The 230,686-nt window shown below is 41.1% G+C and carries 205 protein-coding genes and 2 pseudogenes (1 of these 207 cut by a window edge); 167 read left to right on the top strand and 40 right to left on the bottom strand.

The genetic code is table 11. The features are described 5' to 3' along the window. Nucleotides 1–577 carry the 5' portion of a chorismate synthase gene (aroC, locus tag ACFPRA_RS13350; RefSeq protein ID WP_381435450.1) on the bottom strand. Its footprint begins 479 nt before the window's first position, so 577 of the gene's 1,056 nt are visible here — the first part of the coding sequence; the start codon lies at nt 575–577; its stop codon lies beyond the left edge, outside the window. Between the two features lie 161 nt (nt 578–738). Here aroC and ACFPRA_RS13345 point away from each other — a divergent pair, with 161 nt between their 5' ends. Continuing rightward, nucleotides 739–1,620, top strand: coding sequence for a LysR family transcriptional regulator (locus tag ACFPRA_RS13345; RefSeq protein WP_381435448.1), 882 nt, complete (start codon nt 739–741; stop codon nt 1,618–1,620). 237 nt (nt 1,621–1,857) lie between these two features. On the opposite strand, the gene ACFPRA_RS13340 is transcribed toward ACFPRA_RS13345, so the two are convergent. The 4 genes from ACFPRA_RS13340 to ACFPRA_RS13325 are packed head-to-tail and all read right to left on the bottom strand — an operon-like array spanning nt 1,858 to nt 4,968. Beyond that, nucleotides 1,858–3,051, bottom strand: a complete 1,194-nt coding sequence (locus ACFPRA_RS13340) for a hypothetical protein (RefSeq protein ID WP_381435445.1) — start codon at nt 3,049–3,051, stop codon at nt 1,858–1,860. A gap of 15 nt (nt 3,052–3,066) precedes the next feature. Next, nucleotides 3,067–3,897 (bottom strand): hypothetical protein, encoded by an 831-nt coding sequence (locus tag ACFPRA_RS13335; protein ID WP_239390799.1) that lies wholly within the window; start codon nt 3,895–3,897, stop codon nt 3,067–3,069. Continuing rightward, nucleotides 3,894–4,583 (bottom strand): ABC transporter ATP-binding protein, encoded by a 690-nt coding sequence (locus ACFPRA_RS13330; RefSeq protein ID WP_239390798.1) that lies wholly within the window; start codon nt 4,581–4,583, stop codon nt 3,894–3,896. Before ACFPRA_RS13330 ends, ACFPRA_RS13335 begins: the two co-directional genes overlap by 4 nt. A 13-nt stretch (nt 4,584–4,596) precedes the next feature. Beyond that, nucleotides 4,597–4,968 carry a GntR family transcriptional regulator gene (locus ACFPRA_RS13325; protein ID WP_239390797.1) on the bottom strand — a complete coding sequence of 124 codons (372 nt, stop codon included), beginning with the start codon at nt 4,966–4,968 and terminating at the stop codon, nt 4,597–4,599. 442 nt (nt 4,969–5,410) lie between these two features. Here ACFPRA_RS13325 and ACFPRA_RS13320 point away from each other — a divergent pair, with 442 nt between their 5' ends. Further along, nucleotides 5,411–6,253 (top strand): MurR/RpiR family transcriptional regulator, encoded by an 843-nt coding sequence (locus ACFPRA_RS13320; protein ID WP_381435441.1) that lies wholly within the window; start codon nt 5,411–5,413, stop codon nt 6,251–6,253. Further along, the gene (locus ACFPRA_RS13315; RefSeq protein ID WP_381435439.1) at nt 6,246–7,388 is read left to right on the top strand and encodes a M20 peptidase aminoacylase family protein; all 1,143 of its coding nucleotides are present in this window, start codon (nt 6,246–6,248) and stop codon (nt 7,386–7,388) included. The genes ACFPRA_RS13320 and ACFPRA_RS13315 overlap by 8 nt, the downstream gene beginning before the upstream one ends. Nucleotides 7,389–7,441: 53 nt before the next feature. On the opposite strand, the gene ACFPRA_RS13310 is transcribed toward ACFPRA_RS13315, so the two are convergent. Then, on the bottom strand, nt 7,442–8,866 hold the full coding sequence (locus ACFPRA_RS13310; RefSeq protein WP_381435436.1) for a YfcC family protein: 1,425 nt from the start codon (nt 8,864–8,866) through the stop codon (nt 7,442–7,444). Nucleotides 8,867–9,367: 501 nt separating this feature from the next. Here ACFPRA_RS13310 and ACFPRA_RS13305 point away from each other — a divergent pair. The 3 genes from ACFPRA_RS13305 (at nt 9,368) to ACFPRA_RS13295 (ending at nt 13,706) form a co-directional block, all read left to right on the top strand. Next, on the top strand, nt 9,368–10,510 hold the full coding sequence (locus ACFPRA_RS13305) for a PD-(D/E)XK nuclease family protein (protein ID WP_381435433.1): 1,143 nt from the start codon (nt 9,368–9,370) through the stop codon (nt 10,508–10,510). 443 nt (nt 10,511–10,953) lie between these two features. Then, complete coding sequence (nhaC, locus tag ACFPRA_RS13300; protein WP_381435431.1) at nt 10,954–12,351, top strand: Na+/H+ antiporter NhaC; 1,398 nt, start codon at nt 10,954–10,956, stop codon at nt 12,349–12,351. A 245-nt stretch (nt 12,352–12,596) separates the two neighbouring features. Beyond that, nucleotides 12,597–13,706 carry a citrate/2-methylcitrate synthase gene (locus ACFPRA_RS13295; RefSeq protein ID WP_381435428.1) on the top strand — a complete coding sequence of 370 codons (1,110 nt, stop codon included), beginning with the start codon at nt 12,597–12,599 and terminating at the stop codon, nt 13,704–13,706. A gap of 53 nt (nt 13,707–13,759) precedes the next feature. Here ACFPRA_RS13295 and ACFPRA_RS13290 read toward each other — a convergent pair whose 3' ends face one another. From ACFPRA_RS13290 to ACFPRA_RS13275, 4 genes are all read right to left on the bottom strand, one after another. Beyond that, entirely contained in the window at nt 13,760–14,290 is a 531-nt protein-coding gene (locus ACFPRA_RS13290) for an isoprenylcysteine carboxyl methyltransferase family protein (RefSeq protein WP_381435426.1), read from the bottom strand. An 11-nt stretch (nt 14,291–14,301) separates the two neighbouring features. Continuing rightward, nucleotides 14,302–15,381, bottom strand: coding sequence for a type III polyketide synthase (locus tag ACFPRA_RS13285; RefSeq protein ID WP_381435423.1), 1,080 nt, complete (start codon nt 15,379–15,381; stop codon nt 14,302–14,304). A gap of 324 nt (nt 15,382–15,705) precedes the next feature. Then, entirely contained in the window at nt 15,706–16,152 is a 447-nt protein-coding gene (locus ACFPRA_RS13280; protein WP_381435421.1) for a YaiI/YqxD family protein, read from the bottom strand. Between the two features lie 52 nt (nt 16,153–16,204). After that, nucleotides 16,205–17,533 carry a M20/M25/M40 family metallo-hydrolase gene (locus ACFPRA_RS13275; RefSeq protein WP_381435419.1) on the bottom strand — a complete coding sequence of 443 codons (1,329 nt, stop codon included), beginning with the start codon at nt 17,531–17,533 and terminating at the stop codon, nt 16,205–16,207. Between the two features lie 110 nt (nt 17,534–17,643). Here ACFPRA_RS13275 and ACFPRA_RS13270 point away from each other — a divergent pair, with 110 nt between their 5' ends. Then, nucleotides 17,644–17,877 carry a hypothetical protein gene (locus ACFPRA_RS13270; RefSeq protein WP_381435416.1) on the top strand — a complete coding sequence of 78 codons (234 nt, stop codon included), beginning with the start codon at nt 17,644–17,646 and terminating at the stop codon, nt 17,875–17,877. A 555-nt stretch (nt 17,878–18,432) separates the two neighbouring features. Next, nucleotides 18,433–18,795, top strand: coding sequence for an outer membrane protein assembly factor BamD (locus ACFPRA_RS13265; RefSeq protein WP_381435414.1), 363 nt, complete (start codon nt 18,433–18,435; stop codon nt 18,793–18,795). A 338-nt stretch (nt 18,796–19,133) separates the two neighbouring features. On the opposite strand, the gene ACFPRA_RS13260 is transcribed toward ACFPRA_RS13265, so the two are convergent. Further along, nucleotides 19,134–19,808: a DNA alkylation repair protein gene (locus tag ACFPRA_RS13260; RefSeq protein WP_381435411.1), complete on the bottom strand. Its 675-nt coding sequence runs from the start codon at nt 19,806–19,808 to the stop codon at nt 19,134–19,136. A 119-nt stretch (nt 19,809–19,927) separates the two neighbouring features. Here ACFPRA_RS13260 and ACFPRA_RS13255 point away from each other — a divergent pair, with 119 nt between their 5' ends. After that, the gene (locus ACFPRA_RS13255; protein WP_239390785.1) at nt 19,928–20,083 is read left to right on the top strand and encodes a hypothetical protein; all 156 of its coding nucleotides are present in this window, start codon (nt 19,928–19,930) and stop codon (nt 20,081–20,083) included. A 259-nt stretch (nt 20,084–20,342) separates the two neighbouring features. Continuing rightward, nucleotides 20,343–21,884: a sensor domain-containing diguanylate cyclase gene (locus tag ACFPRA_RS13250; protein WP_381435408.1), complete on the top strand. Its 1,542-nt coding sequence runs from the start codon at nt 20,343–20,345 to the stop codon at nt 21,882–21,884. Between the two features lie 50 nt (nt 21,885–21,934). Here the strand turns inward: ACFPRA_RS13250 and ACFPRA_RS13245 are convergent, their stop codons facing one another. After that, nucleotides 21,935–22,876, bottom strand: a complete 942-nt coding sequence (locus ACFPRA_RS13245) for a TRM11 family SAM-dependent methyltransferase (RefSeq protein ID WP_381435406.1) — start codon at nt 22,874–22,876, stop codon at nt 21,935–21,937. A gap of 14 nt (nt 22,877–22,890) precedes the next feature. Continuing rightward, nucleotides 22,891–23,472: a branched-chain amino acid aminotransferase gene (locus ACFPRA_RS13240; protein ID WP_381435403.1), complete on the bottom strand. Its 582-nt coding sequence runs from the start codon at nt 23,470–23,472 to the stop codon at nt 22,891–22,893. A 343-nt stretch (nt 23,473–23,815) separates the two neighbouring features. Between ACFPRA_RS13240 and ACFPRA_RS13235 the strand changes: the two genes are divergently transcribed. From ACFPRA_RS13235 to ACFPRA_RS13220, 4 genes are all read left to right on the top strand, one after another. After that, a complete protein-coding gene (locus ACFPRA_RS13235; RefSeq protein WP_381435400.1) occupies nt 23,816–24,457 on the top strand; it encodes a helix-turn-helix domain-containing protein in 642 nt (213 codons plus the stop codon). Nucleotides 24,458–24,487: 30 nt separating this feature from the next. Continuing rightward, nucleotides 24,488–25,477, top strand: coding sequence for an LCP family protein (locus ACFPRA_RS13230; protein ID WP_381435398.1), 990 nt, complete (start codon nt 24,488–24,490; stop codon nt 25,475–25,477). Then, complete coding sequence (locus ACFPRA_RS13225) at nt 25,474–26,052, top strand: undecaprenyl-diphosphatase (RefSeq protein WP_381435395.1); 579 nt, start codon at nt 25,474–25,476, stop codon at nt 26,050–26,052. The genes ACFPRA_RS13230 and ACFPRA_RS13225 overlap by 4 nt, the downstream gene beginning before the upstream one ends. 194 nt (nt 26,053–26,246) lie before the next feature. Beyond that, nucleotides 26,247–27,215, top strand: coding sequence for an LCP family protein (locus tag ACFPRA_RS13220; RefSeq protein WP_381435393.1), 969 nt, complete (start codon nt 26,247–26,249; stop codon nt 27,213–27,215). A gap of 438 nt (nt 27,216–27,653) precedes the next feature. Here ACFPRA_RS13220 and ACFPRA_RS13215 read toward each other — a convergent pair whose 3' ends face one another. The 4 genes from ACFPRA_RS13215 to ACFPRA_RS13200 all read right to left on the bottom strand — a co-directional run bounded on the left by ACFPRA_RS13215 (nt 27,654) and on the right by ACFPRA_RS13200 (nt 32,125). Next, nucleotides 27,654–28,553: a cation diffusion facilitator family transporter gene (locus tag ACFPRA_RS13215; protein ID WP_381435390.1), complete on the bottom strand. Its 900-nt coding sequence runs from the start codon at nt 28,551–28,553 to the stop codon at nt 27,654–27,656. 470 nt (nt 28,554–29,023) lie between these two features. Next, on the bottom strand, nt 29,024–30,613 hold the full coding sequence (locus tag ACFPRA_RS13210; RefSeq protein WP_381435388.1) for a YndJ family protein: 1,590 nt from the start codon (nt 30,611–30,613) through the stop codon (nt 29,024–29,026). Further along, nucleotides 30,600–31,214: a DUF4166 domain-containing protein gene (locus ACFPRA_RS13205; protein WP_381435386.1), complete on the bottom strand. Its 615-nt coding sequence runs from the start codon at nt 31,212–31,214 to the stop codon at nt 30,600–30,602. Before ACFPRA_RS13205 ends, ACFPRA_RS13210 begins: the two co-directional genes overlap by 14 nt. Nucleotides 31,215–31,222: 8 nt before the next feature. Then, nucleotides 31,223–32,125 (bottom strand): DoxX-like family protein, encoded by a 903-nt coding sequence (locus ACFPRA_RS13200; RefSeq protein WP_381435384.1) that lies wholly within the window; start codon nt 32,123–32,125, stop codon nt 31,223–31,225. A 150-nt stretch (nt 32,126–32,275) separates the two neighbouring features. Between ACFPRA_RS13200 and ACFPRA_RS13195 the strand changes: the two genes are divergently transcribed. From ACFPRA_RS13195 to ACFPRA_RS13175, 5 genes are read left to right on the top strand one after another with little or no spacing between them, the layout of a single operon-like run. Further along, nucleotides 32,276–33,427 carry a spore germination protein gene (locus ACFPRA_RS13195; RefSeq protein WP_381435381.1) on the top strand — a complete coding sequence of 384 codons (1,152 nt, stop codon included), beginning with the start codon at nt 32,276–32,278 and terminating at the stop codon, nt 33,425–33,427. Next, nucleotides 33,360–33,779, top strand: a complete 420-nt coding sequence (locus ACFPRA_RS13190; RefSeq protein ID WP_381435379.1) for a spore germination protein — start codon at nt 33,360–33,362, stop codon at nt 33,777–33,779. Before ACFPRA_RS13195 ends, ACFPRA_RS13190 begins: the two co-directional genes overlap by 68 nt. 3 nt (nt 33,780–33,782) lie before the next feature. Beyond that, the gene (locus ACFPRA_RS13185) at nt 33,783–34,559 is read left to right on the top strand and encodes a GerAB/ArcD/ProY family transporter (protein WP_381435376.1); all 777 of its coding nucleotides are present in this window, start codon (nt 33,783–33,785) and stop codon (nt 34,557–34,559) included. Then, on the top strand, nt 34,544–34,867 hold the full coding sequence (locus ACFPRA_RS13180; protein ID WP_381435372.1) for a GerAB/ArcD/ProY family transporter: 324 nt from the start codon (nt 34,544–34,546) through the stop codon (nt 34,865–34,867). The genes ACFPRA_RS13185 and ACFPRA_RS13180 overlap by 16 nt, the downstream gene beginning before the upstream one ends. Then, a complete protein-coding gene (locus ACFPRA_RS13175) occupies nt 34,864–35,967 on the top strand; it encodes a Ger(x)C family spore germination protein (RefSeq protein WP_381435370.1) in 1,104 nt (367 codons plus the stop codon). The genes ACFPRA_RS13180 and ACFPRA_RS13175 overlap by 4 nt, the downstream gene beginning before the upstream one ends. Before the next feature lie 71 nt (nt 35,968–36,038). On the opposite strand, the gene ACFPRA_RS13170 is transcribed toward ACFPRA_RS13175, so the two are convergent. Further along, nucleotides 36,039–36,818: an enoyl-ACP reductase FabI gene (locus tag ACFPRA_RS13170; protein ID WP_381435367.1), complete on the bottom strand. Its 780-nt coding sequence runs from the start codon at nt 36,816–36,818 to the stop codon at nt 36,039–36,041. 249 nt (nt 36,819–37,067) lie between these two features. On the opposite strand from ACFPRA_RS13170, the gene ACFPRA_RS13165 reads away from it, so the two are divergent. The 34 genes from ACFPRA_RS13165 (at nt 37,068) to ACFPRA_RS13000 (ending at nt 70,748) form a co-directional block, all read left to right on the top strand. Beyond that, nucleotides 37,068–38,294, top strand: a complete 1,227-nt coding sequence (locus ACFPRA_RS13165) for an acyl-CoA dehydrogenase (protein ID WP_381435365.1) — start codon at nt 37,068–37,070, stop codon at nt 38,292–38,294. Nucleotides 38,295–38,296: 2 nt separating this feature from the next. Then, nucleotides 38,297–39,070 carry an SDR family oxidoreductase gene (locus tag ACFPRA_RS13160; protein ID WP_381435362.1) on the top strand — a complete coding sequence of 258 codons (774 nt, stop codon included), beginning with the start codon at nt 38,297–38,299 and terminating at the stop codon, nt 39,068–39,070. A gap of 265 nt (nt 39,071–39,335) precedes the next feature. Beyond that, nucleotides 39,336–40,898 carry a long-chain-fatty-acid--CoA ligase gene (locus ACFPRA_RS13155; protein WP_381435651.1) on the top strand — a complete coding sequence of 521 codons (1,563 nt, stop codon included), beginning with the start codon at nt 39,336–39,338 and terminating at the stop codon, nt 40,896–40,898. Nucleotides 40,899–40,942: 44 nt separating this feature from the next. Further along, nucleotides 40,943–41,512, top strand: a complete 570-nt coding sequence (locus ACFPRA_RS13150; RefSeq protein WP_381435360.1) for a TetR/AcrR family transcriptional regulator — start codon at nt 40,943–40,945, stop codon at nt 41,510–41,512. A 3-nt stretch (nt 41,513–41,515) separates the two neighbouring features. Further along, on the top strand, nt 41,516–42,403 hold the full coding sequence (locus ACFPRA_RS13145; protein ID WP_381435357.1) for a 3-hydroxyacyl-CoA dehydrogenase family protein: 888 nt from the start codon (nt 41,516–41,518) through the stop codon (nt 42,401–42,403). Nucleotides 42,404–42,428: 25 nt separating this feature from the next. Then, nucleotides 42,429–43,490, top strand: coding sequence for a phosphotransferase family protein (locus ACFPRA_RS13140; protein ID WP_381435355.1), 1,062 nt, complete (start codon nt 42,429–42,431; stop codon nt 43,488–43,490). A gap of 5 nt (nt 43,491–43,495) precedes the next feature. After that, nucleotides 43,496–44,263 carry a 2-phosphosulfolactate phosphatase gene (locus ACFPRA_RS13135; RefSeq protein WP_381435352.1) on the top strand — a complete coding sequence of 256 codons (768 nt, stop codon included), beginning with the start codon at nt 43,496–43,498 and terminating at the stop codon, nt 44,261–44,263. A 57-nt stretch (nt 44,264–44,320) separates the two neighbouring features. Further along, nucleotides 44,321–45,295 carry a quinone oxidoreductase family protein gene (locus ACFPRA_RS13130; RefSeq protein WP_381435648.1) on the top strand — a complete coding sequence of 325 codons (975 nt, stop codon included), beginning with the start codon at nt 44,321–44,323 and terminating at the stop codon, nt 45,293–45,295. Nucleotides 45,296–45,362: 67 nt separating this feature from the next. After that, nucleotides 45,363–45,764, top strand: a complete 402-nt coding sequence (locus ACFPRA_RS13125; protein ID WP_381435350.1) for an acyl-CoA thioesterase — start codon at nt 45,363–45,365, stop codon at nt 45,762–45,764. Nucleotides 45,765–45,936: 172 nt separating this feature from the next. Continuing rightward, complete coding sequence (locus ACFPRA_RS13120) at nt 45,937–46,707, top strand: SDR family oxidoreductase (RefSeq protein WP_381435347.1); 771 nt, start codon at nt 45,937–45,939, stop codon at nt 46,705–46,707. Continuing rightward, nucleotides 46,704–48,326 carry a long-chain-fatty-acid--CoA ligase gene (locus ACFPRA_RS13115; RefSeq protein WP_381435345.1) on the top strand — a complete coding sequence of 541 codons (1,623 nt, stop codon included), beginning with the start codon at nt 46,704–46,706 and terminating at the stop codon, nt 48,324–48,326. Before ACFPRA_RS13120 ends, ACFPRA_RS13115 begins: the two co-directional genes overlap by 4 nt. Before the next feature lie 49 nt (nt 48,327–48,375). After that, a complete protein-coding gene (locus tag ACFPRA_RS13110) occupies nt 48,376–49,551 on the top strand; it encodes an acyl-CoA dehydrogenase family protein (protein ID WP_381435342.1) in 1,176 nt (391 codons plus the stop codon). A gap of 20 nt (nt 49,552–49,571) precedes the next feature. Beyond that, nucleotides 49,572–50,336: a 3-oxoacyl-ACP reductase FabG gene (gene fabG, locus ACFPRA_RS13105; RefSeq protein WP_381435339.1), complete on the top strand. Its 765-nt coding sequence runs from the start codon at nt 49,572–49,574 to the stop codon at nt 50,334–50,336. Nucleotides 50,337–50,507: 171 nt separating this feature from the next. After that, nucleotides 50,508–50,957 (top strand): MaoC family dehydratase N-terminal domain-containing protein, encoded by a 450-nt coding sequence (locus ACFPRA_RS13100; RefSeq protein ID WP_381435336.1) that lies wholly within the window; start codon nt 50,508–50,510, stop codon nt 50,955–50,957. Continuing rightward, a complete protein-coding gene (locus tag ACFPRA_RS13095) occupies nt 50,954–51,367 on the top strand; it encodes a MaoC/PaaZ C-terminal domain-containing protein (protein ID WP_381435334.1) in 414 nt (137 codons plus the stop codon). Before ACFPRA_RS13100 ends, ACFPRA_RS13095 begins: the two co-directional genes overlap by 4 nt. Before the next feature lie 30 nt (nt 51,368–51,397). Next, nucleotides 51,398–52,570: a thiolase family protein gene (locus ACFPRA_RS13090; protein WP_381435331.1), complete on the top strand. Its 1,173-nt coding sequence runs from the start codon at nt 51,398–51,400 to the stop codon at nt 52,568–52,570. Between the two features lie 53 nt (nt 52,571–52,623). Beyond that, nucleotides 52,624–53,052, top strand: coding sequence for an acyl-CoA thioesterase (locus tag ACFPRA_RS13085; protein WP_381435329.1), 429 nt, complete (start codon nt 52,624–52,626; stop codon nt 53,050–53,052). Nucleotides 53,053–53,132: 80 nt separating this feature from the next. Continuing rightward, nucleotides 53,133–53,996, top strand: a complete 864-nt coding sequence (locus tag ACFPRA_RS13080) for a branched-chain amino acid ABC transporter permease (RefSeq protein ID WP_381435326.1) — start codon at nt 53,133–53,135, stop codon at nt 53,994–53,996. Then, complete coding sequence (locus ACFPRA_RS13075) at nt 53,996–55,021, top strand: branched-chain amino acid ABC transporter permease (protein ID WP_381435323.1); 1,026 nt, start codon at nt 53,996–53,998, stop codon at nt 55,019–55,021. The genes ACFPRA_RS13080 and ACFPRA_RS13075 overlap by 1 nt, the downstream gene beginning before the upstream one ends. Continuing rightward, nucleotides 55,021–55,797, top strand: coding sequence for an ABC transporter ATP-binding protein (locus ACFPRA_RS13070; protein ID WP_381435320.1), 777 nt, complete (start codon nt 55,021–55,023; stop codon nt 55,795–55,797). Before ACFPRA_RS13075 ends, ACFPRA_RS13070 begins: the two co-directional genes overlap by 1 nt. Next, complete coding sequence (locus tag ACFPRA_RS13065; RefSeq protein ID WP_381435316.1) at nt 55,781–56,488, top strand: ABC transporter ATP-binding protein; 708 nt, start codon at nt 55,781–55,783, stop codon at nt 56,486–56,488. The genes ACFPRA_RS13070 and ACFPRA_RS13065 overlap by 17 nt, the downstream gene beginning before the upstream one ends. Before the next feature lie 60 nt (nt 56,489–56,548). Further along, nucleotides 56,549–57,760 (top strand): ABC transporter substrate-binding protein, encoded by a 1,212-nt coding sequence (locus ACFPRA_RS13060; RefSeq protein ID WP_381435313.1) that lies wholly within the window; start codon nt 56,549–56,551, stop codon nt 57,758–57,760. 101 nt (nt 57,761–57,861) lie between these two features. Then, nucleotides 57,862–59,532 carry an AMP-binding protein gene (locus tag ACFPRA_RS13055; protein WP_381435310.1) on the top strand — a complete coding sequence of 557 codons (1,671 nt, stop codon included), beginning with the start codon at nt 57,862–57,864 and terminating at the stop codon, nt 59,530–59,532. Beyond that, entirely contained in the window at nt 59,525–61,087 is a 1,563-nt protein-coding gene (locus tag ACFPRA_RS13050) for an acyl-CoA carboxylase subunit beta (protein WP_381435307.1), read from the top strand. The genes ACFPRA_RS13055 and ACFPRA_RS13050 overlap by 8 nt, the downstream gene beginning before the upstream one ends. A gap of 264 nt (nt 61,088–61,351) precedes the next feature. After that, complete coding sequence (gene argC, locus ACFPRA_RS13045) at nt 61,352–62,386, top strand: N-acetyl-gamma-glutamyl-phosphate reductase (protein WP_381435304.1); 1,035 nt, start codon at nt 61,352–61,354, stop codon at nt 62,384–62,386. Nucleotides 62,387–62,401: 15 nt separating this feature from the next. Then, nucleotides 62,402–63,628, top strand: a complete 1,227-nt coding sequence (gene argJ, locus ACFPRA_RS13040; RefSeq protein ID WP_381435301.1) for a bifunctional ornithine acetyltransferase/N-acetylglutamate synthase — start codon at nt 62,402–62,404, stop codon at nt 63,626–63,628. Next, complete coding sequence (argB, locus tag ACFPRA_RS13035) at nt 63,591–64,370, top strand: acetylglutamate kinase (protein WP_381435298.1); 780 nt, start codon at nt 63,591–63,593, stop codon at nt 64,368–64,370. Before argJ ends, argB begins: the two co-directional genes overlap by 38 nt. Then, a complete protein-coding gene (locus tag ACFPRA_RS13030) occupies nt 64,367–65,518 on the top strand; it encodes an acetylornithine transaminase (RefSeq protein WP_381435295.1) in 1,152 nt (383 codons plus the stop codon). Before argB ends, ACFPRA_RS13030 begins: the two co-directional genes overlap by 4 nt. Before the next feature lie 272 nt (nt 65,519–65,790). Next, entirely contained in the window at nt 65,791–66,438 is a 648-nt protein-coding gene (locus tag ACFPRA_RS13025) for a hypothetical protein (protein WP_381435292.1), read from the top strand. Nucleotides 66,439–66,454: 16 nt separating this feature from the next. Continuing rightward, nucleotides 66,455–67,450 (top strand): hypothetical protein, encoded by a 996-nt coding sequence (locus ACFPRA_RS13020; protein ID WP_381435289.1) that lies wholly within the window; start codon nt 66,455–66,457, stop codon nt 67,448–67,450. Between the two features lie 56 nt (nt 67,451–67,506). Then, nucleotides 67,507–68,418, top strand: a complete 912-nt coding sequence (locus ACFPRA_RS13015) for a stalk domain-containing protein (RefSeq protein WP_381435286.1) — start codon at nt 67,507–67,509, stop codon at nt 68,416–68,418. A 200-nt stretch (nt 68,419–68,618) separates the two neighbouring features. Then, a complete protein-coding gene (locus ACFPRA_RS13010; RefSeq protein WP_381435284.1) occupies nt 68,619–70,169 on the top strand; it encodes an S-layer homology domain-containing protein in 1,551 nt (516 codons plus the stop codon). 146 nt (nt 70,170–70,315) lie between these two features. Beyond that, nucleotides 70,316–70,636 carry a hypothetical protein gene (locus tag ACFPRA_RS13005; protein ID WP_381435281.1) on the top strand — a complete coding sequence of 107 codons (321 nt, stop codon included), beginning with the start codon at nt 70,316–70,318 and terminating at the stop codon, nt 70,634–70,636. Further along, complete coding sequence (locus ACFPRA_RS13000) at nt 70,620–70,748, top strand: hypothetical protein (protein ID WP_381435278.1); 129 nt, start codon at nt 70,620–70,622, stop codon at nt 70,746–70,748. The genes ACFPRA_RS13005 and ACFPRA_RS13000 overlap by 17 nt, the downstream gene beginning before the upstream one ends. A 31-nt stretch (nt 70,749–70,779) precedes the next feature. Here the strand turns inward: ACFPRA_RS13000 and ACFPRA_RS12995 are convergent, their stop codons facing one another. The 4 genes from ACFPRA_RS12995 to ACFPRA_RS12980 all read right to left on the bottom strand — a co-directional run bounded on the left by ACFPRA_RS12995 (nt 70,780) and on the right by ACFPRA_RS12980 (nt 75,439). Next, on the bottom strand, nt 70,780–71,442 hold the full coding sequence (locus ACFPRA_RS12995; RefSeq protein WP_381435276.1) for a 3'-5' exonuclease: 663 nt from the start codon (nt 71,440–71,442) through the stop codon (nt 70,780–70,782). Between the two features lie 22 nt (nt 71,443–71,464). Further along, nucleotides 71,465–73,387 (bottom strand): DUF294 nucleotidyltransferase-like domain-containing protein, encoded by a 1,923-nt coding sequence (locus ACFPRA_RS12990; RefSeq protein ID WP_381435273.1) that lies wholly within the window; start codon nt 73,385–73,387, stop codon nt 71,465–71,467. Nucleotides 73,388–73,471: 84 nt separating this feature from the next. After that, nucleotides 73,472–75,013, bottom strand: coding sequence for a solute symporter family protein (locus tag ACFPRA_RS12985; RefSeq protein WP_381435270.1), 1,542 nt, complete (start codon nt 75,011–75,013; stop codon nt 73,472–73,474). A gap of 45 nt (nt 75,014–75,058) precedes the next feature. After that, the gene (locus ACFPRA_RS12980; protein ID WP_381435266.1) at nt 75,059–75,439 is read right to left on the bottom strand and encodes a DUF485 domain-containing protein; all 381 of its coding nucleotides are present in this window, start codon (nt 75,437–75,439) and stop codon (nt 75,059–75,061) included. 1,331 nt (nt 75,440–76,770) lie between these two features. Between ACFPRA_RS12980 and ACFPRA_RS12975 the strand changes: the two genes are divergently transcribed. From ACFPRA_RS12975 to ACFPRA_RS12950, 6 genes are all read left to right on the top strand, one after another. Further along, a complete protein-coding gene (locus ACFPRA_RS12975) occupies nt 76,771–78,009 on the top strand; it encodes a mechanosensitive ion channel family protein (protein ID WP_381435264.1) in 1,239 nt (412 codons plus the stop codon). A gap of 250 nt (nt 78,010–78,259) precedes the next feature. Beyond that, complete coding sequence (locus ACFPRA_RS12970) at nt 78,260–78,847, top strand: LemA family protein (protein WP_381435261.1); 588 nt, start codon at nt 78,260–78,262, stop codon at nt 78,845–78,847. Beyond that, a complete protein-coding gene (locus tag ACFPRA_RS12965; protein WP_381435258.1) occupies nt 78,848–79,831 on the top strand; it encodes a DUF3137 domain-containing protein in 984 nt (327 codons plus the stop codon). Nucleotides 79,832–80,062: 231 nt separating this feature from the next. Beyond that, on the top strand, nt 80,063–81,661 hold the full coding sequence (locus ACFPRA_RS12960) for an ATP-binding protein (protein ID WP_381435256.1): 1,599 nt from the start codon (nt 80,063–80,065) through the stop codon (nt 81,659–81,661). A 13-nt stretch (nt 81,662–81,674) separates the two neighbouring features. After that, nucleotides 81,675–82,379, top strand: coding sequence for a response regulator (locus tag ACFPRA_RS12955; protein WP_381435253.1), 705 nt, complete (start codon nt 81,675–81,677; stop codon nt 82,377–82,379). A 267-nt stretch (nt 82,380–82,646) separates the two neighbouring features. Beyond that, on the top strand, nt 82,647–83,960 hold the full coding sequence (locus ACFPRA_RS12950) for a CitMHS family transporter (RefSeq protein ID WP_381435251.1): 1,314 nt from the start codon (nt 82,647–82,649) through the stop codon (nt 83,958–83,960). Between the two features lie 378 nt (nt 83,961–84,338). On the opposite strand, the gene yyaC (ACFPRA_RS12945) is transcribed toward ACFPRA_RS12950, so the two are convergent. Next, entirely contained in the window at nt 84,339–84,947 is a 609-nt protein-coding gene (gene yyaC / locus ACFPRA_RS12945) for a spore protease YyaC (protein ID WP_381435248.1), read from the bottom strand. 503 nt (nt 84,948–85,450) lie between these two features. Between yyaC (ACFPRA_RS12945) and ACFPRA_RS12940 the strand changes: the two genes are divergently transcribed. The 8 genes from ACFPRA_RS12940 to ACFPRA_RS12905 all read left to right on the top strand — a co-directional run bounded on the left by ACFPRA_RS12940 (nt 85,451) and on the right by ACFPRA_RS12905 (nt 97,578). After that, the gene (locus ACFPRA_RS12940) at nt 85,451–87,250 is read left to right on the top strand and encodes an acyl-CoA dehydrogenase family protein (RefSeq protein WP_381435245.1); all 1,800 of its coding nucleotides are present in this window, start codon (nt 85,451–85,453) and stop codon (nt 87,248–87,250) included. Between the two features lie 56 nt (nt 87,251–87,306). Then, nucleotides 87,307–88,530 (top strand): CaiB/BaiF CoA transferase family protein, encoded by a 1,224-nt coding sequence (locus ACFPRA_RS12935; protein ID WP_381435243.1) that lies wholly within the window; start codon nt 87,307–87,309, stop codon nt 88,528–88,530. Between the two features lie 595 nt (nt 88,531–89,125). Next, on the top strand, nt 89,126–90,421 hold the full coding sequence (locus ACFPRA_RS12930) for an MFS transporter (protein ID WP_381435240.1): 1,296 nt from the start codon (nt 89,126–89,128) through the stop codon (nt 90,419–90,421). A 136-nt stretch (nt 90,422–90,557) separates the two neighbouring features. After that, entirely contained in the window at nt 90,558–91,763 is a 1,206-nt protein-coding gene (locus tag ACFPRA_RS12925) for an acetyl-CoA C-acyltransferase (protein ID WP_381435646.1), read from the top strand. Nucleotides 91,764–92,022: 259 nt separating this feature from the next. Then, a complete protein-coding gene (locus ACFPRA_RS12920) occupies nt 92,023–93,183 on the top strand; it encodes a TAXI family TRAP transporter solute-binding subunit (protein WP_381435238.1) in 1,161 nt (386 codons plus the stop codon). Between the two features lie 91 nt (nt 93,184–93,274). Then, nucleotides 93,275–95,188 (top strand): TRAP transporter permease, encoded by a 1,914-nt coding sequence (locus tag ACFPRA_RS12915; protein ID WP_381435234.1) that lies wholly within the window; start codon nt 93,275–93,277, stop codon nt 95,186–95,188. Between the two features lie 36 nt (nt 95,189–95,224). Next, nucleotides 95,225–97,027: an acyl-CoA dehydrogenase family protein gene (locus ACFPRA_RS12910; RefSeq protein ID WP_381435231.1), complete on the top strand. Its 1,803-nt coding sequence runs from the start codon at nt 95,225–95,227 to the stop codon at nt 97,025–97,027. A gap of 131 nt (nt 97,028–97,158) precedes the next feature. Further along, the gene (locus ACFPRA_RS12905) at nt 97,159–97,578 is read left to right on the top strand and encodes a putative quinol monooxygenase (protein ID WP_381435229.1); all 420 of its coding nucleotides are present in this window, start codon (nt 97,159–97,161) and stop codon (nt 97,576–97,578) included. A gap of 179 nt (nt 97,579–97,757) precedes the next feature. On the opposite strand, the gene ACFPRA_RS12900 is transcribed toward ACFPRA_RS12905, so the two are convergent. Together ACFPRA_RS12900 and ACFPRA_RS12895 are read right to left on the bottom strand one after the other, a co-directional pair. Further along, entirely contained in the window at nt 97,758–98,489 is a 732-nt protein-coding gene (locus ACFPRA_RS12900; RefSeq protein WP_381435226.1) for an IclR family transcriptional regulator, read from the bottom strand. A gap of 266 nt (nt 98,490–98,755) precedes the next feature. Continuing rightward, a complete protein-coding gene (locus tag ACFPRA_RS12895; RefSeq protein WP_381435224.1) occupies nt 98,756–98,923 on the bottom strand; it encodes a hypothetical protein in 168 nt (55 codons plus the stop codon). Between the two features lie 400 nt (nt 98,924–99,323). On the opposite strand from ACFPRA_RS12895, the gene ACFPRA_RS12890 reads away from it, so the two are divergent. The 14 genes from ACFPRA_RS12890 (at nt 99,324) to ACFPRA_RS12825 (ending at nt 115,637) form a co-directional block, all read left to right on the top strand. Beyond that, the gene (locus ACFPRA_RS12890) at nt 99,324–99,992 is read left to right on the top strand and encodes a GntR family transcriptional regulator (protein WP_381435221.1); all 669 of its coding nucleotides are present in this window, start codon (nt 99,324–99,326) and stop codon (nt 99,990–99,992) included. 16 nt (nt 99,993–100,008) lie between these two features. Beyond that, complete coding sequence (lhgO, locus tag ACFPRA_RS12885; RefSeq protein ID WP_381435219.1) at nt 100,009–101,223, top strand: L-2-hydroxyglutarate oxidase; 1,215 nt, start codon at nt 100,009–100,011, stop codon at nt 101,221–101,223. A gap of 29 nt (nt 101,224–101,252) precedes the next feature. Next, nucleotides 101,253–101,588 carry a DUF3870 domain-containing protein gene (locus tag ACFPRA_RS12880; protein ID WP_381435643.1) on the top strand — a complete coding sequence of 112 codons (336 nt, stop codon included), beginning with the start codon at nt 101,253–101,255 and terminating at the stop codon, nt 101,586–101,588. A gap of 319 nt (nt 101,589–101,907) precedes the next feature. After that, nucleotides 101,908–102,846 (top strand): glutarate dioxygenase GlaH, encoded by a 939-nt coding sequence (glaH, locus tag ACFPRA_RS12875; protein ID WP_381435215.1) that lies wholly within the window; start codon nt 101,908–101,910, stop codon nt 102,844–102,846. 343 nt (nt 102,847–103,189) lie between these two features. Next, nucleotides 103,190–104,362, top strand: a complete 1,173-nt coding sequence (locus tag ACFPRA_RS12870; RefSeq protein WP_381435212.1) for a 3-hydroxyacyl-CoA dehydrogenase — start codon at nt 103,190–103,192, stop codon at nt 104,360–104,362. Then, entirely contained in the window at nt 104,359–105,135 is a 777-nt protein-coding gene (locus ACFPRA_RS12865; RefSeq protein ID WP_381435209.1) for an enoyl-CoA hydratase/isomerase family protein, read from the top strand. The genes ACFPRA_RS12870 and ACFPRA_RS12865 overlap by 4 nt, the downstream gene beginning before the upstream one ends. A gap of 88 nt (nt 105,136–105,223) precedes the next feature. Continuing rightward, nucleotides 105,224–106,567 carry an MFS transporter gene (locus ACFPRA_RS12860; protein WP_381435208.1) on the top strand — a complete coding sequence of 448 codons (1,344 nt, stop codon included), beginning with the start codon at nt 105,224–105,226 and terminating at the stop codon, nt 106,565–106,567. Between the two features lie 630 nt (nt 106,568–107,197). Beyond that, entirely contained in the window at nt 107,198–107,980 is a 783-nt protein-coding gene (locus ACFPRA_RS12855) for a creatininase (protein ID WP_381435204.1), read from the top strand. Between the two features lie 65 nt (nt 107,981–108,045). Next, complete coding sequence (gene codB / locus ACFPRA_RS12850) at nt 108,046–109,398, top strand: cytosine permease (protein ID WP_381435201.1); 1,353 nt, start codon at nt 108,046–108,048, stop codon at nt 109,396–109,398. A gap of 381 nt (nt 109,399–109,779) precedes the next feature. Continuing rightward, complete coding sequence (fdhA, locus tag ACFPRA_RS12845) at nt 109,780–111,021, top strand: formaldehyde dehydrogenase, glutathione-independent (RefSeq protein ID WP_381435641.1); 1,242 nt, start codon at nt 109,780–109,782, stop codon at nt 111,019–111,021. A 31-nt stretch (nt 111,022–111,052) separates the two neighbouring features. Continuing rightward, nucleotides 111,053–111,478 (top strand): GlcG/HbpS family heme-binding protein, encoded by a 426-nt coding sequence (locus ACFPRA_RS12840; protein ID WP_381435198.1) that lies wholly within the window; start codon nt 111,053–111,055, stop codon nt 111,476–111,478. 212 nt (nt 111,479–111,690) lie between these two features. Beyond that, entirely contained in the window at nt 111,691–112,872 is a 1,182-nt protein-coding gene (solA, locus tag ACFPRA_RS12835; RefSeq protein ID WP_381435195.1) for an N-methyl-L-tryptophan oxidase, read from the top strand. Between the two features lie 164 nt (nt 112,873–113,036). Further along, nucleotides 113,037–114,353 carry an MFS transporter gene (locus ACFPRA_RS12830; protein WP_381435192.1) on the top strand — a complete coding sequence of 439 codons (1,317 nt, stop codon included), beginning with the start codon at nt 113,037–113,039 and terminating at the stop codon, nt 114,351–114,353. Nucleotides 114,354–114,401: 48 nt separating this feature from the next. After that, nucleotides 114,402–115,637 (top strand): M24 family metallopeptidase, encoded by a 1,236-nt coding sequence (locus ACFPRA_RS12825; RefSeq protein ID WP_381435189.1) that lies wholly within the window; start codon nt 114,402–114,404, stop codon nt 115,635–115,637. 94 nt (nt 115,638–115,731) lie between these two features. On the opposite strand, the gene ACFPRA_RS12820 is transcribed toward ACFPRA_RS12825, so the two are convergent. The 4 genes from ACFPRA_RS12820 to ACFPRA_RS12805 all read right to left on the bottom strand — a co-directional run bounded on the left by ACFPRA_RS12820 (nt 115,732) and on the right by ACFPRA_RS12805 (nt 119,451). After that, on the bottom strand, nt 115,732–117,378 hold the full coding sequence (locus ACFPRA_RS12820) for a PucR family transcriptional regulator (protein WP_381435185.1): 1,647 nt from the start codon (nt 117,376–117,378) through the stop codon (nt 115,732–115,734). Between the two features lie 189 nt (nt 117,379–117,567). Further along, nucleotides 117,568–118,209, bottom strand: a complete 642-nt coding sequence (locus ACFPRA_RS12815; protein ID WP_381435182.1) for an NAD(P)-dependent oxidoreductase — start codon at nt 118,207–118,209, stop codon at nt 117,568–117,570. Nucleotides 118,210–118,352: 143 nt separating this feature from the next. Next, nucleotides 118,353–118,781 carry an Rrf2 family transcriptional regulator gene (locus ACFPRA_RS12810; RefSeq protein ID WP_381435179.1) on the bottom strand — a complete coding sequence of 143 codons (429 nt, stop codon included), beginning with the start codon at nt 118,779–118,781 and terminating at the stop codon, nt 118,353–118,355. A 160-nt stretch (nt 118,782–118,941) separates the two neighbouring features. Then, on the bottom strand, nt 118,942–119,451 hold the full coding sequence (locus ACFPRA_RS12805) for a ferritin (RefSeq protein WP_381435176.1): 510 nt from the start codon (nt 119,449–119,451) through the stop codon (nt 118,942–118,944). Between the two features lie 292 nt (nt 119,452–119,743). On the opposite strand from ACFPRA_RS12805, the gene ACFPRA_RS12800 reads away from it, so the two are divergent. The 8 genes from ACFPRA_RS12800 to ACFPRA_RS12765 all read left to right on the top strand — a co-directional run bounded on the left by ACFPRA_RS12800 (nt 119,744) and on the right by ACFPRA_RS12765 (nt 129,020). Continuing rightward, nucleotides 119,744–121,360: a sensor domain-containing diguanylate cyclase gene (locus ACFPRA_RS12800; RefSeq protein ID WP_381435174.1), complete on the top strand. Its 1,617-nt coding sequence runs from the start codon at nt 119,744–119,746 to the stop codon at nt 121,358–121,360. Between the two features lie 47 nt (nt 121,361–121,407). Continuing rightward, nucleotides 121,408–122,184 (top strand): NRDE family protein, encoded by a 777-nt coding sequence (locus ACFPRA_RS12795; RefSeq protein WP_381435171.1) that lies wholly within the window; start codon nt 121,408–121,410, stop codon nt 122,182–122,184. Between the two features lie 90 nt (nt 122,185–122,274). Then, on the top strand, nt 122,275–122,838 hold the full coding sequence (locus ACFPRA_RS12790) for a ferritin family protein (RefSeq protein WP_381435169.1): 564 nt from the start codon (nt 122,275–122,277) through the stop codon (nt 122,836–122,838). Further along, nucleotides 122,838–123,155 (top strand): spore coat protein, encoded by a 318-nt coding sequence (locus ACFPRA_RS12785; protein WP_381435166.1) that lies wholly within the window; start codon nt 122,838–122,840, stop codon nt 123,153–123,155. The genes ACFPRA_RS12790 and ACFPRA_RS12785 overlap by 1 nt, the downstream gene beginning before the upstream one ends. A 124-nt stretch (nt 123,156–123,279) precedes the next feature. Further along, nucleotides 123,280–124,716, top strand: coding sequence for a DEAD/DEAH box helicase (locus ACFPRA_RS12780; RefSeq protein ID WP_381435163.1), 1,437 nt, complete (start codon nt 123,280–123,282; stop codon nt 124,714–124,716). 53 nt (nt 124,717–124,769) lie between these two features. Beyond that, nucleotides 124,770–125,699 (top strand): AEC family transporter, encoded by a 930-nt coding sequence (locus tag ACFPRA_RS12775; protein WP_381435638.1) that lies wholly within the window; start codon nt 124,770–124,772, stop codon nt 125,697–125,699. 130 nt (nt 125,700–125,829) lie between these two features. After that, nucleotides 125,830–127,452, top strand: coding sequence for an ABC transporter substrate-binding protein (locus tag ACFPRA_RS12770; RefSeq protein WP_381435160.1), 1,623 nt, complete (start codon nt 125,830–125,832; stop codon nt 127,450–127,452). A gap of 803 nt (nt 127,453–128,255) precedes the next feature. Further along, the gene (locus tag ACFPRA_RS12765; protein WP_381435157.1) at nt 128,256–129,020 is read left to right on the top strand and encodes an arylamine N-acetyltransferase family protein; all 765 of its coding nucleotides are present in this window, start codon (nt 128,256–128,258) and stop codon (nt 129,018–129,020) included. A gap of 393 nt (nt 129,021–129,413) precedes the next feature. On the opposite strand, the gene ACFPRA_RS12760 is transcribed toward ACFPRA_RS12765, so the two are convergent. Continuing rightward, complete coding sequence (locus ACFPRA_RS12760) at nt 129,414–130,058, bottom strand: Crp/Fnr family transcriptional regulator (protein ID WP_381435154.1); 645 nt, start codon at nt 130,056–130,058, stop codon at nt 129,414–129,416. A gap of 307 nt (nt 130,059–130,365) precedes the next feature. Between ACFPRA_RS12760 and ACFPRA_RS12755 the strand changes: the two genes are divergently transcribed. From ACFPRA_RS12755 to ACFPRA_RS12675, 17 genes and pseudogenes are all read left to right on the top strand, one after another. Next, nucleotides 130,366–130,968, top strand: a complete 603-nt coding sequence (locus ACFPRA_RS12755) for a Crp/Fnr family transcriptional regulator (protein ID WP_381435152.1) — start codon at nt 130,366–130,368, stop codon at nt 130,966–130,968. An 852-nt stretch (nt 130,969–131,820) separates the two neighbouring features. Beyond that, on the top strand, nt 131,821–133,065 hold the full coding sequence (locus ACFPRA_RS12750; RefSeq protein ID WP_381435149.1) for an acyl-CoA dehydrogenase family protein: 1,245 nt from the start codon (nt 131,821–131,823) through the stop codon (nt 133,063–133,065). A 119-nt stretch (nt 133,066–133,184) separates the two neighbouring features. Further along, complete coding sequence (locus tag ACFPRA_RS12745; protein WP_381435147.1) at nt 133,185–133,976, top strand: SDR family NAD(P)-dependent oxidoreductase; 792 nt, start codon at nt 133,185–133,187, stop codon at nt 133,974–133,976. A gap of 81 nt (nt 133,977–134,057) precedes the next feature. Next, entirely contained in the window at nt 134,058–134,360 is a 303-nt protein-coding gene (locus ACFPRA_RS12740) for a hypothetical protein (protein ID WP_381435144.1), read from the top strand. 229 nt (nt 134,361–134,589) lie between these two features. Then, nucleotides 134,590–135,630, top strand: a complete 1,041-nt coding sequence (locus ACFPRA_RS12735; RefSeq protein ID WP_381435142.1) for a TRAP transporter substrate-binding protein — start codon at nt 134,590–134,592, stop codon at nt 135,628–135,630. 60 nt (nt 135,631–135,690) lie between these two features. After that, a complete protein-coding gene (locus ACFPRA_RS12730; RefSeq protein ID WP_381435139.1) occupies nt 135,691–136,218 on the top strand; it encodes a TRAP transporter small permease in 528 nt (175 codons plus the stop codon). After that, the gene (locus ACFPRA_RS12725) at nt 136,215–137,504 is read left to right on the top strand and encodes a TRAP transporter large permease (RefSeq protein ID WP_381435137.1); all 1,290 of its coding nucleotides are present in this window, start codon (nt 136,215–136,217) and stop codon (nt 137,502–137,504) included. Before ACFPRA_RS12730 ends, ACFPRA_RS12725 begins: the two co-directional genes overlap by 4 nt. 89 nt (nt 137,505–137,593) lie before the next feature. Further along, nucleotides 137,594–139,030 carry a UbiD family decarboxylase gene (locus ACFPRA_RS12720; protein ID WP_381435134.1) on the top strand — a complete coding sequence of 479 codons (1,437 nt, stop codon included), beginning with the start codon at nt 137,594–137,596 and terminating at the stop codon, nt 139,028–139,030. A 39-nt stretch (nt 139,031–139,069) separates the two neighbouring features. Next, the gene (locus ACFPRA_RS12715; RefSeq protein WP_239390734.1) at nt 139,070–139,654 is read left to right on the top strand and encodes a UbiX family flavin prenyltransferase; all 585 of its coding nucleotides are present in this window, start codon (nt 139,070–139,072) and stop codon (nt 139,652–139,654) included. 537 nt (nt 139,655–140,191) lie between these two features. Then, nucleotides 140,192–140,683, top strand: a complete 492-nt coding sequence (locus tag ACFPRA_RS12710) for a VOC family protein (protein WP_381435132.1) — start codon at nt 140,192–140,194, stop codon at nt 140,681–140,683. Nucleotides 140,684–140,734: 51 nt separating this feature from the next. Next, complete coding sequence (locus ACFPRA_RS12705; protein ID WP_381435129.1) at nt 140,735–142,900, top strand: arylsulfatase; 2,166 nt, start codon at nt 140,735–140,737, stop codon at nt 142,898–142,900. Between the two features lie 188 nt (nt 142,901–143,088). After that, on the top strand, nt 143,089–144,333 hold the full coding sequence (locus ACFPRA_RS12700) for an acyl-CoA dehydrogenase family protein (RefSeq protein ID WP_381435125.1): 1,245 nt from the start codon (nt 143,089–143,091) through the stop codon (nt 144,331–144,333). A 291-nt stretch (nt 144,334–144,624) separates the two neighbouring features. Beyond that, complete coding sequence (locus tag ACFPRA_RS12695; protein WP_381435123.1) at nt 144,625–145,929, top strand: MFS transporter; 1,305 nt, start codon at nt 144,625–144,627, stop codon at nt 145,927–145,929. Nucleotides 145,930–146,009: 80 nt separating this feature from the next. Then, nucleotides 146,010–146,977 (top strand): annotated as a pseudogene (locus tag ACFPRA_RS12690) (formylglycine-generating enzyme family protein). Nucleotides 146,978–147,208: 231 nt separating this feature from the next. After that, nucleotides 147,209–147,499: a hypothetical protein gene (locus tag ACFPRA_RS12685; protein WP_381435120.1), complete on the top strand. Its 291-nt coding sequence runs from the start codon at nt 147,209–147,211 to the stop codon at nt 147,497–147,499. Nucleotides 147,500–147,597: 98 nt separating this feature from the next. Beyond that, nucleotides 147,598–149,163, top strand: coding sequence for a phytoene desaturase family protein (locus ACFPRA_RS12680; RefSeq protein ID WP_381435117.1), 1,566 nt, complete (start codon nt 147,598–147,600; stop codon nt 149,161–149,163). A gap of 28 nt (nt 149,164–149,191) precedes the next feature. Beyond that, a complete protein-coding gene (locus ACFPRA_RS12675) occupies nt 149,192–149,707 on the top strand; it encodes a flavin reductase family protein (protein WP_381435114.1) in 516 nt (171 codons plus the stop codon). A 111-nt stretch (nt 149,708–149,818) separates the two neighbouring features. Here the strand turns inward: ACFPRA_RS12675 and ACFPRA_RS12670 are convergent, their stop codons facing one another. Together ACFPRA_RS12670 and ACFPRA_RS12665 are read right to left on the bottom strand one after the other, a co-directional pair. Beyond that, nucleotides 149,819–150,448 carry a Crp/Fnr family transcriptional regulator gene (locus ACFPRA_RS12670; RefSeq protein WP_381435111.1) on the bottom strand — a complete coding sequence of 210 codons (630 nt, stop codon included), beginning with the start codon at nt 150,446–150,448 and terminating at the stop codon, nt 149,819–149,821. Nucleotides 150,449–150,534: 86 nt separating this feature from the next. Next, nucleotides 150,535–151,149, bottom strand: coding sequence for a Crp/Fnr family transcriptional regulator (locus ACFPRA_RS12665; RefSeq protein ID WP_381435109.1), 615 nt, complete (start codon nt 151,147–151,149; stop codon nt 150,535–150,537). A gap of 717 nt (nt 151,150–151,866) precedes the next feature. Between ACFPRA_RS12665 and ACFPRA_RS12660 the strand changes: the two genes are divergently transcribed. The 5 genes from ACFPRA_RS12660 (at nt 151,867) to ACFPRA_RS12640 (ending at nt 158,377) form a co-directional block, all read left to right on the top strand. Beyond that, nucleotides 151,867–153,363, top strand: a complete 1,497-nt coding sequence (locus tag ACFPRA_RS12660) for an aldehyde dehydrogenase family protein (protein WP_381435106.1) — start codon at nt 151,867–151,869, stop codon at nt 153,361–153,363. A 187-nt stretch (nt 153,364–153,550) separates the two neighbouring features. Then, nucleotides 153,551–155,311: a thiamine pyrophosphate-requiring protein gene (locus ACFPRA_RS12655; RefSeq protein ID WP_381435104.1), complete on the top strand. Its 1,761-nt coding sequence runs from the start codon at nt 153,551–153,553 to the stop codon at nt 155,309–155,311. A gap of 28 nt (nt 155,312–155,339) precedes the next feature. Beyond that, nucleotides 155,340–156,143 carry a cyclase family protein gene (locus tag ACFPRA_RS12650; RefSeq protein ID WP_381435101.1) on the top strand — a complete coding sequence of 268 codons (804 nt, stop codon included), beginning with the start codon at nt 155,340–155,342 and terminating at the stop codon, nt 156,141–156,143. Between the two features lie 104 nt (nt 156,144–156,247). Further along, nucleotides 156,248–156,652 (top strand): RidA family protein, encoded by a 405-nt coding sequence (locus ACFPRA_RS12645; protein ID WP_239390721.1) that lies wholly within the window; start codon nt 156,248–156,250, stop codon nt 156,650–156,652. 420 nt (nt 156,653–157,072) lie between these two features. Then, complete coding sequence (locus ACFPRA_RS12640; RefSeq protein ID WP_381435636.1) at nt 157,073–158,377, top strand: MFS transporter; 1,305 nt, start codon at nt 157,073–157,075, stop codon at nt 158,375–158,377. A gap of 208 nt (nt 158,378–158,585) precedes the next feature. On the opposite strand, the gene ACFPRA_RS12635 is transcribed toward ACFPRA_RS12640, so the two are convergent. Beyond that, complete coding sequence (locus ACFPRA_RS12635) at nt 158,586–159,284, bottom strand: Crp/Fnr family transcriptional regulator (protein WP_381435097.1); 699 nt, start codon at nt 159,282–159,284, stop codon at nt 158,586–158,588. 288 nt (nt 159,285–159,572) lie between these two features. On the opposite strand from ACFPRA_RS12635, the gene ACFPRA_RS12630 reads away from it, so the two are divergent. From ACFPRA_RS12630 to ACFPRA_RS12525, 22 genes are all read left to right on the top strand, one after another. Beyond that, a complete protein-coding gene (locus tag ACFPRA_RS12630; protein ID WP_381435094.1) occupies nt 159,573–160,751 on the top strand; it encodes a thiolase family protein in 1,179 nt (392 codons plus the stop codon). A 21-nt stretch (nt 160,752–160,772) separates the two neighbouring features. Beyond that, complete coding sequence (locus ACFPRA_RS12625) at nt 160,773–161,213, top strand: Zn-ribbon domain-containing OB-fold protein (RefSeq protein ID WP_381435092.1); 441 nt, start codon at nt 160,773–160,775, stop codon at nt 161,211–161,213. 16 nt (nt 161,214–161,229) lie between these two features. After that, nucleotides 161,230–162,558: a CaiB/BaiF CoA transferase family protein gene (locus tag ACFPRA_RS12620; RefSeq protein ID WP_381435089.1), complete on the top strand. Its 1,329-nt coding sequence runs from the start codon at nt 161,230–161,232 to the stop codon at nt 162,556–162,558. A gap of 16 nt (nt 162,559–162,574) precedes the next feature. Beyond that, a complete protein-coding gene (locus tag ACFPRA_RS12615; protein WP_381435087.1) occupies nt 162,575–163,783 on the top strand; it encodes a CaiB/BaiF CoA transferase family protein in 1,209 nt (402 codons plus the stop codon). Between the two features lie 88 nt (nt 163,784–163,871). Then, nucleotides 163,872–165,239, top strand: a complete 1,368-nt coding sequence (locus ACFPRA_RS12610; RefSeq protein ID WP_381435084.1) for an MFS transporter — start codon at nt 163,872–163,874, stop codon at nt 165,237–165,239. A gap of 803 nt (nt 165,240–166,042) precedes the next feature. Next, nucleotides 166,043–166,789, top strand: a complete 747-nt coding sequence (locus ACFPRA_RS12605; protein WP_381435082.1) for an IclR family transcriptional regulator — start codon at nt 166,043–166,045, stop codon at nt 166,787–166,789. Nucleotides 166,790–167,038: 249 nt separating this feature from the next. Beyond that, nucleotides 167,039–168,046: a TRAP transporter substrate-binding protein gene (locus ACFPRA_RS12600; protein ID WP_381435080.1), complete on the top strand. Its 1,008-nt coding sequence runs from the start codon at nt 167,039–167,041 to the stop codon at nt 168,044–168,046. A 15-nt stretch (nt 168,047–168,061) separates the two neighbouring features. Next, a complete protein-coding gene (locus ACFPRA_RS12595) occupies nt 168,062–168,547 on the top strand; it encodes a TRAP transporter small permease (RefSeq protein ID WP_381435077.1) in 486 nt (161 codons plus the stop codon). Then, nucleotides 168,547–169,824: a TRAP transporter large permease gene (locus ACFPRA_RS12590; protein ID WP_381435633.1), complete on the top strand. Its 1,278-nt coding sequence runs from the start codon at nt 168,547–168,549 to the stop codon at nt 169,822–169,824. Before ACFPRA_RS12595 ends, ACFPRA_RS12590 begins: the two co-directional genes overlap by 1 nt. 589 nt (nt 169,825–170,413) lie before the next feature. After that, nucleotides 170,414–170,899, top strand: coding sequence for a flavin reductase family protein (locus ACFPRA_RS12585; RefSeq protein WP_381435075.1), 486 nt, complete (start codon nt 170,414–170,416; stop codon nt 170,897–170,899). A 22-nt stretch (nt 170,900–170,921) separates the two neighbouring features. Further along, nucleotides 170,922–172,409: a 4-hydroxyphenylacetate 3-hydroxylase family protein gene (locus ACFPRA_RS12580; RefSeq protein ID WP_381435071.1), complete on the top strand. Its 1,488-nt coding sequence runs from the start codon at nt 170,922–170,924 to the stop codon at nt 172,407–172,409. Nucleotides 172,410–172,581: 172 nt separating this feature from the next. Further along, entirely contained in the window at nt 172,582–173,328 is a 747-nt protein-coding gene (locus ACFPRA_RS12575) for an IclR family transcriptional regulator (RefSeq protein ID WP_381435068.1), read from the top strand. A gap of 48 nt (nt 173,329–173,376) precedes the next feature. Beyond that, nucleotides 173,377–173,748: a Na-translocating system protein MpsC family protein gene (locus ACFPRA_RS12570; RefSeq protein WP_381435065.1), complete on the top strand. Its 372-nt coding sequence runs from the start codon at nt 173,377–173,379 to the stop codon at nt 173,746–173,748. A gap of 242 nt (nt 173,749–173,990) precedes the next feature. Further along, on the top strand, nt 173,991–174,839 hold the full coding sequence (locus tag ACFPRA_RS12565; protein ID WP_381435062.1) for an alpha/beta hydrolase: 849 nt from the start codon (nt 173,991–173,993) through the stop codon (nt 174,837–174,839). A gap of 1 nt (nt 174,840) precedes the next feature. After that, nucleotides 174,841–176,181 carry an MFS transporter gene (locus tag ACFPRA_RS12560; protein ID WP_381435059.1) on the top strand — a complete coding sequence of 447 codons (1,341 nt, stop codon included), beginning with the start codon at nt 174,841–174,843 and terminating at the stop codon, nt 176,179–176,181. A gap of 39 nt (nt 176,182–176,220) precedes the next feature. After that, nucleotides 176,221–176,889 carry a cysteine hydrolase family protein gene (locus ACFPRA_RS12555; RefSeq protein ID WP_381435056.1) on the top strand — a complete coding sequence of 223 codons (669 nt, stop codon included), beginning with the start codon at nt 176,221–176,223 and terminating at the stop codon, nt 176,887–176,889. Between the two features lie 432 nt (nt 176,890–177,321). After that, complete coding sequence (locus ACFPRA_RS12550) at nt 177,322–178,752, top strand: amino acid permease (RefSeq protein WP_381435053.1); 1,431 nt, start codon at nt 177,322–177,324, stop codon at nt 178,750–178,752. A 205-nt stretch (nt 178,753–178,957) separates the two neighbouring features. Further along, nucleotides 178,958–179,122: a hypothetical protein gene (locus ACFPRA_RS12545; RefSeq protein WP_381435050.1), complete on the top strand. Its 165-nt coding sequence runs from the start codon at nt 178,958–178,960 to the stop codon at nt 179,120–179,122. Nucleotides 179,123–179,286: 164 nt separating this feature from the next. Further along, nucleotides 179,287–180,570 carry a kynureninase gene (kynU, locus tag ACFPRA_RS12540; RefSeq protein ID WP_381435047.1) on the top strand — a complete coding sequence of 428 codons (1,284 nt, stop codon included), beginning with the start codon at nt 179,287–179,289 and terminating at the stop codon, nt 180,568–180,570. Nucleotides 180,571–180,732: 162 nt separating this feature from the next. Next, on the top strand, nt 180,733–182,181 hold the full coding sequence (nhaC, locus tag ACFPRA_RS12535; protein ID WP_381435044.1) for a Na+/H+ antiporter NhaC: 1,449 nt from the start codon (nt 180,733–180,735) through the stop codon (nt 182,179–182,181). Nucleotides 182,182–182,248: 67 nt separating this feature from the next. After that, nucleotides 182,249–183,760: a sulfatase-like hydrolase/transferase gene (locus tag ACFPRA_RS12530; RefSeq protein ID WP_381435041.1), complete on the top strand. Its 1,512-nt coding sequence runs from the start codon at nt 182,249–182,251 to the stop codon at nt 183,758–183,760. 244 nt (nt 183,761–184,004) lie between these two features. Continuing rightward, on the top strand, nt 184,005–184,748 hold the full coding sequence (locus ACFPRA_RS12525) for a formylglycine-generating enzyme family protein (protein ID WP_381435630.1): 744 nt from the start codon (nt 184,005–184,007) through the stop codon (nt 184,746–184,748). A 55-nt stretch (nt 184,749–184,803) separates the two neighbouring features. Here ACFPRA_RS12525 and ACFPRA_RS12520 read toward each other — a convergent pair whose 3' ends face one another. Beyond that, nucleotides 184,804–185,439, bottom strand: coding sequence for a TetR/AcrR family transcriptional regulator (locus tag ACFPRA_RS12520; protein WP_381435038.1), 636 nt, complete (start codon nt 185,437–185,439; stop codon nt 184,804–184,806). 163 nt (nt 185,440–185,602) lie between these two features. Here ACFPRA_RS12520 and ACFPRA_RS12515 point away from each other — a divergent pair, with 163 nt between their 5' ends. The 8 genes from ACFPRA_RS12515 to ACFPRA_RS12480 all read left to right on the top strand — a co-directional run bounded on the left by ACFPRA_RS12515 (nt 185,603) and on the right by ACFPRA_RS12480 (nt 192,588). Beyond that, the gene (locus ACFPRA_RS12515) at nt 185,603–185,827 is read left to right on the top strand and encodes a 2-hydroxymuconate tautomerase family protein (protein ID WP_381435035.1); all 225 of its coding nucleotides are present in this window, start codon (nt 185,603–185,605) and stop codon (nt 185,825–185,827) included. A gap of 233 nt (nt 185,828–186,060) precedes the next feature. Continuing rightward, the gene (locus ACFPRA_RS12510) at nt 186,061–186,609 is read left to right on the top strand and encodes a 3-hydroxyanthranilate 3,4-dioxygenase (RefSeq protein ID WP_381435032.1); all 549 of its coding nucleotides are present in this window, start codon (nt 186,061–186,063) and stop codon (nt 186,607–186,609) included. Beyond that, nucleotides 186,600–187,610 (top strand): amidohydrolase family protein, encoded by a 1,011-nt coding sequence (locus ACFPRA_RS12505; RefSeq protein WP_381435029.1) that lies wholly within the window; start codon nt 186,600–186,602, stop codon nt 187,608–187,610. The genes ACFPRA_RS12510 and ACFPRA_RS12505 overlap by 10 nt, the downstream gene beginning before the upstream one ends. After that, on the top strand, nt 187,607–188,080 hold the full coding sequence (locus ACFPRA_RS12500; RefSeq protein ID WP_381435026.1) for a RidA family protein: 474 nt from the start codon (nt 187,607–187,609) through the stop codon (nt 188,078–188,080). Before ACFPRA_RS12505 ends, ACFPRA_RS12500 begins: the two co-directional genes overlap by 4 nt. A gap of 12 nt (nt 188,081–188,092) precedes the next feature. Next, a complete protein-coding gene (locus tag ACFPRA_RS12495) occupies nt 188,093–189,562 on the top strand; it encodes an aldehyde dehydrogenase (RefSeq protein ID WP_381435023.1) in 1,470 nt (489 codons plus the stop codon). Between the two features lie 76 nt (nt 189,563–189,638). Next, the gene (locus ACFPRA_RS12490) at nt 189,639–190,418 is read left to right on the top strand and encodes a 2-keto-4-pentenoate hydratase (protein WP_381435021.1); all 780 of its coding nucleotides are present in this window, start codon (nt 189,639–189,641) and stop codon (nt 190,416–190,418) included. Nucleotides 190,419–190,477: 59 nt separating this feature from the next. After that, nucleotides 190,478–191,269 carry a 2-keto-4-pentenoate hydratase gene (locus tag ACFPRA_RS12485; RefSeq protein ID WP_381435018.1) on the top strand — a complete coding sequence of 264 codons (792 nt, stop codon included), beginning with the start codon at nt 190,478–190,480 and terminating at the stop codon, nt 191,267–191,269. Nucleotides 191,270–191,349: 80 nt separating this feature from the next. Next, nucleotides 191,350–192,588, top strand: coding sequence for an MFS transporter (locus ACFPRA_RS12480; protein WP_381435014.1), 1,239 nt, complete (start codon nt 191,350–191,352; stop codon nt 192,586–192,588). Nucleotides 192,589–192,671: 83 nt separating this feature from the next. Here ACFPRA_RS12480 and ACFPRA_RS12475 read toward each other — a convergent pair whose 3' ends face one another. Continuing rightward, nucleotides 192,672–193,802, bottom strand: a complete 1,131-nt coding sequence (locus ACFPRA_RS12475) for a 2-methylaconitate cis-trans isomerase PrpF family protein (protein WP_381435012.1) — start codon at nt 193,800–193,802, stop codon at nt 192,672–192,674. Between the two features lie 138 nt (nt 193,803–193,940). On the opposite strand from ACFPRA_RS12475, the gene ACFPRA_RS12470 reads away from it, so the two are divergent. Further along, on the top strand, nt 193,941–194,804 hold the full coding sequence (locus ACFPRA_RS12470; RefSeq protein ID WP_381435009.1) for a LysR family transcriptional regulator: 864 nt from the start codon (nt 193,941–193,943) through the stop codon (nt 194,802–194,804). A gap of 251 nt (nt 194,805–195,055) precedes the next feature. Further along, on the top strand, nt 195,056–196,363 hold the full coding sequence (locus ACFPRA_RS12465) for a CitMHS family transporter (protein ID WP_381435006.1): 1,308 nt from the start codon (nt 195,056–195,058) through the stop codon (nt 196,361–196,363). An 84-nt stretch (nt 196,364–196,447) separates the two neighbouring features. On the opposite strand, the gene yyaC (ACFPRA_RS12460) is transcribed toward ACFPRA_RS12465, so the two are convergent. Both yyaC (ACFPRA_RS12460) and ACFPRA_RS12455 read right to left on the bottom strand, forming a co-directional pair. Then, entirely contained in the window at nt 196,448–197,056 is a 609-nt protein-coding gene (yyaC, locus tag ACFPRA_RS12460; RefSeq protein ID WP_381435003.1) for a spore protease YyaC, read from the bottom strand. Nucleotides 197,057–197,145: 89 nt separating this feature from the next. Then, nucleotides 197,146–198,276 (bottom strand): AbrB family transcriptional regulator, encoded by a 1,131-nt coding sequence (locus ACFPRA_RS12455; protein WP_381435001.1) that lies wholly within the window; start codon nt 198,274–198,276, stop codon nt 197,146–197,148. 156 nt (nt 198,277–198,432) lie between these two features. Between ACFPRA_RS12455 and ACFPRA_RS12450 the strand changes: the two genes are divergently transcribed. The 10 genes and pseudogenes from ACFPRA_RS12450 (at nt 198,433) to nhaC (ACFPRA_RS12405) (ending at nt 209,769) form a co-directional block, all read left to right on the top strand. Beyond that, nucleotides 198,433–199,305 (top strand): LysR family transcriptional regulator, encoded by an 873-nt coding sequence (locus ACFPRA_RS12450; RefSeq protein WP_381434998.1) that lies wholly within the window; start codon nt 198,433–198,435, stop codon nt 199,303–199,305. A 154-nt stretch (nt 199,306–199,459) separates the two neighbouring features. Further along, nucleotides 199,460–200,110, top strand: coding sequence for a GntR family transcriptional regulator (locus ACFPRA_RS12445; protein WP_381434995.1), 651 nt, complete (start codon nt 199,460–199,462; stop codon nt 200,108–200,110). Between the two features lie 239 nt (nt 200,111–200,349). Next, on the top strand, nt 200,350–200,754 hold the full coding sequence (locus ACFPRA_RS12440) for a thioesterase family protein (RefSeq protein WP_381434992.1): 405 nt from the start codon (nt 200,350–200,352) through the stop codon (nt 200,752–200,754). 42 nt (nt 200,755–200,796) lie between these two features. Then, nucleotides 200,797–201,936, top strand: coding sequence for a Leu/Phe/Val dehydrogenase (locus ACFPRA_RS12435; protein WP_381434988.1), 1,140 nt, complete (start codon nt 200,797–200,799; stop codon nt 201,934–201,936). A gap of 34 nt (nt 201,937–201,970) precedes the next feature. Then, nucleotides 201,971–203,029, top strand: a complete 1,059-nt coding sequence (gene pdhA / locus ACFPRA_RS12430; protein WP_381434985.1) for a pyruvate dehydrogenase (acetyl-transferring) E1 component subunit alpha — start codon at nt 201,971–201,973, stop codon at nt 203,027–203,029. Next, nucleotides 203,029–204,051 carry an alpha-ketoacid dehydrogenase subunit beta gene (locus ACFPRA_RS12425; protein ID WP_381434982.1) on the top strand — a complete coding sequence of 341 codons (1,023 nt, stop codon included), beginning with the start codon at nt 203,029–203,031 and terminating at the stop codon, nt 204,049–204,051. Before pdhA ends, ACFPRA_RS12425 begins: the two co-directional genes overlap by 1 nt. A gap of 15 nt (nt 204,052–204,066) precedes the next feature. Next, a complete protein-coding gene (locus tag ACFPRA_RS12420; protein ID WP_381434979.1) occupies nt 204,067–205,293 on the top strand; it encodes a dihydrolipoamide acetyltransferase family protein in 1,227 nt (408 codons plus the stop codon). Further along, entirely contained in the window at nt 205,294–206,727 is a 1,434-nt protein-coding gene (lpdA, locus tag ACFPRA_RS12415; protein ID WP_381434976.1) for a dihydrolipoyl dehydrogenase, read from the top strand. Between the two features lie 295 nt (nt 206,728–207,022). Next, nucleotides 207,023–208,147 (top strand): annotated as a pseudogene (locus ACFPRA_RS12410) (RNA-guided endonuclease InsQ/TnpB family protein). 161 nt (nt 208,148–208,308) lie between these two features. Then, nucleotides 208,309–209,769, top strand: a complete 1,461-nt coding sequence (nhaC, locus tag ACFPRA_RS12405) for a Na+/H+ antiporter NhaC (protein WP_381434974.1) — start codon at nt 208,309–208,311, stop codon at nt 209,767–209,769. Between the two features lie 231 nt (nt 209,770–210,000). Here nhaC (ACFPRA_RS12405) and ACFPRA_RS12400 read toward each other — a convergent pair whose 3' ends face one another. The 3 genes from ACFPRA_RS12400 to ACFPRA_RS12390 form a co-directional block, all read right to left on the bottom strand. Further along, nucleotides 210,001–210,537, bottom strand: a complete 537-nt coding sequence (locus tag ACFPRA_RS12400) for a chromate transporter (RefSeq protein ID WP_381434971.1) — start codon at nt 210,535–210,537, stop codon at nt 210,001–210,003. Nucleotides 210,538–210,651: 114 nt separating this feature from the next. Further along, nucleotides 210,652–211,227, bottom strand: a complete 576-nt coding sequence (locus ACFPRA_RS12395; RefSeq protein ID WP_381434969.1) for a chromate transporter — start codon at nt 211,225–211,227, stop codon at nt 210,652–210,654. Nucleotides 211,228–211,584: 357 nt separating this feature from the next. Then, on the bottom strand, nt 211,585–212,799 hold the full coding sequence (locus tag ACFPRA_RS12390; protein ID WP_381434966.1) for an ROK family protein: 1,215 nt from the start codon (nt 212,797–212,799) through the stop codon (nt 211,585–211,587). Between the two features lie 223 nt (nt 212,800–213,022). Between ACFPRA_RS12390 and ACFPRA_RS12385 the strand changes: the two genes are divergently transcribed. The 14 genes from ACFPRA_RS12385 to ACFPRA_RS12320 all read left to right on the top strand — a co-directional run bounded on the left by ACFPRA_RS12385 (nt 213,023) and on the right by ACFPRA_RS12320 (nt 230,633). Further along, nucleotides 213,023–213,886 (top strand): MBL fold metallo-hydrolase, encoded by an 864-nt coding sequence (locus ACFPRA_RS12385; RefSeq protein WP_381434964.1) that lies wholly within the window; start codon nt 213,023–213,025, stop codon nt 213,884–213,886. Between the two features lie 369 nt (nt 213,887–214,255). Then, nucleotides 214,256–214,483, top strand: a complete 228-nt coding sequence (locus ACFPRA_RS12380; protein ID WP_381434961.1) for an MBL fold metallo-hydrolase — start codon at nt 214,256–214,258, stop codon at nt 214,481–214,483. A 337-nt stretch (nt 214,484–214,820) separates the two neighbouring features. Next, the gene (locus ACFPRA_RS12375; RefSeq protein WP_381434958.1) at nt 214,821–215,840 is read left to right on the top strand and encodes a TAXI family TRAP transporter solute-binding subunit; all 1,020 of its coding nucleotides are present in this window, start codon (nt 214,821–214,823) and stop codon (nt 215,838–215,840) included. A 71-nt stretch (nt 215,841–215,911) separates the two neighbouring features. After that, the gene (locus tag ACFPRA_RS12370) at nt 215,912–217,798 is read left to right on the top strand and encodes a TRAP transporter permease (RefSeq protein ID WP_381434955.1); all 1,887 of its coding nucleotides are present in this window, start codon (nt 215,912–215,914) and stop codon (nt 217,796–217,798) included. Between the two features lie 417 nt (nt 217,799–218,215). After that, nucleotides 218,216–219,100, top strand: coding sequence for an MBL fold metallo-hydrolase (locus ACFPRA_RS12365; protein ID WP_381434953.1), 885 nt, complete (start codon nt 218,216–218,218; stop codon nt 219,098–219,100). Next, the gene (locus ACFPRA_RS12360) at nt 219,100–220,227 is read left to right on the top strand and encodes a class II histone deacetylase (protein WP_381434950.1); all 1,128 of its coding nucleotides are present in this window, start codon (nt 219,100–219,102) and stop codon (nt 220,225–220,227) included. Before ACFPRA_RS12365 ends, ACFPRA_RS12360 begins: the two co-directional genes overlap by 1 nt. A 31-nt stretch (nt 220,228–220,258) precedes the next feature. Next, on the top strand, nt 220,259–221,719 hold the full coding sequence (locus ACFPRA_RS12355; RefSeq protein ID WP_381434948.1) for an NAD-dependent succinate-semialdehyde dehydrogenase: 1,461 nt from the start codon (nt 220,259–220,261) through the stop codon (nt 221,717–221,719). 118 nt (nt 221,720–221,837) lie between these two features. Beyond that, nucleotides 221,838–223,151, top strand: coding sequence for an MFS transporter (locus tag ACFPRA_RS12350; RefSeq protein ID WP_381434945.1), 1,314 nt, complete (start codon nt 221,838–221,840; stop codon nt 223,149–223,151). Between the two features lie 52 nt (nt 223,152–223,203). Continuing rightward, nucleotides 223,204–224,382 (top strand): iron-containing alcohol dehydrogenase family protein, encoded by a 1,179-nt coding sequence (locus tag ACFPRA_RS12345; RefSeq protein ID WP_381434942.1) that lies wholly within the window; start codon nt 223,204–223,206, stop codon nt 224,380–224,382. A gap of 19 nt (nt 224,383–224,401) precedes the next feature. Continuing rightward, nucleotides 224,402–225,787: an aminotransferase family protein gene (locus ACFPRA_RS12340; protein WP_381434940.1), complete on the top strand. Its 1,386-nt coding sequence runs from the start codon at nt 224,402–224,404 to the stop codon at nt 225,785–225,787. Between the two features lie 125 nt (nt 225,788–225,912). Then, nucleotides 225,913–227,277: an APC family permease gene (locus ACFPRA_RS12335; RefSeq protein WP_381434936.1), complete on the top strand. Its 1,365-nt coding sequence runs from the start codon at nt 225,913–225,915 to the stop codon at nt 227,275–227,277. A gap of 112 nt (nt 227,278–227,389) precedes the next feature. After that, a complete protein-coding gene (locus tag ACFPRA_RS12330) occupies nt 227,390–228,652 on the top strand; it encodes an MFS transporter (RefSeq protein WP_381434933.1) in 1,263 nt (420 codons plus the stop codon). A 260-nt stretch (nt 228,653–228,912) separates the two neighbouring features. Further along, entirely contained in the window at nt 228,913–230,271 is a 1,359-nt protein-coding gene (locus ACFPRA_RS12325; RefSeq protein ID WP_381434931.1) for an aromatic ring-hydroxylating oxygenase subunit alpha, read from the top strand. Next, nucleotides 230,271–230,633 (top strand): aromatic-ring-hydroxylating dioxygenase subunit beta, encoded by a 363-nt coding sequence (locus ACFPRA_RS12320; RefSeq protein ID WP_381434928.1) that lies wholly within the window; start codon nt 230,271–230,273, stop codon nt 230,631–230,633. Before ACFPRA_RS12325 ends, ACFPRA_RS12320 begins: the two co-directional genes overlap by 1 nt. The last annotated feature ends 53 nt before the right edge of the window (nt 230,634–230,686 follow it).

Raw genomic sequence — 230,686 nt, 5'->3', positions numbered from 1 at the left:
CTATTTTTTCTTTCATTTCTACAGCTGCTTCAGGATCACAAGTTCTAACTGGATTTTCTTCTATGAAACTCTCAACAAAATTAGAACTTTTGATACCGCCCACTTCTGTGGTGTATGCTAATACGCTAACACCTCTTCTCTCAAGCATTTTACGGGCCAACGCACCCGCAGCTACTCTCCCCGCTGTCTCTCTACCAGATGCCCGTCCACTCCCTCTATAATCCCTTAATCCATACTTTTTAAAATAGGAGAAATCAGCATGTCCGGGTCTGAATAAATTTTTTATATCATCATAGGCTTGGGGTCTCATATCGTGATTATATAAAATCATAAAAACCGGGGTTCCAGTTGTTTTCCCTTCAAAAATACCAGAGAGCATCGTTACGTTATCATATTCTTTTCTAGATGTAGTGATTGAAGATTGCCCTGGTTTTCTTCTATCCATTTGCTTCTGTATATACTCATGATCTATTTCTATACCTGGTGTTACACCATCAACTATAACTCCAACTGCCTCGCCATGAGACTCTCCGAACGTTGTTACTCTAAACATATCCCCAAAAGAATTACCGGCCATTTTATGTCCTCCTCATAGTTATTCTTTGCCCTCTAGTATTATTTTCTATACAAGAAGCTATGTAGATTGATTTGATTGATATCTCACGATTTATTATACTGAAGAAAGTGGAATAGATGAAATTGTAATTTTGTAGATATGTCATAGAGGGAGTTTATAACATGGCGATAATAAATATGGAGTGGTACCGAATATTTCTATATACGGCTAAAATGGGGAATTTAACGAAAGCTGCTAGAGAACTTAAAATTACGCAACCTTCTGTGAGTTATGCGATCAAGCAATTAGAAGAGGTAATGGGTGTAAAGTTGTTTAATAGGCTTTCAAAAGGAGTTCAATTGACAACTGAAGGCTTAGCGTTATTTGAATATGTGGAGAAATCATTTTCGCTTCTAGATGCTGGAGAAAAAAGAATTCATTCTCTAAAAAACTTGACGTCTGGGGAACTTCGCATTGGGGCAAGCGGACCTATTATCAAGCATCTTTTACTAAGTACGCTTGACTACTTTCATAATGAGTATTCAGAAATTCGAATTCGACTTATACAAGGAAATACGCAGGAAATTATAAAATATTTAAAAGAAGGAAAAATTGATATTGGTTTCATTCATATGCCAGTAGATGATGAGGAAATTAATGTTACGTATATACACACGAACGAAGATTGTTTTGTAGTTGGAGCCGCTTATCGTCACTTGGCCAATCAACCAATTTCAACTCAATTATTAACTGAAGTTCCATTGTTGCTTCATTCTGCAGGAAGCAGTACGAGGGAATTCGTTGAACAATGGTTGAACGCCCAAGGATATGAAATTGATGTAGATATTGAACTAAATAGCTCAGAAATGTTAATTGAGTTCGCTCGGCGCGGTTACGGTGCCGCTTTTGTAAACCGTTCCTTTATAGAACAAGAACTGGAAGAAGGTTTTCTTTTTGAATTACAACTTGTTGAACCCGTACCATCGCGAAATATTGGCATAGCGACGAGACAAGATATCTCTTTATCTCTAGTGGCCAGTAGATTTATAGAGTTTCTTATTTAATTGAGTAAAGCTGTCATTCGTAGTGGTGGATTCTTTGCCTCTAAAGTGGCCAATCTGTTTTATGAAAAAGATTATAACTCACTCAGAATTTAGAACCCATACGCAAAATGAAAGAGATGAGAATGCAAGCAATCCTGCTGTGATTCCCATCTCTTTCTTATTCAAGATTAGTTGACCAAACTAAGCTTTTATCAGGGAGGAATGGAGTTCAATTCCTCCGAGGCGTAATTGATTTTATTACTGAACAAACTCGATTCTATTAAAATAAAGACGATAATCCTTTTGATCTTCACCTTTGTTTTTCACTTTTAGTTGACCTTCATAGAGGGATTCTCCAGTTTCTACATCACCTATAAAGAGGGTATGCCCATTCGTTGTTGCGTAAATGAGATATAGTTTTCCATTCATGGCCTTCATATAAGGTGACTCGTCAGTCTTCGCATCTCCTAAGTCAAATGCCGGTTTTGTGCCCCATTTGTCATTTTTAATATCATACTGGTTAATTTCCACGCCATTCGATGACTGTGATGAAATAAAGAGTGTTGAATTAAAGATAGACGCACTGCCAATAGAACCAAGTAATTCATCAGAACCCACTATTTTTTTAGACTGATTATTTACGATATCGTAAACGATGAATTCATAAGCGGCATTCGGTTTGCCATCGCTATGTCCCATATCATCTTCAATAGTTTCTATTTTAATTAAAAGATAGTTGTTTCCATCATCATTGATAATTCTTAAATTAGACCAGCCATTTTCTATCCTCGGAGTAGAAGCAATCGTGTGATGGCTGACCAGCTTTTGCTCATCCAAGTCAAATGTATAGACACGTAATTCATCTCTACCGCCTATTCGGAAACCCCGTGTAATGACCTTTAACTCACTGTCTATTACTTGGACTTTATCTACGTTCATCCAACCATAGTTTTCTTTTTCGGGGATCTCTAACTGGATGGCTGTAATTTCATCCGATTGTTTATGTAACACTTCAATTTCGAAGGTTAAATCTTTCATTGGGCGTTCATAGGGATTCCTAATTTGCGCATAGGCTACTACATGTTCATCTTCAAAAAAATAATTCGGCTCTAAATCCTTACTGCGCATAAAATTCTTATGCTTTTCTACCAATTTTTCAAGAGGATAGGGAATGCCCAATCTAGATAACTTTTGTAGAAAGGATAGGTTAGTTGGGTCGATCGTTTCTTCGCTCGTCATTTGTAAAGGTATCTGTTGTTGATACCACGAATTATGATCGACTAAGTAATCACCGTATAGCATTAAATTCTGCACTTCATCCTCATTGCCATTTGTTTTTTCAAATTCAACTGTTAAATGCTCGCTTGTAGCGAAACTGGATTGTATATAAAAAGTGCCAATCACCAGTAACGTAACGAAACAAATCGATATAATTTTCCAATAGCGTTTCACTTGTGTGACCTCCCATCAAACCCTTATTTTATTCTTGATCAGAAAATTACCTGTCCAAATCGCACAAGCTAAAACGACAATCCCTGCCACTAATTCAATGAAAAATAATTCGATCGGATAAAAGTAACTTCCTAAAATAAACTCATTCATAAGTATTGGTGCCATAAAAATGAAAAGGGAAATAGCACAATAGAGAACGCCGTAAATAATCCCTTTGATGCGAAAAGAACGTTCAAACAAAATTGCTGTAAAAACAATAAATACCGCTGTTATTCCACCGCCATAATAAAGAACAAACTCAATAAAAGTATGTGGAAACAAAATCCTTAAATCAGATAAGCCGGTAATTTGGCTAATGGTTAGATCGGTACGAAACTCACTTGGAACCATCCACTTTAAAACTTGACTTTCAATTGGCAGTAAGATGAGCTGCAATGCAACGAGGCCTAAAACATAGAGTAAAATTGTTGTTGCCTTCGCTAGATACACATGAATGCGTGCTATTGGTAACATCAACAAACGGTAACTAAATGTATTTTTTCCAAGCCAATCACGATACCAAATAAAAAAGACATAAATGATTAGCGTAACACCGCAAATTACAATGGGCCCCATAAACCAAGCTGAATAGGAAATTTCAATTAAAGATATTGTCCGATAATTTTCGAGAAACTCTGCGATTGGCACTAGATCCTGGTAAATTACCCTATTTGCATGATTTAAATAGTTTCGCGACTCAACAATCACCCCAATGATTTGCGAAAGGATCGTAATGCCAAATAAAACGAGATAGAGCTTTAAAAAACGGTTAAACTCGAAATCGACTAACTTCAAATAACGTTTCATCCTTGATACACCTCTCTCATGACATCAATGACCGATTTCCCTTCGTTTTCCCTTACTTCTTCCACTTCGAATTCCTTTAACACGACGCCTTCATCTAGTAAAACGACCTTATCAACTAAATGCTCGATATCATTAATTTCATGTGTCGTGATAATAACACCACGGTTTTCAATTAAATGACTTGTAAATACATTGGCAATTTGCTCGCGACTGAAGATATCAATCCCTGAAAAAGGTTCGTCCATCAAGACATAATCGACATCCAAGGCTAAACCGAGTAGAAGGTTCACTTTTGCGGTATTGCCTTTTGATAGTTCAGAAATGCGATCCGTTTCGTTTAGTTTGAAAAACTGCAGCAGTTCAGTGGCACGTTTTTGGTTCCAACTGTCGTAAAAGTCAGCCATAAATACGAAGGCATCCCGTATTTTCATTTGCGGTAACATCGTGATGGTATCGGGAATAAAGGTGATTTTTTCATAGCTCCCTTTATGAATTTTTTCACCATCGATTAGGATTTCACCACTATTAATGGGGGTTAACGCCATAATTGCTTTCATAATGGTTGTTTTCCCAACTCCATTAATGCCGATTAAACAAGTAATCTGGCCTTTTTCAGCAGTAAAAGAAACGCCTTTTAACACTTTCTTTCTACCAAACTTTTTGGTTACATCTTTTATTTCAATCATGAAGATCCCCCCTTTAATTATTTTCCCTTTCGTACGTATCCTTCACTAAATGCAAGGCTTCCTGTACCGGAACATTGATGGATCGAACCGATTGAACAAAGGTATCCACGGCCTCTAAAATCAATTCCTCTCTCACCATTTTGAGCGTTTGCTCATCCTTCGTAATGCGACTTGGCAAATTTCCCTCTGTAAAAATCAACCCTTGTTCCTCCATTTCTTTATACGCCCGCTGCGCCGTATTGGGATTAATCTTCAGCTGATTCGCGAGTTCCCTTCGCGATGGAATTTCTTGACCCGGTTCAAAGGTACCCCTTGCAATTTGCTCTTTAAAATGCCGGATCACTTGCACATAAACAGGATCACGATTGTTAAACTTTACACTCATTGAGTCAACTCCTAAAAAACATAGTGTACTAAGTGGGTAATACATCAGTGGCAAAAATAAGAGACGAAACGTCATTGACGATACCTGTATTAAGATCGTAATACAGGTAAGATAAAATAATACATCATGAAGGAATATTGTGTATCAAAGCCTTAATACAGTAATTGCGAAGAAAAACCACTTCATACAGTTACTTGTCGTTTAATTCTAATGTATTAATCGCTTAATACGCATTGCATAATGTATTATATGCTTAATACGATTTGAATGTCAAACAACAATCAATCAATATATTAAAAGCAGTAATCAATAAATATATGAACAACAAGCAAATCTATTTAGGAAAGCTACTGAACTTGAAATAGATTATGTTAGAGTATATACTTTATTTTAATTGAAAATAAAGTTTTTGGTTCAAAATTGAACAAAAATGAGGTATTTTATGGAACCTAAATATTTGGTGGAAACAAAAAAGAATTATGATACCTTAACAAAAGGGTTAAAAAAAGTAGCGGATAATTTAATTGCTGATCCAATGACTTTTGCAATTCATCCGGCGAAAAAATCAGGTGAAATCGTTGGTGTTTCCGAGACGATGATTATTCGATTTTGTAATGAGATTGGATATAAAGGTTTTAAAGATTTTCAATTTGATGTAAGAGAGTACTTATTGAATAATATGCAGGATTCTTCTTCAGTGAAAAGTGAGAGATACGAGCATCCAGTGCTTAAAAGTATGATGACCGATATTATGCATTTAAAAAGAAATGTGGAACAGTTAGATGTGAATCTTATTGAACAAGCGGTAAATATGATTATGAAGGGGAAAAAAAGAGTAATCGTCGGGCACTATCATTCTTTTTCATTTGCACATTGGCTGTCGATCAATTTGCAAAACCTCGTAGGAGAAACGATTTTGTATCGGACTGAAGAGAATTTTCAGTTAGTTGAGCAGTTGCCTGAGGAATCGATCGTCATCGCTTTTTCCTTTTATAGATATGCAACGGATACATTGAAGCTAGTGGAAAAAGCTAAAAAGAGAGGATTAAAAGTACTGGCGATAACAGATACGAATGCTGCACCAATCGTTGAATTTGCGGATGTTGTCATTCCTTTAGCGTTTAATAGAAATAGAGGGATGATTTATAAGATGCCCATTACAATGTCCATCCTAAATGTTCTTTTATTTGAAGTGATGAATGTGATGAATGAAACGGGCGTGGAAGGAAACGAGAAATCTGTTTACCGGGAAGATTATAAGTATTTTGTGAATGAGGGTGAATAAAATGAAAAGTACAGTCGAAACGAAAGTAATCGATACATTTAATTATTTACATGAAAATGCAGAGATCAGTTGGGAAGAAGTGAATACGACTAAGTATATTAAAGAAACTCTAGAAAAGTATGGTTGTGAAACGATCACATTTGAACAATCAACAGGTGTTATAGGGAAATACGGCGACTTTTCAAAAGGTTTGCCAGTAGTGGCAATCCGTGCTGATATTGATGCACTTTGGCAAGAGGTGGATGGTAAGTTCCAACCCAATCATTCTTGTGGGCATGACGCGCATATGGCGATGGTGTTAGGTGTTTTATGGAAATTAAAAGAAAAGCCAGGACTTGAAGAAAACGTAGCAATTAAGTTTATTTTCCAGCCAGCTGAGGAAGTTGGAGAAGGGGCATTAAAAATGGTAGAGGAGGGCGCTGTAGACGATGTCGATTATTTATATGGCGTCCATTTAAGACCTATTGAAGAGACTGCCATGGGAAGTGCCGCACCCGTCATCGTACATGGTGCAACGAAAACGATTGAAGTACAAGTAGCCGGCGCTGATGCACATGGTGCCAGACCACATTTAAATACGAATGCGATAGAAGTGGGGACAGAAATTGTAAATTTATTAAGTAAAATCCACCTAGATCCAAGAATTCCTCATTCTGCAAAAATGACCAAATTCGAAGCAGGCGGGAAGAGTGCCAATATTATTCCAGGTAGCGGATCATTTTCGTTTGACTTACGTGCCCAAAACAATGAAGTCATGGAGGAGCTTGTAGGAAAAGTACATGCTATTTTTGAATCCATCCGTAATTTGTACGATATCAAACTGGAAGTTACGAAAGAGAGAGGAATCGCAGCAGCTAAAACAAACGAGGAAGCGATTTCGATTATGGGTAAATCGATTGAAAATGTTTTAGGCGTAGATAAAGTAGATGCGCCATTAGTAACGCCTGGCGGAGATGACTTTCATTTTTATACAATTAAGAAACCAAGTTTGAAAGCGACGATGTTAGGGTTAGGCTGTGATTTAGCGCCGGGACTTCATCACCCCAAAATGACATTTAATACGGAAGCACTGATAAATGGCGTGGATATTTTATTTGATGCGATTATTCAAACGTATGAGCAACATAAAAAATAACAAACAAAAAAAGATTCTAATGAAACGCTCATTAGAATCTTTTTTATGATCAATTAGAATGGGCCATAGCCAGTGTAAATAGCATAAGTAATTGAAATGATTCCGACAAGTACCCACATAAGCATAAGTGGGAATGCAAATCGAACCCATTGTGTCCATTTAACGCCACCAACTGCTAGAACGGCCATTAAAACACCGGAAGTCGGTGTAATAATATTGGTAATTCCGTCACCGAGCATAAAAGAGAGCGCTCCTGTCTGTCTTGTAATTCCTAACATATCTACAAGCGGAACCATGATTGGCATAACGATGGCGGCTTGACCCGTTCCTGAGGTAACAAGTAGGTTAAATAGGAGGTTGAAAATAAATAGCAGTTGTCCGCCTAGTAAGACAGGCATCGATTGCAATGGCACTAACGCGGCATTTACAACTGTATCTATAATATAACCATCTTCTAAAATAACAATTACTGCGCGAGCTAATCCAACAACTAATGCACCATATGTAATAGATTTGGCACCTTCGATAAATATTTTAACAAAATTATTCGGGTTAATGCGAGCGATAATAGCAATGACTACACCCATAATTAAGAAAATCCCGACTAATTCATTAAGCCCCCAACCACGTGTAAAAGCACCGAAAATAAAAATACCGATGAAAGAAATAAATGTTAATAAAACTAATTTTTGTACCATTGAAAAGCTTGTATTTAAATTATTATCTTGTGTTGCAACTTCATGGTTTTCTTCATCATCTCCAAATGGTTTAGTTCCCATAATTGACTTTTGTGGATTGTTTTTAATTTTTTTAGCGTAAAGGTTTGTATAAGTAATCGTAATTGTAATCAGTGCAATAAAAATCACAATCCGTAATGGCATTCCCGAAAACAGAGGTAATTCAGCTATCGTTTGAGCTAGTCCTAAAATTGTTGGATCAAAGATACCGGCAATCATCCCTGAATAATAGCCGAGATAAATTGTTGCGATCCCAACAATTGCATCAAGTTTTAAAGATCTTGCTAATGCAATCCCAATCGGGATAAATGCAATCACAGCATTTGCCGCTAATCCCATAGAAGCGAGGACGCCAAAAATACCTGCTACAGAAGTGATGAGTAGCATATAACGGCCTTTAGTCTTTCTAATCAGTGCATTGATACCGGAATCGATAGCGCCTGTCGATTCCATAACTTTTACAATTCCGCCTACAATAAAAATTAAAAAGATAATATTCGCGGATTGAATCATCCCGATTTGAATAGATGTAAATAAGTCTAATAAATTGGCCGGATTAGCTTCGGTTGTCGAATAACTATCAGGAACAACCCTTGTAACGCCATCAATTGTCTCCCGATCATACGCGCCTGAAGGAATGATGTATGTAGCAATTGCCGCTAAAACAATGATGCCAAAAATAATGATAAATGCATCGGGCATTGCAAATTTAAATTTCTGTTTAGCTTTTGTGTTCTTCATTTACTATATCCTCCTTTTTGAATAATTCTGAGATGAAAAAATAGAGTAGTACAAGGATAGTTTTCATAATCAATCAGACTAGAGCAAAAGCGTTGATAATTCATCACCTCCTTCATAAAGTCTCTCTGTGTAAGAGACCGTAACATTAAACTTATTAAGTAGATAAAAAAGATAATAAAGTAAATACAAACACAATGTTTAAAATGAAGTATAGACTTTATTTTGCGAATTATCAAGATGAAATTTTAATAGAATTGTATAAATAAACTTTCTTGTTATCAAATTAGTTGTTATTTATAAGTTTTAATTTGGAGTGAATATTCAGATGCAATACGTATTTAAAAATCAAAAAAGATAGAGGTTACTTAGTAAGGTAGCTAAGTTTTAACCTCAAGCCATTTCTAGCGGTATTAATTAAAATTCTATAAATCTGTATACTATAGATGGGTAGGAAAATCGTGTACGTAATGAAATTAGATAGATGAGGATAGGGTGATTATCATGAATATTTTTAAGGTGCTCTCTTCGAATGACGGCACAATTAATGAACCAAATGTGAGTTCATTTTTAGCTTATTTATTAGATCCTACTGAAAATCACGGACTGGGTTCGGTTTTTCTGGAATTATTTTTGAAGCGACTGGTCCAACTACATCCAGAGAATTATAAAGACATAATGTATATAGGGGATGTGCGGGACTTATCCCGTAACTCAAATATTGAGGTTCGCGTGGAAGCGGAAGTGAAATTGCCAATTTTAGATGACGGGATAAAAAGAAAAACGAGAGATATCGATATATTAATTGAGCTGTTTGATAAGACAACTCCCCAAAAACTGCTCCATGTGTTTGCGATCGAAAATAAAATTAATGAGGGTGCCATTGTGAAAGGCAATCGACAACTCAATGATGAAGTGGTTGGCTTGCTTAATTATTACGAAAATGACAGGACCGCCATTTCATTTATCTATTTGACACCCTCTTATTCATCACGTGCTTTGGAAGAATTTGAACAGTTGCAGCATTTTATAAATGAACAAAAATATGCAATCCCCGCTTACCATATTACTTGGGGGATTGAAAAGGCTGAAGAAAATAACACTGCAATTTCTACACTGATCGCGCAGCTTTTAGAAGAGGAGGCCATTGGAAAGATCGAACCGATGTACGATTATACAAAACATACGTTAAAATCATTTGTGTCATTTATTTACTCATCATTCAAATCTTATCAAGAAGAAAAGATCATTAGTAGGCAAAAAACGGATTACGGACAGTCCTTTATCAAATATGTACAGGATTTTTATGATGCAGTGGAGTTCGATGTGGATATTCTGCACAATGAGTTGAAGCAATGGGTCACAGAAAGAATTTTGAAGGAAAGTGGACATCATGTAAAGGAAGCCAACTTTGATAAATCCTATATTGTCAATTACCCTTCACGTCAACATTATTCTGTAAATAGTCCCTATAAGAACGAAAAAAACTTATTTTATTTTCCTGATGAAACAAATCGAATGATTTTCCGGAAGCTAGATATAAACAATCCACCGGAAAATATCTATATTTATTGGAAAGATCGTGAACGTGAAAATACATTAGCGAAAGTATTATTGACGACCATTTTCCCGGATGATAAGCGCTAAAATCCGCCTAAGTACATTCCCAAAATTAAAGAAGGTTTTGAAAGCGAACGAGGACGTTTAAGAAGGTTGGAAAAAAGGGCAATATTTAATCATTTCGTTAAACCCTTGACTTGTGAGATGAACATGATAAGATTCAAATCAATTACTATTGCGCAAAAGTAGGAAAAGAATTTCAGTTGAATAATTACGAGAGATGGTGCAGTAGCCGGATTGTGGGCAGCAAGTAGAGACTGGATGGCAGGTGAAAGTTCAGGCAGCAATCACAGTGAATTACGCCATCCGTTTTTCTCGTTAAGATATGAAGTGGATGGTCGGCTAAAGCCGGCTCATCAAGTAGGGTGGTAACGCGGAGAACTCCTTCGTCCCTTTCCAAGGGATGGATGGAGTTTTTTTGCGTGACAAAAGTTTTTTTGGGGTATTCAATCATCAAGGAGGATTTCAGCATGTTTCGCATAAAAGCAGTCGTTTCGCCTACCTTTATCGAGTCGCTTGCGTTGATTGTGGCGATTATCGCGGCGATTAGTATAAGTATCACTCAATTGGGTGCGGTTCCACATTTGCCGATTTTAGGGTCTATATTATTATTATTTGGCTATGGTTTATTGAAAAAAGTTCCGTACCGTAAGCTTGAACGCGGGTTAGTAGAAGGGGCAGGGGCTGGTATGAGTGCAGTTTTCCTGTTTTTCTTTATCGGGATGTTAATTAGCAGTTGGATGATGAGTGGAACGATACCGACGTTGATTTATGCAGGTTTTCAGCTGATTACACCGCAATTTTTCTTCGCGATCGTCTTTGTGATTACGGCGATTGTCGGCATCTCGATCGGCAGTTCACTGACGACGGTTGCGACAGTCGGTGTCGCTTTTATGGGGATGGCAACAGTGTTGGATGTATCGATGGCCGTCACGGCTGGAGCAATTGTCTCAGGTGCTTTTTTTGGCGATAAAATGTCGCCTTTGTCAGATACGACTAATCTGGCGTCTTCCATCGTCGGGGTCGATTTATTTGAACATATTCGCAATATGGGCTGGACAACCTATCCTGCATTTGCTATATCGTTGCTCATTTTCGGTTTCCTATCCCCGAACGTATCCCAAGGCGAGGTTGAGCAAATTACATTTTTCCAAGAAGGACTGTTGAAAACTGGGATGATCCATTGGTATACAGTAATCCCGCTCCTTGTCCTATTCGTCTTGACGATATTGAAAGTGCCTGCGCTTATGACATTAGCTTTAAGTTCCATTAGTGCGGTCCTCATTTCATTTTTCCATCAAAGCTTTACCGCTTCACAAGTGATGGATATCTTATTTAATGGCTTCGCTTCAACGACAGGGATCGAAGACGTCGATAAATTGATCTCCGGTGGCGGCTTGCAAAGCATGTTTTTCACGATCGGGTTAGTCTTATTGGCATTGAGTATGGGTGGCTTATTATTCACACTCGGGATTGTCCAATGTTTATTGGCCAAAATTGAAAGCTTGTTAAAGAAAGTGTCTTCCGTTATCGCGGCTTCCGCGTTAACCGCAATCGGCATCAATGTGTTGATCGGGGAGCAATACTTATCGATTTTATTGACAGGGCAAGCATTCCAATCCCAGTATGAAAAAGTGGGGCTGACAGGTAAAAACTTGAGCCGAGTGATGGAAGATGCCGGGACAGTCGTCAATCCTTTAGTTCCTTGGAGCGTCTGTGGGATTTTCATCACGAGTGTGTTAGGGGTAGCAACCCTTGATTATTTACCGTTTGCATTCTTCTGCTTGTTGTCACCGATTTTAACCGTGTTGTTTGGCTTTACGGGAAAAACATTGACGTATCGGACAGGACATACTGATAAAAAATAAAAAAAGGAGTTTCTCTGTCAATTGAATTTGACGGGGAAGCTCTTTTTTAAGTCATTGAGGAATTTCATTTATTCTAATTCAGCATAATTTGTATTCCGATTATTCATTTTACACATAGATAATAGTGGTGTAAACTAGGGGTTAACAACTTGTTGGAAATTTCAAAAATATGATAACGGTTTCATCTTCGATTCAAAGTTCCCAAATTGAAAGATAATAAGAATAGAAAAAGGAGAGGATTTACGATGTCAACAGCAGGGTTAGAAGGGGTTGTAGCAACACAGTCTGGAATTAGCTCCATTATTGATGGTGTACTCACGTATAGGGGGATTAACATTGATGAGTTAGCTATGTATGCTAGCTTCGAAGAGGTCCTCTATTTGTTATGGAATGATGAATTACCCACAGTTGAGGAACTTAATAATTTAAAGAAAGATCTTGCTGTTCAAGGGGTCTTACCTCCTGAAATTATTGTTCTGATGAAGTCATTCCCGAGAGATACTCATCCGATGGCCATACTCAGAACGGTAGTTTCAGCACTTGAGATGTATGATCCGGATGCTTATGATATGTCCCCTGAAGCGAATCTTCGCAAGGCGTTAAATATACAAGCAAAGATTTCGACAGTGGTAGCTGCTATTCAACGAGTAAAAGAAGGAAAAGAGATTTTATCTCCTAAATCCGAGTTTACTTTTGCTGAGAACTTTTTATATATGTTAACGGGCGAAGTTCCAGATGAAATCGCTAGTAAATCGATTGATACAGCACTGATTCTCCATGCAGATCATGAACTAAATGCATCAACATTTGCTTCGCGCGTAACAGTAGGGACACTCGCTAATATGTACGCAGGAATTGTATCTGCTATAGGTACATTAAGTGGTCCTCTGCACGGCGGAGCGAACGAAGCAGTGATGGAAATGTTAGAGGAAATCGGAGAAGTTGAAAATGTTGAATCTCATCTGTCTGAGGCTTTTCGTAGTAAGAAAAAGATCATGGGATTCGGGCACCGCGTCTATAAGACAGGAGATCCCCGTGCTAAATTTTTAAAGAGCATGTCAAAAAGTTTGACTACGCTCAAAGGGAAGAAAAAAATGTATGAAATTTCCGTCAAGATTGATGAAATGATAACGAGAGAGAAAGGACTTCTTCCGAATGTGGATTTTTACTCAGCCTCGACTTACGACAGTCTTGGGATTGCTAGAGATCTATTCACGCCCATTTTTGCTGTCAGTAGGACTTCAGGATGGACAGCGCATATACTTGAACAATACTCGAATAATCGCTTAATTCGCCCGAGAGCTGAATATGTCGGATCTCAGTTACGGAGCTATGTTCCAATTGAGGATCGATAAATGAGAAAAGGAGCTTCATCGTCAAGTCGACTTGGCGGAAAGCTCCTTTTTCATTATTTTAATGAAAACTTTGCCTCATAATTTGTCGCTTCCTTCAATGCTTTTTCCTCAGCGGGAATGCGAACGGACAACATCCAAACATTTAAAACCCCAAAAACGATCGCTGTCCAATAAGCGCTGAAGAACAGCGGCAAAATTAGCAACTCAGTGGTGACAATCAAGTAATTCGGATGACGGATCCATTTATAGGGACCTTTCCGCACGACATTTGCACCGGGCAAAATGATAATCTTTGTATTCCAAAACTTTCCGAGTGAAGCGAGACACCAAATTCGCAACACTTGGGTAACGACAAACAGGCCAAGAAAAAGCGGCCAAACTGAGGAGAGAGGACGATTAAACAAAATGACTTCCATTAAGAGTGAAAAGAAAAATGCACTATGCATCGTCACCATCCATGGATAATGGCCAGCCCCTACTTCATAAGCTCCTTGGCTACGCATCCATCTTTCATTGTCCTTCGCAATCACGAGTTCAACGAGACGTTGGACAATAATGAAAGAAATGATAAAGAGAAATAGCATTACAGCACCTCTCATTCCCATCTCAATAACAGCAATTCCCCACAAAATCCAGGTCCAAGGGCAGCCATTAGCCCGTATTCGCCGTTAATAGGTTTGCGATCCATGAATTTTTCGAGGACATAGAGAACAGTCGGGGATGACATATTCCCATTTTCACGCAATACCTCGCGGGAAATGTCCGTTTTGTTTGAATCGAATCCAAGTGCTTTTTCATAGGCTCCTAATACTTTTTTACCGCCAGGATGTGCAACAAAATGGGTAAGATCGTTTTTCGTCACTCCATATTTCTCAAGAAATTCATGGACGAATGGACCGAGCCAATTTGTAATAATGGCAGGGATACTCTTGGAAAAGACAACGTATAAACCATTGTTTTTCACATCCCATCCCATAACATCCTCCGACTCCGGCATCAGTTTCGAAGTCGTTGCGACAATGGAGGGGACGGCTTGTTTCGTCTTTACTGTAGACGCATCGCCAGCGACTAAGGCACATGCCACGCCGTCAGAAAACAACGACACACCGACGAGATTACTTTTTGAATAATCATCCTTTTGGAACGTCAAGCTACATAATTCCACGGAAAGAACAAGAACGGTCGCTTCTGGAAAAGCACGGCAATACTCCGATGCTCTACTGATTCCAGCCGCGCCTCCCGCACAACCGAGCCCCCAGATCGGAATTCGTTTTGTATCATCGCGGAAAGGGATCCGGTTCATAATACGTGCATCGATACTTGGGGTTGAAATCCCGCTACTGGAGACGAAAAAGATGGCATCGATCATGGACGGATCAATCGGTGCTTCCAGCATTCCGTCACCTTGAAGACAAGCCAGCACAGCTTGGATTCCGAAGTCGACTGCATGGTCGATATATAATTGGTTTCGTTCTTCAAAGGTATGCGCCTTCCCATACCAATCAAGGGGCATGCAGACATTCCGGGTTTCGATTTCTCCATTTTGAAAGACTTTCAAAAGTCGTTCGATATCTTGAAATTTTTCGCTAAACACCGATCTAGTCAACTCGACAGCCTGTTCCTGTTTCACTTCATAAGGCGGTTTGAATGTACTGACAGAAAGGATTTTTGACATGGAATACCTCCTGTGCGAATGATAAATTAACTGTATGGGTTGCCAATCGAACAGCAAAGGGTTCGATTTGCCTTAATTTCTGTGTAATTTTGCAGAAATTAAGGCACTTTCAGGACGTTGCGAACTTAGACTGCCTTTTATTATTCGTTCAGTGGGCGTTTGAATACCGGCTGAACAGTAAACAAATCTGCATTCATTTCACTACCTATAGAGGTGGGAGATAAATTAAGATAAAAAACTACTTACGCTAACGTACGCGAGTCTTGTACAAAAGATGCCTCCTACATAAAAGAAAACCTGTCAATTTGCTGACAGGTTTTCCATTTACGCATTTATAAGACTTGCACATAACTTCTTTAAGCTTTCTTCAAATTTGAGATTGCTTTCCTTCGATCGTTTTTTAGGCCCGCGCAATCTCCCGCCGGCCATTCGTACTTTTTGAGCGGTATGGCGTGCAAACAGCAGTTGATCAATATTCTCCGATGTATAGAGCCTGCCGTTTTGATCGATCGGATGCCCTTGTTTTGCAAGGACCATCGCTGCCAAACCGTAATCTTGTGTAACGACAATATCATCTTTTTGCACCCGATTGACAAGAACGAAATCGACGGCATCCGCTCCTTTGGAAACGATGATCGTTTCCGCGCCATCCCGGTGCATTTCATGTGCAGTATCGCAGATCAGCATACAACGAAATCCGAAGTTCTCTGCGATTCGAATTGTTTCATTCACGACTGGACATGCATCCGCGTCGATAAGAATTGTCGTCATTCAGCCGCCCCCTTTATATACTCTATTATGTCGGTCCCGTCCAACATAGAACTCAGTCGTCCGTATTATGAGGTAATGTTAGCTCCAATGCCGATTTTCCAACAATTTTTGCTACGTTCAGCAGTTTTTCTTTACTGATTTTATCAACCGTATCATCAGGAGAATGATACCATTCTTCCGGAGGATAATAAATGAAAAGGGCGGCATCGATTCCTGCCTTCTGAAAAGGTGTATGGTCACTTCTACCACCGGAACCGATTGAAACCGAATGACCATGCAGTTCTTCATACGCTTTACTGGCGGCTTTTGTGACAGCATTAGCTGTTCCGTCAACAGTCTGAATGGCCAATTTACCAGCATCCGCACTGCCTACCATATCGAGATTGAACATGGCGACCGAGCGTTTCCTATCTTTTTTGGACAACGTGCTGACATAATACTCGGAACCTAACAGTCCGACTTCTTCCGCTCCAAAGAATAGAAAACGGATTTCCTTATGTGTCGGAACATCTCTCAACGCGCGTGCAAGCTCAAGGACGACTGCTGTTCCACTAGCATTATCATTCGCGCCAGGCGCTTGTTTGACGGAATCATAATGGGCGCCAATTGTAATGATCTCTTTAGAGTTGTTTGTTTTGAAATCAGGTTGTTTCAAAGCGATCAAGTTTTGTGACTCGGCCTTGTCAATATGCGAACCTTCAATGGTCACTACTCCATTGACGGGGCCATCGGTTTTCATATGATCCAGCAATGCTTTCCCTTCTTCATACGATAAAGCAAGGGCGGGGATGAAGGCATCATCATGCTTCCCAAGTGACCAGCGATTGATCGGATAACCTTGGGGGAAATAGATGAGGATAGCGGCGGCTCCCGCATGTCCCGCATTTCGCACGAGCTCATGAAAGGAAGTGCGTTCGGCAGCAACGATCGCAATCTTCCCATCAGCATCAATATCATCGTAGTCCGATTCCAATCCCAAACCCGCTTCTACGATTTCTCCTGTCACATGTCCGGAAACTGAAAACTGAAAGGCAGCAGGAGAAAGTGTCTCGTTAAATCCTTCGATCGTTAGGCGTAAAGAAGTAGGGGCTCGATATTTTTCAAATTCAAATGATTGAACATCAACGGTATAACCATAGCCTTCTAATTGTTCGGTCAAAAAAGAAGCTGCCTGTTTTTCGGACTTTGTCCCGGTAAGGCGAGGTTCTTTTGTTAACTCTTCAATCGAAGTGAACATATTCTCCACGTCCAGCTCTTCAAAAAACTCTGTTACGGCTTGTTTCAGGCGAGGCGTTTCGGACGTTGGTGCTTGTGGAGAACACGCAGATAGTAAGGTGGAAAATAATAATAGAACCACAAAAATCCAACGAATAGAATTCACAATATCCTCCCTTCACAAATTATGGAAAGCATACCCATGACGTTTAACTCACTCTATAAAAGGATATACGATAGGAAATAGCTTTATTCGGAAAGGAGCGAACTTGTAGGATGTTCAATAAACCTGAAGACGCAAGAATGACAAGGGGAGAAGCAGAAAAGTACGGCAGGGAAATCGACGCCAAGAATGCCCGTTTAGAAAACGTTGAAATTGCGGAGGAGATTACTTTTTCCACGGATGAAATTTCCCCTCGCATATCTGAAGCCGAAGTGAAAAGACGCGTAGGCGAACAAAATTATGAAAACATGATAGATGACAGTACGGTAAATTCCATCAATAGCTAAAAAGAGGACAAACAGAGTCTGCACGCAAATCATTATGAAGCGTACGGATTCTTTTTATTTATGTAACATCGGGTAAACAGTTTTAATGGATTGATAAATGATCAAACATAGTGTGTCGCGCTCAAAGTCTCTAACGAGTGATCAAACTCCGTGATCCGCGCTCAAAATCGCTAACGAGTGATCAAACCTCGCGCGTGGCGCTCAAAGTCTCCAACAAGTGATCAAATAGTGCGATCCGCGCTCAAAGTCTCCAACGAGTGATCAAATAGCGCGATCCGCGCTCAAAGTCTCCAACGAGCGATCAAATAGCGCGATCCACGCTCAAAGTCTCCAACGAACGATCAAATAGCGCGATCCACGCTCAAAGTCTCTAACGAGTGATCAAACTCCGTGATCCGCGCTCAAAATCGCCAACGAGCGATCAAACCTCGCGTGTGGCGCTCAAAGTCCCCAACGGGTGATCAAACCCCACGTACCGCGCTCAAACTCACTAACAAAAAAAGATTCGAAACTCTAGTAAATGAGGAACGACCAATAAGAAAAGGAGGCAATATTATGAAATTAAAATTTTCATACCTAGTAATTATAATTCTTTCTCTATTTTTCATTGTCGGTTGTTCGAGTAACCAAGGGGTAGAAGAAATCACTGGGCAAGATCATTATGAAAATGCTAGAAAGATTGCTTGGGGGTTTCTTGCGGAAAAAAAGTGGAATGCTAGTGCAAAAGACAATTGGCAAACTGCGCGAGCTGAAAAAACGATTGCTAATAACCAGTATGATTTGATGGATAAAACATATGAAGGCAGAGAGGTATTACTTGTCACTTTCGAAGACAAAGAGAATGTTGTTGTCGGCACACCTTTAATACTTCTTGATTCTGAGACTAACCATGTTGTTGGCTATATGCTTGGTGAATAATTAGACTCTTATTTGCTATTGTGCGAGTGCCTTACACTTATAAAAAACGAAAATTCGGACACAAACCGCTTAAAAGATCAACTGAAAAAAGAATATGAAGCAAGGATGGAGGGAATGGTAAAAAGTAATTGCAGATATTGTTATTAATATGTACCTGATATATCGACAGATAAGATAATGTCGATAATCGAAAGCAATACGAATATTGCGGATGAAGGTCACTCATGATAAGGAACTCCTAGAAATGGCTTTGAAATATTAGGAGATACGAGACGGGCGATACGAAAAAACTGCACCTCCTATCGGTTATAATTGGCGGTGCAGTTTTCTTATTCCCTTTAGCTAAAATGCTTCAGCGCTTCTCGGCGACTTAGCGGTTTCAACGGATGCTCCTCCACAAACGCCTTCACTTTATCAGGCTGAGTTTTTGCATACTCCCTCAACGCCCAGCCAATCGCTTTTTGGATGAAGAATTCGGTTGAAGACGAATGTTGCTGAATGATGTCGAATAGCAGGTCGGCATCTGTTTCTTGTTTGAATTTCAATTGATGGAGGATCGCGGAACGGTTTGTCCACATATTGTCCGAGTGTGACCATTCCATCATTACGGATTCTCCAAGTGCCCGGTCCATTTTCACCAGTTGACCGACAAAATGGGGAGCGATGGAATCGACGCTATCCCACCATGATTTCGTTTCGATAAATTGACGTAATACAGGAAAGTCCTCCAGCGTTAGCTGTTTTCTCATTTTCTCGATCAACGCAATTCCTGCATAATGATACTCCCGCTCCGGTAACTCATACAATTTCCAAACTTCTTCAAACAACTGCTCCCGCTCTGGCAACGCATATTCCGCGAAATGCTCTTTCAATAATTGCTTACGAAGAGGGCTTTTGATTCCAAGGAAAGGGAAATGGTTCTTCATATAGGCTTCCATCGGTCCGGCTTGTTCCTCATTACGATTCGCTTCAAACTTCTCGATAATTCCTTTAGGATTCCATGTGTTTTTCAAGGGGCATCCCTCCAGTAGTTTTGGTAAAAGTGTAGCATAATCCAAAGGGTGAAAAATGGAGAAAGTGAATCTTTCCCTTGTTAGAAACGTAATAGAAATATGGGGAAGGAGTGATTTAAATGGATAATGGCTATTTCGTAGGGTGGGGCACACTTGCGCTGATCAATGCAGGCCTCGCACAAGGTAAAAATCGCAGTGGACTGAATTGGTTTCTCCTTTCACTTCTATTAGGTCCTATTGCTACATTCTGTCTCGTGCTTGCCGAAAAAAGATAATAGATGCCTACAGTTGTACCCAAACAATAACAAAAGTACTCAGCGTAAATCTGAGTATTTTTTGTTATCCAACTATAAAAAATGAATGGATGTATTTAACATTAGCAAAACGAGAAAAAAGTGCTACTCTGTTAAAGATAGAAATAAAATATTGGAATAGACATCAGTGACTTTTTATGATATATCATGGGATTACGATCACCACGTTTCCATTCAATCATCTGTACAACATAATCATTCAATAAAAGAGGTAATTTATGTGATAAAGACATTGCGTTTCTGGATTATGCTTCTTCTGACATTTACGATGATTGGCATTCTGGGCATCACATCAATTGCAGGCTATTTTGTGGAAAAAGAAAATGTAGTCGATAATACATTGAAGATGAATAATGTTTTTTCCGCGAAATTGGCTCAATTGACAGAAGAGGTCTTTGAGGGGATGCAAAGTCAGTTACAAGTGAAAGCCTTTGAAGTGAGTGCTGACATAGACGACGCTGAAAAATTAACTGAAGAACTGGATGTGCTACTCAGTAGTAACAAAAATTTCAACTCACTCTCTGTTGTCAATAGAGATGGAGTGGTACTGGCTACGGCACCTGACGTAGGTATCGTGGGAAGTAAATTAGAGACCCCTGGTCCGAAAGAAGCGCTCTATGAGAGAAAGAATCTCATTTCAGCCCCTTACCAAGCTACAACTGGTAGACTGCTCGTTTTGATTTCCACACCTTTATGGAATGATAAAAATGAGTATCTCGGTTTTTTGAGCGGTACGATTTATTTGCAAGAAGAGAACTCGATTCGTGACATCCTAGGGGATCATTATGCGACGGACGGTTCGTATGTATGGGTGGTCGATCGCAATGGGATAATTATTTACCATCCGGTTGCAGATCGAATTGGGACATCGGTCGTGGAAAATGATGTTGCACAGAAAATCATGCGGCATGAAAGCGGGGCGCAAAAAGTGCTCAACTCGAATGGGCAGGAATATCTTGCAGGCTATACTTTTATTAAGGCAAGCAAGTGGGGAGTCGTGTCACAAACGCCAATTGGAGTAAGCGTCAAATCAGCGGCAGATGTTGTTTCTAGAATGTTGTTGTATGCTTTGCCATTCGTGATCTTTTTCTTTTTCGTAACGATTCTCTTGACCAATGGATTAGCATCTCCCTTGCGGAAGTTAGCCCTATATTCAGCTAGTCTAAGAGAAGGAGAGCGTACGCAGACGGCTATTCCGACGTGGTATTTTGAAGCGAAACAGTTAAATGAAACCATACGTGAATATGCGGAATGGCAACAACAAACTGTGGACGAATATAAAGAACGTTCCTATACGGATGCACTCACTGGGTTAAAAAATCGAAGATATCAAGAGGAAATGATAGCGAAGTGGATCCGCCACAAAAAGCCATTTTCCCTGATTATGATTGATATCGACCATTTTAAACAGGTCAATGATACATATGGTCATCAGGTCGGAGATGAAGTATTAAAATTCCTTGCTGAAAAAATGTGTGAAGTTGTTCGAAGTGAAGACGTTTGTGTTCGACTAGGCGGAGAAGAATTCGTGATGCTGTTGACAGACACAAATCATACGGATGCACTGAAAATTGCGGAAAGGCTTCGCCGAAATGTTGCAGCAGTTGTGTGTCCTACGAATGACATCATTACAGTTTCTTTAGGAGTAGGTTATTATCATGATCCGGAAGAAACGGTGGACCACTTATTTGAGAGAGTAGACAAAGCCTTATATCGGGCAAAAACAGAAGGTAGAAACCGGGTCGTTTTGGCGGAAGAGTAAGGATAGCTGTATAGTAAAAAGACTTCGCGAATGGCAGCGAAGTCTTTTTACTATTCACAAACGAGGATTTGACGGGAAAATGTCCCTTTTTTTGCAATACAGCGATCTGTTATGGCAAAACCGGCTTCGGTTAACATATGGTCAATCGTGTCAATCGTCACGACGATGACTTTCTTCGCAAATCGGCGTGCTTCCTTTAAAATGTCGAGTTGCCCTTCGGCGGTAATATGGGTAAATAAATTATAGGGCATATCGATGATGGCCACATCGTAAGTGTCCATGACATCTGCAATCGGTCCAATTGTCACATCGCCTTTCAATCCGAAATGGGCTATATTCTTTCGCGAACCTAAAACGACGAGAGGGTTGATGTCCCGGCCGGTGATATTGATGCCCATCGATAATGCTTCCACCAATACTGTTCCTATACCACAACAAGGATCGATGGCTCGGACACCATCGGGTTGCGGAACGGCAATATTGGCAACTGCCCGTGCAACACGGGTACTAAGTGCGGTCGAATACATATGTGGTTTTTGTTGGTGTTGAAACCAGATCGCTTCGCTTTCCATATGCTTTCCGAAGTACCAGTGGTTATCTAGTGAAACAACGCCAAAAACAAGATCCGGATTGTCTAAGTCGGGTTCACCTTGAATACGTAAACCGATTGTACGCTCTATTTTCCGTCGTTCAGAATGTCCAATTTTTTTCGTTGCACCCAGTTCTGTCGCATTCAGACAGACAACGCGAAAAGTCGCTTCATCTATTTCAAGTTGCGCTACTTGTTCTAAAAGTCCATCTAAGCTTGTATCTTTGTACATGACGTCCAGTCGTTCCTTCATAAAAGGACTCCGACTCGGATCGATGTCAACTGTACTTTTCAACACATTGGAAGGCACGTCAAATCCAAAAAACATCCGCATCTCCAATTTGCATAGATCCTGTTCATCTTTATGACGTACATAGGTGTATATATATTCTGGATCTCTCAAATAATTCCCATCCTTTACTGTGCTTCCTCTACCGCCTCAACTAAATTGAAAACGAAACGATAAATTAGTTCATAAACTTCCTCGAATGATTGTGATTCGTGAAAACCTTCTACAAAGTCTAGCGCGAAATTCATATCCCACAAACCGTCTTCCCCGGAAAACATCACGCTATATTTTGCACCGTCTCCTTGTAGATGGGTATCCAAATAAGCTTTGATAGCAGCACCGCATTTCTTTTGCAATCTCAATCCGAACAAAGCGGTATACGTTTCAAAGACATCATCGAATTCAAGTGCGATTGCGTCTACACCGACAAGCCCAAAATCATTCGCTTCCACATAAATAAAATCTTCTTGATGGCTCTTCAAAAAGGAAACGGGTCCAGTCAAAAAGTCATGGTTTTCAGCCTGAATTACTGCTTCTGACTCTTTGTTGCACCGCTCAATTATTTGGAAATGAAAACTTTTTTCAACAGCAATGACCTGACTGGATAACAACTGATGTTTTTCCGCATAGTCTTGCTCAAATTGAAACAACTCGATGTTATTATCATGCATTTGATCTTCAATATATTGTTCCATCTGTTTTTTCAGCATTTCGCATAACTCCTTTACTGATGAGGACTGTAGTTCAGTTCCCCTTTTCTAACAGTATAGCCTACATTGTTTCAGAAGGCTTATTATTTTTATAGATCTTATTTCCAGATTCTTTCGCTTCATATGATTTGTGATTTTTTGTATCACAAAGTATTGTTGCTTTATTGTCAACGATTTTATCGTGATCAAGCACCTCTTGGCGAGAAGGTTCCAATACCAGATCGAACAGTGTAAATCTGTGTTGACAAAATAACAACGCAACTATACACTTATTTGGACTGCATTCGTGCTGAACTGCAACAATTATTGCTAAGTAACGTCAATTAGGAAGGGAGAGTCGACAATGGCTGAGGAGAAAATCAGTAATACGCTAGGATTGTTGTTAAGGGAACGATTAAAAGAACGATCATTGTCCATGCGGCGACTAAGTGAACTCACTGAAATTGATACAGCTACAATTTCACGAATTATTAATGGTAAACGAAAGGCGAACTTACAACACTTAGAGCGTTTTGCAGAATGCCTTGGCGTTCCATTAATCGATTTTGTTGAAGCCGCTGGATATCCGGTTGAGCAGCAGGAAAAGCTTCAAACAGATATGCATGCATCTGTTGACGAAATTCAAGGTGTGCTAGAGTCATCGAACATTTACGATAATCAGTTTTCGATAGAACGTGTTGAGCAAAAACTGGAAAACTATGGACTTTTTTCGCAAACAGATGAGGGGAAAAACACAATCCTTAAGGAGTTTGACGAAAAGCTACAGAAAGTTGGAGGCGTAGGTCCATTTATTAACGAGTTAAAAGGGTATTATAAAAAATTCACTTCGGGGAAGAGTACTTCATTTGAACTTGTTTTAATCGGAAGCGTTCTTTTATACTTTATAATCCCCGTAGATGTTATTCCAGATTATCTATTTCCGATTGGCTATTTAGATGACGCACTTGCCGTACAACTTACTACAAAATCATTAGTAAAAACATAACCAACAGTTAAGTGATAGGTGGATTTAGTTATGAAAAGAAGAGATAGAAGAAAAGCGAAACGAAAAGGATTAAGGAATTTTTTCATACTTGCCGCATTCGTCATTGCGATAGGGTCCTTTTATTGGGGATATCAGTACAATAGTGGTCGGACATTGGCGAACGACGGTCTTCTTAAAGATGATCAAACGACGTTTGAGCCGTTCGAAGGTGAGGACCCACAATTTGGTGAAATTAACGTGTTGCTATTAGGAAGCGACTCTCGAGGGGATGAAGATGCACGCTCGGATTCCCTGATGATCGCGCATTATAACCAAATGACGAATGAGGTGAAACTCGTTTCCATTATGCGGGATACATATGTGGATATTCCAGACCACGGTAAACACAAAATTAATGCTGCATTTGCTTTCGGGGGCCCTGAACTCGTCAGAAAAACGATTAAACAAAATTTTGATATGGACCTTCACTATTATGCCATGGTTGATTTTTCAGGATTCTCCAAAATCGTAGATGTGATTGCACCGGATGGAATTGAGGTTGAGATCCCTTATACAATGTCACACGGGATCGGAATGACTTTGGAGCCGGGAAAACAAGTATTGAACGGAGATCAGTTATTGGGCTACGTCCGTTTTCGTCACGACCGTTTGAGTGACTTTGGACGGGTGGAACGGCAGCAAGAAGCTTTGACAAAATTGAAAGACCAAGCTGTTAGCCTCCATACGTTGATGAACTTACCGAAAATACTTGGTACTGTGGATCCTTATATTGACACCAACGTTGATCATCGGACACTTCTTACAATCGGAAAAGGGTTGCTACTAGGGGAATCTAAACAGATGGAGACTTTACGTATTCCGATTGCTTCTTCATACGAAGATAGACGCGTGAACGTAGGGGCCGTTTTGGATATTGATTTCGAGAAAAACAAACAGGCATTACAAGAGTTTTTATCTCCACAGAAAGAAATCACCAGCAACGATTTGGATGAAGACACACCTCCGGAGAAAAAAGTATGAAACTGGATTATAAACTTTTTGAAATGATTAACCAATTTGCCGGAAAAAATGCGATATTGGATCAGTTCGTTCTGTTGTTTTCGAAGTATGGCCCTATTTTGTTCGGCATCATCTTTGTAGGGCTCTGGTTTTCGAAATCAGGAAATAAGATGGAAAATCGGAAGCTTGTCCTATTTGCGCTAACAATTGCTGTCCTAACACTTGGGATCGATAAGATCATTGAAATGTCCTATTTTCGACCGCGTCCATTTGTTTCACATACTGTGACACTGCTTGTTGAAAAATCAACGATGGACCCCTCCTTCCCAAGCAATCATGCTGCAGGCTCATTTGCCTTGGCGTTCGCCCTTTTTTGGAAACATAGAAAAGCGGGGAGTGTCCTGCTGATTATGGCTGTTTTCATGGCACTTTCACGGCTTTATATCGGCGTGCATTATCCTTTGGATGTGCTGGCAGGCGCTTTTATTGCTCTCTCAGTTACATGGATCGTCATCAGTCAAAGGCGCTTGTTGGAACCTTTGTTTGATCGTATCATCTGCGTAATTAGCAAACTGAATTTGAAAACAAATCATTAACAATCCGAAAAGGAGTTATTGCTTCAGTCGTGAATCCGTCTTTCATTTTCTTCGCGAATAGCCCTTTTTGGAGTCCCCTTTTTCGATTAGGATAAAGGGCTTATAATTGAATGTTCTCAAAAGAGCCGTATTTTGTGCATAATAGATTATAATGGAGAAAATAAGACATTGCTGAACGATAGGTGGATGAAGTGATGAAAAGAAGTGAAAGAAGAAAAAAGAAGCGGAGAGGCCTGCGGTTAGTGCAATTCACCGTCATTTCTCTCCTTATTATAGGAATCGCATATTGGGTCATTCAGTACAATCATGGCTTGTCAATCGCGGGAAAAGACGCCACGAAAGATGAAGTATTTGATCCGTTCGAAGGCGCGGAACCGGTTTTTGGTGAGATTAATGTGTTGCTGTTAGGCGGCGATGCGAGGGGAGACGAGAAGGCTAGAGCTGATACCTTGATGATTGCACATTACAATCAAACGACAAATGATGTGCGGCTCGTATCCATTATGAGGGACATTTATGTGGATATCCCAGGGCATGGCAAACAAAAAATGAATAGTGCATTCGCGATAGGAGGGCCAGAGCTTGTTCGAAAGACGATCAAGGAAAATTTTGATATTGATGTTCATTATTATGCTATGGTCGACTTTAACGGATTTTCAAAAATCGTCGATGTCATCGCACCCGACGGCATTGAAGTGGATATTCCATATACGATGTCTCATGGAATCTACATGACGTTGCATCCTGGGAAACAAGTGTTAAACGGTGAACAATTATTAGGTTATGTACGTTTCCGCCATGACCGGCTAAGTGATTTTGGACGGGTCGAGCGGCAACAGGAAGTATTGACGAAGTTGAAGGATCAAGCGATCAGCTTTCATACATTCGTGAATCTGCCAAAACTGCTCGGTGTCGTAGAGCCTTATATTGACACCAATGTAGATAACCGGACGTTGCTCTCCATCGGGAAAGGCATGTTGTTGAACAAGAATGCGAAGATGGAAACGCTACGGATTCCCGTCGCCAATTCATTTGTAGATAAGCGCGAACGTGTCGGTGAAGTATTGAGTATCGATTTTGAAAAGAACAAGCAGGCGCTGAAAGAATTTCTATCGCCTGCAGAAGAGGATAACAACTCTGAAACAGTAGAAGATCAGCCTTGAACTACTCCCACTTTCACATCGTTTAGAAGTGGGAGATTCCTGCGAACACTTTCGTATCCGAAAGTTATCTTAGCAGGCTCTATCCGTAGTCCCTACGGTGAATGTTAAAAAAACTTGTACGTTGGACTCCAATCGCCTAGCGTACTGCTTGGTTTTCGCTTTTCGGCTAGGCGGGCGGTTGAATCGTTGAAGATTTTACATGACAGACGAAATTCCTGTCAAAACCTCATATCTTCAGTTTTCAAAGAGCAATCTGTACAGTTTTATTATAGCACGCACGTTCTGTAGTGGCGAGCTTTAGGCTATCGTCTAACCGACATTCATCTCGCCCCTTATCGTTGGGCTATGCCCTAAGCACGGTTGAAGAAGGAGTCTTCTGTCGGAACATGATAAAAAACGCGTAACTGCTTATAGTTACGCGTTTTTTTATATAGTCGATTAGTCATCCTGATACCAAGGATTTAAGTGGATGAGCACTTCATCCACATCACTATGCTGTGCCATGATCGTTTGCTTAATCTGCCGTGAAACATCATGACCCTCTTGAATAGTCATTTCCCCTGGGACACTCGCTCGTAAATCTACAAGAATATAATGACCATGTTCACGGGCCCGCAAGCGATCGATTCGCTTTACTTCAGGGATTGTGAGGATTAACAGAGCAAACTCATCCAATCGTTGTTGGCTTATATTTTTCTCCATCAGCACATCCAGTGCCTCTTTCCCGATATCATAAGCGAGCTTCAGCACTAAACCTGATACGATAATACCGGCAAACGGATCCCCGTATGCGAGAAAGTGGATGTCATATAGATCCCCAATCAGCGCAAGGCCGATTCCTAAAACAGCGGCGAGAGAAGCATAGACATCTGCGAGATGATCATATGCTGTCGCAATCAGTCCTTTACTATTCGTTAGTTTTCCGAGTCGGATTGTATAAATGTACAGCGCTTGTTTCCATATAAGTGATATGAAAGCGGTCAGTAACGCCAGCAAGCTTGCTTTTGCCGGTTCTTCGAAAAAGGCCATAACGGCTTCGAAGGCAATATAAAGAGCAGCTAAGCCTAAAATAAGCGCGACAATGGCAGAGCTGATAACTTCGGCTTTTCCATGACCGTATGGATGGTCATCGTCAGCGGGACGTTTCGAAATGCGCATCGATGTCAGGGCGGCACCTGTTGCAATGACATCTCCGGCATTATGGAAACCATCTGCAACGAGGACTGGACTCTTGAAGAGCACCCCTACAACAAGTTTCAGGATCGTTAAAAGGATATTGCTGATTAAACTGATCCATACAGCTAGGATTGAAGCACTTTCGTGACGATCTTTACTCATCTTCCATAACCCCCTAATATGATATCTTTCCTCTGGGAAACAAAAATCCTTGACAGACTTCTGTCAAGGATTCGAACGTTCAAAATTATATTGTTGGATCAATATCGCTAGCATATCCATCACTCATTCGGTTTAGACGTCTAACTTGATTCAGCAGGATTCCCCCACTTCCATAAGTAGTGGGATGAATGTCAGAAAGCATTTCAATCAGGGGGAGTTCAAACTCTCTGTAGCTGACGCTTCGCTTTCAGTACAAAAAAATTTGCTGATTCAAGTTAAGCCTCGGGCGGATGTCATAGATTTTGAAAGGAGTTAATTTTATTTAAGTGCCTTAATTTCTGCAAAAAGCTCAGAAATACGGCAAATCGAACCCTTCGCTGTTCGATTCACAATTCAAAATCTGGACGCAATCACTCCGAGGCGTGATTGATTAAGTATAGCATCGGAAAGTTACATCAGCAAGTAACCTTTCAATCCGCCTTGCGCTCAATCCAGTAGTCAATCGTCAAAAAGGGCCATGCAAAAATCCACATTTGATGCTTTGCACGCAATGTCCCATCTGGCTTTTCATGAACAAGGAAATTTTCTTCAATCGGTAGTTTAAACAACTGGTTGTTCCGGAAAGTTAGGTAGATGCCTGCATCTGAATCAGTTGCACTTGTTTTCCGGCTCGTTAGCTGTAATTGGTTGTCAATCTGATTCAATTCCAAAATACCGGTCATCGTAGCAAAAGGCAATGGTAGGGCAATATTCATATAGGTTCGCTGTGCGGTTGTATGCTGTGAGTAAAGTGCGACAAAGACCGTATCTTCACCGATTTTCCGCACCCAAGCCCGCACATGATCCCGCCCGTCCACTCCATCTTTAAGGGAAAGGATGTCGCCGGTCATTTCCACTTTGACATCATGAAAAGGCAGATTGATCTGCTGCGTTTTTTTACTTGCCAATGTGTAAAGGAAAGCAAACGGTTTAAACCACTTCTGCCATTTCACACGAGAAACGAGTCGATAATCCGTCGTGTTTTCATAAAAATTGATAATGCGGGGAGATAATAAGGGATGGCCATATACTTGCATATCATCAACGAGTCCCCGATGCTTGTTCTTCACAATTTGATTCAAGACCTGCTGACCGATTTTCCATTTCCCACGTATAGCGCTCATAGGGAATCGCGGCATCTCAAAGGTTGGTGTCGGAATAGCTATTGTCCAGCCGATGATTCCAAACAGGGCAAAAAGCACACAGTTCAACAGTCCATGGAAACGGAGCATAAAATCAATGTCAACGGATGTCAGTCCGAAGCCATTTCCAAGTGCATATAGCAAGGAAAAGATGATCGTCACCCCAAGTGCACTAAAGGAAACCCGGACGAGCCATTGCTGGAGCTTGTTGGCGAAAGGCGCTCTCCAAGCCATGCCGATTAATCCGCCGATCCCGATGATATAGAGCAGGACAGATAGTAATTCAAGCCACCTGGAAAACGTAATGCCGATTGCTACGACCATTGGTGCCACAATGAGGAGCGAACTAATAATGGAATACTTGGCGGGCTTATAAATCCTTCCCAATAACCCGATAAATAGGGGAAGCAAAAAGGAGGAGTAATGGAAATGGATGGCTGTTAACCAAGTGATAAGCGGACTAAAACCTGTATTAATGCCCACTACATAGGCAAAAAACCAAGCGCCGCCTAATGCAAGATACATCAGCCCTATATCAATCGAAAACTCTTCCATATGGGTGAATCCCCGGTTGAAAAAACGTGACAATCCGTACAGCGCTACAATAACTGTAAAGAATAAATAAACAGAAGCAAATAGGATTTCCCATTTAGGCGAAGTAGTGAGTTGCAAGAGTACAACTGCCACATATGCAGGAATGAAAGTAAAAGGATAGCATTTTGTAAACCAATCATCCTTTTTTACAATCAGTCGCAAGGCGATCGGCACATAGACGAGCTGTGCCACCGTCAGCATAAGGGAAGGCCATGGATTGACACTAAAATAAGCTACACACAAAAACAGAACGACATGGAGCATGAGGAAATTACGATTCAACATCAATAGCAAACGTCCCTTCATAAGCAAAAACCGTTCCGATCAGAGGATTCCGTACGGTGACATCGATTTGATATAGCCCACTTTCGTCGTCATATGTCTCCCGGACCGTAGCCAAGCCTTGAAATAGTCGCGGCAATGGAATTTCCATCTTTCCGAGGACAAGGCGTTGTTCTAATGATTCAATCGTCAAAAATCCGTCGGCATCCACATGGAAAGCTAAATCTGAGTAAACTAAATGCGGTTCACCAAGGTAATCTTGGATGATCTGTCGCTCGGCATCCAAGCTCATCAGTGCATTGAAATAACGCCTTTTCTGTCCAAAATGAAAAATTCGTTCCCAGTGTACTTGACTGTTCCCGTGTGTTCCGATAAACGCCCGATTTTGAATCGTGAAGGGAATATCCTTTCCATGTTCGGGAAATAGTAATTTCCAATGGATACCGATCCGAAAAAGCGGATAAAGCCATTTCGGGCCACCGTGAATTTCTTTCATGATTCCTGAGGCACTAAAGACAGTCCCTTCCGGCAAGTCATACCTGTGTTGAAGCATCGGATGCAGACGATTGAAATCCTCGCCCATCACTTGTTTGTAAATCGACATCAGATCACCTACCTTTTCCGCTTACAGCTTTTCGCTGTTGGGACGTCTTTGCTGATATACAAACCGATGATAGAAAGCACGATAAGCGCTAGATTGAACGTCACCGGATTGAATGGATGAAGAGCCGCCGTTGGAGTTGCGATAATCGCGGCAACGGTCAGAAGTGGGAATATAATGAGTTGTAGCATGAATAAATGCCGTTTCCTTCGGTAGAACAGCCAGCCGATTCCAACTAATACTTCCGCAATCCCAAGTATCAGCACTGCGAGTGGCATATCCTTTTCTGATAGAGACAAAGCATTTCCGATCATGACTTGTTCTTCCGGATGCATACCGATAATTTTTGGGACAAGCCCTTGGTAAATCCACAGAAAAGCAAAAAACAAGGTCAATAGGTATGTACTAAAAAAGCGCATGTATTGGAAGCGGGGGAGCTCCTCATGTTCCAGCCATCTCTTTAAGACGTCAAAGCTGAGCGCTGTTGCCCAACCAATCAGCGGGCGGAAAGTGAATTGATCAATCCATTTGCCAACCTTGCCGAAGTTTACATCATAATCATATTGCGTCAAAAATTTCACATGATCTTCCTGCGGTACATAGTTCCAATAGCCACGGCCTTCACGGATGGGGGAAATCCACTGATCTGTTCCAAAATGAAGGGAAGAGGAGCGGGTGCCATTTTCCTGGTGCATCGTTCCAACACTCTTACCCCAACCTTCCACTTTCAGCAAAGGGCCGACTGTCCGTGCGTAGACGAATTTCTGTGGTTGTCCTTCTTCTCTTGGTAAATAGGTAATGGAAGAGAATCGGAGATCCCATTGTTCGTGTAAGCTAGGATTTTGTGAAGCCTCCCATACGTTTTCCATCTCTGTATGAATCGGCACTTCTACATAGATCGGTTTCTGTTTCATCCATACCACCTCAAATCTTTCAATCTATCATCGAGCTTAAAAATGACTATACTCTAGTATACAACGAAATCGATCGAAATCGGTCAGCTTTCATACTTGTAGTCCATGAGCAAACAAGCCTTTCGAGTGTGTCCTATCGTATGAAATTCCATGGATTTGGGCAAACTTAAAGTGAAAATCGGTGTGAAAAGTGGGTGGATTCAGATGGGATTCGGGGGAGGAGACAGGTTAAGTAACGAAACGCAAGCCGTTACGATTGACGAGATTCAGCAGAAATTAGAAGGAATCGATGATGCAGTCAACAAAAAGATGATCGTTTCTGGCGAGAATGTGAGCATCCTTTATTTTAGTTCTCTTGTTGACCATCTCAGATTCCATGAAACGGTCATCGTTCCTTTATTTAATGGCCATGGAGACTTGACTCAAGTTTCGGAAGAAGTGAAGCCAGCCAATCTGCACACCATCCTTACTTTAATAACAACAGGGCATACCATTCTCTTTTTTCCCGAAAGGAATCTCTATTTAAAAGTAAATACATACAGTCCACCGATGGGAGCAATTGAAGAATCTGATACTGAATCGACGATTGCGGGTCCAAGAAATTCCTTTACCGAAGCGATGCAAACGAACATCTCTCTCATCAAAAGACGTATTCATAACAGTGGGTTAAAAAGTGATGAATACAGAATCGGTTTGGAAACGAATACGAAAGCAACCGTCCTCTATATGGAGCATCTCGTGAACAAGAACAATCTAGAAAAAGTAGTTCAACGACTCCTTTCAATTCGGACAACTGGCATTAATGATATTAATGAACTCAGTCAGTTAATGGAAGAAAGCCAATTCTCTCCATTTCCTCAATTTCATAATACAGAAAGACCCGACAGTGTCGCAACTTCGCTTTTGGACGGGCGTATCATCATTTTATTGGACAATAGCCAAACGGCACTCATTTGTCCAAGTTCGTTTTTTGAATTTTTTACATCTCCGGAAGATCAGTTTAGTCGTTGGCCGACGGCGACGCTTCTGCGGTGTATCCGGTTTTTTGGTTTCTTTTTAACAATCATGCTCACCCCTTTTTACATTTCAGCGCTTTCTCATCATCCCGAAATGTTACCCTTTGAGGTATTGATCAATTTGCAGGAATCGAGGAGCAGAGTCCCTTTTCCACCGGTGATTGAAGTGCTTTTCATGGAAATCGTTATTGAAGTTGCTAAGGGAAGCGGGATCACGGATGCCTACAAAAATTGGTCAAACGATCGGGATTGTGGGCGGTATTGTTATTGGGACAGCTGCCGTTGAAGCAGGATTGGTCAGTAATACACTGATTGTGCTCGTTGCGATTTCTGCTTTACTTTCATTTTTACCACCGAGTTTTGTTATGAGTAACACGAGTCGTATCATCGGGTACATCTTTATTTTATCGGCAGGCCTGTTCGGTTTATATGGTCAAATGATTGCTTTTGCTTGGCTCATCCACCATCTAATTACATTGACGTCAAATGGAACACCGTATATGGCACCGGTCATTCCAAGGAAATGGACTGATTTGTTGGATGGGGTTTTTCGAGCTCCTCTTACCCTTAGTCAGCACCGGAAAGGTATTTCAGGTGAAGTGGAAAATAAGACACTTCCTATGGATGGGGAGGAGTAATCGATGAATGTCAATCAATCCAAAACGCTGAATGCCTATCATGTTGTTTTCCTTGTTCAAAATGTTATGATCGGAAGCACCTTATTAACCTTACCTCACTTATTGAGTCCGGTAGGGTATAGCCAATGGTGGTTCCCAATCTTGTTCGGTGCACTTGCAAACCTATTACTTATTCCTATGATCTGGATTGCCCGGCAGAATCCTGAACTGACCTTGTTCTGTATTCATCAAAAGCTGTTCGGGAAAGGAATCGGAACATGCATCAATACAGGCATCATCGTTTATGCCATCATTTTGTTGGCTTCTGTTTGTGAAGGGTATTTGGAACTGATTCAAGTTGTCGCACTATCGGATCGGACCATTACGGGGCCTCTGCTCATTTTCTTTTTATTGCTGATCTACATTGCAAACAGTGGAATTAAATCGATTGCCCGTTTTTGTATTGCCAGTTTCTTCTTGGTGACATGGCTTCTTTACTTTCTGACATGGGGATTTACAGAAGGAGACATCGGGCATACATTGCCTCTCTTTAATTTCACATGGAAGGAATTTTTGTCGGCAACGCAAAAAGGTTTCATTTCAGTTGTTGGGTTTGAGGTCATCTTATTTTATTTCCCTTATATCATCCAGCAAGAAAAGGCTTTTAGACATGCCTCGTATGGAATTTGGATTTGCATCTTTTGCTATCTTTCAACGACCCTTGTCAGTGTCATGTATTATTCACAATGGCAGCTGAAGAATGTCATGTATCCGCGGTTCTCTATTTGTTCAATGCAGTGAAACTATCCTTTTTGGAAAGAATTGACTTATTGGCCATTGCGCTATGGGTCTTTTTCATTTTAACAACAACTGCGGCCTATCTATGGGTCGCGAAAATGGGGGTAGACTCAATTCGGGGGACGAAAAAAAAGATCCATCTCTATATCATTGCATTGATTATCTACCTGATGATCAGCCTTCCGCTTCCAAAAGAATTTCAAAAAGAAGTGTATGAACGTATCTATTATGTAACGTATGGACTCATGATTTGGCCAATCTTTTTATGTCTTGTGCAGTTCGTTAAAAATAAAAAAGAGGGAATTCAATGAAGCGATTATTGTTCATAACGTCAATTGTCGCTCTCATGCTATTGTCCGGATGCATGGAGAGAGGACAACATGCCTATGTAGAAGACTTGGCCATGGTGAGTAGCATCGCCTTCGATTATATTGATGAAAAATCGGTGAAAATGACAGTGTCCATTCCACACCCGACAGGTGCATCACAAGAAGTGACCCAACATTATTCGGTCGATACGGAATTGATACAAGAAGGGTTTGTTCAAATTTCATCAAAAGCGGATAAAATGGTCATTTTAAACCAGCTGCGAACATTATTGTTTAGTGAGGAGTTTGCAAGAGAAGGCCAAGTTACAGAGGTCATTAAGCATTTTTATCGAAATCCGAAAGTCGGAAACAATGTCCAGCTAGGGATTGTAAAGGGAAGTGCAGAGGAAATTCTGAAAAGTGATTTTCCTGATAAACCGAGTACAGATACGTATTTATATGAGCTGTTATCACCTAAACTGCATACGGCTTTCAGTCCGTTTACAACGATGCATGACTTTCTTTACACAGAAACGAATCCGATATTCTATTCCACTGTCCCTTATTTGGAGTTGGAAAAGGATTCGGTTAAAATCGAGAGCATTGCTTTGTTTGATAGTGGAAAAATGATAGATACAATAGCTGAAAAAGAATCCTCCTATATCCAAGCATTGAAAGGGGTCGTCAAACTTTCACCGCTTGAAATCTCATTTGGCGAACAAGATGCTAAGGGAAAAGTGCATATTGAATTGATCAAAAGCAAAGCGAAGATCACAAGCAATAAAAACATGGAATCCCCGAAAGTGTCGCTTCAACTGAACTTGCAAGGAGCCTTATCTGAATATAAAGGGAAACGCGATTTACAGAAAATGCGTGAGTATAAGGCATTGGAGAAAGAAGTAAGTAAGCAGGTGAAAAAGGAAATCGAACAGCTACTGGCTCAACTTCAAAAATTGGAGGTCGATCCGATTGGTATTAGTGAAGAGTTCAGAATGTATCATAAAGGGAAATGGACAGAGGAATTAACGAAAAAAATCATTCAAAATGTGAAATACGATGTTCAAGTGGAATTTAAGCTACTGAATACGGGGATTTTGAAATAATAGGGTTGACGGTCATTTTGAAAAGAATCCAAAAAGCTGGAAGGATTGTTATTTATCCTTCCAGCTTTATCTTAACCCATGATATGATAGCCGCCATCTACATAGATGACTTCCCCAGTTACACCGCGGGAAAGGTCACTCAAAACAGCAATGGTCATATCGGCGACTTCTTCTTGTGTCACATTGCGTTTCAACGGTGCAACTTCTTCGATTTTACCCAAAATGGTATTGAAAGAAGGGACGCCTTTTGCTGAAAGTGTACGCACTGCACCTGCTGAAATCGCGTTGACACGAATATTGTCTTTACCTAAATCCGATGCCAAATAACGAACGGAAGCTTCCAATGCCGCTTTTGCGACACCCATAACATTATAGCCTTCAAGGACACGCTCAGCGCCCAAATAGCTCATCGTGACAATTGTACCGCCTTCTGTCATTAATGGACGCGCTTCTTTTGCTGTCGCAATCAGTGAGTAAGCACTTGTGTCTTGTGCAAATGCATAACCGCTACGTGTTGTTTCAACAAAATCGTTTTTCAAATCGACTGCATGCGCAAAAGCGAGCGAGTGGACGACGCCGTGAATCGTTCCGACTTCCGCACCGATTTTGTTGAAAGCTTCGTGAATGCTTTCGTCCTCATTGACATCACATTGTACAATCAATCTTGCCTCGTAGCCGTTCGATTCCAAAACTTTTTCAAGTTTTGCCAAAGAACGCTCTTTGCGGTATGTGAAAATGACATTCGCGCCAACTTTGAAAAGGGCATTTGCCACACCCCAAGCGAGACTCCGTTCGTTTGCGACACCCATGACAACGATATTTTTGCCTTTCAGTTTCAGTAAATCTTCCATGATAGCCTCCAATGTATTTCATATTTTAAATAGTTACTATTAGTACCAGTTACTAATCCGATTATAACATAACGCTAACTATATGAACAAATCTTCAAGGAGAAATAGAGCCCTCTAAACTATCAACAAGTCTATTAAAAATTGAAAAAATAGTACTTGATTAATAATTATGTATGCGCTACCATATATCTAAGTATTCTGAACATACCGACCGGTTAGATAAGAAAAATGAAAGGCGGAGAGATTCCAATGGACTTTTCATATTCTCAAAAAACTATCGAACTCCAAAAGAAACTGACAGCTTTTATGAAGGAATTTGTCTACCCGAATGAAAAGAACTATGAAGAACAAGTAAATGCCGTGACAGATCGCTGGGCAAAGGTACCGGAAATCATTGAGCAGTTGAAAGAGAAAGCGCGTGAACAAGGGCTTTGGAATCTTTTCCTCCCGGAAAGCGAATATGGGGCCGGGCTCACTAACCAAGAATACGCCCCTCTTTGTGAAATCATGGGACGTTCCCCAATCGGTCCTGAAGTGTTCAACTGCAGTGCCCCTGACACGGGGAATATGGAGGTTCTTGTTCGTTATGGAACAGAATCTCAAAAGAAACAATGGCTTGAGCCGCTGTTAGATGGAAAAATCAGATCTTGTTTCGCGATGACAGAACCAGAGGTCGCTTCTAGTGACGCGACCAATATCCAATCAAGCATTATTCGAGATGGCGATGAATATGTATTAAATGGTCGCAAATGGTGGACATCTGGCGCGGGAGATCCACGCTGCAAAATTGCTATCTTCATGGGGAAAAATGATCCGGATGCTCCTCGCTATGAACAGCAGTCGATGATTTTAGTGCCACTCGATACGCCCGGTGTGAAGATCGAGCGAGTGCTTTCGGTTTTCGGTTATGATCACGCGCCGCATGGACATGCAGAAATCACATTCGATAACGTCCGAGTACCGGTGAAAAATATACTGTGGGGCGAAGGAAAAGGTTTTGCGATCGCGCAAGGTCGTCTTGGACCCGGGCGCATTCATCATTGTATGCGCCTCATCGGTGCGGCGGAACGTGCACTTGAACAAATGTGTGTCCGAGTACAAGAGAGAACGGCTTTTGGGAAATCGCTTGCAGAGCAGGGTGTTGTCAAAGAATGGATTGCGGAATCGCGTATTGATATTGAACAAGCCCGTCTGCTCACTTTGAAGGCTGCTTATATGATGGATACAGTGGGCAATAAAGAAGCGAAAACGGAAATTGCAATGATCAAAGTTGTTGCACCGAATATGGCATTGCGCGTTATTGACCGGTCCATTCAAGCGTTCGGAGGCGCTGGTGTCAGTGGTGATTTTACGCTTGCTGCACAATGGGCAAGCTCAAGAACATTACGCCTTGCCGATGGACCGGATGAGGTGCACCGCAATCAGATTGCAAGGCTCGAACTCGCAAAATATGCAGCTCAAGGAAAGGGGAAATGACCATGTCGGTATTGGATCTTTTCAAGCTGGAGGGAAAAACAGCTATTGTAACGGGTGGAGGAAGAGGGCTAGGTGCTCAAATAGCGCAAGGGTTTGCCGAAGCAGGCGCAAATGTCGTTATCTGTTCCCGCAAAGTGGAAGCGTGTATGGAAATGAGTGAGAAGCTGAAATCACTCGGTGTTGAATCCATGGCTTTAGCATGTGATGTCACGAAGCAAGACGATGTGAAAAATGTGATTGAAGAAACCGTAAAACGCTTTGGAACGATTGACATCCTTGTGAATAACAGCGGTGCAACATGGGGGGCACCGGTTGTGGAGATGCCATTCGAGGCATGGAAAAAGGTCATCGATGTCAATGTGACCGGAACGTTTCTGATGAGCCAGGCAGCGGGGAAAGTGATGATTGAACAAAGGGCAGGAAAAATCATCAATATTGCGTCGGTTGCGGGACTCGGCGGCACCGACCCGCGCTATATGGATACGATTGGTTATAACACAAGTAAAGGCGCGGTCATTACGTTTACAAAAGATCTTGCAGCGAAGTGGGGACAGCATAATATCAAGGTCAATGCCATTGCCCCAGGATTTTTCCCGACAAAAATGTCTAAAGTGCTCATTGAAGATGGGGGCGACAAAATTTTAGAAGGAACGCCACTCAAACGGTTCGGCTCAGACGAGGATCTCAAAGGAGCGGCGCTGTTCCTTGCATCAAAAGCATCCGATTATGTAACAGGGGATATTCTCCTTGTCGATGGCGGATCACACGCAATGTGAGAACGAAAGACCAGGGCGCCTGCATAGACGTGACAGGCACAAGGCGAGCCGGCGAAGAGGTGCTCTTTGCCGCACAGCAGGATTGACTTGTGACCCGAGCGTCTGGCGCCCGGAGCCTAGAAGGGAACTATTCCTGTTCTAGGGTATCCACAGTTAGAGATTTTATAGTTTCCGAGGCATAAAAAATGTACGAGCATGGAGGAGAAGCCGATTGAGAATTGAAAATGCTTGGCGTAGCCATTATCCCGCTTCTATTAAACCGGACATGGATTTTCCAATAAAGACGATGCCTGACATTCTAAAAGAAACGGTGGATACAATTCCGGATCAAGTTGCCATCAAGTTCTACGAGAAAGAGATCAGTTATCGAGAATTATGGTCACTAAGCGACAAGTTTACTTCGTCACTTCAACAATCGGGCGTGAAAAAAGGGGATCGTACAGCTATCATGCTGCCGAACTGCTCCCATTATATCATCGCTTATTACGGCATCTTAAAAGCGGGCTCAATCGTGACTCAGGTGAACCCGATGCTTCTTGAAAAAGAACTCCTTCATATTTTGAATGATTCTGGTGCGCAAACAATCATCGTCTACGAACCTCTTTATCCGAGTGTCAAAGCGATAGCGGGACAGACTGCATTAGAAACCATTATTGTTGTCAGTTTCGAATCGGACCAACGAATCCTATCAGAAGATCAAACTTTTGAAGATTTCATTGGGAAAGGAGGACAAGCACCGGAACCGGTATCCATTGATCCACTAGAGGATATTGCTGTTTTGCAATATACAGGGGGAACGACAGGCCGTTCAAAAGGAGCCATGCTCACACATCGTAATATCGCAGTGAATGCACAGCAATCCTATGCATTTTTTCAAAATGAATTGACTTTCGGGATGGAAAGTTGCCTGACTGTCATTCCCTTGTTCCATGTATTTGCAATGACTTCTTGCATGAATTTATCCATCCTGATTGGCGCTAATATCATCCTGCTTCCTAGATTCGACCTAGACGAAGTATTGAACACGATTAAAACAGAACAACCGACGAAATTCCCGGGCGTGCCGACGATGTATATCGCCCTTGTCAATCATCCGGAAGCTAAAAACTACGGGATCGATAGCATTCGGATTTGCATTAGCGGGAGTGCGCCAATGCCCATCGAAACGATGAAGGAATTCGAGCGGAAAACGGGTGCGAAAATTCTGGAAGGGTTTGGACTTTCTGAAGCTTCTCCAGTGACGCATGCCAATCCGGTATTTGCAGAGCGCAAAACGGGCAGTGTAGGCATCGGTTTGCCTTCAACAGAATATCAAGTGGTCGATCTGGCTACAGGGGAATCGGAAGTACCGACGGGTGAGCTTGGGGAGTTGATCATCCGAGGTCCACAAGTGATGAAAGGCTACTGGAATATGCAGGAGGAAACCGAACATGCACTGCGGAACGGTTGGTTGTATACGGGCGATATCGCAAAAGTGGATGAGGACGGTTATGTGTATATCGTCGATCGGAAAAAGGATATGATCATCGCCAGCGGTTATAACGTATATCCACGTGATATCGAGGAAGTGCTCTATGAACATCCTGCTGTCCAAGAAGCGGTTGTCATCGGAATCCCTGATGCGTACCGTGGAGAAACGATCAAAGCCATCGTCGTCAAAAAAGCAGACCATGCCGTGACAGAACAAGAAGTGATCGGGTGGATGAAAGAACGGATTGCCACTTACAAAGTACCGGCGATCGTGGAATTCAGGGAGGCATTGCCGAAAACGCAAGTCGGAAAAATTCTTCGCCGCGCACTTCGTGAGGAACAAGCGATCCGTCAATGAAAATAGAGTGAATCCTGAACAGAGAAGGAAAGGTATGAGGCATCATGAAGGAAGAACTGACAAAACATAGCGTAGTCTTATTTCAACAGAAAGGATTCAGTGAAACATCAATCCAGGATATCGTTGATTCAATAGGAGTAACAAAAGGTACATTCTATTACTATTTTACGAGTAAAGAAATGTTGCTGATGGAAATTCATGAACGCTATATCGATGATTTGTTGAACAGACAGAAAGCGATTCTCGAGCAAATAGAAAGTTACCGAGCTAAGATCGTAGGGATTGTGAAGCTCATTATTCATGATCTCCAAACGCAGGGCCCGAATGGCCGCATCTACTTTCGTGAAATGCGTAATTTAGCGCCTGAAAATGTTGAGAAGATCAAAAAGAAACGGGAAGCATTTCGCCTGAATGTTGAACAAGTACTCAGAGATGGGATTCAAGCGGGAGAATTTCGAGAAAATCTACAACCTAAAATGATCGCGTTTGCTATTTTAGGTGTCACAAACTGGAGCTATCAGTGGTTCAACCCTTCCGGGGATGTGTCTGTCCAAGAGTTGGCGGACATGTACGTGGACTTTATATTAAATGGAATCATTTCAGAAAGGGATTGAATGATGGGAATTGAAAAAATCGAACGGATCCTCGTCGTCGGAGCAGGGCAGATGGGTCATCAGATTGCAATGCTATGTGCCCTTGGTGGCTACACTACCACTTTGCAGGATGTTGATCAGGCAGCACTTCAGAAAGCGGAAACGAGTTTGCATAAACGGATGGACGAGTGGCGCATCAAAGAGAAATTGACGGTTGTAGAAATAGATGCGGCATTTGCACGTCTTACTTTTACAAGCAGTTTAGAGGCTGCGGCGAAAGATGCCGACTTAGTCATTGAAGCCATTATTGAGAAATTGGATGTGAAAAGGGAATTGTTCCGTGACCTGGATCGCTTAACGCCGGGACATGCGATTTTAGCATCCAACAGTTCAACCATTGTGAATTCGCTCCTCGCAGCAGTGACCAGTCGCCCAGAACAAGTGTGCAATATGCATTTCTTTTTCCCGCCGCTTGTCATGGACTGTGTCGAAATCGTCATGAGTGACAAGACGTCTGAGGCAACAGCCGCGACAGTAATGGCCGTCTGTGAGCAAATCAATCGGGAAGGAATGCTGCTACGTCAAGAAATCTCAGGATTTGTAGCTAATCGTATATTAGGGGCGATCAATCGAGAAGCGATCAACCTTTACGAGAAAGGAATCGCTGATTTTAAAACGATTGATCATATTGTAAAAAAATCACTAGGGCACCCGCTCGGCCCGTTTCAACTAATCGACTTATCGGGAGCTGATGTCGTCAACTTTGTCATGGAACAACAATATGCAGAAACAGGCAGAGAAGAAGATAAGCCAGCTGCATGTATCCGAGAGAAAGTGGATGCAGGGGAGCTCGGACGAAAAACCGGAAAAGGCTTCTATTCCTATGATAGTGAACAATTGATCAAACAATGACGTTGATCTACAAGAGGTGAATCTAATGGGAAAAACAATGCGGGATACGATCCCCGTTCGTTCAGGTGAGCAACTGGATAAGAAAAAGATTCATAACTTCTTACGGAATACGATTGTAAACTTGCCGGAAGGGGAATTGAATATCCGGCAATTCGGTGCAGGTCATTCTAATTTGACCTATGCGCTTGAAATAGGGGACTGGGAAGCAGTGCTCAGACGTCCGCCCCTCGGACCGGTTGCGCCAAAAGCACATGATATGGAACGGGAGTTCAATGTATTATCTATTGTCCATCCCGTATTTGAAACGGCACCGAAGCCGATTGCTTTTTCAGACGATCTGTCGATTATGGGCAGTCCATTTTTTCTAATGGAAAGGCGTCGTGGGATCGTACTCGATACGTCATTCCCTGAAGGTACGGAAGTGACGGAAGAACTGCGAAGGAATATTTCGGAACAGCTGGTCGACAAACTGGTTGAGCTACATTCGATCGATTATACGAAAACGGCGCTCGTCCAAATGGTCAAGCCGGAAGGTTTTTTGGAAAGGCAAGTACGGGGATGGATCGGACGCTATGAAAGGGCGAAAACCTCCGAAATAGCAGAGGTTTCACAGTTGACAGATTGGCTTCAGAACAATTTGCCTACGTCATCCTCACCCACCATCATCCATTACGATTATAAATTGAATAACGCCATGTTCTCATCCGATTACACCGCAATGACAGGGTTGTTTGATTGGGAAATGACGACCGTCGGCGACCCGCTGGCAGATGTAGGCGTAGCGCTAAGCTATTGGGTGCAGGCGGGAGATCCAGAAGCGTTAAGGAATTCAACGGGTAAACCATCTGTGACCGTTCAACCGGGATTTTTTACACGGGATGAATTTATCGCACGCTATGCAGAAAAAAGCGGACGTGACCTGACGCATATCCACTATTACTTGACATTTTCTTACTTTAAATTAGCGGTCATTTGCCAACAGATCTATTACCGTTATTCCATCGGCCAGACAAGAGATCCGCGTTTTGCGCGAATGGACAAATATGTGCATGCACTCGTCATGCAAGCGATGAAAGGAACGACATAATATTTATGGGGATGCATGAAGGAAATCGAAAAAAGATACATGTCGTTTTGTCAAAAGAGGAAATTGATCGACAGAAAATTGATACAAGGAAAGTGGCTGTTGTTTTTGATGTGCTACTTGCGACAACGACCGTCTCCGCTCTGCTTCAGTATGGGGCAAAAGGGATCATCCCTGTTATGGATGGGAAAGAAGCGTTGTCTATGTTGAAGACACTTGATGACGATCACGTAATCCTCGCTGGAGAAGTGAATGGACAGACCATCGAAGGGTTTGAGGATCCGATTGCAGCACGTCTGAAGGAGAGTATCGAAGGGAAAACCGTCATTCTTTCTACGACAAACGGCACTGTTGCGATTCGCAAAGTAGACTCCGCGAAAAAGGTGTACGCTGCTTCTTTGCTCAATGCGGCAGCCGTTAGCGAACGAATCATCGCTGATCATCAGGACGATACAATTCTTGTCGTTTGCGCGGGGTCGGGCGGTCAGTTTTCTATGGAAGACTTTTATGGCGCAGGTATGTTCATTAATGAATTACTGACAGAAGATGTTGCATGGACGTTGACGGATTCAGCGAAAGCTGCCCTTTTCTTTTATCAAGGTAACCAAGACCGGGCGGCAGAGATTTTAAAAGCATCCAGAACGGGTGCAATGATGGTGGAAGCCGATTTGTTGGAGGATGTCTTATTTGCGACTGAAAAAGGGACGGTTTCGGTCGTCCCGGAATTGGAAGACGGACAGCTCGTTGTGGCGACGAAGAAAATTTTACAGAGATAAGTGGAGTGAATCAAGCGAGGGGGAATTGGAATGGAAGCAGTGAATGCGATCGATACAATGAAAGCAATTCGTTTTAAGGAATTTGGAGGACCGGAAGTATTGAAGTTCATCGATATTGAAAAGCCTCAAATCGGGGATCGGGAAGTGCTCGTCAAAGTGAAGGCAATCGGTGTCAACTTTGCGGATACGGCCAGGCGACAGGGGAAATACGTTGTCCCGACGGAACTGCCATTCATACCCGGAGCTGAAGTTGCGGGTGAAATTGTACAGGTCGGAAAGGATGTCAAAAGGTTTAAACCGGGGATGCGCGTCGTGTCGCTGATCGAATCAGGCGCTTATGCGGAATTTGCAAAGGTTCATGAGCTAGCACTGACGGAAATTCCGGACGGCGTGGCGTTCACAGATGCTGTTGTCCTGCCGTTGCAAGGACAGACAGCATACCATATTTTGAAGACGATGGGCCGCCTAGAAAAAGGTGAAACGGTTCTCGTCCATGCAGCAGCAGGGGGTGTTGGCGCACTTTCTGTCCAACTTGCTAAATTATTTGGTGCAGGCAAAGTGATTGCAACGGCAAGTTCCGATGAGAAACTTGCACACGCAAAAAAATTAGGAGCCGATCATCTTGTGAATTACACGCAGCAAGGTTGGGAAGAAAAAGTACAAGAACTGACAGGTGGGAAAGGCGTCGACGTCGCACTCGAAATGGTGGGCGGTGAGATTTTCCAAAAAACATTGAAATGCCTTGCCCCATTTGGCCGCTTAGTCATCTTTGGCGGAGCAAGCGGTGAAGAGGCCAAACTCAATGCAGGTCAGCTGATGAGGCGCAACCATTCGGTCATTGGTTTCTTCTTGCCTCAAATTATCGCCAAACCGGAACTGTATCAAAGCAGCTTCGAAGAATTGCTGAACTACGTCGATCGGGGCGAGTTAAAATTGACAGTTGGCGGGATATACCAGTTGGCGGAAGCGGCAGAAGTTCATCGTTTACTGCAAGGTAGGAAAACCGTCGGCAAGCTGGTACTCGTCCCATAAGTTTCATACCTATAGACAACACAGATGGGGGATCGCCGAGGGATTTCCATCATAAGGAGGATTTGCGATGTACGAGACTGTCATCACTCCACGCGTTTCAGAGACAGACATGGTCGGTCATATTAATAACACTACACTCCCTGTCTGGTTTGAAGCGGCCCGGAATCCGATTTTTAGTTTGTTTACACCAGATCATGACGCTCAAAAATGGAAAATGGTCATTGTTAAAACAACCCTTGAATTTACAAAACAAATCTATTTTGGGACAGACGTCACCATTCGTATTTGGGTGAACCATATTGGGAATTCGAGTTTGGAATTAGTAGAAGAGCTCTATCAAAATGAAGAATTATGTGCAAAGAACAAAGTCGTTTACGTAAATTTTGATTTGGCGACCCAAAAATCAGAGAGGATTCCAGACGGCATTCGTAACGAATTACGTGCCCATTTGCATAATGAAAATAAGTAAGTTGCGACGTACCCCCTATCGTCCCGCATGTATTTTAGCCAAGCCATGGAAATTAGAGCGTTGTGAAAACCGTCAATACTGACCGGTCAGTATTGACGGTGCGTTTAGAGTCATGATCGATGGTAAGCCAACACGTACAAATCAATTTCTATAGGGAATGGGAGCGAATAATTTGAAAACACCTTTATTTGATTTGAGTGGTCGTACGGCATTAATTACAGGCGGCGGAAGAGGACTGGGAAAGGATATAGCGGAAATTTTCGCGGCATATGGTGCAAATATCGCCGTTTGTTCTCGCAGAATTGACAATTGCCAAGAAACGGTGGAAGCCCTTCAATCCAGCTATCCGATACAAGCCAAAGCGTATGCATGTGATATTAGTAGTGAGGAAAATGTCAACGACACAGTAGAAGCGGTACTATCCGATTTTGGCAGAGTGGACATCCTTGTTAATAATAGCGGTGCAACATGGGGAGAGAAAGCGGAAAAGATGCCTCTTGAAGCATGGCGAAAAGTGTTGGATGTCAATGTCACCGGAACATTTCTAATGTCAAAAGCAGTCGGTAATCAGATGATCCGCAACGGCTACGGCAAAATCATCAATATTGGCTCGGTTGCTGGACTAAAGGCGGAGCCTGCAAATGTGTTGAATGCAATCGGTTATAGCACGAGTAAAGCGGCTGTTCATCACTTTACGAAAGATTTGGCTCGTAAATGGGCCGAATATGGAGTAACAGTCAATGCCATCGCTCCTGGCTTTTTTGAGACTAAAATGACGAAGTATGTTCTCGAGCAGAGCGGAGATGCCATCAGGCAGAACAACCCAATGAAAAAGTTGGGGGATCCAAAATCACTTCAAGGGACGGCATTATTTTTAGCGAGTGATGCCAGTGATTTTATCACCGGACAAGTGATAGCTGTTGATGGAGGGAGTTCATTATGAATGAGCGAAGTGGAAGCAAGGATCGGCCTTGGATGCAGTTTGTAGCAAAGGGGAATCCGAAAGAAATCCAAATCCCCGAACTTTCTTTGCCTCAGTTGCTCGATGAATCGTTTGCTACTTATCCAGATCATATAGCGATGACGTTTTTAGGGAAGACATATACGTACACGGAATTGCAAGAACATATTCGGAAAGTCGCATGGGCGCTTGCGCGGAGAGGAGTAACGAAAGGGGAGAGGGTCGCACTCATGCTCCCGAACTGCCCACAATATCCGATCAGTTTTTACGGTGCATTGACATGCGGTGCGACGATTGTCCAGCTGAATCCGATGTACAAATCAGCAGAATTGCTTCATATTCTGAATGATTCGGGTGCAAAAACCATTATTCTAATGGACAGCTTGCTTCCCCTGCTAGAAAGTATACGAGACCAGACGGGGATCGAGCGGATTCTGCCTGTGTCAGTGGAAAGTGCGAAAATGCCGGATGAATGGTTGGATGAAACGAACGATCCATTCCCGGGAGTAAGATGTCAGCCTAAAGAAGATGTGGCCGTTTTGCAATATACGGGTGGTACGACTGGGATGCCGAAAGGGGCCATGTTAACGCATTTCAATCTTGTTGCGAATATATTGCAAAGTGTAGCAACTTCTTTTGTCCAAGTAAAAAAAGGGGAAGAGCGTGTGCTGACAGCCATACCGTTATTTCATGTATATGGCATGACGAGCGCGATGGCCGTCGCATTTTATAACGGAGGCAATGTTATCTTAATTCCCAAATTTGATGTGGAGCAACTGGTCACGACCATCGAGGAAATCAAACCGACATCGTTTCCCGGCGTACCTACCATGTTAATCTCTCTAGTCGATTACTATAAAAAGAGGAAATTTGATTTGAGCTGTATAGAAATATGTTCAAGCGGATCGGCTCCATTGCCATTTGAAGTGCTTGATCAATTTAATGAAATCAGCGGGACGACAGTTCTCGAAGGGTATGGGCTGTCAGAAGCTTCTCCCGTTACCCATCGGAATCCAATCGAAGGTGTGCAAAAAAAGGGCAGTATCGGCATTCCGATTCCAAATACGGATGCGAAAATCGTAGATGTTGCAACAGGCGAACAAGAACTGCCAGTTGGTAAGGTCGGTGAGTTGATCATTCAAGGGCCGCAAGTAATGAAAGGCTATTGGAATAGACCGGAAGAAACCAATCACACGATTCGGAACGGCTGGTTGTATACGGGTGACTTAGCAAAGATGGATGAAGATGGATTCTTTTACATTGTTGGACGGAAAAAAGAAATGATCATTGCGAGTGGTTATAACGTCTATCCGGTTGAAGTGGAGAATGTCATTTACCATCATCCCGCTGTTCTCGAAGCCGCTGTCATAGGCATTCCAGATGCATATCGAGGTGAAACGATCCGTGCTGTCGTCGTCTTGAAGGACGAACAGCATGTAAGGGAAGAAGAACTGATTCAATTTTGCCGATCCCGACTATCGGCATATAAAGTGCCGCAAGATATTTTATTTGTTGACGAGTTACCGAAAACGACCGTCGGCAAAATATTGAAAAGAACGTTACGGGAGCAATTCAGTCATAAAGAAAGTAAGCGTGCCTAAATGGAAATGGTGAAACGATTTACTACAAAAGAAGAACGGAGAGATGAGTATGCATTTACGTTTAACAGATGAACAAAAAATGGTACAGGAAACAATCCGGAAATTTGTAGAAACAGAGCTGATTCCACTTGAAAATGAAGTATTAAAAAATGAACGCGAAGGAAAACCAAGTATTGCACCGGAGAAACTTAAAGAGTTGCAATTGAAAGCCAAAGAATTCGGATTTTGGGGCATTAACACACCCGAAGAGTATGGAGGCGCGGATCTTGGTCAGATGATGATGGCGATTGTGTTGATGGAAGTAGCTAAAACATTCGTACCATTCACTTTTGGTGGTTCAGCGGACAATATCCTCTATTACGGAAATGAAGAGCAGAAGAAGAAGTACTTGCTCCCAACCATTAACGGTGAGAAAAAATCTTGTTTTGCTATGACAGAACCGAATGCTGGATCGGATACGCGAAACATCAAAATGACCGCTGTCAAAGATGGGAATGAATGGGTGTTAAACGGTGAGAAAACGTTCATTACCGGTGGAAACGAAGCGGACTTCACAATGGTCATCGCGATTACGGACAAGGAATTGCATCAGAAAACTGGAAGGGAAGGCGTAACATGCTTCATCGTGGATCGTGCCATGGGATGGAAATCCGAATTTATTGACACGATGGGGGAATGGGGACCGGCAGGGTTGGTGTTCGATAATGTCCGTGTGCCCGAAGAAAATATTTTGGGTGAATTGCATCGTGGTTATAATCTTGGACTGGAATGGATCGGTTTTGCGAGATGGGTAGTGGGAGCGCGTGCGGTTGGCATGGCCGAACGATTGTTGCAGATGGCCATCGATTATTCGAAAGAGCGCGAAACATTCGGGAAGCCGATTGCGGATCGACAGGCAATCCAATGGCCAATTGCGGATTCTGCTGTGGAAATTGAAGCGGCGAGATGGCTTGTTCTCAACGCAGCATTTACGCTCGATCAAGGCGAAGACAATCGTCATTTGGCTGCGGTGGCAAAATTGTATGGCGCCAATATGGGCAATCGTGTTGTAGATCGCGTGCTGCAAATTCATGGCGGGATGGGCTATACGCGTGAGTTGCCGATTGAAAGGTGGTACCGCGAAGCGAGACTATGGAGAATTTATGATGGAACGGATGAAATCCAGCGCATGATCATTTCAAGAAATTTACTGAAGGGCCATGTCAAAGTCGGGCAATTCGTCTGAAAAAGGAGAGGGGAATTTTTATGGGTAATCGATTTGAAGGCAAGACAGCTTTCGTCACAGGAGGAAGCCGCGGAATCGGTCAGGCAATCGTGGAGCAGTTTGCAAAAGAAGGAGCAAACGTGGCTGTCATCGATGTTAATGAAGAAGCACTAGGCAAGGCGGCTACAGAGTGGAAGGATGCGGGTTTTTCCGTCTATACAAAAATTGCGAGTGTGACAGATCGGGAACAAATTGAGCAAGCGATGAAAGAAGTCTATGAAACATTCGGTTCAATTGACATTTTAGTAAACAATGCGGGTGTCATCCGGGACAACCTCGTCTTTAAAATGACGGATGACGATTGGTTGACCGTGATGAATGTCCATCTTACAGGCGCATTTTACGCATCGCGGGCCGCGCAGACTTATATGACGCAACAGAAATATGGAAGAATCATCAATTTATCGTCCACATCTGCTTTAGGGAATCGGGGACAGTCGAATTATGCAACTGCGAAGGCCGGATTACAAGGATTGACGAAAACGTTAGCCATCGAACTTGGGAAATTCGGTGTGACGGTGAATGCGGTTGCTCCCGGTTTCATAGAAACGGATATGACAAAAACGACTGCCGAAAGACTCGGTATCTCATTTGAGGATTTAGTAGAGGCCAGCGTGAGCAAAATTCCGGTGGGGCGAAGTGGAAAACCTGATGACATCGCGAATGCAGTGTTGTTCTTTGCTGACGAACAATCCTCGTTCGTCAGCGGGCAAGTGCTCTACGTTGCAGGAGGACCGAAAAATTAACAAGAAAAGCGCCCGGAGACTCGACAAAAGAAAAGCGGAAGCGCCTGTACAGGGTCGACAGGCATAAGACGGATTGGTGTAGAGGCGTACTTTGCCTCGTAGCCAATATGGCTTATGACCCGAGCCCCTAGGCGCTGGAGACTAGACAAAAGAAAAACGGAGGAGATATACATGTTCCAAGAAACAATCGGAAAAAAATCAACCCCTGTTAAAAATATTGTGGAAAGAGGGGCGGTAAGGAAGTTTGCGGAAGCGATCGGCGATCTTGCTCCGATATATGTTGACGAAGAGACCGGAAAAAATTCGAGGTATAAACGCAATATAGCCCCGCCTACATTTCCAGTGACGTTGGATTATGGCGTTATTCCAGAAATGCAATTACCGCCAAAAGGACTTATCCATGGGGAACAAACCTATCACTACAAACGCCCGCTTTTTGTCGGTGAAGAGGTTTATTGCCATACAGAAGTACAAAATTACTATGAAAAAAATGGAAGCAATGGTTATATGGGTTTTTTAGTCATTAACCGTTATGGCGTGGATACAAACGACGAACTTATATTTGAGGAAAAACGCGTCATTATCATTAATGAAGCCGTCAGAAAGGGGATGCTCGTATGAGTCACATTGCGGAACTGCAAAAAGGGGATTCCTTGACCAACGTCCAACTTGATCCCGTGAGCAGAATCGATCTGATCAAATATGCAGGCGCTTCCGGCGATTTCAATCCTATTCATACGATAGACAAGGAGGCTGAAAATGCAGGATTGCCGGGAATCATTGCACATGGCATGTGGACAATGGGCAATTTAGCGAAGTTGTTTACGCCGTATATAGAAGAAGGATTCATCCAGGAGTATACAATCCGTTTTAGAGGAATGGTGTTTATCGATGATGTGATTACGTTAAAGGCGACCTTGCTCAATAATGATTCAAGTGTGATGGAGTTCAACGTCGCAGCAGTCAATCAGCATCAAAAAGAAGTGGTGAAAGGCGTTGTGAAGTTTCAACGTTACGATTCAATGGAATAATCTGTTCAAATTGATGAGGGAGAGATGAGAATGAAAAGAGATGCTGTAATTGTTTCAGCGGTACGTACTGCGATCGGGAGACAGGGTGGAGCTTTGGCGTCAGTCCCTGCCCATGTCTTTGGAGCGGAAGTCATTAAAGAGGCATTGCACCGTGCAAATGTATCAGCTGATCAGATTGATGATGTCATTTTAGGAAATGTGCTAAGCGGTGGTGGTAATATTGCAAGATTGACAGCTTTGCAGACGGGGTTGTCCACTGAAATTCCGGGGCTGACTGTCGATCGGCAATGCGGATCCGGTATCAATGCCATCAATCTGGCCACGCAAGCGATTTGGGCGGGAGATGGAGAAATTTTCGTAGCAGGCGGCGTGGAGAGTATGAGCCGTGCGCCATATTTGATGGATCGACCGGAGAAGGCATATAGTCCAATGCCACCAAATTTTCGAAAGTCACAATTGGCGCCGAAAGAAATCGGCGATCCGCCAATGGGTATTACGGCAGAAAATCTAGCCTCAAAATATGCCATCAGTCGCCAGGAACAAGATGATTTTGCTTTTGAAAGTCAGCAAAGAATGGCCAGAGCGATGGAGGAAGGTCGGTTTGAGGAGCAAATCGTGCCGATTCACATTCCTGTCAGAAAAGGTGAGCCCATCGAATTCAAAGTGGATGAACACCCGCGTCCGCAAACGACGAAGGAAGCTTTGTCTAAATTGCAGCCCGTCTTCTTGGAAGGTGGCACGGTAACTGCGGGAAGCAGTTCAGGCTTAAATGATGCGGCTTCAGCTGTTGTCATCATGTCTAGAGAAAAGGCCGAGGAATTGGGTGTGACACCGTTAGCGGTCATCCGTGCCCAGGCAATTGCGGGCGTAGACCCGAACATCATGGGCATCGGACCTGTACCCGCTACGAAAAAAGTATTGGAGAAATCGGGGCTTTCCCTCACAGATATGGATGTCATCGAATTAAACGAAGCGTTTGCGGCACAAGTTATTGCATGTGATCGGGAACTTGAAATGGATCGGGAAAAATTGAATGTCAATGGTGGCGCAATTGCCCATGGCCATCCATTAGGGGCAACAGGGGCCATACTTGTCACAAAGGCAGTCTATGAATTGCAACGCATAGGCGGAAAATATGGACTGATCACTGCTTGTATCGGTGGCGGGCAAGGCATCGCAACAATCATTGAACGCGAGGGGTGACCAATCACCCCTCCTTGGATTGAATACGGAAATACGAGAGGAGAGAATATCGGATGAAAAGAATCCCGGAGATAAATGTCTATGTAAGATATTGTGAAACAGATGCGGGAGGTCATGTGAATAATGCCAGCTATTTTCTCTATTTCGAAGAAGCGCGAACAAAATTTTTTGCAACACTTGGTTTCGGTCCAACGGAAAGGGAACATCTCCATTTCATAGTCGCCCGAACGGAATGTGATTTTATCGCCCAAGCGTATGCAGGTCAGATACTTACGGTGAAAACCATGGTGTCAAAAATCGGGACGAAAAGCTATACAGTGGTGCATGAAATTACAGATATGGAGACAGGCGTGAGCATTGCAAAGGGCAGTGCAGTGATCGTGTGCTTTAACTATCAAGAGCAGCAATCCGTGCCGATTCCAGCTTCATTACATGCGATGTTAGAAGAATATATGCAATCGGTTTCTGTGCAGAAAGGGTAGGAAATAGACGAGAATCCTCTCATTTCCAACACGGTTTGATAGAGTTTACATGTAAGCAATTAGGACGAGGGAGGGGTAGCATGGAGTTATTTTTCCAACAGCTTTTCAATGGACTCACTCTTGGTAGCGTTTACATTTTAGTGGGCATCGGCCTTACACTTGTTTTTGGGATTTTGCATGTGCCCAATTTTGCACACGGTTCATTGTACTTGATTGGCGGTTATATCACGCTAATGGTCATGAAAGGGTTGGGCGTCCATTATTTTGTTGCCGTCATCTTGTCTATTCTTGCCATTGCATTGCTTGCTGTATTGATGGAACGATTCGTATTCAATCCGCTGAGAGATGCCCCACCCATACACGACAAAATAGCTGCCATCGGTTTGGTACTATTTTTCGAGGCACTTATTTCGTTGATTTGGGGAACAGAGTACCATCGGATGACTACTCCATTCGATTCGACAATTACCGTGGCTGGCGTCGCGATGACGACTCAAAGGATGTTGGTCATCGTGGTTGCTGTCGTAGTTGTTGTTTTGCTTCAGTTATTTTTGAAGAAAACGATGATTGGTGCGTCGATTCTTGCCATGGCGCAAAATCGGGACGGGGCATTCTTAGTCGGCATTAATGCAAATGTCGTCGCCATGATGACTTTTGCCATTTCCGGTGCATTGGCCGCCATTGCTGCGTCCATTGCCTCACCTATCAATTTGGTCTTTCCTGCGATGGGCCATCTCGTTATTTTAAAAGCATTTGTCGTCGTCATCATTGGAGGAATGGGAAGCGTCCCGGGTGCCATCATCGGTGGGATGATTCTCGGGATTTCAGAAAGCTTAGGTGCAACGTATATTTCGAACGACTATAAAGATATGATCGCTTTTCTTCTATTAATCATCATTATGACGGCGCGTCCTAAAGGGTTGTTTGCGAAGGGGGTCTACTAATGAGGCATGTACTGACGAGGCGAAATGGAATGATTGCGTTACTCGTTTTGTCGCTCGTATTCCCTTTTGCTTTTTCGGAAAATCGGTATGTCTTATATATCATGACCGTCGGTTTCATCTATGTCATTGCCATTAATGGTATGAATATCTTAGCGGGTTTTACTGGACAGCTATCGCTGGCACATGCGGGTTTCTTTGCAATTGGTGCCTATTCAGTCGGCATCTTAACGACCAAGATGGAACTCAATTTCTGGCTTGCCTTATTGTTGGCGATCATCATTACCATCGTCCTCGGTTTTGCATTGGGGATCATCGCACTACGGACGAAGGAGCATTTTTTTGCGATCTATACGTTAATTGTTGGTTATTTGATCTATCTATTAATCGATAAGTGGGATGGTTTGACCGGCGGGATACGGGGATTGATCGGAATTCCGGTACCTGATCCGATTGGACCGATTGAATTTAATTCACCGATTACAATGTATTACTTAGTGCTGTTTTTTCTTCTTGTGTCCACCGTTGTCACAGTAAGGATTGTCCATTCCTTGACGGGGAGAACCTACATGGCGATTCGCAACAGCGAGGAATTAGCTCAAACATTGGGCATCAATACTAGAACGAATAAGCTTGTTTCATTTGTCATTTCAGTCGCCTTTGCTGGGCTTGCGGGCGGATTATATGCTTCACTTGTCCGTTTTATCGGTCCGGAAATCGCAGGGACTTCTATGGTGTTCACGTTCCTCATGTACCTAATTGTAGGGGGAATCGGTACCCTTTCTGGTCCGATCATCGGAACCATGCTGTTTGTCTGGTTGGAGCAATTTCTACAAAACTTCCAAGAATATCGCATGCTGATTTTTGGTCCGATTTTAGTGTTGATTGTCATTTTTTATCCAACAGGATTAGCCGGTGCGTATAATTCGATCCGTGGCAGACTTCGTAGCAGAAGAAAAAAGGACCGGAGAGCATTAAACACTGCCTCGTTAGAATCAGCGAAAATTCATAGCCGGGAGGTGCAATGATGACTCTCATCAAATTGGAAGGTTTGACGAAGCGATTCGGGGGATTGACCGCTGTCAGCGATGTGGATTTTGAAATTGAAAAAGGAAAAATCACAGCTATTATCGGCCCAAACGGTGCAGGAAAGTCGACTTTTTTTAACCTCATTAGTGGCTTTCATCGTCCGACATCGGGATCGATTATGTTTGAAGGGAAAGACATTACAAAAACGCCTGCTCATATTGGCGCAAGACTCGGGATTGCCCGTACATTTCAAACTACGCATCTTTTTGAACGATCATCCGTTATCGATAATGTCATTGTCGGTCATCGATTGCGGACGAAATCGAAGCTCTATGATGCCATATTCCGTACCCGCAGAGAAAAACGTGAAGAACAAATGGCATATGAGAAGGCGATGACTGCGCTTGAATTTGTCGGTCTGGCGGATTTGGCCACAATGCAAGTGGCGACGATTTCACAAGAGGCAAAAAAACGTGTGGCCATTGCACTGGCACTAGCCACCGATCCAAAAGTGATTTTGTTAGATGAACCCGCTGCGGGCATCAATCCTGAAGAAACAGACGGATTAGCGGAGTTGATGAAGAAAATCGTTCAAAATGGCATAACGGTTTGTACAATTGAGCATAAGATGCAGATGATCATGGAGTTGGCTGATCAGATTTTAGTTTTAAATCATGGTGCGAAAATTGCTGAGGGAACACCGGAGGAAATCAAAACGAACCCGACTGTCATCGAAGCCTATTTAGGAGGTGAATCTGTTGCTGAAGTTATCTGATGTTTCGGTCAAATTTGGTGCGTTTACAGCATTACAGAATATTGACATCGAAGTAAGTGAAGGGGAGCTTGTCGTCTTGCTCGGTGCAAATGGCGCTGGAAAAAGTACCATTTTTAATACGATTAGTGGCTTGAATAAACCTAGTTCAGGAAATATCCAATTCAATGGAAAAAGTGTGAGGGGCAATTCACCGGATCGCATGGTGAAAGAAGGGATTGTCCAGTGTGCGGAAGGGAAAAAGCTTTTCGCCGAGATGTCTGTTCAGGAGAATCTAATGATGGGCGGTTTTGTCCATCGCAAACAGAAAGCCCAACTGAAACAATCATTAGCGGAAGTCTATGCATTATTTCCGATCTTGAAGGATAAAAAAGACGATGCTGCAGGTTCTATGAGTGGCGGGCAACAACAGATGCTGGCAATCGGCAGGGCGTTAATGGCCAAGCCGAAGTTGATCATGATGGACGAACCTTCTATCGGCTTGGCTCCTTTGATCGTTGAGCAAATGTTTTCCATTATCCAGGAAATCAACAAAAGCGGCACGACAGTGTTACTAGCTGAACAAAATGCCAATGCAGCGCTGAAAATCGCAGACCGCGGATACGTCATTGAAAATGGGGCAATCGTTCTCCACGGCAATAGCAAAGCATTATTTCATAATGATGCGATACGGAAAGCTTATATAGGAGCCTAACAATCTGAACGTACTACAAGATAGAGAAAATTAGGAAAGCGGACGAAGAGGGGGAAAAGCATGATGGCCGTAAAGAAAAGTTTCTTTATTTGTTTCTTATTTCTGTTTGTTTTTGTTCTTGTTGCATGTTCAGAGAATGGAAGTGCATCGGAAGGCTCCAAAGCGAATGATGATGTGAATACTTCTGATGGCGCGAAGGAGTTGACAATCGGATACAGTGGGCCATTGAGCGGACCAGCCGCATTTTACGGGACAGAAACATTGAACGGTCTTACGTTGGCAGTAGAAGATATCAATGATAGCGGTGGTTTTGAAGTCGATGGTCAAACTTATAAAATTAAACTAGCTTCACTGGATGATAAGTATTTACCGAACGAAACAGCAGCGAATGCCAAAAGGCTTGTTCAGGAAAATAAGGCGAAGTTCATCTACAGTCCCCATAGTGGGGGAATCTATGCGATGCAAGTATTCAATGAAATGGAAGACTTTATCATTATGGGATATACGAGTGAACCGGGTGTTACGGAACATGGCAATACATTGAATGTACGTATTCCACCACGTTACGATAGTTATTTAGAACCGTTTACAAAATATGAGATGGAGCGATTCGGAAAACGCATAGCATTTCTACCAACCGCCAGCCAATATGGAAAGGATTGGGCGGATGCGTTACGGCCTGTCTGGAAAGAACATGGCGGTGAAATCGTTTTTGACGAATCCATCGATTTTAATAAAGACACGGATTTCCAAACCATTATGTCCAATGCGTTAAATGCCAAGCCGGATGTCTTGTTCATTGGCGGACCTTCCGAACCGACAGCGCTAGTACTTAAACAAGCACTTGATCTTGGTTTTGAAGGTGGATTTTTAGTGATGGACCAAGCGAAACCTGATCAGATGGCAAACGTCATTGGTGGAGGATACGACTTGCTTGAAGGAATGGTAGGGGTTGTTCCTCTTATCGAATCCGATTTCCCTGGAACGGCAAGCTTTATTGAAGCTTATCAAAAGAAGTACGACAAAATCCCGGGCTCAGAAGCCGGTTTCCATTATGTATCGCTGTATGTATTAACAGAGGCGATGAAAGCCGCTGGTACAGTAGAGGATACGAAAGCGATCATGGCGGCATTGGATGAAGGCGCTAAAAACGTTCCTGAAGAAAAGCAAGTGTATGTCATTCCGAGTGTCGATAAGGAAGGCGGTTTTGAACCTGCACTGCGAATGGCCTATATCGAAGATGGAAAAATACACGTCTTAGAAGGTGAGTAACTAGCATTTGATGAAACAGAGAAGAACATACAAATTGTATGTTCTTCTCTGTTTTCAAAAGTTCAGGAGAAAGAATCAACCATAAATGGATGGTGATAAGGATGAATAAAGTAATCCAAAAAAGTTGGCCCACGGATGTCAGGAAACAGCTAACCTACCGTCTAGGAGAAATCCCCTTGCATGAATATGTGAAAAAAAACGCGAAGTATCAGCCAGATCGAACAGCTTTACAATTCTACGGCAAAGCGATTACTTGGCATGCATTAGATGATGCGATTGATCGTTTATCGCAGTTTTTTATCGAGAAAGGGATACAGAAAGGCGATCGGATTGGCCTGTATATGCAAAATTGTCCTCAGTATATAATAGGCCATTTTGCGGTACAACGAATAGGTGGCGTTGTAGTACCGTTAAACCCGATGTATAAGGAAACGGAATTGATTTATTTAGTGAACGAAGCGGCAATGAGAATCATCATTGCAGGTCAAGAATTATACAGCAGGATTCAGAATATTGCCCAGGAAATTAAATCACTCGAATTTACAATTACGACAAATTATGCAGACTTTCTACCTGAAGAGCTGGCCATCCCGTTTCCTGAAGAGCTTATGTTGCCAAAGCAAAGTTCTGACTATGCGTTTGATTTACTATCTATTATAGACGAAACGGATCCCTTACAAGACTATCCTGTGCTAGATATCTGGGAAGATGTCGCGTTATTGGTGTTCACTTCCGGGACAACCGGAAGACCAAAAGGAGCCATGTTGACACATGGGAACGCGTTGTTTAAAACTGCTGCCGCTGTTAGTTCTAATCAGATACGGTCCAATGACGTATTGCTTGCAGTAGCGCCATTATGTCATATTGCCGGGATGCTCATGGGGGTCAATATTCTTGTATATAGTGGATGTGAAACGGTCTTGTTAACTAAGTTCGAGCCGCAGACGGCGATTACTGCAATCGAAAAGTATCAAGTGACCACTTGGTATAGCATTGCCGTTATGAATACAGCGATTTTGAACATGCCAGGGATTGAAGAAAGAAATTTGACTTCGTTACGACTAAACATGGCGACCAGCTTTGGCCTACCGGTCACAGAACCATTGGCACTTAGATGGAGGGACGTTACAGATGGTTGCTTAATGTTCGAAGCAGCGTACGGGTTAAGTGAAACACATACGGGCGACACCTTCATGCCCCAAGAGAATGTAAAATACGGGACTTGTGGTATCCCTACTTACGAAACGGAAATCAAAATAATTGAGTCCTCCACTGGCGAAGAAGTACCCATTGGCACGCAAGGAGAAATCATCGTAAAAAATCCGGGGGTTTTCAAAGGGTACTTAAATCGTCCCGAAGCAACTGCAGAAACGTTAAGGGATGGTTGGGTTTACACAGGCGATATCGGGAAGTTGGATGAGGATGGCTACCTCTATTACCTAGGGCGAGTTAAAGAACTGATCAAGTGTTCAGGATATAGTGTGTTTCCTGAAGATGTTGAAGCTTTACTAGGAAAGCATCCGGCTGTTCTACAGAGCGTTGCGGTAGGAATTCCCGATAAAAAACGTGGAGAGAGTGTGAAAGCGTTTGTTGTTTTAAAGCCTGCTTACAAGGGGACGATTCAAGTATCAGAGATCATCACATGGGCAAAAGAAAATATGGCAGCTTATAAATATCCGCGTGAAATCGAATTTATCGAATCGCTCCCTACGACAAGTTCTGGGAAAGTATTGAGGAGATTATTGAAAAAGGAGCGTGAAGCGGATGATTGAACAGGCAGTAGGGACTGTGCACACAGCAGTGGATGATTTACAACAACGAAAACAACAAGCACGGTTAAATGGTGGGGAAGCCAAACTTAACCAACAACGGGACACGGGACATTATACGGCAAGGGAACGAATCGACTATCTGGTTGATGAAGGTACTTTTATGGAGCTCGGATTGTTAAATCATTCAGATGTTGTCGGAACGGAGAAAAAGAGTTTTGGAGATGGTTTAATCGCAGGAATTGGCAAAGTGAACGGTCGTCTTGCAGTTATTCAAGCAGGGGATAAATCTGTATTTGCCGGCACGGAAGGGACTGTCCATCTTAGAAAGTCCAAAGCGCTGATGGCCTACGCACTGAAGCGCGGTCTCCCAATGTTCAACTTGAACGAAGGTGGAGGACTTAGAATGCCAGACGGGATGGGGTCCGATGGGATTAGTACGAAGTTATTCCCGGAAGAACTGTTGACACTCGGGCGAGAGGTCCCCTTTATGACTAGTATTCTAGGGGACAGCTTCGGAGGCCCGACATGGATGGCGGCATCTTCGGACTTTGTGACTCAATTGAAAGGAACATGCATGGCGGTCGCTGGACCTCGGATGTTAGAGATGGCAACAGGCCAGAAAGTGTCCAAGGAAGAGCTAGGAGGATGGCAGGTCCATGGCCGTCACACAGGACAAGTGGATACTTTTGGAGAAACGGTAGAACAATGCATCGACCAATTGAAAGCGTTTTTTCGTTATATGCCGTCCAATGCTTCGGAAGAGCCACCCGCAAAAGAAACAGATGACGACCCTTCTCGCCCGGTAGACGCTGTATTAACGATATTGCCGACGAAGCCAAATCAGATCTATGATATGAAAGCGATTGTAAAAGAATTGGTAGATGACGGCGAGTACTTCGAATATAAATCAACTTATGGTCAAGCTTTACTAACTATTTTGACGCATTTGAATGGAAAGGTAGTCGGCGTTATTGCAAATCAACCGAATAAATATGCGGGCGCTGCAGGTCCGGAGGAATGTGAAAAGGCCACCGATTTTATTTGTCTATGTGATTCTTTTCATATACCATTGATTTTCCTACATGATACACCAGGCTTCCGGATCAGTACCCAAGCCGAAAAAGAAAAAATGCCAACCAAAATAATGGTGTGGAACCAAGCATTAGCCCAATCAACCGTTCCGAAGATTTCCGTTATTATACGAAAAAGTATAGGCGCTGCTTATGGGAATATGTGTGGACCGACTATGGGGGCTGATTTTGTAGTTGCATGGCCGACTGCTGAGATCAATTTTACCGGGCCGGAAGTTGGCGTGAATGTTGTATATGGACGTCAATTGGAACATGCAGAAAACCCAAAATTGGAAAGAAAGAAATTAGTTGAGAAATGGGCATTTGACAGTTCTCCCTATAAAGCAGCTGCAGGGCATTATATTGATGATGTAATCGATCCTCGCGATACCCGGAAATTCTTATGTCAAGCATTGGAATATGCTTGTCATAAAAATGGAAGCAAGAGTGAACGTCGACTGGCGAATTGGCCAACCGGTTTTTAATAGGATATGACTTTATCGAAGGTGCGGTTCTTTTCTTGAAGAAGGGAACCGTGTCTTTTTTTATGGAAACCGATTGCCTTTGATATGCGATGGATGTGGATGGAATAGAAAACGGACACCCCAGTGAATCAGTCTGCTGTCTATTCATGAAATTGAATGAAAACGCACCCAAAACTGTAATATTAGAAAATAAGTAAAAATACAGTTGACTTTATATTTATGCATACATATAATAAGTGTAACTTGTTAGAAGGGGTGACTGAAATGAAGGTTGGAATCATTGGTGCATCAGGGTATGGGGGACTTGAGCTCATTCGGCTATTACATAGTCATCCCGAAATCAAAAAAATAGAATTATTTACTTCATCGGAAGAAGGAACGGTGTTTTCGCATAAGTATTCACATCTGATGAATATTATCGATCAGCCGCTTCAGAAAATCGAACACGAAACATTAGCAAACTATGACGTTATCTTTTCCAGTGCTCCCGCAGGTGTTGCGAGTCAACTTCTTGCTCCATTATTAGGCATTGGACCGATGTTGATTGATCTGTCAGGAGATTTCCGGTTAAAAGATCTTTCATCATACGAGCAGTGGTATAAAAAAACACCGGCTCCTGCTCATGCGGTCGAACAAAGTGTGTATGGTCTAACGGAGTGGAATCGGGAAGCGATCCAGCAAGCGGCATTGATCGCAAACCCTGGCTGTTATCCGACCGCGGTTCTATTGGCACTCCTTCCATTGGTGAAAGAAAACCTGATCGATGTTAGTCATCTAGTCATCGATGCGAAAAGCGGCGTCTCTGGAGCAGGCAATGGACTAAACCGCATGACACATTATAGTGAAACAAACGAAAATACAGCCATCTATAAAATAAACGAACATCAACATATACCAGAAATCGAACAGGCCTTTTCCATGTTTGCACAGGATACACCGCCGATTACATTCAATACGCATCTCGTCCCGATGACAAGGGGCATCATTGCCACTAGCTATGCACCTGTCAAAGAAGGCGTGACGGAAGCTCAGCTTGTGCAATGTTTAGAAGAGAAGTATGCCGAAGAACCATTTGTCCGTGTACTGCACGAGGCAAGTAAATTCGGAACGAACCAAGTATATGGTTCGAACTATTGTGACCTTCATGTCAAAGTCGATCCACGAACAAATCGTGCGACGATCGTGTCGGTGATCGATAATTTAGTCAAGGGCGCTGCAGGGCAAGCGATTCAAAACATGAACGTACAATTCGGCTTTGAAGAGACATTCGGCCTGACACATGTCCCGGCATTTATCTAATTTAGGGGGATTATTATGAAAACAACAGCCATCAATATTAAACATATCTCGGGGAATAACATCGTGTCTCCTATCGGTTTCAAAGCCGCGGGCATGCATTGTGGTATTAAACATAAGAAAAATGATTTAGCAATACTTGTCAGTGAGGTCCCTGCAAATGTAGCCGGTGTTTTTACGACGAATGTGATTCAAGCTGCGCCGCTGCTCGTTACAAAAGATGTCGTGCAACAGACGGGCAAAATGCAAGCTATCATCGTCAATTCTGGTAATGCAAATGCTTGTACTGGGAAACAAGGGATGAAAGACGCCTATTTGATGCAGGAAAAAACTGCAGAAAAATTAGGCATTGCACCGGAATTAGTCGGAGTGGCATCGACAGGTGTCATCGGAGAACAGATGCGAATGGAACCGATTGTTAAGGGGATTCAAGAGCTTGCACCAGCTGCGAAATTGGAAAGCTCCATCCTCTTTTCACAAGCAATTTTAACGACAGATACAGTGACGAAAAATACAGCGTATAGCTTAACCATCGATGGGAAGACAATTACGATTGCAGGAACTGCCAAAGGGTCCGGGATGATCGAACCGAATATGGCGACGATGCTCGGATTTATCACGACGGATGCGAATATCGAATCGATACATCTGCAAGGGGCACTAAAAACGGTGACGGATTTGACATTCAACTCAATTACGGTCGACGGCGATACGTCAACGAATGATATGGTCGTTGTCATGGCAAACGGGATGGCGGGGAACGATTCGTTAACTCCGGCACATCCGGATTGGGAAGCATTCGTCGCTGCTTTGCAGAATGTTTCACAAGATCTTGCGAAAATGATTGCCAAAGACGGTGAAGGTGCGACGAAACTGATTGAAGTCGAAGTGAAAGGTGCCGTTTCGGACATTGAAGCGCGAAAAATCGCCAAAACAGTTGTCGGCTCACCGTTAGTCAAAACAGCGGTTTTCGGTACAGATGCGAACTGGGGACGAATCATTGCTGCTGTCGGATATAGTGGTGCGACCATTGATCCGAATACTATCACGATCGAGATCGGAACAACAAAAGTAGTGGAAAATAGCGAGCCTGTCCATTTTTCAGAAGATGATATAATTCTTTATTTAAAACAGCCTGAAGTGAAAATTGTCGTCGATCTACATCAAGGAAATGGGAATGGTTTAGCATGGGGGTGCGATTTAACATATGACTACGTCCAAATCAACGCAACATACAGAACATAAGCGTATTGTCATTAAACTCGGAGGAAGCATGCTGGAAGGATTGGAATCGTCTTTTTTTAAGACGTTCCACGAGTTTCAGAATGCAGGCTATGAAATCATCATTGTCCACGGCGGGGGCCCAGCAATCAATCGGGAACTTGCCAAAAACGGCGTGACTTCCAGCGTCGTCAACGGAATCCGTGTCACTTCGAAGGAAGCGGTCAGCATCGTACAAGCAACTTTGGTCGGCCAAGTCAATCCGTTTCTTGTCCATCAGTTAAACAAAGCGGGGATCGAGGCAATCGGTCTAAGTGGTTATGATGGAAAACTTCTTTCTTGCACCGTACTGGATGAGGCGGTCTATGGATCCGTTGGTCAGATTCAACAGGTTCAAACTGACATGCTAGAAAAACTATTGAAGGCACAAATTGTTCCGGTCATCTCCTGCATTGGTGCTACGGCGGATGGAGCGCCGTTGAATATCAATGCAGATACGGTTGCCAGTGAAATTGCGCTGGCAGTAAAAGCGGATAGTTTGCTACTTGTGACGGACACACCAGGCATTCAAATCAATCAAGTTATCCAAGCGACCGTTTCCCCGGATGAAATTACACAATGGGTGGCGTCTGGCGATATATATGGAGGTATGATACCGAAAGTGGAAGCGGCGCTTGCCTGCTTACAATCGGGAATCCCTTCTGTCCAAATTGTTGGGCAACAATTAACAGGAACCGACATTACACTACAGGAGGTTTTGGCATGACGGCACTATTCCAAAACTACGCAAGACGTCCCGTCCATTTGGTGAAAGGGCAAGGGACAACGGTAACAGATGTGAACGGAAAAAATTATTTGGATTTTATAAGTGGAATTGCTGTTGTCAGTCTGGGGCATGCCCATCCTGCCATCGTCAAAGCGATTCAAACGCAAAGCGAACAATTATGGCATGTATCCAACTTGTTCGAAAGCCCGGAGCAAGAACAACTAGCCTCTACTCTCGTGGAAAACTCGCCATTCGATCACGCTCTATTTTGTAATAGTGGCGCAGAAGCGAACGAAGCTGCCATTAAATTGGCACGGAAACATACACAGAAAAATGTCATTATCACTTTTGAGCAATCTTTCCATGGCAGAACTTTTGCAACGATGTCTGCAACAGGACAAGAAAAAGTGCGCCAAGGTTTCGGTCCGCTATTGGAAGCGTTCCGCATCATTCCTTACAATGACAAAGAACAATTAGAAGCGGCTGCCGGCGACGATGTGGCGGCGATCATGCTGGAAGTCATTCAAGGGGAAGGCGGCGTCAATCAGATCGATTCGGAATTTGCACAATTGATTACAAAGATTTGTGAGGAAAAAGGGATTTTGCTCATCATCGATGAAGTGCAGACAGGAATCGGCCGAACGGGAAGTCGTTATGCTTTTGAGCAAACCAATCTCAAACCGGATATTATGACATTGGCAAAAGGTTTGGGAGGCGGGTTCCCGATCGGTGCGATGCTCGGAACAAGTGCACTTTATGATACGTTCGGTCCTGGAACTCACGGCACGACATTTGGCGGAAATCCACTCGCGGTGGCAGTTGCACAAACGGTTCTTGACCATGTTTTCCAAGAAGAATTTCTGCAAGAAGTGAACGACAAATCGGATTATCTTGTGGAGAAATTGCAAGCAGCATTGCCTCAGGACCAATTTCAAGTACGTGGCTCCGGACTATTGCTAGGCATCGAATGCAAAGAAGATGTCCAGCCCTTCATCCAACAAGCGGAAGAAGCCGGTTTGCTTGTTGTCCAAGCCGGCCCGAAAGTCATTCGTCTCTTGCCACCATTAACGGTGACGACAAGTGAAATTGACGAAGCAATCTCTATTCTTGCGCCAATCTTGTTAACAGAAAAAACAGTGAGTATTTAACTTGATTCAGCAGAAGTTCCTCACTTCTGTATTTGAATTAAGGCGTTCAGCGAGGCGCTATTCAAATGGTACATTTCAAAAACAAACGAATTTTCCTTTTTAAGGAAAATTCGTTTGTTTTGTTATGTACGAATGGTTAGGTCTTTCCTCTAGTTTGAAAAGGAAGCGACTGAACCCTCGGAATCATTTTCTGAAATTAGCGAAGCTAAAATTGCGAAAATACAGTAAAATAAAGTGATTTCATCTGTAGATAATGGAATGGGGGGAGCGGGATGGATGCAAGTGAACGGGAAGAACTTTACAATGGAATCCGTAACTTCCGTGAAAAGGAAGTGACAATTGGATTAACGGAAGAAGAAGTAAACGCACTAGCTCGATTATTGAAACAGGCTGAAGCCGATATGAAACAATCCGTTAACATTCAAGTTGACTACAATGAAAAACAACAGCAAGCACCCGTTACCGTCGAAGCGATTCGACAGGTCACATTCATTGAAAGTCCGGTCAAACAAAAACTAATAGAGCGTATCATGAAAAAAGAACAACTAATCTATTACGAGCTCCATGTACCTGAACGGACTGATTTGCAGTCTTATGGATGGTCGTACCGGTTTACACTGGAAGTGAAAAAGTTTATAGAGGAAGTTGGATTGGGTGACAAGTGGTCTACATTATTGCCAGCTGCGATGGAAATGTCCCCACTCCATATTTTGGACAAAGAAGAAATGGAGTGGCTAAATCTATTGCCGGATCCAAATTGGTGCTTACGAGTATTTGGGGAAGTGCCGGATTTGGAGATATTGGCGAAAAAGCATAGTGAAGAGATGCATGAAAGTATCCTTTGGTTAAAAGAACAATGGGAAGAAGGCTATCAGATTTACATTGATTGCACTGAATTGAATTATATTCAAATCGATTGAGAAGCAGGGGATTCGATTGAAGAAAAGGAAACACAGACGGGATTGGAAAAGGATCGGCTATGAGCTCTTAGCGTTTGCTTTTTTCATTTTCTTGCTCTATATCATCTTTGTCAACTGGCAAAGGAACGAAGACGTTAAAGAAGAGAAGAAATCGAACCCGACAGCTGCCATCGTTTATGAGAAGACAGCGGAAAAGCATTTGTTCAGCGGAATATCTTATATTGTTCTTCTCAAGCCAGGATTAGTAGAAAAAACGGTATCAAAGCTTTCGACGGGCGATTTGGCAACCGTTTCAAAAGTGGAATTCGAAGCACTAGAAATCGGTGATACGATCGATGGCTATTCGATCCAAGGTGTCTTTCATACGCTAAATGAGCTGGAAACCGATTTTAAATGGTTTTATATTGTTTTATGCATCGTAGGCATCTATCCGTTCGGTTATATCTGTTACTGGCTACTTAAAGTTAAAAAAGTAAAGGCTTTTATTACACGATATGATGTTGGTCTGGGTATCGTCATGTACATAATTTTGGGAGTGGGTTTACTAATCCTTTTGTTGTTCATGTATCGCGAGATAGTTGCCGATTTGAAAAATGGCTGTGAAAAATACTTCGGGGAACATCATATTGAAACGATTGCAACGGTCACGGACTATCATCGCGAACATAGAGGTGGGATTAGAGCTCCGACGTATTATTATTTGACAATCGCTTTTGAGGATGAGAATGATGGTCTTTATCATGTCACAAAAGAAGTGAAATATCATACGTATCGTACATACAAGGATGATGTGCTGCCGATCAGCTATAAAAAAGAGGATCCATATACAGTTTACGTCCAGCAGCCGGTTGCAAGGGATGTGTTAAATTTCTTGCTATCTCGTGATTTCTTCATTTATTGTATTATGGTAATTCTCACAGCGTTAATTGGCTACACATTCTTTTTATTGAACCGGAAACGGCGGACGGGCAGTTATTGGGCTGCGCCAGATAAAAAAAGAATAAAAGTGTAACTTCTAGTAATCTATCTCGTCAAATTCGTTAAGTAAGGAAAGTGAGGAGAGAAGTTATGAAGAAAATTGGTACAATCGCTATGGCGGCCCTGTTGACAGGAAGTCTTGCAGGAGGGATTCCCGCATTTGCACAGGAGGAAGCAGCGCAAGTCATCAGCGCAAAGGAGGAAGACACGACGAACTATATGAAATTTACGGGTGTCATTCAGAACATCGAAAAAGGGGAGGGTGAAATCCGGTTAACCGTTGAAAACGAAGAGAAACTCATTATGATCTTACGCATCAATGATGATTCTCTTCTATTGAACAGTGGTACGACGGAAAAGATTCAAAAAGAAGATTTAAAGAAAGGTGCAACCATCGAAGGTTATTATGACAAAAACAAACCGATGATCCTGATCTATCCTGCAACAGTGACGCCTGAACTTGTTATTGTGAAGGATGAAGACATTTTCGGTGAAGTGAAAGTCAGCAAATTCGATGAAAATTTCTTGAGCTTGGACAAGGGGTTAAAATTGAACATAGCCGAAGAAACGATTTTGCTTAACCAACAAGGCGAAGCCATTGAAAAGAAAGATCTAAAAGGAAAAGAGATAGTCGTCTTCTATAAAGCTACAACCAAAAGCCTTCCACCACAAACAACGCCATCCAAAATCATTGCATTGGATTATGTAACAGAAGAGATGGCGAAAGTACAAGACATCATTGCGGCTGATCATTACATGAAAGATGGCGTCAAAATGATTCCGCTCCGTAAAGTGGCTGAACAACTCGGCTATACCGTGCAATCCCAGCCAAAAGTAAATGGGGCACTTGTCACATTGGAAAATAGCTCCTTTACCATTACACGTGGCGACAAAACGTACGGATACAATAAAAGTATTCGAACTTTCGAAGTCGCTCCAGAACTAAAAGGCATGAAAACCTATGTATCAGAGGATTTCTTAGAGCTGCTAATTAGAAACTAACAACTGAAAACAGCGTGGCTATATGAACAGATGAGCTTGAGACGATGGGACTGTCTTTCTACATAAGACAGACGTTTCAAGCTTTTTTGTATGGAACAGAAGAATAACGGTGATGAGAATTTCTATTAGCAAAATATAACTATACAGAATCTTCATTCTCCGTTAGAGTAGAGTTATTATAAATTTTGAGGTGGATGAGAATGTTAAAGAGATTACTAGTCAGCTTCATCGCGATTATTTTCGTGTTTACGACCATTGGTAGTGCATCTGCCGCGCCATTATTCAAAGATGTCAGCGATAATTTCTCAGCAAAAAAAGAACTGGAATATTTAGCGAAACGGGGGATTATTACTGCGGATCCGACTGTAAACTTCGGAGTGCAGCAGGAAATCACCCGCTTAGAAGCATCTGAAATGATTATCAAAGCGCTTGGTCTTGAAACGGCTAACCGCCCGGCACCGAACTTTACAGATGTACGACCTGAAGATGAGGGTTATGCCGTGATCGCAACGATTGCGGATGAGGGCATCATGAATGGCAATGCTGACGGGAAATTCATGCCACACGACAAATTGACGAGAGGACAAATGGCTGCCATTCTTGTCAGTGCATTTGAATTGGAAGGGGCAACTGACTATGTTTTCCGCGATGTGCCTGCCACTTATTGGGCATCGGGAGCTATTCAGACCCTTTTTGCAGCAAACGTCACAACAGGCTATCCGGATAATACATATAAGCCCACCGCTTTCATCACAAAAGCGAATTTCGCTGTTTTCATTGCCCGTATTTTAAATCCGGATTTTAATCAAACACCTGCCTGCTATCATCCTGATAACACGAAAAAGTATATGGTCAATGTGCAAGTGACGACTTTATGGAAACAACCAGGCAAAAACCGCGTAGTAGACCGGCCTTCCCTGACGAGTCCGACAGACATTGAAAAATGGGCAAAAAGCATGAGTGTCAGTCAGAAGCAATGGCTTGTCGGTAAAATCGATACACAAGCATTGTATGGACAAGAGGTCGAAATTTTAAAAAGCAGTGGGGATTGGTACCAGATTGCGGTCAAAGATCAGTATGTCCCGCATCAGAAAGCCGGTTATCCTGGATGGGTCCCGAAATCCCATATTACGGAAGTCTATCCAAACTATCAGGATTGCCCGATAGCTATCATCGATGCGAATATCGCGAAACTTTACGATGCACCGAAGCTATCGGATAAATACAAGTTCATGGACATCAGCTATACAACCATTTTACCAATTGTCAAAGAAGAGAAGGATTGGTTATATGTTCAAACACCTGCAAATGGTGTGAAATATGTGCGGAAACAGGATGCCAAAGTAGTGAAAAACTATGAAGCGATTCCAAAACCGACCCAAAAAGATATCGTCGATAGTGCCAAACAATTTCTTGGGTTGCCTTATCTTTGGGCAGGGACATCGGGATTCGGTTTTGATTGCTCAGGAATTATGTATTCCGTCTATAAAAATCATGGGATCATTATCCCGCGCGACTCTTTCGTTCAGGCCGCTAACGGAACACCTGTCGCCAAGAAAAACTTAGAGCCTGGCGATTTAATGTTTTTTGCCTACAATGGTGGAAAAGGTAAAGTCTATCATGTTGGCATGTATATCGGCAACGGCAAAATGTTGCATGCTCCAAATTCCAGTAAGAAAATCGAAATCATCTCCTACGAAGCTGGGATTTATAAAACGAATTATGCCGGCGCAAGGCGTTATTTGAAATAGAACTGAAAACCAGATGTTGCATCCGTTTGAGGATACGCATCTGGTTTTCTTCTGTTTGTTGATAGAACACATTCAGGCCCCAAGAAACATAAGATAAGCAATAAGGCGGGATCGTATGAGTACTTTGGAAAAGGGTGTGAGCAAGCGTGTCTCAAAAAAATTCCAATCATAAGTCACATGCTTCATACACACTAAGTGATTTATTAAAAGGAAAAGATATTGAAATTGTGGCGGCTTCGTTACTACTCCTTGGAAAACTCAAAGTGGATTCAGTGCAGCTATTCAGGGATCAGCCGGTTATAGCGGTTACACTACTGGGTCAGTTTAAACAAATGGGCGATAAAAAGGCCAACGAACTAGCAGATTTCTTGGAGAAGAATGGTGATATGACATTAGATGAAGTATTCGAAGGTATCAAGAAAAGAATGGCCAAAGATGGGGTGGATGAACGTGGAAGGAAAAAATGAATTTGATGCGATTAAATTTATCAATACAGTCATTTTAATCGTCTTTTTACTGTTACTGATTTTCGGTTCACGAAATTTAGGTGGGTTGACAGAGGTAGAAGATATCGGTTGAACCCGATATCTTCTAGCACAATGAAGGCAATTTAGATAAATATCGCTTTATTCACGTTGCCGTTTTTAATCCGTAGTAAATCCGATACGGTTGTGATATTTTTCTTTTCTAACCGCTTGATTAATTCAACAAAGAGATGTGCAGTTGACAAAGCATCGCCAAGTGCACGGTGCCGTTGAAAACTTTTTGTTCCAAAGAGCCGGGCATAATCATCAAGATCAAGCTGGTCCGAAGTCGGATGTAGATAGTGGATCAAATCCATCGTATCAAAAGACAGCGGTACCTTATACGTATACTTCTCCCGTGCCAATTCCTTTTTGAGGACGAGCTGATCGAAGCCAACGTGATGACCGATCCAACTAACGCTTTGGTATGTCTCCATAAATTCGAATAACTGTCCAATCGCTTCTAAAGGAGAAGGAGCATAATCGATATGAACTTGTTCGATGGAGGTCAATTTTGTAATATGGTGTGGTATGGAGCGCGCTGGATTGACGAATGTCTGGAAGGTGTTGTCTGTCACTTCAAGCTGTTCAATATGGACAGCTCCGATTTCAATGAGTCCATCCTTTGCACCGATGGCAAATCCCGTCGTTTCTGTATCGATAACTGTGAAGGATATGTCTTGTATCCGCGTATCCAATCGAATCGCATAGTCAAGTTGAACGTTTAATCGTTTCTTTTTACCAAACAAGCCCGATCCACTCCTAGCTAGGTCATAATTTTGCCGATAAATGCGATTGCAATGAAGAAACCGTCGACAACATGGAGCGCAATTCATCCTGCTCCCATTGTCGGATTTCTGAAAATTCAATAGCTGTTTTAATTTCTTCGTTCCGTAAATGTTTCTTCCATGATAGTCTAATCCGTGTCCGCAGGGCAATTTCATAAGCGTGGCGAATGTCTTCCGCAAATTCAGAAGACAACTCACCAACGCGGACTAAGCTGTCCAGCAATTGCACAGGGGTGGCATTCAGGATGTTCCGATGCACCGCTAAAATTTGCAAGCAATGATGCAGGGGAAACAAAGCATGCTTTTTAATATCAATCGTTTGGCGTTTCCCTCTCCCTTTGAACAGTGTCAGAAGAGATAGGCTGTACGGAGGCGCATCATTGTCCAGTTCCTGTTGTGCCATCGCATATAGAAACGTTTGGGCATGTTGCAATTGTCTTTTCAACATGGTCGAAAAATGCTGATGAACGGTCGAATCGCCGATTAACAATCGGAATGATAAAAAATTATAGCTGACTAAGATTTGTTCGTCAGTCATTTCCAATGCCCATGTGCGAATCCGTTGTTGCCATTCGGAAACGGAACCTCTCCACATCGCTTCGCTAGCCATCATCTGACCTTTGCATCTGGCATAACCAGCTTGCTCCAAATGCCGGACAATCTCCTCGCCAAGCAATGAAAAATAATGGAGCGCTTGGTCTTTCGCTTCCCCCTCGCAATCCGCATAGACGAGAAAATGATCTTGATCCGTAAGCATAAACTGTTCACCCCTGGCCCCGCTACCCATCAAATACCATGCATAAGGAACAGGCGGAATGCCTTTCCCTTGGCGTTCCAGTGATTGTACGGCTAACTTGACACATTGGCGGGACAAGCGATCGTATAATTTTGTAATGATTTCAAGTGTCTGGATAGTGGAAATATCATCATGGATCAACGTCGAGAGGACGTCATAGATCGCTGTTTTGACAAAAGGAAGCGTTTCAAATGAAGCCCCTTCAATCTTTTTTAAAATCCCCATCGATCCACGATCCCGTTTCGCCATGAGATTGGAAAGCGTCACGACTCCCACGGGACGACCGGCTTCAACAACGGGTAAATGCTTCACGCCATAGTTATAAAATGTGGAAAGCGCCTCGTAATAATAGTCATAGGGCGAAATTGTATGGAGATGCTTGGTCATGATATCTTTCGCGTTCAGTGGTCCGCATACTTGTTGAGCAACTACCCGGCGAACAAGGTCTTTTTCCGTAATGATGCCTACCAATTGGCCGTTCTGATCGATGACCAATACGGAACTGATTGTTTTTTGCACCATCATTTTCGCAATCTCTTGGCTCGATTCCTCTTCAATTACTGTGAATGGAGGTGTATTCATCAAATCTTTTACCCGATATACATAAGGCTCACTCGTTCCCCATTCGTCTGCTAACCGTATTTGCTCGCCAAGAGAGGCGTAGACATTTGCTAAGCGATGGGACATCTTTTGCAAAATCATATCGCGGACACGCTCATCGCCAAGTCGTTTCTTTACGACAGAATAGGGGATTTGCAAGCATTGGCTACCTTTAGATACTACGAGTTTCAATCGATGACGATCAAGTGGCCGGCTTGGCTCACCAAGGAAATGGGAGAGATTCGAAAAACCGATGACTTCCCCTTGTTGCACCATTTCAAGGAGAGTGGATTGGCCTTCAACGTTTTCAATATAGATTTCGGTCAATCCTTCCAAGATGAGTAAAAGTCCTTCTTCTGGATCTTTGAAATAATCCATTTTTTCCACTGTACGATAATTTTTCAACGTGCATTCTGCCAATAAAGTTTCGAATTCAGCATCTGTTACACCATTGAATAACGGAGATTGCTGAATGCGCTTACGGATGCCAGAATCCAATTCTGTTTGCATTACCACTCCACCTTCCGTTACAAAGTGAAAATGAACTCCCCACCCCTAAAAGTTCAGGGTGGGGAGTTTATTCATCAATTACATTTAGTTTTGAAGTTCACGATAGCCTGTTTCCGCTTTGAATTTAATTTCCGCGTAATCGATTTCTTCTTTGCCCCTAGCAGACAGAATGGTGCCGATATAGGCAGCCAAGAATCCTGCCGGAATCGAAATGATCGCTGGGTTTGTCAGTGGGAAAATAGGATTTCCAGTAATGAGTGTCGCTCCTTCAACAGGGCTCATGACGCTTGGACTTACCCCAACTAGGACGAGTGAGACGATCAATCCGGTTAACATAGAAGCGATAGCGCCTGTCGTGTTAAATCGTTTCCAATAGATCGTCAGTAGAATCGTTGGCAAATTGGCAGCCGCAGCGACACAGAATGCAAGCGATACTAAAAAGGCTACATTCAATTTTTCTGAACCGAGTGCCAAAATGATGGAAAGGACCGCGACTGAAATGGCTGCGATTCGTGCAGCTGTCACTTGTTGCTTATCCGTCACTTTCCCTTTTTTAAACACTTCCGCATACAGATCGTGTGCAATGGCAGATGCGCCAGTCAGTACAAGACCGGATACAACCGCGAGAATAGTTGCGAATGCAACCGCGGCGACAAAGGACTCAAGTGCATTTCCGCCTAGGACAGCAGCGAGCATCGGTGCAGCCATGTTCCCCGCAGCATTTTCAGCAACAATCGCTTCTTCACCGACAAAAATGGCCGCTCCGAAGCCTAAAATCATTGTAATGAAATAGAAGGCGCCGATGATCCAAACCGCGTAAATAACGGAAGATCGTGCCGTTTTTGCATCTTTTACCGTGAAAAAGCGCATTAAGATATGTGGTAGGCCAGCAGTCCCTAAGAACAGTGCCATCAGGACAGAAATCAGCCCGAGTGGGTGATCGTAAAGGACGCCTGAATGTAAGTAGCTCTCACCATGCTTTGTTGCGACTGCAACCTTCTCGAACAAACTTGTGAAACTAAAATTAGTTCTTAATAGGACAAGGAATGCAATGACGATTGTCCCAATCATTAGAAGTACAGCCTTAATGATTTGTACCCAACTCGTAGCCGTCATACCGCCGAATAATACGTACACCGTCATCATGACGCCAACAATAAGAACAGAAAGCCAATAATCGATACCTAGTAGCAATTTGATAAGCGCACCTGCCCCCACAAGTTGCGCAATCATATAGAACAGAACAATCGTAATCGTATTCAAAGCCGCCGCCGCACGTACTTTCTTCGCTGCAAAACGTGATCCGATCATATCGGCCATCGTGAATTTACCAAGATTCCGAAGCGGTTCTGCGACGAGGAACAAGACAACAAGATAAGCTGTCAGCCAGCCGAGACTATAATAGAATCCATCATAGCCGTTCAGTGCAACTGCCCCGGCAATACCGAGGAAAGACGCAGCGGATAAGTAGTCGCCTGCAATTGCCAAACCGTTTTGCCATCCCGTCAACGAACCCCCAGCTGTGTAAAAATCACTTGCAGTCGATGTTTGTTTGGCAGCCCAATAGGTGACGCCAAGTGTTAGTCCGATTACTCCGACAAATATTGCAACAGATATGAAATCCATTTATAAAATCCCCCTTATCTCCCGAATAAATCCCCTTTGTTACGCTTACAATGTCTTTTTCAATATTTCTTCTACGTCTTTGTCAAAGCCAGCCGCTTTTTTCGTGTAGATGGTTGCAAGTGTCCAAACCATGATGAATATGCCAAATGAGTATATCCAAGTCCATGTAATCAGACCAATCGCTTTGTTCTCAAGAATGGTCGTATAGGATGTAAGAACTGGTAACAAAGCATAAATTGCAGTAAATAAAATCGTATAAAAAAGTAAAAATCCATTTTTACGCTTACTTAATTTCTTGAATTCTGGCGTATTGATCAGCTTCTCATAATCCAAAGTGGCTGGGTCATTTTGTAAAGTGGATGACTCATTGTTTCGGTCATGGCTCGAACTTTCATAGGTTACTTCTTCGTCAATTTTTACACTCATTTTGCATTCCCCCTTAATGTTGAAAATGATTGAAACACTAACTGCATGTTCCCAGTGTTGTGTTCTAAGGATCAGTTAACCTCCATTCTTCTGAAATCGCTTTCATAAAATAGGTAAAACAGAGCTGAAATTTGACGATTGATATAGAACACATATTCAAGATACCAAATCTTCTTCCAATAAACAAGATATTTTTTCAGAATAATAGGAAATTTACTCCATCTTTATAAAGATAGAAAATAACCGCTAGTTTTTCCAGCTGCAGGAAGTTAGAAAAGTAACGAATTATCAGATGAATAGACAAAAAATGCTGTAATATGACAGGATAAACCAGCAAGTACAAATCAGAATCCATATAAAAAGCCCTGAGTAATAGGATGCAAGAACGCTTGTGTGGTGTAATGAGGCTTCAATAGAATAGGTGACTCAAGGATGGTCGGCCCATCCCCGAAAGCGAGGGAGTGGTGCTAGTGTCAGTTTTCAAATCATTGATGTTGGCGGTAGCATTCGCAACGTTAATTGTATTGATACTGTCAGATAACAAAAAACAAATATAACCCATCCTTGAGTTAGAGGCTCAGATGGGTTAATCCTATCGAATAGCCGACTCCTTGAAGAGACCTGCTATTATATTGACCGTCCGATCTCACAAATCAGCGGTCTTTTTTTAACTTGATTCAGCAAATCTTTTTGTACTGAAAGCGAAGCGTCAGCTACAGAAGTCCCCCACTTCCATAAGTGGCGGGATAAATGCCAGAAGGCATTTCAATCAGAGGGAATCCAAGCTCCCTGCTGCTTAGAGGAACTCAGGCTAAGTTCGCCGCGTCCTGAATGAACGTGCCTTAATTTCTGCAAAAAACGCAGAAATACGGCAAATCTAACCCTCCGCTGTTTGATTGGCAACGCCTGAGTGACCAACATCCTGTCGGCCCAAGCCTCCGGCGGATGTCACAGATTTTGAAAGGAGTTAAAGGAAGGCAGTCCAAGTTCGCGACGTCCTAAATAAAGTGCCTTAATTTCTGCAAAAAACGCAGAAATACGGCAAATCGAACCCATTGCTGTTCGATTCGCAACGACTGCATGACCAACATCCTGCAGGCCTCAAGCTCGATTCAAAATATGGACGCAATTACGCCGAGGCGTAATTGATTGTATTCAACGTCTACATTTATTGTACAATCCAACTTTTTTATTGCAAGGAAGTGAAATCTAGCGGATATATGGACGTAGATAAGGGAAGTACCTGATTTATGGATATAATCAAGTTATACCACTCTATATGTTACAATTTAGGGCAGGATAATGCGCTAACAATAATGGAGGTTATCTAGATGAAGTTCATTCGCAACCAGCTGCTGAAATTTGAAATGGATCCAACCTTAGCTGGTTATCTTTCGATTCTAATTATGCTTCTTTTTATAATACTTATTTGTGTTATGGCAAATTTTATCACAAAACAGGTCGTCATCCGGATGATTACGAAAATCGTAAAAAATACAAAATACCAGTGGGATAATATGTTACTGGAGCGAAAAGTTTTTCATAAGCTATCTCATATTGTTCCCGCCATTATTATTTATCACTTTGCTTCCGCATTCCCGACTTATCATAATGCGATTGAAAAGGGTGCGATTGCTTATTTGACCATTATGGGGTTGATCGTTATTAATAGTCTTTTGAATGCGATGAATGATATTTATCAAACTTATGAAATATCTAAGATCAAGCCCGTTAAAGGATATATACAAGTTGTTAAAATTATCGTTGTGCTATTTGGGAGCATCCTGGTGATCGCAAATTTGATGGGGAAGAGTCCACTTTTACTTCTAAGCGGGATTGGTGCTCTCTCAGCTATACTGATGTTGGTTTTTAAAGATTCATTATTAGGTCTTGTTGCGGGAGTACAGTTGACTGCCAATGATATGGTGCGAGTGGGTGACTGGATTGAAGTGCCTAAATATGGAGCGAATGGAGATGTCTTGGATATCTCATTAAATACAGTAAAGGTGCAAAACTTCGATAAAACGATTACGATGCTTCCAAGCTATGCTCTGATATCCGATTCTTTTATAAACTGGAGAGGAATGCAAGCCTCGGGAGGAAGGCGGATTAAACGATCATTATTTGTCGATACAACGAGCATTTCGTTTTGTACCGAGGAGATGATCGAGCATTTTAAAAGCATCCACTTTCTGTCAGACTATATTATCGATCGAGAAAATGAAATTGCGACGTATAATAGCAAAAACAAAATTAACCAAAACAATCGGGTGAATGGTAGGGCTCTTACGAATATTGGCGTATTTAGAACCTATATCAGCCACTATCTACAAAATCATCCGGGGATCAATCAGGAAATGACCCTCATGGTAAGACAGTTGGCGCCCAGTGAAAACGGGTTACCGATCGAAATATATGCATTCGCCAATAGTGTAAAGTGGACGATATACGAAACGGTTCAGGCTGATATTTTTGACCATCTATTTGCCGTAGCACCTGAATTTGGCATCCGTTTATTCCAAAATCCATCTGGAAGTGATTTTAGGGCATTGCGGATGAATGAAGAATAAATTGGATAGTCAAGGAAAAGTTACGTAATGATATTTTTACTAAAAAATATAGACATACCATCCGAGTAACCAGGATGGTATGTCTTTTACATCGTTGAAAATGACTAAGTTTGGAAGTGGAATGTCAGGGAAGGATGCAACGAATGTCCCGTAATCCATTTGCCTTAATTTACCGGAATATGTCTAAAGATGAAACTCTCCATGCTCACTCTCGTAAATATACATATATCAACTAGTGGAGCGTGAGGAAATGGAGCCGATTATTCAATTTTTATTAACACCGGTAGGTATGATACTTACAGGTATTGTTCTTGTTGTGTTGATTATTGGCGGGATCTATAACCGTTTTGTGTCTCTTCGAAATCGCGTAGAGGAAGCTTTTCGGGCAATCGATGCGTACTTGGAGCAACGTTTTGACCAATTGACGAAATTAGCAGATGCGGTTGCATCTTACAATGAACACGAAAGAAAGACACATACGGAGCTAGCAAAAATCCGTTCAGGTTATCGTACGATGAGCCCTGATGAAAAAATTGCCGCTGCCAATGAAGTGGAAGGGCTCGAATCGAGAATGCGTGTACAAATCGAACGATATCCTGAGTTGAAAGCATCCGAAATCTACAAAGATTTGACGAAGGCCATTACGGATATTGAAGAGAAATTGTCTGCAAGCCGTCGAAGCTATAATGCGAATGTCTACAAATTCAACACAAAGCTTGGACAATTTCCTACAAATATTCTCGGTTCGATCATGGGCTTCAAAAAAGCCGAAATGTTCAAAGCGACGGAAGAGAAAAGGCAGGACATCGATTTACGCGGCAGATTGAGGGGGGAGTAAATGTTTCCTTCATTTGAAATAATTTTGCCTTCTTTACAACCTGCGCTGAATGAATCTCAGCAATTCAGAAAGAAGGCACAACGAAAACTGTTGCGCAATGTGTTGATCGGGCTAGTGTTATGGGGCCTTTTCTTCCTCAGTCTGCTATTCAATCAGTCCTCAATGGTTGTAGGTTCGCTGCTGGCTGTTGCCTTTTTTGGCATGTGCATAATGCTCGGCTTGAGCTTGCGGGGCGTCATGGAATTCAGACGAAACTATTCACATCGTCTTGTAGGCGGACTGATCACCTCATTATTCAAAAATATTACGCCGCCTCCCGAGGAACCCAATTATGAATACCGGGCCTCTTTTCAACCCGGCAGGAAAATTGGGAGCCTCAATATCCGAAGAAGTAAACTCGTCGGGGACTTTACACATATGAGCGGGGAAGATTATACGAGTGGTAAAATCGGGTTGACGACATTTGAATTCTCAGAAATCGACTTAAAGCGTGAAGTAGAGTATAAAGATAGCGATGGGAAAAAACACAAAAAAATGAAAAAAGTTTTTAAAGGTATTGTTTTCGTTGCAGATTTCCATAAAGATTTCAGAGGAGAAACGTTTCTCGTTCGGAAACAATTACTCGGAAAAGATAAATGGCGCCTTCGCATGGATGGGATTATGACAATCGACATGGAAGATATGGAATTCAATAAGACGTTCCAAACGATGACGACAAATGATATCGAAGCCCGCTATATTCTATCTGCCAATTTGATGGAGAAAATTATGGAATTCAATCGCCGTGCAAAAGGCCCTATTAAAATTGCTTTTGTCAGATCAAAAATGTATCTCTTTACAGAAACGAATAAAAACCATTTTGATGGAAAGTTTTTTGAAAACAACGACGAGAAAACATTGGAGCAAATCTACAATGATTTCAGATTGTATTTCGATATTATCGAAGAGTTCAAATTGAACCGACGGATTTGGAGTAAAAAATAATATTGCTGGTCAACAGAGTGCGATAACCTTTAGGGTTTATCGCTTTTTTATTGGTTCCAAAGCCTTCGATTGCAATCAATCTCGTTTCGAGTGCAAGCAAATAAGCAGCGCATTGAAAATCCCTGACAAATCAGGCATACGGCTTTGAACGTCCATTGAACAATCTGTATTATCGGGCTATAATGATTAGATACTTTTTGGCACAATTAGACGGAGGCGAAGATTGAATATATGGGTGTTTTAGGAAAAAAGAAGAACATCACTTTATTAACCCAACTAACGATTTTGATCGTCCTCGTCATCTTTATAAGCTCTTTGTTGATCACGGTATTATTTTCAACCATGCTTGATGATATTGTCGAGAGTTATATGGGCGAACAAGCGCTGACTGTTGCCAAGTTGACGGCACAAAACAAAGACATTATCGAGGCATTTCAAGATGAACAGCCATCTGAAGTCATCCAAACCATTTCAGAAACGATCCGACATACAACGGGCGCGGACTATGTGACCGTCGCCAATGACAAAGGTGTGCGCTATTCGCACCCGAATCCGGAAAATATTGGTGAACCGACGATGACGAGTAACAAAGCCGTGTTGGAAGAACATCGATCGATCATTTACCGGGGAAATGGGGTTTCCGGACCAGCCATCAAGGCGAAGGCTCCTATTTGGAACGAAAAAGGGGAAGTGATCGGCGTTTCATCTGTAGGGTTCCTTGTTGATCGGATTGAAAAGCAAGTGCTAGATTACCGCAAACATATTTTTCAATTATCCATCATCCCGCTTGTTTTTGGAATCGGCGGTGCCATATTGATCGCCAGACGGTTGAAAAAGCTCACTTTCGGTTTGGAACCTGAAGAAATTTCTTATCTTTTCAAAGAAAAAGAAGCGACGTTGGAATCGATTCGTGATGCGACAATTACCGTCAACAATGGCAAGCAAATTACATCGATGAATAAACGGGCCAGGGAATTATTCGGCAATCAACAACTGTCGGTCGGAATGACTATCCATCATCGACAATTGACGATTACTATCGATCAAGTCATCGACACAAAGGAGAGTACTTATAATCAGAAATTACTACTAGACCAGCAGTTATATGTTGTGGATGCCTCTCCGATTATAAAAAAAGAAGAAGTCGAAGGAATTGTCTTAACGATAAGAACCGTTTCCGAAATTGAACAATTGACGGAAGAGTTTTCTAAAATCAAGAATTTTTCCGAGAATATGCGTGCTCAAAATCATGAGTTTTTGAATAAGCTGAACACCATCTATGGGTTACTCGTCTTAAAACAATATGATCGTGCAATCAGCATCGTTTCTTCCGAAGTGAGTGATCGCCAAGATATCATTTCATTTTTAATATCATCTGTAAAAGATCCATTGATCGCGGCATGTCTACTCGGGAAAGTGAATCGTTCCAAAGAATTGCAAGTCCAGTTGGTAATTGATCCGGAAAGTCATTTGAGCAGCGAACTGGAAATGACGAGGTCCAACCATTTCGTCCCGATTATCGGGAATGTCATTGATAATGCAATGGAGGCTGCTCGGAAAAAGAACCATAGGGAAGGCAAAGTGTATGTGTCCTTTACAGATTTAGGAAAGGAAATCATCTTTGACATTGAAGATAATGGGGCAGGCATACCTGAGGAGATGACGGAAGCGATATTCGAAGAAGGCTATACGACAAAGAGTGAAGGAGACCACGGCATTGGGTTAGCGATTGCCAAAAATGCACTGAGCGCATTGAATGGGCAAATGTATGTGGACAAAAGTGAGTTAGGCGGGGCAAGATTTACGATTGTGATTCCGCAAGAGCAGTAAAGGAGGAGTTTTCATGCATGAAGAAATGATCAGCGTCCTCATTATAGAAGATGATGTAGATGCGGCAAATATCTATAAGCAATTTACAGATCAAATGGAGCGTTTTCGCGTCGTTGCAACCGCAAGTTCCGGAGAACAGGCTTTGCAGTTATTGAAGGTCATCCAGCCTCAATTGCTGTTACTTGATGTTTTTCTGCCCGATATGAACGGCATTGATCTCCTGCGGGAAATCCGGAAACAGTACCGGGGCATCGATGTCATTCTCATCACCGCAGCGAATGATACAGAGACTGTGAGTGAAGCGATACGCGGCGGTGCATTCGGTTATTTAGTTAAACCGATCATTGTAGATAAACTGATCGCGACATTGAAGGAATATGAAGTCGTCAGAGGACAACTGCATCAGGAACAAGTCGTAAATCAGGATAAAATTGACGTCTATTTCCGGAAAAATCAACAAACAGCCCTTCTTGAAGAACCTTCAAAGGGGAGCTATCCGAAAGGAATCGACAAACATACATTGAAATTGGTGAGAGCGAAGGTTCAGGAGATGCAAGGTAGCTTAAGTGCGGACGAACTTAGTCGCCAAGTGGGTATCAGTTATTCAACGATGAGACGGTATTTGGAATACTTGGTTTCGCTTGAAGAAATGGAAGTTGAAATCTTCTATGGGAATGTTGGGCGACCAGAAAGAAAATACAAAAGAACCGTCAAATGAAATCCCGCGTTGCGTATGAGAGGCAACGCGGGATTTTTCTGTGTCTTTCGGTGGATACATGCATAAAAAATATGAAAACAATGATAAAAACGATTAAAACAAACATTACGCATTTAAACTATTCCTCTTAAAAAATACCTGTTACGATTATTCCAACTTGTAAGCGGTGTCAACGGAAGGTATTTGCAAAAGCAGAAGAAATGAGGAGCTTTTGGACACCTTTGGAATAGGTTTACAACCGACATAGAAACAGAAGGGGGATATACGATGTTAGCAGTATTAGGATTTTCAATGGTTGCAGTCTTTATGTATTTAATCATGTCGAAACGAATGTCGGCATTGGTTGCCATTATGGTCGTACCGATCGTATTTGGTATTCTTGGGGGATTCTTAACTGATTTAGGTCCGATGATGCAGGCTGGTGTTGAGAAAGTTGCCATGACGGCCATCATGATTTTATTTGCGATTCTTTACTTTGGGATTATGATTGATACGGGTCTGTTTGATCCTCTGATCTCCAAAATCCTGCAACTGGTAAAAGGCGACCCATTAAAAATTGTTCTTGGGACGGCTGTCCTATCCATGATGGTTGCATTGGATGGGGACGGAACAACGACTTATATCATCACTTGTTCCGCATTATTGCCACTTTATAAACGTCTTGGAATGAATCGTCTAGTGTTGGCGACTGTCGCGATGTTATCGATGGGTGTTATGAATATGACACCATGGGGCGGTGCATCTGCAATGGCGATGGCATCACTGGGACTCAACTCTTCGGAACTGTTCATCCCGATGATTCCTGTCATGGGGTTCGGTTTGATTTGGGTGCTGGTTGCAGCATTCTTGTTAGGGAAAATGGAGCGGAAAAGATTGGGTGTTGTGGAACTTGAACCCGTTTCTAAGTCGGAGGCGGATCTTCAATTAGCAGCAACAGCTGCAGCTGGGGCCGCTGATTATAAGCGTCCAAAATTGGTTTGGTTCAACCTGTTCTTGACGGTTGTATTGATGGCATGTTTAATCATCGACTTTATGTCATTGGCGATTCTCTTCATGATCTTCTTTGGCATCGCTTTGCTCGTCAACTATCCAGAATTGAAACTGCAACAAGAACGTATCGCAGTGCATTCCAAAAATGCATTGGCAGTTGTCTCAATCGTTATCGCTGCAGGAATTTTCTCTGGAATCATGGCGGGTACGGAAATGATTGATGCGATGGCTCAAACATTAGTCGTCATCATTCCAGATGCATTAGGACCTTATTTAGCAGTTCTTGTCGCATTCATCAGTGCACCATTCACGTTCTTTATGTCCAATAACGCTTTCTACTTCGGTGTTTTGCCAATCCTTGCGCAAGCAGCTGAAGCGTATGGTGTAAGTGCAGTTGAAATTGGACGTGCTTCATTGATCGGCCAACCGATCCACGTATTGAGTCCATTAGTGGCGGCAGCCCATCTACTAATCGGCTTAGTCGGAACGGAATTCGGTGATTTACAACGCTTCGCAGTCAAATGGGCATTTGGCACAGTTGTCGTGATGACACTTGCTGCACTTCTGCTAGGAGTCATTACAATCGCATAACTTTAACAGCAGATGACCCGCACTTCTATAAGTGACGTGGTGAATACTAAAGTGTATTTCAATCAGAGGGATTCCAAACTACCTGTAGCTGACGCTTCGCTTTCAGTACAAAAAGATTTGCTGATTAGAGGAACTCAGGCTAAGGTCGCCGCGTCCTGCGGCAATGCCTGAGTGACCAACATCCTGTTGACCCAAGCTTCCGGCGGATGTCACAAATTTTGAAAGGAGTTAATTGCGAATCGAACGACGAAGGGTTCGATTTGCCTTAATTTCTGCGTTCTTTGCAGAAATTAAGGCACCAGCCATTAGAAAGCACAATTCAAAATTTGGACGCAGTTACGCCAAGGCGTAATTGATAATGAAAATGACGATGAATCATTATGGATTCATCGTCATTTTTGTCGTTGTGCGTTGTTTAACAGCATTTAAAATGATGGTGGATGTGATCTTCGAAAGATTCATGACCGTATCCAATCGTGTATGATTTAGAGAACTCGCGGGAAAATGGGGATCCAAATAATTCACAACCCCTTTCAAATGATAAATCCCGACTTCCGGTAACGGGTTATGGATGGCATATCCTGGAACAAGCGGTCCGTCTTTTAATAAAATCGAACCGATTTCATGATGTTCCCCCAAGCAAGCATCTAAACTGAGGATGGCCGGTTGTGTGAAGCGCCGATGGATATCTTTAAGAACGGAGTTTAAATTCAGTGCATGGACGGGTTCTGAAATCGTCCCGAAGACAGGATAGGGGCATTGATTCTCCATTAGTGTAGTGCCTACTAAAGGACCGAACGCATCTCCTGTGGATCGGTCTGTTCCAATACATAAAAAAACCAGTTCTTTTTCAAATGGTTGACATAATGTCTGAAGGATCATGGACATTTGATCCATATCTTCTTTTGTCGACGACGTTAAGGAATAGCGATAATACAATTTGCTCGTCTTCGCTGGCACTAATTTATTTCTTCTGAATGGAAACATCTAATACCCCCCCTTTTTTGCAAAAAAGATACAGTTATTGCTTAATTCTACACGAATTGTCGGAATCCTTTTGATTTTGAGCGATATATTGATGCTTTTCAAATATACTGCATATTTTGTGTCTCTAATGTGCTTTTTTAGATTTCAAAGATAATAGAAACACGAGGTGCTGAATCGAGTGAAAAACGATTCAGCATTTTTTATGGTGTAGGTGGTTGACTTTTCAGAAATATTCATATAAATTCATAATAACGGAATTTAAATTCCTGTATTATGAATAAAATCTTTTGAATAATAAAAGGGAGGGGAAAGAAGGATACAGAACTTAGCAAGTCACCGTGAAGCAAAATTCAATTCTTTTGAGTAAAAAAGTGGTTGACTTTTCAGAAAAGTTGGTTTAAATTCATAACAACGGAATTTGTATTCCTTTATTATGAATAACGAGATCGGGAAATTATCCATTGTAAACAAGTTGAAATGAAATTTTATTTGGAGGGAAAATGATGAGTACAGAACTATTAACAGCGAATCCTATCAAAGCAGAAGTGGGTGCGATGCCAGAAACAACAGGTTTAAACTTCTTTAAGGAAGATCCCAATCTGACTTTTGTTCTAAAAAACTATCTTTCCAAGGAAGAATATGATCAGGCGCTATCTCCTTTAACAGAATTAGGGGAAGTTGCGGGATCACGTTTGGATGAGTTATCGCGTATTGCAGATAAACATACGCCTGAGTTATTTACCTTCAATGGAAAAGGGGAAGTAATCAACAAAGTGGATTACCATCCAGCCTATAGGGAAATGGAAACTATCGGCTACAGTAAGTTTGGTCTTGCCGCTATGTCGCATAAACCAGTGCTAGGTTTTTCTACGAAACTTCCACACGTACTCAAATATGCATTTTGGTATTTGTTTGTCCAATCCGAGTTTGGTTTAGCTTGTCCAATGAGTATGACTGATTCTGCCGCTCGTATCTTAACGTTGTATGCTAGTGAAGAAATGAAACAAACTTATTTACCTCTTATGACAAGTACCGATATGGATGAATTGCATACTTGCTCCCAGTTTATGACTGAAAAGCAAGGCGGATCAGATGTTGGTATCAACATCGTAGAGGCCAGAAAAGTTGGCGATCAGTGGGAAATTTGGGGAGATAAGTGGTTTTGCTCCAATGTAAGTTCAGACCTTGGGTTAGTTTTAGCTCGTCCTGAAGGTGCTCCTGCAGGCACGAAAGGCCTCGGAATGTTTTTAGTCCCAAGAAGACTCCCGGATGGTTCTTTAAATAAATACAGAATCAATCGACTGAAAGATAAGCTTGGAACACGGGATATGGCTTCGGGGGAAATCGATTTTCAAGGCGCGACGGCTTATGTGATCGGTGATCTTGAAAACGGTTTTAAGCAAATGATGTCGATGGTCAATAATTCTCGATTATCGAACGCTGTCCGTTCTACTGCAATGATGCGGAGAAGCTTTTTGGAAGCACTTGTTTCAGCTAGGGGTCGGGCAGCATTTGGAAGCGCTATCGCTGAAAAGCCGCTGATGAAAGAAACACTATTTGAACTATTGCTAGATTCTGAAGCGGCGACAGCGATGACATTCTTCACGGCTTCTGTTTATGACAAAGCAGATGAAGGCAGCGAAGACGATAAAAGGTTATCACGGGTCTTAACGCCATTGTTAAAAGGATACGTTTGTAAACGGGCTCGAAACTCCACTTCTGAAGGGATGGAAGCAAGAGGAGGAAACGGTTACATTGAGGATTGGGTTGAACCGAAGCTTGTACGCGATGCACTTTTAGGTTCAATTTGGGAAGGTACGACAAATATTGTAGCTTTAGACGTCTTAAGATCGTTAGTGAAAGTCCAAGCGGGAGATGTCTTTTTCAATGCAGTTTCTAGTTCCATAGAGAATCTCTCTAATCCTTTGGCACAGCAAACGGGTCAAGTTCTCCGGAAAATTTCCGAGAAAATTGAAGCCCAAGCGAAAAAAGTAATCGAACTGGATGGACCAGAGCAAGAGTTGCCTATGAAACAATTAATGAACCGGATGTATCATATTTTGGCAGCTAGCCTTTTACTGAAGGAAGCTTCTGCACAAATTACAGAACAAGGAAGTTACCGCAAATTATACATGACTTTACAGTATATCCACCGTTATTTCCTTACGAATGGTTTTGATGACTTCAGCTTTTCGAATCCATCGTTATTAGAATGGTTTGATGCCATTGTTGACTGGGAGCGAGTTCCTGATAAGGCTGTTGAAGATTTGTTGAAAAAGGTACAACAATCCGTGACACTCTGAATAGTTAAACACTACCATCAAGATGTATGACAGCGATAAAGAATTGAGGGAGTTAAATGACCAAAGCATTAAGCGGGATTAGAGTTCTTGATTTAAGTCGGGTGGTGGCTGGTCCAACTTGTACGAGTATGTTGGGAGATTTGGGCGCAGATATCATTAAAGTGGAAGGACCAGGAATGCCAGATGAAACACGTGGGTGGTTTCCTCCAGATGTTGAAGGTATCAGTTTGTATTTTATGGCAGTTAATCGAAACAAACGAGCCATCACAGTGAATTTAAAGACAGAAAAAGGAATAGAAATCATAAAGAAACTTCTAAAAGAAGTGGATGTCGTAGTCGAAAACTTTAAAACAGGAACAATGGAAAAAATGGGACTGGGCTATGAAAACTTGAAAGCGCTAAATCCGAAATTAATCTACTGCTCCATCACCGGATTTGGGCATACAGGACCCTATAAAAATTTGCCGGGATATGATTTTATTGCTCAGGGGATGAGTGGGTTTATGAGTGTCAATGGTGCACCGGATGGTGAACCTACAAAAGCGGGTAATGCTTATGCTGATTTGACTACGGGTTTACATGCAACTATTAGCATATTAGCTGCTTTGCAGGCGAGAAATCACACAGGTCGTGGCCAGCATTGTGATGTTTCCCTTTTGGATTCCATGGTAGCTTCGTTACTTAACCTTGGGACAGGGTTTTTGAATACAGGGAAACTTCCAATACGATACGGAAATCAACATCCGACTTTGGTTCCTTATCAGAATTTTATGACAAGGGATTTCGAGATTATTATTGCAGTCGGTAATGACAACCAGTTTGAACGTTTTTGTACTTTACTGGAAAAGGACGAGCTATCTCGAGATGAGCGTTTTACTACAGCTAGTGGACGCAATATTAACAGAGAAGAATTGCTTCCTCAAATCCAAGAAGCGCTATTAAAAAAAACGGCAGATGAATGGCTCACCATCTTCCAGGAAAACAATATTCCATGTGGTCCGATCAATACATTAGACAAAGTATTTGAAGATCAGCAAGTGCTTGCAAGACAAATGGTACAGGAAGTTGAACATCCGGAAGTTGGAATGGTTAAACTTTTAGGTTCACCCATTAGACTTTCAGATACACCAGTCACTATTGAAAGATATCCACCATTGCATGGAGAACACACTGAAGAGGTATTGTCAGAGTTAGGATACGATAGACAAGAAATCGAATCATTCATGCAGGAAAAGGTGGTTGGATCATCTCCATTGACTATTGAAAAAATAACTCACTAGGGCTCCATTCCTATCAACTTTAACTTGCTTCAGCAGAAGTCCCTCACTTCCATAAGTGGCGGGATGAATGCCAGAATGCATATCAATCAGATGAAGTCCAAACTCTCTGTAGCTGACGCTTCGCTTTCAGTACAAAAAGATTTGCTGATCAGAGGAACTCAGGCGTCGCCGTGTCCTGAAAGTGCCTTAATTTCTGCAGAAAACGCAGAAATTAAGGCAAATCGAACCCTACGCTGTTCGATTGGCAACGCCTGAGTGACCAACATCCTGTTGCCCCAAGCCCCCGGAGGATGTCACAGATTTTGAAAGGAGTTAAAGGAAGGCAGTCTAAGTTCGCGACGTCCTAAATTAAGGCAAATCGAACCCTTTGCTGTTCGATTCGCAACGACTGCATGACCAACATCCTGCAGGCCTCAAGCTCGATTCAAAATCTGGACGCAATTACGCCGACGCGCAATTGATCCGTATAGAGACTAGGAAAAGGAATGTATGATAAAAACGAATACATCATTATACATTCCTATCCTCCTATACAGTCACAATTAGATAGCGCTTACACTGAAATGGACGAAATTAATAATTTAGGCGGTGTTTTATGGATAAAGTCAAAACGGAACGGACCTGGATTGTAGTTTTCGTCGCTTGCTTTTTAGGTCTTTTAGTAGATGGCATGGATTTAATCATGCTATCAATCACGTTACCTAGTCTAATGGAAGAATTTAATATTGATAAGATACAAGCAGGACTCATCGCTACATGGTCCTTAGTAGGGATGGCCGTCGGAGGGATTGCTGGCGGTTGGTTATCGGATCGATTTGGTCGGGTAAAAATGGCAACTTGGATGATGGTTCTATTCTCGATTGGAACATGCTTACTCGGATTTGCACAAACATACGATCAATTTATCGTTATTCGTTTCATTGCTGCTATTGGGATGGGGGCGGAATATACGATCATGACAATGCTCATGGCCGAATATGTACCAACCAAAAAAAGAACGACGGTATTAGGGACAATACAAGCTGCCTATTCATTAGGCTATTTAGTGGCAGCTTTATTGGCGGGTGCTATTTTACCTGCATACGGATGGCGGCCGCTATACTTTATTGCGATCATCCCTGTTGTTTTGGCTCTTTATATTAGACGCAAGATTCCAGAACCTGAAGGGTGGAAAGAAAGAGCACAAGCGAAAAAACAAGAGGGGAATAAGAACGAGTGGACTACAATCTTCAAGGAACCAAAAACAAGAAAGATTTTCATGTTTTGGGCTCTTACTGCGACCTTCTTACAATTTGCTTATTACGGGGTAGGAACTTGGTTGCCGACTTATATTGTAACTGATTTAGGTTTTGATTTTAAACAGATGACAGGGTATCTTGTAGGAACATACGCAGCGGCAATCTTAGGGAAAATTCTTGCGGGTTGGCTGGCAGATCGATACGGGCGAAAAACGATGTTTCTTGTAGGTGGTTTCTCAACTGCAATTCTTTTACCAATCGTTTATCTGTACAATTCCCCAACAAACATTATTTTGTTATTAACGATACTTGGATTCCTTTATGGTATTCCATATGCAGTCAATGCGACCTATATGAATGAGAGTTTTCCTACTCATATTCGCGGGACAGCTGTAGGCGGATCATATAATATTGGTCGAATCGGATCAGCGATGGCTCCGGTATTGATTGGTCTTATTGCACACTACCAATCAATCGGATTCGGATTAGCGACTTTAGGTATTGCTTATGTCTTAGCAGCTGTCATTCCTGCGCTGTTTATCCGGGAAAAAATGTATGATCCATTTGAAAATAAAGAGAATGTTGACGCTGGAGAAAAAGAAAACAGTACCGCCGAACGAAAGAAAAATGCTATCGAAATCAAAACTATGTAAGCATTCTTAAAAAGTTTTTTTACTTTTTACATAGTACGAATGATAAACGGTCTTGTTATAGTAGGTTCAGGCGTTATGAAACATGCGAGAAGTGAAAAGTTATAAAAAATATACAGAAAGCAGAGTTGATTGTGAATTGAGAGAAGTAGTGATTGTAGATGCTGTAAGAACCCCCATTGGGAGGTATAAAGGTGCATTAAAAAGTGTACGACCAGATGATTTGGGAGCCATTGTCATTAAGGCACTTATTGAACGAAACCCTAATCTGTCTCCTGAACAAATTGAGGATGTCATTTTTGGTAATGCCAACCAGGCTGGTGAAGACAATCGCAATGTGGCGAGAATGTCATCACTGTTGGCTGAACTCCCTGTCAACGTAGGCGGAACAACGATTAATCGGTTATGTGGGTCAAGTCTTGACGCTGTTATCTATGCTGCTCGAGCGATTGCGGTAGGCGAAGGGGATATTTACATTGCTGGTGGAACGGAAAGCATGACGAGGGCTCCATTTGTCATGGGAAAACCGGAAAGTGATTTTCCACGAGGTTCAATGGAGCTTCATGATACAACGATTGGCTGGCGCTTTACGAATAAAAAAATGGAAAAGATGTATGGAGCGGACTCCATGCCGCAAACAGCAGAGAACGTAGCAGAACGGTGTTCGGTATCCAGAGAAGATCAAGATCAATTTGCATTTCAAAGTCAGCAAAAAGCAAAACAAGCAGTCGAAAATAATCGTTTTGCGAATGAAATTGTACCGGTTCATTTTATAGACCGAAAAGGAAATGAGGTAGTCGTTGAGCAGGATGAACATCCGCGTCCAGGTACAACAATTGAAAAGTTAGGAAAACTAAAACCGATTTTTGCAGGAGGTACGATAACAGCAGGTAATGCTTCTGGTGTAAATGACGGAGCTTCAGCGTTACTGTTAATGAGTGCTGAAAAGGCGAAAGAACTCGGATTAAAACCTTTAGCCAAATATGTCGTTGGTGCAGTTGCTGGCTTGGAACCATCGATTATGGGTCTTGGACCTATTTATTCAACCCGTAAAGCATTGGAAAGAGTAAATTTAGGAATAGAGGACATTGGACTTGTCGAATTAAACGAGGCGTTTGCTTCTCAATCACTCGAGTGTATCCGCCAATTGGAATTGGATCCGGATAAAGTGAATGTAAATGGTGGTGCGATTGCGTTTGGTCATCCGCTCGGTGCAAGTGGAGCACGTATTTTAACAACACTAGTTCATGAGATGAAAAAACGAGATGTCCAGTATGGACTTGCCACCATGTGTGTCGGTGTTGGGCAGGGGATATCAGTAGTTGTGGAAAACACAGAAAAGTAAATAACCAATTGACTGCCTATTCACTGTGACTCTATTAGCCATAGAGCGGGGAAGTGGATATAAGCCAGTCGTATAAGTCATTTCTAGTTCGATTAGGAAACTTGTACGACTGGCTTTTATTATTCCCCCTTGTAAAAGGAAAGTTGTTTTTGAATAAATGAAAGCGCTTATAATACTAACTACGTATCAAAGAGTCCTAATATTCAAAGAAGGTGTCGAAGGTCAAAAAGAATCCAATATTCCAGAGGGGGAAGCAGTATTGAAAAAAACATTATCTCTAATAGGTTTATTTGTCTTGTCTTTGTTAATGCTTGTCGGTTGTAATTCTGAAGGCGGATCTAGTGGCGCTGCCGCTACTGGCAATAACCAAAGTGAAGGACCGGGATCCCTTCCCAACCAAATGACATGGAGTGTATATGATGTTGGAACGAGCGGTTACGCAGAAATGTCAGCTATTGCAAATATGCTTACAAGTGAATATAACACACGTATTCGTATGTTACCTTCTGCAACTGGGATCGGAAGAATGATTCCTATGAAAAATGGTACAGCCTCCTTAGCAAAATTAGGGGATGAGTCACAATATGCTTTTGAAGGATTAGAGGAATTTAGTGCCCTGGAGTGGGGACCGCAAGATTTAAGGGCGGTTTGGTCACCGATTGCTCATTTTGGACTTGGTGTCCGAGCAAATGACAGTTTTGAAAAGATTGAAGATTTAAAAGGAAAAAAAGTTCCCTATTTCCCCGGAAATATTTCAGTCAATGTGAAAACTGAAGCGATGTTGGCATTCGGGGGTCTCACATGGGATGACGTAGAAGTTATTGAGCTTGCGGCGTATGGGAGTCAAACTGATGCGCTTCTACAAAAGAAGATTGACGTAGTTAGTGGTATTCCGTCTGGTGCGATCTTCTTTGAGGCAGATAGTAAAGGTGGAATAAGATGGATTGAAATGGCCGCTGAAAATGATGAGGGATGGAGTCGTGCAAGGGAGGTTGCACAATGGCTATTTGCGGAACCGCGGGATGATGGTGCGGGTATGGAAGGCGACGTAACTCTTTTAGGGTATGGCTATTCACTTGTCAGCTATGCTGATCAAAAAAATATTAAAGGTGTATTGGAAGCGATGGATGAAAACTTTGAGCAAGTCAAGGATACAGTTCCGGGAGCAATACTTTACGCGAAAGATCGAGTACTAACCGACCCGATTGGTATTCCTTTCCACGATGAAACCGTTGAATTCTTTAAGGATCAAGGCCTTTGGGATGAGGAAAAACAAGCGAAAAATGATGCATTAGTTCAAAGAGCGAATGATTTAAAAGCAGCGTGGGAAACAGTAACAGACGAAGCTAAAAAACAAGGAATTTCGAAGGATGAATTTTCGGAGTACTGGCTAAAACGGAAAGCAGAGCTTGTAAAATGATTTCTGCATCATAATCTCAATCACATAGTAGGGATCGAGTCTTAATGAAAAACGAAACGTTTTTTCGAAAGAATTTAGGGAGGGTTTTAGTATGAAAACAGAAAGACTTAATTTATTTTGGAAGATTGTCATTATTGCTTCCACTGTGATTGGGATTCTATTATCTGTAAATATGTTGTTTTATTTAAATCTATTCGGCATTAATCCGATGGAAAATATTTATCTTATTTTCTTGCTTGCTTGTTTCATGCCCATTTCTTTTTTGATTTTTCCGGCAAGGAAAACACATACGTCCGTGAAATGGTTTGATATTGTATTTTTTGCTGTTTCACTGATCAGTATCGTTTACATCGGTGCGCAAGGGGAACGCATCATCCTAGAAGGTTGGGATTGGGTAGCACCTACGATACCTACTGTTTTAAGCATACTCTTATGGATTCTATTAATAGAAGCACTCCGAAGAACTGGAGGACTTGTTTTATCGCTCGTTGTATTAGTGATATCACTCTATCCTTTAGTCGCATCCGGTATGCCTTTAGCAATATTACAAGGACAATCTTATGACTTTTTAACATTAGCTAGAAACCATATTATGAGTGCCAATAGTGTGTTTGGTATCGCTTATAAAACAATCGGAAGTTTGCTTCTTGGTTTTCTTATATTTGGAGTGGTCATCACTCGTACGGGTGGGGGAGATTTCTTCTTTAACCTTGCTCTATCATTATTTGGAAGAACGAGGGGAGGCTCAGCCAAAGTTGCAGTTATAGGTAGTGCATTCTTTGGAATGCTCAGTGGGAGTGCGGTGTCAAATGCTGTCACAATCGGTTCAATGACAATACCTGCTATGAAAAAAACAGGATACAAATCGCATTATGCAGCAGCAATTGAAGCAACCGCTTCTGCAGGTGGTTCAATTACTCCTCCAATTATGGGCTCGGCCGCTTTTATCATGGCCGCTTTTCTGGGAGTACCTTATTATGTCATTGCGTTGGCTGCTGTAGTCCCTGCATTTTTATACTTTTTCGGTTTATTTGTCCAAATCGATGGATATGCAGCAAGAAATAATCTAAAAGGATTACCTGAATCTGAGATTCCTTCTTTTTGGAAAACGTTAAAAGACGGTTGGCATTATATATTGGCGATTACAATGATGATTGGGTTTTTAGGAATCCTTAATTCAGAGGGTCAAGCCCCTTATTATGGAACGTTAGCTTTAATTATTATCACGATGATTAAAAAAGAAACTCGAATGAATTTCAAGCAACTGTTTGATATGTTAATGGACATCGCAAAGGTACTGGCGGATATCGTAGTGATTATTGCCGGAGTAGGTTTTATTGTAGGGGCCTTATCTGCTACAGGAGTCTCATTCTCACTTTCGAGGGAATTGGTTGCAGCCGCAGGAGATAGTACGCTCCTTATCCTACTTGGCGGAGCCATTACATGTTTTGTTTTAGGTATGGGAATGACGGTATCAGCTGTATATGTATTTTTGGCTGTTATCATGGCACCAGCACTCATAGCTGTCGGCATTGATCCTGTTGCTGCCCATTTGTTTGTAATTTATTGGGCCACAGTTTCCTATATAACACCTCCAGTTGCATTAGCCGCTTTTGCAACTGCCAGTATTGCTGGAGCTAGCCCTATGAAGACCAGTTTTCAAGCGATGCAACTAGGTTCGGTTAAATTTATCATTCCGTTCTTTATGGTTTACAACCCAGCTATCTTAATCGGCCGTGGTGACCCGGTTGATACGATTATAGATATCGTAGTCGCAATCATTGGTATAGCGATGGTTGCGGTAGCACTGGAAGGCTATTTATTCTGGGGAGGAGTATTGAACGTAGTCGAAAGAATCCTATTATTTGCTGCTGGACTATGTTTGTTCTTCCCAAATACTTATGTTGTCATTGGCGGCATGGCAGTAATACTCTTTGTTTATCTTTATAAAAATAGAACCAAGCTTCTGTTAAGTGTAAACAAAGGGGAGAAACAGGGTGTTTAAGGTTGTGAAAAAATCAATCATTTGGAGGGGAATCGAATGAGTGTAACTGTATTGGAATCTAAAAAGATAAAAGCAGAAGTAGGGGCAATGCCAGAAACAAAAGGTTTAAACTTTTTTGAGGAAGATCCCAATCTAGCTTTTATTTTAAAACGTTATCTTTCCAAGGAAGACTATGATCACGCCTTATCCCACTTAACGGAATTGGGCGAAACAGCCGGCACACGTTTGGATGAGTTATCCCGTATTGCGGACAAACATACGCCCGAGTTATTTACGTTCAATGGGAAAGGGGAAGTAGTCAACAGAGTCGACTACCATCCAGCCTATAAGGAAATGGAATACATCGCCTACAGTAAATTTAGTCTAGTTGCTATGGCGCATAAACCCGTACTCGGATTTTCTACAAAACTTCCGCATGTGCTGAAGTATGGATTTTGGTATTTGTTTGCTCAATCTGAGTTTGGGTTATCTTGCCCAATGAATATGACCGATTCCGCTGCACGTGTGTTGAGAAGGTTTGCCGATCAAGAAATGAAAGAAACCTATTTACCTCATATGACAAGCACGGATATGAATGAACTATGGACATGTGCCCAATTTATGACTGAAAAAGAAGGGGGTTCAGATGTTGGTGCTAACACAGTCATGGCAAAAAAAGTTGGTGATCAGTGGGAACTTTGGGGTGATAAGTGGTTTTGTTCCAATGTAACTTCGGACCTGGCGCTAGTTCTGGCTCGTCCTGAAGGGGCTCCTGGGGGCACAAAAGGCCTAGGCATGTTTTTAATGCCAAGAAAATTACCGGATGGATCTCTCAATAAGTTTAGAATCAATCGTTTAAAAGATAAGTTAGGAACACGCGACATGGCTTCAGGTGAGGTAACCTTTGAAGGAGCCACAGCTTATGTTGTCGGAGATATTCTGAATGGCTTTAAGCAAATGATGTCGATGGTAAATTCTTCTAGATTATCGAATGGTGTGCGTTCCGCTGGAATGATGCGAAGAAGCTTTTTGGAAGCGCTCGTTTCAGCTAGAGGTCGGGCAGCATTTGGAAGTGCCATCTCCGAAAAACCACTGATGAAAGAAACACTTTTTGAATTATTATTAGACTCCGAAGCTGCAACAGCAATGGCGCTCTTCACGGCTTCTGTTTATGATAAAGCTGATCAAGGCAGCGAAGTTGATGAAAAGCTATTACGAATTTTAACACCGTTGCTAAAAGGATGCATTTGTAATAGGGCTCGAAATTCTGCCACTGAAGGAATGGAAGCAAGGGGAGGAAATGGGTATATCGAGGATTGGGTTGAACCGAAACTTGTGCGAGATTCTTTTGTAGGTTCAATTTGGGAAGGAACAACAAATATTATAGCTTTAGACGTTCTAAGGTCGTTAGTGAAAGACAAAACAGGAGAGGACTTTTTCAACATAGTTTACAATTTAACAGATGATATTTCCGATTCTTTTGTACAACAGACGAGTCAGGTTCTCATGAGAATTATTAAAAAAGTTGAATCACAAACGAAAAGAATCATAGATCTGAACGGACCAGAGAAAGAACTGCCTGCTAAACAATTAATGAACAGATTGTATCATGTTTGTGCGGCAAGTCTTTTACTGGATGAAGCCTCTGCACAAATTACGGAACAAGGAAATTATCGTAAGTTGTACATGACTTTACAGTATATCCATCGCTATTTACTGAAGAACGGTTTTGATGATTTCAGCTACTCCGATCCCTCGTTATTGAAATGGTTTGATGCAATTGTTGATTGGGAGCAAGTTCCGACCAACGCCGTTGAAAGTTTGTTGGAAAAAATACAACAATCCGTCGTGACGCTGTAAACAATCGCTCTTTATCATAAGCTAGACGTATAACTTATTTCTGAATTTATTAGGAAAATTGTGTGACTGGCTTTTATATTTTTTGTTTGTCTAACTCATTTAGACTACAACATCACGGGAGGAAGGGGGAAATGGCGAATATGCTGGAGGAAATGAAGAAAAATATGGGTGGGGAATTTGAAAAAATGGTTACAATTGGCGTTCATTATCGCTTGAAACCTGGAACTAGAGAAGAATTATTAAAGTTTGTAGATGATAATGTTCAAAATACTAGAAAAGAGGAAGGGAATATTTTCTACACACACTATCCTTCGTTAGAGAATGATGTAGATATGTTTGTATTTGAAATATGGGAGACGGTAGATTATGTAAATGCTCATAACAAGGCACCCCACTATTTGGAGTTTTCGATGAAAAGAAAACCAATGTTAGATTTTTATCTTTCAACACGCTACGAGTCATCGATTATTAGTCAAAGAGACTCTATTTCCACATGGGGAGATCCTCGTTCAACCAAGCACAAAGCACATCACGGCGTAATTGGTACCTAGACACGCATGTATCATAAAGGTCAGTTAAAATGTGAAAGAAAATAAGCTGTATATCCGATTGAGAAGTCAGGATATACAGCTATTTGTCATGCGCATCATAAGTACTTAGTTTGGACGAAATTTCAAACGGACTCAGTATGCCATTTTTCTTCCCTCAAGATTACTGCAGAATCCTTGCTTTAATATAATGAATCTGAAATCCTTTTCGTAGTTTTTAGCAGTGTAGGAATATGTCTTTCCATCGATTCTGTATTCCATCGAAAGAGTGGTCCAGAAATAGAAATGGCACCGATGACTTTTCCTTTTGCACCGAAAACAGGTGCTGATAGTGCAGCTACATTTTCAGCAAGTTCTTCCTCATTGATTGCGTAACCGGTCTCAACGATTGTTTCTAGTTTTTGTCGAAGTATTTTTCTTTCTTCCTCTGTGAGAAAACTGAGTGCGCGAGTTTGGAAATCTTCACTAAGGAATGCTAGAATTACGCGCCCACTTGACCCGAGATGAAGTGGAATCTTATTACCAACGCCTGCTTTTCTACTTATTTCCTGATCACTTTCATGTTCAACTACACAAATCCTTATTAAGTCTGATAACATATATAACCCAACGGTTTCCTGTGTTTCATTTCTCAGTTTAATTAATTCGGGATCAATTAGAGAGAGGAAGGGCACATCTGCAATGATTTTATTGGCATAATCAATAAAAACAGTACCAAGTGAATATTTCTTAGATTCAAGATCTTGAAATACCAAACCATCCATTTTTAAAGTGGCAAGCAGACGATGTGTGATAGGAGGAGCTATATTAAGATTTTCGCTAATATCTTTTATACCTTGAGGACCGCGTGCCTCGTTTAAATAATTAATAATTGTAATCGCACGTTGGACCGTAGTTGAAATCTTTGAAGACATCGATAAAATCCCCCTTTTATACCTTGTTCAAATTATTTAACTGTATTATAGCATACCCAACAAATGTGCTAGTTAGGTTGGATAGGACTTGGCGCTATACTAGCAAGGATAGCTGTAAGTACATAGTAAATTGATTTATTAAGTCAAACTTTTTACCTCAAAATAAAAAAGCCAGCTATACATCGCCCATAAAATGGACTTATGTATAGCCGGCTCGAAATTACTTGTGTTCTTCGGTTAATTGCAGAGCGTTGGATGGAGCTGATTCAATTGGTTGCTTTATTAGAGCATTTACACATCTTGCATGATCTTTTACAGCTTTTTTTGCCTGCCAATTCTTCGGGTTGGGTATTTGCAGAATACGGTAAAATTACGTATTCACCTGGTTTTTGCCCAACATTCAATTCTTTTTTGTTTGTGATCGCCATTGCCATTCCAATTCCTCCAATTTAGTCGAAAACAAAAGAGCCAGTTATACATCACTCATAAAAACAGGCTGATGTATAACTGGCTCAGAGTTACGTGTGTTCTCCAATCACTTGAAGTACAGTAAACTAGGCAGTTTCAACTATTCAATTTTTGTTGTTTGTTCTATGTGATAGAAATCGGAATTAGGGAAAGGCAGTTTCCCAAATGGACTCTATTCGTTTGATAATTCAATAATTAAATTATGCTTTATTTTTTAAAAGTTGTCAATACTGTTTTGTGATTCTCTTATTGGATACAATATAAAATTTAATTGTATCCAATATTGTTGTTAAATGTGTTGTGGACAACAATATTTGCTGTTATATTATATTTATTGTATCCAATGTTTACGTGAGGAGTGATAGATTGGATAAAAAGAGTGAAGAGAAATCAACAGTGGTTAACTATGTAACGGCAAGCCTTAGGAAGGCGATATTGAATGGTACGCTAAAAAAAGGTGATCGGCTTATTCAGGAGGAATGGGCTGAACGGTTGGATGTAAGTCGAATGCCGATCAGAGAAGCGCTTACTAAACTTCAAATAGAAGGCTTAGTAGAAATGGTTCCGCACAAAGGGGCGATTGTAACGCCGATTACCCGGGATGATATAGAAGAAATTTATCATACCCGTTCGATGTTAGAAGGGCTTGCGGTTGAAAAGTCTATTCCGTTCTTGACGGATGAGGATAAAAACCGTTTGGAAGAAACATTGATTCAAATGGAAAATCTTGAAATATCTAATGAAACAAATGAACGTTATATTCGGTTGAATGCGATGTTTCATGAAACATTGCGTAAAGGTTGTCCATGGCCGAGGGTGCAAAAAATGGTGGAAACGCTCGGTATTTCCCCCATCGCACCAAATTTACTAATTGATTATTATACGGAGACACAAAGGGAACACAGAATGATTTATGAAGCAGTTTTACGGGGAGATCCTGCTGAGGTAAGAGCAGCGGTAGAATATCATATTTTGCGGACCAAAAACAATTTAATTACTTATATGGAACTGCTTAATAGTGAAAATTCGAAATAAAAGGGGTGCTTGATGAATGTATGATTTTGCAGTAGTTGGCGGAGGAATTGTTGGTTTATCTACGGGGATGGCACTTTACGAACGCTTTCCTAATGCAAAGGTAGTCATTATTGAAAAAGAGTCATTTGTTGCTGAACATCAAACAGGACACAATAGCGGAGTGATTCATTCGGGGATCTATTATAAGCCCGGCAGTTTTAAAGCGCGTTTTGCACGTCAAGGAAGTCAATCGATGACTGAATTCTGTCAAACATACGGAATAGACCATGATATATGTGGAAAAGTAATCGTCGCAACAAAACAGGAAGAGTTACCACTTCTCGAAAACTTATATCAACGTGGGCTACAAAATGAATTAGCCATTCAAAAAATTGGTGGAGATGAATTAAAGGAGATCGAACCTCATGTTAACGGACTAGGCGCAATTCGTGTTCCGCAGGCTGGTATCGTCAATTACAAACAAGTTAGTGAAAAATTCGCCGAAATTATACAAAAGCACGGTGGGGAGATACGCTTAAATACAAAAGTGGAGAAAATACACGAAGAATCTGACCAGGTGATCATCGAAACAAATCGTGGAACCTTAAAAGCGAATAGGGTGATTAACTGTGCCGGGCTTCACAGTGACCGTGTGGCTGCAGCTGCAGGATATAAAACGGATATGAAAATCCTACCGTTTAGAGGTGAGTATTTTAAACTGGTACCGGAAAAACGTCATTTAGTTAAACATTTAATTTATCCAGTTCCGAATCCGAAGTTTCCGTTTTTAGGCGTCCATTTTACTCGAATGATTAGCGGTGAAGTCGATGCAGGACCTAATGCTGTGCTTAGTTTTAAACGTGAAGGTTACAAAAAGACAGATTTTAATGCGAAAGATTTAATGGAATCTTTAAGTTTTCCTGGATTATGGAAAATGGCCGGTAAGTTTGCGAAAGAGGGGCTAGATGAATATGTCCGTTCTTTTAGCAAAAAGCAATTTACAAAAAGCCTCCAGGAATTGATACCGGAAATCCAAGAAGATGATCTAATACCTGCGCCTGCTGGTGTTCGTGCGCAAGCATTAAATCGTGATGGAAATATGGTTGATGATTTCTTTATTATAATGGGGAAACGAACGATCCATGTATGTAATGCACCTTCTCCAGCTGCAACAGCTTCTATTGAAATTGGAAAAGAGATTGTTAATCGAATACCGGAACAGTCAAACTTAAAAGAAGCTGTACTAGTCTGATCAATATTATTCTAAGGAGTAGATCAATGATGCTAAATGGAAAAACAATCTTCATTGCTGGCCATGCACGTTTACCCCAGGGAATGGCGGCGAAAAATGTCTTTGAAACATTGACGATTACAGCTGAGGTCGATGTTAAATATGGCGTTATATTAGAAGCATCTTGTACTTTGGCAACAGAGCATGGTCGTGAATTCATTGGACGCATTTTAAGGGGAACAAGTCTAAAAGATGGTGTAGAAGATTCAGTCAAAGAGATTCAGACTTACTACCATGGGAAGGCGACAAATGCACTCATTGCAGCCTTGAAGGATCTTGGGCAACATTTTCAACAAATGCAGACTGAAGATAAGCATTCGGTTTAATAAATTGAAATATTAAAAAGTGTTTGACATATAGACCTGGAAGTAGTATGATAGAGTCAATCAAGTATTTAAGAAGTTTCCACCTTTCGAAAAATACCCTTTCGGAATCGTGAGTAAATTGTAAATACTTGAAAACGGGAAACATAAATAACAATTAACTGCTAATTTGCTGCGACTCTATTTACATAGAGCGGTGAAGTGAATATAAGCCAGTTGTACAAGAGAAACTCCTTTTTAATGAGGGAGCTTGTGCGACTGGCTTTTTATATTTCCTGTTTGTCAAATTTACCTATATTACAAATAACAGGAGGAGTTATTCATGAGTATTGCAGAATTGAAAAAAGCGAAGTTCGAACAGAAAACGGAAGCGTATGAGGTGAAAATCCACCCGCAGTCTAATCGTTTGTACCACATTAACTTTTCAAAAAATGTAATTGTTAACTTTTTAGAAAAAGTGAAACAAAACAATCAAACGGTCCAGCATTTGGAATACACGCCATACGAGCGCCACATCGTCGCTTCTTATCTATTAGAGGAAACAGGTGAAGAATTCGGAGCTCTGCTTCGTGATATTGTGAATGATCGGGAGTCCGGCGGATTTACGCTTGGTTTAGAAGGCATCACGGAAGATACGGACGAATTCGTTATTTTCTCTACAGCGATCTCGCATTTGCTCGGTACACCTAACCACGATTCCATGTCCGGAAAATACTATGCACGCTTTAGTGTGAAACATACCGACAGCAGCGATTCTTATCTTCGTCAGGCGTACCGTTTATTCACACTTCATACAGATGGCACGTTTGTAGATGAGCCGACAGACTGGCTTCTGATGATGAAGTTCGTTGAAGAGAATGCTGTAGGTGGCGAATCGCGCTTGTTGCATCTCGATGATTGGAAAGAGCTTGACAAGTATACGAGCCATCCATTAGCGGGTCATAAATTCACCTATAAAGCTCCGGCAAGTAAAAATGTTGCGCAAGAGGTTGAACGCTTAACTTTCTTTAATTACAATAACAAGCCAGGTATGTGTTACATCGATCAGTTCGCTTATCCCGAAACCATTGAGCAGGCAAAATATCTTCGCGAGCTATCTCATTCGATGGAAAATGATGAAAGAGTCATTGAGTTGGAGCTTCCGGTCGGTGATCTAGTTGTTCTCAATAATATCTTTTGGCTTCACGGACGGGCTGCGTTCGAAGTAAATCCAGATTTAAATCGTGAATTACTTCGTCAGCGCGGACGATTTAATCAATAATTGTTCATTGCGTTATTCAGTAGTTATACCATGACCAGGTTCATTTGATTAAAGGACAGATTCATTTCCTGACTTTCAGTTCAGAGAATGAATTTGTCCTTTTTTAGTTCTTAGTGCAATTCATTCATGTAAAAGTTGACTTTTTACAGTTGGGTGATTGACTTTTCGGAAAAGTTACTATATATTCATAATAAAGGAATTATAATTCCTTTATTATGAATATATATCAGAGGGATATTGAAAGTAAGACAATGTATTGCAATTAACAAAACTATTGCTTTTGCTCATTGCTATTAGCGTAATAGATGGAAAATAATCATGAAAATATTATTAGGAGGTCAATATGAAAAGAAAAGAGATTACAACTGTCACGGTAATTGGAGCCGGCGACATGGGACATGGAATTGCACAAGCGGCGTTACTAGGAGGATTGATCGTCCATTTATACGATACGAATAATACCTCACTTCAACGTGGAGTGGATAAAATAAACGAAAGTTTAGAAATCCTACATAGGAAAGGGAAAATTAAGGCTGAAGAAATGCAATTCTGTAAAACGAATTTGCACCCAACTTTAAACTTTCAAGAAGCTATCGAAAGTTCACCTTTCATTTTTGAGGCAGTGCCGGAAATCGTAGAGTTAAAGCGGAATCTGTATAGCGATATGGAAAAGATCGCTTCAAGAAATACAATATTCGCATCGAATACTTCGAACATGAAGATTTCCGAAATTACTAAGGATCTACAATATAAAGATCGAGTAGTTGGCGCACATTTTTTTAATCCTGTGGTGTTGATGAAGTTAGTCGAAGTGATTCGCGGTGATGAAACAAGCGACGAAACAATGGAGATTACATATGATTTATGTTTGAAAATGAATAAAACACCAGTTCGAGTGGAAAAAGATAGCCCATCCTTTATTGTGAATCGAATTAATGCACCGCTTCGAGTTTTTTTAGGGGCAATCGTCGATAATGAAATCGCGCAACCGGAAGAGATTGATGCCCTTATGAAATTTCATGGAGAGCCGATGGGGCACTTTGAATTAGCAGATTATGTTGGTTTGGACGTAACGTACTATTCATGTCAGTATCGCCAACAAGTGTTACACCAAGATTATATTCCTTATAAAAAATTGACTGAGAAAGTAAACAGCGGTGAATTAGGGAAGAAGGCGGGGAAAGGTTTTTATGATTGGTCTGTTGGAAGGCCGAATATCGATGTTGATAAAAAAACAGACAAAATAAAAATGAGCGATATAGACTTAGTCAAGTTAAATGAAGCGGCAAAATTGATTGAAGAGGGAGTCGCAACCCCTAAAGATATCGATTTAGCGATGGTTCTTGGAACAGGTGATAAGGTCGGACCGATTGAGAAGAATAAGGGGATTCAGTTAGAAGATGCCATTAATCGTTTAGCAACGTTAGCAAAAGAGCTGAATAAGCAAGTATTGGAACCAGCGAAAATATTATCTCAAGCCCCTGAAAATGTTTTTTTGTGGGAGGGACAACGATGATATATGAAAATATTTTAGTGGAAATCGATAACAAAGTAGCAATTATTACGATCAATCGGCCGGAAGTCAGAAATGCATTGAACAATGAAACGGTAGCAGAAATTAGAGAGTGCTTAAAGAACATTAAAACAGACTCCGAGATAATGACTGTCATTTTTACTGGCGCGGGAGAGAAAGCCTTTATAGCGGGCGCTGATATTAGTGCACTTCAACATAGAACATTTTTGGACGGATTAGTTGCAGATATGCAGCTTCTATATACGGAATTAGAGAATTTCGATAAACCAACTATTGCAGCAGTTAATGGCTTCGCATTGGGCGGAGGATGTGAACTCGCGATGGCATGCGATATCCGAATCGCCTCAGAAAGTGCAAGGTTTGGGTTGCCGGAATTAAATTTAGCCATTCTTCCTGGAGCTGGAGGAACACAGCGAATGACCCGACTTGTGGGAAAAGGAAAAGCGAAAGAATTGATTTTTACGGGGGATATTATTCGAGCGGAAGAGGCAGAGAAAATAGGATTAGTCAATAAGGTTGTGCCAGCCGATCAGTTAATGACGGCAGCAAAGGAAATGGCAGCCAAGATGATAGCGAAAGGTCCGTTAGCTTTAAAACTTTCTAAAATAGCTATTAATGCTTCTTCAGAAACAGATATCCAAACTGGGCTGTTAATCGAAAAGTTAGCCCAAAGTATTTTATATACAACGGAAGATAAGCTTGAAGGAACATCTGCATTTTTGGAAAAAAGAGAGGCTCATTTTACAGGGAGATAAAAAAGAGTGATTTTAGGATTGCTGTAAATGGCTAGCTGACTTTTAAAAAAAGGTAGCCAGGTGTTGGTGGATGGGAAGGAAAAAACAAATGAATGAAAGAATTGTCATGCCGATCTGGATGTTTGGCGTATTTATTGTACTGATGAATACCACGATGTTTAACGTATCCATTCCTAGCATTATAAAAAATCTTCACATTACAGCTGAACTGGGATCGTGGATTATTTCAAGCTATTCCATTGGATATGCCTTGTCGACAATGATATACAGCCGGTTATCCGATAGTATACCATTACGGAAACTACTGATGGTCGGTTTGACGATTTTAGGTTTATCTTCGATCTTCGGGATTTTCGCGAGGGACTTTACTACGTTGTTGACAGTTCGAATTCTACAATCGGCAGGTGCAGGAGCGATGTCTGGACTGGGAATTGTGATGGCAAACCGTTATATCCCTTCTAATCGGCGTGGAAGAGCGATTATGATGATTTCCACGGGGGGAGCGATGGCTTTTGGATTTGGTCCTATCATTGGAGGTGTCATCAGTGAGTATTTCGGATATAACGGGTTGTTTGCTTCTACCTGTCTAATTCTTTTGGTGCTCCCTGTATTGTTGCGGCTGCTTCCAAAAGAAGAACCGAAGCCTTTACAATTCGATGCTCCGGGTGCAGTATTAACAATTGTAAATGCAAGTACATTATTGATAGCAGTCATGCAGCGTTCTTTATTTTGGTTTATGGGGAGCCTTCTGTCGTTTGCAGTGCATGCTTGGTATTTAAGAAGCGTAAAAAAAGAAACCTTCATCAACCCGCAACTCTTCACTAATAAAGATTACCTAAAACTGACAGCGGTAGGGTTCTGTATTTTGATGCTGAACATTGGCAATCTATTTCTCATGCCGCTTGCCTTAGCTGATTTAGCCGGAAAATCGGCAATTACCATAGGGCTAACGATCGCGCCGGGTGCAATTTTAGCAACATTGTTAAGCCGTTTTGTGGGGCGGGGGATTGACCGTTATGGGAATATCCAATTTTTGCTTATTGGTCATAGTCTATTAGCTTTTGTACTGGCAGTATTTTCTTTTGCCCTGGATGCCTCACCTATTGTTGTCATTCTTTGTGGATATCTTTGTTTCTCGCCCGCATTCTCCGCAACCCTGTCTTCGTTAAATAATGAAGCGTCCCACATCTTACCGAAACAATTGATCGGTTCGGGGATGGGATTGATACAGCTGATTCAATTTTTAGGAGCGTCATTCTCCGTTGCAGTTTGCGGAATTATTCTATCGCTCCAGAAGAACATACCCCTTGGCTTAGCTTATAAGAATGTATACCGTATACTGCTCGTTGTATGTCTACTCTCCCTCGCCATTTCGGTCTGGTATAAACTAACAGCAAGAAAATTGGAGAATAATTCTAAGATGATAGCGTGACCATAGCTTCTGGAATGAAAATATAAGATAGGGAATGAACTGATGGATGCTTTATAAGGAATCCCCATTTTGAACGATCGAGATATCGGGTGCTGAATTGGCTAAAAACTGATTCAGTACCTTTTTCTTGTATGGAGCAATGTGGTATATCTTATTTTGTGCCCCATACACAAAAGAAAATCGTTTCACCAATGAAGTTTAGCCAGATGATCCAATTGTCAAAAGGGAGATTGAACGGTATCGTTATAATAATTACTGAATATTTAGTGAATTAAAATTGCAAGATCATCAATTTTTAGTTATTAAAGTACTCCGATACTTGGATTCGGTTTTGAATTGAGTAAGTTATCTACAGATTGGAAGGAGTTCGAGAGCATCTACAATAGACAGAGTCAGTAGTGAATCCGGATTCAAAAAAATTTAAAATAAATTGTAAGCGATTACAAAAGGAGGCGTAGAAATCAATGGCTAGGAAAGACGAGGATATTTCATCAGAGAAATCGACAGGAATGACTTGCATGGAGAAAGGCAAGATAACCTAGCTGCAAGCATTGAGTTTGCGTATTAAAGATAAGTGTACAGTGTGGTGTTAATACAAAAAAGAAACTTATGAACAGGAGTGGAGCACGGATGAACAAAAATAGGATGGAACAAATGACATGGGTAGAGTACGAAGCAAGTACTACAGAAAAAATACTTATTCTTCCTGTTGGATCGACAGAACAACACGGACCTCACTTGCCTCTCGGGGTTGATACGATCATAGCGACGGAAATAGCCTCACTAGTTGCCGAACAAATTCCTGCGGTCATTGCACCAACATTGTCTTATGGTTATAAGTCTCAGCCATCAAGTGGAGGGGGACCTCTGTTTTCAGGAACGATTGACTTAAATGGTACGACATTGATTGATTTGACACGCGATATACTGGATGAATTTTTAGAAGATGGCTGGAAAAAAATCTTTATATTCAATGCACATTATGAGAATGAAGCTTTTTTGGCGGAAGCCGCTGATCTGCTCTTACGCAAACAAGATACAGAGTACCCTAAAATCATCATTGCCAATTGGTGGGATAATGTATCTCCTGAAATCGTGTCCCAGGTATTCAATGAAGTGGCATTTCGAGGATGGGCTTTAGAACATGCAGCACTCGCTGAAACATCAATGATGATGTATTTAGCACCAGAGCTTGTTCGTGAGGATTTAATTCCAGATGATCGGATAGAGAATTTGCTGACTATACAGCAGTTTCCGCCCTCCCGTACAATTGTTCCTGCCTCAGGTTGCCTCAATACAGCACGATCGAGTTCTTCAAAGAAAGGCCAATTGCTCGTAGAAGATGCAGTAAACAAAATCGTAACGATTTTATCAGAGGAATTTTCTCTACACAGTCCGGTAAATGTGAACTAATGTGATCAGATGAAGCATCGAACGCCTTATGAAATCCTAAAATTATTGACGGGGATGTGTTCTTGATGCAAAAAGAAATTATGTTAGAAGACGGAGTTACTAAAAACGAAGGGCATGTAAAGGAAGATTATGTAGATATTGATTATACGTTGACTCATGTACCGAAGAGTGCACAGAAAAGTTGGTTTGCTATTTTTGCAGTCCTCCTCGGGTTTACTTTTATCGTGACAACGATGGCAGCCGGAGCTAATCTTGGAACTTCGTTAATGCTTGGTGATTTAATTAAGGTTTTATTGATAGGGAATATCATTTTATCTACTTACGTAGGTATACTATGTTGGATTGCTGCCAAAACGGGGTTAAATACGATATTACTCGCAAGATATACATTGGGGAAAGTTGGATCAAAGTGGACGAGTATCATATTAGGTGGAACACAAATATTTTGGTACGCTTTCCAGGCGGCTTATATGGGGAAAATTTTCACTGCTAGTTTAGGAATAGAACAGTATTTTATTCCCGTTACGATTTTTTGGTCGTTGTTTATGGGGGCATTTGCACTATGGGGTACGAAGGGGATGGAGATTGTCGCCTATCTATCCATCCCGCCATTTCTATATTTGGCTTATAAAATCCCCGCTGTAAGTATAGAAACGGCGGGAAGTATTAAAAATCTATTTTTAATAGAACCAACAACGACAATTACTTTCGCTGCTGCTATTACAATTGTAATCGGAGCATTTGTTGCCGGAGGAACACAAGCACCAAACTGGACTCGTTTTGCAAAATCACCTAAGTCCGGACTTTTAGTAGGATTTTTAGCGTTCTTAATCGGGAATATCGTGATGGCTATTTCTGGTATGCTCGGTGGACTTGTGATGCAAGATGGCGATATGGTAAACATTTTAATGAAAATGGGAATCATCGTCATGGCTATGTTGATTTTAATTTTTAATATTTGGACGACAAATACGACATCAGCTTACTCCTTTGGTGTCGCCGGTGCAGAGTTCTTTAATAAACCAAATAAAGTGCCGTTCGTCATAGGAGGGCTCATTATCGCGACAATTATGGCGATTACGGGAATATATGAAACGTTTATTTCATACCTCACAATGTTAGGCATCTTTGTACCCTCTTTAGGTGGGTTAATAATAGGGGATTATTTATTGAATTGGAGGAAATCATTTCCGACAATTGAAAGTGTTAAATTTAGAGTGGTCCGGTACTCGAACTTAATCGCTTATATTTTAGCGACATTAGGGGCATACCTGAGCTCGGTATACAATATTGGCCTTCCACCATTGAATGGGATCCTATTGGCGATTGTTTTAGTCTATGTCATGAATGCAGTCTTTAAATTATTGGGGTTATCTGATGCACATGAAGTTCCAGAAGGGGCGGAAGTTAGATTTTAGTTTCACGGTATACACCTAGCATTCATTGAAATAGGGCCTATAAAATCAAACTCTCGAGAAATCGGGAGTTTTTTTGATAGGAAGAGCCCTTTCCTTGCTTTCGTTACATGACTTGTACACGGTGCACAATGATTCCAAGCATGGGCCTAGATAATTGAGCATACCGTGCCAATTCTCTCATGAAGCAAATCCAGGTATACTGTTGTTAATCAAATGTTTTGATAATTTAAATTTCAAGGGTGTGGAGTGGCAGAACTAGTTTGTTAGATAAATTCTCTAAAGGAAATCAGATCGTAAACTTTTTGAAAGAAAGGGCAGATTGATTTTTAAAGAGCATTTTAAAGGAGGAGAACGCGTGTGACACGTAACAAAGAGGCAGTTATGGTTGGCGGTAGGACACCGGGGACAGTTGGAAATAGAGGGATTGTTTACGCTGGTGAGGGGAAAGTGGCGATACAGGATATTAGTTTCCCAGACTTGGTTTTACGAGACGGTCCAGGTGTAAATCCTAAAAACGTAGGCAGAAAATGTGATCACGGCGTCATCTTGAAAGTTATCACAACGAATATTTGTGGAAGTGATCAGCATATGGTTCGTGGCAGGACGACTGCTCCAGTCGGTCTTGTTCTCGGGCATGAAATTACCGGAGAGGTCATTGAAGTCGGACGTGATGTGGAGTTTATCAAAAAAGGGGACATCGTATCGGTCCCGTTCAATATTGCTTGTGGACGATGTGTTTCATGCAGGGAACAAAATACACATGTATGCCTCAACGTGAACCCAGATCGCCCAGGCTCTGCTTATGGCTATGTCGATATGGGTGGTTGGGTTGGCGGACAGTCTGAATATGTTATGGTTCCCTATGCGGATTTTCAACTTCTGAAGTTGGGTGACAAGGATCTAGCGATGGAGAAAATTCTTGATTTGACAATGTTATCCGATATATTCCCGACGGGGTATCACGGCGCCTTTAGTGCGGGAGTACGTCCCGGATCTACGGTATATATCGCAGGTGCCGGTCCTGTCGGATTAGCCGCTGCACATTCAGCGCAGCTATTAGGCGCCTCAGTTGTCATTGTCGGCGATCTCATTCCGGAGCGGCTGGCGCAAGCGAAAAGTTTCGGCTGTGAGACGATCGACTTAAGTAAGCACGATGATCTAGGTGAACAAATTGAGCAGATTCTTGGTATTCCAGAAGTAGATTGTGCTGTTGACGCTGTTGGTTTCGAAGCACATGGGCATGGAAAAGGAAAAGGGGAAGCACCGGCCGCTGTACTCAACTCCATCATGGATATTACGCGCGCGGCAGGCAAATTAGGTATTCCGGGATTGTATGTAACCGGTGATCCAGGTGGGATTGATGAGGATGCGAAAGTCGGTACGCTTAAAATCCGTTTTGGACTTGGATGGGCAAAAGCACATACGTTTGTTACGGGGCAAACACCTGTTATGCAATACAATCGCTATTTGATGAAGTCGATTATGAGCGGCAAAGCCCAGATTGCCAAGGCTGTAAATGCAACAGTTATTTCCCTCGACGAAGCACCTGAAGCTTACCAAGCTTTTGATAAAGGGGCGGCAACAAAATTTGTGATCGATCCCCATGGTACGTTAGCAAGGTGAAAACGATGAAAAAATAGGAGGAAGATTAAACATGACAAAAATTACATTGGAAGTTGCAAAAAAACTAATTGAGAGTGCTGAAAAGGAAGCGGAAAAATTAGGCGTTAAGATGGTCATTTCTATTGTCGATGAAGGCGGAAATCTCATTGCGAAACATCGGATGGACGATGCCTGGATTGCGAGTATTGAAATTTCGCAGAACAAAGCTTGGACATCTGTTGCTTTAAAGGCACCAACCGCCAATTTAGCTGAAGCAACCGTGCCGAATGCAGAACTTTATGGATTAACGACAACAAATGACGGAAAAATTGTTGTATTCGGCGGAGGGATACCTCTTGTGAAAAATGGAAAAGTGATTGGCGCTGTTGGCGTGAGCGGAAGCGCAGTTCCACACGATGTTCAAGTCGCCGAGGCCGCTGTGAAGGCGTTTGAGAATAGTAAAGTAGCGGTCGGTTAATCCACTTTAATTACTATATATAGAAGGAAATCACGGGGGAATGAATTAGCGATAGCGCCTTAGAAGGGGGAGCCGAAGAAAGGAACGGACAGCGAAGCTACCTAGCTTACGCAGGGAGGGCTCCCCGAAGCGCTGGAGTGTTATGGAAAGAATCTTTAATTTCATTCAGATAGTAAACGATTGTCTTTTACAAAGTGGATGGGAGGCGTAGTATGGGAAAGAATTATGAAGTCATTGTAGTTGGAGCAGGTTCGATGGGGATGGCAGCAGGCTATTTCCTAGCGAAACAAGGGACGAAGACATTGCTGATAGATGCCAATGATCCACCACATACACAGGGCAGTCATCACGGTGATACAAGAATCATTCGGCATGCTTACGGTGAAGGAAGAGAATATGTACCCCTTGCGCTTCGCGCTCAGGAATTATGGAATGAGCTTGAAAAGAAATCGCATCTCAAAATATTTACTCAAGTTGGTGCGATTGGTTTTGGACCTGAAGGAGAATCGGATTTCATCGATGAGGCGATTGCCAGTGGCAAAGCATATAATTTGGAAATCGATTTGCTCAGCGGAAAAGAAATGAACGAACGTTGGCCAGGGCTCTCTGTTCCGGATGATTATATCGCCTTTTATGAACCCAACTCCGGATTTTTATACAGTGAAAATTGTATTAGAGCTTATCGGGAGCTAGCTGAACATCATGGTGCTGAATTCTCCATGAATAATCCGGTTGTCGGTATTGAAGCATTCGAAGATGGTGTAAAGGTACAGACAAGCAATGGGACATTTACAGCAGATAAGTTAATTCTAAGCGGTGGTGCTTGGAGTAGCAAAATCGCTGCAAGTCTTGATCTCCATTTGCCCATCACGCCAACCCGTCAGCCTGTTGCTTGGTTCGAGGCAGAGGAGTCGTTATATAATACGAATACTTTCCCAACATTTATGGTGGAAGTGCCAACGGGTGAGTCGAAAGCGATCTATTATGGATTTCCGACATTCGGTGGCTGTGGTGTGAAAGTGGGAAGACATGAATATGTAGACAAAATCGATCCAGACACGATGAATCGTGATTTCGGATCTGACGAAAATGACGAAGGGCATATTCGAGAGTATTTGGAAAGGTTTATGCCACAGGCGAATGGAGCGTTAAAGAAAGGGGCGATTTGCATTTATTCGAGAACCCCGGATGGTCATTTCATTATCGATCAGCATCCGGAGTACCCTCATATTTCCTTTGCGGCAGGATTTGCAGGACATGGTTTCAAGTTTGCAAGTGTGGTAGGTGAAATTTTGACGCAATTAGCTTTAACCGGGGAAACAGAACATGACATTTCCATCTTCTCACTCGATCGCCCGGCTTTAAAAAATGCGATGGAAAAAGTACATGGATAATTGAAATGAAAGCGCTTACTAAGTGGGGTGTATATGGGTTCACTTCGAAACGTCTTCTTTTTCAGATGATGAACAACCTTACTCAATTTTTAAAAAAATAACCGAACTGTCATGGATGTTGAGGTGTATCGGAATGGCATTAAGAAAAGAAAGGAGGTTGTCATTTGGTAGTCGCAGAAGCCGAGCTGCAAGAAGCGGATTCCCCGAAAGTGTTGTCATCCAGTATCAAAAAAGCGGTTGCGGGTGCAGCTATCGGCAACTTGATAGAATGGTTTGATTATGCATCCTACGGCTATCTGGCAGTCGTGATTGCCGCAGTTTTTTTCGCCCCGGGGAATGCGACGGCCGCACTGTTAGGGGCATTTGCTGTATTTTCCGTTTCGTTTATCGTCCGCCCGATTGGTGGTCTGATTTGGGGATATTTAGGAGATAAGATCGGAAGAAAACGTGTCTTAGTCTTCACGATTACCATTATGTCATTATCCACATTTACAATCGGTCTATTGCCGGGCTATGCGGCAATTGGCATGATGGCCCCTTTATTATTATTGATTTGCCGACTTATTCAAGGTTTTTCAGCATCAGGAGAGTATGCTGGAGCAGCTTCTTTCATATCGGAATATGCGCCGAATTCACGCCGGGGGCTACTTGTCAGTATGGTGCCTACAAGTACAGCGGCGGGATTGATGTTAGCGGTCGTAATCGTATCGCTTCTGGAATTTAATCTGACCACGGAAGCGCTTCATAGCTGGGGATGGCGAATTCCCTTCCTATTATCTGGCCCCTTAGGCATTATCGGTTTGCTAATACGTCTGAAGTTGGAAGACACGCCGTTGTTTAAAGAAATGGATCAGTCAAAGAAGGGCAATGCTACGGGTTTGTTTCAAGGCGTCAAACAAAATCGAAAACAAGTACTCATCGCTTTTGGGATTATCTGTCTGAATGCAGTAGGCTTCTATACGATTTTAAGTTATATGCCCACATATCTTACGCAGGAATTAGGATTTAGTGTGATGAAAGGGATATTGATCACACTTATCTCTTTAGGAACGTATGTCATCATCCTGCCGTTCGTTGGGATGCTTGCGGATCGCATGGGAAGGAAACCGGTCCTGATTGGAGCTTCTATCCTATTTTTACTATTCACCTATCCGGCATTTTGGTTGTTATCCATTGGGGGGCCTTATGCAATATTGGCATTGGTTATGCTCGGATTTGTGCTAGCGGGGAATGATGGGGTACTTGCCACTTTCCTGACGGAGATGTTCCCTACATCCGTCCGATTCAGTTGTTTTGCCTTATCGTTCAATACAGGAAATGCCATCTTTGGTGGGACAGCCCCGCTGATTGCCACTTTCTTAATTGCACAAACGGGCAATACGTTTGCCCCCGCCTTTTATTTGATGGCTGCTGCTTTTATAGCCTTTGTCTTTCTTCTGATGACAAAGGAAACCGCAAACAAGCCACTCAGAGGCCAGTAAGAACAATGGGAATTATCGGTTATAGAAGTGATGAAAGGGGAAAAAATGATGAAGACAATGGAAGAGCTGGCAAGAACAAAAGTTATTGAAAATGGTGAAAAAGTACAGCCGACTTTTTCAAAAGCGGAAATGGAACGTCGAAGTACGAATTTACGTAGGATTTTAGCAGAGAAAGAGATTGACGCTGTGCTGTTCACTTCCTATCATAATATCAATTATTATAGCGATTTCCTCTATACTGCGTTTGGCCGCAAGTATGGTCTTGTAGTCACGCAGGATAAGCATGTCACAGTTTCTGCAAATATCGATGGTGGTATGCCGTGGCGCAGAAGCTTTGAAGATAATATCGTCTATACGGATTGGCGAAAAGACAATTTCCTGCATGCTGTAAAGAAAGTGTTAAGCGATTCCGGAACAAATACACGCCGGCTAGGAATTGAGGATGACCACGTCACGCTGGAAGTTCGCCGATTACTCGAAGAGGCATTCCCTGGTGTGGAGCTGGTGGATGTCTCACAAGCGACAATGAGACAAAGGATGTTCAAGTCAGCTGAAGAAATTGAGCATATTAAAAATGGTGCACGGGTAGCGGATATCGGTGGTGCCGCTGTTGTTGAAGCAATCGGTGTAGGCGTTTCCGAATACGAAGTGGCCCTGCATGGGACAGAAGCGATGACGCGTGAAATCGCACGTTTGTATCCGCATGCGGAACTTCGGGATTCATGGATCTGGTTCCAATCGGGTATTAATACAGACGGTGCACATAACTGGGCAACATCTAGAAAGTTAGAGCGTGGTGATATTCTTAGCTTGAATGCATTCCCGATGATTGCGGGTTATTACACAGCACTTGAACGGACATTGTTTTTGGAAGAAGTGTCGGATCGCCATCTCGAACTTTGGGAGATTAATGTGAAAGTGCATAAGAAAGGTCTGGAACTCATTAAGCCAGGTGCCAGATGTATGGATATCGCCAGCGAGTTGAACGGAATTTTCCGTGAACATAATTTACTGCCAAACAGGACATTTGGCTATGGACATTCCTTCGGCGTACTTTCCCATTATTATGGGCGCGAGGCGGGGCTTGAATTGCGTGAAGATATTGAGACCGTACTCGAGCCAGGAATGGTTATCTCGATGGAACCAATGATTATGGTTCCTGAAGGTCAGCCGGGAGCGGGAGGATACCGTGAACATGATATTCTTGTCATTCATGAAGACGGTTCGGTTGAAAATATTACAGGCTTTCCATTCGGACCTGAACATAATATTATAAAGAAATAATAGAGGGTTCAAGTAACGATCCTGACGTTATGATAGGGAAATGGATCATAAAAAAACGTGTCTACTCCATCAGGTAGACACGTTTTTGGTATGCCTAAAGTTTTGAGCGTTGAGAAAGCGATTGGATATGCAAAGCTGTTTGAATCCAAAATTGACAATCTGGTGATGATAAACTATCTTGCAGAAGTTCTTCGATTTTTTTGATACGGTATCGTAATGTGTTGCGGTGGATATGCAACTTTTTTGCAACGATATCGCGGTTATAGCCATTGGAAGCTAAGCATTTTAACGTTTCATAAAGGATTTCCCCTTCTTCATGCAGCATTTTATCGGGCAATAGTTTGTGTAGTAGATCATGGGCTTCAGTAGGACTCATTTTTCCATAAAGAAGGATTTCACGCTGAAATTGGTCTGAAAAATAAGTACCGCCTGAATGGTTTTTATACTGTACAATTGGTGCGAGTGAGGATGCGCTTTCAAAGCTTGCATCGAAGGAAAGTAAATCTTGTTGTGCGTTGCCGATAACGAAAACCGGGGAGATTTGGTCATTTATTTTCAACAAAAGATGTTTTAACTGATTTAATCGTATCGTCAACTCTGGATTCTCTAAAGAGGTCATCATTAACAAGACTAGTCGATCGCCAAAAACTTCACAAAAGCCATTAATCTCACGCTCCTCTTCAAACCATTTGTTGCAGATACCCCGAATAGAGGCTAATTCCAAAAGGGTCCGAGGCGATAAGTGGATATTTCCTGTAAGAACAAGACCAGCCATCCATTTTCCCTTTGATTGTAGACCGATCTCTTGGATTTTCTTTTCGACAACGAGCGTAGCGGTTTGCTGTTTTTGCAGTAACAGATCCAGTACTTCAGATTGGCATTGCCAGCGTTTCACGTTCTCTTCCTGCGCCTGCTTGTACAATTCGATGAACACATGGGCGGCGTATTTTAGAATAGGTATATGATGTGTAGGTAATTGTTCGTCAGGGTGAAGGATCCATAATGTTCGAAAATTAATTTCATCTATATTTAGCTGGACGAAGCTGATATTGGGATGCTCCGAATTTACAGTGATGGCATGAATGTCCTGTTCCCTTGGCAGTTGTTGTATGGAATCAGGAGGTGAGTGGTTGTTGAGTTGGCTGATGTATGTTTGAATGGTTTGAGCGATTTTTGCTCGTTTTTCACCCTGTGGAATTGCTTTTGTCAAGATAGCATTTGTTTCGTCAGTCAAGACGACTGGAAGTTTGAGAAAATCGGTAATAATCGTGCAAACAACGTTATTGTCTTTGGCAGTTTGCAATTGTTTCAGAAGAAGTGGGGGAACTTGATCGGCTACTATTTTTTTCGTGTATTGACGCGCCATAATTTCTTGATGGATGGCGTAAGTTAGCTTGACGAAGGGAACTTGAAATGGAACTTCCAATACAGGGATCGAATATTTCTCACCGAATTCCAATAGAGCCGGCGGACAACCTGTGATGTAACGGCCTGTTGCGAGCAAAATACCGGATATTTGATGGCGTAATAAGGAATCCAAAAACTTTTCCTCCGACCTTCTATCTGTTGGCCATACTTGTCCACAAGATAATAAAAACTCTTGACCGTCAAGGAAATGTGCGACATCATCATGATCAATGATGTGGACCCAACGGATTTTACGGGCTAAGCCACTTTTTCCAGAACGAACGATGACATTTTGTAACGCAGGCAAACGCAACGAGTCTTGTACTGTAATCATGCACACTCTCCCCCTTATACTTAAATTGTATAGATAATTATAAATTTTGCAAATTAAATTAAAAGGAATTCTAAAAATAATAGCGACAACCACCAGGAGGGTATACAAGATGTTCTAAGCAAATGTAAGTATATGAAAAAAGACTGTTACATTGTCGGAAAAATGACATTGTAACAGCCTCTTTTTGCATTACTCCGCTTCCGATACAAGTGTAAATCGCCCATTGATATACTGTGGGTTTTCAATTTCATCAAGAACAGCGATGGCAAAATCGGCATAGCTGACATAGCTATCGCCATTTGAGTTCACAATGAGGTTATCTTTCCCTTTTTGGTAAGAACCGGTTCTTTTTCCTTCCGGATTGAAAAAGGCTGCTGGGCTAATGAATGTCCATTTTACACTGTTTGTATTTTGTAAGTCCTCCAAGTTTTTGCCTTGATTGGCAGCAGTCGCGAAAAACTCTTTCGGGAATTCAGGTGTTTCAATCAACCGAATGGTTTGCGCTTCGTCTACGAACAAGCTGCCCGCTCCGCCTACAACAATGAGTCTTGTGTCCGTTGCGCCTTTCATTGCTTCAATTAACACTCTGCCGGCATCTACATGAAGATGTTCTTGACCTGCTGGCGCCCCGAAAGCATTGACGACAACATCAAATTGTTGAAGATCTTCTGCTTTCAAATCAAAAATGTCTTTTTCAAGAATGGCGTATTCTTCTTCTGACAGTTTTGCCGCATTACGAACAATCGCTGTGATGTCATGTCCACGTTCGCTCGCTTCTTTCCCGATCAGGCTTCCTGCTTTACCTGTTGCTCCGATAATACCGATTTTCATGTTCCATTCCTCCAATTAAGTTAAATTGATGATTCCATCACACTTCATAGGTTGTACTGAATTGAAGTGTAGTATGTGCTAGGAGATTATTCGATGTAATTGTACCCGTTACAGTTACAACTGAAACAAAAAAATTGAATAGACTATCCAATTTTTTTGTTCAATACAGTGACTAATTCCTCCATCGTGATCTCTTGTAAAACAGATTCCATCGCTTCTTGCGCACGGAGTAAGATGAGCTCAAGCACTGCTTGGATATTGGCACCGACTGGGCAATTGGGATTCGGTTTTTCATGTATTTGAAAAAGCTCACCTTCTTCGACCACTTCAACAGCTCGGTACACATCGAGTAAAGTAATTTCTTGCAATGGTTTTTGGAGTGTAGCGCCTCCCACGCCACGGCGCACTTGAACAAGTCCCGTATCCCGTAGTTTTCCAATCACTCTGCGAATGACGACGGGATTTGTGTTCACACTTTCCGCAATCCATTCCGAAGTGCAAAGCTCATTCCGTTCGATGGCCAAGAGGGACAAAATATGAACGGCAACTGTAAATCGACTACTGATTTTCATCTTCATAACCTCCTGATGTAATTATTGTAGTTACATCAGGTGCATCTTGTCAACTAATGATCATCAGGAGTGATGGAATGCAATTTGCCATAAGATAAACTAGAAAACCACCCCGCTATATAAAAAGGGTGGTTTTCGTTCAATGGAAATATTCCTACCGTCACTCGCCAGCTTCAGGCGAAAACTTACGTTGGCCAAGTTCTTTCTCATAAATGAACAACGCGTTTTTATCTTCACCGATTCGCTTCAAATATTCGATATGGGTATCGAAGGAAGCTTCCTCTTCCACTTGCTCGTCCAAAAACCATCTTAAGAAGGAAATCGTTGCATGTTCTTTCTCTTCCCATGCTAAATCAGTTAGTTCGTAGAAGTTTCTCGTCACATTTTTTTCTTGGTGCAAGGCGGACTCAAATGTATCCAAAATCGATTCAAAGTCAATTTTTGGTTGACTCGTAGCAGAAAATTTGACGTGGAAGCCTCGATCGTTTAAATAATTGTAAATTTTCATCCCGTGAAAACGTTCTTCTTCTGCCTGTTGCAAATAGAAATTGGCGAAGCCGCTGTAGCTATTGTGTTCACAGTAGGCAGCCATTGCCATATACGATTGGGCCGCTTCAAACTCGTTATTCATTTGACGATTGAGTGCGTCTGCTAAATGTGGACTGATCATCGGATCGACTCCTTATCATTGAAATAGTTAGCTTTCCTCCATCATAGCGCAATTCACTTTTGCAATCACGTTATATGTTCATTTAAATGAAAAAATGTCTGGTAATGTCGAAAATGAGTATGGAAATGAAGGAAACGACTAAAACAATTGACTGTTTTCACATGAGTCAGTGGTAGGAGCCGTTTTTTTTATCTGCATAAAATTATAACTTTCGACATGACATTTTAGACGAATTATGAATCTGTGTGGTAAAATAGTAGGACTAATCAGATTTTAGCGAGGGGTAAGATAGATGCATGGAACCCATGATAGTACGCTCATCCTATTATCTTTTATCATTGCATTTCTGGCATCATTTACTGGACTAGACACGATTCGGAGGGTGTCCTTTTCAGTGAGGAAACGGAAGTTCTTCTGGCTTTCTTGTGGGTCGATCGCCATGGGGCTTGGGGTATGGGCGATCCATTTTATTGCGATGCTGGCATTTCAGTTACCTGTTCTGATTCACTATCTAGTAAGCCTGTCAATTATCATTGCGATTGTCGCTGCTTTCTGGTGTCTTTCCTTAATCAGTCTTTCGGAAGTAAATATTGCGAGGTTATTTGTAGGTGGCATAATTTTTGGAATCGGCATTAGTGGCATGCATCTAGTCGGAATGGCTGCGATAAAAGAACTATCCATTCACTATCAAACGTTCTCTTTGATCTTTTCAATCAGCTTTTCGCTCGTCGTATCGATCATTGCCCTTTTACTTGTATTTAGGTCAAGTGAAAGTGGAAAAAATATGAGGAACAGCGCGAAAGTAATTTCGAGTGTTGTCATGGCGATTGCTATCGTCGGTACCCATTATATGGCGATGGCAGCGACAACGTTTACCAGTTATCAGCCATTTCAAGTAGGAGCACCTGTGATCCATACACAAACGACGGTTATACCGGTTACGATCAGCGCGCTCATCATCCTCGGTGTTTTTTTAGTCATGTCATTTGTCTTAGATCAAAAATGGGAAGATGAAATCGCCTTTAAAGGAGCGATTCTTGAATCGGTATTGGATTGTGTCATTATTATCGATCAATACGGGGAAATTATTGAGTGTAATCCGGCTGTGAAAGCAATATTCGGATATGCTAGAGAAGAGATTATCGGCCAGCAATTGGAAAAGAAATTATTGCTGCCAACATTGACGGAAAATGTAGAAAAGGCTTTTACCTTCACTGCGATTGAAGGGAAGATGATTTGTGATGAACGTTTGGAAGTGACGGGTGTTCGGCAAGATCGCAGCACATTTCCGATCGAGTTGATTGTCACTAAAATTAAAAAAACAGGTTCACCGCTATTCACAATTTATGCCCGGGATATTACGCCCCTCAAGCAGACCGAAGAAAACATTCGGAAGATGGCTTATCATGACACGCTCACGGGTTTACCGAATCGTCGTTTTTTCGATGAAGCACTTCGCATGTCTTTAGAGGAAGCAAAAAAGGTTCATGCTGAAGTGGCCGTTCTATTTTTAGACTTGGATCATTTTAAAAAAATAAACGATTCCATGGGTCATTCATTCGGCGATCTGCTGCTGAAAAGTGTTGCGGAAAGGTTAAAACAATGTGTCGATCAAAAGCATTTCGTTGCCAGAAATGGAGGGGATGAGTTTACCATTATCCTCAACAACACGTCCGTACAAAAAGCGGAGAACATTGTGAAGCAAGTCATAGACTGTATTACACACCCATTCCTTCTGGAGGAACAGACGATCGAAATTACGACCAGCGTTGGTGTGGCGCTATTCCCAAAAGATGCGCCGGATGAGGAGACGCTTGTGAAGTATGCGGATATGGCCATGTACGAAACGAAAAAGAATGGAAAAAATAATTATACGTTTTATCATCACTCAGCAAGCTACTTGTCGTAATGATGTGGTTTTATCCATGTATAATAGAGGTAAAGGGGGGGGGCAAAATGTGTTTGATCACTTTTCATTATAATGAACATCCGAATTATCCGTTAATCGTCGTCGCAAATCGGGATGAGTTTTATGAACGTCCGACAGCACAAGCGCATTTTTGGGAAGACAACCCAGCCATTTTAGCAGGACGTGATTTATCACGGCTGGGCACTTGGCTCGGAATCACAAAAGCAGGTCGTTTTGCTGCATTGACCAATTATCGGGAACCGGGAGAAGAGAGTATCAATAAAAAATCCCGCGGAGACATCATTCGTAATTTCTTAACAGCTGATGGAACGACATCGGAATTTATGGAAATGCTTGAAAAAACGAAAGACCAATATGCAGGCTTTAATCTCATTGCGGGTCGCTTAGGGGAATTAGTTTATTTTTCAAATCGACAGGACGGAATAAGCCAGATTTCAGCGGGGACACATGGTTTAAGCAATCATTTACTCAATACACCATGGCCTAAAGTGGTGAAAGGAAAGACACAATTGCGTAAATATGTATTACAACAGGAAGAACTAGAGACGGACTCACTTTTTAAGGTGCTTTCTGATGAAACGCCGGCGCCGGATGAGGAGTTGCCAAATACAGGTGTCGAACTTGAGTTAGAGCGACAATTGTCTTCGCAATTTATCAAACTACCGCATTACGGGACGCGTTCCTCTACCGTATTGCTCATCGATTCGCATCAATCTGTCACATTTGTAGAGCGTACATATGTGAAGGGAAGTCAGGTTGATGAACGTAAGTTCCAATTTCAAGTGATGGAAAAAATTTGTTGACCGAACTTCAGCAGGAAAAATAAAACGGTCCTGTATAGGTTTGACTATTGGCTTCATACTACCTTAAAAGCGTGGAAGGAGCCAAAGATAGTGGAGCAACAAGATGATCTGCAACAACAAATTCAACAATTACAGCAACTGCAACAACTTAAGCAGTTGCAACTTCAATTGGAGCAAATGGAATTACAATTAAAACAAAACGGTCAACAGCAACCACGTGAACAACAAAAGCAACAGGATAAAAAGTCTGAACAGCCTGATCAATCATCGGAACAAACGGCAGAACAATCATCAGAACAATCGTCAGAAAAACCTTCTGAACAACCGCCAGAACAATCGTCCGAACAGTCACAGCAACAAACAACTCCATCCGGCGAGGCAGATTCAGAAAGTCAATCGGAACAACCAACATCGAAGAGTGTTCCGCATGAAAAATTCCTGTATGCTCTCCCTAAAATTGTATCCGTAAGAGACGCCGCTTTTTTACAGGATATCCTTCGTTCGAATTTGCATGCAGTGAAACAATTTCGACAAGCCGCGCAAAATTGTCAACTTCCGGATATAAAGAGTCAAATCGAGGAAGCGAGTAAAATGCATTTGAAACACGTAGATAGCCTGATTGCTTTTATCGAGGAAGCGGGAGGGAAAGCATAATGGCAGCGAACAAAAAAATTGAGAATCCGAAAACTGAGCTTTCGAAAAAGTCGTCCATTACCGATTATGATATGATCCATATGGCACGTGCAACTGAAAAAATGCTCTGCAGCTCTTATTTGCAGGCGATGGAAAGTGTCAGCCATGAACAGTTGTTTTCTCTCTATACCGATATGTTGAAGGAGAGTTATCAACAACAGCGGAAATTATTTGATTTACAGTTTCAACATGGATGGTGTTCCTTCACCCAAGTCGATGAGCAGGAACTCAAGTCGATGAAAGAACAATTTGCAAATGAGAAAAAATCCTTGAAATGAAAAGAGCCTGGTTCCTTTCTAAGGAATTGGGCTTTTTACTTTGAAAATAAAAATTAAATTTTCAATAAAAAGATAGATGCAATGATTCATGCGATAATAAGGGAAGAATGTGAGGTTGAAAACGATGAAATTCGAACAATATCGATTGAGTCAAGAAATACTAAGAGCGTTGGATGGGCTTGGCTATACATCGCCGACGGACGTACAGGAACAAGTGATTCCTGTCGCATTAAATCGCCAAGACTTGGTTGTACGATCACAAACGGGAAGCGGAAAGACGGCAGCTTTTGGCATACCGATTTGTCAACTGCTGAAGTGGGAAGAAAATAAGCCACAGGCGCTCATTTTAACACCGACTCGTGAATTAGCGGACCAAGTCAAGCAGGATATGCAAAATATTGGTCGTTTTAAGCGCATTAAAGCCGCTGCGGTCTATGGAAAGCATCCTTTTGCTTATCAAAAAGAAGAATTGAAACAAAAATGTCATATCGTTGTCGGTACTCCGGGGCGTGTATTGGATCATATTGAACGTGGTACACTCGTACTTGATCGGATTGAATATCTTGTATTGGATGAAGCGGATGAAATGCTCAATATGGGCTTCATCGAGCAGGTTGAAGCGATTATCCATCGATTGCCTGAAAAGCGGATGACGATGCTTTTTTCAGCAACGCTACCGGAAAATATCGAAAAACTAGCCCATCAGTATATGAAGGAACCGACACGAATTGAAATAGCTTCCACCGTTACATTGACCGATCGAATTGAACATTCTCTTTTCATAGTGAATGAACAGCAGAAATTCGAGTTGCTACGTGATGTGACGGTCGTTGAAAATCCGGATAGTTGTATCATTTTTTGCAGAACAAAAGAACAAGTGGATCGTGTGACAGAACAGCTGGACAAATTGTTTTACACATGTGATCAATTGCACGGCGGCATGTCGCAAGAAGTCCGCTTTGATGTAATGGATGCTTTCAAGCGCGGCGAGTTCCGCTATTTAGTGGCAACAGATGTCGCAGCTCGCGGCATTGATATCGACAGTATTTCACATGTCATTAACTATGACCTCCCTTTGGAGGAAGAAAGCTATGTCCATCGGGTTGGAAGGACAGGGCGAGCTGGAAAGAGAGGTAAAGCCATCTCATTCGTCACTCCATATGAAGATAAATTCTTGGCGGATATCGAAGCCGCGATCGGTTTTGACATCCAACGTCGGCATGCACCTTCCCAACAAGCGGTCGCTGAAGCGAAAGCTGCATTCATCGAAAAAATGGAAATGCGGCCTAAGTTGAAAAAGGATAAAAGTGTTGAGCTAAACCGGGATATATTGAAGCTCTATTTCAATGGCGGAAAAAAGAAAAAGCTCAGAGCGTTGGACTTTGTCGGTACGATTACAAGTATTCCGGGTATAACCGGCGACGATATCGGCATCATCAAAATTCAAGATACGGAGACGTTTATCGAAATTTTAAATGGTAAAGGAGAGCTTGTGCTGAAAGAAATGAAATCGAAAACGGTAAAAGGGAAACAGTTGAAGGTCCATAAAGCAAAGAGATAAGTTGCACAACTGCATAAATACAGCAGGTTTTGCATGTCCGGGGGGTGAGTATCATTACATTTTTAGGACTCATATTTTTACAAATCATTACGCCGATTTTAATTCTGATCGTAATTGGTGGAGCTTTGCAAAGGAAATTCGCATTCAATTTGAGGGCGATTTCCAATTTGATTACGTATTGTCTAATGCCAGCTGCTGTTTTTATTAATGTGTACAAGACGGAAATTGAAATGCAAGTGTTGATGCAGATCATTGGCTATTTGATCGTCTTTTCTTTAGGATTAATCGTCATGGCTGCGCTCGTCTGCAAACTATTGAAATTAGAAAAAGGCGATGCCGCTACTTTTAAAAATGGATTTTCGTTAATGAACTCCGGGAATTACGGGATTCCGGTCAGTCAGCTTATCTTCCATGCGAATCCATTGGGCATCTCCATTCAGATCATTGTGATGATCTTTCAAAACGTGTTGACGTATACATATGGCTTATATAATTTAATCGCTGCAACGAAATCGGGATTGGAAATTCTTCGGGAGTTGCTAAGGTTACCCATCATTCATGCACTGATCCTAGGCAGTCTGTTGAATGGTTTCAATGTCCCCATCCCTTCATTCATCTGGCTACCGATTGAACATCTTTCCGATGCCTTTTTAGCGATTGCCCTTCTATTATTAGGTGCACAATTGGCACAAATCGAATTGAAGGCGATGATCAATAAAATGGTCATCATAACAAGTTTCGGGAGGCTGGTCATAGGTCCAGCAGTATCCTTGCTTTTCATCTATCTATTTGGCTTGGATGGTGTGGTGGCACAGTCTCTCTTTATCGCCAGTTCATTTCCCACATCCAGAAATAGTTCGACACTGGCATTGGAATATGATGTCAAACCAGATTTGGCCGCCCAAACGGTGTTGTTTACAACCATCTTAAGCAGTTTGACCGTAACAGTGGTCGTCTATGTATCTACGATTCTCTTTTTATAAGAATAAGAAGAGGGGAGGTCATCTTGACGCCCTTTCTAAAGTTATATAAAATAAACAAATGCTTCAAACTTGAACCAGCAGATACATATGTGTGATTGTTTATTCTGTCAATTGTGAAGGAGGAATTAGTTTGGGAAGAAAAGCATTGCTAACAATAAGTTTCCTATTCATCTTATTGCTTGCAGCTTGTTCAGGTGGCGATAAGAACGTTGCTGATGAGCAAGAAAAAGGAGAGGGAACGAAAAAAGGCGGCACGCTCGTCTATGCGCGAGGAGCTGATTCGGTTGGACTCGATCCGATCAATATTACAGACGGTGAATCGATCCGAGTCACGCATGCCATTTTTGAAACGTTGTTTGAATACGATGAGAACTTGGAATTACAACCAAAATTAGCGGAGTCGTACGAAATTGCGGACGATGAGTTAACATGGACAATCCATCTAAAAAAAGGCATCCAGTTCCATGATGGGACAGATTTCAATGCAGATGCCGTCGTTTTCAATTTCGAGCGCTGGATGGATACTGAAAATCCATATCATATTGGTGATTTCCCTTATTATCCATTTCTTTATGGCGGTTTTAAAGGGGATCCCAATCATCTCATTGAGTATGTAAAAGCGGTGGACGAGTCAACGGTTGAAATTAAATTGAAAGAGAAGACCGCACCTTTTATCAGTTATCTAGCTATCCCAATGTTTGGAATGGCAAGCCCGGAAGCGGTCAAGACATACAATGAAAACTTTTATGAGCATCCAGTTGGCACAGGCCCATTCGAATTCGAAAGCTGGGCAAAGAATGAAAAAGTGGTTCTGAAAGCGAATGAAAATTACTACGTCGAAGGCCAGCCTTATTTGGATAAACTCATTTTCACGGTTATCCCGGATAACTCCGCACGCCTCAATGTGTTATTGGCAGGTGAAGCGGATATCATCGACGGGATGAACCCTGATGATGCCAATACAGTCGAAGCCAATAATGATTTACAACTGATAAAGAGACCAAGCTTCAACAATGGTTTCATGGTCTTCAATACACAAAAAGAGCCTTTCGATAATGTGAAAGTGCGTCAAGCAATCAATATGGCAATCGATAAAAAAGGTTTAGTTGATGCGTTTTATAACGGCTATGCTGACGTCGCAAAAAATCCAATGCCACCATCCCTTTGGGGGTATAATGACGAAATCGTCGACTATCCTTTCGACCCTGAAGCAGCGAAGAAGTTACTAGCGGAAGCCGGCTATCCAGATGGATTTAAAACGGAAATTTGGACAATGAGTAATCCACGTCCCTATATGCCACAGCCTATGAAATCGGCAGAAGTGATCCAAGCCAACTTAGCGGCAATCGGGATTGAAGCCGAAATCAAATCATTCGAATGGGCAACATATTTAGAGAAAACAGGTAACGGAGAACATTCGATGGCGATGTTCGGTTGGACAGGTGTAATGGCGGATCCGGACAATTTCCTATACCCGAACCTAAGTAGTACTAATACGGAAAAACCGGCAAGCAACCGTGCTTTTTATGTAAATGAAGAATTTACATCTTTATTGCAACGAGCACGTGTGACATTCGAACAAGAAGACCGCATTGAGTTGTATAAAAAAGCACAAGAAATTTTCCATGAAGATGCTCCATGGGTAAACATCGCCCATACGACACCACCGATTGGTCTTGCAAGTTATGTAGAAGGTTTCGTGGCCCATCCGATGGAAATCGATGACTATGCGACGATTTATTTGAGTGAATGATAAGGTAGAAGCGGAAATATTGAACAAGAGCAGAACCAACTTAAGACTGGTTCTGCTCTTGTTTTTTTATAATCATTAAAAGGAATGTTAGCTGTCAATAGATTGAAGAAAAAATCATTTTATAATTGGAATTCAGTTTATCTTCATTCAGCAAATGTTATTGTACTGAATGCGAAGCGTCAGCTACAGAAGACTCTCACCTCTATAGGTGGTGAGATAAATGCGGTATTGTTTTCCTGTTCAGCGGGTGTTTCAAACGCTAGCTGAACGAAGAATGGAAGGCAACCTAAGAGTTCGCCGCGTCCTGAAGGAAAGTGCCTTAATTTCTGCAAAGAACACAGAAATACGGCCAATCGAACCCTTCGCTGTCCGATTGGCAACGGTTGCATGACCTGCATCGTGCAGGCCCGCGGATGTCATAGATTTTTTAGAGGGGCTTTTCTCCCAAAAGCGGAGGGCGCCTGCATAGGTGGTGCTACAGGCATAAGGCGAAGATGCGGCGTGGCGCTTTTTGCCACAGAGCAACTTTGACTTATGACCCGAGCTCCTGGCGTCCGGAGGTAGATGCGAGCGAGCTCGAAAAAATCTGGATGCAATTATGCCGAGGTGTAATTGATATTTATGTGGCACTAGTGATTCGATCTACATTAAAAATTCGATCTATTTCACATTGTGAAAAAACTAGTAAAAAGAGAAAGTATTATTTGGTAGACTTAGGGCATATTGTTGAACAGGAGAAATGAAGGTTTTATGTCTATTTTATTTGTAGGGTTAAATATTATAAAAATTAGCAGGTGATTAATATGGAAATTATAAAATATATGGAACGCATTCAAGCTATGCAGAAAAATGAGTTAACTATTGAGTATTTAGCCCATCTACAAAAAAGTCATGTTCTTAACGTGCATTTTGAGAATCTAGATATCATCAATAAAAAACCTCTTTCCTTAGCTAAAGCAGATATCTATAAAAAAATTGTTCTCGAACAACGTGGTGGGGTTTGTTATGAATTAAATGGTTTGTTTTATCATTTGTTAATGGAGCTTGGATTCAAACCTCATCTGATGGCGGGCACTGTTTATATTGGTGATGGATTATGGGCGATGGAAGATGCACACTTATTCTTAATTGTACCCTTAGGGAACAGGGATTATCTTGTAGATGTAGGTTTTGGGGGGAAATGCCCTAGAATACCAGTACCTATGAGTGGACAAGAAATAATTGATACTGACGGGAAGTACAGAGTGGAAAAAGACAAAGAGAAAAAATGCTTCTATTTGCAAAAAGAAGGCGTTGAGGGTTGGGAAATCTTATATCGATTTGAAACACCCTTGCATAATTGGACGTTCGATCAAGTTCATTCAGTTTGTGTGCTTACGGAGACATCCGTTCAATCCAAGTTCAATAAGAAATATTTCTTTTCTAGGGTAATGGACGATGGTCGTATCACCTTGCTTGGGGATACATTAATTATCGTTAAAGGAAGGGAAACAATAAAAGAAAAACTAGCACCCCATGAGATTGTTGAAAAAGCACATCAGCATTTTCAAATAAGTATCCCTATGTAAAATCTCTTACTCTTTGAGGTCAATTTTGTACTTTGGTTGCTAATAATTCAACAGAATTCCTTGCAAATTATTGATATATTATTAATAAAAGTCTTTTGGGTCAATCGAAATTTGGAAAATGGTAAGGGGTATTACGCTTAGAATGGAAGTTTTTTTATATACAGTAAACATAGTGAAAGGGACTTGGACAAGGCAAGTACCAAAGGTAGCAATAGGATTCCGAATCCGTTAAGGAAAAAACAAACCCTTGAAATGAGAGAGCAGTAAATTTAACGATTATGATTAGATTCAATCTAATTATCAAAACTACTTATTATAATCATTCACGAACTATTTCTAGAGCTAACCTAAGCGAGGATTGACCTACACTTTCGTTAGCTCTAGAAAAAATGTCTAGGAGATTGGATGGTGAATTGCACTTTCAAAAATGCTTTTAAGCTTATTCACATCCAATAAATGTAGATTGCCTTTGTGATGTTCAATCAATCCTTCATCTTTCCACTCATTTAGTATCTTGTACACGGTAATTCGTGACGTGCCTATAAATCTAGCTAAGGCGACCTGGTTAATCGATAGAGAAGGCTCATTTTCCTGTTTGTAAAGCTTATATAAAAAATGGGCAAGCCGATATTCGGCGGGGGCATTTAAAATAGTCGTGGCATCTGCCAATAATCGGATTTTATTAATTAAAGAGTCCATAAAGATGTTTGCAGCTTCAGGTATTTCCCCGCATAGTCGATCGAATTCTAGTTTCGAAAAAAAGTAAAGTGTAGACGGTACTGTAATAGTAGCCGTTGTAAAATAGGGACCATTATTAAAACCTTGTTCACCTAGTAAATTCCCGGGTGTTACGTAATCGATATCTCTTTCGCTTCCCTCCTTGGATAATAAGCTGATTTTTACAATTCCTTTTTTCAGGTAGTAAAATCCGTTTCCGATTTCACCTTGATGATACAAGAAAGTCTTTTTTTTGAAAATCATTTGTTTTCCATACCCTTTTGCTATGAAAGTTTCCCATGCATGATTTGTGTCACCCATTTCCTATCACCTCTACAATAAATTAATTAACAATTCGTATAGATGTAATTTAAGCAATTAACTATCAGAGCACTTTTCAACATTTTATTTGATAATACTGATAATTTCAATAGCAGGAATTAGGATAACGTTCTATTATGTTAACAGGGAATATCTATATTCTAATTGCTTAAAATAAGAGTAGCTTAAAACATTGGAGGAGTATACTAAAATGGATTTAAAATAGTTTTAATATTCAAATTGAAATAATGTTGAAAAAGTGTTTTGATTTCTTATAATGAAATATAATAATGATAGGAGGATTTCCATGGCACAGTTAAATGTAAAAGAGGCTAGAAGAATATTTGTAAAAAAGAATACAGTCATCTATGAGCAAGGACAAAAGGGAGATGGTTTCTACTTATTGTTTGACGGTAAAATAAAAATCAGTATGAAAGTTTTTGATGAAAGAGAAAGGATTCTTGAGATTCAAGATTGTGGCCAAATATTTGGAGAACACTCTATGGGAAAAAAAACGTATATAAATTCGGCGGTAGCTTTGGAGAATTCTGTTATCTATTCTTTCACCGATCGACAATTTCAAGATCTTGTTATGGGCGATGAAGCAATCCGTTCTCTTTTTTATAATTCAATGATCGACAAATTAAAACTGCTCGGAGGTATTATTCAACATAAATCTCTTTCTGTAGAAGAGCAATTGGCAAATTCTCTTTTGGAGATAAGTCGCAAATACAATAGTTGTGAAATCCCTCTTAATCAACAGCAATTATCCAACTATACAGGATTGACCCGGATTACTGTTTACAAGATCATGAAGATTTGGATGGAAAAAAAGCTTATATCAAAGACAAAGGGTGGATTTTTTATCCAATGTCGAGAAACATTACAGAAATATGTAAGCGCTCTCTAAAATAATGGTGTTCTTTAAGTAATTTAACATTTTTTAAAATTACCTAAATGACAAGTTGACTCAACAGAAGTGCATGCCTTTATAGCTATTGGAATGAGTAAAAAATGACTCGAAATCAGAGTGAGTCTATTACCTACTGTTGATTTGAGAATCTCAGATAGAGGTTACTGCAATCCAGAGCAACGCTTTTGTCGAGAGTTTAATATTCCGGAAGAAAGTGTTATAAATCTTATGGTGAGTCTGTCGGTGGAAAAATAATTTACTCAACAATTATTGAAATAGTATTGACTCTAACAAAGGTGGCATGTCGTTTAATGTTAAGCGGTATGTCGCTTTTTTGTTTATATTTTTAGCTATCCGTTCGATCAGTACATAATTCCAATCCATAGACTTTAATAAATATTAACAAAAAATGTCGGCAGGCGTATTTTGTAAGCTTAATTTTAGACTGAACTTTTTGTAAAAGTTTTTATGGTAATATTTCGAGATGTCTGAATTTGTAGTTAGAAAAATTAGAATAGATGGAAATGCGAAAAACATGTTAATGGGTTAATAGTTTATATAGGTGATTACAATTAGAATTTATCTATACTTAAAACATTTACAGGAGGTGATAGTAAATAAACGTTCAGACAATATTGTAAAGTGATGCTAACAGTTTAATGTAACGCTTAAGTTTATACCTCATCAAGACCTACTGTTTCATTAAATTGGGAACATTCTACAAGTAGTATTGAAAACGCTTTCATTAATATTCAATACTAATTTGTTGTTGAGAAAGATATGATTCGAAAGTTGAAAGATAATTTTAATCTTGACTTGTAGCTAATTTAAAAATAAGGAGGAGTAATGATGAATATTGAACTGAATGCAGAGCAACAGAGAGTGGTTAATATTGGTAAGGAGTTGGCACGAGATTTTGCAACGAGAGCAGCCGAACATGATCGGGATCGTTCAGCTCCAGAAGAGAACTATGAAAAATTAAAAGATGCCGGCCTGTTTGGTATTGCCATTCCGAAAGAGTATGGCGGTCTAGGCGTCGGATTTTTAGGATACTCAGCTTTTATAATTGAACTTGCACAGGGATGTGCTTCTACAGCAAACTCATACAATATGCATGCGAATGCAACTGGAACAATTATGCAACACCCTGATATTTCTACAAGCACAAAGAAGAAGATTGCAAAACTAGCTATTGAAGATGGCAAGCTAATGTGTACATCCGTATCTGAACCTAACTCATCGAGTCTATTGGCAAGCGCGTATACACCATCATTAGAAGCCAGAAAAGTAGAAGGGGGTTATACACTTCATGGAAAGAAAGCATTTTGCTCGATGGTTGAATCAAGTGATTACGTTTTCTTATATGCACACCCAGAGGGAGATCCGAATCTACAAGCGAGCATCGGCTTTTTAGTCCCCATTGATAAAGGAAAGGCAGAGGGCGTAACGATTCATGACGTTTGGGATATGCATGGGATGAGAGCAACCAGAAGTAATACAGTTGAATATGATGGTACCTTCGTTCCTGACGAACTGATGCTCCATCAAACAGATGAGTTTTTGAACGATTTCATTATTAGAGGTGCAAATTGGTCATTTGGTGGTTTTGCCGCTGTTTACTTAGGGATCGGTGTAGGAATTTTGAATTTTGCTTCTGATTTCCTGACTAGTCGATTGGCGAAGGGATACGCTCAGCCTCAAGCATATCACCCTGATATTAGACGCAGAATTGGAAATATAGCCTCGGAATTACATGCAGCAGAGTTAGCGATGAAATATGCGGCGTGGCATAGTGACACACACGGAGCAGGAATTGAAACATTTTATGCATTTATCCGAGCAAAAAACACAATTGGACAAGCTGTAGCCAATACTGCAAAATCAGCAACCATCGCATGTGGAGCATCTGGTCTAATGAAGAAAGTACCGTTAGAAAGAATGATAAGAGATGCGGCTACAGCACCAATCATGCCACCCAACGTGGATGCAGCAGCCGATCAAGCTGGATTATTGACGATGGGACTTAATCCGGCGGATGTACTTCCACCGTTAAAGTCTACAGAAACCTTAGTTGCACCTGCAGTTCTTATTTAAATACAGTAAGAAGCAATAGGGATATGTGATTAATAACATCAGTGAAAAGGTAAGGAGAGCAAAAAAGTAAGTTAATTTCCCTTGGATTAATTTTAAAAAATTGATATGGAGTGAACAGATTGACTAACGATGCGTACAAACGTTTAGTAGGTAAGGTTGCCATTATTACTGGAGCGGGTAGCGGAATTGGAAAAGCAACAGCAAAGAACTTTGCAGAACAAGGTGCTTTGCTCGTTTTAAATGACTTACATGGAAATCGCTTAGAAAATTTACTGGAAGAAATCGAAAATAGAGAGAATCATATTATTATTGCAGGTGATATCTCTAAAGAAGAAACCGTAAATCAACTAATTACTGCAGCTATCAAACAACATGGGAAAATTGATATTCTTGTTAATAATGCGGGCATCCATTATATCGAAGATATTGAAGATGTAACGCCAGATGATTTTGATCGCTGCGTTTCAATTAACTTGAAAAGTATGTATTTATGTGCAAGAGCAGTAATTCCCCATATGGTGAAACAAAAGAAAGGATCAATTATTAACCTTGGTTCTATTTCCTCGTTTGTTGGACAGGAAATGATGGGTAAAAGCACCTTTTTATACAATATTACAAAAGCAGGTGCTGTTCAAATGGCGAAATCGCTTGCGACACGGTATGCAAAAGAAGGTATTCGAGCAAATGCTGTTTGTCCAGGTGCGACGAAAACGGATCAAATTACGGAAGAGCATACGCAAGGCGCTTTGAGTCTGGAAGAATTTTGGGCTGGAGCTGCTAATGCTCAACCGATGGGAAGAGCAGGAGACCCATCAGAAATTGCGAATGCCATCTTATTCTTGGCTTCGGATGAATCATCCTTTGTTACAGGAGCTTCCTTAAATGTAGATGGAGGATATTTGGCACAATAAAGACAATGATTGTTAGCAGGAAGGAGAGTCGTAATCAAAAGAGAAGCGGTCTTCCTTCCTTTTCACTTTGGGGGGATTTAATTGAGTAAAATTAAAGTTTTCATAGAATATAAGGTCATACCTGAAAAAAGGAAACAGTATTTAAAACTTGCAGAACAGATCGCAGACCAATACAAAGATTTCCAGATACAAAATTTTTCGGTATATGAGGGAATTGAACAACCCAACTTGTTTGTAGAAGACTTTGTTATTACAAACTATGAATTTTTTAATCGACTGAAAAGTTTTCGTTTAGAAGAGCAGATACCATTCTGGCAGGATTTGCATTCATGTATTTACGGTTCTGCTTCAAAGTTGAATATTTTTGCTTTTGAAGAAATTTAACTTGATTCAGCAGAAGTCCCCCACTTCCATAAGTGGTGGGATGAATGCCAGTATGCATTTCAATCAGAGGGAGTTCAAACTCCCTGCTGATTCAAGTTAGGCCTCCGGCGGATGTCACAGATTTTGAAAGGAGTTAATCGAGCAAGCTCGATTAAAAATCTGGACGCAATCACGCCGAGGCGTGATTGATCTTAATTAAAAAAATCTAGGTTTATGGGGTGGCTAACAGTTGAAAAAAATCTATAATCTATTGCTTCTGATTACAATTGTAGGTCTAATTTGTGCGGGGTGTGGGGGGGAGACTGATGCTTCTGAAAAGAATGGAGGCACAGGTGAAATTAAATTAAGTTATGCTTTTTTTGCTCCTGAAAATACATTTCCAGGCGTTCAAATGGAAAAATGGGCAAAAGAATTAACTGAACGTACAGATGGAAAAGTCAAGGTAGACCTCTTCGCGGGAGGAACGTTGTTAGGTGCATCTAATATGTACGACGGAGTGAGGGATGGTATTGCCAATATTGGAATGTCGGCAACATCTTATGAACCGAATCGGTTTCCTTTATTAACTATTTCTGATTTGCCTTCCGATTATCCGAATTCTTACGTAGCTAGTCGTGCAATTTATGATTTAATTCAAGAATACCCGCCAGAAGCTTTTGATGATTTTAAGATTATTGCCGCATTTGCTGGGGAGCCGTCTTATATCCAATCTAAAAAGAAAATTGAAACAATCGATGACATGCGTGGTCAAAGATTAAGGATTTCGGGATCGTTAAGTGATATTGCGACGAAATTGGGTGCTTCACCTGTTGGTATGTCTCAATCAGATGTACCAGAGTCACTACAAACCGGCGTTATTGATGGTTATATTACTTCGCGAGAGACGTTAAAAGACTTTCATCTAGGTGAAATGATTGGACATATTACGGACTATCCTTTACATGTCAATACATTTGTTGCGGTTATGAATAAGGAGACATGGGACTCACTTCCTGAAGATGTGCAGGCAATCATTGATGAGTTGGGTGAAGAAATGGCAATTTTCACTGGCGAGTATCATGATACAAATGTTCAGGAATCGATTGAATGGAGTCAAACCGAGCATGGTACTAAAATAATCTCCTTATCAGAAGAAGAACGGAAAAAATGGGACGAAATAATTTCACCAATACAAAACGAATATGTCGAAAAGTTGGAGAAAGAGGGTTATCCCGCTAAGGAATATCAAGTAAGACTTTTTGAACTAATTGAGAAGTATAGTAACGAGTAATCTTGCACTACTGTATATTTATATAATCTTGGCAGGAATTGAACAAAGGAGTGTTTATAAATGGAAGCAGTAGCTAAAGTACCTACTAAAAGACTAACGGTAGTCGAGAAGTTGGACAAATTCGATTTATATCTAAACAATTTTTTAGCAACGATGGCCGGTATATCACTGTTTTCTATGATGATTTTGATAGTAGGAAATTCAATCATTAGAAAATTTTATGTTCCTTTTATAGGAACGGTTGAAGTTGTAGGGTGGCTTGCCGCCCTTACAACGGCATTTGCTGTTGGACATACACAAAGACATAAAGGACATGTCGTTCTGGATATATTAATGGAAAAGTGTCCATTGAAAATACAAGCCGTAGTCAATATTATAGTGAATTTAATAAATATCGTGTTTTTCACAGTTGTCTTTTACTGCTTGTTTTTATACTCCTTAAACATAAAAGAAAGTGATCTCGTATCGGAATCTTTAGCTATTGCATATTATCCATTCGTTACTATGTTATCAATAGGTTTTTTCGGATTACTATTTGCACTAGTTGTTGATTTAATCAAGGATCTAAAAAAGGGGGATTCTGAATGAGTCCCACATTAATTGCAATTTTAGGGATTGTTCTACTTTTTGTATTAATGCTCTTAAAAATGCCGATTAGTTTTTCTATGTTTGTCGTTGGGTTTATCGGATTGTACATGATGACTTCATCAAAAGCCGCGATCGGTGTACTGACGGCAGATTTGTGGATTCAGCTTTCTAGCTATAGTTTAAGCGTTATTCCACTCTTTATTCTTATGGGGGAAATTGTCTTTCGAACTGGGATAACCGAGAAACTGTTTCAATCGGCTTATAAGTGGGTTGGACATTTTAAGGGCGGAATGGCATCTACAACTATCGTCGCAAGCGCAGGGTTTGCGGCAATTTCTGGTTCGAATTCAGCTACAGCAGCCACAATGGGAACGATGGCATTACCTGAATTGAAAAAATATAAATACGATGACAAGTTAAGTACGGGAAGTGTGGCCGGCGGAGGAACATTAGGAATTATTATTCCACCGAGTACCGTATTAATTGTCATTGCCCTACAAACTGAACAATCGATTAAAGATCTTTTTTTAGCGAGTGTAATACCGGGTATTTTGTTAACTGTTTTATTTCTTCTTACAGTTATTTACATTTGTCAAAGAAACCCTGAACTTGGGCCGGCGGGTCCTAAAGCCTCCCTCAAGGAGAGGTTTCTGTCATTAACAGGTGTAATCCCAATTTTACTTCTATTTGTTTTTGTAATAGGCGGTTTATTTATTGGTTGGTTCACGCCAACTGAATCGGGTGCATTCGGAGCGTTTGGAGCGTTAATCATCGCCTTGGTCATGCGTAAGTTAACATGGAAGAACTTGGTTGTTGCGACATCGAGTACATTACGATCCTCAGCGATGGTGATGATGTTAATCGTAGGGGCGATGCTTTTTGGACGTTTCCTAACAATAACCCGATTACCTTATAATGTTGCTGATTGGGTCGGATCGTTAAATGTTGCATCGGTCTTCATACTGGTAGCAATCCTATTCATCTACCTGATTGGTGGAGCGCTAATGGATGCAATGGGCTTCCTAATCATCTCACTGCCTATCTTTTATCCTGTGGCGATGACTTTGGGATATGACCCAGTTTGGTTTGCTGTTATTTTATGTATGGTGACGAGTATGGGTGCCATCACGCCTCCGGTGGGAGTAAATGTTTTTGTTGTAAAAGGATTAAGAAAGGATGTACCAGTAGAAAAGATATTTATGGGTATTGTTCCGTATGTAGTCGCTTACGTAATTTGTGTCGCTATATTAACAATATTCCCTCAAATCGTACTTTTTGTATTGTAACTCCGTTCTAGGCTTTCTTATAATTTTTTAATCTTGGTTGAAAATGGTTTTACAAGCGAAATGTAATATAAGTTATAGGGGTGGCTGAAATGACAAAAATTATAGAAAAAGATACAGAGGTATCAAGGAAAGACAATGACCTAATCTACCAATCCGATTTAGCAAAAAGAAATGTTGCGGATTTACAAGGTATTATCGAGCTGCTGAAAAAAAAGGACATGCTCGTACGCGTAAAATCTGACGTTCAGATGAAACATGAAATGGCAGGAATCGCAGCGAAATTTCATGGGGGAAAAGCTGTTCTTTTTGAAAAGCTTCATAATTCGAATGTTCCATTAGTAACAGGATTATATTGGAACCGGAAGGTCATTGCCGAAATTTTCAATGTAGAAGAAAGACAGCTACCATTCCTGACTGCAGATGCAATCCAAAAGTGGAGTAAAAATCCGATAGACCCTGAAGTCATTGACAAAGGGCCAGCAAACGAAATAATTGTAGACACTCAAGATGACTTATTGAAGGATATTCCTATTCCCACGCATGGGCTTCAGGATGGCGGACCTTATCTGGACTCATGTGTGCTCATTGCTAAAGATCCGGAGACTGGAGTGCGAAATGCTTCCATTCAACGAATGATGGTTACGGGTCCAAATAGGCTGACGATGCTCATGGACATGGGAAGACATTTACGGGATTATTATGAACGAGCTGAAAAAGTAGGGAAACCATTAGAAATTACGATTAATAATGGTGTGGGCCTTGCTGTTCATTTTGCTTCCACTACACCAAGTAGTGCTGCCCCTTTAGATGCTGATGAATTAGGGGTTGCATCAGAATTATTGGGGGAGCCATTGAAATTGATTCGTTCACAAACGGTTGATGTTGAAGGTATTGCAGATGCCCAATATGTAATAGAAGGGGAAATATTACCTCATATTCGAGAGAATGAAGGACCAGCTGCTGAAGTTACTGGCTATTATGCTGCCGCAGGCGAACGATGGGTTGTGAATATCAAAGCTGTAACGCGAAGAAAAAAACCGATCTTTCACACGATAATGCCGGGAAAAGAGGTTTATAATGCAGTCGGTCTAATGGCCGAAGCGAGTGTATACCAAAAAGTGTCGAGTATGGTTCCTGATGTACAGGATGTTCATTTATCCTATGGTGGGTGCGGGTTTTATCATGCAAACGTTCAAATTAAGAAAAGCAGTGAAGGGGTTCAAAAAAATGCAATTATGGCGACGTTAGCTGCATTTCCACCATTACGGCGTGTTACCGTCGTAGATGAAGACGTTGATATCTATAACCCTGAGGATATTGAGTGGGCTTTGGCTACGCGTCATGATCCAGAACGGGATATGATTCTTATTCCGGACGCCAGAGGTCATGAGCTAAATCCAATTACTGATGATGGAGTTGGAACGAAAATAGGAATTGATGCAACAGCTCCATATCCACGACCATGGGCATTTCAACGTCTAGATATGCAACAGGTCAAACTGCAAGATTACGATATTGAAGCATAAGACATGAGGAATAAATAATTATGAAAAAGAGGAGATGTTATGGTAGAAAAGCGCATTGTTATTGGGATTACTGGAGGTTCTGGTTCCATATATGGTATTCGGTTGTTAGAGAAACTGAAAGAATTGGAAGTCGAAACTCATTTGATCATTAGCAAATGGGGAGAAACGACCATGCGCGTGGAGACGCCCTATAGTTTGGCTGAAGTGAAAAAGATGGCTACTGTATATCATGAAAATGATAATCTAGCGGCTTCAATTTCATCAGGCTCATTTCGTGTGGACGGAATGATCATTGCACCTTGTAGTATGAAATCATTAGCAGAGATTGCTACGGGTGTGACTTCCAACCTAATAACGAGGTCTGCTGATGTAATGTTGAAAGAAAGAAAAAAACTAATTTTAATGGCTAGGGAATCGCCGTTAAATTTAATTCATATCCGTAATATGGAAACGGCAGCACAGGCCGGAGCGGTTATTTTTCCGCCAGTACCGGCTTTTTACAATAAACCTCAAACGATAGACGATATTGTTGATCAAACTATCGGACGTGTATTAGACCAATTTGACCTATCGCCTGATTGGATAAAACGGTGGGGGGTATCACCGAAAAAGCAAAGGGTATAAGTAATTTTAATCTCATTGCGGACGAGAGATGTTCATACAGTATCACTTTACAATACTGTTATTTAATTTTCCGTAGTAACGAAGAAAGTCCAATTTCTCAAATTAAAAGTTGAGAAATTGGACTTTTTTGTATTTAGCTATAATACAAAAATCGGGCGGAGTAGGACTAGGTATCAAAGTAGCGGATGTTCGTGCTGATTAGTTTTCTATAGGACAAGAATGTGCGTTTATAAGTTGGGTTGATAGTTGTTATTACTAAATCATTCATTTTAATGTTTGAATGTGGGCCTATAGTCACGAAAAGTTTGATTAGTTTAGTTAGAAATCCCGATAAAAGACTTCGACTAAAGTTTCCTGAAAATAAAATAAAGCAAATTTCGTTAAAATCTTAACGATTCAAATAATTTAAATTCGTTATATTAAAGGAGAATCGAGAGGGTGCAGACGAAAGGATGGCGACATGAAAAATGTATTGTTTATTGATGTTTTATGAACTCATTATTTCTGAAAAAGTTCTAAATAAGGGAGGAAGAGACCATGAAAGTAATTCCTAGAGCTATCTCTCATGTCGGACTCAATGTAACCGACATGGAAGCAGCAATCAGTTGGTATGAGCGAGTATTTGGGTTTTTCCTAATTGCACCGCCAGTAACATTTAAAGCGGATGGATCAGCAATGGGAGATGTTTTAACAGATTTGTTGGGAGAGCAAATTAAAGAAGTGAAAATCGCACATTTAAGCGCTTCCGGAGGAGTAGGCTTAGAATTATTCCAATTTATTGAGCCGGAATCGAAACGTTATTCCTCCCATGACTATTGGCAGGGCGGTTTCTTCCATTTATCTATTATTGATCCAAACATTGAAGAAGCGATTGACAGGATCGTTACAAATGGAGGGAAACAGAGGAGTGAAATCTGGCCTTCTGTACCAGGAACCGAGTACAAAATGGCCTATTGTGAAGATCCTGATGGAAACTTAATAGAGATATATACGCACAGCGTTGAAAGAATGTACAGTAATTTAGGCTAGTTATATACAGTTTGAAAAGTAACGAAAATATCTTTTTTGGGAGGAAAATATATGAAACCAAATATTGTTTATATTGTTTTGGACGATGTTGGTTTTTCCGACCTTGGATGTTACGGGTCAGAAATCAAAACACCGAATTTAGATCGACTTGCAGGGAACGGGCTTCGGTATAACAACTTTAATGTGACCCCTTTATGTTCGCCGACCCGTGCTTCTTTGCTGACAGGAAGGAATTGCCACTCCGTTGGGATGGGGTCTGTAGCCGACTTTGACTTGGGACCTGATCATCCAAGTATTAGGGGAAGAATCTCACCTTCGGCAGCAACAGTCGCCGAGGTACTCAAAGAGAATGGGTACAGTACAATGGCTTCCGGAAAGTGGCATTTGGCCCCGATTCATCAATTAACACCTGCTGGGCCGTTTGAAAACTGGCCATTAGCTAAAGGGTTCGAGCGCTACTATGGATTTTTAGGGCCAGAAACGAATCAATTTTACCCGGAGCTTACGTATGATAACCACATGATTGATCAACCTGAAAAAGAAAACTATCATTTATCCGAAGATCTGGTAGATATGGCAGCTCAATTTGTAACGGATCAGGTATCTGTCACCCCGGATAAGCCTTTCTTTTTATACTTGGCATTCGGAGCCCAGCATGCACCGCATCAAGCCCCGCAGGAGTACATTGATATGTACAAAGGAGTCTTTGATAGTGGCTGGGATACTATTCGGGAACAGAGATTGCAACGGCAAAAGGACTTGGGGATTATTCCAGAGACAACCCCGCTTACGCCGCGGAATAACGGAGTGAAGGCGTGGAATGAGTTATCCGAAGAAGAGAAAACTGTATTCACTAAGTTCCAAGAAGTGTATTCAGGATTTCTCACTCATACGGATGCACAGATTGGGCGATTTATAGACTTTTTGGAAAAAATAGGAAAATTGGATGATACGGTAATTGTCTTTCTGTCCGATAATGGAGCCAGCCAGGAAGGTGGGTTTAATGGATCTGTCAATCAGTCTATGTTCTTCAATGGTATGGAAGAAGAAGTGGAAGAGCTACTGCGAAGGGTTGACGAAATGGGCGGTCCGAGGGCTGGTACGAATTATCCAAAAGGCTGGGCCCAGGTTGGAAACACACCGTTTAGGCAGTATAAGCAGACAACGCACTTTGGTGGAACCCGGGTTCCATTTATAATGCATTGGCCAAATGGAATTAAGGAAAAGGGAGCTATTCGAACGCAGTTTCACCATGCCATAGATGTCACCCCTACTGTTTTAGATATTCTTCAACTTGATGTACCAAACGTTTTTAATGGAGTCCCCCAAATGTCGATGCATGGGACAAGCATGAGGTATTCATTTGAAGAAGCAAATCGGCCGTCCCAGCGAAGTACACAATACTTTGAAATGTTTGGACACCGTGCTATCGTTCACGAGGGCTGGAAAGCTGTTACCCACCATAAGAAGGGGGTCCCTTTTGAGGAGGATGTCTGGGAGTTGTATGACCTTACGGAAGACTTTGCCGAAGCTAATGATTTGGCAGGGACACATCTAGAAAAACTTCAGGAACTTCAGGAGCTTTGGCTGGTTGAAGCAGGGAAATACAACGTCTTGCCGTTGAATGATAAGACTGTTGAACTATCTTCCTTTGTTCCGCCAGATTCGGTTACGGCTCGGGATACATTTACTTATTATCCGGGAATGGCCCATTTAGGTACCTTTGCAGCACCACAAATAACGAATAAATCCTATACAATCACTATTCCAATCGAAAGAGCCGACGTAACTTCTGAAGGTGCCCTTGTAGCGCACGGAGATCATGATAGTGGTTATATCATTTATATAAAAGATAACCGATTGGTATTTGAATATAACTATGTAGGTACTGTTTATAAGGTTGAATCGAACTGTTCAGTACCTGTAGGTAAGACTACAGTCAGGTTTGAATTCAAGCACATGGGCAATGGTGTTGGAACTGGAATTCTATCGATAGATGGAAATAAGGTAGGAGAAGCACCGATTGATCAAACACTCCCCTATCGTCTAGCACATGGAGGCTTAGACGTCGGCAGGGATGGCATGTCCCAAGTAAACGATTTATATTGTGATCAAGGATTCCCTTTTACTGGTAAAGTAATGAAAGTGGTTTATGAATTGTATGATGGAGTGGAGAACAAGGTTGTTAGTCAAAAGAAAGAGGTAGCTAGAGTATAGAAGCTATTTAACCATTCTTCTTGACTTATTTAGGAGAATGGTATTTTCTCTACAAAACTAAAAAATCAATCGTTCAGCCAAGTTGAAAAATTCAAGTAGTGTTAAAACCTTAACAATTAGAATCTCAAATTTCTGATAAGTTTTTACTTAGAAGGATAAAATTAACGAAAAAAATGGAGGAATTAATCATGATGAACTTCACATTTACCGAAAAACAACAACGAGTAATTGATTTGGCCAAGGAGCTAGCAGCAGACTTTAGCACACGTGCAGCGGAACATGATCGTGACCGGACAGCCCCGGAGGAAAATTATCAAATTTTAAAAGAAAAAGGTTTATATGGAATGAGCATACCAGAGAAATTTGGCGGATTGGGGATCGGATTTCAGGGATATGCGGCGGCAGCAATTGAGTTGGCTAAAGGCTGTGCATCGACTGCGAATTCATTTAATATGCATGTCAACGCCTGTGGAACAATTATGCAACAGCCTCTCATTCCGGAAGAGGTAAAATATAAAGTGGCGGATTTGGTGCTAAATCAAGGAAAATTGCTCTCTGCTTCTATTTCAGAGCCAACTTCTTCAAGTTTAATCATCACTTCAATGGTACCACAGCTCAAAGCAATAAGAGTTGACGGAGGATACAAGTTATATGGAAAGAAAGCATTCTGTTCCATGGTTGAATCCAGTGACTACGTATTCCTTTATTCTCGACCTGAGGGGGACTCAAATCCAGAAGCTAGCCTTGGTATGCTAGTGCCAATTGATAAAGGAAGGGCTGAAGGAGTAACAATACATGACGTATGGGATACACATGGTATGAGGGCGACTCGGAGCAATACGGTTGAATATAATGGAACGTTTGTGCCGGACGAACTCGTATTGTTTAAGACGGAGGATTTTATCAATGACTTCATTATCAATGCTGCGAATTGGACAATCGCGTCCTTTGCTTCCGTCTACCTAGGAGTTGGAATGGGGATTATGGAATACACTTCGGAAATGTTGAGCTCTAAGAAACCAAAAGGGTTTGCTCAGCCGCAGGCGTACCATCCTGACAGCCGCCGAAGAGTCGGTGAGATGGCTGCGGAGCTTCATGCAGCTTATTGGTCCAATATGTACGCGGCTTGGTACAGTGATACTCATGGTCCATCAGTGGAGACTTTCCATAACTTTATGCGCGCGAAGTACATGATTGCAAGCGCAGTATCCAATGCAGCCCGTTCTGCTCAGATTGCTTGCGGAGCACATGGGATGTTTAAAGACCTTCCATTAGATCGCATGGTTCGTGATGCAGCTACAGCTCCTATTATGCCACCGACAATCGATGCTTGTGCGGATCAAGTAGGATTGCTGACAATGGGATTGAATCCTGCAGATACTGCACCTCCATTGAAGGCAGAAGAGCCGGTGAGAGAAGAGGTACTTCAATAAGCAAGTCCTGAATCGGGGAAAACTTCAGTTTTCCCTGATAAGAATGAAAGCGATTACATCGGATTAGGAAAATTGCCATACGATATTGCCAGAGAGCCGTAATATTTATTCTTCTTTTCTGTTGCTGTATACAGGGATGAGGTAACTTTGTTCATCTTTTTTAGTGGTATCCTGTTAATTTGGAAATATGACATCCCAGCACATAAGGCAAGGCTAGATTGATTACCACAAGATCTTACAATAATTAAAGATCACAAGGAGTAAGTAAAGCCAACTCTAGGGGAGGAAACCATGAAATATCGTTGGATTATAATAAGTTTTATTACCGCTGTTTTTTTTATACAGTTTGTCGACCGGGTTATCATCTCGCTTGCCACGAATGCGATCATGAATGAATTCGGTTTCAGCCCAGGCCAGTTTGGCATTATATTGAGTGCATTCTTCTGGGGGTTGGTTCCTGCGGGTGTTTTTGCCGGTGTTGCTGCCGACCGTTGGGGATCTAAAAAAGTATTTGCGTGGGGAGCCACCTGGTGGTCCCTTTTTACTGTCGGAACAGCCGGGGCATTTAGCTTTGGAACATTTGTTATTGCACGGGTGCTTTTCGGAGTTGGTGAAGGTCCGGCATTATCAAATGCCATTCGTATAGTAACAAACTGGTTTAGTCCCAAGGAATATTCTACTGCATTGGGTCTGGCCAATTCTGGTGTCTATATTGCACCAGCCCTTGCAACCCCAGTTATTGTTTGGATGATTGCAACCTTCGGGTGGAGATCTCCCTTTTATATAATGGGGGCGCTTGGGTTACTATGGGTCATAGTCTGGCTAAAGTGGTTTACGGACAAGCCGGAGTCAAATAAGTATATGAAGGAAGAAGAGAAGAAATGGCTAAAGTTAGAGCAAATGAATATATCTAAAAATTCAGACCTAGGGGAGAAGAAGTCTTTCAAAGAAATGCTGACTGTTCCAAGAGGAGTTAGAGGAACGATTTATGCAAATCTTTGGGTTCTATTCTGCTTCGGCTTTGTGTTTTACTTCTTGCTTACTTGGCTCCCGGGTTATCTCATGTTGGAAAGAGGGCTGGATTTGAAATCAATGGGTGTTGTGGCCTCCATTCCATGGATAGGTGCTGCTTTGGGATCACTTGTGGGAGGAAGAGTAAGTGATCTTCTTTATCGTAAGACGAACAGCAGACGAATTGCCAGAGCGTATTTGGCTACTGGTTGGTTTATTATTCTTGCAGTATGCCTTATTTTGGTCAATCAGATGACTTCCATTTTAGGGCTGGTGTCCATCCTTACGCTTGCTTGCTTTGTGCTTTCTTGCGCACATGCACCGATCACCACAGTGATCGTTGAAACCGTACCTGAAAGGGCAGGATCAATAGGTGGCTTGACTCAATTGGCTCAAACCCTTCCCGGAATATTTGCCCCAATGATTACTGGGTTTTTAGTAGAAATAACCGGCAGTTTTAATACCACTTTTGCATTTTCAGCCGGCATGATTATCTCAGGAATCGTGGTTGTTTTGTTATTTTTGCACCCGCCTGAAATCTCCCCGAGTGCCAAGCAGTCCATCACGGCGCCGGAAGTTTCATAAGCTTGAACATCAAAATGTAAGGAACATAAAGCAATTTATGTTCCTTACAATTATTATATTTCATCAAAGGAGTGGATTACATGACGGAAAAAGGAAGTGCTTCATGCTGTGTGATGAAGAGATCAAAAAGCAATAGCTCAATTGGCACAGTAGAACCCCTCTGGCTGACAGGTTTCCCTTCTGGAAAAAAGCCGACTAAAGACAAAATGATATGTATCCCGGGTGACGAATTCTTAATGGAAACAGAGGATAATGAGGGTTTTCCTCAAGATGGAGAAGGTCCTGTACGAATCGTTAAAGTCAAAACATTTTACATAGATCCCTGTACTGTGACCAATGCAGAATTTGCGGAATTTATTCATAATACCAATTACATTACAGACGCTGAGCGGTATGGCTGGTCTTTTGTCTTTCATTCACATGTGACCAAGGAAATTGCAAGTCGAGTCAGTCAAGTCCCGAAGCAGACACCATGGTGGTTTGTGGTACAAGCTGCTTCATGGAAACAACCGGAAGGTCTGGGTTCTACAATTGAAGAACGAATGGACCATCCGGTCGTACATGTATCATGGAATGATGCCCTCAACTACTGCAAATGGGCAGGAAAGCGTCTTCCAACCGAAGCGGAATGGGAGTATGCTGCACGCGGCGGACTAGTACAAAAAAATATCCTTGGGGAAACAAATTAAAACCTAAAGGAAAATACCAATGCAATATCTGGCAAGGAAAATTTCCTCAGGAAAATACAGCGAAGGATGGTTATGAAGGTACAGCACCTGCAAAATCTTATCAGCCTAACGGTTTTGGTTTGTATAATGTCGTCGGTAATGTTTGGGAATGGTGTTCAGACTTTTACGGCACAGATCATGATGGGAACTTGCAAGAAAATCCGACTGGTTCCTCTACAGGTGTGGATAAGGTAATAAAAGGCGGCTCCTATCTTTGTCACAAGTCTTATTGCAACCGTTACCGGGTGGCTGCTAGAAGTTCCAGCACGCCGGACAGTTCAAGCGGGCATTTAGGCTTCAGGTGTGTTTCAGACGAATGATCATAATAATTTCAAGCTTATTCTTGATCCGTGCAGTCGGTGATATTCGTCCATCCTTTACAAGACATAGAATCATTTCACTGTAAAAAATGTTAATTGGTTAACCGTACTGATTGCACTTAGATTGTATCTTTATATTAAGCACTCCAAGGGAAGGGGGACTAGTGATACTCCGAGCTTCTTTTGTAGAACGTTGTAATAAAAAACAATTTACATTAAGAGGTGAAGTTAATGACATTTGATGAAAGTAAACCAATTATAAACCTTCCTGATTTATTATTTGTCAAGTATTGTACCGAGACATTCGGTTTAAACAGAGGTGTATACAATACCATTGATGAATGGTTCTATTTGGAGAATGTTCAGGATATCAAAGTACGACGAGAAAATATCTTAGATTTCCTTTTGTACACAAGCGAATCTATGGATAAAGGTGACAGAAAAGGAAAATTGAAATTTGGTAAAGGGAACCTTGTCAATCAGCTTGAAGAGTATTCCGAGCATCAAGTAATTCTAGTGTGAGGCTCAGTGTCCAAAGAAAACTATCTAGAACATAATAAAAATATGTACTTGAGTAGTCGTGCTTATCTGAGCCGACGATTGAGGAAGGGGGTAGCTTTGTGAAACGTTCTGATGTAGTAATTGTAGGTAGCGGTATCAATTCTTTGACTGCAGCAGCGGTTTTATCAAAAAGAGGGCATAAGGTTACAGTATTGGAGAAAAATGACTGGATTGGTGGCTGTATTAAGACAGAAGAACTTTTGGCGCCGGGCTTTAAGACGGATGTTTTCTCTGGATGGCATCCTTTATTTGTTACAAGTCCTGCGTATGCGGAGCTGAAAGACGACCTTGAGGAATTCGGACTCACCTATCTGAACACGGATGTACCGACGGGGGTCATCCTGCCAAACAATGAAAGTACAGTTCTGTATTCAGACCGGAAAAAGAATATAGAGAACTTTAATCGAATCGCAATCGGGGAAGGTGATCGTTATGATGAATTGATGAGGAACTTTGAGGGTAACTCTGACTTTGTCTTTCATATGTTATCAAACGAACCTGTATCCTGGAACTCAATGCGCACACTTTCTAAATTTGTGAGAAAAAAAGGGTTAAAAGAATTTAAGTCCGAAGTTGGAAACATGATGAAGTCCGCGGATTCACTGCTTGATCAATATTTTGAAAGTGACTTGGTTAAGGCTCTGTTTGCTCCGTGGATTCTCCATACAGGCCTTGGACCAAATGACGCAGCCGGCAATATTATGATGCAAGTATTAGTGTTTTCCCTTGAAGCTGCCGGAATGCCGATTCCAAAAGGTGGTGGAGGGGAACTTGTAAAGGCACTCATGAAAATAGTCGAGGTTAATGGTGGGGAATTTTTTACAAATGAGCAAGTCTACCAGATTTTGGTAGAGAAGGATAAAGTGGTGGGGGTTCGAACCCGAAACGAGGAGTATCTTGCCAATTATGTTCTTGCTAATGTAACGCCGCATCAATTGTATGAGAATTTACTGAAGGAAGTTTCCATTCCTGAATCTTTACAAAAGGATGTTAGAAATTATAAATATGGCAATGCAGCCATGCAAATTCATTATGCTTTGGATGGGCCATTAGAGTGGGGAAATGATGAACTAAACCGAGCAGCTATGATCAATATTACCTCTGGAGTTGAGGGCGTAAGTCAATCTGTTAATGAGGTGTATAACGGATTACTGCCGAAAGAAGGTACAATAGCGGTAGGGCAACATACGGCATTTGATCCAAGTCGAGCTCCTGAAGGAAAGCATACATTGTGGATTCAATTATTGGAGATGCCAAGAAATTTGAGGGGCGATGCATTAGGAGAGATTGATACATCGAACGGTTATACGAAAGAAGTCATTGAGACTTACGTTGAACGAATTGAAGAACGTATCAGTAAACATGCCCCCAATTTCAAAAAGATGATTATCAAACGTGAAATCATATCACCAGTTGCATTGGAAGCAAATAATATGAACTTGGTAGGTGGAGATCCATATTCGGGTGTAGCTTCTATTGATCAACTATTGTTATGGAGGCCTACCTCTAAATATAAAAGACACGAGACCCCTATTAAAAATTTGTTCCATATTGGGGCTTCAACTCACCCAGGGCCTGGACTTTCGGGCACCTCAGGCTATCTAGCAGCTCAAGAAGTTAAATAAATCATACAATAAAAAGGAGAGATTGATTATGCAAAAACAAGAGAGCCAAGATCTTTTTAAAAAAATATTGGGGAACTATCCTACTGGTGTAACGATTGTCACTACCACTACTGAAAGTGGGAAGCCTGTTGGTTTAACAGTTAGTTCTTTTGCATCTGTATCGCTAGATCCTCTTATGGTGCTATGGTCAATAGATCACGGAGTATCTACTCTAAAAGAGTTTACGGAAGGCGGGAAATTTGCTATTCATGTATTAGCTGAGGATCAAACGGAGCTATGTAGAACCTTTGCTAGTAAAAACGTTGATCGCTTTAGTTCTTGCGATTGGAAAATGTCTAGTAATGGCTTGCCTATCATTGATGGTGCGTTTGGTGTGTTGGAGTGCACAACATTTAAAGCTATCGAAGCGGGTGATCACACAGTTCTGATAGGGGAAGTAAAAAACCTTACAGTAAACGAAAAGAAGGATCCAATGCTTTATCATCGCCGAGTGTTCGGTTCAATCCCTGAGGAATTTTATAAACAAAAGCAACCTGTATCTTAAATTTTGCAATCTAGCCGACGATCCAAGGCAACTAGGGATGAATCAAATCACAAAGAAATGGACTTGCTTTATGTAAGTCCGTTTCTTTGTGGTCAAGCTATGTCGATATAATTATTTTATTAATTTTTCTTTTAGACTGTTTGGTTCTAGGATGAATAATTTTCTGTTTTTAATGGAGATTATGCCTTCAGAAATCCACTCTTTTAAAACTTTATAAACCGTTATACGTGTTAAACCTACATAGTGGGATAACTCTTGCTGAGTCAAATTTATTTCCGTGCCTTGATAAGACTCCATTAAGTATAGCAGTGAACGGGCAATTTGATATTCTGTACTGGCGCTGCGGGCATTTATGTTATTTAAAAGGATCTTCTTTTTGTTAATAATGGATTTGGCGAATAAAAGGGTGATTTCAGGGTATTGTTGGGATAAATTCTCATAATCTATTTTAGAAAAGTAATACAAAATGCTGTCTTCATGAGATATCGCTGTTGAATAATAGGGGAGATGGTCAATTGTATGCTCTCCTATTAAAATGCCTGATCCGGAGATATCCAATATCCTTTCATTAGTATCAGGATTTAAGGAACAGACTTTAATAATTCCTTTTGAGATAAAGTAAAAACCTGATCCTATTTCACCCTGTCTAAAGATGATTGTCTTCGCTTTAAAAAATTGTCTTTTTCCGTATGGCAGAAAATCTTCCCATGATTCTAATGTATTCTTTGTCAATGTGAACAAAGTAAAAACCCCCTTAATCATCTGTGTAGTATTGTTACAATGACAGCATTAGCAGAGTGGAAGAGTCAAAATGCTAAACAAATAATTCATGCTTGCTCAGAAACCGCTTTCATTCCTAGAGGATCAATTACTTCAATCATCCGGTTTCCCTGAAATATCAGCTTGCTCTTTGTCCACTTCTGTATGATTTTATAAACCGTAATACGAGAAGTTCCAATATATTGGGCAAGGTCTATTTGAGTAATTGGAACCGTTTGGCTGCCATACTTTTCACACAGTAGTATTAAGAAGTGGGCCATCTGCTGTTCATAAGGTTTGCTTAAAAATGCATAGGTTTCCGTAAGCATTCTCATCTTGCTGATAATTGAGCTAATAAAAATTTCATTTGCATAGGGATGGGCTCTTGAAATTTTTATAAATGATTCATTGGAGAAATAATAAAGTGAGACATCCGTATCAGCTACTGCAGTGATATAATAAGCGTCACTGGAGACCCCTTGCTCCCCAAACAAAAAGCCTTCTAGCAAGTAATCTATGATACGTTCCTTGCCATCTTCGGAAAGTAGCCGAAAACTGATTTTTCCTTCTGCTAAATAATAAAACCCTTTACCTATCTCACCCTGTGAATATAAGATTTCACCTTTACTTCTTTTTCTTTTTTGCCCGTATTGAACAAATGGTTTCCACTTATACCTCATCATTTTCTTCCCATCCCCTTTAAAGTAATCATTCCGGATTAGTCCTAAGATAATTATGATTGATAATTTTATTTTATCAGAAAATTTATGATGGGTTTTTTTCTTGTAACTCACAATCAAAAAATATTGTAAAACAAAAAAGATAGAATATCAAACCGGTATTGCGAAAAGTGTAAAAAATTAAGAAACTATCGTGTTAAAGAGTTTGATTAAGAATACGGATAGTACCCAGCATTAAATGAAGCCGTGTGTAATAGTTCTTGTCCATATTATTCGATAAAGAAGCCTATAAAAGTGTAAATTATTTAACACATTTTTAAAAATATTCACTCGGTTTCATGATATTAAATCTTGAGATTGTTGTCATCCGTGAAATCAGACATTATGTGGTTATAAAGTGATTGGAAATGGAGGGAAAGAAAATGAGCATTACGAGGGGAAAAAGAGCAAATGATCTACTGTTGATTTTTTCTCTTAAGCAACTAGGAAGATTTCCACTAGAAAACTGTAATTAGTATAAGAATATGTTAACAAGTTAACATACTGTGTTTTGAATATTCCGATATGATATATTTAATTGAGGAGGTTTAATTTTCAGATATACACAAAAGATGGACAGGCAATTCATAACATGACCGATTAAAGTTTTTTCGCAAAGGGATCACGTTATGAGTCTGCAATCCTATAAGAATTTATTATTATGATGGAGGGGAAATGGGAATGGAAACTTTAACTCAAATCAGCCCAAACGAAGTGAAACTCAAAGAAAAGTATGGTCCATTTATTAATGGGGAATCAGTTGAAGCAGCTAACGGCTACATCGATGCGGTAAATGCTGCTACAGGAGAAGTACTTGCACAAATCGGTCGTGGGGGAAAAGAAGATGTTGACAAAGCAGTAAAAGCGGCAAGAGCAGCTTTCCCAGGCTGGGCAAACACAACGATTGAGGAACGTTCAGCACTGATCAATAAAATTGCTGATGTCCTAGAAGAAAATCAGGAACGCTTAAAGTTGATCGAGTGCATGGATACAGGTAGAGCTCTCCATGAATTCGATCTGGATTATAAACTTGCAATCTATCAGTTCCGTTATTTTGCGTCTGCAATTCTGACTCATTATGAAGGCGCTTCCAGACCGGTGGAAAATGGCTATTTAATTACGAAGAAAGAGCCACTTGGCGTCTGCGCTCAAATCATTCCTTGGAATGTGCCAATGATAATGGCTTCTTTCAAGTTGGCGCCGGCTTTGGCGGCAGGAAACACTGTTGTTCTGAAGCCTGCAGAAGACGCTTGCCTTTCTGTCATGGAACTTGCCAAGCTTATAGGAGACATTCTTCCTAAAGGTGTAGTCAATGTGGTTCCAGGATATGGTACTGAGGCTGGTCAGGCTTTGATTGATCATCCTGATATAGATAAGTTGGCATTCACAGGGAGTGTAGGGGTCGGTAAACTTGTCGGTAAAACAGCAGGTGAAAGAATTCTTCCTGTAACTCTTGAGCTCGGAGGAAAAGCGCCTCATATTGTATTCCCTGATGTGGACATCGATCGGGCGGTTGAGAATGCGACACTAGGTTATACATTCTTTAATGGAGAAAGCTGTATTCTAGGAACACGACTTTTGGTTCATGATGACATCTACGATGAGTTCGTAGAAAAATTGATTGAAAGAGCTAAAAAGGTGAAAATTGGGCCGCCAACCGATCGTTCTACACGATTGGCATCTATTATTAATAAAAAACAGGGAGAACGTGTACTAAATTATTTTGAAATTGCCAAACAAGAAGGGGCAAAGATTCTCTATGGTGGTAATCGTGTGACTGTTCCAGGTCATGAACATGGTTATTTCATTGAGCCGACAATTATTGAGGCAGAGCCAAATATGAGAATTGCTCAGGAAGAGATTTTTGGACCTGCTGCAACCATCAGTAGATGGAAGGATATCGAAGAAGTCATCGAAATTGCCAACAATGTTGAATACGGACTAGCCGCAGGGATTATGACGACAGACTTGGAAAAGGCTTTGGAAACTGCTAATAAAATAGAGGCCGGAAGTGTCTGGATCAACTCTTATTTCAACTTCCAATCCGGAGCACCATTTGGCGGTTACAAAAACAGTGGTGTCGGCAGAGAATATAGCAAAGAAGCGTTGGATGCATACAGCCAGTCCAAGACGATTGTCGCAGCATACCAGCTTCCGCCGGCAGGGTTATTTATATAAAACAAGCTAGTTGATAAAAGTGCAGAGTTATGAATATCCACATGACTCTGCATCTTTATTTAAATGGTTTTCAGTTAATTCTAAAAAATTAAGCTATATGTTAATTCGTTAACATCTTATTAATGCGCACTATTTTATTATGAATTTACATCTAAATGACAAGAACATTTGCTAAGGGGGAGTTTCATTGTATACAACAGGTACAGCCTTTTTAGAGGCCTTACAAGAAGCGGGTGTTTCCTATATTTTTGCCAACTTAGGAAGTGATCATCCTTCGATCATTGAGAGCTTGGCCATTGCCAAGCAAGAGAACCGGGAATTGCCTACAGTAATTACATGTCCACACGAATTTGTTGCGCTCAGTGCGGCCCACGGATATGCGCAGGCAACAGGTAAGCCACAAGCGGTCATTGTTCATGTGGAATGTGGTACGCAGAATATGGGTGGAGCCATTCATAATGCCTTTAAGAGCCGTGTTCCCGTATTGGTTTTTGCAGGTTCATCTCCTTACACACAGGAGGGCGAGTTGACTGGGAGTCGGAATGAGTTTATTCACTGGATTCAGGATGTTTTTGATCAGCGCGGCATTATGCGCGGCTATTCAAAATATGATAATGAAATCCGAACAGGCGCCAATGTAAAACAGTTGGTCCATCGCGCTTTGCAAGTAGCTAAGAGTGATCCACCGGGACCTGTTTATCTAATGGGTGCACGAGAAGCAATGGAACAGGAAACTACACCTGTAACGATTCAAAAAGAGTTGTGGGAGCCGATTGCTCCGGCGGCAGTTCCTCCAAATTTAATAGAAGAATTGGTCAAAGACTTGCTGGCCGCTAAAAAGCCTTTAATCGTTACATCTTACCTAGGCAGGAAGAAAGAAGCAGTCAAAGAGCTTGTCCGTTTAAGCGATAACTTGGCGATTCCTGTTATTGAGTCTGTTCCGCATCATATGAATTTTCCAGCTGACCATCCGATGCACTGCGGTTCATATTGGAATGATGCAAAACAAAATGAGCTCCTTGCCGAAGCTGATTTGGTACTGGTTTTGGATAGTGACGTACCTTGGATTCCGACGAAAAATAAACCGTCCGAAAATGCAACCGTTTACTATATTGATATAGATCCGTTGAAAGAGGAAATGCCGCTATGGTACATACCTTCCAAACGTTTCTTTAAAGCCGATGCACATACGGCTCTTCAACAAATCAACGTATTGCTTGAAGAGAAAAAGGAAATCGACCAAAAGGCGGTTGCTGTGCGACGGGCAGAATATACTGCGCTTCATGGGCATTTAAAAGAAGAAAGACGCCAAGCTGAGCAAGCTGGTGAGGATGTCATCACTCCTGAGTACTTGACCGGTTGCGTAAGAGAATTGATGGATGAAAATACGATTATTTTAAATGAGGGAATCACCAACTATGGAGTCATCTCCAACCATATCGAAGCAAGTGTTCCAGGGTCTTATTATGGAAGCGGAGCAGGATCATTGGGATGGAACGGCGGCGCGGCCATCGGTATGAAACTCTCTCAGCCCGACAAAACGATCATCAGCTTAACAGGGGACGGCTCGTATTTATTCAGTGTCCCTTCGACTGTTCATTGGATGACGAAGAGATACAATACGCCATTTTTAACGGTGATTTACAATAATCGAGGATGGCGTGCACCTAAACATTCGACCTTGGGCGTACACCCAGACGGTGTAGCAAACGCCCATCAAGATTTTTATGTTCACTTCGATCCACCGGCAGATTTAGCAGGGGTGGCTGCAGCCGCAGGAGATGCTCATGCCATTACGGTGAAAGATCGCTCGAAATTGAAAGAGGCCTTGGTGGAAGGCTTGAAACAAGTAAAGGAAGGCCGTTCAGCTGTAATTGATGTTTATATTCCACACGTATATACGGATGAAGCAGTGACTACTGAACCAGTAAAAGAGACTGTACGATAATTGTAAAAACATACGGGGGGGAATTGGGATGAATGTTCAATCGCAAGTACTAAGTAAAAAACCGGGAAATCAAGCTTTAAATCAAGTGCTCGAAGGTCTGGCCAACGATTCAATTGAAGTCGTGGATCTTACACAAGTATTAAATGAGGATACACCGGTAATTCAATTACCAGAACCTTTCGTCAATACAAGTTCATTTAAATCCACGCAGATTTCAAAATACGATGCAACCGGCCCTGTCTGTTACTGGAATGACCTCACGTTAGGTGAACATTGCGGTACACATTTTGATGCACCGAATCATTGGATTTCCGGTAAGGAAAACGATAGCGTCGATAAAATCCCTGCAAAAAGACTAATCGGTGAAGCGCGTGTCATTAATATAAAAGCAAAAAGTGAAGAAAATCCCGACTACTGTTTGACTGTCGAAGATATAAGAGAATACGAGGCAGGGTACGGAGAAATCCCTAAAGATTCTTGGGTACTCCTCTATACTGGTTGGTCCGAATATGTAAATGGCGACAAATTTTTTAATATTGATGAAAATGGTTTGTCACATACACCGGGGTTTACACCGGAAGCCTCGAAACTCCTTGTAGAACGGGATATTTTAGGTGTAGGTGTTGAAACGGTCGGAACGGATGCAGGGATAGCACATACATTCAATCCTCCATTTCCAAGCCATCATTTTATGCATGAGGCAAATAAATATGGATTGGCACAGTTGACCAATCTTGATAAGCTACCACCAAAAGGGGCAATCCTGATTGCTGCTCCATTAAAAATCGAGCATGGCAGTGGAAGCCCGATGAGAGCAATCGCTTTAGTGTAATTGAATATATTATTTTTATAAAACCAACGGAAGATGCAAGCTTTTCTATATTGGAATTTATAGAAAAAGGATAGGTTAATCATTAAGTGCAGGAGGTGCATTATATGCAAAGCAAGCATAGAGAAATTATTAATCCTAGTACGATTCATGATCCCATTGGTTTTACTCATGTGGTGATTCCTAAAGGGAAAAAGCTTGCTTTTCTTTCTGGTCAACTAGCCTGGGATAAGGAATTCCAAGTGGTTGGTGAGAACGACCTCGCAAAGCAAACCAACATGTGTTATCAGAATATCCAACATGCTCTAAATGAGATCGGTGCTACTTGGGACCATGTGGTGAAAACTACAATATTTACTACAAGGCCGCATGATTATGAAATTTTTGGAGCTGCTACAAAAGAGTTTTTTGGCGAAGTACCTCCGCCCGCACAAACGCTCATCGGTGTCACAGGATTAGCTTTACCTGAATTCTTAATTGAGATTGAAGCGACTGTTGTCATGGATGAATAATATCTTCCTCATTACGGGACCCAATTGATCGCTCGTAGATAATTGGGTTTCGTATTTTTTATAAAAAAGCATGGAAAACGGATAAAGTTTAACCATTTTAAACTATCTTCTTGTGAAGAACTTATTTGGCAACTATATTAATACATACTATTCTATCTTTTTCGACAACCGAGGTGGTGTTACAGCAATTTCTATCAGCGGGGTAAAAGGGGGAGAAGAGAGACTATTAACTATTTCCTAATGATGTAATCGTTTTCAAAAGTAAGCTGTAAATATGATGCTATGTTAATTGTAGATTGGAGTATAAAAAGCATTGGATGAATTTTTGTACTTACAAATAACTAAACAAAAGGAGCTGTTCATGTGAAACAACAATTACAAAAGACCTCATCTTATTCGAATACCGCAACAAGTCCTCCGCTGGATGCGGTTGACTTTGAATCCAATTCTATTCCGAAGGTGACTTACCTCGTTGTGTTTATGTGCTTTTTTTGCATGTTTGCTGAAGGTTATGACTTAGCGATATACGGAGCCGTACTCCCAGCGTTACTGGAATATCCGGCATGGGCATTATCCCCGGCAATGGGAGGTTCCATAGGAAGCTATGCCCTGATCGGTATGCTTATAGGAGCCGTATGTGTTGGGACGGCTACGGATATTTTTGGGAGAAAAAAGATATTGGTATTTTGTATAACTTTATTTTCGATAATGATGGCTCTTTCGTCTATAGCCCCTTCTCCGGAAATGTTCGGTTTATTCCGTTTTATCGCTGGTCTTGGATGCGGCGGTATTATTCCTACAGCGTCTGCACTGACTATAGAATATTCACCAATTAAACGCAGATCACTCATGTATGCCATTATGTATACAGGATACGCCTTCGGAGGTGTATTTTCCGCTTTGATTTCCATGTTTTTTTTGGAGGAGCATGGCTGGCGTATCATGTTTATGATTGGAGCAGTGCCCATTCTAGCAGTTCCATTCATTCTCAAATTTATGCCTGAATCAATCGATTTTCTAATAGCCAAAGGCAGAAGAGCAGAGGCTGAGCGTATTGGTAATCGCTATAATATTTCTTTGGAATCGATTATTCAGAAACAGCCGGATAAAGGACAGGATGGGAAAAGTAAATCGAACAACATTGCCACACTATTTTCTAAACAAAACATTCGGGCAACAATGTTTTTCTGGATTACCTTTTTCTTTGGGTTGTTTATGATCTATGGATTGACTACATGGTTGCCGAAACTGATGAGAGAAGCTGGATACCCACTGGGTTCGAGCTTAGGGCTTCTTTTGATGCTTAATCTTTCAGCGGTATTTGGGTCTCTTTTAGCAGGAATAGCTGCAGATCGATGGGGCTCAAAAAAGGTTATCTTCATTTCTTACTTACTGGCTGGAGTTTCCATTTCTTTATTAAGTATTAAAACATCGATGTTCATTCTTTATGGACTTGTAGGTGTTGCAGGCTTTGGAACTATTGGCACTACGCTGATATTAAACGCATATATCTCAAAGTATTTTGATGCCGAAAATCGCGCAACAGCTTTAGGATGGGCACTTGGCTTTGGTAGAATAGGGGCAATTTTGGCGCCTATACTCGTTGGCTTGTTCATGTCTTGGAAATTTGACCTTTCGATGAATTTCTATTTGTTCGCTATTGCAGGTGTCATAGCTGCGTTATCTATTTTATGCATACCAAAACATGAAAATGGGAACATTTAAAAGACTAAAGGAGGGAATTTCGCCTCTGTCTTTGTGGTATATGATAAGATGAACTGTTTACGCATAAAAAGTTGGAAAACTATCTTTCAAGTCGGAGATTATTCGATTTGGAAGATAGCTTTTTTAATATGAAAGAGAAAATAATGAAAATCGTTATTTACGTTGACTGAAGATGTGTAGTCCATAAGTGGAAAAAGAAAAGGCTCTCTCAGAATGAATCTAAGAAAGCTTCTAATCGCTCAACGTCCGTTACATAATAAAGCCCCTTGATTTTTAGGAGAATCCCTTCTTTATCCAAATGCCCCATCACCTTAGAGACAGTTACCCTCGATGCTCCAATTAAGTCAGCCATTTGTTGGTGGGTGAATTTAAGTGTGATTTTTTTCCCCATCGGTGTATCTTCTCCAAATATGTTCGCTAGTTTGAGGATGTAATTGATAATCTGTTCTTGTGCTGACATGAAGCTGGAATCATTAATGATATTTGCTAAAGTCTTGACGATGTTACTTAATGTATATGTCACTTGCATAGATAATATAGGGTCGTGGGTAACTTTATTTATAAATTCATCGCGATGCATATACTTTAGCTTGCAATTTTCGTTGGCCCTAGCGTTCAGTAGGGAAGGGCCTCCTTCAATTGCTGTGCTTGTGCCAAAAATGCTTCCTTCAGTAAAAATCATACAAGTCCTCTCATTACCGTCATTGGCAATGAGCGAGACAGCAACTCGACCTTTCATTAATAGATAAATATATGGTTGTACTTGCCCCTGATAGTAAATGAAATCTCCTTTTTCCACAGTCTTTTCCTGACAAACTTTAAATAGAGAACTCCAATATTCCAATTTATTGGACTGCCATGGTGAACTATTAAGTTCTTCCCTAAATGTACTTTCAGATATATTCATCGTATTACCTCCTTCTTAGAAAATAACTAAATAGGATGAAATGAAAAAAGTTTGACTGAATCCTTTTCTGCGTTACAGGATACCTTCCATCCCCTTATAAGGTACTTTCGCTATTTCTTATGTCAATTCGTTGTTTTCACCCATATTTCAAATGTTTTTTAAAATATAGTCAAATCATAACACAAATTAAGCTTATTTGTAGCTCAGTTTACAGAATATTTCGTTTTATAGAGGTACAATTTCATTAATCCAACGATATGGATTAGAAAGTAATTGGAGGTGGATTCGATGAAACAGTCATTATCAGATCGTGCTTGTTTAGTTGGAGTGGGGGAAACAGATTATGTCAGAGGAACTGATAAAACACTGGCGCAACTGATGATTGAAGCGGCAATCCACGCTTGCCGTAATGCAGGAATTGAACCTGCGGAAATTGATGGAGTAATCTCCCCTTGGTTAACGAATGTTCGCTGTGAAGACTTTGTCGCTCATCTAGGAATCAAGGAGTTGAAATTTAGCGGACGGCACGAAATGGGAGGAGCCAGTTCGATTGCAGCCATTCAGACGGCAGCTTTGGCAGTCGATCAGGGAATTGCTGAATACGTCTTGGTAGCTACCGGACAAAAGGGGTATTCAGGCGTACGACTAGGTGCAGGTGATCCTTCGTTTTTGGAACTGAATAACCAAATTATGCCTAACCCTGACTATCGGGATAATTTGGAATACCCTTATGGATTAATGGTACCGATGCAATATTATACCCTTCATGCAAATCGCTGGTTTTATGAATATAATCCGGATCCTAAAGGAATGCAAACGGTTGCATTAACTTGCCGTAAGCATGCTCAATTAAATAATAAAGCATATATGCAGGGCAGACCGATGACGGAAGAAGACTATCAGAACTCTCCAGTTTTAGTCGCCCCCTTCCGGTTACTTGATTGCTCATTGGAAACAGATGGTGCAGGGGCGGTCATCGTTACCTCTGCAAGGAATGCACACCGGTTTAAAAAGCCGATTTATATCGGGGGGATTGCCGAAGGGCATCCACAAGGGCCAGATGATCTGATTAGCCGGCAAGATATCTTGAATATGGGGATTACACAGGCAGCTCCACATGCGTTTGATATGGCAGGTATCAAACATGAAGATATTGATTTTGCTGAAATCTATGATTGCTTCACTTTTATCGTTTTACGTCAATTAGAAGAAATAGGATTCTGCGAGCGAGGACAAGCATCTGAATTTGTAAAAGATGGGCGGATCACGTATGGCGGAGCTTTGCCGATCAATACGCATGGCGGCCTATTATCACAAGCCCACATCGTAGGCATCAATCATGTGATTGAAGCAATTCACCAATTGCGGCACGAAGCGGGAGCAGTCCAAGTGCAAGGCGCACAAATCGGTTTGGTGACGGGCTATGGTGACCTTGGTGACGGATCACTAGCCATTCTGCATAACTGAACAATAGGAGAGGTGAAGAATATGAATGCAGTGAATGTAACCGAAGAAACATTGTTTAGGCCATTACCAAAGCTGGACTCTGTCCTATTTAAACCCTTCTTGGAAGGAGCCACCAAAGGGAAATTGCTTGTACAAGAATGTCAGCAGACAAAGAAGAAAATTTGGCCACCCCGCTTGATTTCTCCGTATGCCCCGGATGCGGAATTGAGATGGGTACCTATTGAAGGGAAAGGGAAGGTTTACACGTTTAATGTTGTTCACCGAGCTTTCTTTCCCTATTACAAAGAAAAAGTACCGTATGCCATTGTAATTGTGGAGTTGGAGGATGGCATTCGCATGTTGGGGAATACGATGGGCATCAATCCTAATTCTATTTCAATAGGCATGCCAATGGAGGTGGCCTTTGAAAAAGTAGACGAAGAGATTGTTTTGGTACACTGGCAACCGCAGAAAGATGATTAAGAAAGGGTGAAAGTAGATGAAAGTGCAAGATGAAGTTTTAAACGGGGTACGCGTACTTGATTTTACTTGGAGTGTATCAGGAGCAACTACGGCCCGTACGTTGGCCGCTTTCGGTGCAGAAGTGATTAAAGTGGAATGGCCTAAAGCTCCAGACTATATGCGCTTTTCCATGTATGCCGAAGGAGATGAACCTGGTCTTGATAACGGAGCTTTCTTCAATAACTTAAGTGCAGGAAAAAAAGGAATCAGCCTGAATTCGAAATCGGAGCGCGGCATGGAACTTGTGCATGAACTGCTAGCGAAGTCGGATATAGTCTTGGAGAATTTCAGTGCAGAGGTATTTGAAAAGTGGGGTCTCACTTACGAAGAACTGGAGAAGATTTCCCCAGGAATTATTTATATGAGTATTTCCGGTTTAGGTCATACAGGGCGCAATAAGATGTACGGCACTTGGGGGCCGACAGCACAAGCTTTGTCGGGGATGACCTTTACTTCTGGCTTACCGGATACACAGCCTGCAGGTTGGGGCTATTCTTATCTGGATAATATAGCTGGTTACACGGGTGCATTGACCGTCTTAGCGGCTCTCAGGCATAAGAGGAAAACAGGGAAAGGACAATATATTGATATCTCTCAAGTTGAATCAGGTATTCATTTAGCAGGCGCGAACTTACTTGACTTTACAGTGAATGGCCGCTCTTCACGCCGGCCCGGATTTCCTCCAGGCAATCGCTCTATCAGTTCCACAAAGCATTCCGAAAATACTTATCGTGGTCGGGAGGCATGTCCGCATAACAGTTACCGTTGTATAGGAGGAGGAGAAAACGACTGGTGTACAATCGCTATTTTTACGGATGAGGAGTGGGAATCCCTCGTACGAGTGATGGGATCGCCCAACTGGGCAATTCAAGAAAAGTTCAAGACGAAAGAAGGGCGCATTGCTAATCAGGATGAAATAGATGCCCGACTTGAACGTTTTGCCCAAAAGTACAATAAGTTTGAGCTGATGGAATTGTTACAAAGCAATGGGATTCCGGCCGGAGCCGTGCAGACAAATGAAGAAATCATGGATCATGACCCCCAAGTCAAAGAGCGTGGATTAATCGAAACATTGGAGCACCCCTTACTGGGAGCAAGACGTTTCGAGGGTCTCCCTATTAACATGTCCAAGACCTCTCCTTACCTGCATAAAGCTGGTCCGTTAATGGGGGAAGACAACGATTATGTATTTGGAGAAATTTTAGGTTATAGTCCGGAAGAAATAGAGCAGCTAACTAACGATGGTGTTCTTTGGCCAGACGACATGCCAAAGGAATCGATTACAGGCATTCGCCCATTATGGTAGAAGGGAGCTAACGTTAATGATGAAACAAGGTGCCTTAGAAGGAATTACAATCGTAGAAATTGGTGATGAGTTAACGCAGTATGCCGGCAAGTTGCTAGTCGACATGGGAGCAGAAGTGATTAAGGTCGAACCGATCGAAGGCGTTCCCGCAAGACACGTCGGACCTTTTTATGAAGATAAGTTTGATCTGAATGGCAGTTTGTATTTTTGGCATTATAATACCTCTAAGAAATCGGTTACGGTCGATATGGAAACGGAAGAAGGACAACAATCTATCAGGGAGCTTCTTAGCCGCGCTGATGTTCTTCTGGAAGGCAATAAGCCTGGCGAAATGAAGGAATACGGCTTGGATTACGAAGTGTTAAGCAAAGAATATCCCGAGCTCATTTATTGTTCAATCACTCCATTTGGGCAGACGGGACCTTGGAGTCATTATCAGGCATCCGATCTGACTCAGCTTGCTTTAGGCGGCATTATGCAGGTGACAGGGTATGATGACGTGCCAAATGCTCCGCCAATTGCTCCGACAGGTGGTCAACGGGCTCATATAGCAGGGTATTTCTCTGCTATCGCAATTATTGGAGCTTTATTGCATCGCGATGTCAAAGGAGAAGGGCAGTACATCGATATTTCAGCTCATGATTGTATTGTTGTTTGCACGGAGATGTCCATCCCTTATTGGGAATACCAACAGGCACATGTTTATCGTCAAACAGGGCGCCATGCACTTCCTCATGCGAGTAGTCAGTGGAATTTTAAATGTAAGGACGGGAAGCATATCATTTGCTTAATGACTTATTTAAATGGGACAAGGTGGGATAGTCTCGTTGCTTGGCTAGATTCTTACGGAATGGCAGAAGATTTAAAGGATGAGCGGTATAAAAATGATAATTTCCGGGCAACACAAATGACCCATGTGAATGAGGTATTAGAAAAGTTCTGTGTCACCCATGATTCGGCGTATATCGCACATACTGCACAGAGTTTGAATTTACCATGGGCACCGATACGTGCACCTGAGGATATGTTGGAAGATTTACATTTAGTTGAAGATCGTAAAGCTTTTGTCCAAGTGGAGCATCCGGAATTGGGAAAAAGCTTCATCTATCCAGGTGCACCTTATCTTTCCAATGAAACTCCATGGCAATTGCTAAGTAGAGCACCACAATTAGGCGAGCATAATCAAGAACAGAAGCAGTTGAAGGAGCAAATATCTATGTTGTAAAGAATATTAAAAGATTGGGAAAAGAATCCATAGCAACTAGAAGGCGTTTCATCTATCAACTTATACAATTGATCTCGGAGGTGTTAATTTGAACCAGGAAAGCGAAGTTGTGGAGAATGACGTATCTACTAAAAAAATGGGAAGAAGAGCACTTGTAGGGTCTACCGTCGGAACAATCATCGAATGGTATGATTTCTTTCTCTATGCAACGGCTTCTGCATTAATTTTTCCCAAACTATTCTTTTCAGACTCGGATCCTTATGTGGCGACATTATTATCCTTCGCCACTTTTGCAGTCGGATTTCTCGCGCGTCCGGTTGGAGCGATAATTTTTGGACATTTTGGAGATCGCGTAGGACGGAAAAATGCATTGGTCATTACACTTTGGATAATGGGATTAAGCAGTTTCCTTATGGGAGTATTGCCTACTTACGCAACAATTGGATTTTTGGCTCCACTAATGTTAGTTATTCTCCGATTATTACAAGGTATTGGAGTAGGCGGAGAATGGGCTGGCTCGGTTCTCTTAGCAATGGAATGGGGAAATAAAAAGAAACAAGGTTTTACGGCAAGCGTGCCAAATGCCGGGGTTGGTGCTGGAATGTTATTATCTTCCGCTGTAGTGGGGCTTTGTATTGCCTTTACAGGAGACAATTTCTATGTTTGGGGTTGGAGAATCCCGTTTATTGCTAGTTTACTTCTATTGCTTGTTGGAATGGTCATTCGACTAAGAATTTTGGAAACGCCTTCATTCCGTAAGGTTGAGGAAGGAAATCAAGTATCTAAAATGCCGGTGTTGGAAGTGCTTCGTTTTTATCCAAAGCAAGTAATATACAGTGCGATGGCCAAAATGTCCGAGCACGCACCATTTGCCATATTTACAACATTCATGATCAACTATAGTATTAATAACTTTAAGGTAGAATCTGAGTATATGGTGAATGCCAATACGTTTGCAAGCATTTTAATGTGTATCAACATCCCTTTATTCGGATATCTTTCTGATAAAATTGGAATTAAAAAAATGTATATGATCGGGGTAATTGCAACGATCCTTTGGGCATTCCCTTATATAGGATTGATGAGTACAGGTGTACCAGTTGTGATTTTACTGGCAACGATACTATCCATGTTTCCACATAATATACAAGCTGGAGCACAACCAGCTTTAATCTCGCAAGCGTTTCCAGCAAGGCTCCGTTATAGCGGTGCCTCATTAGGAACACAAATACCCGCGGTGTTTGCTGGCGGTATTGCTCCGCTAGTCTGTACTTACCTCATCCAGACGACAGGTACCTTGTATTCTATCGGTTTTTATATCGTTTTTGTCGGTTTAATCAGTTTAATAGGTACCATTTTACTGAAAAACATCTCGCAGGTTAGTGAGGAAGTTTCCATAGCTACAAATTACGATGGACATCTATCGTTAACGAATACGGAAGACGTAAAAGCGTAGTGAAGTTCCTTTTGAAAGTGTTATTTACTACAGTGAGGTAAAATCGGTACAATCATGGATTGTTTTTATAATGAATCGTAACCAGCAAGCTTTAAATGAACATTATAAAACATCTTCGAAAGAGTACACTTGTAAAAGTTACAAACTTCGAAGGTGTTTTTGCGTTTGGAAAAACTTAAATGCAAGTGAAGTGAAATAAAGATTGAAGAAAACAAGCGGGAGCGCCAGTTGTCTCATCTGAAGATGATGAACGGGATTTTAAAGATATAAAGAGATTGAACCAGGATTAAAAAATTGTATAAATGGTAGAGAGATGTAAGGCTAGATATATGGTTATAATCATCGTGTGCTCTTTTTATGAGAGCAATTTTAGGGTGATCCTGCTATTTTTTATAGTTAAATCGAAAAAATTTCACATTATGAAAGATTAGATTTGTCTTCAATAATTTCCTCAACTATACTAGAGTGAGTATTCAGTAATTTCAGGATGTTAAATTAAATGTGGGGGGAATGCACGAGTAGGAGAGATGCTAACGACAAAAGAACATTTAACTTGATTCAGCAGAAGTCCCCCACTTCCATAAGTGGCGGGATGAATGCCAGAAAGCGTTTCAATCGGAGGGAGTCCAAACTCCCTGCTGATTCAAGTTAAGCCTCCGGCGGATGTCACAGATTTTGAAAGGAGTTAATTGAGCTTTGCTCAATTCAAAATCTGGACGCAATCACGCCGAGGCGTGATTGATTTTCTTTAAGTCTCATTAATGAATGCGGTTACAAAAAAGGGGAGAAGGGGTGGATTTGTTGTGATTGCTTCTGTTAAAAAAGCGTGTCAAATTATTAGTTGTTTTTCAAGTGATGATCCAGTGTTGGGGAATGCAGAAATTGCTGAAAGGCTTGAAATGAGCCCAAGTACAACGCATCATTTACTAAATACGCTTTGCAAAGAAGGGGTTTTAATGAAAGATCCCAATAGAAAATATCGTCTTGGTTGGAAAGTGCTCGAATGGAATAACAATGTGATGTTTCAGCAAGATATATACGATAAGGCCATTCCGCTTGTTAGAGAATTGACGCAGCGCTTTGAAGGAACAGCACATATCGCCATGTTTGATAAAGGGGAAGTAGTCTTTGTACTCAAGATGTCTTCCCAAGCATCTTCGCCGGTTCACACGTACATTGGATCTAGGAAGCCTGCATATGCAACGAGTGTAGGTAAAATATTACTTGCATATAACACTTCTTATCTAAAAGAAACGATTAGCAGAGGATTGGCAAAACAAGCTCCTAATACGATCACTGATATTGTCAAATTGAAAGAGGAATTGGCACAGGTTCGAAAGATTGGTTACTCAATCAGCAATAATGAAAATTCAACGAGCACATACGCAATTGCGGCCCCCATTCTTTCTTATTCAGGGAAAACGATTGCGGCAGTCAATCTAGTTGGACCCATTTCATATATGCAGAGTTGCAACCGTACGACGATGATTCAAAGTGTTTTAAAAACTGCTCAGTCAATCTCTCAAGAATTAGGATACATTGAAGTTTAAGTCCTCTTAGATTCCTACTTTGCAGTAAAAATTATTGAAATCCGAAAATAGTTAGCTGAAATTTCACAATGTTAAATCTTTACGGTGTAAAATAAGTCATGCTTCATTATGATGGTTGAAACTGGGAAAAAGGGGGTCTGAAGACACTTTAACTGGATGAATAATTATACTCATTCAATTAGTTGGCAACGCTTACATTAATTTTGAATGTCAAAAAAGCAAAGAAAAGAGAGAATGGGGGATTGGATGATGAAACAGAAAAATATGTTCGTTGCGGTTATCTTGGTTCTGATGCTTATGTTGGCTGCTTGTAGTGGTGGGGAAGACCAAACTGCAGAAGGAAGTACGGGAGACGGAACGTATAATTTTAAACTTGCACATATTGCGCCGCCTGACCATATTTGGAACGAAACGGCAAAGAAATTTGCGGAAGAGTTGGACGAGCGATCCGAAGGCCGCATGAAAGTGGAGCTTTACCCTGGAGGACAATTAGGGGGTGAGCCGGATATGGTGCAACAGCTTGAAACAGGTTCCATCGACTTCGGTTTCATTACAACCGCTTATTTAACCTCAAGATCCGATGCATTTAGTGCTTGGTTTGCGCCATTTCTATTCGATTCCTATGAGGAGGCATTCGAAGCGAAAGATTCAGAAATTGCTAAAGAACTCTTAGCTACATTGGATGACCAGGGGCTTCGCGCGATGGATTATTTCTTTTCCGGACATCGGACAATGATGTTCCGTGAGAAAATTAACACGCCTGAAGAAATTAAAGGATTAACGTTACGTGTAACACCGAGTCCGGCTTTACAAGATTGGTATCGTTCTTTAGGGGCAAACCCTGAATCGATTTCTTTACCGGACGTTTACCAAGCTGCTCAAACAGGGGTCATTGACGGGATGGAGATGGATTTAGATGCCGCAGTTACTTCAAACTTTAATGAAGTGACAGGTTACGGTGCGATGACGAATCATATGGTTTGGCCTTCTGTCATGATCGCGAGCGGTAAGAAATTCGACGCTATGCCCGAAGAAGATCAAGCTATTATTCGAGAAGCGATGGCCGCGGCGTCCGAATACGGGACAATGAAACGTGCTGAAATGGAAGAGGAATATATCAAGACGTTAAGGGATAGAGGTATGGAGCTATATGATATGGATGAAGCATTATTCACATCGTATAAAGAAGAGTTTGATGAAACATACAAAGCAAAAGATCCATTGATCGAGAAGTTTATAGAAACATTCCGTAAGTAGGGGGGAAGTCATTTTATGCACATCTTGAGCACTTGGATTGAAAAATTTGAAAAAGTCGTTGCAGCAATTTTAGTTGCTGCAATGACGATTATTATCGCATCGGCAGTTGTGTTCAGATATTTTTTTAATGCCCCTATTTATTGGGCGAGCGAAGCAAGTATATTCTTGATGGCCTGGTTGACGTTCATCGGAGGGAGCTTGGGACTCAAATATAAGTCGCAAGCTTCCGTTACTTTTTTAGTAGACCGATTTTCAGATCAGGGAAAAAGAATACTAGAGATTATTTCCTACACTATCATTCTAGTATTCATGGCACTTTTAATAGGCTTGAGTTATCAATGGGTCTTTTCTGTTCAACATCAAATCTCCACATCGATGCGAATTCCAATGTGGATCCCATACCTTTCCGTTCCGGTCGGCCTAACGTTTGCTTTCATCCATCTATTAAGTCACTTAATTGGGTTGTTTAAGAAACCGTTGCAAGGCGGTGAAAGATTATGATGTTACTTATCGTTATTGCACTGTTCATCGTATTTTTACTGCTAGGTATTCCTATTTCACTAGTACTTGCTATGACGTCACTTACTTATTTACTTCTTGGCGACTTAACGACGTTAATGAGTTCAGCGCCGCAGAAAATGTTTTCTGGTTTAGATAACTTCGGATTATTGGCTGTTCCATTGTTTATGCTAGCTGGGGAATTAATGAATGGTGGCGGGATCACAAAACGGCTTGTCGCATTTGCAAAAGTGCTAATTGGACATTACCGCGGAGGATTAGCATATGTCACAGTCATTGCGAATATGTTTTTAGCTTCTATTTTAGGATCGGCCAATGCACAGGCAGCTATGATGAGTAAAGTAATGGTACCGGAGATGGAGAAAGAAGGATATCCACGTGATTTTTCAGCGGCCATTACGCTTGCATCCTCCATCGTTGCCCCTATTATTCCGCCAAGTATGTTGTTCATTATTTATGGAACTCTTACAGGTGCTTCTATTGCGGATCTGTTTATGGCGGGTATTATACCTGGGATTTTAATGGGCATCGGTTTCATCATTGTAATTGGATATATGAATTATAAACACCAGTTTCCTAAAAGCGATAGAGCAAGTCTGAGAGATGTCTTCAGAACGTTTCTACAAGTGATTCCCGCAATGCTTATCCCATTTACAATTATTTACGGTATTTTAGGTGGTATTTTTACACCTACTGAATCTGCAGCTATTGCGTGTGTCATTGCCTTTATCATTGGCTTTGTTTACCGTGAATTAAAGCTGTCAAGCATTCCAGAAATCCTTGTCAATACCGTCATCAATACAGCTATTATTTCCTATTTAATTGTCACGGCAAATCTTTTTGGATTTGTCATTGCATACGAACAAATTCCACAACTTGTGGCAGAATCTATGCTTAGTTTATCCGAAAATCCATTGGTCTTTTTGCTGCTAGTAAACTTGTTCTTATTATTAGTAGGAACAGTATTGGATGGAATTGCAGCGTTGATCATTTTAGTGCCGGTCATGATGCCGCTACTCGCGACGTATCAGATTGATCCTGTTCATTTCGGTGTTATCATTTGCATTAACTTAACTATTGGATTATTGACGCCACCAGTAGGAACCGGATTGTTTATTGTATCTTCGATAGCAAAAGTGAAATTTGAACGATTGGTAGTCGCGATTATGCCGTTTTTAGCAATGGCGATTGTCATATTGCTCATCCTCACTTATTGGGAAGACGCTGTGATGTGGATTCCAAATCTCATGAAAAATTAATGTGTAAGGCCCAGTTTCTATCAAAATGAGACTGGGTTTTTATTTACGAAAATAGAATAGAAAATATTTAGAAAATTCGACATCGTGAAAGATACTCGTTGAGCGGTTTATGCAGATAATTTATATTTAAGTTACTTCAGAAGAAGTCCTTTAACTTGCTTCAGCAGAACTCCCCCACTTCTATGATTTGCGGGAGGAATGCTAGAAATCATTCCATTCAGTGGAGGTTCAAACCCGAGCTGAATAGAGGAACTCAGGCTAAGGTCGCCGCGTCCTGGATGAACGTGCCTTAATTTCTGCAAAAAACGCAGAAATACGGCCAATCAAACCCTCCGCTGTTTGATTGGCAACGCCTGAGTGACCAACATCCTGTTAGCCCAAGCCTCCGGCGGATGTCACGGATTTTGAAAGGAATCAATTGCGTTTATCTAAGTGCCTTAATTTCCGCAAAAAACGCAGAAATACGGCAAATCGAACCCTTCGCTGTTCGATTCGCAATTCAAAATCCGGACGCAATTACGCCGAGGCGTAATTGATTGGAGGCGAAGGTCACGCTGAAATAGTATTTCAAAAAGGAGGAAAGAGGAAAATGGATAGTAAAGAATTAAGGAATTGTTTTGGCCAATTCGCAACCGGTGTTACGGTGATCACATGGAAAGATGACGAGGGAAAGAACTGTGGTGTAACTGTGAATTCGTTTACATCCGTGTCACTGGATCCTGCACTTGCCCTTGTATCCATTATTAAAAATACGAACTCTTGCAAAGCGTTACAAAATCGTTCATTTGTCATTAATATTTTATCCTCTGCGCAGGAAGCGGTTGCATGGCAGTTTGCAGGGCGTCCGAATCCAGATCTTGTCATTGAGTGGGATCAGGATTCGCCGAGTGGTCCAAGGTTGAAAAATGTACTCGCAACAATTGAATGTGCACCTTGGGCTGAATATGACGGTGGGGACCATGTGCTATTCGTTGGAGAGGTTAAAGACTTCGCTTACGATAGTGAAGCAGATAGTTTGATGTTCTTTAGAGGAAAGTTTTTGAAAAACGAAAAAAATAGCGTAGTAGCTAATTAATAATCATAAGGGGGATTTTTCAATGGGTATTCGTACAGGAGCAGATTATATTAACGCAGTTAAGTCACGGCAGCCAGATGTTTGGATCGGGGGAAGAAAGATTACGAATTTATACGATGAGCCGATTTTTCGCCAACCGATTAATGAAATGGCAAGATTATTTGATTTACAACATGATCCGGAGTTTCAAGATCAAATTACGCATATTAGTGAAGAAACAGGGGAGCGTGTCAACAATGCGTATTTGAATCCTCAAAATGGAGCAGATTTGCAAGCGCGCAGACGTCTTTTTGAAGTATGGGCAGAAGCAACGTTCGGCTTAATGGGCAGAACGCCTGACTTCCTTGGAACAGTTGTGACGGCAATGGCTTCAAACGACTGGTTCTTCAGAGAATACGGCGAGGATCGCTTTGGAGATAACATCATTAATTACTATAAATATATACGCGACAACGACCTATTTTTAACACATGCGATCGTCAACCCGCAAAACGACCGAAGCAGATCATCTGCTCAGCAAGCGCGTGAGGATATGCACTTAGGAGTTGTTAAGGAAACAGAAGAAGGATTGATCGTTCGCGGTTCTAAAATGCTTGCAACGCTTGCGCCGGTTACGGACGAAGTGCTTGTTTATTCTTATCCGGGCTTTAAGCCGGGCGATGAAAAGTATGCAATTTCATTTGCGCTTCCGATTGAAACGCCTGGCATCAAAATCCTATGTCGTGAAGAAACACAAAACGGAGAGCGTTCTACTTGGGATCACCCGCTTGCTTCGAGATTTGAAGAAATGGATGCTTTGCTTGTGTTTGAAGATGTATTGGTGCCGTGGGATCGTGTTTTCATTAACCAAAACGTAGAGGCAGGAAATTTACTGTATCCGAAAACAGGCATCAACTTGCAGCCGTCTCATCAATCTGCCGTACGCGGTCTGACAAAGATTGGGTTTGTTACGGAAGTGACGTGCGCAGTTGCAGATGCAATTGGTGTGGACGGGTTCTTAAATGTTCAAACTCAGCTATCAGAACTCATTCAAGGCGTTGAAACGATCCGTGCGCTCGTTCGCACGGCAGAAGCTGAATTTGAACTTACGCCGCTAGGGGAAGCGCGGCCAAATATTGTACCATTAGAAGTTGTTCGAGGTATTCTGCCAACGCTCTATCCGAAGGCAGTAGAGATTCTTCAAACAATCGGGGCTGGAGGACTGCTCATGATGCCAACAGGGGCAGACTTTGAGCATCCTGAACTAAAAGAAATAATGGATAAGCATTATGGCGGCCGTGAAGGCATTTCTTCCGAATACCGTGTACGTCTTTTCAAACTTGCATGGGATCTTTGCGGTGAGGCATTCGGACAACGTCTTGTTCAGTACGAGCGATACTACTCAGGAGACCCGGTACGTAAACTGGGGATGTTCTACAATGTTCATAAACGGAATAACCCAGTTTACCCACTGGTAGAAAAAGCATTAAATGATTCACTTGAGCTGTCGAAAGACAAAGTTTTAAACTAATATATTTTCTTAAACCAAACGCATGTGAAGAACACTCACTTGCGTTTGGTTTTTTGTGTAACCTCTTTTGTAGAGGGTTTTTTCACATTATGAAATTTTCATATTGTGAAAATTCTTTTTTTATTTTAAGGTGAATGAATAAGAAAAAAAATGTTGTTAAGGAGGGGCTGCGATGATTGCTTCCATAAAAAAAGCCTGCCAAATTATTAGTTGTTTTTCAAGTGATGATCCGGCCCTTGGTGTAGGAGAAATTGCCGACCGGCTTGATATGCATGTCAGCACAACCCATCATATCGTCAGTACGCTTTGCAATGAAGGCGTATTGATGAAAGATAGTCGGAAAAAATACCGTCTAGGTTGGAGACTACTGGAATGGAATAATCATGTCATGTTCCAGCAAGACGTTTATGACAAAGCAATGCCATTTGTAAAGGATCTGATATCTCGTTTTAACGGAACAGCCCATATTGCCATGTTTGATAAAGGGACGGTTGTTTTTGTGTTGCGGGTATCTTCACGCGATGCAACCCCTATCCAAACGTATTTAGGGTCTAGAAAGCCTGCCTATGCAACAAGTTCTGGAAAAGTTTTATTGGCGAATAACACCATTTATTTAAAAGAGACAATTAACAGAGGACTATCGAATGATGGCCCCAATACAATTACCAATATTGAGCGTTTGAAAAAAGAATTGGCTGAGATTCGCAAAAAAGGCTATTCGATTAGCGATAGTGAAAACTCAGACGGAATGTACGGGATTGCAGCTCCAATCCTTTCGTACTCAGGAGAAATTATCGCTGCCGTCAATTTAGTAGGACCATCTTCTTATATGCAAGGAAATCATCGTGATTCGATGATTCAAAGTGTCATGAATACTGCACAATCGATTTCGAAAGAGCTGGGTTATATAGAAGTCTAAGCTAAAATGGTGATTATAAAATTTTTTATCACAGCGGGGGAATGAAACGTGACTGAAAAAATAAAGGACGTTGAGAAATTCGAGTTAGAACTTTTAAATTTGATTAACAGTTTCTTGAAAAGTGTTGGTGGAAAAGGTCCGAAGCAAACGGAAGTACGGATGATGGGAGATACGATTGTTTATATTCTTAGAGGCATTTTAACAAAGCGTGAAAAAACATTAATGTTGAATGCAGAGGGGAGGAAATTAGTCTTAGATTCCAGAAGATCATTTATGGAAATGGTGAAAGAGCGTCGCGATCGGGAATTTGAACAATTTCTTGGTTGTAAAATTGTCGAGAGCTATGAATCATGGAGTTTGGAAGACAATACCGCTATTGCTGTCTTATTATTGGACAGGGCTCTTTTTAAAAAAATATAAAAAAGCGCTTGCAATATATTGATAATTCGATATAATTCATTTAACAGCACGCAGTTCCCCTGTGTGTTTCATAACATTCATAGCAATGGGTGGTCTTAAAAAGAAGACAAACCATAGCTGTTATCGATGGCTCCTTGTGAGCGGTCTATACGGCTATGGTTTTTTGTTTTCCATTTTATAAAATGAAAGGATGAAGTGAATTGTTTACCGTCGAAAAAAATGTCGTCTATGGTGAAACTGAAATGGAATATTTAACAGCAGATTTGTACATACCTTCACAGCCCAAAGAATCTTTACCAATTTTAGTACTGGTGCATGGAGGGGCTTTCCAAGCAGGTTCAAAAGAAATGTATAAAGATTGGGGTGAAAAATTTGCGCAAGAAGGTTATTTTGTAATGGCTGTCAACTATCGACTTGCCAAGCCTGATTACGCATCTTTTCCAGGCGTAATTGAAGATCTAAAGCAAGCGATGAATTGGCTCGTTTTCAATGCCAATAAAAGAGATTTGGATATCAATAAAATCGGCTTGATCGGGGATTCGGCTGGCGCTTATTTATCTTCGTTGTTTGCCTTAAGCAATCATTCCTTTAGTTATCGGATTTGTTCAGTTATTGGTGTCTATGGACTTTATGATTTAGCTTATGAATGTAAAAATCCAATTATTGTTCGGGATGTGAATATGAACGAACGCCTCTTAGGACTTCCTTTCTATGGAAATGAAAGAGCCTTTTATGAAGCCTCCCCGATTGCTTATGTTCAAGATGCGATGGCGGTAGCAACTTTTGATACAAGCTTTTATTTAATTTGGGGTGAAAAAGATACGATTGTCAATCCAACCCAATCCGAATTATTTTATGAAGCTTTGAAAAAGGCGAACATTGAAGTTGAGATGACTAAAGTAGAAGACAAAGGGCATTTTTGGTTTAATCAGTTGCCAGAAATTGCAGGAGGGAAGGTAAGCGATTACCCGAATAATGTACTGACGCCTAAAATTATGGATTTTCTGCACAGAACTGTTAGACAAGCTTTAAATGGTCATTATTCAAAAAGGCAAATTCAAATATTAAGTAAAATTGGAGGCGATGTATAAGATGAAGGCGAATGTGGATAAGACTTTTGAAATACTTGAAAAGAAAAATTCTGAAGCAAATACAACTGGGATTAAATCGATCAGTAAAGTAACGATTTTAGTAATGATTATTTGCTGGTTTACAATTTTTGTCGAAGGTTATGATTTAGTTGTATACGGCGTTGTTTTACCAGTTTTGATGGATCCAAGTGGCTGGGGGCTAACGGCAACTCAAGCTGGTGCAATGGGAAGCTATGCACTGCTTGGCATGTTTTTGGGCTCTTCGATTGGTGGATTTTTATGCGATAAGATGGGAAGAAAAGTAATCATCATCGCTTCAATAGCGCTCATGTCCATCATGATGGTATTGACTGCGTTAGCTCCTACGCCCGAATTGTTCGGGATGTACCGTTTTTTGGCGGGATTAGGCATTGGTGGTATTGTTCCATCTGCTTCTGCCTTAACGACAGAATACTCTCCGGCAAAGTATCGCTCATTTTTCTTTGTCATTATGTATTCTGGTTTTGCGGTCGGTGGAGTGGCTGCTGCCCTATCCGGTGTATTTTTTATTGAGAGTTTCGGTTGGAGATCACTCTTTTGGTTAGGGGCAACGCCAATTTTATTCATCCCCCTTTTTATCAAGTATTTGCCAGAATCCATTAAATTTTTGCAGGCGACCAAACAGCAAGAGAAAGCCAAACGCCTGATTGAAAAATATCAGTTACCGGACGAGTTTGTGAAGGAAGAACAATCCGAAGGAACAGCCGGCGGGTCAACGTCTATTTTTTCCAAAAGATATTTGGTTTCTACGGTTTTGTTTAGCATCATCTATATTGGAGCATTTTTGCTCATTTACGGTATGAATACATGGCTGCCACAAATTATGAAAGAAGCCGGTTATCCAATGAATTCAAGTTTACTATTTTTACTGGTTTTTAACTTGTCTGCGGTTGTGGGCGGGATTATCGCCGGTGGGGTAGCGGATCGACTTCAACCGAAAAAAGTCATTAGCTTCACTTATTTCTTGGCTGCTATCAGCATTCTTCTACTTAGTATCAAATTCAATATGGTAGTTCTGTATATACTTATCGCAATTGCCGGATTCGGGACGACTGGAACGACGTTTGTGCTCGCAAGTTATGTGATGAGACAATATAATGACCAAAATAGAGCTAGCGCTTTAGGCATCGCCACGGCAATTGGTCGATTCGGTGCAATTGCTGGTCCGTTATTAGTCGGGATTCTGATGGGGATGAACGCAGGATATGCAATTAATTTCTACTTGTTTGGAATCATTGCAATCATCGCATCGATCGTAATTTTGTTCATGCCGTCATTTAATAAAGTTAATGCTGCTAAATAATTCACTTAATAAAACCTATGTTGAAAGGGGCAGTTTTTAATGAAAGAAAAATATGACTTAATTCCTAACGAAACAGCACTTCTGGTCATTGATATGCAAAACAGCTGGTGCCATCCACAAGGAAGTATTGGGCGAAACGGCTATGATGCTTCAATGATGAGGGGCATCATTCCCGAAGTAAAAGAACTTGTAAATGCCTGTAGAGAGACAGGGATATTGGATATATGGACGATTCAAAACCATTATCCAGATGATATCACTCGACAAATACATCGGATTCGCCCACATACTCACCGCTGGAAAGCTGGTCCTCCGGGTCTTAAAGACACTTGGGAAGCCGAGGTTGTAGATGAGCTTAAGGAATTGGCACAGAAACCGGCGGAGATTATCGTTAAACATCGTTTTAGCGCCTTCTTTGATACGAGATTAGATACACTTTTAAGAATGAAAGGGATCAACACGCTCCTCATATGTGGAGTAGCAACAACACATTGTGTGGAAACATCGGTTAGGGATGCTTATCAGAGGGATTACGACGTGCTTATCGCAGAAGAGGCTGTTGCCGCATTAACAAAAGAGGATCACGATGCCAGTCTTAGGTTAATGAATAAAGTGTTCGGGGTAGTAATGAAAAATGAGCAGTTACTTAGTCTTATTCAAGGTGAATCAATTCCTTTAGGTTTTGAAACTGAAAAAATAAACAATTAGGAGGCCCCACACTAAAGTCTGGAGTATATTAGTCAAATTGGACAGCGTAAATTCATAAAAAAGTATGGATTAAATTCACACAACAGTGTAGTCATTGGTAATAGTGATAGCATCAATGGTGATTTTACTGATGCCGTCAATAGAATTGACAAACGCTGGGAAGTAGGCTTGGTAAGAAGTGACTGTCTTCGGTTCATTTAGAAGGCAGTTATTTTTTGTTCAAAATGACAAAATGTTATTGACGTGACGTCATGTAGTTGTTATAGTTCTAATATACTGAAAATTATGCGGCGACAGGATGAAAGAGGTGAAAGTTAAAAATAGAGTAGACGGAAGTCTTGATTTTGAAATCAAATGAAAGCGTTTTCAATTTCTGCGGAAAGGACGAAAGATGTCCAGAAGAAATAATTTGACAGTGGGGAGGAAAAGGGAATGGCAACAGATCGACAGCTTCAAGAAATCATTGATCGTGAAAAGGGGCTAAGGCGTGGTTTAACGACGCGACAGTTAACAATGATTGCGATTGGTGGCGCAATTGGAACCGGTTTATTTTTAGGAAGCGGTTTCGCTATTAGTACGGCTGGACCAAGTGTGATTATAAGCTATGCAATTGGAGCGCTTATCGCGTTATTACTTATGGGATGTCTTGCTGAAATGACAGTTGCACATCCGACTTCCGGATCGTTTGGCGCTTATGCGGAACGTTATGTGAGTCGATGGGCCGGTTTCTCTGTTCGATATTCTTATTGGTTTTGTTTAGTTTGTGCGGTTGGGACAGAAGTGACAGCGATCGCTATTTATATGAAATATTGGTTCCCAACAGTACCGGCTTTTGTTTGGGTGCTATTGTTCTCTGGTCTCTTAATATTTGTCAATGCAACGAGTGTTAATTTATTTGGAGCCGTAGAATATTGGCTTTCGTTTATCAAAATCGCCGCAATAACTGGTTTTATTTTATTGGCAGTTTTCGTAATTGTCGGTGCAGATCCAGCGGCAAATATCGGTCCACAAAACTATACAAATGACGGTGGTTTCTTCCCGAATGGGCTTACAGGCATGTGGTTTGCAATTTTTATATCGTTATTCAGTTACTTAAGTATCGAAATGATTGCCGTAAGTGCCGGAGAAGCTGAAAACCCTGAAAAAGCAGTGCCAATTGCACTTAAATCCGCTGTTCTTCGACTCGTTATTTTTTATTTGTTAACGCTATCGTTAATGTTGATGATTGTTCCTTGGGGTGGGGCAGGGATTGAAAAAAGCCCATTTGTAAAGGTTATGGAAATTGTCGGTATACCAGGTGCAGCGGGCGTGATGAACTTTGTCGTTCTTGTAGCGGCACTTTCCGCTATGAACAGCATGCTTTATGTATCTACAAGAATGATGTTTTCATTATCGCGTGCAGGATTTGCGCCAAAAGCATTTGGTAAGCTAAATAAGCGATCTGTTCCCGCGGTTGCATTAGCGACATCTGCGATTGGAATCGCCATCGCAACACTTTATACAATTATTTCACCAGCAACAGCTTTTGCTACCATGATTTCGATTTCTAGTTTTGGTGCGATGTTTACTTGGTTTATGATCTTTATTACACATTTGAAGTTTCGGAAAACGTGGGATGCAATGGGGGGACGAAAATTGCCAGTTCGTATGATTGGTTACCCTTATTTAACAGTGGCAGGCGCGGCTTTGCTATTATTAGTCGTTTTATCCACTTGGTATTCACCTGATTTTCACGAAACATTGAAATATGGAATTCCTTGGCTTATCATTCTGACAATCTCTTATTTCATCTGGAAAAAAGTGAACGTTAAACAGCCTTTGAAGGAATTGAAAGCTGAGGAAAGCACAAATCTTATAAAATAACCGGAAATCTGAAAAGTAATAGAGCATCACTTATGACTGTTTAGAAAGTCTGTTGAAATGGACTTTCTAGGCAGTCTTTTTGCATCATTTAGAGAGATGTAGATTTATTATTCAAACTTTTTCAGGTCGTGAAAAAACAGGGGAGCTTAGCATAATCGATTTTGATAAATTAAGATAACAAATAATAATCAAGGAGCGATTGGCGATGAGCAAACCAACTGATCTGGAGCGTCTGGCTGTAATAGAATATCGGGATGGAGAACTTTTGAACGACACGCAAGATGATTCAAAAGGTTGCGGGAATGAATGCAAAAATTGTAAAGTTTGTTTTTACCGTGAGGAACAAGGGGAAGAATCAGACCTTGTATAAAAATTGTCATAAGAAGTGCGGAATTAAAAGTTTAAAAAACTTTTAATTCCGCACTTCTTTATTTTGTTTTCTAATCAATCAAAAAAGATATTGACGTTATGTCATAAACATTATACAATTACTCTATATTCAGAATAAAAGCAAAATTAGACGAGGTGAGAAGTTTGGAAAGAACAATTGAATTAAGTAGAGAACATGCACAACAGGAAGATAGAAAGGATAAATTAAATAAGTATCGCGATGAATTTTATCTGCAACCAGGAATCACTTATCTTGATGGGAACTCTCTTGGACTAATGTCAAAACGCGCAGAAAAAAACGTCGAAGAATTAATGGATTCGTGGAAGCGGTATGGAATCAGAGGGTGGACACAAGGTAAATACCCTTGGTTTTTCTTACCCGAAAAATTAGGGGAAATGTGTGCACCACTTGTCGGTGCGTCAAAAGAAGAGGTTATTGTAAGCGGTTCCACAACATCGAATATTCATCAAGTCGTATCCACCTTTTATAAACCGGTGGGGAAGCGTACGAAGATTTTAGCTGATGAACTGACATTTCCGTCCGATATTTACGCATTGCAAAGTCAAATTCTATTGCAAGACCTTGATCCAGCGGAACATCTGATCCGCGTAAAAAGCCAAGATGGAAGAGTTATTGAAGAGGATGACATTATTGCAGCGATGACTGACGAAGTCGCCTTGATTTTTTTACCGACAGTTTTGTATCGAAGTGGTCAATTATTAGACATACAGCGTTTAACTGCAGAAGCGCATGCGAGAGGGATTTTGATTGGATTCGATGCATGCCATTCAATCGGTGCGGTCCCTCATTCTTTTAGTGAGTGGGATGTGGACTTTGCCGTATGGTGCAATTATAAGTATTTGAACGGTGGACCAGGATCGGTGGCGGGTCTTTATGTTCATAAAAAACATTTTGGGACACGTCCAGGTTTGGCTGGATGGTACAGCTCGAAAAAAGACAAACAATTCGATATGTCTCACACATTGGATGTAGAATGTTCCGCAGGCGCATTTCAAATAGGGACGTCGCATGTACTTAGCTTAGCTCCGATCATCGGTTCCTTAGAAATGTTTGCCGAAGCTAGTATTGAAAATATCCGTGAAAAGTCATTGCATATTACACGATATATGATGGATTTGATCAACCAGGAATTAGCTGGCTTAGGATTTACGATTGGGAATCCGAAAGAGGATGAACGTCGCAGTGGTCATATTTGTTTGGAACATAAAGAAGCGATTAGAATTTGTAAAGCACTCATTGATAATGGGATCATACCGGATAACCGTCCGCCGAATATTATTCGCTTGGCACCGGTCGCATTTTACACGTCCTACGTTGAAGTTTGGGATACTATTCAAACATTAAAGAAGATTATTGAAGAGAAGCAATATGAGCAATATAGCAAAGAACGGAATGTTGTGTCTTAAAACTAATGCCTTGTGCATATACCAACCAATATCCGTTTCGTTGGATAAAGCTTGCTAAATATAAAAGAGTTTCTATTTCGCATGAAAAGTTTACTAGAAGTTGGGCAGAAGAAATACTTCGTGTAATAAAGTCGAAATCCTATTTTGAAAGGAAGGGCTATGATGTCGAACGTTAGAAAACCTAATTTTATCCAAGCTTTATTGCCTTTAATCGTTTTGATGGTAGTTGCAGTATTTTCCATACTTCAATGGAAAACGGGAATGTATATGCCTCTCTTAAGCGGAATAATCGCTACGGCTATACTCGGTTTACTTCTTGGTCATAAGTGGGCTGATTTGGAAAAGTATATTTCTGAAGGTGTTTCTAGGGCTTTGTTGCCTTTATTCATTTTATTTGTGATTGGAATCATCATCGGAACTTGGGTTTTAAGCGGGACAATCCCAACTCTAATCTATTACTCGTTGGAGTTGATTCATCCAAGCATTTTTATACCAACAGTTGCTTTTGTAACGGGTGTTTTAAGTATTTCTACTGGAAGTTCTTTCACTGCGATTTCAACGATTGGTTTAGCTTTTATGGTCGTTGGGGAAGGGATGGGATTTCCAGCAGCTTTAGTAGCTGGAGCAATCTTATCAGGCGCTTATTTTGGCGATAAGCTTTCCCCATTATCGGACACAACGAATGTGGCGCCGGCTGTAGCAGAAACAGATTTATTTACTCACGTCAAGCATATGTTGTGGGATACTATTCCGGCATTTGTAATTTCTTTAATCCTATTCTTTTTTGTTGGATATAAGTACAATTTAAACAATGTTAGTATGGAGAAAATTAACGAGATTTTGGGAGTGTTAAGCAGCACGTTTGTGATTCATCCATTGTTATTGCTCATGCCAGTTGTTGCGATTTTACTTGTGATGAAAAAATATCCAGTACTTCCTTCTCTAATGGTGATTGGTCTTCTTGGCGGCGTAGTAGCTATGATTGTGCAGGGGAGTTCGATGGCTGATATTATGCAAACAATGACTAGCGGCTATGCAGCCGAAACAGGCATTCAAGAAGTAGATGCACTTTTAAATAAAGGTGGCATCCTGTCTATGTTAAATATCGTTGGTCTGGTCTTACTTGCTACTTCATTGGGAGGATTAATGGAAGGGACGAGTGTTTTTAAAGTATTATTGGAAACTCTTGTTGAAAAAGCTCGAACGACAAAATCATTGATTATGTTGACATTGACTTCAGCGACAACAATTGCATTGGCAAGCGGTTCTCAATTCCTTGTGTTAATTTTAACAGGTAGGGCTTTCTCGGGTATTTATAAAGAAAGGGGAATTGATACAAAAAATTTATCCAGGTGTATGGAGGCGGTTGGAACAGTTGGTATAAATCTTGTGCCTTGGAGTGTAAACTCTTTTTTCACTTTAAGTGTTCTGGGTGTATCCACTATGGAGTATATTCCGTACGCTTATTTTCTACTATTGGTTCCATTAATTAATATCATTTATGGATTGACTGGATTTACAATTACTAAAAAAATATATCCGGAAACGATTGCAGGTAGTGAAACGACAGAATCATTGAACGCTAAAAATACAGTTAAAGTTGGCGTTTGAAATTAAGGAAAAGGGCATGTAACAACGCTCTTTTCCTTACTATTATTATAGTCGGGGGTTAGAGATCTTGAAAAATAATCAACCAAATATTGTCATGATTACATGTGATCATCTAAGAGGGGACTTTTTAGGATGTGCTGGACATGACCTGATTCAAACCCCTCATATTGATTTATTAGCCAAAAAAGGAGTCCGTTTCACCCAAGCCTATTCAACTACCCCAATTTGCACACCTGCTCGAGCTACAATTATGACAGGATTGGACGGCAATAGCATAGGCTTAACGGAATACCAAGAGGGAAGGGAATTACCAGTGAAGGAAACACTTCCTCAACAATTAAGTGACGCTGGCTATCAAACGCTCGTTGTCGGAAAAATGCATACATATCCGGAACGACGTCATTATGGATTTAATAATATGATTTTATGTGAGGAAGGGCGCGCTCTTGGAGCCCCATATGGTGAAAAAAGAGGTTACGGTGATTATGAACAATGGCTGTCGGAACAAGGATATCCAGGAATGGCATTTGGACACGGAATGTCTATAAATAGCTATACGACAACATCTTGGCATTTACCTGATCATTTGCATCCCACAGAATGGATTGGCTATGAAGCTTGTAAACAAATTAAGCGTCGGGATTGGACAAGTCCATTATTCCTGTGGGCTTCATTTACAGCACCACATCCACCATTAACCCCTTTGTTAAAAGATCTTCATTTGTATGATCGTGATGAAATGCCTACCCCTGTCATTGGTGATTGGACTGAAGAACATCCTATATTCCATGAGTTAGGGCTTAGCTTTGGCGAGACAATGACCGAAAAACAAATTGATTTGGCTTACCGTGCTTATTTTGCGCTTGTGACACAAGTGGATCGGCAAGTAAATAGAATTATCGGTACACTCCGGGAAGAAGGAATACTTGATAATACATGGTTTATTTTTACATCGGATCATGGCGATAATTTAGGTGACCATAATCTTTGGCAAAAGACAAACTTCCTCAAGGGCTCGTGTAACATTCCGTTAATTATTACACCTCCGCTTGTAGGCAGGGGAGATGAATCTAGGAGCTTATTAAATGAGGAATGGCTCCCAGGGGAAGTGAACGATTCGGTAGTTGCATTGCAAGATATTTTACCAACATGTTGTGAAATAGCTGGTGCTAAAATACCTGAAAATATTGATGGAAAAAGCTTAGTGCCTCTAGTTGACGATGCAAATCAAGCTGTACGAGATGTATTATTGGGCGAATTCGGCTCAATTGGAAAGCGTTCACTAATGGTCAGCGATGGAAAGTGGAAATACATTTGGTATGAAGAAGATGGGGTAGAATTGTTATTTAATCTTCAAGAGGATCCCGATGAATTACACAATGCAGTTTTAGAGGAACCACAATTAACAGAACAATGGCGTGGAAAAATGATCTCACTAATTGAAAGTAGAGAGAGTGATCCAGCCGTAGTCAATGGTCAATTATGTCCGATTGCTCCAGGCGTTAAATTATCTTCAATGGAGAAGGAAATTAGAAAAAATTCATACCCATATTTCCATCCAATGGGATTGCGCATGTAAGTTTGGAAGGAGTAGAGTTGAATTGAAAAAAAAGCTTGCTGAGCTACGACAAGAATAAACAAATGATAAATAATATACATTTGTTTTCGCCAAAACCTAGTAAAGAATTCTTAATGAGTATAAGACACGGTGACAATCTTATTAAACTGCCGGGCGGGGAATTTTTTATGGGGACGGATACTCAAGATGGATTTCCGACTGATGGTGAAGGACCATGTAGAAAAGTTGGCTACCTCCCTTTTCAATTGACAGTTACGCGGTAACAAATGCAGAATTTCAAGAATTCATTGAAAAAACAGGTTATATAACCGACGCAGAACATTATAATTGGAGCTATGTTTTTCACTTGAATGCTTCGGTTTTTGTGAAAAAAAAGGTGAAGAACGTACCAGCGGGGACCCCTTGGTGGCTCATTGTTGAAGGGGCAAATTGGAAGCGGCCGGAGGGGCCGGATTCAACAATCGAAGAACGATTGTTGAATCCAGTTGTTCATATTTCTTGGATTGACGCAAATGCTTATTGCCATTGGTCTGGGAAAAGACTACCTACCGAAGAAGAATGGGAGTATGCTGCTAGAGGAGGATTAGTGAAAAAGAAATATCCTTGGGGAAATAAACTTAGCTATTCGAATGAACACCGCTGCAAAATTTGGCAAGGGGAGTTTCCCAACAGGAATACTAGCGAAGACGGGTACATTTCGACGGCTCCTGTAAATGCGTACACTCCAAATAAATTTGGATTATACAATGTGGTTGGAAATGTTTGGGAGTGGTGTTCGGATTGGTTTTCTACGGAACATTCGAAGCAATCGATGATAGAAAATCCAAGTGGTCCTCAAATAGGAACTACAAAAGTAATGAAAGGCGGCTCCTTTCTTTGCCACGATTCTTATTGTAATCGTTACCGTCTCGCTGCTCGAAGTTCAAATACGGTAGATATTTCAACAGCAAATATCGGTTTTCGTTGTGCTGCGGATCTATTTTCATGAAGTGAATTAAAAGGACAGTCTAGTAGTCGGTTTATAGCTAGATTGTCCTTATGAATTATGATTTAGTACGCGGTTCCAAATATAGCCCATCAATATACATGGTAGTAATCGTCTCAGCAATCTCTTCAAGCGGAGCGATATTTTCATTTCGTACGATTTCCCACTGATAGTTTTCATTGGCAAAGAACCATGAACGCGCAACAAGCGCGGCTTTTACATCGGTTCGAGCTAGTCCCTTATTTTGCACATACGTTATATCTTTTGTGATGTAGTGAATAAATGCATGCCGAATTTCATCCCATTTCGCATTCACAGAAGAAGAGTGACCATTCGCTTCTAAGAAGACTTTGAACATTTCCCGATTTGATTCTGCTAGTTTAAGAAAAGATGTCACTTGAGCTAGAACAAGCTCTTTTGCCTCTTTTTTTGAAGTAGGTTTGAAGGGTGTTTTAGCCAACTCCAAAAACTCTTGCATGACGTTTTCCATTAGCATAATTAAAATATCATCCTTACTTTTAAAATGAACATAAGCAGTTCCATACCCGGTTTTCGCTTTTTTTATAATTTGAGAGATCGTCGTTTTTTCAAATCCACGCTCGTAAAATATTTCATAAGCTGCATCTAGTAGCTTTTGTCGAGTTGCGATCGAACGTAATTTTCTACCATCGATATTTTTATCACTAGACTCCATATTTACCCCTCCATGTACCAGGAAAATTCTTTAACTTAATCTTATCTCAATTTAAAGTATTCAACAATGGGATACCAAAGAGACAGAAGTATAAGCAGGATAAAATCATTGTCCCGTTGAAAATCTTTTTTATAGAAAGAAAATAAATAATGTGAGGTGCCCTATGCCAATTATCCAAGTTCAAGTGATTAAAGGAAGAAGTGTAGAACAAATTAGAGATTTTATTGCACATGTAACAGAAGTCGCAGCAAAAGATTTAGAGGTGAACCCTGAGCAAGTACGAGTGATCGTGACTGAAATTGAAGATACCCATTGGGGAGCTGGGGGTCTTCCGATCAAGGAGTATAGGAGGCAAAAAGCGTTAGAGGAAAGCAACAAGACAAATTGAATCCCTTAATATTTTCAACCTTGATAAATTCTAATGAAAAATATATTAAAAAGATTCTAGAAATTTCACACTGTGAAAAAACCGTATTTTATCCAATATTCAAATCCTTTATATTGTATATACACCAAAGGTCATCAAATGGCGTAGAAATTCTAAAAGAAAAACTTTTGCTAGAGTTGCATGACCGGGAGAATTAATTAATACTATTAAAAATAATTGGAGGTTGGAAAATTATGGCTGAATCTACAATGACGAAATTGAATGCTTTTAACTTGGTGAAATGGATCGAGGATAATAAAGATCAACTAAAACCACCGGTCAATAATAAAGTTCTTTGGGAAGACTCGGAATTTATTTGTATGATTTTGGGAGGTCCAAACAAAAGACGTGACTTCCACGTTGACCCTTCCGATGAGTTTTTCTATCAAATCAAGGGAGATTGCTATGTTGAAGTGATCAACAATGGTAAACGTGAAGTGGTTACGGTAAAAGAAGGTGAAGTTTTCATGCTTCCGGCAAACGTACCCCACTCTCCACACCGGGTTGCAGACACATATGGTCTTGTCATCGAACGTAAGCGTGCGGAAGGTGAACTAGAAGATTTCGTTTGGTTCTGTGATGAATGTGACCAAGAAATGCACCGTAAAACAGTACAATTGACGAATATCGAAACACAAGTAAAAGGTGCGATTGAAGAGTTTAACGGAAGCGAGGAGCTTCGTACTTGTAAAAACTGCGGACATGTTATGTCTGAAGAAGTGGGGCTTTGGAAATGCGAGTAGATTTTCACACACATATTATACCTGAAAACATTCCTGATTTTGTTGAAAAGTTCGGTGGTGAAAGATGGCCGACACTTGAGAAGACATGTTCTTGCGGAGCAAACATTATGGTCGCTGGAAAAGTGTTCCGTGAAGTGACAGATCAAGTATGGAGCCCGGAAAAACGCATCCAAGATATGGATGCTGAAGGCGTCGATATTCAAGTTCTATCCCCGATTCCTGTCACTTTTTCTTATTGGGCAGAGCCGAATGCGGCAGAAGAGATGGCAAAAATCCAAAACGATTTCATTGCAGATACTGTAAAACAGTATCCGGACCGCTTCGTTGGTTTAGGTACTGTTCCCTTACAAGATGTCGAAGTTTCGATACGGGAAATGGATCGCTGTATTCATGAACTTGGGCTCAAGGGCATCGAAATCGGGACAAATGTAAATGGGGAAAACTTGGATGATCCTGCGTTTACTAAGTTCTTTGAAATGGCGGAAAAATGGGAAGTTCCATTATTCATTCACCCATGGGAAACGTTAGGAAGAGAGCGGATGCCAAGACATAATTTTATGTATACAGTCGGCATGCCGAGTGAAACCGCACTTGCAGCAGCAAGTTTGGTAAACGGTGGGGTAATGGAGAAATTTCCAAAATTGAAAGTTTGCTTCGCACATGGTGGAGGTTCTTTTCCATACATTTTACCGCGTCTAGATCAGGGCTGGAAAGTTTGGCCGCATTTGCGTAAAACGAGTAACCCACCAAGTCATTATGCGAAAAACTTTTATTTTGATTCCTTAAACTATGATCCTTTAAACCTGCAATATTTAGTTGACCGCTTTGGTCATGAAAAAGTTGTGATGGGCTCCGATTATCCGTTCCTATTACGGGAGATTCCACCAGGTAAAGTTATCGATGACACAGTTTCATTGACGGAAGAACAGAAAGAGGCAATTTTGGGCAAGAACGCGCTTGAGTTTTTGAATATTAAGGTAAAGGAAGAGATAAAACGATGAGTGCATCCGAAGTGAAAGCATTAACGCCTGAAGAAAGGCTTGAAGAATTAGGGCTTGAATTACCGCCCCTTCGCCCTGCCCATGGAGATTACGTCGGCTGTGTACGAACAGGTAACTTATTGTTTACAGCTGGCCAGGGCGTGGATCAGTATCACGGTAAATTAGGTAGAGAGTTAACGGTTGAAGAAGGGTATTTAGCTGCACAACAATCTATGTTGAACTTACTGAGCGTTGTTAAAAACGAAATTGGCGAATTAAGCAAAGTAAAGCAATTCGTAAAAGTGCTCGGCATGGTGAACTGTACGGAAGAGTTTACGGACACACCTAAAGTGATGAATGGTGCATCTGATTTAATCGGTAAACTGTTTGGCGAAAAAGGGAAGCATGGACGTTCGGCGGTAGGCATGCAGCAATTGCCGAATAATACAGCGATTGAAATCGAAATGATTATTGAAATAGAGGAAGAGTAAGGAGGAGCCACAGTGACAAAAGCGTTAGTAGCTGAACAAAAGAAGATTCAAGATGCAAAACTTTTTATAAACGGTGAATATGTAGATGCACTTTCAGGAGAAACATTTGATTCTCTGAATCCAGCTACCAATAAAAAGTTAGCGACTGTCGCAAATGGCGGGCAAGCAGATGCAAAGCTTGCCATTGACGTAGCGCAAAAAACATTTGTAAGCGGTGTCTGGAGCAATATGCCGGTCGAGGAAAGATCGAAAATTTTATGCAAGATGGCTGACTTGATTATGGAAAAAGTGGACCAACTCGCTTACGTTGAAACGTTGGATGTAGGAAAGCCGATCAAGGAAAGCCGTGATTTTGATATTCCACGCGCTGCCTCTAACTTCCGCTTTTTCGCTGAGATGGCAAAATATATGGTTCACGAGCATTATGACATGAGTAAGCATATGTCCTATGTTCAATATGCACCTGCGGGTGTAACAAGTCTGATCATTCCTTGGAACTTGCCTTTTATGCAATTGACATGGAAAGCATCTGCTGCACTAGCAGCCGGTAATACGGTTGTGGTAAAACCAGCTTCCTACACACCGTTAAGTGCTGTGCTGTTGGGTGAAATTGCAAACGAAGCAGGATTGCCGCCGGGTGTGCTGAACATTATCACGGGCCCTGGCGGAACAGTAGGAACAGAAATGGCAACGCATCCATCTGTCCGCCGTATTTCTTTCGTAGGCGAATCGAATACAGGGAAAACAGTCATGCGCAATGCGGCTGAAAACTTAATTCCTGTTTCGCTTGAACTAGGCGGGAAATCTGCAAATATTGTATTTGAAGACGCAGATCTCGATGAAGCAGTTGCGGGTTCAATTGAAGCAATATTCCGCAACCAAGGGGAAATTTGTTTAGCAGGTTCAAGAATTCTCGTTCAAGAAAGTATTTACGATCAATTTTTAGATAAATTTGTTGCAGCCGTTAAGAACATCAAAGTCGGCGATCCGCTTGATGAAACAACAGATATGGGAGCGCTTGTTTCAAGTGGTCATTTAAAATCGGTGGATGACTATGTACAAATTGGTCTTGCAGAAGGTGCGAAGCTGGCTTATGGCGGTAAAGTGGTTGCTGATCTGCCTGAAGGAAACTTCTATGAGCCGACGGTTTTATATGATGTGGACAACAGTATGCGCGTAGCACAGGAAGAAATTTTTGGACCTGTTCCGGTCGTTATTCCATTTAAAACGGAAGAAGACGCAATCCGTATTGCAAACGATTCCATTTATGGATTAGCGGGTGTTGTGTGGACAAACGATCTTCGTCGTGGTCAGCGAGTCACTTCACAAGTCCATTCAGGTCTCTTATGGGTCAACTGCTGGTACGTCCGCGATTTGCGTACGCCTTTCGGTGGGGCGAAAGCGAGCGGCATTGGGCGCGAAGGCGGTCGCCATAGTTTCGATTTCTATACAGAAGCGAAAACAATAACGATTAAAAAGTAAGGAATATAAATGAAAACGAAAGATAGGAGCACGAACTGCCTACCTTTCGTTTTCCATTTGAAGGAGCGCTGTTCAGATGACTGTAAAAACGATTGATTTTGCGAATGAACTGTTGGAAGCCGAAGAAACACGTAAACCAGTTGACCCTTTGACAAGTCGCGATCCGGGCTTGACAGTGGAGGATGCTTACGGCATTCAACTGGAAATCGCGAAAAGAAAAGTTGAACAAGGCAAAACAATAATCGGGAAAAAAGTAGGGTTAACAAGTGTGGCGATGCAAAAAATGCTGAATGTTGACGAGCCCGATTATGGTCACTTATTTGATGATATGCGTATTGAAAATAATGCATCTATTAAAATCGACTCTTTGATCTCTCCAAAGGTAGAGGCTGAAATCGGCTTTGTCTTAGCAGAAGATCTCGTTGGACCAAACATTACGTATATAGATGTTCTAATGGCAACGAAGTATGTCGTCCCGACAATTGAAATTATTGATAGCCGGGTGGCGGACTGGAACATTAAGTTGATTGATACAGTTGCAGATAACGGTTCTTCAGCAAAAGTTGTTGTGGGAGACAAACAGACCACCATCGAAAATGTAGACTTACGTACAAACAGCATGGTGTTGTTTAGCAATGATGAGCTCATCGCAACGGGTGCTGGAGCCGCCGCCCTCGGCCATCCTGCTCATGCGATCGCGTGGCTTGCGAATAAACTTCATGATTATGGCATCACGTTGAAAAAAGATGAGCTCATTTTACCGGGTGCGTTATCTGGAGCTGTGGCTGTTTCGGCAGGGGATACCATTAAAGCGGATTTCGGTGCACTCGGTTCGGTTTCCGTCCATTTCGAATAAGAGGCTAGAAGATGGGTTGCTGTTGATTGGCAAAAAAGAATGAAGTGAGGGTGTAACGAATGACTCAGGTGAAAGATAACCATAAAGAAATTATTGATTACTTATTTTGTGCTGAGCGTGATGTACGAGAAGTAACGAAAGTGACAGATGACTACCCTGCGTTAACTGTCCAGGAAGCTTATGAAATCCAGGACGGTTTGCTGGAGCGTAGGCTACAGGAAAAGGGTGCAAAAACGATCGGTGTGAAACTCGGTTTAACGAGTAAAGCAAAACAAAAAATGATGGGTGTGGATGAAGCTATTTACGGCTATTTACATAGCGATATGCTGGAGCTAGAGTGGGAGCCTGTTGATTCTTCAAAACTCATTCATCCGAAAGTAGAACCCGAAATCGCGTTTATGTTAGGGGAAGATTTGCAAGGGGTCGATGTCACGGCTGAAGATGTAATGCGCGCTACAAAATGTATAGCACCTGCGTTAGAAGTGATTGACAGTCGTTATAAAGATTTTCGATTTACATTAGTAGATGTGATAGCGGATAACTGTTCTTCCGTTAAATTCGTTGTTGGAAGCAAATGGGTTTCCCCTGAAACGATTGATGTCGGAAATATTGGGATGGTCATGTCCAAAAACGGAAAAGTGGAGCAAACAGGTTCAAGTGCCGCAGTATTAGGTCACCCGGCGACCGCAATCGCATGGGCAGTTAATGAACTGGGGGCACGAGGGAAAGGTTTGAAAAAAGGCGATATTATACTAAGTGGTGCGATGTCTGAAGCAATTGCTTTCGAAGCAGGCGACACGATTGTTGCTGATTTTGATGGTTTAGGCACGGTTTCAATGTCCGTAAAATGAATAAGTAAAAAGAGAGTGCGACTACATAGCGACTCTCTTTTTTTACATAATGGAAATCTAATAAAAAGAGAGGGTGTTAAATGAACTCCATACCCATATTGAAAGAATCTCCATTGGCAACTGCCTGGCGAATGTTACTCTGTTTGTTAGCGGCCCAATTGATTGTATCGTTTGTCGGTAGAAGTTTAGCGCCGTTAAGTGTCCTGATAAGTAAAGATCTTTCATTAACTCATGCCCAAATTGGTATGCTACCTGCTGCGTTGTTTTTCGGTCAATCGCTTGCCGCGATTCCATCGGGTATCTTGGTAGATCGAATCGGTTCAAAAAAACAATTATTAATCGTCATCATTATTTTAGCATTGGGTTTTGTAATGATAGCCAAGTCGAATGCATTTCTACTATTATTAATCTTTGTAGTAATTGCTGGTGGAGCTTACGGTGCAATGCATCCAACAACGAATCGGGGAATACTTTATTGGTTTCCGCAGCAGAAACGCGGAATGGCCATGGGTATCAAGCAAATGGGGATTACGGGAGGTTCTGCATTAGCGGCAATTGTATTATTACCATTAGCTAATTCAATCGGCTGGCGAATGGCACTGATTTTAAGTTGTGGATTATTACTACTGATTGGCATCCTGTCATCGTTATATTACCGGGATCCTGATAGAAAGGAAGAGATAACGGCTAGCTCAGAAAAAATCTCAATCGCTAAGCAATTTCGCAAAATGTTTAAAAATAAACCATTACTCCTCATTAGTATAAGTGCCATGGGTTTACAAGGTGCTCAGCTTTGCTTAACGACATATATCGTCCTGTTCGCCTTTGAACATTTAACCTTCTCACTCGTGATCGCAGGTACTTTACTTGTCATTGCCGAAATCGGTGGATCAGTCGGGAGGGTCGGATGGGGAACGATTAGTGATGTAATCCTGAAGGGGAAGCGCATGCCTATCATGTACTTGGTCACTTTAATCACAGCATGCTGTGCGTTATTATTAACACTTTTACAGCCGGGAAGCTCTTTATTGTACACAATGTCAATCATATTCATTTTTGGTTTTTGTATATCCGGTTATAATGGCGTATGGATGAATATTGTAACGGAACTTGTTCCAAAAGAGGAATCCGGGCTTGCCACGGGTATTACCATAACGATTAGTTCTTTGGGTGTTATGTTTATACCACCATTTTTTGGATTTTTGATTGATAAAAGTGGGGCTTTTTCGGCAGGGTGGCTATTTATAGTCCTGTTGATGGGCGGAATCATTTTTTTATTGCGAAGCACTAGCATTGCATTGAAAAATAGTAAATGTTAAAATTTCACCCCATTTTCAAAAATGTAATCGAAAAAAAGCAGGTGGCGAAAACGATGCGTTTTTCTCTACCTGCTTTTTAATATTTATGCCAACATATAAGAAAAATGATAATCCTTCTTGGTGTAGACATAGCCTTCAAATATCATGCGTGCAGTACGAACTACTTTAATTGCATTTAAATGTCCGGCAATCAAATCGACTTTGGTTTCCATGATTCCAGCAGGATGTCCTAATCGAATCACATCTTGTTCCACGGAAATTACATCAGATAGTATGGTATCTTTTAAAAATGCCCCTGCAGTTGTGCAAATCGCGCCTGTAATGGCTAGCGCTTGATGGGGTTTTTGCATAGACATCATACGAATCGTACAATCCATATCTGACCCATACCTTTCTATCCCGGTTACATCTTTATAGGTCGTTGGGGGAGAAATAATCGTCATTTTTGGAACGGCAGGAGATTTTTTAGTAGCTTCCTGTTTCGTTGAAAATTGGCACATTTCAGCCGCAATTGATCTGATTTCTTCTAACTCAGCCAGTTTTTCAGCCGTGAACTCATTTGGTAATTCAGATCCGTTCAAGCCAACATCCTCGGCTTTTACAAACACTAACGGATTGGCAACATCTATAATGGAGATATCGATATCTCCGTTAGGTGTTTGAATCCGATCTGTAGGATTTCCAGTTGGGAATAATTTTCCTGTCACTGCTCCTTCGGCATTGGTGAAGGAAAGATAGATGGGGGATCCTGTTCCTGGAACACCAGGAATTGAACACAATCCATCCGTTTTGACACGGCCATTTTCAACTTCAACTTCAGCAATAATCACCTTTTGGGTATTCGTATTCAATATTTTGACCCTTGTAATTGGTTCAATCGCAGGAACTAGCCCTTGTTGAATAGCATATGGACCTACTGCAGATGAAATATTTCCACAATTCCCTTTAAAATCTACTAATTGATTATCAATACTAACTTGAGCAAATGTATATTCAACATCTATATCGTTTAAACCGGACTTTCTGATGATTGCCGCTTTACTTGTTAATGAATTGGCTCCCCCGATTCCATCGATTTGTCTTCGGTCTGGACTACCCATAATATCCAATAAAAAATCATTCCAAAGCGAACGATCATCTGGCATGTCTTTATAATCAAGGAAAACACCTTTACTTGTTCCACCACGCATAATAACTACAGGCACTCTCATCATCAAAACCACCTCTACTTTTACATTTAACTATCGAAGCTTCTAAAAATAGCGTAGAATAAATAAGAAAATAAGTAAAATAGATAATTTTTAACCAAAAATAAAAAAAAATCTTATAATCAAAAGGGGAGCGCGATAAAAATGGACGAAAAAGACTGGCATGCAATCCGTGTATTATATGAAGAAAAAAATATTACGAGGGCTGCAGAAAGGTTATATATTTCCCAACCGGCGTTAACGTATCGATTTAAAAATCTAGAGAAAATATTTGGAATTAGGTTATTTTTTAAAATAAAAGGCGGTATTGAATTTACGCCTGAAGGGGTGCATTTGGCTGAATATGCTTTAGAAATGATTGATAAGTTGCAGCGAACGAAAGACTATATGTTGAATATGCAAAATGAAGTAAGGGGGACTTTAAGGTTGGGTGTCTCCAGTAATTTTGCTCAATATAAGTTGCCAAAAATATTAAAAAAATTCTCGACTAATTATCCAATGGTACAATTTAACGTGAATACTGGTTGGAGTGCTGATATTATGAAGCTTTTGGACTCTTCCAGTGTACAACTAGGAATATTACGAGGAAACTACGATTGGTATGGAATAAAGACGTTGTTGCATAAAGAACGACTATGTTTAATATCCAAAAAGGAAATCGATATGGAAAATTTACCGAATCTGCCATTCATTAATTATAAAACGGATAGTTCTTTAAAAAATTTGATTAATGGTTGGTGGCATGATCGATATACAGAGCCGCCACAAGTTATCATGGAAACCGATCGGCAAGAAACTTGTAAAGAGATGGTTAAAAATGATTTAGGAGTTGCCATCTTACCTGAAATTTGCCTACAACCTTCTGATAATCTTTTTACCCATGGCTTGTCCTATAAAAGCGAGGAACCTGTTTTCAGAAACACTTGGCTAATGTACAACAAGGATTCCCTTAAACTCTCCACTGTTAATAGTTTTATAGATTTTTTAAATGACCATCGCAATCTGTAAGCACTACCGAAGAAAGAGCAGGGAAGGGTACATTCCCTGTTCTTTCTTTGTTAATTTCTATACAGAAGTGATTATAAGTATTTTTTTAAGAATTATTAAAGAAATATCTATTTTACTTATTTTCCGAGATATAATACTCTTAAAACATATAAAAATTAGAAATTGCACAAAGGGAAAAGACGAGTGGACCATAAAAGGCCAATTTTTCAAGATTCCACTTTGTAAGCGATTACTTTACAGGGGGTATTATGATGCTTACATTATTAGGAGTATCCATGGTTGTCGTTTTCACGTATTTGATCATGTCGAAGCGTTTATCGCCGGTTACGGCACTTGTAGTCGTGCCCATTGCTTTTGCGCTAATTGGGGGATTTGGCTTAGAGCTAGGTGACATGATGTTAGACGGTTTAAAAGTTGTTGCACCATCTGCTGCTTTACTACTCTTTGCCATTCTGTTCTTTGGCATCTTGATTGATGCAGGTCTATTTGATCCACTCATTAACAAAATGATGAAACTTGTTAAAGGGGATCCAGTCAAAATCGCATTGGGAACTGCAGTGATTGCGATGATTGTGGCGCTCGATGGTGATGGAACAACGACACATATGATTACAATTTCAGCTATGTTAGCGCTTTATTTAAGAATTGGAATGAATCCACTCATTTTGGCGACTATTTCAATGCTGGCAGTCAGTATTATGAGTGGGATGACTCCATGGGGTGGACCTGCTACGCGGGCAATCGCGTCGCTAGGACTCGATGCAAACGAATTCTTTATTCCGCTCATTCCAACGATGCTTGCTGGAATGATATCCATTCTTTTTATTGCATATATACTTGGAGTAAAAGAACGTGTCAGATTAGGTGTAATCGTACTTGAAGAAATTCCGAAAGAAGCATTGGCGATGAGCGGTGTCGCTGCCAGTGCTGCAGTGCAAGAAGATATTAAACGACCTAAATTGAGAATGTTTAACCTCGTCTTGGTCGTTGTAATTATGGGCATCTTGGTAACGGGAATTATGCCTGTATCCATTTTGTTCCTGATTGGTTTTGTAATCGCAGCTATGATTAACTATCCAAATTTGGAACAGCAAAAAGAGCGTATTGCAGCACATGCTGGCAACGCAATAACAGTGGTCACGTTAGTGTTCGCGGCTGGAATATTTGCAGGTATTTTTTCGGGAACAAACATGGTGGATGCAATTGCCAATTCATTGATTTCTATTATTCCAGACTCATTGGGTTCTTTCTATCCTTTAGTCGTAGCCATCACAAGTTTACCGTTTACGTTTGTGTTATCGAATGATGCCTATTATTTTGGCGTATTACCTATATTGGCTGAAGCGGGAGCTGCGTATGGAGTGAGTGCCTTGGAAATTGCGAGAGCTTCAGTATTGGGACAACCTGTGCATTTCTTAAGTCCGCTTGTTGCGTCGACCCTTTTGCTTGTCGGAATGGTAAAAACAGATATCGGAACATTTCAGCGATATGCATTTAAATGGGCTCTTCTTTGCTCGTTAGCGATCATCGTTGTGGCGTTTGTGACAAATGTAATTTAAGCAAATAAATAAGTCCTTCTCCCCCTTTAGAAGAGGTGAGAAGGACTTGTTTATGTAATTATGCTATCTGTATTTCGTGTTTTTCTATAAATCGATTGGATTGTCATCAACTTCGTCGATTCGAGTGATGACTTCAACAATGACTTTCGATAACGTCATTACTGTTAGTAGCCGGGTATCGTTTAAAAATTGGGATTTAGGTAAAGGGTCGACATAATTGACGACGCCTTTAAAATGATAATCGCCCACTTCAGGTAAAATTGTTTCAAGGGCTTTCCCGGGAATAAGTGGACCTTCTTCAAAAAGAACATACCCAACTTGCTCCTGTTTGCCTAAACTGGCGTCAATACTAAAAATAAGAGGTTTCTTAAATCGCTTATTGATCGATTTTAGAACTTCTTTTAAATTAAAGGCATGTACAGGTTCCTCTAATGTTCCGTAAACAAGAAAAGGTAATTCGCGTTCATTTAGCATAGAGCCAACTAAAGGCCCCAACGAATCACCGATATATCGATCAGAACCGATGCATAAAAAAATGACATCTTTCCCCTCGTTTGATGGATGGTCGATGATACTTTTTAGCATGGATGCGAGTAAATCAATTTCTCTTTCTTTGTATTTCCCCTTGGTATTTAATTCGAATGTTAGTAATTCCGAAATATCTTTTTCTGAACGATCAACATAACTTCCCATCTCGCCCCCCCTTTTCATATCTGTAAAAATTATTAAAGTCATTTAAATCATTTACTTAAATTAAACCATTAAATTTAAAATGAATCCACTTAAGCGGACGCTTCGGAATGCGCCTCTTTTTTGCTGTCCCAGTAATTCAATAGCCTAAAGAATGGGGGGAGTATGACACAAACGGAAATGACACGTAGCACTTGTACCGCGACGACAAATGTTGAGTCTGCATCGAGGACAATGGCGGTGGTGGTCATTTCGGCGATTCCGCCAGGTGCAAAAGCCAAAGCGGATGTTACGAATGATAAGTCGGTGATACGTGCTGTTAGATAGGCGCAAAAGAACATAGAAACAATGAGGAAAGTGGTACTTAAAAATGAAATGGCTAGCGTTTTCTTAAGTCCGATAAACATATCTTTATGAATTCGGGAGCCGATGCTAGCACCGATGATCACTTGTGAAAAAATGATAAGCGCAGAAGGCCACCAGGAGACAAGTTCATAGCCGATAACGATTGAACTGAAAGACTTGATAATTGCGACCGCGACCATGCTGCCAATTAGCCATGGAGCCGGAAACTTTAAAAAGACACCTAGATAGTATCCAAGACATGCAATCCCAACTAATAACGCGGTCGCCATAAGATGCTCCATTTGAAAAGGAATGGAAGCTACATCGATATGCACGGCTGTTTGCACGGGGTGGACGACCCAAAGTGATAAGACGAGAGGGACAGAAAGAACGACCAAAAAGATTCGCATCGTTTGAATGATACTGACAACCCCCGTATTGGCCCCAACTTCATCTGCAATGCCTGGAATGGTAGATAATCCTCCTGGTGCAGTGGAGAAAAAGCTCGTCAACATATCCAGATTGCTGAATTTCCATAAAACTAGTCCCGATAGTAAAGCAAAAATGATCGACAGTAAAAGCATGGTCGTAATTGTCAACCAGTTTTCCAGAAAAATAAAGAACACGGCGTCATTCATTTTTTGCCCTAGCTCAATACCCAAAATACATTGTCCGATGGCCATCCAATATTTCGGAATCCCTTTTTGATCGGCGGATATTTTCAAAAACTTTGGTTTAAAAATAAAAAGCAGTGTGGCAGTTAATAGTGTTCCAATCATCCAACCGACAGGCAGCCCTGTAAAAGATAGGAGAAAGCCTCCCATTCCACTGATGAGCACAAATAGGGATGTTTTCAAAAGCTCCTTTTTTCTGGACAATCAAACCTCCCCCTTCATGATAAGTAATTAGATAGTATTTTGATTTAAATAATTTGCTTGCTGTATTCATTATAGTACACTAAGAGAAATTGAAAAAATATTGATTTTTTATATTTGGGCATAAATAAAATTGATAGCTGAAAGTGGGGACTTATGATGGATGAACGTGATTGGCTCATGTTAACGACGCTTTATCATGAAAAGAATATTACAAAGGCTGCCCAGCAATTATTTATTTCACAACCAGCCTTGACCCATCGCCTTCAACAATTAGAAAAAAAGTTTAACGTGAAAATTGTAGTGAGGGGGAGGCGTGGTGTTCAATTCACACCGCAAGGGGAATACTTGGCAAAATGTGCAAAAGAAATGTTAGCAACGTTTCAACAAATAAAAGAAAATGTGTTAAATATGGATCATAAAGTGGAAGGCGTTTTGAAGTTGGGCGTTTCGAACTTTTTTACGGATTACAAGCTCCCGAATCTGTTAAAACGATTTAAAGAACAATATCCGTCAATTGAATTCAAGGTGACGACAGACTTTAGCAGTGAAATTGCCCATTTAATTTACAATCAAGATGTCCATGTGGCCTTTGTGAAGGGGGAGTACGGTTGGAAAGAACAAAAACGGTTGTTATTCGATGAAACATTATGTATTGCTTCGAAAGAGAAAATTGCAATCGAAGATCTGCCTTCCTTACCGAGGATCGATTACCGAACGGATCCATTGCTGCAAACAGCTGTCGATCATTGGTGGTATGAAAATTTTAGCAAGCCATCGTTAGTAAGCATTGAAGTGGATAAAGCGGACACATGCAAAAAAATGGTCGTCAATGGATTGGGCTATGCCATCATGCCAACCATGATTTTGAGCGATGTGGAAGACGTTCATAAAATTATCATCAAGACGAAAGATGGGATGCCGATTATTCGAAAAACATGGATGTTTTTTCATGAGGAATCATTGCAATTAAATATCGTCAAAGCCTTTGTCGATTTTGTGGAAAAATTGAGTTTGGAAGAGGGGATTTGATTAGATTCAGCTAACGCTTTTGTATTGAATGCGTAGCACAACGAATAGATAGATGTCGTTTGATGGTTTTGTTATACTATCTATGTCATAGTCGAAATTAAGTTAACCAGATAAGTACAGTGATTTAATAAAATGTGATAGTAGAGGTGTCTGGATGAGTCAAATTATAAAACCTGAATCGCTTCATTTACAAGCGTACAATATAATAAAAAAGTCGATTATGGAAGGAGAGTACAAACCTTCTGAACGTGTGGTAGAAGCTCGAGTGGCTAGCAAACTTGGAATTAGTAGAGGGCCTGTTAGAGAGGCAATTCGTATGCTCATTCAAGACGGGTTACTGATTTATAATGATGGCTTTGTACGCGTCTATAAGCCGACAGTGCAAGACGTGATAGATATTTTTGAATGTCGGGAAAGCTTAGAAGTCTTAGCGATCCGGCTAGCGATCAAAAACATATCCAAAGAGGAAAAAGAACAACTAGCTACTAATATCAAAGAAACAAAAGAAGCAATGAACCGTGGCGTAGTTGTTGAATTGGGTCAGTTAGATCAACAGTTTCATGCAATGATCATTCAAGCATCAAAAAACAAGCAATTAATTGAATTATTGGAGGTCATTAAAACCAAAATTCATTATATGCGTAATAGTATGATCAAAGGCGAATTTTATCCGACATTTGTTGAAGAGCATGAAGGCATTGTGAAGATTTTACATGAAGGTAATGAAGAAGAAGCAGTAAAAATAATGAGCTTACATATTAAAAAGGGGCTAGAAGGAGTTCTGTTACATCTTGATAACAACTAGCTATTATTAATCCTAATCCATTTCGTCTGGTTAGGATTTTTTTATTTGCGGAATATTCGGTTGACAGTTAACAGTTAACCGAATATACTCGGGTTATATTCGATGATTCAAAAGATTTAGGAGGGCAAGAAGTGAAAATTGACTCTCGTATACAAATGTATCCCCTCAATGTAAGCGGATACAAATCTGAGTTGCTTTGCACTTTTGGAAATTGAAGAATATGAGAGAGGAAGAGGATAATGGTCAAACGGCTAAAGATAGGTGATTTGCATACGACAACGATAAAAGTGACGAAGGAAATGTTTGCTCAATTTGAAGGGGAAGTCGTTCATCCAACTTATTCTACCGTATCGATGGTTTACCACATGGAATGGGTATCTAGAAATCTAATTTTACCCTATTTGGAAGACGGTGAAGAAGGGATGGGTGCTGCTGTAACGGTCAAACATATCGCGCCTTCAGGCTTGGATTCTATAGTTGAAGTGATAGCTGTTGTTTGTGAAGTAAGTGAATGCGAGGTCGTTACGGAAGTAACTTTAAAAAATGAATACGGGCTAATTGGGATTGGAGAAGTGAAGCAAGTGATTCTTCCGAAAGAAGTCATTCAGAAAAAATTAAAAAAGCAAGATGCGTCACACGCTTAATGAGTTGGGATATAACAAAAGATCAACATGGGGGAATGAACAATGAAACCAATAGAAAAATCAGGAATGCTGGCGCAAGACATATTTTATAAAATGGCTGATCATGAGCAAGTCGTTTTTTGTAATGACCCGACAACAGGTTTACAAGCAATTATTGCTATTCATGACACGACGCTTGGTCCTGCTCTCGGTGGAACTCGGATGTATCCTTACAAAAGCGTTGATGAAGCATTGGAAGATGTCCTTCGGTTATCGGAAGGGATGACTTATAAATGCGCTGCTGCCGATCTTGACTTTGGTGGTGGAAAAGCAGTAATCATTGGTGATCCGGAAAAAGATAAATCTCCTGCTCTGTTCCGAGCATTTGGCCAGTATGTAGATTCATTGAATGGTCGTTTCTATACCGGTACTGATATGGGAACGAGTATGGAAGATTTTGTCCACGCATTAAAAGAAACCAATTTTATAAATGGAATCCCTGAAGCTTATGGGGGCAGTGGGGATTCATCCGTCCCGACAGCGCAAGGCGTTGTTTATGCATTACAAGCGACAAATCAGTATCTCTTCGGAACGGATTGTTTGGAAGGCAAAATGTATGCAATTCAAGGATTAGGCAAAGTAGGCTATAAAGTTGCAGAGTACTTATTACAAGCAGGTGCTGATCTATATGTGACGGATATTCATAAAGAGGTTCTTGCCTCCATTCAAAACAAAGCCGAAGAATTAGGTGGAACTGTAAAGGTAGTCGATAGCGATGAAATATATGGCGTGAATGCAGATATTTTTGTGCCATGCGCAATGGGTTCTATTCTTAATGATCAGACTATCTCTCAATTAAAAGTCAAAGCGATTGTAGGATCAGCGAATAATCAGCTGCATAAAGAGGAGCATGCAAAAGTACTTGATGAAAAAGGTATTCTTTATGCACCGGATTATATCGTCAATGCCGGTGGTTTAATCCAGGTAGCTGATGAATTATATGAACCGAATCACGAGCGTGTTTTATTGAAAACAAAGGCTATTTATACGTCTTTACTTGATATTTATCGCCAGGCAAATCTAGATAGTATTACAACGGTAGAGGCGGCAAATAGAAAATGTCAAAAAACAGTAGAGGATCATCGAAATCGAAATAATTTCTTTTCTCGTACGCGTAGACCAAAGTGGAATATTCGTGAATAATAGGCCACAAAAATAAAAAGTTGGGGGTAAGATGATGAAAGAAAAATATCCACTTCTAGAAATTATAGATAAAACAGGGAAGTTGGTTCCGAATGCGTATGAAACAGAAATAACGGAAGAAGAGGCGAAGCGATTTTATTATCATATGATTCGTCTTCGGACCTACGATAGAAAAGGAAGAGCTTTACAACGTCAAGGAAGAATTGGGACGTATGTGCCATTTGAGGGCCAGGAAGCCTCCCAAGTCGGAAGTGCGTTGGCTCTTCAGCCGGATGATTGGATGTTTCCGACGTACAGGGACCATGGTGCAACGTTAACATTTGGTGCTGATTTGGATCGGCTGTTGCTACACTGGAATGGTCGAGTAGAGGGATGTGTGCCGTCAAAAGTGAAAAATATATTTCCAGCGGCCATTCCGATTGCGACACAGTTACCCCATGCAACGGGTGCTGCAATGGCGGAAACGTATAAGGGAACGAAAAATGTGTCCATCGCTTATTTTGGCGATGGGGCAACATCAGAAGGCGATTTTCACGAGGGACTCAATATTGCGAGCGTCTTTAAAGCACCAGTTGTGTTTTTTAATCAAAACAACGGATTTGCTATTTCGGTTCCGATTGAAAAACAAATGAATTCAGAAACAATCGCCCAAAAGGCTGAAGCTTATGGCATACCTGGTGTCCGTGTGGATGGGCAAGATGTGTTCGCTGTACATTTTGCTGTAACCGAAGCGTTTGAAAGAGCGCGCTGCGGCGAAGGACCGACATTGATTGAGGCGGTTACATGGCGATTTGGTGCACATACAACTGCAGATGATCCATCCAAATATCGTGACCAAGAAAAAAGTGAGCAAATGCGTGATGATTTAGATCCGCTTTTACGGCTTGAACGTTTCATGAAAAATAATGAAATGTGGGAAGAAGAGTGGATTACACGAATAAAACAAGAGATTGAAATTGAACTGGGTGAGGCTATTGCAAGGATGGAAGCTTATGAAAAACCAAACCCCGCTGATATGTTTGATTATGTTTTTGAAGAGCCAACTTGGACGATTGCAGAACAGAAGGAAATGCTAAGGAGGTCAGTCAAATAATGGTCATAAATGTAAAGAAAATTACAGCTGAGCAAGTGGGAAAAACAAAGTCACTTACTCTTATTCAAGCGATTAATGACGGTTTGAAAACGGCGCTAGCTGACAATGAAAATACGTTGTTGCTTGGCGAAGATATCGGCGTAAACGGCGGGGTTTTCCGAGCAACTGATGGACTGCAAGCACAGTTCGGGGAAAAACGAGTTGTCGATACACCACTAAGTGAGGCTGGGTTTGTAGGGGCGGCTGTAGGGATGGCACTCAATGGATTAAGACCTGTCGTGGAAATCCAGTTTCTCGGTTTTATTTATCCGGCCTATGAACAAATTGCCACGCATGTGACACGTACACGCTCTCGAACGATGGGACATTATCATTTGCCGATGGTAATCCGTGCGCCTTATGGTGCGGGAGTAAGATCGCCGGAAATTCATTCCGATAGTGTTGAAGCACTTTTTACGCATTTACCCGGCATCAAGGTTGTTTGCCCATCGAATGCTTATGATGCCAAAGGTTTGTTACTCGCGGCAATTGAAGATCCGGATCCGGTGTTATTTTTAGAGCCGATGCGTTTGTATCGCGGAGAACGCATGGATGTACCATTGGAAAAGTATACGGTAGAAATCGGAAAAGGAAAGCAGATTGGAACAGGTGAAGATGTCACCGTTCTTGCATGGGGCGCTATGATGCCGATTGTTCAAACGGTAGTGGAAGAAATGAAAGAACAAAATATCACCTGCGATGTGATTGATCTTCGGACGTTGTATCCACTCGATAAGGAGATCATTGCCCGGTCTGTTCAAAAAACTGGCCGCGTTGTCATCGTTCACGAGGCACATGCAACGGGCGGTGTAGGAAGTGAAATTACTTCGATTATCAATGATACATCTTTTCTCTATTTGAAAGCGCCAATTGAGCGTGTGACAGGGTTTGACGTTCCAGTTCCCTTGTTTTCATTGGAAAACGAGTATTTACCAACACCAAAACGAGTGAAAGATGCAATCCAAAAAGTAATCGATTTTTAGGAGGGAAAAGGCGTGATGGAGGTAAAATTTCATGACATCGGAGAAGGTTTGAATGAAGGGGAAATTGTACATTTTTTTGTTCAAGTAGGAGAGAAAGTAACGGTTGATCAACCATTAGTTGAATTGCAAACGGATAAAATGATAGCGGAAATCCCTTCGCCAATAGCAGGTACAGTTAAGGCAATTCACTTCGAAACAGGGGAATCGATATCCGTAGGGGACATTATTTTGGAAATTGATGATGGACGAGAAAAGACGGTTTCCAAAGAAGCGAAGTATGAAGATAAACAAGTAGTTCCGCTACAGACTGAAAAAAAAGTTCCATCTGAAAATAACTATAAACGTATACTAGCGGCACCTTATACGAGAAAGATTGCCCGTGATCAAGGGGTCGATATCGAGAAAATCCGAGGCACGGGACCTGGGGGACGTATCACAGAAGACGATGTCTATCAAAGCATCGTTGTAGATAGACCACTTTCTACAACAGAGGTAGTCGAAGAATCCGTGATGATGGATGTTCCGGCTGCTACTATACGAGAAGAACAGGCAGCAGATACGATTCCTTTCAAAGGGATACGTAAACAAATCGCGAAAAATATGAGTCATTCTTTACAAACAATCCCCCATGTCACTCATTTTGAAGAGGTGGATTTAACGAATCTTTCTAAATTACGAAGTGAACTGAAAGAAACAGGAGATAATATCTCTGCGGTTGCCTTTTTCCTCAAAGCACTTGCCATCGCATTGAAAGAGTATCCATTATTTAATGCGCAGCTCGATGAGGAAAATGATGTGATTCGACTTATTAAAAACTATCATATTGGTCTTGCAACGAATACGAAAAATGGCTTGATGGTCCCTGTTCTATCCAACGTGAATAAGAAGTCTTTACGTGAAATTCATGAAGAAATGAAAGCGTTAACAAAAAAGGCGCAAGAAGGAACTTTATCTATGGCTGAAATGCAAAACGGCACATTTACAATTAGTAATGTTGGACCAATTGGCGGTATTGGTGCAACACCAATTATTAATCATCCGCAAACAGGGATTATGGCTTTTCATAAAATGAAAAAAGTGCCTGTTGTAATGGAAAATGATGAAATTGCGATTCGTTCGATGATGAACCTATCCTTTTCTTTTGACCACCGTGTTGCTGACGGTGCGACGGCTGTTGCATTTACAAATCGATTTGTAGAGTTAATAGAAGAACCTAAAAAGCTATTACTGGAGCTGGTGTAAATGGTTGTAGGGGAATTTGTAGAAACTCGTGACTTGATCATTATCGGTGGGGGGCCTGGAGGGTATACTGCGGCCATTCGTGCAGCGCAATTAGGGGTTCAAGTAACCATAATTGAAAAAGAGAGGCTAGGCGGAGTTTGTTTAAATGAAGGGTGTATTCCATCAAAAGTTTTCACCCATGCAGCGAAAGAATACGCCTCGCTTTCAAATCTCTCGTCTTTAGGGATCTCTACGGGTGAAGCGACGTTCGATTATGGCGAGCTACTGAACTATAAAGATCGAACAATTGCTCACTTGCGACAAGGCGTTGAGAAATTATGCGCTGCAAATAAAATAGAAATCATTTATGGCGAAGCGAACTTTACTGCAAAAGATCGAATCGGCGTTGAAGTAGGTCACCAATTTGAAGTGTATGAATTCAAACATGCGATTATTGCTACAGGGAGTACGCCTGTTGCACCGGATTTTCTAGCTAAACAAAACGAGCGTGTTGTATTAGCAAATGCTATCTATAATCTACCGGAAATGCCAAAGGAATTAATTGTTTATGGTAGTGATTCTCTCGCATTGGAAGTGGCTTTTAGTTATCAAAGTCTTGGAGCCTCTATAACTCTTATTGTAGACGAAAAAGAAGACTTTTTATTTGATGAGTCGATTAATAGGGAATTAAAACGAGTATTGAAAAAGCAGAAAATAAAAGTATATAGCGGATTTCAAGTTAGCGACATACTCTCATCTGCTGAAGATGTAACGGTTCACTTGACCAAAAAAGACAAAACAGAATCTGTAACAGGAACGCATATGTTTGTTGCGACGAAGCAAAGGGCAAATACGAAGTCATTGGGGATTGAACGGTTCGAGATTGAAATGACAGAAGACGGTTTCATTATAACAGATAAACAAATGAGAACGTCTATAAACACGGTTTTCGCAATTGGGGATGTAACATCTGGGGGATCGTCCGCTGCGAAAGCAATTAAACAAGGAAAAGTGGCGGCAGAAACGATTGCTGGGCTGAATAGCGAAGTAGATTTAACATTTTTACCAACCGTTGTTCATAGCATTCCACCGATTGCTGTAGTTGGGTTGACAGAGGAAGAGGCGAAAGCCGCGGGATACAAGGTGAAGGTCAGTCAATTTTCCTACAGCGGAAATGGTTATGCAATGATTACCAATGAAAAGAATGGACTCACAAAAGTAATTAAAGATGAAGAGACTGACTTGCTCTTAGGTTTCCATACAATGGGAGCAGGGGCTGTCGAGTTAATAAGCTTAGGGATTACCGCGCTTGAAATGGTTGGACGGGATGAGGACTTACATTTTCCATTATATCCACACCCAAGTTTCAATGAAACGATATTAGAAGCGATGGAAGGTTTAACTGGGAAAGCCATCCATATGCCGCCATTGAAAAAAGAAATCGCAATCACTTAAAGAAAAGGGGATTTTGAACAGAGCATAAAAAACTATAAAGCTCTTTAAATGTCTATTTGGTATTAGGTGTTTTGTTTTCGTACAAGGGGTAAAGGATTTGTACGGAGGTGCTTTTGATGGAACGATGCAGTATAGGGCAATTTACACAGGAAATCAATGTCACCGTTCAAACGTTAAGAAATTGGAATCATACGGGCAATATTAACCACGACTATATTTCTCTCTATCGCTGTCATTACTCCTGTAAACAACTTGATTTCGTTCATTTATATCTTCACAAGGAGTTGAGGGAGAGATGATTCTAGGGAAAAAGGTTCGGTTAAAACCGACAAAAGCGCAAGAATTACTAATGTGGAAGTCGGTGGGTACCGCGAGATGGGTGTATAATTGGACACTTGCCCGACAGCAAGAGAACTATAAACAAGGCAATAAATTTATTTCCGACAACGATTTACGAAAAGAAATCACTGTCATGAAACAGCTGGATGAATTCAAATGGTAATATGAAGTGTCGAATAATGTGGCGAAACAAGCCGTCAAAGATGCGTGTGGGGCTTACGTAAATTTCTTTCAAGGGAAGGCTGAATTTCCCCGTTTTAAAAGCAGAAAGCATTCCAAACTCTCCTTTTATAACGATACGGAGAAGTTAAAGGTCAAACCGAATAAACGCGTATTGATTGAAAAAGTGGGCTGGATGGAAACGTCTGAACAGATTCCGGTCGGTGTGAAGTATTGCAATCCTAGAGTTTCTTTTGACAGGAAATATTGGTATTTGTCCGTAGGTATCGAGCAAGCATTTGAAAAAGAAGAACTAACGGATGAAGTTGTCGGAATTGATCTGGGCATTACAACGTTAGCAGTTTATTCAAATGGCAATAAAATCAAGAATATCAATAAAACAAAAGAAGTACGCAAGATCGAGAAACGTCTTCGCAGGTTGCAGAGAAGCGTTTCCCGTAAATATGAAATGAATAGGGAGGGAGACCGTTACGCCAAAACAAGCAACATCTTAAAAATCGAAAAGCAACTCCAACACCTACACAGACGATTGACCAACATCCGTACCAATCATATTCACCAAGCAACCAACGCAATCGCGAAAACCAAGCCTTGCAAAGTTGTGATGGAAGATTTGAATGTGAAAGGGATGATGAAAAATCGTCACCTGTCCAAAGCGATTCAACAGCAAAAATTTAAAGAATTCTCCCGCCAAATGGAATACAAATGCGAAAAGTATGGTATTGAATTCATGAAAGTCGGTCGTTTCTTTCCGTCTTCCAAAAAATGTTCTTCATGCGATGAAATCAAGAAGGATCTAAAGCTGAAGGATCGCATTTATTCATGCAAATGCGGACTAAGGATCGATCGGGATTTAAATGCAGCACTGAATTTGCGGAAGGAAGGGCAATTAGCAGCTTAATTACCAATCAGATACTGCTAATGTGTAGGAATCGTTGCATCCGAATTTACGCCTGTGGAGTGTCACACCAAATGCGAGTAGCCACGGCAAAAGCAGGCACGATGAAGCAGGAAGCAAACAAGGCTTATCGATTTTTATAGGTTTTTGGCAACGGATTTCATATGTTTCGTATAAAAGCTCAACAAATGCCATCTTTAACTGAGACGCTACTCTTGGTATTCACTTTTTTAGTCATTATGAGTTCTAGTATTATTTTATTTGACGCGCCGCCGCATATACCAATAGTTATCACCATCTTACTGTTAATCATTTATGGGCTTTTAAAAAAAATCCCCTATAAAGAATTAGAATATGGAATTACAGAGGGTGCGAAAGCTGGAATGGGCGCAGTTATTCTCTTCTTCTTCATCGGTATCTTAATTGCGGCTTGGATGCTAGGTGGTACGATCCCTACACTCATTTATGCAGGATTTAACCTCGTTACACCAAGCTTCTACTTTGCGATTGTTTTTATTGTCTCGTCAATTGTTGGGATTTGTGTCGGGAGCTCACTGACAACAGTGGGGACGGTCGGTTTAGCTTTTATCGGTATTTCAGGGGCGATTGATGTTTCGCTTGCCATTACTGCAGGTGCGATCGTCTCAGGTGCGTTTTTTGGTGATAAAATGTCACCATTATCAGACACAACGAATATGGCGTCATCTATCTTAAATGTAGATCTGTTCGATCATATTAAGAATATGGGGTGGACAACGATACCTGCATTCGTCATTTCGTTTATCTTGTTTGGTATCCTCTCACCAAAGATTACCGCAACTGATTTTGGGAAGATGGAAGTATTTCAACAAGGTCTTTTAGAGACAGGGCTTGTCCAGTGGTACAATGGTGTAATCCCAATCGTTGTATTGTTAATCTTTTCAATTATAAAAGCGCCTGCTCTATTAGCGCTAGCCGCTGGGTCAGTGAGTGCAATTGGACTTTCATTTATAAATGAAGTAAGACCACCTGGAGAACTGTTTGGTATTATATTTGGGGGATTTGTATCGAACACAGGTGTAGAAGAAATTGATAGTTTATTGACCCGTGGCGGCATGGACAGTATGTTTTTTACAATAGGACTTGTCTTATTAGCTTTAAGCATGGGCGGATTGTTATTTACACTAGGGATTATTCCAAGATTACTTGCTTCTGTAGAAAATTTATTGAAGAAAGTGAGTTCGGTCATTGTTTCATCTGCCTTAACAGCTGTTGGGATTAACGTCTTAGTAGGGGAACAATATTTGTCAATTCTATTAACAACAGAGACTTTCCAATCCCAGTATAAAAAAGTAGGTTTAGGAAATTTGAATTTGTCCAGGGTGGCTGAAGATGCTGGAACTGTTGTAAACCCATTAGTGCCATGGAGTGTTTGCGGTGTTTTTATCGCAGGTGTTCTAGGCGTTTCAGTGGTAGAGTATTTACCTTTCACCTTCTTTTGCTTGTTATGCCCTTTATTGACGATGTTTTTTGGAATTACTGGTAAGACGTTAACTTATCTAGAAACAGATAACGAAGACTTAGTAAGCTTGGGGAATGTTAAAAAAGTGGAAGAAAACAAAAGTGTGCGTAGTGTGAACATCTGATTTATCTCCATTCAGCGGAAGACTCCCTTGCCTGAAAAGGCTTCCTGAATCCCAAGGGATTTTACTTGTTCAATGTGCTTGGAATGATGAAGTAGACATGCAAATATGTTGAAAGAAGGCGGAGCCAAATTACAATAGGTTCTGCCTTTTTGTTTGCTTTAGATAACAATTCACCTAAATAAAGAGGTAATTCATCTGACTGCTATTTGACATATACGATTTACAAATTTCTTAATATAAAATCACTCCTATCACACCAGCACTCATAATAACGAAGGCGGGATGTACCCGAAATTTAACGAGCGCGAGGAGTGATAATGCGAATATGCATAATAAGCTGAATGTATGTGAAGAAATTGCTCCAATTAGTTGGTTAGAAAGCGCAAATTTTATGGCAGCATAGACAATCAAGCCGACGATTATAGGGCGGAGCCCGTAAAAAGCGGATTGTACAGTACGATGTTTATTGGCTTTGTTAAAGAACATGGAAATCAATAAAATGATGCATAACGATGGCAGTATCATTCCGAGTGCAGACACAACTGCACCAAGAAGCCCGGCAGTTTGATAACCGACGAAGATGGCACTGTTTGTAGCGATCGGTCCAGGGGACATACCGGCAATTGCAATGATATCTGTAAACTCTTGTAACGTCATCCAATCGTGCTCAGTAACCTCCAGCTCAATGACAGGAATCATTGCATAGCCTCCACCAAAGGAGACAAGCCCGATGATGAAAAAAGTTTTAAATAGTTCCCAAAAAATCATGTAGCGATTCACCTACTTTCCATTTCGTATTCTATTGCATGAACACCTCTCTACAGCCTGTGCTGATTTACATGTCAAACTATTACGCCGACCTGTATTAAGATGTACTTATTTTTATTCTCCTAGATGTACCTCGTGTCCAAGTTTCTTTTTTGTTAATACAAGAAGGATACCGGCTAAGGCTCCGCAAAGAATAATAACCGCTGGGTGGATTTGCAATGTGAGCAATAAAACAACGGTTACGAATGCCGTCACTAAAGTCGTTTTATCTGTAATTGCCATTTTTCCAATTTTGTAAGCTGCAAAGCTGATCAATGCGACAATCGCGGGACGTATTCCTTCAAACGCTGCTATCATTTTGGGATTATCACTAAAATAAAGATAAGAAATACTTAATGCGATAATAATAAAGAAAGTGGGAGTGAGTATACCGAACATTGCAACAACCGCCCCGAGAGGCCCCGCAATACGATAACCGATGAATGTAGCAGAATTAATGGCGATTGCTCCGGGAACCGATTCTGCTACTGCAAAGACATCTGCCACATCTTCAGCTTTTATCCAGTTCCTTTTAGTAACGACCTCTCTCTCGATCAAAGGGATCATTGCATATCCACCACCAAAAGTTACAGGACCAATTTTGAAAAACGTAACGAAAATTGCCCAAAGTAGCTTCCATTTGATTTTCATAGAGTCTTCTCCTTTAGACTTCATTTCTTTCATTGTACCATACTTATATCCATTTTGGTTTAAAGTGAGGTTGAAAAGATTGAGTCAAGTATTTGTGGGTGATGTGCGTGTACATCTGCGGCCATTGAAACGCTTAGACATTCTAATTCCATCTTGACTTAAAGGTATTTTCACAAAGAGAGCCTCTTTTTCACGCCTTGAAGCCTACCGCACTATCGCATCCTTCCGCTCCTACTAAATTCAAACTAGGATTTCAATTTAGTGAGAGCGGTTCCTATTGAGTCACTCACAAACATTTTACTCAAACGTAAAAAAATGTCCGTTAATTTTTTAACGTTAACGGACATTTCTGTTCATTTATTCTAGAAAATAGCTTAAAACCATTCCTCCGGCACCGATTGCGGTCGCATTTTCACCAAGATTCCCCTTGGAAAAGGTAATTGTATGGTCAGGATAGATCACTTTACTTCGCTTGGAGGCCAGTTCGGTGACTGTATCGTAAAATAAATCCATGTGAGTGTACGTTGGTCCACTTAAGATGACCAAGTCGGGTTGAAGCACGGTAATTAAATTAGATAGACCGACACCAGCATAATAGCCCGCATCTTTTATAATTTGGCAACATAACGGATCGTTTTCATTTACAGCCTGACAGATATCTTCAAATTGAATATCTTCAATATTATTGATCCAATCATTAAGAATGGAGTCTTTACCTAATTTCAAACTATCAATGACATCTTTTTTTATCGCGCTCATCGAAGAATACGCATGCACACACCCATATCCACCGCAAATACATTTACGTCCGTGTATATCGACAACCATATGTCCTTGTCCATACATTCCTAATTTATCTGATCCGCGTGCTAATCGTCCATCCAAAATGATGCTTGAACGATTCCCAACTCCTTTTATGACATAGACCACATTTTTATAGGATTTAAAAAGCTCATTTTTATATTCTGCTAGCAACGCCGTATTTACTCCGTAATCGATGACAACGTCAAACCCTAGTCGTTCACTTAAAATGTCGTTAATCGGTACATCCACCCATCCTGGGGAAGGGAAGTCTACGGGATTTAAAATCATTCCACGCTGACGGTCGAGCGGACCAATTGCACCAATGCCCACACCTAGAATATCCCTCGTTTCAAGTCGGTGTTCACGTAGCATATCCTTAATTTTTTCCTCAATGAAATGGATGGTAACGTCGGGAGTACTTGTCTTGTCCATCTTTAAGCGTGCCTCGGCCTTAATGTTAAAGCGAAGATCCATTAATAAAACTTTTGTATACGTACGAGAGATATCAATCCCAAATAGATGATGTGTATCTGCCTTAATCTCATACAAATGCGGTTTGCGACCGCCGCTTGATTCACCGAAGCCATTTTCAATAATTAAGTGAAGGTCTATTAGTTCCTCAATCAACCGTGAACAAGTTGTTTGGGTGAGCCCCGTATGTACAATTAAGTCACTTTTAGAAATGGGCCCCAGTTCATTTATCAATACATATAATTGCTTCAAACTTTTTTCTTTTTGCGATAGCGCTTGATTGAATTGTTTTAGCATTTGAATCCCCATCCTTACGATTTGCTTCTTGTCATTATACAACTTAAAACCGAATTGGTCATATGAATAGGTGAGTATTTTTGTCTATTTAAAAAAATAGACAACATTATTGTTCCCTCTAAGAAAATTTAAACTTCTAAAAAACATTTGACTAAAATGGTTAAAAGTATTATGATTCTGACAAGTTAGAAAAAACTTTTTAAGTAGATGAGGAGGAAAAAAAGTGAATAACTTAAAGGTCACTATGCTTGGAACAGGGAGTCCTAGACCCGATCTAGCACGTTCTGGTCCGGCACAACTTCTTTCAGTAGGAAATCAGCATATCCTTATTGATTGTGGGGAAGGAACAACCGCTCAGCTTATGAAAGCGAATATTCCACCAGAGAGCATCCACTATTTGTTTATGACGCATTTACATTCTGATCACATTTTTGGGTATGGGCAGTTTCTATTAGGTGGATGGGGGTTGGGAAGAAGAGAGTTAACCGTTGTCGGTCCTAAAGGAATGCAGCATTTTCACGAAACAATTCTTAACTTATTCCATGACGATATTGCTTACAGAACATCGTTGGGACGTCCAGGAAACGGTGTGCTTGATGTGAATATAATTGAAGTCGAGGCACCGGGGGATATTGTGACTAAGTTACCGATGAAAATTACAGCCGCCCAGATGGTTCATAATGTTTTAACATATGGATATCGCTTCGAAACAGACGAAGAAGTAGTCGTGATTTCTGGCGACACCGCCCCGACTCCAAATATAGTAGACTTAGCAACCGGTGCTGATCTGTTAGTCATCGATGCCGCTTTGGCTCCAACGGCTGTTTATCGCCATACAACTAATCCGGAACTTCAGAAAATCTGGGATAACTTACAGAAGGAGCATTGTACACCTGCTCAAGCAGGTCAGATCGCTCATAAAGCAGGTGTCAAAAAAGTTGTCCTGACACATTTCTTACCAAATATTGATGAGGAGGAAACATTGAAAGAAGCGGCAAGTACCTTTGACGGAGAAATTGTTATTGGTCAAGATTTACAAGTGATTGCTCTGCAAAAACAGGAGAAGGCTATTTCTGGCAATTTATAACCGCTAGCACGAGCAAAGAAGACAATGGGTATTGGAAGAGAGAACAAAGGGGGACTGGAAAGAATTCAGTTCCTTTTTTGTTTAAGCCAGAATAAAGGAAAGTCTCTAGATGATGTATCTAATTAAAGGAAAAGCGTTAAAAAATATATTTTAAAAAATAATCAAAATACTTTTGACTAAATTGGTTAAAAGATATACAATGAATTCTACTAGAATTCCAAATATTCTATTATCTAAATCATATATTATTTTATATATTTTTTGTCGGAAGAAGAAATAATTGAAAAAACATATATGGTCTTTAGGTGTTGAGTTGGTTGGAATCTAGTGAGAATTCTTTATTCTTTTTTGAAAGGATCAGTGATACTGATGGTTAAGCTTGCTGTAAGAATGCTAGGAACAGGGAGTACGCGTCCGGATTTGGAAAGGTCTGGGACCGCACAAGTACTATGGCTCGACGATTTGCCAATTTTAATCGATTGTGGGGAAGGCACAACGACTCAGCTATTGAAAGCAGAGGTTCCTCCACATCCCATCAATCATCTTTGGTTAACACACTTACATTCAGATCACTTTTTGGATACGCGCAGTTTTTGATTGGTGGGCAAGGAGATGGACGGAGAGAGCCTACGGTTGTCGGTCCGGTTGGAACGAAGAAGTAAAGAAAGTTTATGCGGGTGAAATCGTTATTAGAGAAGATTTAAAGCTCATAGAAGTGGAGGATTGTTTTGTCGAAACTGTAGATTCACAAAAAGTAAAGAGTGAGTGTATTGAATAACAGTAGCCTGAATTTGTCACAGGCATCTAAGTGGGTTCTGGGAAGCATATGAATAACTCATTTTACAAGTTGTTCGGATTGAACAGGCAGTTTCTTAGATCTAATTTGTAAACGTTTACAAATGTGGATTATTGATGAATGGAGGAGATATTAATGATGAAGAAAAAACTATATTCACTCTGTATGTTTCTTTCGATCCTTGCATTGATCCTTGCGGGGTGCGGAAGTGGGAAGGCTGAAGAAGGTGCAGATGGTACTGGTAGTAAAGTATCCGGAATTGTTCCGATGTATACGCCTGGAGCGGGAGGACCGAACTATATAATTTCTGCAGGGATTGGTCAAATTTTTAAAAATTCGAATGTGATGCCGGGAGTTGTTTTAACAACAGAAGCGATGAGTGGCGTTGTCGAAGGTACAAATCTATTGATAGATCGTTATAACCAAGGAAAGCCTGCATTTGCAGCTTTTACCGGAGAAGCACTAGCGCAAGCGGTACAGGGAGAACTTGAGCAAATTCCAGGCGAACACCCTGAATTGAAAGCGGTAGGCTGGATTAACTCAACTGTTAACCATGTCGTGGTGGCAAAAGACTCGCCAATTAAATCAATGGCAGATTTAAAAGGAAAACGGATCGGTGCCTTACCTCCGGGAGCGACAGCAACAAACCTTTTTAACGTAGTTCTCGAAGAAGGTTATGGCGTTAAGAGTAGTGATTACAAACATATTCCGATCGGCTATGCGGAAATTATTGAAGGCATTCAAAATGGGAGTATCGATGCAGGTGTATTACCAGGTAGCCTGCCAAATCCGAATGTAACAGAGCTTGCACAGTTGTACCCAATTCGAATTCTTGAAGTAGAAGAAGATATTTTGAAGAAAATGGTAGAAAGGCATCCTTATTTTTCATATGTCAATGTCGAAAGTGGAATGTATCCAGGTCAGGATGAAGATACATTAATGGCTGCATTTGAATCTGTCATTTATACACATGAAAAGACGGACGAAGAGCTTGTGTATAATGTTGTCAAAACAATTATGGAAAACGGAGAAGAGCTTCGGAAAGTACATCCATCCGCGAACATTAGTAAGGAAACGATCTTAAACGGAATAAAAACGCCTTTCCATTCAGGAGCTGAAAAATATTTTCAAGAAGTGGGAATTGAAGTAAATCAATGACGCAAAGAGCAGCCTGTGGTGAAGTAGTTATTTTACTGCAGGCTAATTTCTTACAGAAAGGACAAGAATAAATGAGAAAATGGCTAACGGGAATAATAGCAGTACTTGCTTTAGTTATGGCTTTCTTTCACTTATATTCTGGCGGAATCCAACTACTCCCGGCTACTCAACAACGGGCGATTCATTTAGGATTGGCTTTTGCTTTAGTTTTTCTTATCTATCCAATCTTTCAAAAGAAAGATGAGGATAAGAAAGCGGAGCAAAAAGGGATTTCGCTTTTTATCAATATCACTCTTGCCATGCTTTCACTAGGTGTTGGATTGTATATGACGGTCCGGTATTTAGAGCTACCGTTAGAGTTAAGCGCTCCATCATCGCTGACGTTAACAGTTGGAGTCTTGGTCATCCTACTGACGCTTGAAGTTGCAAGAAGGATGCTCGGTCTAGCACTTCCCATTATCGCAATTGTTTTTCTTGTATATGCCTTTATTGGCGATAAGCTACCTCTTATGATTCAACATTCGGGGTATTCATTCGAACGGATCATTACACAAATCGGTTTAACAAATCAAGGGATTTTTGGAATTCCATTGGGTGTTTCGGCGAGCTATATCGTTCTTTTTGTCATTTTTGGAGCTATGCTTGAACGCTCCGGTGCAGGTGCGATGTTTATGGACCTTGCACTCGCCTTGGTTGGACGATTCCGTGGTGGACCAGCAAAAGTATCGGTCGTTGCGAGTGCACTTTTTGGTTCGATTAGCGGAAGTCAGGTTGCAAACGTTGTCACAACAGGTGTTTTGACAATACCACTTATGAAACGCGGCGGTTATAAAAAAGACTTTGCCGGAGCAGTTGAAGCGGTTGCATCGACTGGCGGAATGATATTGCCGCCTGTGATGGGGGCTGTTGCTTTCTTAATGGCAGACTTTTTGCAAATTAGCTATGCGCAAGTGGCACTTGCCGCTGCAATTCCAGCCATTTTGTATTTTGTAGCTATTTTTATTATGGTGGACTTACGAGCTGCCAAAGATGGCTTAAAGGCAACAGAAGTTGAAAATAAAGTGGACTTGAAGCAATTATTGAAAACTAGGGGACATTTAATGTTGCCGCTTTTGTTGCTAGTTTACTTATTGATGGTTATGCAAATGCCTGCTACAAATGCTGCATTCTGGTCAATTGTTTCTGTACCTATTGTTTGTTTAATTCGAAAAGAAACTTGGATGTCCGTTCGTCAAATTTTGTTAGCGCTACAGGAAGGGATTAGATTGTCCCTCATGGTCGTCGCTGCATGTAGTTCGGCGGGGATTGTCATCGGTGTTATTGATATGACAGGAATGGGGCTACGTTTTTCAAGTGTTCTTCTTGATCTAGCAGGTGGAAATTTACTTCTGCTTTGTATACTAACGATGGTCGCTTCAATCATCATGGGGATGGGATTACCACCGGTTGCTTCTTATTTAGTGCTTGCGATTTTAGCAGCACCTGCAATGGTTGATATGGGAGTTCCTGCACTAGCTGCACATCTATTCATCTTCTATTACGGTACATTGTCGGCGATTACGCCGCCGGTCGCACTTGCTTCCTATGCTGCGGCAGGTATCGCACAATCAAGCCCGATGAAAGTATCACTTGTTTCTTGTCGATTGGCCCTCGTTGCATTTATCGTCCCTTTCATGTTTGTCTATGGGCCTGCCTTAATTTTAGTGGGATCAGTAAGTACAATTATTTTTGCGGCTATTACAGCATTGATCGGTGTCTATGCCATAGGCGTTTCGCTTGAGGGGTATTTTCTTACACGAGTGAATATTGTCAATCGGATGATTCTTTTTGCTGGAGCCATTTTATTGATTAACACAGCATGGCTGTCGTCGTTAATCGGGTTTGTTCTTGTTGCAGCCATTTTGTTATACGAGTGGAAATTAAAGGTGCCAGCGAAGCAGTCAATTGCAGTAGAATAAATTGATGGAAATAAAAAACTGATCGTAAATGCGTTGCCATTTCGATCAGTTTTTTTATTCTTCAACTTAAATCTAGAATGGAAAATTGTTTACACGAAAGTCAATGCTAGATCTAAACTAGTTCTTTGCTGTAGATTTAATCCAAATTGAAAAAAGTTGAAAATATTAACTATCACTGTATAAGGATGAGAAAAATATTTTTGAAATATCCAAAATACTTTTGACTAAAATGGTTAAAAGATATACAATGAATTCAATTGGAATTCCAAATATTCTTTCATGTAAATCATATATCATTTTATATATTCTTGGTCAAAGCAAGAATTAATTGAAAAAACCTATATGGTCTTTATGTGTTGAGTGGGTTGGAATCTATTGGGAATTTTTTATTCTTTTTTGAAAGGATCAGTGATACAGATGGTTAAGCTTGCTGTAAGAATGCTAGGAACAGGGAGTCCGCGTCCGGATTTGGAAAGGTCTGGGCCCGCACAAGTATTATGGATTGATGATCTTCCAATTTTAATTGATTGTGGGGAAGGAACAACGACTCAGCTATTGAAAGCAGGGATTCCTCCACAGACAATCAATCATCTTTGGTTAACACATTTACATTCGGATCATCTTTTTGGATACGCGCAGTTTTTAATTGGTGGGCAAGGAGATGGACGACGAGAGCTTACGGTCGTCGGTCCGGTTGGAACAAAGAAGTATCATGAAAGAATTTTACAATTGTATGAAGAAGATATTAACTATCGTTTATCGCTCGGCAGATCCCCTAAAGGTTTAATGGACGTAAAGATAATTGAGATCGAAGAGCCAGGTGAAATTTCGACTGATATTCCTGCAAAGGTGACAGCCGCCCAAATGGTTCATAATGTGACGACTTTTGGCTATCGCTTTGAAGTAGGTGGGAAAGTAGTCGTCATTTCCGGAGATACAGCACCTACACCCGAAATTGTGAAATTGGCTGCTGGTGCAGATCTTTTAGTACAAGACTCCGCTATAACGACTACGTCGGTTTACACAAAAGGTGAGAACAAAGAATTCAGTAAAGTATTTGAAAAACTGCAGAACGAGCATTGTACGCCAACACAATGTGGGGAGATTGCACAGGAAGCCGGTGTGAAGAAGCTTGTTCTTACACATTTTTTACCTGGGGCAGATGGCGATGAAGCATATGAAGAAGTAAAGAAAGTGTATGCAGGTGAGATCGTTATTGGGGAAGATTTGCAGATAATAGAAGTTGATGATGAGCCGGTAGAGAAGCCGAATTCAAAGATAAAGCGTGAGGTGCATTCATAATGAAGAAAACTGGATTTCTTTGTCACGAAAGCTATTTTTGGCATTATACAGGAAATGGTGCAATGATGGCACCCGTTGGAGGATGGATTGAGGCGGATGCACATTCAGAAAACCCGGCGACAAAGCGACGCGTTAAAAACTTGCTAGAAAGAAGCGGTTTTATCAACCAGTTGGAAGCGCTTTCCCCTAGGGTGGCGTTTAGAGAAGAAATTGAGTGGAATCACTCATCTGAATATATAGACCGTGTGGAAGAGTTAAGCAATACGACTGGTGGAGACGCGGGGGATTTAGCAATTGTAGGACCCGACTCTTATGAAATTGCATTGCTTTCTACGGGTGGTGCATTAACGGCAATTGACGCAGTAATGGAAGGAAAAGTTGAAAACGTTTACGCACTTACACGGCCACCGGGCCATCACGCCGAAAAAGAAAAGGGAATGGGCTTTTGCTTATTTAATAATGCTGCAATTGCTGCCAAGTATGCGCGCAAGAAGCATGGTGTGGAGCGCGTATTAATTCTTGATTGGGATGTTCATCACGGAAATGGGACGGAAAGTTCTTTTTATAATGATCCGAATGTCCTTTTCATTTCTCTTCATCAGGAATATACATTCCCACAAGGTAGAGGACTTGTAAATGCCGTGGGAGAGGGAAAAGGAAAAGGCTATAACGTCAATATTCCCTTGCCTGCAGGCACAGGCAACAACGGTTACTTATATGCGTTTGAGAAACTCATTGTCCCCATCGTTGATGAATTTAAACCAGAACTCATTTTGATTTCAGCGGGTCAAGATGCAAGCAAATTCGATCCATTAGGTCGGATGTTAGTCGATGCAGAAGGCTATAAACAAATGGCAACCATTATGAAACAGCTAGCTGAAAAACATTGTCACGGTCGACTTGTTGCATTGCATGAAGGCGGATACAGCGCGGCCTATGTTCCGTTCTGTACGTTGAAAATTATCGAAGGACTAAGCGGAATTGATAGTGGGGTAGAGGATCCATTTCCAGACGTTCATGTAGCACCTCTTTATGCAAATCAAAAAGAAGCCATTGATAAAGCTATCGACATTCAATCTGCATTTTGGGCAGTGTTAAAAGATAAAAAAGTACCCTCAAATGTATAACCTAAAAAAATAACAGAAAGAAGGATGAATAATGACAATTGTAAAAAGCGAAGTAACAACATACCAGCTCTACATAAATGGGGAATGGGTAAATCCTATTTCAAATGACTATTTTGACGTTGTGAGTCCGGCAACTGGAGCGGTCATTGCCAAAGCGGCTCATGGAGACGAACAAGATACGAAGTTGGCGATTGATGCTGCAGCTAACTCGTTTCCTGAATGGTCCCGCAAAACGAGTAAAGAACGGGCTACGATTTTAACGCGTCTCTACCAATTGATGCTAGACAATAGTGATAAGTTGGCGGAGAAAATTTCCGAGGAAATGGGAAAGCCCATTATGCAAGCACGTGGAGAAGTCCTGAATGCAGCTGACTATGTCCTTTGGAATGCGGAAGAAGGAAAACGTGTCTATGGAGAAATTATTCCTGCGGCCACTTCTGATAGACGACTTCAAGTCATTCAACATGCTGTTGGACCCGTTGCAGCAATTACGCCATGGAATTTCCCATTAGGAATGGTTGCTCGAAAAGTGGCCCCAGCTTTAGCTGCCGGTTGTACGGTCGTATTGAAGCCGGCAGAACAGACACCAGGAAGTGCAATCTTATTCTTCCAATTAGCAGAAGAAGCTGGAATACCAAAAGGCGTCATAAACTTAGTGACAGGTACGCCTGATAAGATCGGTGATGCTCTATTAACAGATAAACGAATTCGAAAAGTTACATTTACAGGCTCGACAAACGTGGGGAAAATTTTGTTGAAAAAAGCAGCGGATCAAGTGAAGAGAGTTTCGATGGAGCTCGGGGGACATGCACCCTTCATCGTATTTGAAGATGCTGACTTAGAACATGCGGCAGAACAACTTGCACGTAATAAGTTTTTGAACTGTGGTCAAACATGTATTTCGGCAAACCGTATTTATGTACAAGAATCTATTAAAGATCAATTTCTCACATTATTAAAAGTAAAAGTTGACAAACTGCAAGTTGGTTACGGTTTGGACGTGAATACACAAGTTGGACCATTGGTTAGTGCGGCAGGATTAAAGAAAGTGGAGGATCAAGTGAAGGATGCAGTTGCGAAAGGAGCACAAGTTGTAACGGGCGGAACAAAGCCTGATCTCAAAGGGTATGAAGAAGGTTTTTTCTACCAACCTACTATTTTAGCCGATGTCAATGAATCCATGCGCATTGCAAATGAAGAAACTTTTGGACCAATCGCACCTATCTATACGTTTGAAACGGAAGAAGAAGTGATTGCAAAAGCAAATGATACAGATTTCGGTTTGGCTGCTTATTGTTTTACAACAAACTTATCCCGATCGATTCGTGTATCGGAAAGCTTAGAATATGGCATGGTAGGTCTCAATGATATCGTACTTGCCCAAGTGGAAGGACCTTTTGGTGGCGTGAAGGAAAGTGGCATGGGACGTGAAGGCGGTCCAGACGGGTTAGCTGATTTCTTGGAGAAGAAGTTTATTTCGACAGTCTTTTAAACCTTAGATTATCCCATTACGCCCAGAATCGACTAAGAAGGCAGACTGGTGGTCAGCGAAAGAAGTAGTTTGTCAATAAAAACTAGAGCATAAGGAAACTATAGAAGGAGGGGAAAATATGTTTAAGAAAAATTTTCGGTGGGCGATGATGGTTTTCATTATGCTCATTTTCTTTATCCAATTCGTGGACCGAGTTATTATTTCAGTGGCAACTGGACCTATGATGGAAGAGTTTGGCTTATCGCCTTCACAATGGGGGATCGTTTTAAGTGCGTTTTTCTGGGGTCTTGTCCCATTTGGGGTGATTGCTGGGATAGCGGCGGATAGATATGGCTCTAAAAAAGTATTTACAGTAGGCGCAATCTGGTGGTCCCTTTTTACAGCAGCTACTGCTGGTGCTTTTAACTTTGTTTCTTTAATTATTGCGCGGATATTTTTTGGTGCAGGTGAAGGACCTTCTTTGTCTAATGGCGTCCGGATTGTGACAAACTGGTTTAGCCCAAAAGAGTATTCCTCCGCTTTAGGACTTGCTTTTTCGGCTGTCTATCTTGGACCAGCCCTAGCTACGCCGATCCTGGCTTGGATGATTATGGATTATGGTTGGCGTTTTCCTTTTATTGTGATGGGCATAGTTGGCCTTATTTGGACGTTTTTCTGGCATAAATTATTCACAGATCGTCCAGAGGCAAACAAAAGAATGAGTGATGAAGAAAAGGAATGGTTACTTCAAGAGCAAGGTGACTTAGCCAAGTTAGCAACATCGGGCGAGAAAAAGTCGGTTAAAGAATTATTGACGATTCCTAAAGGTGTACGCGGTACGATATTAGCGAATATGTGGGCATTTTTCTGTGTGGGATACGCTTTATTCTTTCTATTAACATGGTTGCCAGGTTATTTAAGTCTTGAAAGGGGCCTGGATTTAAAATCTATGGGATTTGCTCTTTCTGTGCCATGGATTGGTGCGGCACTTGGTCAGGCAATTGGCGGGAGATTAAGTGACACGATTTATAAACACACGAATAGCAGGCGTATTGCAAGGGCATACTGGACGGTCTTTTGGTTTTGTATCTTAGCTGCTAGTCTTGTTCTTGTTGTTCAATCTCAAACAGTAACAGGAGCGGTAGTTTTCCTAACAATTGGGGCAATGAGCTTGGCTTCAGCAGCTGCTCCACTTGGTGCAGTAGTAGCTGAAACAGTTCCGGAGAAGGCCGGTTCCATGGGAGGATTAGCTCAAGTTGCGCAAACACTTCCAGGGATTTTAGCTCCAATTATTACTGGTTTTATCGTTGAAGCCACTAATAGTTTCAGTAATGCATTTTATTTAGCAGCGGTTATTATTGCTTCGGGTGTCGTAATTGTAGGGGTATTCTCCCGTCCACCGGAAAGAAGAACAGAAGCCGATAACCCTGCCGTACCGATAAACGTACACTAACTAATTGGAAAAGGGAACCAATGCCTAAAAGTGAGAGGGGAGAAAAGAAAGTATGGCAATACAGATAAAAGATACGACAGCATCATTCCGTTTTACAGTTCCTACGATCGTGAAATTCGGTTGTGGAACTTCAGAAGAAATAGGCAGTGTTGTAAAAGAGCTTGCTGTTAAACAAGTGCTTTGTATTTATGATGAAGGCATAAAGAATTCAGGGATAGCCGATCAAATTATCAATCAATTACATCTAGAAGAGCTACAGGTAGTGGCATTTGAGAAAGTTACTGCTAATCCGACCGACTCTATCGTCACCGAGGCGGCTGAATTCGCTAAGGAACATGAAGTAGAAGCAATCATTGCGATTGGCGGCGGAAGTTCGATTGACTGTGCGAAAGCTGTAAATATCTTATTAACGAATCCTGGATCTATCCATCAATATGAAGGACGAGACACGGTTAAAATTCCAACGAAACCACTCATTGCTATTCCGACAACATCGGGTACAGGTAGTGAAGTAACAGCGGTTACTGTCATTACAGATTCAAAAAAATCAAGGAAAATGGTGATTGGTGGACAGCATTGCGGGGCAACGATTGCGTTAGTTGATCCTCTTCTTACTGTGGGTCTTCCACCTGCTGTAACAGCGGGAACTGGAATGGATGCGCTCACCCATGCAATAGAGGCCTATATTTCCAAAGGGGCATCTGTTATGACGGACATCAACGCATTAAAAGCCATTGAACTCATTTCGGGAAATATTTATGAAAGTACGAGTAGTGGAACAAATATTGAAGCGAGGTCGAATATGCTACTTGGTAGTTTAATAGCGGGCGTTGCATTTGATTCTGCAGGTTTAGGTCTTGTTCACGCTATTTCTCATCCTATCAGTTCTCACTGTGGTGTTCCGCATGGTACTGCAAATGCGATTTTACTGCCGCACGTTTTGGCTTTTAATGGCGTGGATGAAAGAGTTCGACGACAAATGAGAGATATTGCATCGAGCATGGGATTACCTATTCATGGCATAGACGATCAAGAAATCGTAAAGAGCATTGTTGAGAAAGTAACTGATTTAAATCACAAAGTCAACATTCCACGATTACGGGAAGCGGGAGTTAAAAAAGAAAATTTCACTACAATCGCTGAGGATGCTTTAAAAGAAAGAAGTATGACTTTCACTCCGCGAACAGCAACAAAGGAAGATATTATGGCAATTTTGAAAAATGCTTATTAACGTAAATGGGGGAGTTAAAATGAGTCTAGTGACAAATGAAGTAAATGTAGTGCAGCTAAGAGAGTTAGATAAAAAGCATGTTTTTCATCCAGTAACGAGTTTGAAACAACATCAGGAAAACGGACCTACCCTTATTATAAAAGAAGGAAAAGGAATTCACGTAACCGATGTGAACGGAAAACAATATATTGATGGGCTCTCTTCACTTTGGAATGTCAATGTCGGGCATGGACGAGAAGAATTGGCGGAAGTGGCAAAGGAACAAATGACGCAACTCGCCTATAGTTCTAGTTTCCAAGGGATGTCCCATGAACCGGCCATTCGCCTAGCCGAAAAGATTGCTTCGTTAACACCTGGGGATTTAAATGTTAGCTTTTTCACATCGGGCGGTTCAGAGTCGAATGACTCGGCATTTAAAATTGCACGACATTATTGGAAATTAAAGGGGAAACCGGAACGAAACAAGATTGTTGCGATGAAACGCGGATACCACGGCATTACGATTGGTGCTACGAGTGCAACGGGAATTGAACAATTTCAAAACATGGCGACTGCTCAGGCGCCTGGATTCGTTCATGCGACAACGCGTTTTAATACAAACTGTGAACTTGGAGATCGAACGGATCCAGATTTTGCTGGTAGCTTCCGGGGTGTCATTGAAAAAGAGGGTCCGGAAACAGTAGCAGCCGTTATTTTGGAGCCGGTTCAAGGTGCAGGTGGGCTATTCATTCCGCAAGATGGCTATTTACAAGCGCTTCGTAAACTGTGCGATGAATACGGAATTTTAATGATTACGGATGAAGTCATCACCGGTTTTGGCCGAACGGGCAAAATGTTTGGTGTGGACAATTGGGACGTGGTGCCTGATCTGATGTCGGTGGCAAAAGGTATTACGAGTGGCTATAGTCAGCTAGGTGCAGTCATTATTCGCGAATCACTAAGGGATGAGTTGGCGGAGTTGTCCGGTGATGGGATGTTCTTCCACGGCTTTACGTATAGTGGGCATCCAGTGGCTTGTTCGGTTGCGTTAAAAAATCTTGAGATTATTGAACGGGAAGATCTCGTAGCAAACGCGAAAAATATGGAAACTGTTTTGAAGAAAGGCTTTGCCTATTTAGAAGAGAAACATCCGATTTTCACGAAGTCAAGAGCGCTTGGATTGATGGCGGCTTTCGAATTATATAAAGACCGTAATAACGAAATACCTTTCAATCCATCTCTCGCAGTGGCCCCTCGATTTGTCCAAGAATGCACGAAAAGAGGTTTAATCATTCGTCCGGTTATTTTTGAAGGATCAAATACAATTGTAATGGCTCCTCCATTAACGATTACAGAAGAACAAGTAGAGCAAATGATTGCTATTTTTGATGAATCATTGACTGAGATTGCAACAAGCATTTCTTAAAAGAACACCGATCTGTGGAGAGGATGCATACATACATCTCTCCACAGATTTCAATGAAGTGAAAGCCAATTCGGATCTTTGTACCAGTAACTATCCCAATATTCTCTCATAAGGGAGGCTGTCAAATGGCTGGAAATATTGTAGGTAACGAACAAGGTTTGAAAAGAGTGCTACGAGCAAGAGATTTAGTTATTTTTGGTCTGATTTTTATCTCGCCTAACGCAGCGCAATCGTTATTTGGAGGATTAACCATTACTTCTAATGGGCATGGAGTCTTATCCGTTTTTATTGGACTTGTTGCCATGATCTTTACCGCGTTTAGTTACGGGAAAATGGCAGGCATTATACCAAAGGCAGGATCGACGTATAGTTATGCTACACATAGTTTAAATCCAAGTCTTGGTTTTATGGCAGGTTGGGCTATATTGTTGGACTACTTAATATTCCCAATGTTGGTGTATAAATTAAGCTCAACTTTTGCTATAGAGTTATTCACGTTTGTACCACTCTGGGTCATGTTATTACTCTTAATGATCCCGATGACTTACTTTAATTTTCGAGGGACTAAATTATCAGCTCATTTAAACTTATTGATGTTAATTTTAAAACTTGGAAGTGTTTTCTTATTTATAGCCTTTGCCATTTATGCATTGACGAGTGCTGATGGACTTGGAAGTATTTTTAGTTTAGATGGCGTTTACCAAAAAGAAACATTTTCGCTCAACGCTTTAGTGGCGGGCACTTCAATTGCAGTTCTTGCGTACCTTGGCTTTGATGCGATCACTGCACTTTCAGAAGATGCAATCGTATCAGGAAAGACAGTTGGTTTAGCCGTTATCATTACATGCGTAATTAGTGCATTTTTAATTGGCATCCAAGTGTATTTCATGACACTCATTCAAGGGAAGTTGGGGACGTTTGGAAATGAGGACACAGCATTTTATGAAATTGCAACTGCTGTTGGCGGAAGTGGATTGGCAGCTTTCACAACCGTTGCGCTGGTGATTACGGCGACAGCTACAGCGTTAGCAGGACAGGCATCTGGTTCACGCGTTTTATTTAGTATGGGGCGTGACAAAGCATTGCCGAGCTTTCTCTCTTATTTGCATCCGAAACATCAAACCCCAATCTACAGTATTTATATTTTAGCTGTAGTTGGTTATATTGGAGCACTTTTGATCCCAATTAGTGTGTTTTTTTTAATCGTCGTTTTTGGGGCTTTGGTAGGTTTTATTTTCGTCAACATCTCAGTGATCATTGAGTTTTATGTTAAAAGGAATGAAAGAAAAGGCAAGCAACTATTTGGTAGCCTTGTTTCTCCAATCCTAGGTATTATGGTTTGCTTGTACATATTGATTGGCATGGATCCGATTGGAAGAGTTATAGGATTCGGCTGGCTACTTCTTGGTGTTGTTATCCTCGCATTGAAAACAAAAGGATTCAGAAGGAGCTTGCCTAGTACGAAGGCAGAACTTAGTGAGGAATTATAACGCTTAGCCGTTCGAACATTACCTTATGAAATTGGAGGAGAAATCCAATTGGAAATTATCCGTTACGTAACGGTTTAGCGTAACAATATCTTGAGTTGTTAGGGGGATTGTAATGCGTTGGATTATTGTACTATTTCTGTTTTTGATGTACATCATCAATTATTCAGATAAGGCAATTGTAGGCTATGCTGCAGTTCCGATTATGGAAGATTTAGGCCTTAGTTTTGTGGAGTTCGGGATGGTTGGGAGCAGTTTTTACTGGTTATTTTCAATAGCAGGAATCGTTGGTGCTACGTTATCAGATAAAGTAGGGACAAAGAGAATGCTAACGGTAATGGCCATTGCCTGGACGCTTTCCCAATTTAGCGCATTTGTCATTTATAGTTTACCATTGCTCATATTTTCCCGTGTATTTCTAGGGGCTTTTGAAGGACCCTTTTTAGCGGTAGCTGTCAGCCATATTAGTAAATGGTTTCCACCAGAAAAACGGGCATTCGCTACTTCTCTCGTAGCAAGTGGGAGTATGGGGGCAAAATTGATGGCGCCTTTTCTTATTCTTCTTATCCATAGCTACAGCTGGCGTATAGGTTTTGGATTTTTAGGAGCACTCAGTCTGTTATGGGTTATTTTATGGATGATCTTTGGGCGAGAAAGACCTAAATATCAAGTAAGCGTGGATGTAATCCAAGAAAAATTGCCAAAGCTCACATGGGCGGAACTTTCTACTAAATTGCTTACGGTTAACTTCATCCTTACTACTTTAGTGTTCTTTTCGGCTTTTTGGGTTCTGTCGTGGGTGTTTGTTTGGATGCCGACGTATTTAACCGAAATTATTCATTTATCTCCGCTACAAATGGGGTACATTGTCGGGGGAATTGGCGTCTTTACTTCACTTGGCTCAATCGCGGTTGCCATGCTATCAGACCATGTGTTGAAGAAAACCAAAAGCCACCGGAAGTCCCGTGTATTCGTAGTTGGTATTTGCTTAGTCTTGGGATCCATTGCCTTTTTCTCCACTACGCTAATCAGCTCAACTGTAGGAGCAGTTATTGCTTTAGGGATGGGCTTAATGCTCGTAAATACAATATTCTCCATTGCCCCACAAATCGCCAATCAATTATTCCCAGAGCGGAAAGGATTAGCTTCAGGGGTATTAATTGGGCTAGCAAACTTGGCCGGCATTATCGGTCCGCTTGCTACGGGGTTTGTTGTTCAATTAGCGGGGGATAATACAGCACTCGGGTTTAATTATTCTGTAATATTAGCAGCTTCACTCGTATTAATTTTTAGTGTGATTTTCTTGATTTTTACGAATCCTGATAAAGAAACTCGTAAATCAGGCCAACTGATTAATGCGCCTGCGTTTATAAAGTAAGCACAAATATACTGTTCGCTCATTAAATGTTGCTAAATAAGGAAAGATAGGATTTACAATAAGGATTGGTATTTGTTCAAAAGGTGTTTGACTCAAGGATATTCTTTGGGTTAAACACCTTTTTGAATAGTAATAGAATAATAACTTTTGTCAAATCAACAATGGATTGTGCAATGTCAAAAGAATTTAGCAGATGTTACACTTTGATTATAATCATAATTTTCATATTAATAAATCATTTGGCGACTTGTTTCTGTAAAATGCACAACTATAAGAGGAGGTTTTTTAAATTGATCATTAAAGAATTGGAGCAAATTAAAGAAAAGTTGGATGAAGGCTATTATCCGCAATGGGTTGTAACGGATCCTAAGGTTTACAAGTTAGAACAAGAAAAAGTATTCGGGAAAACCTGGCAATTTCTAGGTCATGAATCTGAGTTAAAAGAAGGTGGAAGCTATATTACAAGAATGATGGTTGATGATCCGATTTTACTAATGAAAAATAGAAAAGGGGAAATAAAGGCATTTCTAAACTCTTGTTCTCATCGAGGGACAAGGCTTTGCACTGAAGATTACGGAAATAAGAAAGCGCATACATGCCCTTATCATGGGTGGACATTCAATCTTGACGGGGAATTGATTGGAATTGTGGCAGGTAATAAAGTGTATGGTGAAAAAATGGATAAAAGTGAGTGGGGACTACGACCAGTGCCTAGAGTAGAAAGCTATCAAGGAATGATATTTGGTAATCTCGATCCCAATGCGATGTCATTAGAGGACTACTTAGGGGATATGAAATTTTATTTTGACATTATGCTGGGTAGAAGTGATGGAGGAATGGAAGTAAGGGGAGTGCCGCAGCGGTGGATAGCGAAAGCAAATTGGAAAATGACAGCCGAAAACTTTGCAGCGGATCCGTATCATGTGCAGACAACACATCGATCCGCCACGGAAATGGAGTTAACACCGTCGGACCCATTATATGCGTCTTATGGACATCAAGTTGTTTTGCAAAATGGACATGGCATTAATGTCATTACTTCTGCAACTGGGGAATCGGCTAATAAATATCAAGGGATGCCGGAGGATATGTGGCCCATGTTTGAGAGGAATTTAAATGAACAGCAAATTGAAGTTTTCTCCAAAGTAACGAATTTTGTGGGCGGTGTTTTCCCGAACCTATCATTTCTCAGTTCAGGAAGCGGATCAGAAGGGGTTAAACACAATCATCTCAATTGGCGTGTGTGGCGACCAATAGCACCGGATAAAATCGAAATCTGGGTATGGTATATGATCGACAAAGCACTCCCAGAAGAGTATAAAGAAAAGTCTTACAAAGGGTTCCTCGCAACATTTGGAGCTGCAGGAACACTTGAGCAAGATGACACGGAGAATTGGGCGCGCATCATTGAGGCGAGTTCAGGTAGTATGTCGCGTGATCGGAAACTAAGTTATAACAATATGGCGAATTACTTAATGGGCTTTGATAATGTGGAAAGAGATGAAAACTTTCCAGGACCTGGTGAAGCGTATCCGACATGTTATACAGATCATATCGCTAGAAGTATGCATAAATACTGGTTAGAACTGCTGACGAAGGAATCCGGAGGTGAAGACTAATGCGAGAACTTATGCAAATGTCATTACAGGAAGAGATCACGCAATTTTATTATCGGGAAGCTTACTTATTGGACCATCGCAAGTATCGGGAATGGCTTGATTTGCTTACCGAGGACATTCAATACGTAATGCCGGTACGAGTAACTGTAGAGAATAAAAAGGGATCTAATTTAAATCATGATATGACCTATTTTTCGGATACGAAAAAAGACATTACGATGAAAGTAGAAAGACTTTATATGAAATCTGCTTGGGTAGATGATCCAGCTCCGAGACAGAGGCATTTTATTAGTAATGTGATGATTGAACAAACGGATAGCCCGGAAGAATATAAAGTAATCAGTTACTTTTCTTACGTTTAGTCAAGTGAATTTACGCACACTATTTACAAAAGTGGATTTGGACGAGTAGAAAT

It is taken from the genome of Sporosarcina soli (assembly GCF_042655805.1).
Lineage (GTDB): Bacteria > Bacillota > Bacilli > Bacillales_A > Planococcaceae > Sporosarcina > Sporosarcina soli.
This window is presented reverse-complemented; position numbering and strand designations above follow the sequence as displayed.

What these genes read in the sequence shown, in the direction of transcription:
- ACFPRA_RS13345 (WP_381435448.1), top strand. Translation starts at nt 739, where the DNA reads ATGGCGATAATAAATATGGAGTGGTACCGAATATTTCTATATACGGCT.
- ACFPRA_RS13335 (WP_239390799.1), bottom strand. Translation starts at nt 3,897, where the DNA reads ATGAAACGTTATTTGAAGTTAGTCGATTTCGAGTTTAACCGTTTTTTA.
- ACFPRA_RS13330 (WP_239390798.1), bottom strand. Translation starts at nt 4,583, where the DNA reads ATGATTGAAATAAAAGATGTAACCAAAAAGTTTGGTAGAAAGAAAGTG.
- ACFPRA_RS13325 (WP_239390797.1), bottom strand. Translation starts at nt 4,968, where the DNA reads ATGAGTGTAAAGTTTAACAATCGTGATCCTGTTTATGTGCAAGTGATC.
- ACFPRA_RS13320 (WP_381435441.1), top strand. Translation starts at nt 5,411, where the DNA reads ATGGAACCTAAATATTTGGTGGAAACAAAAAAGAATTATGATACCTTA.
- ACFPRA_RS13310 (WP_381435436.1), bottom strand. Translation starts at nt 8,866, where the DNA reads ATGAAGAACACAAAAGCTAAACAGAAATTTAAATTTGCAATGCCCGAT.
- ACFPRA_RS13305 (WP_381435433.1), top strand. Translation starts at nt 9,368, where the DNA reads ATGAATATTTTTAAGGTGCTCTCTTCGAATGACGGCACAATTAATGAA.
- nhaC (WP_381435431.1), top strand. Translation starts at nt 10,954, where the DNA reads ATGTTTCGCATAAAAGCAGTCGTTTCGCCTACCTTTATCGAGTCGCTT.
- ACFPRA_RS13295 (WP_381435428.1), top strand. Translation starts at nt 12,597, where the DNA reads ATGTCAACAGCAGGGTTAGAAGGGGTTGTAGCAACACAGTCTGGAATT.
- ACFPRA_RS13290 (WP_381435426.1), bottom strand. Translation starts at nt 14,290, where the DNA reads ATGCTATTTCTCTTTATCATTTCTTTCATTATTGTCCAACGTCTCGTT.
- ACFPRA_RS13285 (WP_381435423.1), bottom strand. Translation starts at nt 15,381, where the DNA reads ATGTCAAAAATCCTTTCTGTCAGTACATTCAAACCGCCTTATGAAGTG.
- ACFPRA_RS13280 (WP_381435421.1), bottom strand. Translation starts at nt 16,152, where the DNA reads ATGACGACAATTCTTATCGACGCGGATGCATGTCCAGTCGTGAATGAA.
- ACFPRA_RS13270 (WP_381435416.1), top strand. Translation starts at nt 17,644, where the DNA reads ATGTTCAATAAACCTGAAGACGCAAGAATGACAAGGGGAGAAGCAGAA.
- ACFPRA_RS13265 (WP_381435414.1), top strand. Translation starts at nt 18,433, where the DNA reads ATGAAATTAAAATTTTCATACCTAGTAATTATAATTCTTTCTCTATTT.
- ACFPRA_RS13255 (WP_239390785.1), top strand. Translation starts at nt 19,928, where the DNA reads ATGGATAATGGCTATTTCGTAGGGTGGGGCACACTTGCGCTGATCAAT.
- ACFPRA_RS13240 (WP_381435403.1), bottom strand. Translation starts at nt 23,472, where the DNA reads ATGCTGAAAAAACAGATGGAACAATATATTGAAGATCAAATGCATGAT.
- ACFPRA_RS13235 (WP_381435400.1), top strand. Translation starts at nt 23,816, where the DNA reads ATGGCTGAGGAGAAAATCAGTAATACGCTAGGATTGTTGTTAAGGGAA.
- ACFPRA_RS13230 (WP_381435398.1), top strand. Translation starts at nt 24,488, where the DNA reads ATGAAAAGAAGAGATAGAAGAAAAGCGAAACGAAAAGGATTAAGGAAT.
- ACFPRA_RS13225 (WP_381435395.1), top strand. Translation starts at nt 25,474, where the DNA reads ATGAAACTGGATTATAAACTTTTTGAAATGATTAACCAATTTGCCGGA.
- ACFPRA_RS13220 (WP_381435393.1), top strand. Translation starts at nt 26,247, where the DNA reads ATGAAAAGAAGTGAAAGAAGAAAAAAGAAGCGGAGAGGCCTGCGGTTA.
- ACFPRA_RS13215 (WP_381435390.1), bottom strand. Translation starts at nt 28,553, where the DNA reads ATGAGTAAAGATCGTCACGAAAGTGCTTCAATCCTAGCTGTATGGATC.
- ACFPRA_RS13210 (WP_381435388.1), bottom strand. Translation starts at nt 30,613, where the DNA reads ATGTTGAATCGTAATTTCCTCATGCTCCATGTCGTTCTGTTTTTGTGT.
- ACFPRA_RS13205 (WP_381435386.1), bottom strand. Translation starts at nt 31,214, where the DNA reads ATGTCGATTTACAAACAAGTGATGGGCGAGGATTTCAATCGTCTGCAT.
- ACFPRA_RS13200 (WP_381435384.1), bottom strand. Translation starts at nt 32,125, where the DNA reads ATGAAACAGAAACCGATCTATGTAGAAGTGCCGATTCATACAGAGATG.
- ACFPRA_RS13195 (WP_381435381.1), top strand. Translation starts at nt 32,276, where the DNA reads ATGGATTTGGGCAAACTTAAAGTGAAAATCGGTGTGAAAAGTGGGTGG.
- ACFPRA_RS13190 (WP_381435379.1), top strand. Translation starts at nt 33,360, where the DNA reads ATGCCTACAAAAATTGGTCAAACGATCGGGATTGTGGGCGGTATTGTT.
- ACFPRA_RS13185 (WP_381435376.1), top strand. Translation starts at nt 33,783, where the DNA reads ATGAATGTCAATCAATCCAAAACGCTGAATGCCTATCATGTTGTTTTC.
- ACFPRA_RS13175 (WP_381435370.1), top strand. Translation starts at nt 34,864, where the DNA reads ATGAAGCGATTATTGTTCATAACGTCAATTGTCGCTCTCATGCTATTG.
- ACFPRA_RS13170 (WP_381435367.1), bottom strand. Translation starts at nt 36,818, where the DNA reads ATGGAAGATTTACTGAAACTGAAAGGCAAAAATATCGTTGTCATGGGT.
- ACFPRA_RS13165 (WP_381435365.1), top strand. Translation starts at nt 37,068, where the DNA reads ATGGACTTTTCATATTCTCAAAAAACTATCGAACTCCAAAAGAAACTG.
- ACFPRA_RS13160 (WP_381435362.1), top strand. Translation starts at nt 38,297, where the DNA reads ATGTCGGTATTGGATCTTTTCAAGCTGGAGGGAAAAACAGCTATTGTA.
- ACFPRA_RS13155 (WP_381435651.1), top strand. Translation starts at nt 39,336, where the DNA reads ATGGATTTTCCAATAAAGACGATGCCTGACATTCTAAAAGAAACGGTG.
- ACFPRA_RS13150 (WP_381435360.1), top strand. Translation starts at nt 40,943, where the DNA reads ATGAAGGAAGAACTGACAAAACATAGCGTAGTCTTATTTCAACAGAAA.
- ACFPRA_RS13145 (WP_381435357.1), top strand. Translation starts at nt 41,516, where the DNA reads ATGGGAATTGAAAAAATCGAACGGATCCTCGTCGTCGGAGCAGGGCAG.
- ACFPRA_RS13140 (WP_381435355.1), top strand. Translation starts at nt 42,429, where the DNA reads ATGGGAAAAACAATGCGGGATACGATCCCCGTTCGTTCAGGTGAGCAA.
- ACFPRA_RS13135 (WP_381435352.1), top strand. Translation starts at nt 43,496, where the DNA reads ATGGGGATGCATGAAGGAAATCGAAAAAAGATACATGTCGTTTTGTCA.
- ACFPRA_RS13130 (WP_381435648.1), top strand. Translation starts at nt 44,321, where the DNA reads ATGAAAGCAATTCGTTTTAAGGAATTTGGAGGACCGGAAGTATTGAAG.
- ACFPRA_RS13125 (WP_381435350.1), top strand. Translation starts at nt 45,363, where the DNA reads ATGTACGAGACTGTCATCACTCCACGCGTTTCAGAGACAGACATGGTC.
- ACFPRA_RS13115 (WP_381435345.1), top strand. Translation starts at nt 46,704, where the DNA reads ATGAATGAGCGAAGTGGAAGCAAGGATCGGCCTTGGATGCAGTTTGTA.
- ACFPRA_RS13110 (WP_381435342.1), top strand. Translation starts at nt 48,376, where the DNA reads ATGCATTTACGTTTAACAGATGAACAAAAAATGGTACAGGAAACAATC.
- fabG (WP_381435339.1), top strand. Translation starts at nt 49,572, where the DNA reads ATGGGTAATCGATTTGAAGGCAAGACAGCTTTCGTCACAGGAGGAAGC.
- ACFPRA_RS13100 (WP_381435336.1), top strand. Translation starts at nt 50,508, where the DNA reads ATGTTCCAAGAAACAATCGGAAAAAAATCAACCCCTGTTAAAAATATT.
- ACFPRA_RS13095 (WP_381435334.1), top strand. Translation starts at nt 50,954, where the DNA reads ATGAGTCACATTGCGGAACTGCAAAAAGGGGATTCCTTGACCAACGTC.
- ACFPRA_RS13090 (WP_381435331.1), top strand. Translation starts at nt 51,398, where the DNA reads ATGAAAAGAGATGCTGTAATTGTTTCAGCGGTACGTACTGCGATCGGG.
- ACFPRA_RS13085 (WP_381435329.1), top strand. Translation starts at nt 52,624, where the DNA reads ATGAAAAGAATCCCGGAGATAAATGTCTATGTAAGATATTGTGAAACA.
- ACFPRA_RS13080 (WP_381435326.1), top strand. Translation starts at nt 53,133, where the DNA reads ATGGAGTTATTTTTCCAACAGCTTTTCAATGGACTCACTCTTGGTAGC.
- ACFPRA_RS13075 (WP_381435323.1), top strand. Translation starts at nt 53,996, where the DNA reads ATGAGGCATGTACTGACGAGGCGAAATGGAATGATTGCGTTACTCGTT.
- ACFPRA_RS13070 (WP_381435320.1), top strand. Translation starts at nt 55,021, where the DNA reads ATGACTCTCATCAAATTGGAAGGTTTGACGAAGCGATTCGGGGGATTG.
- ACFPRA_RS13060 (WP_381435313.1), top strand. Translation starts at nt 56,549, where the DNA reads ATGATGGCCGTAAAGAAAAGTTTCTTTATTTGTTTCTTATTTCTGTTT.
- ACFPRA_RS13055 (WP_381435310.1), top strand. Translation starts at nt 57,862, where the DNA reads ATGAATAAAGTAATCCAAAAAAGTTGGCCCACGGATGTCAGGAAACAG.
- ACFPRA_RS13050 (WP_381435307.1), top strand. Translation starts at nt 59,525, where the DNA reads ATGATTGAACAGGCAGTAGGGACTGTGCACACAGCAGTGGATGATTTA.
- argC (WP_381435304.1), top strand. Translation starts at nt 61,352, where the DNA reads ATGAAGGTTGGAATCATTGGTGCATCAGGGTATGGGGGACTTGAGCTC.
- argJ (WP_381435301.1), top strand. Translation starts at nt 62,402, where the DNA reads ATGAAAACAACAGCCATCAATATTAAACATATCTCGGGGAATAACATC.
- argB (WP_381435298.1), top strand. Translation starts at nt 63,591, where the DNA reads ATGACTACGTCCAAATCAACGCAACATACAGAACATAAGCGTATTGTC.
- ACFPRA_RS13030 (WP_381435295.1), top strand. Translation starts at nt 64,367, where the DNA reads ATGACGGCACTATTCCAAAACTACGCAAGACGTCCCGTCCATTTGGTG.
- ACFPRA_RS13025 (WP_381435292.1), top strand. Translation starts at nt 65,791, where the DNA reads ATGGATGCAAGTGAACGGGAAGAACTTTACAATGGAATCCGTAACTTC.
- ACFPRA_RS13015 (WP_381435286.1), top strand. Translation starts at nt 67,507, where the DNA reads ATGAAGAAAATTGGTACAATCGCTATGGCGGCCCTGTTGACAGGAAGT.
- ACFPRA_RS13010 (WP_381435284.1), top strand. Translation starts at nt 68,619, where the DNA reads ATGTTAAAGAGATTACTAGTCAGCTTCATCGCGATTATTTTCGTGTTT.
- ACFPRA_RS12990 (WP_381435273.1), bottom strand. Translation starts at nt 73,387, where the DNA reads ATGCAAACAGAATTGGATTCTGGCATCCGTAAGCGCATTCAGCAATCT.
- ACFPRA_RS12985 (WP_381435270.1), bottom strand. Translation starts at nt 75,013, where the DNA reads ATGGATTTCATATCTGTTGCAATATTTGTCGGAGTAATCGGACTAACA.
- ACFPRA_RS12980 (WP_381435266.1), bottom strand. Translation starts at nt 75,439, where the DNA reads ATGAGTGTAAAAATTGACGAAGAAGTAACCTATGAAAGTTCGAGCCAT.
- ACFPRA_RS12975 (WP_381435264.1), top strand. Translation starts at nt 76,771, where the DNA reads ATGAAGTTCATTCGCAACCAGCTGCTGAAATTTGAAATGGATCCAACC.
- ACFPRA_RS12970 (WP_381435261.1), top strand. Translation starts at nt 78,260, where the DNA reads ATGGAGCCGATTATTCAATTTTTATTAACACCGGTAGGTATGATACTT.
- ACFPRA_RS12965 (WP_381435258.1), top strand. Translation starts at nt 78,848, where the DNA reads ATGTTTCCTTCATTTGAAATAATTTTGCCTTCTTTACAACCTGCGCTG.
- ACFPRA_RS12960 (WP_381435256.1), top strand. Translation starts at nt 80,063, where the DNA reads ATGGGTGTTTTAGGAAAAAAGAAGAACATCACTTTATTAACCCAACTA.
- ACFPRA_RS12955 (WP_381435253.1), top strand. Translation starts at nt 81,675, where the DNA reads ATGCATGAAGAAATGATCAGCGTCCTCATTATAGAAGATGATGTAGAT.
- ACFPRA_RS12950 (WP_381435251.1), top strand. Translation starts at nt 82,647, where the DNA reads ATGTTAGCAGTATTAGGATTTTCAATGGTTGCAGTCTTTATGTATTTA.
- yyaC (WP_381435248.1), bottom strand. Translation starts at nt 84,947, where the DNA reads ATGTTTCCATTCAGAAGAAATAAATTAGTGCCAGCGAAGACGAGCAAA.
- ACFPRA_RS12940 (WP_381435245.1), top strand. Translation starts at nt 85,451, where the DNA reads ATGAGTACAGAACTATTAACAGCGAATCCTATCAAAGCAGAAGTGGGT.
- ACFPRA_RS12935 (WP_381435243.1), top strand. Translation starts at nt 87,307, where the DNA reads ATGACCAAAGCATTAAGCGGGATTAGAGTTCTTGATTTAAGTCGGGTG.
- ACFPRA_RS12930 (WP_381435240.1), top strand. Translation starts at nt 89,126, where the DNA reads ATGGATAAAGTCAAAACGGAACGGACCTGGATTGTAGTTTTCGTCGCT.
- ACFPRA_RS12915 (WP_381435234.1), top strand. Translation starts at nt 93,275, where the DNA reads ATGAAAACAGAAAGACTTAATTTATTTTGGAAGATTGTCATTATTGCT.
- ACFPRA_RS12910 (WP_381435231.1), top strand. Translation starts at nt 95,225, where the DNA reads ATGAGTGTAACTGTATTGGAATCTAAAAAGATAAAAGCAGAAGTAGGG.
- ACFPRA_RS12905 (WP_381435229.1), top strand. Translation starts at nt 97,159, where the DNA reads ATGGCGAATATGCTGGAGGAAATGAAGAAAAATATGGGTGGGGAATTT.
- ACFPRA_RS12900 (WP_381435226.1), bottom strand. Translation starts at nt 98,489, where the DNA reads ATGTCTTCAAAGATTTCAACTACGGTCCAACGTGCGATTACAATTATT.
- ACFPRA_RS12895 (WP_381435224.1), bottom strand. Translation starts at nt 98,923, where the DNA reads ATGGCAATGGCGATCACAAACAAAAAAGAATTGAATGTTGGGCAAAAA.
- lhgO (WP_381435219.1), top strand. Translation starts at nt 100,009, where the DNA reads ATGTATGATTTTGCAGTAGTTGGCGGAGGAATTGTTGGTTTATCTACG.
- ACFPRA_RS12880 (WP_381435643.1), top strand. Translation starts at nt 101,253, where the DNA reads ATGCTAAATGGAAAAACAATCTTCATTGCTGGCCATGCACGTTTACCC.
- glaH (WP_381435215.1), top strand. Translation starts at nt 101,908, where the DNA reads ATGAGTATTGCAGAATTGAAAAAAGCGAAGTTCGAACAGAAAACGGAA.
- ACFPRA_RS12870 (WP_381435212.1), top strand. Translation starts at nt 103,190, where the DNA reads ATGAAAAGAAAAGAGATTACAACTGTCACGGTAATTGGAGCCGGCGAC.
- ACFPRA_RS12865 (WP_381435209.1), top strand. Translation starts at nt 104,359, where the DNA reads ATGATATATGAAAATATTTTAGTGGAAATCGATAACAAAGTAGCAATT.
- ACFPRA_RS12860 (WP_381435208.1), top strand. Translation starts at nt 105,224, where the DNA reads ATGAATGAAAGAATTGTCATGCCGATCTGGATGTTTGGCGTATTTATT.
- ACFPRA_RS12855 (WP_381435204.1), top strand. Translation starts at nt 107,198, where the DNA reads ATGAACAAAAATAGGATGGAACAAATGACATGGGTAGAGTACGAAGCA.
- codB (WP_381435201.1), top strand. Translation starts at nt 108,046, where the DNA reads ATGCAAAAAGAAATTATGTTAGAAGACGGAGTTACTAAAAACGAAGGG.
- fdhA (WP_381435641.1), top strand. Translation starts at nt 109,780, where the DNA reads ATGGTTGGCGGTAGGACACCGGGGACAGTTGGAAATAGAGGGATTGTT.
- ACFPRA_RS12840 (WP_381435198.1), top strand. Translation starts at nt 111,053, where the DNA reads ATGACAAAAATTACATTGGAAGTTGCAAAAAAACTAATTGAGAGTGCT.
- solA (WP_381435195.1), top strand. Translation starts at nt 111,691, where the DNA reads ATGGGAAAGAATTATGAAGTCATTGTAGTTGGAGCAGGTTCGATGGGG.
- ACFPRA_RS12825 (WP_381435189.1), top strand. Translation starts at nt 114,402, where the DNA reads ATGAAGACAATGGAAGAGCTGGCAAGAACAAAAGTTATTGAAAATGGT.
- ACFPRA_RS12820 (WP_381435185.1), bottom strand. Translation starts at nt 117,378, where the DNA reads ATGATTACAGTACAAGACTCGTTGCGTTTGCCTGCGTTACAAAATGTC.
- ACFPRA_RS12815 (WP_381435182.1), bottom strand. Translation starts at nt 118,209, where the DNA reads ATGAAAATCGGTATTATCGGAGCAACAGGTAAAGCAGGAAGCCTGATC.
- ACFPRA_RS12810 (WP_381435179.1), bottom strand. Translation starts at nt 118,781, where the DNA reads ATGAAAATCAGTAGTCGATTTACAGTTGCCGTTCATATTTTGTCCCTC.
- ACFPRA_RS12805 (WP_381435176.1), bottom strand. Translation starts at nt 119,451, where the DNA reads ATGATCAGTCCACATTTAGCAGACGCACTCAATCGTCAAATGAATAAC.
- ACFPRA_RS12800 (WP_381435174.1), top strand. Translation starts at nt 119,744, where the DNA reads ATGCATGGAACCCATGATAGTACGCTCATCCTATTATCTTTTATCATT.
- ACFPRA_RS12795 (WP_381435171.1), top strand. Translation starts at nt 121,408, where the DNA reads ATGTGTTTGATCACTTTTCATTATAATGAACATCCGAATTATCCGTTA.
- ACFPRA_RS12785 (WP_381435166.1), top strand. Translation starts at nt 122,838, where the DNA reads ATGGCAGCGAACAAAAAAATTGAGAATCCGAAAACTGAGCTTTCGAAA.
- ACFPRA_RS12780 (WP_381435163.1), top strand. Translation starts at nt 123,280, where the DNA reads ATGAAATTCGAACAATATCGATTGAGTCAAGAAATACTAAGAGCGTTG.
- ACFPRA_RS12765 (WP_381435157.1), top strand. Translation starts at nt 128,256, where the DNA reads ATGGAAATTATAAAATATATGGAACGCATTCAAGCTATGCAGAAAAAT.
- ACFPRA_RS12760 (WP_381435154.1), bottom strand. Translation starts at nt 130,058, where the DNA reads ATGGGTGACACAAATCATGCATGGGAAACTTTCATAGCAAAAGGGTAT.
- ACFPRA_RS12755 (WP_381435152.1), top strand. Translation starts at nt 130,366, where the DNA reads ATGGCACAGTTAAATGTAAAAGAGGCTAGAAGAATATTTGTAAAAAAG.
- ACFPRA_RS12750 (WP_381435149.1), top strand. Translation starts at nt 131,821, where the DNA reads ATGAATATTGAACTGAATGCAGAGCAACAGAGAGTGGTTAATATTGGT.
- ACFPRA_RS12730 (WP_381435139.1), top strand. Translation starts at nt 135,691, where the DNA reads ATGGAAGCAGTAGCTAAAGTACCTACTAAAAGACTAACGGTAGTCGAG.
- ACFPRA_RS12725 (WP_381435137.1), top strand. Translation starts at nt 136,215, where the DNA reads ATGAGTCCCACATTAATTGCAATTTTAGGGATTGTTCTACTTTTTGTA.
- ACFPRA_RS12720 (WP_381435134.1), top strand. Translation starts at nt 137,594, where the DNA reads ATGACAAAAATTATAGAAAAAGATACAGAGGTATCAAGGAAAGACAAT.
- ACFPRA_RS12715 (WP_239390734.1), top strand. Translation starts at nt 139,070, where the DNA reads ATGGTAGAAAAGCGCATTGTTATTGGGATTACTGGAGGTTCTGGTTCC.
- ACFPRA_RS12710 (WP_381435132.1), top strand. Translation starts at nt 140,192, where the DNA reads ATGAAAGTAATTCCTAGAGCTATCTCTCATGTCGGACTCAATGTAACC.
- ACFPRA_RS12705 (WP_381435129.1), top strand. Translation starts at nt 140,735, where the DNA reads ATGAAACCAAATATTGTTTATATTGTTTTGGACGATGTTGGTTTTTCC.
- ACFPRA_RS12700 (WP_381435125.1), top strand. Translation starts at nt 143,089, where the DNA reads ATGATGAACTTCACATTTACCGAAAAACAACAACGAGTAATTGATTTG.
- ACFPRA_RS12695 (WP_381435123.1), top strand. Translation starts at nt 144,625, where the DNA reads ATGAAATATCGTTGGATTATAATAAGTTTTATTACCGCTGTTTTTTTT.
- ACFPRA_RS12685 (WP_381435120.1), top strand. Translation starts at nt 147,209, where the DNA reads ATGACATTTGATGAAAGTAAACCAATTATAAACCTTCCTGATTTATTA.
- ACFPRA_RS12675 (WP_381435114.1), top strand. Translation starts at nt 149,192, where the DNA reads ATGCAAAAACAAGAGAGCCAAGATCTTTTTAAAAAAATATTGGGGAAC.
- ACFPRA_RS12665 (WP_381435109.1), bottom strand. Translation starts at nt 151,149, where the DNA reads ATGATGAGGTATAAGTGGAAACCATTTGTTCAATACGGGCAAAAAAGA.
- ACFPRA_RS12660 (WP_381435106.1), top strand. Translation starts at nt 151,867, where the DNA reads ATGGAAACTTTAACTCAAATCAGCCCAAACGAAGTGAAACTCAAAGAA.
- ACFPRA_RS12650 (WP_381435101.1), top strand. Translation starts at nt 155,340, where the DNA reads ATGAATGTTCAATCGCAAGTACTAAGTAAAAAACCGGGAAATCAAGCT.
- ACFPRA_RS12645 (WP_239390721.1), top strand. Translation starts at nt 156,248, where the DNA reads ATGCAAAGCAAGCATAGAGAAATTATTAATCCTAGTACGATTCATGAT.
- ACFPRA_RS12635 (WP_381435097.1), bottom strand. Translation starts at nt 159,284, where the DNA reads ATGAATATATCTGAAAGTACATTTAGGGAAGAACTTAATAGTTCACCA.
- ACFPRA_RS12630 (WP_381435094.1), top strand. Translation starts at nt 159,573, where the DNA reads ATGAAACAGTCATTATCAGATCGTGCTTGTTTAGTTGGAGTGGGGGAA.
- ACFPRA_RS12625 (WP_381435092.1), top strand. Translation starts at nt 160,773, where the DNA reads ATGAATGCAGTGAATGTAACCGAAGAAACATTGTTTAGGCCATTACCA.
- ACFPRA_RS12620 (WP_381435089.1), top strand. Translation starts at nt 161,230, where the DNA reads ATGAAAGTGCAAGATGAAGTTTTAAACGGGGTACGCGTACTTGATTTT.
- ACFPRA_RS12615 (WP_381435087.1), top strand. Translation starts at nt 162,575, where the DNA reads ATGATGAAACAAGGTGCCTTAGAAGGAATTACAATCGTAGAAATTGGT.
- ACFPRA_RS12600 (WP_381435080.1), top strand. Translation starts at nt 167,039, where the DNA reads ATGAAACAGAAAAATATGTTCGTTGCGGTTATCTTGGTTCTGATGCTT.
- ACFPRA_RS12595 (WP_381435077.1), top strand. Translation starts at nt 168,062, where the DNA reads ATGCACATCTTGAGCACTTGGATTGAAAAATTTGAAAAAGTCGTTGCA.
- ACFPRA_RS12590 (WP_381435633.1), top strand. Translation starts at nt 168,547, where the DNA reads ATGTTACTTATCGTTATTGCACTGTTCATCGTATTTTTACTGCTAGGT.
- ACFPRA_RS12585 (WP_381435075.1), top strand. Translation starts at nt 170,414, where the DNA reads ATGGATAGTAAAGAATTAAGGAATTGTTTTGGCCAATTCGCAACCGGT.
- ACFPRA_RS12580 (WP_381435071.1), top strand. Translation starts at nt 170,922, where the DNA reads ATGGGTATTCGTACAGGAGCAGATTATATTAACGCAGTTAAGTCACGG.
- ACFPRA_RS12575 (WP_381435068.1), top strand. Translation starts at nt 172,582, where the DNA reads ATGATTGCTTCCATAAAAAAAGCCTGCCAAATTATTAGTTGTTTTTCA.
- ACFPRA_RS12565 (WP_381435062.1), top strand. Translation starts at nt 173,991, where the DNA reads ATGGAATATTTAACAGCAGATTTGTACATACCTTCACAGCCCAAAGAA.
- ACFPRA_RS12560 (WP_381435059.1), top strand. Translation starts at nt 174,841, where the DNA reads ATGAAGGCGAATGTGGATAAGACTTTTGAAATACTTGAAAAGAAAAAT.
- ACFPRA_RS12555 (WP_381435056.1), top strand. Translation starts at nt 176,221, where the DNA reads ATGAAAGAAAAATATGACTTAATTCCTAACGAAACAGCACTTCTGGTC.
- ACFPRA_RS12550 (WP_381435053.1), top strand. Translation starts at nt 177,322, where the DNA reads ATGGCAACAGATCGACAGCTTCAAGAAATCATTGATCGTGAAAAGGGG.
- ACFPRA_RS12545 (WP_381435050.1), top strand. Translation starts at nt 178,958, where the DNA reads ATGAGCAAACCAACTGATCTGGAGCGTCTGGCTGTAATAGAATATCGG.
- nhaC (WP_381435044.1), top strand. Translation starts at nt 180,733, where the DNA reads ATGTCGAACGTTAGAAAACCTAATTTTATCCAAGCTTTATTGCCTTTA.
- ACFPRA_RS12520 (WP_381435038.1), bottom strand. Translation starts at nt 185,439, where the DNA reads ATGGAGTCTAGTGATAAAAATATCGATGGTAGAAAATTACGTTCGATC.
- ACFPRA_RS12515 (WP_381435035.1), top strand. Translation starts at nt 185,603, where the DNA reads ATGCCAATTATCCAAGTTCAAGTGATTAAAGGAAGAAGTGTAGAACAA.
- ACFPRA_RS12510 (WP_381435032.1), top strand. Translation starts at nt 186,061, where the DNA reads ATGGCTGAATCTACAATGACGAAATTGAATGCTTTTAACTTGGTGAAA.
- ACFPRA_RS12505 (WP_381435029.1), top strand. Translation starts at nt 186,600, where the DNA reads ATGCGAGTAGATTTTCACACACATATTATACCTGAAAACATTCCTGAT.
- ACFPRA_RS12500 (WP_381435026.1), top strand. Translation starts at nt 187,607, where the DNA reads ATGAGTGCATCCGAAGTGAAAGCATTAACGCCTGAAGAAAGGCTTGAA.
- ACFPRA_RS12490 (WP_381435021.1), top strand. Translation starts at nt 189,639, where the DNA reads ATGACTGTAAAAACGATTGATTTTGCGAATGAACTGTTGGAAGCCGAA.
- ACFPRA_RS12485 (WP_381435018.1), top strand. Translation starts at nt 190,478, where the DNA reads ATGACTCAGGTGAAAGATAACCATAAAGAAATTATTGATTACTTATTT.
- ACFPRA_RS12480 (WP_381435014.1), top strand. Translation starts at nt 191,350, where the DNA reads ATGAACTCCATACCCATATTGAAAGAATCTCCATTGGCAACTGCCTGG.
- ACFPRA_RS12475 (WP_381435012.1), bottom strand. Translation starts at nt 193,802, where the DNA reads ATGATGAGAGTGCCTGTAGTTATTATGCGTGGTGGAACAAGTAAAGGT.
- ACFPRA_RS12470 (WP_381435009.1), top strand. Translation starts at nt 193,941, where the DNA reads ATGGACGAAAAAGACTGGCATGCAATCCGTGTATTATATGAAGAAAAA.
- ACFPRA_RS12465 (WP_381435006.1), top strand. Translation starts at nt 195,056, where the DNA reads ATGCTTACATTATTAGGAGTATCCATGGTTGTCGTTTTCACGTATTTG.
- yyaC (WP_381435003.1), bottom strand. Translation starts at nt 197,056, where the DNA reads ATGGGAAGTTATGTTGATCGTTCAGAAAAAGATATTTCGGAATTACTA.
- ACFPRA_RS12450 (WP_381434998.1), top strand. Translation starts at nt 198,433, where the DNA reads ATGGATGAACGTGATTGGCTCATGTTAACGACGCTTTATCATGAAAAG.
- ACFPRA_RS12445 (WP_381434995.1), top strand. Translation starts at nt 199,460, where the DNA reads ATGAGTCAAATTATAAAACCTGAATCGCTTCATTTACAAGCGTACAAT.
- ACFPRA_RS12440 (WP_381434992.1), top strand. Translation starts at nt 200,350, where the DNA reads ATGGTCAAACGGCTAAAGATAGGTGATTTGCATACGACAACGATAAAA.
- ACFPRA_RS12435 (WP_381434988.1), top strand. Translation starts at nt 200,797, where the DNA reads ATGAAACCAATAGAAAAATCAGGAATGCTGGCGCAAGACATATTTTAT.
- pdhA (WP_381434985.1), top strand. Translation starts at nt 201,971, where the DNA reads ATGAAAGAAAAATATCCACTTCTAGAAATTATAGATAAAACAGGGAAG.
- ACFPRA_RS12425 (WP_381434982.1), top strand. Translation starts at nt 203,029, where the DNA reads ATGGTCATAAATGTAAAGAAAATTACAGCTGAGCAAGTGGGAAAAACA.
- ACFPRA_RS12420 (WP_381434979.1), top strand. Translation starts at nt 204,067, where the DNA reads ATGGAGGTAAAATTTCATGACATCGGAGAAGGTTTGAATGAAGGGGAA.
- lpdA (WP_381434976.1), top strand. Translation starts at nt 205,294, where the DNA reads ATGGTTGTAGGGGAATTTGTAGAAACTCGTGACTTGATCATTATCGGT.
- nhaC (WP_381434974.1), top strand. Translation starts at nt 208,309, where the DNA reads ATGTTTCGTATAAAAGCTCAACAAATGCCATCTTTAACTGAGACGCTA.
- ACFPRA_RS12400 (WP_381434971.1), bottom strand. Translation starts at nt 210,537, where the DNA reads ATGATTTTTTGGGAACTATTTAAAACTTTTTTCATCATCGGGCTTGTC.
- ACFPRA_RS12395 (WP_381434969.1), bottom strand. Translation starts at nt 211,227, where the DNA reads ATGAAAATCAAATGGAAGCTACTTTGGGCAATTTTCGTTACGTTTTTC.
- ACFPRA_RS12390 (WP_381434966.1), bottom strand. Translation starts at nt 212,799, where the DNA reads ATGCTAAAACAATTCAATCAAGCGCTATCGCAAAAAGAAAAAAGTTTG.
- ACFPRA_RS12380 (WP_381434961.1), top strand. Translation starts at nt 214,256, where the DNA reads ATGGTTAAGCTTGCTGTAAGAATGCTAGGAACAGGGAGTACGCGTCCG.
- ACFPRA_RS12375 (WP_381434958.1), top strand. Translation starts at nt 214,821, where the DNA reads ATGAAGAAAAAACTATATTCACTCTGTATGTTTCTTTCGATCCTTGCA.
- ACFPRA_RS12370 (WP_381434955.1), top strand. Translation starts at nt 215,912, where the DNA reads ATGAGAAAATGGCTAACGGGAATAATAGCAGTACTTGCTTTAGTTATG.
- ACFPRA_RS12365 (WP_381434953.1), top strand. Translation starts at nt 218,216, where the DNA reads ATGGTTAAGCTTGCTGTAAGAATGCTAGGAACAGGGAGTCCGCGTCCG.
- ACFPRA_RS12360 (WP_381434950.1), top strand. Translation starts at nt 219,100, where the DNA reads ATGAAGAAAACTGGATTTCTTTGTCACGAAAGCTATTTTTGGCATTAT.
- ACFPRA_RS12355 (WP_381434948.1), top strand. Translation starts at nt 220,259, where the DNA reads ATGACAATTGTAAAAAGCGAAGTAACAACATACCAGCTCTACATAAAT.
- ACFPRA_RS12350 (WP_381434945.1), top strand. Translation starts at nt 221,838, where the DNA reads ATGTTTAAGAAAAATTTTCGGTGGGCGATGATGGTTTTCATTATGCTC.
- ACFPRA_RS12345 (WP_381434942.1), top strand. Translation starts at nt 223,204, where the DNA reads ATGGCAATACAGATAAAAGATACGACAGCATCATTCCGTTTTACAGTT.
- ACFPRA_RS12340 (WP_381434940.1), top strand. Translation starts at nt 224,402, where the DNA reads ATGAGTCTAGTGACAAATGAAGTAAATGTAGTGCAGCTAAGAGAGTTA.
- ACFPRA_RS12335 (WP_381434936.1), top strand. Translation starts at nt 225,913, where the DNA reads ATGGCTGGAAATATTGTAGGTAACGAACAAGGTTTGAAAAGAGTGCTA.
- ACFPRA_RS12330 (WP_381434933.1), top strand. Translation starts at nt 227,390, where the DNA reads ATGCGTTGGATTATTGTACTATTTCTGTTTTTGATGTACATCATCAAT.
- ACFPRA_RS12325 (WP_381434931.1), top strand. Translation starts at nt 228,913, where the DNA reads ATGCACAACTATAAGAGGAGGTTTTTTAAATTGATCATTAAAGAATTG.
- ACFPRA_RS12320 (WP_381434928.1), top strand. Translation starts at nt 230,271, where the DNA reads ATGCGAGAACTTATGCAAATGTCATTACAGGAAGAGATCACGCAATTT.